We start from the raw sequence: 214682 nt of genomic DNA, 5'->3' as shown, positions 1-214682 counted from the left end.
CCAAGGTCGCCTTGGTCGCTTGCATGCGCAAGCTGCTGACCACGCTCAATGCCATGGTCCGAACTGGCAAACCTTGGGACAAATCGCTTCACAGCGCTTGACTTCCAAGACGGTTACTCAGACCTCCCCGGCGGCGCCGACCCCCTCAGGACCGGACAGCCAGCGGGCCCAGTGGTCGATACAGGCGCGCAACTTGGGCAGGCGGTGCCGCTCGGGCAGCATGACCGCGTAGATCGGCACCCGGTCGCGTTCGAACCAGTCGTCCAGCACCGGCACCAGCGCACCGCTGGCCAGATGCGGCCGGCTGAGCAGGTCGTTGAGCCTTGCGATGCCCACGCCCTGCACCGCCAGCGCCAGCGTGACCGCGGTGTTGTCACTGCGCGTGTGGCCCTGGGCCACGTAGACGCTTCCCGCTGGGCGCCCTGCCTGCGGCGTCCACGGCCAGCGGTTGAGCACCGGGCTGGAGGTGCTGGTGATCAGCCGGTGGCGGGCCAAGTCGTCGGGATGCTGCGGCACCCCGAAGCGCTGCAGGTACGCGGGCGCGGCGCACAGGCGCCGGCCATGCTCGGCGATGCGGCGTGCCACCAGGTGGTCGCCGGCCGGCGTGCCGGTGCGGATGGCGATGTCCACCCCCTCGCGCGCCATGTCGCTCATGCGGTCGTCGGCGAGCACCTCCACCTGCAACTGCGGGTGGGTGTCGTACAGCGCGGGCAGGCTGGGCGCGATCACGGTTTCGGCCAGCACCGGGCTGACCGCGACCCGGACCCAGCCGCTGGGCCCGGCGCGCTTGAGGCGCAAGGCCGCGGCAAGCTCGTCGCGGGTATCCACCAGGCGCCGCGCGTGCGCTGCGAAGGTGTCGCCTTCGTCCGTCAGGCTCAGGCCGTGGGTGGTGCGGTGCATCAGGCGCACGCCGCACTGGGCCTCCATGCGCACCAGCGCCCGAGACACCTGGCTCACGGGCACGTGGCGCTCGCGCGCCGCTGCCGAGAGCGAGCCCAGTTCGGCCACCCGCAGAAACAGGGCCGCATCGTCCAGATCGAGGTGCATGGGGTTTTCCGGCTTGGTTTTGCTTATTTTGCAATACCTATTCATCCAAATCACCGTTTCCGGCTTCTGGCATTGCACATAGAGTCAATCCATCCTTTTTCTGGAGACGGACATGCCCCTCTTCCACACCGACCCCCATGACCTGGCGGCCCAGCGCCACCAGGCCGAGCACGAGCGGCGAGAACACCTCGACGGCCTCTGGCGCCAGGCCGACAGCATGTGGACCCGCGTGCAACTGGACGCCAACGCCCGCCTGATGCGCAGCACCCGGCGCCTGCAGGCCCGGTTGGAGCGCCGGCAGCAGCACCTGCTGGCCTCCTGAAAGCCGCCGCCATGCCCCTGGTCACCCTCACCCTGCGACAACGCCGGCCGGCGGTGTTCAAACAGGCGGTGCTCGACGCCATCCACGCGGCACTGGTCCAGGCGGGCATCCCGGAGGCGGACCGCTTTCAGCGCGTATTCACCCTGGAGGCCGCCGACGCGCACATGGACCCCTGGTACCCCGACCTGCCACGCCCGCGCACCGACGACGCCCTGCTGATCGAGATCCTCTGGTCGGTCGGCCGCAGCGTGCGGATCAAACGCGCCCTGCTCGCCGACCTCATGCAGCGCCTGGACGCCCTGGGCATCGACACGGAACAGGTCATGGTCGTCCTGCAGGAAACCGCCTGGGAGAACTGGTCGTTCGGCGGTGGCCGGCAACTGCACGCATGAACGCGCCCGGCACCGAGCGCAGAGGCTGAGAGTGAGAGGGATTGGGGCGTGCCCGAAAGGGCGGCCGATTTCCTCTATGCCTCTCCGTGCGGCCCAAAGGGATGCAGGTGCTTGGCCGCGGCGGCCTTCACCGCCGCCGTCAGGCGCTGCGCCGACGCCGGCTCGCGCGCCCAGTGCTGCCAGAACAGCGCCACATCCACCGTCGCACCAGGCAGCACTTCCTGCAGCGCCGGTCTCTGCGCCAGGTGCTGCTCGGGCACCATGCCCCAGCCCAGACCGAGTTCGATGGCGGTCTCGAACGCTTCGACCGCGGGCGCGTAATGGCGCGGATAGTGCGGCTGCTTGAGCCCGAAGTGCTGCAGCAGGAAGGCGTCCTGCAACGCGTCCTTGCGGTTGAAGATGATCGCCGGATGCGCCAGCAGCCGGTGCGGCGACACCGCCCCACGCGGCGTGCGGCTGCGCTCCACCACCGCCGGCGCCGCAACGCAGCGGTAGCGCATCACGCCCAGCGGTTCGGCCACGCAGCCGCGCATGGGATCGGCGAGTGTGGTCACACAGCCGATCACGTCGCCGCTCTTGAGCGCGTCGTGCGTATGGTCCTGGTCGTCGATCAGGATTTCCAGCAACAGCCGGTGGCGCTGCAGCAACGGCGCCACGCCGGGCAGGAACCAGCTCGCCACCGAGTCGGCGTTGATCGCCACGCTCAGGCTCTGCCAGGCCGCGCCAGCGCGCACCGGCGCCCCTCCTTGCAGGCCTGCCAGCAGGTCGGCTTCCATCAGCCGCACCTGCTTGGTGTGCGCCAGCAGCGCCTGCCCCGCGGCCGTGGCGCGCACGCTCTTGCCGCGCACCAGCAGGCGCTGACCGAGCGCCGCTTCCAGCGATTTGATGCGCAGCGACACCGCCGCCAGCGTGAGCGACAGGGCCTGGGCTGCCGCCCCGAAGCTGCCGTGTTCGGCCACGGCAGCCAGGGCTTCGAGTTGGCGGGCGTCGAGCATTCTGTTTAATTTTTATTGACTGATCAGAGTTTAAGTTAACTCTGTTTAAAAGAAAGCTGTCGCCCTGCACACTCCCGGCCACATCAAACCGCGATCCACCGCCGAGAAGACCCCATGACCCTCGCCTTCCCCACCTTCACCGCCGGCATGGTGCTGAGCCTGTCGCTCATCATGGCCATCGGCCCGCAGAACGCGCACGTGTTGCGCATGGGCCTGCAGCGCCAGCACCTGTGGCTGACCGTGGCGGTGTGCGCACTGGCCGACATGGCCCTCATTGCGCTGGGCGTGCTCGGGCTCGCCCAGCTGGGCGGCCTGTCGGACAAGCTGCAAGGCGCCCTGATCGGTGCCGGCGTGCTGTTCCTGGGCGTCTACGGCTGGCAGGCCTTCCAGCGCTTCCGCCAGCCAGCCCGCCCGGCCACCGCCATCGGCGACGGTGCCGCGCAGGGGGCGAACGTCTCGCGCCGCCAAGCAGTGCTCTCGGCCTTGGCTTTTTCGTGGCTGAACCCGCACGCCTGGCTGGACACCGCCGTGCTGATCGGCACCGCATCGCTGGCCTACGGCCAGGGCAGCACCGTTTTCGGCCTGGGCGCGGTCACGGGCTCCATCGTCTGGTTCCTGCTGCTGGGCACCGCCGCGTTCTGGCTGGGCCGGCGCCTGAACGCGCTGCGCATCTGGCGCGCGCTCGACGGTGCCGTGGCCCTGATGATGTGGGGCACGGCCGCCGTGCTGGTCGGCAGCCTGTTCTGAGAAAGCCGCTCCATGCGCCCCACCCGCCCCGCCAACGCCCCCGTCACCCTGTTCGGGCCGGACTTTCCCTTTGCCTACGACGACTGGCTCCGGCACCCCCGGGGCCTGGCCACGCTGCCCGAGGCAGCACATGGCACAGAAGTGGCGGTCGTGGGCGCCGGCGTCGCCGGGCTGGTGGCGGCCTACGAACTCATGAAGCTCGGGCTCAGGCCCGTGCTGCACGAAGCCTCGCGCATGGGCGGGCGCCTGCGATCACAGGCTTTTGAAGGGGGCCAGGGCGTGATCGCCGAACTCGGCGGCATGCGCTTCCCGGCATCGTCCACCGCCTTCTTTCATTACGTGAACCTGCTGGGCCTGCAGACCCGCCCCTTTCCCAACCCGCTCACGCCCGCCGCCGGCAGCACGGTGATCGACCTCGAAGGCCAGACGCACTACGCGCGGTCGCTGGAGGAACTGCCGCCCGTGTTCCGCGAGGTGGCCGCGGCCTGGAACGACGCGCTGGAAGAACTGGGTTTTTCCGGCCTGCAGCAGGCGCTGCGCGAGCGCGATGTGCCCCGCCTGAAAGCGCTGTGGAACGCCCTCGTTCCGCTGTGGGACGACCGCACCTTCTACGACTTCGTGGCGCAGTCGGCGGCGTTTTCGAAGCTGTCGTTCCGCCACCGTGAAATCTTCGGCCAGGTCGGCTTCGGCACCGGCGGCTGGGACTCGGACTTCCCCAACACCCTGCTGGAAATCCTGCGCGTGGTGCTGACCGGCTGCGACGAAAACCAGCACCTGATCGTGGGTGGCGCGCAGCAGGTACCGCTGGGCCTGTGGCAACACGCACCGGCCTCCATCGCGCACTGGCCCCTCGGCACGACGCTCGCCAGCCTGCACGGTGGCGCCACGCGGCCGGGCGTGACCGCCATCCGCCGCGCCAGCGATGGCCGGATCGCCGTGACCGACACCTGGGGCAGCGAGCGCACCTACCCCGCCGTGCTCGTGACCTGCCAGAGCTGGCTGCTGACCACCCAGATCGCGGTGCAGGAAAGCCTGTTCTCGCAAAAGCTGTGGATGGCGCTGGACCGCACCCGCTACATGCAGTCGAGCAAGACCTTCGTCATGGTCGACCGCCCCTTCTGGAAAGACGTGGACCCCGCCACCGGTCGCGACACGCTGAGCATGACGCTGACCGACCGGCTCACGCGCGGCACCTACCTGTTCGACAACGGGCCGGACCAGCCCGCCGTGATGTGTCTCTCCTACGCCTGGATGAGCGACGCGCTCAAGATGCTGCCGCACCCGCCTGAAAAGCGTGTGCAGCTCGCGCTCGACGCGCTGCGCAAGATCTACCCCGGCGTGGACATTGCGAGCCACATCGTCGGCGACCCGATCACCATCTCGTGGGAAGCCGACCCCTACTTCCTGGGCGCTTTCAAGGGCGCCCTGCCCGGCCACTACCGCTACAACCAGCGCATGTATGGCCACTTCATGCAGGACGGCCTGCCGGCCGCCGAACGCGGCATCTTTCTGGCCGGCGACGACATCTCCTTCACGCCGGCCTGGGTGGAGGGCGCGGTGCAGACGGCGCTGAACGCGGTCTGGGGCATCGCACACCAGTTCGGTGGCCAATGCCCGGCCGACAATCCGGGGCCGGGCGAGCACTATCCCGCCATCGGGCCCGTCGCGCTGCCGGACTGACGCGCGGCCCCACCGCCTTGCCGCCCCCGCCACCTTCGCGTACCGTGCCGCCATGAACGCGCCCGACCACGACCTGCGCCTCGCGCTCTGGCAAACGCCCTATGCGCCACCGTCAGGCGGCACCGCCGAAGCGCTGCGCCGGCTCGACGCCGCAGCGGCACAGGCCCGAGCACAAGGCACCGACTGGCTGCTGTGCCCGGAAATGTCGCTCACGGGTTATGCCATCGGCGCCGAGCGGGTGGCCGCGCTCGCCGAAGCCTCCGACGGCCCACTGGCCCAGGCTGTGGCCGTGATCGCGCGCCGCCACGGCCTGGCCATCGTCTACGGGTATCCCGAGCGCCATCCGCAGGGCCGGCCGTTCAACGCGGTGCAAGCCATCGGCGCCGACGGTCAGCGGCTGGCGAACGGCCGCAAGAGCCACCTGTTCGGCGCGCTCGACGCCGAACAGTTCAGCCCGGGCGAAACCGCCCCCACGACCTTCGCCTGGCGCGGCTGGACGCTGGGCCTGCTGATCTGCTACGACGTGGAGTTTCCGGAAACGGTGCGTGCGCTCGCGCTGCAGGACGCCGATGCGGTGCTGGTCCCCACCGCCAACATGACCGGCTTCGACGAGGTCCCGGAAATCCTGGTGCCGGCGCGCGCCTGCGAGAACCGGCTGTTCGTGGCCTACGCCAACGCCTGCGGCGCCGAGGGCGCCACGGTGTATGGCGGTGAAAGCCGGGTGTGCGGCCCGGATGGCCGCGCCCTGCTGGCCGCCGGGCGGGGGGAGGCCCTGCAGACCGTCACCCTGGCCGCCGAACAACGCCGCACGGCGCTGACGCACGACCAGCGTCCCCACCGGCGACCGTCGCTGTACGCCGCGCTCAGCCAGCCCCGCTCCGGCTGAGGCGGGACGGCCTCACATTTCCGGCAGGCCCGGAATCTGCCCGCGCAGGAAGTCGATCATCGAGCCGGCCTGCAGGTTGGTGAACACCGACCATTCGCCCACGGCGCAGTTGGCCGACGTGCCCCCCGAAGTCACCCCCACCACACCGGCGCGCCCATTGATCACGCGGTACATCGGGCCACCGGAATCGCCCATGCAGGTGTTGCTGAGCTTTTCATCGAACACGAACCCGGCCCGGGAATCCTCGACGTAATCGACCCGGACCAGCCCCACCGACAGCTCGTACGACGGGCGGCCCCAGCCCGAGATGTAGGCCGACTGGCCCGTCGACAGACGCTGGCTGGTCAGCACCGGCATGGTCGGGTTCGACAGCGGGCTGCGCAGATGCACCACGCCCAGGTCGTTGAGCAGACGCCCGTCGGTGTACGAATACCCCGGGTGCGGCACCCAACTGCTGGCGTCGATCGGGTCGGCCGTGCCGTCACCCTTCCACTGCGCCGCAACGATGCGCGAGATCTTGCCTTCGACACAGTGGGCAGCGGTCACCACCGCCGTGGGCGTCACCAGCACCCCGGAACAGGCCGACGTCGCCCCGGAAGGCTCCTGGATCACCAACAGCACGACCGGCGATGCCTCGGGTGCCACACACGCCGTGCCGTTCACGATCTTGGGCGTCATGCCCTGGCTTTCGCACAACACGGTGGCGGCCGGGAGGGTGAGCTGGGGCTGGTTGTCGTAGCGCTTGGAGTCGGTCACCCCACCGCCATCCCCGCCGCCACCGCCGCAGGCGGCCAGCACCACACCACACAGGCCAGCGAGCGCTTTGCGCATATCCATCCACTGCATTCGGTCCTCCCCAAAAAAAGTTCGTAATGTAATGTAAAGCACCGGATTGGCGCACACCGGCCACGCCCTGGCGCCCCCGCTCACGCAGGGCCAGACGCGGGGGCGTCCGGCATCAGGCTGTCCATGAAGGCGCGGGCTGCCGGCGGCAGCGAGCGCCCCACGCGCGTGACCAGTCCGATGGGCCGCGTCACCCCCGGCCGCGCCAGGGGCACCGCAGCCAGTTCGGCCATGTTCACCAGCTCCAGCGCCAGCACCGGCAGGGCGGCGACACCCAGGCCCGCCCCCACCATGGCGCCGCAGGCGGCCACGCTGGGAAAGTCCATCAGCGGCCGCACCGGACTGCGCAGGCGCAGAAAGGCCGCGTCGGTGATTTGCCGGATGCTGCTGTGCGGCGCACTCACGAGGCACGGGCGCGTGGCGAACACCGACCAAGGCACCGACGTGCGTGCAGCAAGCGGATCGTCGCGGCGGCACAGCAGCACGAACGGGTCGTCGAGCAGGTGGCGGTATTGCAGACGCTGGCGCGGCTGCGGCCGCACGCTCAGCCCGAAGTCGGCGCGCCCCTCCTCCACCAGCGCCAGCAGCGCGTCGGCCGGCGCCTCGACCAGCGACAGCGACACCTGCGGGTGTGCGCGCAGGAAAGCGGCCATGGCGCGCGGCACCAGCGACACGCTGGTGGACGGCAGCGCGGCGACCGTGACGCGGCCGCTGCGCCCGGCCATGAACTCGCCCAGGTCCCCCAGCGCGTGATCGAAGTCGCGCAACACGCGGCGCGCGATGGGCAGCAGTTCCTGCCCCGTCGCGGTGATGCGCACATGGCGCGTGTCGCGGTCGAACAGACGCGCGCCCAGCGACTGTTCGGCGCGCCGGATGGCGCTGCTGAGCGCCGGCTGTGACTGCCCGAGCTGCAGCGCGGCCTGGCGGAAGCTGCCGGTCGTGGCCACCTGCACAAAGGCTTCCAGTTGCCGCACGCTGAGATCGATGCGCATCCGATTGATCCGGTTTGGTTATCACAGAAATAGGAATGTATCGCTTCCCAGATCAATACCGCCTGCCTAGACTCGCCCGAAAGACACAGGAGACAAGACCCATGGGTGATCGGTATGGCCGGCGTGCTTGACGGCGTGCGTGTGCTGGAGTTGGGGCAGGTGCTGGCGGGGCCGTTTGCGGGCGCCATCCTGGCCGACCTCGGGGCCGAGGTAATCAAGATCGAGCGCACCGAAGGCGGCGACGACGCGCGCCGCATGGGCCCGGCCTTCCGGCACGGCGACGCGCTCAATTTCCACATCTTCAACCGCGGCAAACAGTCGGTCGCTCTGGACCTCAAGACCGAAGCCGGCCGCGCGCACCTGGAGCGCCTGACGGCGCAGGCCGACGTCTTCATCCACAACCTGCGACCCGGTGTGCCCGAGGCCCTGGGCATCGACGGCGCCACCCTGTGCGCGCGCCACCCCCGCCTGATTTACGGCGAGATTTCGGCTTTCGGCCCCATCGGCCCGATGGCCATGCGGCCTGGCTACGAACCGCTGCTGCAGGCATTCAGCGGCCTGTCGAGCACCAACGGCGGCGAGGGCGATCCGCCGATGCGTTCGGGCGCGTCGGTGTGCGACCAGGGCTCGGGCATGTGGCTGGTGATCGGCGTGCTGGCCCTGCTGCACCGGCGGGCACAGACCGGCCGCGGCGGCCTGCTGACCACATCGCTGCTGGAGACCGCGCTGGCCTGGAACGCACAGAAGAGCGATGCCTGGACCAACGAAGGCCAACTGCCGTTGCGGCACCGTTCGGGCCACCCGGGTTTCGTGCCCTACGAGGCGTTCGACACCGCCGACGGACCGCTGCTGATCTGCTGCGGCAACGACCGCCTGTTTGCCAAGCTGGCCCACGCGCTCGCGCGGCCGGACTGGATCGACGACCCGCGCTTCGCCACCAACCGCGCCCGCCTGCAACACAAGGCGGCGCTGTTCGAGCAGCTCGCCCCGCTCCTGCGCGCCCACACCCGCGCCGACTGGACCGACCGCTTCGAAGCCGCCGGCGTGCCCTGCGCGCCCGTGCATTCGGTGCCCGAAGCGCTGGCGCACCCGCAGGTGCAGGCCCTGGGCATGCAGGCCTCGGTGGCGGGCGCCGACGTCACCCTCACCGCGCTGCCCCTGCGCATCGACGGCGAGCGGCCGCTGGCGCGCGGCCTCGCGCCGCAGCTCGGTGCCGACAACGCCCGCCACGAGGCGTCCCTTTTCCCCGTTCCACCCCGACAGGAGACCACACCATGACAAAAACCCGCCTGCACCGCCGGCTTGCCATCACCCTGGGCCTGAGCGCCGCTGCGCTGCTCGCAGTGCCCCAGGCCTGGGCCCAGGCCTATCCCAGCAAGTCCATCACCATCGTGGTGCCATTCGGGGCCGGCAGCGGCACCGACCAGTCGGCGCGCATCTACGGCCAGGCCATCGCCGAACACCTGAAGGTGCCGGTGGTGGTCGACAACAAGGGCGGCGCCAGCGGCTTCATCGCCGCGCAGCAGGTGGCCAAGGCCGCGCCCGACGGCTACACCCTGTTCATGACGACCAACACCACGCAGGTCGCCAATCCGCACCTGTTCAAGAAGCTGCCGTACGACCCGGTCAAGGATTTCACCCCGATCGCGCTGCTGGCCAAAGGCCAGATGCTGCTGCTGGTGCAGCCCAACGCGCCCTACCAGTCGCTGGCCGATCTGCTGGCTGCGGCCCGCAAGACCCCGGGCAAGCTCAACTTCGGCAGCGGCTCCTCGTCCAGCCAGGTGGCGGGCGAACTGCTCAAGCAGATGGCCGGCGTCAACATCACCAACGTGCCCTACAAGAGCAACCCGCAGGCGATCACCGACCTGATCGGCGGGCAGATCGACTTCATGTTTGCCGACGCGCCCACCGCCGTGCCGCAGGTGCAGGGCGGCAAGCTGCGCGCGCTGGCCGCCAGCGGTGCCACGCGCCTGGGCGCGGCGCCGGACGTGCCGACGGTGGCCGAGGCGGGCGTCAAGGGCTACGACATGACCTTCTGGTTCGCCATCTACGGACCGGCCGGCCTGCCCCCGGCGATCGTGCAGCGCCTGAACGAAGCCTTCGCCAAGGCCTCGGAGGCGCCCGAGGTCAAGGGCTTCCAGGCCAAGACCAGCGGCGAGGTGACCTTCAGCAGCCCCGAAGCGCTGGCGCAGTTCCAGACCGCCGAGTCGAAAAAGTGGGGCGAGGTGATCCGCGCCGCCGGCATCCAGCCCGAATGACGCTCAGACCGCGCCGGCCACCGGCGCGGCGCTGCCCCAGAAATCGGGCTGTGCGTAGTGGTGTTTGAGAAAGTCGATCCACAGCCGCACGCGCAGCGCCAGGTGCTTGCGCTGCGGGAACAGCGCGTAGATGCCGTTGGGCGGTGCGGCGTAGTCGTCGAGCACGGTCACCAGACGCCCGGCCGCGATGTCGGACTCCACCTCCCAGGTGCTGCGCCAGGCGATGCCGTAACCGGCCAGGCACCATTCGCGCAGCACCTGCCCGTCGGAGCAGTCCAGCGGACCGCCCGGGCGCAGGTAGACCAGCTCGCGCGCGCCGGCACCACCCCCGTCCGCGTCGCGCGGCATGGCGAAGGCCCAGCCCCGCGTCTGCGAGGCGTCGGACGAAAGCGTCAGGCAGTCGAAGCGCACCAGATCGGCTGGCGTCTGCGGCCGGCCATGCTGCTGGAGGTAACGCGGCGTGGCCACACACAGGCGCCGGTTGTCGGCCAGGCGCACGCTGACCAGTGAAGAGTCGGGCAGATCGCCCACGCGCACGGCGCAGTCGTAGCCCTCGCCGGCCACGTCGACCACCCGGTCGCTCAGGTTCAGCGAGATCGTCACCTCCGGGTGCAGTTCGCGAAAACGGGGCACCAGCGGCGCCACGTGGCGGCGGCCGAATCCGGCCGGGGCCGTCAGCCGCAGGTGGCCGCTGGCCTTGACGCCGCCCGCGCTCACGCTGGCTTCGGCATTGGCCAGATCGGTCAGCACGCGCTGGCAGTCCTCCAGAAAGGCGCTGCCTTCGTGGGTGAGCGTGATGCGGCGCGTGGTGCGCACCATGAGCTTGACGCCCAGGCGCGCCTCCAGCGCGTCCAGGCGGCGCCCGATGATGGCCGGCGCCACGCCTTCGGCCTTGGCGGCGGCGGTCAGGCTGCCGCGCAGGGCCACGGCCGCGAAAGTCTCCAGTTGCTTGAATTTGTCCACGCCGGCAGATTAGAGCCTATCGAGACACAAATCAATCAGAAAACCTCCCTATTCCCACCCAATCGGTCACAGACCGAGGGCGACAGCGCCATCAGCCCACCGCGCGGGTACTGCGCAGCGCGGCCTGCGCCGCGGCGTCGTAGCCCAGGGCCGACAACAGCTCGGTGGTGGCGTCGCCCAGGGGCGGCGGGCTGCGGTAGACCCCCAGGCGCTGCCCATCCAGCGTGAATGGCAGCAAGGTGGCCTTGGCGGTCTGGCCCGCGCGCTCACCGTCGGGCAGCGTCATGTCGGCCAGCCCGCCGGTGGCCAGCAGGTGCTCGTCGTCCAGCAGCTCTTCCGGCCGGCGGATGGGCGCGTAAGGCAGCCCCACGCGCTCGAACAGGGCCGCCAGGTCGGCCGCCCGCCAGCCCGCCAGGCGCTCGCGCAGCAGCGGCAGCAGCGTGGGCCGTTCCTGCACGCGCCGGTTGTTGTCGGCGTAGCGCGGCTCGCTCTGGAGATCGGCAAACCCCAGCGCCTGGCAGAAGGTGGCCCACTGCGCGTCGCTGACCGCGCTCAGAAAGATCTGCTCGCCGTCTTTCACGGTGAACACGTCGTAGAGCCCCCAGGGGCTGATGCGGGCCGGCATGGGCGCGGCGGGCTGGCCGGTCATGGCGTACTGCAGCATGTGCTGGCCGACCAGGAACACGTTGTTCTCGAACAGCGCGCTCTGCACCTCCTGGCCCCGGCCGGTGATGCCGCGCTGGATGAGCGCGGCCAGCACACCGATGGCGCCGAACATGCCGCCCATGATGTCGTTGACGCTGGTGCCGGCGCGCAGCGGGTCGCCCGGGCGCCCGGTCATGTAGGCCAGCCCGCCCATCATCTGCACCACCTCGTCGAGCGCGGTGCGGTGCTCGTAGGGGCCGGGCAGGAAGCCCTTGTGCGTCACGTAGATGAGCCGCGGGTTCACCGCCGACAGCGCCGCGTAGTCCAGCCCGTACTTGGCCATGGTGCCGGGCTTGAAGTTCTCGGCCACCACGTCGGCGCTGGCGGCCAGGCGCCGCGCCACCTCGGCGCCTTCGGGCGTGTGCAGGTCGATGGCGATGCTCTTCTTGTTGCGGTTGAACATCGGGAAAAAACCCGCCCCGGCACCCAGCAGGAAGCGCGTGCGATCGCCGTCCAGCGGCTCGACCTTGATGACCTCGGCCCCCAGATCGGCCAGCACCAGACCGCAGGTGGGGCCCATGACCATGTGCGTGAACTCGACCACACGCAGCCCGGCCAGGGGCAGTGCGTGCTTGGAGGATGGGGGGGTATGTGTCTCTGTGTCTGTCGTCATGGCGTTGCTGCGCGAACCCGGCAGCCCGCACTGTACTGCGCCATGCGGGTACGAAGGCGGGCACCGCCCTTCATTACATCCATTTCAGTCACAGCCCCAGAGAAATGCAGTTACTTAATACCGATCGAGGTATCGAATAACATCAGGGTGCCCGAAGCTCCCGTGCGCGCGCCGCCTTGTGGCCCCGCACCGCCCTTCCCGCACGGCGGCCACCAGCCGGCCGCCCCACACCACCTTTTTCATCCGTCGAGGTTTCCCATGACCGCCACCACCGCGCGCACCCCCTTTCACGGCCTGCAGGTCGCCACCGAGCTCTACGATTTCATCGAGCAGCGTGTGCTGCCCGGCACCGGCGTGAGCAGCGCCACGTTCTGGAAGGGCTTCGACGCCATCGTGGCCGACCTGGCACCGAAGAACGCCGCCCTGCTGGCCGAGCGCGACCGCCTGCAGACCGCGCTGGACCAGTGGCACAGCGCCCACCCGGGCCCGGTGGCCGACCAGGCCGCCTACCGCGCCTTCCTGGAAGAGATCGGCTACCTCGTGCCCGTACCCAAGAAGGTCAAGGCCACGACCAAAAATGTGGACGACGAACTCGCCACGCAGGCCGGCCCGCAACTGGTGGTGCCCATCCTCAATGCCCGCTACGCGCTCAACGCCGCCAACGCGCGCTGGGGCAGCCTGTACGACGCGCTGTACGGCACCGATGTGATCTCGGAAGACAAAGGTTGCGAGAAGGTCGGCAAGAAGGGTGGCTACAACCCCAAGCGCGGCGCCAAGGTCATCGACTACGCGCGCCACGTGCTCGACCGCTGCGCCCCGCTGAAGAAGGGTTCGCACGTCGGCTCCACCGGCTACAAGGTCAACAAGGACGGTGAGCTGGTGGTGAGCCTGGCCGAAGGCGGCACCAGCAAGCTGGCCGACAAGAGCCAGTTCATCGGCTTCCAGGGCGAAGCCAAGAAGCCCTCGGCGGTGCTGCTCAAGCACCACGGCCTGCACCTGGAGATCCAGATCCGCCCCGAGACCCCGATCGGCAAGACCGACGCCGCCGGCGTGAGCGACCTGGTGGTTGAGGCCGCGCTGTCGACCATTCTCGATCTGGAAGACTCCGTGGCCGCGGTCGACGCCGAAGACAAGGTGCTGGCCTACAGCAACTGGCTGGGCATCCTGCAGGGTACGCTGACCGAGTCCTTCGAGAAGGGTGGCCAGACCCTGACCCGCGGCCTCAACGCCGACCGCGAGTACACCGGCCCGAACGGCAAGACCGTGCGCCTGCACGGCCGCTCGCTCATGTTCGTGCGCAATGTCGGCCACCTGATGACCAACCCCGCCATCCTGTGGGGCGCCGAGGGCAAAGAGATTCCCGAAGGCATCCTGGATGCGATGGTGACCACCACCATCGCCATCCACGACCTGAAGAAGGGCAAGAAGGACGCCATCCGCAACTCGCGCAAGGGCTCGGTCTACATCGTCAAGCCCAAGATGCACGGCCCGGCCGAAGTGGCCTTCGCCGCCGAGCTGTTCAGCCGCGTCGAACAGGTGCTGGGCCTGCCGGCCGACACCGTCAAGCTGGGCATCATGGACGAGGAACGCCGCACCAGCGTCAACCTCAAGGCCTGCATCGCCGCCGCCGCCAGCCGCGTGGCCTTCATCAACACCGGCTTCCTCGACCGCACCGGCGACGAGATGCACACCGCCATGCGGGCCGGCCCGATGATCCGCAAGGGCGACATGAAGACCAGCGCCTGGATCCAGGCCTACGAGCGCAACAACGTGCTGGTGGGCCTGTCCTGCGGCCTGCGCGGCAAGGCGCAGATCGGCAAGGGCATGTGGGCCATGCCTGACCTCATGGCCGAGATGATGAAGCAGAAGATCGGCCACCCCAAGGCCGGCGCCAACACCGCCTGGGTGCCCTCGCCCACCGGCGCCACGCTGCACGCCCTGCACTACCACCAGGTGCTGGTGTCCGACGTGCAGAAGGAACTGGAAACGATCAAGGCCGACAAGGAACGCGAAACCCTGCTGACCGGCCTGCTGACCGTGCCCGTGGCCGCCGAGGCCAACTGGAACGCCGCCGAGAAGCAGGCCGAGATGGACAACAACATCCAGGGCATCCTGGGTTACGTGGTGCGCTGGGTCGACCAGGGCGTGGGCTGCTCCAAGGTGCCCGACATCAACGACATCGGTCTGATGGAAGACCGCGCCACGCTGCGCATCTCCAGCCAGCACGTGGCCAACTGGCTGCTGCACGGCGTCGTCACTGAAAAGCAGGTGCGCGAAACCTTCGAGCGCATGGCCGCCAAGGTGGACAAGCAGAACGCCGGCGACAAGCTCTACCAGCCGATGGCGGGCAACGCCAAGACCAGCAAGGCCTACCAGGCCGCCCTGGACCTGGTGTTCAAGGGCAAGGAACAACCCAGCGGCTACACCGAGCCGTTGCTGCACGCCTGGCGCCTGAAGGTGAAGGCTGCGGCCTGACGATCACACGGAGCCGAGGAGATAAAAAAACGGCGCCCTGCGGGGCGCCGTTTTCTTTTACAGCCAGGGCTTGAGCCAGCCCAGGCCGTCGCTGGTGGCGTGGGGCGCGGCGCCGCGCGCCGGGCGGTATTCGCAGCCGATCCAGCCGTCGTAGCCCAGGCTGTCGAGCAGCCGGAACAGGTAGGGGTGGTTCAGCTCGCCCACGTCGGGCTCGTGCCGCTCGGGCACGCCGGCGATCTGCAGGTGGCCGACGCGGCCGGTGGGCAGGTACTGGCGGATCTTCATGGCCAGGTCGCCTTCGACGATCTGGCAGTGGTAGAGGTCCATCTGCACCTGCACGTTGGTGGCGCCGATCTCGGCAACCAGCGCGTGGGCCTGGTCCTGGCGGCTCAGGAAGAAGCCCGGCATGTCGCGCCCGTTGATGGGCTCCAGCAGGATGCGGATGCCGTGCGGCGCAGCCTGCTCGGCCGCGTGGCGCACGTTGGCGATGTAGGTGGCGCGCACGGCCGCGGCATCGGCGCCCTGGGGCACCAGGCCGGCCATGACGTGGATGCGCGGGCACTGCAGGGCCTGCGCATATTCGATCGCCTGGGCGATGCCGGCGCGGAACTCGGCCTCGCGGCCAGGCAGACAGGCCAGGCCGCGCTCGCCCGCGTCCCAGTCGCCGGGCGGGGCGTTGAACAGCACCTGTTGCAGGCCGTGGGCGCGCAGGCGCTCGGCCAGCTCTGGCGCCGGATAGGCGTACGGAAACAGGTATTCGACCGCCTGGAAGCCGTCGCGGGCGGCGGCGGCGAAACGGTCAAGGAAATCCACGTCGTTGTAGAGCATGGACAGGTTGGCGGCAAAACGGGGCATGGGGTTTCCTCTTCTGAAACAGGGTTCAGCGCCGGGGCGCGGTGGCCAGCACCTGGGCCAAGGCCTGCGCGTAAAAGCGCGCCTGGCCCAGCGTGGCGTGGCCGGTGGTGTCGGGCCCGGTGGGGATCACCAGGGCTTCGGCGTGCGGGATGCGGGCGGTGGCCCGTTCCAGCACACCCAGTTCGGGCGGGTTGCGTTCGTCGTCGGCCGACAGGACGGCCAGGACGCGGGCCGTGATCCGGTCCAGGCCGGGTTCCGGGTCGTAGTCGCGCGAGGCCTCCCACTGGTAGAGGTGGTCGTTCGCGTCGCCCTTGAACGGCGACTGCAGGCGCTGGTCGAGCAGCGCATCGGCCGCAGCCCGCGTGGGCGCGAGCTGCTGCAGGCCGAGATGACCGCCGTTGGTGGCCAGGCCGTAGAACACCGAGGCGACCTGCAGGCTGCGCGGCTGCTGCGTGTAGTGGCCGCCCTGCCAGGCGGGGTCGTGGCGGATGGCGTCGATCACCAGACGCCGCAGCAGCCAGTTGCGGCCCGACATGGGGGCCGGCAGCGCGGCCAAGGGCACGGCGACGTCCATGAAATCCGGGTGGTGCTGCGCCCACAACCAGGTGTGCATGCCACCCATGGAGTAGCCCACGATGGCACGCAGGTGGCGGATGCCCAGGTGCTCGGTCAGCAGGCGGTGCTGCGCCCGCACCATGTCGTCGTAGTTGTAGGCGGGGAACGCGGTGCGCAGCCCGTCGGACGGCTTGCTGGAGCGGCCGGTGCCGATCGCATCGGGCAGCACGATGAAGTGCCGGCGCGCGTCCAGCGGCTGGCCGGGCCCGAACAGCGTGCCGGCGAAGGCCGGGGTCAGCAGGGCTTCGGCCGAGCCGTTGGTGCCATGCAGCACCAGCACCGGCTCGCCGGCCGGATCGCCCACCGTGGTGTAGGCCAGCCGCAGCGCCGGCAGGACTTCGCCGGTGTGGAAGCGGAAGTCGCTCACCCCCCATTCGGCCTGCCGGGGCGTCGGGTACGGGTCGGCGGCGCGGTCGGTCACAAAGGCTCCTGGCGCGGTGCGGTTCGGGCGGTGCGGTCGGGGATCAGCGAAGCGGTCCGCCGGCCGTCACCAGCTGGCGCCGAAGACCTGGCGCAGCTCGTCGATCCGGGCTTCGGACAGCGGCGCCACATGGGGGTTCAGGCGGTGCAGGTGGGCGGTTTCTTCCAGCTCCTCCAGCACGGCCATGGCTTCGGCCGGCGTGTCGTGCCAGACATTGGGGCCCAGCCGCGCCAGCATCACGGCGCGCAGGCGCCGGCCCTGCGCCGCATGGCGCGCGATGGTGCGCGCCACGGCCTCGGCCGCGGCGGGATCGCCCGGCCGGTGGTAGGCGATGTGCGGCACCCGACCGACCTTCATGACGAAGTACGGCGTGATGGGCAGCAGCAGCTCGGCGTCGTCCGCCAGTTGGCCGCCCGCGGCGCCGTCGGCCGCCAGCGAGCAGGCGACGAGCTGGGTGCTGTGCGTGTGGATCACGCAGCGCGCCGGCTGGCCGGCCGCCGCCGTGGCGTCGTAGATCTGCCGGTGCAGCGCGATGGTCTTGCTGGCGCGGTCGCCCGCCGTTTGCTGGCCCTGCGCATCCAGCCGCGCCAGGCGCTCGGGCGCCAGCGTGCCCAGGCAGGCGTCGGTGGGCGTGATGAGGTAGCCGTCGGCCAGCCGCACGCTGATGTTGCCGGCCGTGGCGTGCACGTAGCCGCGCTCGAACAGGCTGCGGCCCACGCGGCAGATCTCGGCGCGGGCCGGGGCTTCGTCCATGAAGGCGGTGGCGGTGCTCATGCCTGCGATTGTGCAAAAGCCTTGGTGAAAAAGTCGGTGCTGCCGAAGTTGCCCGACTTCAGGGTGATGTGCAGGCCGTCCGTGGCATCGGGCGCCACGGCGTGGCACCACGGCACGCCCGGGTCGATCTGCGCGCCGATGCGCATTTGCGTGATGCCCAGGGCCTGCACGCAGGCGCCCGAGGTCTCACCCCCGGCCACGATGAGCTGGCGCACGCCGCGCTGCACCAGGCCGCGGGCGATGGCGGCGATGGTGTCCTCCACCAGGGCACCGGCCTTTTCAGAGCCCAGCTTGCCTTGAATGGCGCGCACGGCCGAGGGCTCGGCGGTGGAATACACCAGCACCGGGCCTTGACCAATGTGGCCTTCGGCCCAGGCCAGGGCTTCGCCGGCCACGTCCACGCCGGCGGCGATGCGCAGCGGGTCGATGGCCAGCGCCGGCCCACCGGACTGGATGAAGTGCAGCACCTGCTGGTTGGTCGCCACCGAACAGCTGCCCGACACGATGGCCTGCAGCCCGTGCGGCGCGGGCAGGCGGGCGGCCTCGTGGCTGGGCGCCACGCCGAAGTTGCCCGGCAGGCCGATGGCCACGCCCGAACCGGCGGTCACCAGGGGCAGGCCCTTGAGCGCCGGGCCCAGGCGCAGCAGGTCGGCGTTGGACACCGCGTCGACCACGGCCATGCGCACGCCCTCGGCCTTGAACTGGTCGATGCGCGCGCGGATGGCCGCCTCGCCCTGCGCCACCACGGCGTGGTCGATCAGGCCGACGCGGCTGGGTGTCTGCGCCTGCAGCACGCGCACGAGGTTGGGGTCCGTCATGGGCGTGAGCGGGTGGTTCTGCATGCCGCTCTCGTTCAGCAGCACGTCGCCCACGAACAGGTAGCCCTTGAACACCGTGCGCTTGTTGTCGGGGAAGGCGGGCGTGGCGATGGTGAAGTCGGTGCCCAGGGCCTGCATCAGCGCATCGGTCACGGGGCCGATGTTGCCTGCGGCCGTGCTGTCGAAGGTGGAGCAGTACTTGAAGTAGATCTGCTCGGCGCCCTGCGCCTGCAGCCACCGCAGCGCGTCCAGCGACTGGGCGATGGCTTCGTCCTTCGGAATGGTGCGCGATTTGAGGGCCACCACCACGGCATCGGCCTCGGTATCGAGCGGGGCCGTGGGCACGCCCATGGCCTGCACCACGCGCATGCCGGCGCGCACCAGGTTGTTGGCCAGATCGGTGGCGCCGGTGAAGTCGTCGGCTATGCAGCCCAGCAGTGCGCGCGTCATGCCTTGTCCTTTCCTTCGGGCAGCGTGATGCCGGGGAAGATCTTGATCACCGCGCTGTCGTCTTCCTTGGCGAAGCCGGCGGTCGAGGCCTGCATGAACATCTGGTGCGCCGTGGCCGCCAGTGGCAGCGGGAATTTGCTGGCGCGCGCGGTGTCCAGCACCAGGCCCAGGTCCTTGACGAAGATGTCCACCGCCGACAGCGGCGTGTAGTCGCCCGCCAGCACGTGGGCCATGCGGTTCTCGAACATCCAGCTGTTGCCGGCGCTGTGGGTGATGACCTCGTACAGCGCCGCCGCGTCCACGCCTTCGCGCAGGCCCAGGGCCATGGCTTCGGCGGCCACGGCGATGTGCACACCGGCCAGCAGTTGGTTGATGATCTTGACCTTGCTGCCCGCGCCCGCGCCATCACCCAGGCGGTACACCTTGCCGGCCATGCCGTCGAGCACGGCGTTGGCAGCGGCATAGGCCTCGGGTTTGGCCGAGGTCATCATCGTCATCTGGCCCGAGGCGGCCTTGGCCGCGCCGCCCGAAATGGGCGCGTCCACGTAATGCAGGCCCAGCGCGTTCAACCGCGCTTCGAGCGCCACGGACCAGTTCGGGTCCACGGTGGAACACATCACGAAGGTGCTGCCTGGGCGCATGGCGGCCGCAGCGCCGTGCTCGCCGAACAGCACGCTTTCGGTCTGCGCGGCGTTCACCACCACCGACACCACCACATCGCTCACCGCCGCCAGCGCGGCCGGGGTGGCGTGGGCGGTGCCGCCCCCGGCCGCGAAGGCCTCGGCGACACCGGGTCGCACGTCGCACACATGGAGAGGGAAGCCGTTCTGGCGCAGGGTCTTGGCAATACCGGCGCCCATGGCGCCCAGGCCGATGATGCCGACGGAAGGTTGGGTCATGACAAGGTCTTTCGTACGCAGGGAAAACAGGTCAGGCGACGGCCACCCAGAGCAGGGCCGTGAAGGCAAAGCCTGCCAGGCCGAGCACCGTGGTCAGCACGGTCCAGCTGCGCAGGCCATCGCCCACGCTCAGACCGAGGTAGCGCGTCACGATCCAGAAGCCCGAATCGTTGACGTGCGACAGGCCCAGGGCCCCAAAGCCGGTGGCCACCGTGAGCAGCGCCACCTGCACGGGCGAATAGCCACCGCCGGTGATCGCGTCACTGAGCAGGCCGCAGGTGGTGATGATGGCCACGGTCGCCGACCCTTGCGCGGCGCGCAGGGCCAGCGCCATGCAGAAGGCCAGCAGGATGAGCGGCAGTTGCGTCGCCGCGAGGCTCTGCGACAGCGCCACGCCGATGCCGCTGGCGGTGAGCACCTTGGCGAACACCCCGCCGGCACCGGTCACCAGGATCACGGTCGCCGCCGGCGGCAGCGCGGACTCCATGACGGCGTTGGTGCGGTCCCGGCTCCAGCCTTGCTGGCGCCCGAGCAGGAACATGGCCAGGCCCACGGCGACCATCAGCGCGAAGATGGGCGAGCCGATGAAGCCGAGCAGATTGCGCAGCGCGTCACCCTTGGGCAGCACGGTGGCGCCGGTGGTGCCTCCCATGATCAGCAGCAGCGGGATGAGGATCAGCGCCAGCACGGTGCCCACGCCGGGCGTCTGGCGCTTCGCCGAGGCGGCGCTTTCTTCGCTGCTGCCAAAGGCAGCGAACTGCTCCGCCGTCGCCGGCAGCATGGCGTAACCCTTGCGGTTGAGCCAGCCCGACACATACTGGGCCAGCACCGCCAGCGGGATGCAGATGCCCAGGCCGATCAGCGTGATCCAGCCGATGTCGCCCTGCACGATGGCCGCACCGCCCACGATGCCCGGGTGCGGCGGCACCACGACGTGCGTGGCCAGCATGATGCCCGCCACCGGCAGCCCGAACTTCACCGGGTTGACGCCCGCCGCCTTGCAGAAGCCGTAGACGATGGGCACCAGGATGATGAAGCCGACGTCGAAAAACACCGGAATCGCCAGCACCAGCGCCGACGCCGTGAGCGCCATGGGCACGCGCGTCGGCCCCAGCAGTTGCGTGAAGCGGTTGGCCAGGCTGGCGGCACCGCCCGAGACTTCGATCATGCGGCCAAGCATGGCGCCCAGCGCCACCAGAATCGCCACCGACCCCAGCGTGCCGCCCATGCCGGCCACCAGCGTGCCGATGATGTCGCCCGTGGGCATGCCGGTGGCCAGCGCCACCAGAAGGCTCACCAGCATCATGGCGACGAAGGCGTGGACCTTCCAGCGAACAATGAGCAGAAGCAGCAGGGCAATGCTGCCGGCACCAATACCGAGAAGCGCGAGGGTGGACATGCGAGAGGTTTCCGATGGATTGGCCGCGATCGGGAAAGCGGTCTTATTTGTACGCTAGACTGGTTATCATACAAATTTAGCCACCCTGATCGCCAAGGGTTAACCCTAAACCCCAGCGGTCTGTGACTACCGCGGCGTTGCGGGGGTCGCCGCCAGCAAGGGCTCGGCAAGGCGGGCCCCGTCCTGGGTCCAGAACCCGGGGTCCGCTTGCGCGATGCGCGCCAGCGCGTTGCGCATGTGCTCGGCCGCCGCACTGCGCGCGGCCACCGCGTCACCGGCTTCGATCGCCAGCACGATGCACTCGTGCTCCTGCGTGACCGCGCGCGAAAAGTCGCTGCGCCGGGCCTCGTTCGCCCGTGTGACCCGCGTCGCCCCCTTGAGGAACTGCGCCAGGTAATCGAGCGTGTTGATCATGAACGGATTGCCCGCCGCGCGCGCGATGGCGCGGTGAAACTGCACGTCTTCCTCGACCCCGTCGCGGCCGGCCTGCACCGCCGCCTGGATCGCCGCCATGGCCTGGCGGATGGCCAGCAGATCGGCTTCGCTGCGGCGCAGGGCCGCCATTTCCGCCACCTCCGCCTCCAGCGCCCGGCGCACCTCCACGATCTGCATGACCGCTTCGCGCGACGCGGCGTGCGGCAGGTCGAACTGCAGCGGCTCGATGCCCGGCGCCTGCACATAGACCCCGCTGCCCTGGCGCGAATCGACCAGCCCGCGCGACTTCAGGCGCGAAAGCGCCTCGCGGACCACCGTCCGGCTGACCTGGAACTGCTGGGCCAGCGCCGTCTCCGTGGGCAGCTTGTCCGCCACCTGAAGGCGCCCGCCGCGGATCTCCGCCTCCAGCGCGCTGGCCACCTGGTCGGCGAGTTTGAGGCCGGGTTTGACGGCGGAAAAAGAAGACGACATGGGCGTGGGACGAGAGAAAGCAGTTCGGCGGCCGCGGCGCGGACCGCCGGATGAATGTACCTGAAGCCTCCGCCGCCCGCGCCCGCCTGCGCCGGGGCCCGCTTCAGTCGAGCTGGATCTTGGCGAACGCCGCCACCTGTTTCCACTGGGCGGCGTCGCTGGCCATCGCTGCGGCCGCAGCCGTCGCGTCCAGGTACATCGGCTCGGCGCCCTGGCGCTCCATACCGGCGACCACTTCAGGCTGCTTGGCCACGCGTTCCAGGGCCGGCGCCAGGCGCGCCAGCACCTCGGGCGGCAGGCCCGCCGACGCGGCCACGCCGAACCAGGCGCTGACATTGAAGCCGGCCAGACCGGCTTCGGCCAGGGTCGGCACGTCCGGCAGGGCCACGCTGCGCTGCGGCGTCGTCACCGCCAGCGCCCGCAGGCGGCCGGCCCGGATCTGCCCGATGGCCGAAGGCAGGTTGTCGAACATCACATCCACCTCGCCCGACAGCACCGCCGTGATGGCGGCTGCCGAGCCGCGGTACGGCACGTGCGTGATGAAGGCGCCGGTCTGGCGCTTGAACAGTTCCGCGCTCAGGTGCAGCGAGGTGCCGTTGCCGTTGGACGCGTAGTTCATCTTGCCCGGCGCCGCCTTGGCCCGCGCCACCACGTCCTGCACCGAGGTCATGCCCGAGTTCGGGTTGACCAGCAGCACATTGGGCACACGCCCCAGCAGCGCCACCGGCGCGAGCTGCGCCGACGCGTAAGGCAGCTTCTTGTAGACCGCCGGGCTGATGGTCAGCGCGGGCGAGGCCATCAGCAGCGTGTAACCGTCGGCTGGTGCCCGCGCCACATCGGCCGCGCCCAGGTTGCCACCGACCCCGGGCTTGTTGTCGACCACCACGGGCTGCCCCAGTTCCTGGGCCAGGCGGGCGGCCACCAGCCGGCCCATGTTGTCGATCAGGCCGCCCGGCGGGAACGGCACCACGAGCCGGATCGGCCGGTTCGGCCACGTCTGCGCCTGGGACAAGGGCGCCGCCAGGGCCAGCAGGACACAGGCGGCAGCGCGCAGCAGCGGGCGTTTGGTCAACAACGGGGTCACAAAAAGTCTCCTGAGGTGGTGGTGAAAGCCGGTCGGCCGGTCCCTGTCGGCACGGAACGTGCCGGACCGCCGCCGCGGCGGAACGGTTGCCGGATGCGCCAAGGCAGGCATCCGATTATTAGTCTGGTCATCATACAAATTGAAGGCGCAGCTCCCATCCGGGTTTACCCGGCTCGATCCGGCGCGCAACACCCCGCCCGTCCCCGACCCGGGCAAACCCTGATAGCCTCTCCAGTTCAGATTGTTAACAATCTGAATATCAACCAAGGAGTCTTCATGCAAGTGTTTTCCGAAGTCACCGGCACCGTCTGGGCCATCGAAGTGCAGCCGGGCCAGAGCGTCCAGGAAGGCGACACGCTGCTCGTGGTCGAGTCGATGAAGATGGAAATCCCCGTCTCGGCACCGGCCGCCGGCACGGTCAAGGCCGTGCTCGTCGCCAAGGACGACACGGTCGAAGACGGCCAGCCCCTGGTCGAGCTGGGCTGAGCCATGCACCCGGCCGACATGCCCGCCGACGTGTTTGCTTCGCTGGAAGGCGCGGTCGCCTTCCGGCTGTTTGCCGACCAGAAGGACCCCACGCTCAGCGTGCCCGAGCAGATCGCGGGCCGCATCGGCGACCGCATCCTCGACAGCGAGATGGCCCCCGGTGCGCGCATCGGCGAGCAGGAACTGGCCGACGAATTCAGCGTCAGCCGGGGCCCGATCCGCGAGGCGCTGCGCATCCTGGAGCGCGAAGGCCTGGTCACCATCCTGCCGCGCCGCGGCGCCATCGTCACCGAGCTGAGCGCCGCCGAACTGACCGAGCTGATGGAAATCCGCGCCGGGCTGTTCGAACTGGTGGTGCGCAAGCTCACCCAGAACCGGCACCCCGAACTGCTGCCCATGCTGCGCGCCGGCAACCAGCGCCTGCAGGCGCTGGCACCGATCCCGGAGATGGGCGACGCCTACGCCGAAACCACCTACCGCCTGCTCATCCTGTGCGCGCGCCTGAGCGGCAACCAGCGCCTGCAACGCATGCTGACCGGCCTGTCGCTGCAGACCCTGCGCTACAGCAAGCTGGGCCTGCGCACGCCCGAACGCCGTCTGCGCTCGGCGCGCCTGTGGCAGGAAGCCACCGACGCGCTGGAACAGGGCGACACCGAACGCATGGTGCTCCTGGCCCGCCAGCGCATCGAAGAGTCGGCCGAAGAAGCCGTGCGCCAGCTCGCGAACACCCCAAACCCAGGAGACCGGGCATGACCCGCCCCACCCCGCACCCCGAACTGCCCCACGGCCCCCTGAGCGGGCTGAAGGTGGTGGAAATCTGCTCCACCATCGCGGGCCCGGCCTGCGCCCGCCTGCTGGGCGACTTCGGCGCCGAAGTCATCAAGATCGAGCCGCCCGAAGGCGACCCCGTGCGCCAGATGGGCCAGCACGTGGACAACGTGTCGCTCTACGCGGCCTCGATCCTGCGCAACAAGCGCTCGGTGGCGCTGGACCTCAAGACCCCGCAGGGCCGCGCCGTGGCGGCCGAACTCATCGCACGCGCCGACATCCTGGTCGAAAACAACCGCCCCGGCGTGATGGAGCGCCTGGGCCTGGGCTACGACGCGCTGAGCGAGCGCAACCCCGGCCTGGTGATGGTGCGCATCAGCGGCTACGGCCAGGACGGCCCCTACAGCGAACGCCCGGGCTACGGCGCCATCTGTGAGGCCGTGGGCGGCGTGCGCCACATGACGGGCGACCCCGACCGGCCGCCGGCCCGCGTGGCGCTGGCCACCACCGACTACCTGTCGTCGGTGTACGCCGCGTTCGGCGCGATGGCCGCCATCCGCGCCCGCGCGATCACCGGCCGCGGCCAGGTGGTGGATGTGGCGCTCTACGAAGCGGCGTTCTCGCAGATGGAGCCGATCGTGCCCGCGCACGACAAGCTGGGCGTGGTGCCGATGCGCGAAGGCTCGAACCTGCCGTCGATGGCGCCCAACAGCTCCTACCCCACGGCCGATGGCGGCTGGGTACTGATCGCGGCCAACAGCCAGCCCACCTGGCGCCGGCTGGTGGGCCTGATGCAGCAGCCCGAGCTGCTGACCGACCCGCGCTTCGAGACCATCCAGGCGCGCGGCCGGCCCGAGAACATGAAGGCCATCGACGCGATCATCGGCGCGTGGTCGCGCACGCTCGACGGCGGCGTGCTCGAACAGATGCTGCGCGACGCCGAGGTGCCCACCTCCCGCGTCTACACCATCGCCGACATCTACGCCGACCCGCATTTCGCGGCGCGCCAGATGCTGCAGGCCGTGCCGCACCCCACGCTCGGCCACACCACCCAGATGGGGGTGGTGCCGCGGCTGTCGGCGACGCCCGGCGGCATCCGCCACACCGGCCCCGACCTCGGCGCCGACGGCGTGGCCGTGCTCAAAGAATCCCTCGCCCTAGAAACAGAGGCCATCGAAGCCCTGATCGCTGCGCAAGCCCTGCGCACACCATCCCACTGAGCGCCGCCCCCACGGCGCTCCCCCAAGGAGCTCTCATGAATCCGCAACTCTCCAACCGCCGCCAGGCGCTGGGCTGGCTGGCTGCCGGCGCCGCCTTTCTCGGCCGCCCGCAACTGGCCCACGCCGCCCCCTGGGCCCCCACCGGCAACATCACCTACAACATCGGCGTGGCCCCCGGCGGCTCGGTCGATCTGTACGCCCGGGGCATCAAGAACGCGCTGGAAACGCTCAAGCTCGTGGGCGGCCACACCGTGCTGCCGCTGAACAAGCCCGGCGCCGCCGGCCTGCTGGTGCTGCAGGCGATGCAGAAGGCGCGCGGCGACGCGCACAACCTCTCCACCTTCCACACCGGCAGCATCGCCGGCCAGGTGACGGGTGTGCTCAAGGCCGATCTGCGCGAATTCGTGCCCGTGGCCATGATGGTGGAAGAAACCACGCTGGTCGCCGTCGCGGCCGACTCGCCGCTGCGCAGCGCCACCGAGATCGTGGACAAACTGCGCCAGTCGCCCGAGTCGCTGAAGATCGCCGTCGCCCCGCTGCGCGGCCTGAACCTGCACCTGGCCATCGCCAAGCCGCTCAAGCTGGCCGGCGTGGACGTGTCGCGGCTGACGGTGGTGCCGTTCCGCTCCTCGGGCGAGTCGGTCACCGCGGTGATGGGCGGCCACGTCGACGTGGTGATCGCCACCGGCCCGACCGTGACCCCGCTGGCGCAAAGCGGCAAGCTGCGCATGCTGGCCAGTTGCGACCCGGTGCGCGGCAAGGGCCCGCTGGCCGAGGTGCCGACCTGGCGCGAACTCGGCATCGCCGCCGACTACGTGAGCTACAACGGCGTGCTGCTGCCCCCGGGTGTCGACGCCGAGCAGATCCGCTTCTGGGAGAACGCGCTGCGCCAGGTCGCGCAGTCCGCCGACTGGCGGCAACTGGTCGAGAAGTCGGGCAACAAACCCATCTTCAAGGGCTATGTCGATTCGCACCGCTACCTGCAGAGCGAACTGAAAGACACCCAGGAGCTGGTGGCGTCGCTGGGAGCCGGCGCCCGATGAGCCGTCTGCACGAACCGGGCGGCGAATGGGCCGCCGAACTGACCGAGCTGCAGACCCGCCGCGAGCAGGTGCGCGCCATGGGCGGGCCCGAGGCGCTGGCCAAATTCAAGGCCAGCGGCCGCCTGAACGCGCGTGAACGTATTGCGCAGTTGCTGGACGGCGGCACGTTCCGCGAATTCGGCCAGATCGCCGGCAAGGGCCACTACACGCGGGAAGGCGCTTTCGAGCGGCTGGACCCGACCAACGCCATCACCGGCACGGGCCGCATCGAAGGCCGCAAGGTCGCGCTGCACGTGGACGACTTCACCATCCGCGCGGGCTCGTCCGAAGCCACGATTGCGGACAAGTGGATCTACATCGAGCGCATGGCGCACCAGCTGCGCCTGCCGCTGATCCGGCTGGTCGATTCGGCCGGCGGCAGCGTCAAGCTGCTGATGCAACTGGGCGGCACCAAGATCCCCGAATACCCCACCTGGCCGGCCAACGCCCTGCTCGACACCGTGCCGGTGGCGGCGGTGGCGCTGGGCGCCTGCGTGGGCCAGGGCGCGGTGAAGGTGCTGTCCTCGCACTTCAGCGTGATGGTGCGCGAACAGGCCCAGGTGATGGCCGCCGGCCCGCACGTGGTGCAGCAGGCCTACGGCCAGAGCATCGACAAGAACGACCTGGGCGGCTACAAGGTTCACCGCAAAAGCGCGCTGGTGCACAACGAGGCGGTGGACGAAGCCGACGCGCTGGCCCAGGTGCGGCACTTCCTGAGCTACCTGCCACGCAGCGTGTTCCACCTGCCGCCGGCCGTGGCGCCGACCGACGACCCGGAGCGCGCCGACGACTGGCTGAAAGACGCGATCCCGCGCGACCGCCGCAAAATCTACGACCCGCGCAAGATCCTCGACGCGGTGCTCGACCGCGGCTCGATCTTCGAGATCGGGCGCTGGCAGGGCGGCTCGGTCATCACCGCGCTGGCGCGGCTGAACGGCATCCCGGTCGGCGTGATCGCCAACGACCCCAAGGTGCAGGGCGGCGCGATGACCATCCAGGCCGCCTACAAGATGGAGCGCCACATCAGGCTGTGCAGCCAGTTCGGCCTGCCCGTGGTCAACTTCGTCGACCAGCCGGGCAACCAGACCGGGCTGGACGCGGAGCTGGGCGGCACCCTGCTGGGCGCCACCCGCGTGGGCGAGGCGCTGCACGCCTGCCGCTCGCCCTGGGCCTCGGTCATCGTGCGGCGCTGCTTCGGCATGGCCGGCGCGCTGCACGCGCCCAAGTACGGCGAGTCGCTCAATTTCCGCGTGGCCTGGCCCTCGGCACGCTGGGGCTCGATCCCCATCGAAGGCGGCGTGATGGCCGCGCACAAGGCCGAGATCGAAGCCGCGGCCGACCCGGCCGCCAAGCGGGCCGAGCTGGAGGCGTTCTACCTGAACATGACCTCGCCGTTCCGCACGGCCGAGAAGTTCGGCATCCTCGACATCATCGACCCGCGCGAAACGCGCAGCCTGCTGTGCGACTGGGTCGAAGACGCCTGGGAGCGCGTGAAGACCGACCGTGTCCGTGCCGGCTGATCCGGCCGCGCTGCACACGGCCGTGCGCGCCGCCGCCGGCCGTGTGCGCCGGCTGGCCGGCGGGGCGCTGCTCAGCACCGTGGTCGGCCTTTCGGCCCTGTTCGTCAGCGAACACCACGGCGGCCCCGCCCTGCTCTACGCGCTGCTGATCGGCCTGGCCTTTCACTTCCTCTCGCCCGATCCGCGCCTGCGCCCGGGCATCGACTTCTGCAGCCGCACGGTGCTGCGCATCGGTGTGGCCCTGCTGGGCGCGCGCATCGGCTTCAGCCAGGTCCTGGCCCTGGGCTGGCGCACCGCGCTGCTGGTGGCCGCCGGCGTGACGCTGACCATCACCTGCGGTCTGCTGCTGGCCCGCTGGCTGGGCTGCCGCCGCGACGAGGGCCTGGTCTCGGGCTGCGCGGTGGGCATCTGCGGCGCTTCGGCCGCGCTGGCCGTGGCCTCGGTGCTGCCGCCCACGCGCGAGAACGAGCGTTTCACGCTGCTGGCGGTGGTGGGGGTGACGGTGCTTTCCACCCTGGCCATGCTGCTGTACCCGCTGCTGGTGCAGGTGCTGGGGTTCAGCACGCACCAGGCGGGCATCTTCTTTGGCGCCACGATCCACGATGTGGCGCAGGTGGTGGCCGCGGGCATGCTGCTGACGCAGGCGGGCGACACGGCGGCGGCCGACAACGCCACCATCGTCAAGCTGATGCGGGTGATGCTACTGCTGCCGGTGGTGCTGGCGGTGGCGACCTGGGTGCGCCGCGGTCAGGCGCCGGCGGCCGTGGCGGTGGACGAGGACGGTCCGCCGCGCGCCGAGGTGCCGCTGGTGCCGACCTTCCTGCTGGGTTTTGTGGTGCTGATGCTGCTGAACACCGCCGGGGTGCTGCCCACCTGGGGCGTGGCGGCGGCCAGCGGTCTCTCGCGCACGCTGCTGGTGATCGCCATCGCGGCGGTGGCGGTCAAGACCAGCCTGGCCGAGCTCGGTCAGCTGGGCTGGCGCCCGGTGCTCATGCTGCTGGGCGAGACCGCTTTCCTGGCGCTCATGGTCGGCTTGGCCGTGCCCTGGCTCTGAGCCCCGCGCTCAGGCCTGCAGGGGGCTGGGGGCCTTCACCCCCTGGGCCTGCGCGGCCGCGGCCTGGGACTGTTTGGCGCGCAAGAAGCCTGGGCGCGTCTGCAGGCCCGCCCAGTAGCGCTGCACGCGCTCGGGGAACTCGCTGTCGAGACCGATCTGGCAGGCCAGCTGCAGCGCGTAGCTGACGGCGATGTCGGCGGCGGTGAAGCGGCCCGCGCACAGGTGCTGCGGGTCGTTTGCCAGCGCCGCGTCGACCGCACGCAGGCGCGCCAGGAACCACTTGGCGTAGTCCTCGGCCACCTGGGGCTGGCGCCGTTCGGGGGTTTCGAAATAGCGGTAGCGCAGCACCAGCGTCTGCGGGAAGGTGAGCGTGGCATCGCTCATGTGCAGCCAGTTCAGGTAGGCGCCGTACGCGGCTTCGGTGGGTTGCACGTCGAGTCCGCCGGGATCGTTCAGCGCGGCCAGGTACTGGCAGATGCCGGCCGACTCGGTCATGCGCACGGCGCCGTGCACGAACAGCGGAATGGTGCCCAGCGGGTTTTCTTCCAGGTAGTGCCGCGCCGCGTAGCGCGGCGGGAACGGCAGCACGCGCAGTTCGTAAGGCAAGCCCAGTTCTTCCAGCGCCCAGAGCGGGCGGAAAGAACGGGCGTCCAGGCAGTGGTAGAGCACCAGGGGTGCCGATGCGGTGTTCACGGGGTTTGTTCTCCAAGGGAATGGATGCGCCGGGCTGTTTCGGGGTCGGCGAAGCAGGCCAGCGCCGCCCGCCTTTCCCCTTCCAGCGCGGCGGGCAGGGCGCTCAGATCGCGCACCAGCGCTTTCTTGAGCAGGCGGGTGGCCAGCGGCGAGCGTTCGGCCACCTGGTGGGCCAGGGCCAGCGCGGTGGGCAGCATGTGATCGCGCGGCACGACCCGGTTGATCAGGCCCAGGGCGTGCAGGCGCTGCGCGTCCAGGCGCTCACCGAGCACAAGCAGTTCCATCGCACGCTGGTGCCCCAGGGCTTGCGGCAGCAGGTGGGTGACGCCCCCGGTGACGAAGTGGCCCAGCTGCATTTCGGGGAAGAAGCCCACGAGGTCGTCGGCCGCCACCACCAGGTCGCAGTTGAGCACCCATTCCAGCCCACCACCGACCGCGTAGCCATGCACGGCACCGACCACCAGCTTGGGTCCGAACAGCAGGTCGCGCGTGATGACCTGGATGTCGTCGCACATGCGCGCCATGCGCTCGGGCGACTGCGCCTGCTGATCGAACTCCTTGAGGTCGTCGCCCGCACAGAACGCGCGGCCGGCGCCGGTGAACACGATGACGCGGGTATCGGGATCGCGCTGGGCGCGCTGCAGGGTGTCGTGCAGGTCGGCCAGCAGGCTGCCGCCGATGGCGTTGAGCCGGTGCGGGCGGTTCAGCGTGACGAGGCTGACCGGCCCCTGGGTCTGCAAGAGGACGTCGGGCATGCGGAAATCTCCTGGAGCGTGAGGGGACCGGGATTATCCCGGCCCGGGGCCGCCGGTTCGGCACCCGCCTCACTTGCCCCAGTTCGGCAGGAACAGCACCAGATCGGGGAAGCACATCATGAGCAGCAGCACGACGAAGTCCGCGACCAGGAACCAGAAGATGCCCTTGAAGATGCCGGTGGTCGATATGAGGTTGCCGACCACGCCCTTGATGACGAAGACGTTCATGCCCACCGGCGGCGTGATCATCCCGATCTCCAGCAGCTTGGTCAGCACCACGCCGAACCACACCAGGCTGAGTTCGGCCGAGTTGATGATGGGCAGCACGATGGGCAGCGTCAGCAGCATGGCGCCGATGGGTTCGAGGAACATGCCCAGCAGCAGGTAGATCATCACGATGCCCAGCAACACCCAGACGATGTCGGCGTTCTGGCCGATGATCAGTTCGGAGATGTAGGTGCCCGCCCCCGACAGCGCCAGGAAGCGCTGCAGCAGGCTGGCGCCGATGCCGATGATGAGCAGCGCGGTGGTGGTCAGCAGGGTTTCGAGAATCGCGTTCTTGAAACGCTCCCAGCTCAGCGAGCGGGCGATCAGCGCGACCACGCAGGACAGCAGCGCGCCGATGGCACCGGCTTCGGTGGGCGTGAAGATGCCGCTGAACAGGCCGCCGAAGATCCCCAGCATCACGAGCACGATGGGCCACACGTCCTTGAGCGCACGCATCTTCTCGGCCATGGGAATGGCTTCCTTGACCGAGGGGGCGAGTGCCGGGTTCAGCTTGACGCGGATCAGGATCACCAGGATGTAGCTGAACATGGTCAGCAGACCGATGGTCACGCCGCCCAGGAACAGCTCGGTGATGGACGTCTGCGCGATGATCCCGTAGAGGATCATGATGATCGACGGCGGGATCAGCGCGCCGATGGTGCCGCCGGCGGCCACCGTGCCGGTGGCCAGCTCGGCGCTGTAGCGCTGCTTCATCATTTCGGGCACGGCGATGCGGCCCATGGCGGCCGAACAGGCGACCGACGATCCGCACACCGAGGCGAAGCCCGCGCAGCCCAGGATGCCCGAGATCGCCAGGCCACCCGGCACGCCCGACAGCCACATGCGCGCCGCGCGGAACAGCCCCTCGGTCAGGCGCGCGTGGTAACACACGAAGCCCAGCAGCAGGAACATGGGCACCGAACTGAGCACCCAGTTGGTGGAGAACTGGTAGGGGATCACGCCGAGCGAGCCCCAGGCCACGTTCCAGCCCATGAGGTACCAGATGCCGGAGAACGACACGGTGATCATGCAGATGCCGATGGGCACCCGCAGCGCGATGAGGGTGAGCAGCAGGCCGATGCCGACCAGGCCGACTTGTACGTCTGTCATTGGGGAAACGTCCTTGGGAAAGGGTCAGTCGTCGCTGTCGGCCCGGGCACGCTCGACATCGAGCCCGGAGGGCCGGTTGGTGAGGTAAACGATGAACTTGTAGACCACCACCAGGAACATCAGCAGGCAGCCCAGCGGCAGAAAGAAATAGGTGGGCCAGACGGGCAGGCTGTCTTCGCCCTGCACGATGGACGCCTTGATGCCGTACTTGCTCAGGGCCTCCTCCCAGGAGCGCAGCGTCATCAGCGCGAACACCACGGCGGAAAACAGCAGCATCCAGCCCGCCAGGTGTTTCTGCACGCCCTTGGGCAGGCGCTCGGTGATCACCTCCACCGAGATGTGGGCCGACTTCTGCTCGGCAAAGGCCAGCGGCATGAAGGCCGCGATCGCCATGTAGTAATACGAGACGATGGTGATGGTGCCCGGCAGGGGGTAGTTGAAGACATTGCGCGAGACCACGTCCAGCGTGATGTGGACCATCATCAGCGCGATGGCCAGGCCTGAGATGACCGTCACCGAGTCGATCAGTCTGGAGAGGAATTTGCCGATGGCGTGCATGGCGACACCTTAGAGGGAATGGAAAAGGCCAGGGGACCGCCAGCGACGGCGGCCCTCCGGCAGGCATCAGAGGCCGTAGGCGCCGGCATCCACCTTCGAGAACACCTCGGTCCAGTACAGGTCGGCCAGCTTTTCACGGCTGTCGACGCCCTGCACCAGGCCCACCCACTTTTCCAGCACCGGGCGGAACTGCGCCAGCATTTCCTCGCCCCGCTTGACGCCGTGTGTCTTGGCGAAGAACTCGACGATGGTCTTCATGTCCTGCGCGGCGAAATCGCGGGTCTTCTGCAGCAGCGCCGGGTCGGGCTGGTGCACGCGCCCACCGCGCTGGGTCACCAGGTTCAGCACGTCCTTTTCACGCTGGTGGTAGACGTAGGGAATGTAGGCCGGCATCACCGTGCCCGCGCGCAGCAGGGCCTGGCGCTGTTCCTTGGTCAGGCTCTTCCAGACGCGGCTGTTGACCTGGGTCACGCCGGTGCCGGCAAAGATGCCACCAGGCACCTGCACGGTGACGTCGCTCACGGCTTCCAGCAGGCCCAGGTTGGTGAGTTCGGGGATCGACACCACCACGCAGTCCACCACGCCCTGTTTGAGCGCTTCGAGCGCTTCGTTGGACGACATGGTCACCGGCTGCGCGCCCATGGCACGCGCCCAGCGCGACCAGTGCGAGCCCGCCACGCGCAGGCGCTTGCCCTTGAGTTCGGCTTCGTTGCGCACCGGCTTGTTGCAGTTGAGGTAGTAGGGCGAGCTGGCGGCCGGCCCGGTGAACACCTGGTTCTGCTTGGCGAACTCGGCCTGGCATTCCGGGCACTTGGTGAACACGAATTCGGACAGCGCGCCCACGTAAGCCATGCCTTCGCGCCCACGCACCCGGTCGTCCATGGTGAGCAGCTGCATCGACGATTCGGCCAGCAGGTTGAAGTGCGGGTACTCGGCCGGGAAGTACGGGGCCAGCAGGTAGCCGATGTCGGCGAGACCATCGCGCAGCCCGGCCGAGGTTTCGGCAAAGTTCAGCAGCGACAGCGGGAACACCCGCACGTTGAGCTGGCCGTTGGTGAGCTTCTTCACCTCGGCCGCGTAGGCCTGGCCGGCCTTGTCGGAGTCCGAGCCCGGGGGAAAACCCATCGCGTAGCGCAGGTCGCGCGCCTGCGCGCTGGCGGCCCCGAGGGCCAACGCTGCGGCCATGCCGGCGCCAGCCAGCGTTCCCAACCATTTTTTCATCAGTCGCATAGGAGTCCTTGAAGCGGTGTGGCGGTGCCCAGACCACCCGAAAATTCGAAGCGCCGGCCCCCGGCAGAGGCCTGCGCCAGACACCCCGCAATGGTGGGGACACCCCCCGTGTCCGTCTTGCGTCCATTGGCTGGACCGGGGCCGGGTTTTACCGGGGGCGGCTGCACGCGGCACCAACCAGTCGGCGCAAGACAGGCGCGGGCGGCCCTCCTACAGTCCCCCAGTCCCTTCGCTGATCGGAATTGCCCATGTCGACCACCCCCGTGACCCTGAAGACCGAAGGCGCCATTGGCGTACTGGTCATCCAGAACCCGCCCGTCAACGCCCTCTCCCCCGCCACCGTGCAGGGCCTGATCGAGGGCCTCGCCGCCTTCGAAGCCCGCCCCGAACTGCAGGCCCTGGTGCTGCATTGCGAAGGCCGCACCTTCGTCGCCGGCGGCGACATCGCGGCATTCGAAGACCCGGCCTTCAGCGCCGCGCCGTACAACCAGTTCCTGGGCCGGCTCGAAGCCAGCCACCGCCCCGTGGTGGCGGCCCTGCACGGCACGGCCCTGGGTGGCGGCCTGGAACTGGCCATGGCATGCCACTGGCGCGTGGCCGCGCCCACCACCCGCGTCGGCCTGCCCGAGGTCAAGCTCGGCCTGATCCCCGGCTCGCTGGGCACGCAGCGCCTGCCGCGCCTGGCGGGCGCGCAGCGCGCGCTGGACATGATGCTCAGCGGCCGCATGGTCGGTGCCGCCGAAGCGCAGGCCGCCGGCATCATCGACGAGATCAGCGATGCCCCGCCGCTGCAGGCCGCGCTGGCCCGGGCCCAGGCCCTCGCCCTGGCGGGCGGCACGCCGCGCCGCACCAGCGCGCTCACGGTGGACCCGGCCTCGCTGCCCGACGGGCTGCTCGACCAGGCGCTGGCCAAGGCGCGTTCGCAACCCCAGTACCCGGCCCACGAAGCCATCGTCGAGAGCGTGCGCGCCGCCGCCACCCTGCCCTTCCCGCAAGGCGAACAGGTGGAAGCCGAGTGGTTCGCCCGCGTGCTGCGATCGGGCACCTCGCAGGCCATGCGCCACCTGTTCTTCGCCGAGCGTGCGGCCGAAAAAATCCCCGGCCTGCCCAAAGACGTTGCGCTGCGCCCCATCCGCAAGGTGGGCGTGCTCGGCGCGGGCACCATGGGGGGCGGCATCGCCATGTGCTTCATCAACGCCGGCTACGACACCGTGCTGGTCGAGGCCAGTTCCGAAGCGCTGGAGCGCGGCCTGGCCACGATCCGCAAGAACTACGACGCCACCGTCAGCAAGGGCCGGCTGGCCGCCGAGGAGCGCGACCGCCGCCTGGCCCGGTTGACGCCCTCGCTCAACGACACCGACTTTGCCGACTGCGACATCGTCATCGAAGCCGTGTTCGAGAACATGGCGCTCAAGCAGCAGATCGCCCAGCGCCTGGGCGCCATTTGCAAGCCCGGCGCCATCATCGCCACCAACACCTCGACGCTGGACGTGGACCAGATCGCTGCCGCCTCCGGGCGCGCGGCCGACGTGCTGGGCACGCACTTCTTCAGCCCGGCCAACGTGATGCGCCTGCTGGAAGTGGTGCGCGGCGCGCAGACCGCGCCCGACGCCCTGGCCACCGTGATGCAGCTGGCCAAGCGCATCGGCAAGGTCGCGGCCGTCTCGGGCGTGTGCTACGGCTTCATCGGCAACCGCATGGCCGAGGTCTACATGCGCGAAGCCGAATTCCTGCTGCTCGAAGGCGCGACACCGACACAGATCGACGGCGCCATCGAAAGCCTGGGCCTGGCCATGGGGCCGTGCCGCATGCTCGACATGGCCGGCATCGACGTCGGCGCCAAGACCGTGATCGAGTACGAGAAGGCCGGTGGCCTGCCGCCCGACCCGACCTACCGCGTGGTCGTGCGCAAGCTGTTCGAACTGGGCCACTTCGGCCAGAAGACCGGCGCCGGCTACTACCGCTACGAAGGCCGCACGCCGCTGGCCAACCCCGAGACGCAGGCCGTGTGCGAGGCGCTGGCGCAGCAGCACGGCATCGCCCGCCGCAGCGACATCACCGACACCGAGATCATCGAACGCCTGATCTACAGCATGGTCAACGAAGGCGCGCGCATCCTGGAAGAAGGCATCGCCTACCGCGGCAGCGACATCGACGTGGTCTGGACCGCCGGCTACGGCTTCCCGGTCCACCAGGGCGGCCCGATGTTCCTGGCCGACCAAACCGGCCTGCCGCTGCTGGTGCAGCGTCTGGACCACTACGCCGCCGTGCGCGGCAACCCCTTCGGCTACTGGAGCGTGAGCCCGCTGCTGCGGCGCCTGGCCGCCGAAGGCGGCCGCCTGTCCCGGTCCTGACCCCCTGCGCCGCCAGCGGCGCCCGATCCCTCACCTGTCTACGGAGCCATTCCATGAGAGAAGCTGTCATCGTGTCCACCGCCCGCACCCCCATCGGGCGGGCCTTCAAAGGGGCGTTCAACCACACCAAGTCGCCCACGCTGATGGCGCACGCCATCCGCCACGCGGTCGAACGCGCCGGCATCGAGGGCGGCGAGATCGAGGACGTGGTGATCGGCACCGTGCTCAGCGCCGGCACCGCCGGCATGAACCTCGCCCGCAACGCGCTGCTGGCCGCCGGCCTGCCGCTGAGCGTGGCCGGCCAGACCATGGACCGCCAGTGCGCGTCGGGCCTGATGGCCATTGCCACCGCCGCCAAGCAGGTCACCGCCGACGGCATGGACGTGGTCGTGGCCGGTGGGCAGGAGAACATCTCGGCGGTGCAGAACGCCTACATGAAGTGGGTCGCGGCCGAGGCCGACCCGGCCGTCATCGCACGCGCCGCGCATGCCTACATGCCGATGCTGCAGACGGCCGAGTTCGTGGCGAAGAAGTACGGCATCGGCCGCGACGCGCAGGACGCCTATGCGCTGCAGTCGCAGCAGCGCACCGCCGCCGCCCAGCAGGCCGGCCGGCTCGACGCCGAGATCGTGCCCATCGCCACACAGATGGCGGTGGTCGACAAGGCCACCGAACAGGTCAGCTACCGCGACATCACGCTCGCACGCGACGAGGGCAACCGCCCCGAGACCACGCTCGAAAGCCTGCAGTCGCTCAAGCCCGTGCTCGAAGGCGGCGTGATCACCGCGGGCAATGCCAGCCAGCTCTCCGACGGTGCGTCGGCCTGCGTGGTGATGGACCGCGCCCTGGCCGAAAAGCGCGGCCTGGCCCCGCTGGGCCTCTACCGCGGCATGGCCGTGGCCGGCTGCGCCCCCGAAGAAATGGGCATCGGCCCGATCTACGCCATCCCCAAGCTGCTGCAGCGCCACGGCCTGAAGGTCGACGACATCGGCCTGTGGGAACTGAACGAAGCCTTCGCGTGCCAGGCGCTGTACTGCCGCGACCACCTGGGCATCGACCCGGAGCGCTACAACGTCGACGGCGGCGGCATCTCCATCGGCCACCCCTATGGCATGACCGGCGCCCGCCTGGTCGGCCACGCGCTGATCGAAGGCAAACGCCGCGGCGTGAAGTACGTGGTGGTCACCATGTGCGTGGGCGGCGGCATGGGCGCGGCCGGCCTGTTCGAGGTGGCATGAGCGACGAGCTGCAGATCGAGCCGCACGGGCCGGTGCGCGTGCTGCGCATCAGCCGCCCGCAGGCGCGCAACGCCATGACCGGCACGCTGGCGCGGCGCATCGCCGCCGCCATCGACGCGCTGGAGGCCGACGACACCTGCCGCGTGGCGGTGATCACCGGCGACGGCGGGCACTTCTGCGCCGGCATGGACCTCAAGGCCTTCACCCAGGGCGAACTGCCCTGGGACCCGGTGCGCGGCTTCGGCGGCCTGACCGAGCGCCCGCCGGCCAAGCCCATCATCGCCGCCGTGGAAGGGTATGCGGTGGCCGGTGGCTTCGAGCTGGCGCTGGCCTGTGACCTGATCGTCGCCGCCGACAACGCCCAGTTCGGCCTGCCCGAGGTACGCCGAGGCCTGGTGGCGTCGGCCGGCGGGCTGATGCGGCTGCCGCGCCGCCTGCCCTACTTCCTGGCCATGGAAATGGCGCTCACGGGCGACCTGCTGTCCGCCGAGCGCGCCTGGTCGCAGGGCCTGGTGAACCGGCTCGCGGCGCCCGGGGAGGCCCTGGCGCAGGCGCTGCAACTCGCCGCACGCATTGCCGAACAGGCCCCGCTGGCGGTGCGCGCCAGCAAACGCATCGTGATCGAGTCGGCCACCTGGCCGGCCGACGAGATGTTCGCCCGCCAGGCCCCGCTGGCCGACCCGATCGGCCACTCGGCAGACGCGCTCGAAGGTGCGCGCGCCTTTGCCGAGAAGCGCGCGCCGGTCTGGCGCGGTCGTTAGAGGCAGCCCCCCGCGAAGCGCCACCGGCGCTCCACGCAGGGGGAAGCCGCGTCAGCGGCGCAGGGGGTGCTTCAGGTCTCCCGCAGCTTGTACTTGAGCACCTTGCCGGTCGGGTTGCGCGGCAGGGCATCGACGAGGCGCATCTGCTTGGGCACCTTGTAGCGCGCCAGGCGCTCGGTGGCGAAATCGCGCAGCTCGTCCAGCGTGAGCTGGCTGCCCGGCTTGAGTGCCACCACCGCCACCACCGCTTCGCCCCACTGCGCATCGGGCACACCGATCACGGCGACCTCGGCCACGGCGGGGTGCCCGAACAGCACGCTCTCGACCTCTGCCGGGTAGACGTTTTCGCCGCCGGTGATGATCATGTCTTTGACCCGGTCGCAGATGTAATAGAAGCCCTGCTCGTCGAAGTAGCCCACGTCGCCGGTGCGGAACCAGTGCTCGGTGTCGATCGCGTTGCGCGTGGCTTCGGGCTGGTTCCAGTAGCCGCGGGTGACGTTCATGCCCCGCACGCAGACCTCACCGCGCGCGTGCGGCTCGGTCACTTTCTGGCCATCGGCGGTCATGATGCACACGTCGGTCAACAGGGGCGACACCCCCACCGAACCGATCTTGGCCGTGGCCCATTCGCTCGACAGCGCGGTCGCCATGGCAGCCGTCTCGGTCAGGCCGTAGCCCTGTTGGACGAGGATGCCGCGCTGGTCCAGCAGGTGCAGCAGCGGCTCGGGACACGGCGCGCCACCGCACATCACGGTGCGCACGGTGGACGTGTCGGCGCTGGCGAAGTCCGGATGCTGGCTGATGAACAGCAGCATCGCCGGCACCGCGAAGATGGTGGTCACCCGGTAGGCCGCGATGTCGCGCAGCGCCAGGCCGGGGTCGAAGCCCCGGTGCAGCACCATGTGCGCGCCCTTGAGGAAGTTGGTGAGCGTGAGCACGTTGAGCGCGCCGATGTGGAACACGGGCGCGAAGGTCAGCAGCACGTCGTCGGGACGCATGTCGAGCATCACCAGCTCGTTGACGTGGTTCCACCAGAAGTTGCCCACGGTCAGCATCGCGCCCTTGGGCCGGCCGGTGGTGCCGGAGGTGTACATGATCACCGCCACGTCGTCCTGGTGCGGCTGGTGCGCCTCGCTCACGGGCGTGGCCGCCGCCATCGCCTCGGCCGCACCGGGCCAGCGCGCTGGGTCGGCCGGCTGGCCGTGGGCGCACAGGTAGCGCTGGCAGTGCAGCCGCTCGCGCACCGATTCGATGACCGCGATGTGGTCGGTGTCGACCAGCAGCGTGTGCACGCCCGCGTCGTTGATGATGTATTCGAACTCGGGCCCGGCCAGGCGGAAGTTCAGCGGCACGAAGATGGCGCCGATCTTGGAACACGCGAACAACGCGACGAAGAACATCGGGTGGTTGAACCCGAGGTAGCCGACGCGGGTGCCCGGCTCGATGCCGCCGGCGCGCAGGGCGCCGGCCAGGCGGTCGATGTCGGCCAGCATCTCGGCATAGGTCCAGGTGCGGCCCTCGAAGGTCAGGGCCTGGCGGCCACCGTCGCGCCGCGCGCGTTCGGTGAACCACTGGCCCATGGCGATCTTGGGCCAGGGCGCGGGCACGCCGCCGAAGCCGTCGGCGGGCAGGGATGGAATCGGGCTCATGCGCTTGTCTCCGTTTTTTCTGGGGGATGAAACTCAGGGGGCAGGTTGCCGCAGGCGCGCCTTGAGCACCTTGCCGGTGGGGTTGCGCGGCAGCGCATCGACGATACGCAGCTCGCGCGGCAGCTTGTAGCCGGCCAATTCCTGCCGCGCAAAGGCCTGCAAGGCTTCCAGCGTGAGCTGCTCGCCCGGCTTCAGCGCGGCCACGGCCACCACGCGTTCGCCCCAGCGCTCGTCGGGCGCGCCGATCACGGCCACCTCGGCCACGGCGGGATGGCGGTAGAGCACGCTCTCGACCTCGGCCGGGTAGACGTTTTCGCCACCGCTGATGACCATGTCCTTGAGGCGGTCGCAGATGAAATAGAAGCCGTCTTCGTCGACGTAGGCCACGTCGCCGCTGTGGAACCAGCCCTCGTCGTCGAAGGCCGCTGCCGTGGCGTCGGGGCGATTCCAGTAGCCCCGCATCACGTTGCCCCCGCGGATGCACAGCTCGCCGCGCTGGTGGGGTTCGGTGATCAGGCGGCCCTCATAGTCCTTGAGGCAGACCTCGGTCAGCAGCGCCGGCGTGCCGCAGGAACCGAGCTTGTCGATGCTTCGCTCGGGGATGAGCAGGCTGACGGTGGCGGTGGTTTCGGTCATGCCGAAACCCTGGTTGACCGGAATGCCACGCTCGGCGTAGCGCTGCAGCAGCGGCAGCGGCATGGGCGCACCGCCCACGGCGATGGTGCGCAGGCTGGACAGGTCGGCGGCTCCGAAACCGGGGTGCTGGCTCATGAACAGCAGCATCGACGGCACCGCAAAGGTGACGCTCACCCGGTGGCGGGCGATGTCGTGCATCACGGCCTCGGCGTCCCAGGCCCGGTGCAGCACCAGGTGGGCGCCGGCCTGCATGGCCGGCATCGAGACCGAACACAGGCCACCGACGTGGAACAGCGGCGCGAAGTTGAGCACCACGTCCTCGCAGCGCAGGCCGTTGCTCAGGATGCCGTTGAGGTTGTTGGTCCAGAAGTTGCCGTGCGTGAGCATGGCGCCCTTGGGGTGACCGGTGGTGCCCGAGGTGTACATGATCAGCGCCACGTCGTCGGGCGCGGTGGGTTGCTCGGCCGGCACCGCGGCGGCCGGGCGGTCCAGCGCCGGCAGCGTTGCCCAGCCAGGGGCTTCGCCATCGAGCGCGAGGTAACACGGGCAGCGCAGCCCGTCGCGGATGCCATCGACCACCGGCCGGTGCGCCGCATCGGCCAGCAGCACGCGCAGGCCCGCGTCTTCGGCGATGAAGGCGATCTCCGGCCCGGAGAGGCGGAAGTTCAGCGGCACGAAGATGGCGTTGAGGCGCGCGCACGCGTGCAGCGCGACCAGGAACAGCGGGTGATTGAACCCCAGGTAACCGACGCGGTCACCCGCTTGCAGGCCCTGCGCCGCGAGCACGGCGGCCATGGCCTCCACGCGCTGCTGCAGCTCGGCATAGGTCCAGGTGCGCTCGTCGCAGGTGATCGCCGGCCGGTGCGGGTGGCGTTCGGCCACGCGGCGCAGCCAGGTCGCCAGGCCGAGCACGGGCGTGGTCAAACCGGCGCGGGAACCGGGCCAGTCCGGCAGGGACACCGCAGGCGCGCCAGCGTTCATCGGCCGGTCCACACGGGTTTGCGCCGCTCGTTGAAGGCAGCCAGGCCTTCCCGGGCGTCTTCGGTCATGGCCAGCAGCGCGATCTGGCTCTCGGTGTAGGCGATGGCCTGGTCGAACGACATCGCCTCGATGGCGCGCATGGCGTACTTGCCGCGCCGGATGGCGGTGGGCGACTTGTCCACCAGCCGGCCCAGCAGCCAGTCGACCTTGGCGTCCAGGTCGGCGGCCGGCACCACGTGGTTGAGCAGGCCGGCGTCGAGCGCATCGGCCGCGCTCAGGGGCTCGCCGGTCAGCGCCCATTCGCGCACGGTGCGGCGCGGCACCAGGTCCTGCAGCAGGCTGAGCACCTGCATCGGGAACACACCGACCTTGACCTCGGGCAGGCCGAACAGCGCGTGGTCGGCCGCCACGGCCAGGTCCACCATGCACAGCAGGCCCATGCCGCCGGCCATGCAGGTGCCGTTGACGCGGGCGATGAGGGGCAGCGTGGCGTTCTGTGCCTCGCGCAGCAGGTCGGCGTAGTCGACGCTGGGCTTGGAGAAGTCGAACGCGAAGCCCTTGCCCGGCTGCAGGTCGCCACCGGCGCAGAAGGCCTTGTCGCCACTGCCTGTGAGCACGATGGCGCGCACCTCGGGATCGGCGTGCGCCTGGCGCAGGCCTTCGCGCATGAGCGCGATCACGCCCGCGTGCAGGGCATTGCGCTTCTCGGGCCGGTTGATGGTGATCCAGAAAGCCTGGCCGCGTTTTTCCAGCAGGACTTCGGGCGCTTCACTCATGGTCTTGTCTCCTTGGGTCCGGGTCTTCAGGCCGCCACCGGCGCCTCGATCTCAGCGAGCACGCGGCGTGCCGTGACCTGTTCACCCACGCCCACGCTCAGGCCGAGCACGCGGCCGGCCACCGGGGCCAGGTGCACGTGCTCCATCTTCATGGCTTCGAGCGTGACCACGGGTTGACCGGCCTCGACCTGGTCGCCTTCGGCCACCAGCACCGCGACCACGCGGCCGTTCATGGAGGCCCGCACCTTGCCGTCGCCACCGCTGTCGCTGGCGCGCTGTGCGGCGCTGCGGGTCAGGTCGGTCACGGTCACGGGCTGGCCAGCGTAATGCAGCCAGAGCTGGGCACCGTCGCGCACGAAATCGGCGCTTTCCATGACCCCGTCGAGCACCACGCGCACCCGACCGGCGTCGCCCTGGGTGTCGGTGGCCACCAGCGCCACGCCGTGCTCGGTTTCCCCGATCGTGACCAGGAAGTGCTCGGGACCGGTCTGCGCCACGTGCACGCTGTGGCGCGCGCCGTTGACTTCCAGCAGCAGGCCCACGGGCAGGCGGTGGGCGAGGCGGCGCAGCAGGGGCCGCGCCGGCGCGCCGCCCGCGGTTTCGAACAGCAGTGCGGCCGCCAGCACCAGCGCCCGCTCGCGCACGGCGGCGTCGGGCTGCAGCAGGGCATCCTGGTGGCGGGCGATGAAGGCCGTGGTGGCGCCGCCTTCGGCGAACACCGGGTGGCGCAGGCAGGCGCCCAGGAACACCTGGTTGGTGGTCACGCCCAGCGCCACGGTCTGGTGCAGGCCCTGCAGCAGGCGGCGGCGCGCTTCGTCGCGCGTGGCGCCGTGGGCGATCACCTTGGCGATCATGGAGTCGTAGAACGGCGGAATCTCGGCGCCGCTGCGCAGCGCCTGCTCCACGCGCAGGGTCTGCGCGGGCTGCCACAGGCGCAGCGTGCCGCTCTGGGGCATGAAGCCGCGGTCCACGTCTTCGGCGCACAGGCGCACCTCGATGGCGTGGCCCTGGAAGCGCACGTCTTCCTGGCGCAGCGGCAAGGCCTCGCCCGCGGCGACCCGCAGTTGCAGTTCCACCAGGTCGAGGCCGGTGATGGCTTCGGTGACCGGGTGCTCCACCTGCAGCCGGGTGTTCATCTCCATGAAATAGAACTGGCCCTGCTGGTCGAGCAGGAACTCCAGCGTGCCCGCGCCTTCGTAGCGGATGGCCTTGACCGCGGCCACCGCGGTGGCGCCCATGCGTTCGCGCAGGGCCGCATCCACAGCGGGCGACGGCGCCTCTTCCACCACCTTCTGGTGGCGACGCTGCACCGAACAGTCGCGCTCGCCCAGGTGGATGGCGTTGCCGTGGCGGTCGGCGAAGATCTGGATCTCGATGTGGCGCGGCTCGATGATGGCGCGCTCCAGGATCACCTCGGCGTCGCCGAAGGCGTTCAGCGCTTCGGACTGCGCGCTGCGCAGCAGCTCGGGAAACGCCTTGGCGCTTTCGACCAGGCGCATGCCGCGCCCGCCACCGCCGGCGGTGGCCTTGATCATCACCGGAAAGCCGATGCGTTCGGCCTCGGCCGCCAGGCGCGCCTCGCTCTGGTCCTCGCCCTGGTAACCGGGGATGCAGGGCACGCCCGCGTCCATCATGATCTGCTTGGCACCGGCCTTGTGGCCCATGGCGATGATGGCTTCGGGCGACGGACCGATGAAGACCAGGCCGGCGTCGCGGCAGGCGCGCGCGAAGTCTTCGTTCTCGGCCAGGAAGCCGTAGCCGGGGTGCACCGCGTCGGCGCCGGTGCGGCGCGCGGCCTCGACGATGGCGTCGATGCGCAGGTAGCTCTGCGCCGGCAGCGGCTCGCCGATGCACACCGCCTGGTCGGCCTCGAGCACGTGGCGCGAACCGGCGTCGGCGGTGGAGTAGACGGCCACGGTCTGGTAGCCCATGGCACGGGCGGAGCGGATCACGCGCAGCGCGATCTCGCCCCGGTTGGCGATCAGGATCTTGTGGAAAGGGGTCGCAGTGGTCATGGTGGGCAGGGCGCTCAGGCGGCTTTCTTGGGGAAGATGCCCATGTTCTTGGACAGAATCTGCAGCATCACCTCGTCGGCGCCACCGCCGATGGAGCTGAGGCGGAAGTCGCGGTAGAAGCGCGAGATGAGGCTCTCTTTGACGAAGCCCATGCCGCCCCAGTACTGCAGGCAGCTGTCGGTCACCTGGCGCACCAGGCGGCCCACCTTGAACTTGGCCATGGTGGCCACGTGGGTGGCGTCTTCGCCGCGCACGATCATTTCCACGCCACGCCAGTTCAGCGCGCGCACGGCCTCCACCTCGGCCTGCAGTTCGGCCAGCTTGAAGTACACGACCTGGTTGTCCAGCAGCGGCTTGCCGAACACCTGGCGATCGCGTGTGTATTCGATGGTGATGTCGATGGCGCGCTGTGCGAAGGCGCAGGTGTTGAGCGCGCCCCACAGGCGCTCGACCTGGAACTGCTCCATCTGGTAGATGAAGCCCTGCCCCTCCTCGCCCACGCGGTAGCGCTGCGGCACGCGCACGTCGTCGAAGAACAGTTGCGCGGTGTCGGAGGCGTCCATGCCGATCTTGCGGATCTTCTTGGCAACCTCGACGCCCTTGGTCTTCATCGGCACGATGATGAGCGACTTGTTCTTGTGCACCGGGCCGTCGGAGGTGTTGGCCAGCACGCAGCAGAAGTCGGCCTGCGTGCCGTTGGTGGTCCACATCTTGCCGCCGTTGATGATGTAGTCGTCCCCGTCCTTGCGCGCGGTGGTCTTGATGGACGCCACGTCGGAGCCGCTGCCCACTTCGGACACGCCCAGGCAGCCGACGTATTCGCCCGAGATGGCGGGCGCCAGGAACTCGGCCCGCAGCTCCGCACTGCCGCGGTGGGCCAGCGCCGGCGTGCACATGTCGGTCTGCACGCCGATGGCCATGGGAATGCCGCCGCAGTTGATCTGCGCCAGCTCTTCGGCCAGCACGGCGGCGTAGGAATAGTCCAGCCCCATGCCACCGTTTTCGACCGGCTTGTTCAGGCCCAGCAGGCCCAGTTCGCCCATCTGGCGGAACACCTGGTGGGCGGGGAAGATTTCGGCCTCCTCCCAGGCGTCCACATGGGGATTGACCTTCTCGGCAATCCAGCGGCGGATGGTGTCACGGATCTGTTCGTGTTCGGGGGTGAGTTGCATGGCGGGGTTGGGCGAAAGATTCAGGGGCGGGCCACGGAGAACTGCATGGCCTGGGGTTCGCGGGCGGCGGCTTCGCGGCACAGGGCCAGCACGTTGGCCAGCACGGCGCGGGTGTCGCGCGGGTCGATGACGCCGTCATCGAGCAGGCGCGCGCTGGTGGTGAACACGCTCATCTGGCGGTCGAACCGTTCGACGATGCCCTGCTTGAGCGCTTCGATCTTGGCGTGGTCCACCTCACCTTTGCGGCGCATCGCCGCCTCGGTGACGATGGCCATGGTCTGCGCCGCCTGCTCGCCGCCCATGACCGCCGTCTTGGCGTTGGGCCACGAGAAGCAGAAGCGCGGATGGAAGCCGCGGCCGCACATGCCGTAGTTGCCAGCGCCGAACGAGGCGCCGCAGTAGATGGTGATCTGCGGCACGGTGGCGTTGGTCACGGCCTGGATCATCTTGGAGCCGTGCTTGATGATGCCGCCCTCCTCGTAGGCGCGGCCGACCATGAAGCCGGTCGTGTTGTTGAGGTAGAGGATGGGCGTCTTCGACTGGCAGCAGGCCTGGATGAAGTGCGTGGCCTTGGTGGCGCCGGCCGGGTCGATGGGGCCGTTGTTGGTGATCACGCCCAGCGGCCAGCCTTCGATCTTGAGGTGGCCGCAGACGGTGGCGCTGCCGTAGTTCTCGCCGAACTCCAGGAACTCGGAGTCGTCGGCGATGCGCGCGATCACCTCCTTCATGTCCACCGGCCGCTTGTGGTCCATCGGCATGATGCCCAGCAGCTCCTCGGTGTCGTAGCGGGGCGGCTTGAAGGCGCGCGGCGCATCGGCGGGCGTGTCGCGGTTCCAGTCGATCTGGCCCAGCACCTCGCGGGCGATGCGCAGCGCGTCGCGGTCGTCCTCGGCGAGGTAGTCGCCCAGGCCCGAGATGCTGGTGTGCATCACCGCGCCGCCGAGTTCTTCCTCGGTGGCGATTTCGCCCGTGGCGGCCTTGAGCAGCGGCGGGCCGGCCAGAAAGGCCCTGGAGCGCCCCCGCACCAGGATGATGTAGTCGGACAGGCCGGTCTGGTAGGCGCCGCCGGCGGTGGACGAGCCGTGCGTCACCGTCACCACCGGCAAGCCCGCGGCCGACAGGCGCGCCAGGTTGCGGAAGGAACTGCCACCGTGGATGAAGTCTTCGACCCGGTAGGCCATGAGGTTGGCGCCCGCGCTTTCGACGAGTTGCACATAGGGCAGCTTGTTTTCCAGCGCCAGCTCCTGCACGCGCAGGATCTTGTCCAGCCCCATGGGCTGGAGCGCGCCGGCGTCGATGCCGGAGTCGGACGCCATCACCATGCAGCGGATGCCCGAAACGAAGCCGATGCCGGCGATCACGCCACCGCCGGGCACGCTGCGGTCGAGGTCGGCCTGGTCCATGCCCAGGCCCGCGAGCGAGGCGATTTCGAGAAAGGGCGCACCCGGGTCGAGCAACAGCGCAAGGCGGTCGCGCGGCAGCATCTGCCCGCGCTTTTCAAACCGCTCGCGCGAGGCGGCCGATTTCTGGCGCGCGCGGGCTTCGTACAGACGCACACGCTCAAGCAGCGCCTGCATGCCTTCGCGGTTGGCCTGGTAGGTGTCACTGGTGACGGACAGTTGGGACTCGATGTGTGCCATAGGAATCGGAAGATTGCGCTCGGTGCCGCGGGGCCGAAGGCCTGGCGACGGTGTGGAAGTCATCGTAGGAGTGCCGCGACACAGTGTCTTGCGAGAATTGGCTGCCTGCGGCCCGGGTTGTCCCGGGGTGGCCCGGCGCCGGATCGTGACCCCCACGCTCCGCCGCTGACGCGGGTCGCTGCCCCCCGAGGGGGCTGGGCCAACCTTGGGGCGGCCCGACGGCTGGCCCGGTGCCCCCACGCTCCGCCACTGCACGAGTCGATGTCCCCAGGGAAACCGTCATTCCCGCGCACGCGGGAATCCAGCCACCTCACAGCGGCCCGGCGGCGAATCACCTGCCCCCCAACGCTTCGCCCTTGGCGCGGGTCCCGGGCACCCAGCACCCGTCATTCCCGCGCACGCGGGAATCCACAGGCAGCCCAGGCACAGGGCCGCCTCCAGCAGGGCGCCCCCGAACGCCCGCTCAGAAACCGAGCTGGCGCGCCGACAGGTCTTTCATGATTTCTTCGGAACCGCCGCCGATCATCATCACCTTGACCTCGCGGTAGATGCGTTCGCTGCGCGTACCGCGCATGAACCCCATGCCGCCCAGGATCTGCACCGCCTGGTCGGCGCAGAACTGCATGGCCTGCGTCGACAGGATCTTGGCCATGCAGGTGCGGGCGACCAGCTCGTTGGCGTCGCCCACCCCTTCGCGCAGGCGCCAGGCCAGGTCGTAGATCAGGCTGCGCGCGGCGTCGATGCGGGCGTACATGTCGACCAGCTTGTGGCGGATCACCTGCCGCTCGGACAGGCTCATGCCGAAGGTCTTGCGTTCGCGCGCCCAGTCCAGCGCCTCTTCCAGACAGACCTGCGCGTAGGCGCAGGCCTGCGCCGACATGCCCAGGCGCTCGCTGTTGAAGTTGTTCATGAACACCTTGAAGCCCTGGTGCTCCACGCCCAGCAACTGACTCGCCGGCACGCGCACGTTGTCGAAGCGCAGGTGCGCCGTGTCCGACGCCCACCAGCCCATCTTCTTGAGCGCGGTGCGCGAGAGGCCCGCCGCGTCGCCTTCGATCAGCAACGCCGAAATGCCCGAGGCGCCCTTGCTGGCCGGATCGGTGCGCACCGCGACCGTGAAGTAGTCGGCCCGCATGCCCGAGGTGATGAAGACCTTTTCGCCGTTGACGACGTAGTGGTCGCCATCGCGCACGGCGGTGGTCTTGAGCGCCGCCACGTCGGAGCCGCCCGAGGGCTCGGTCACGGCCAGCGCGGCGATCTTTTCGCCGCGCAGCACCTCGGGAATGATGCGCTGCTTCAGCGCCTCGCTGCCGAAACGGGCCACGGGCGGCAGCCCGATGGTGTGCGAGAGCAGCGACGCCCCCACCCCACCGGCGCCGCAGCGCGCAATCTCTTCCGAAACGATGAGGTGGTAGAACACGTCGGCCGGTGTGCCGCCATAGGCTTCGTCGTAGCCCACGCCCAGCACGCCCAGATCGGCGGCTTTGCGGTAGAGCTCGCGCGGAAAGCCTTCGGCCTCGTCCCAGTCGGCCGCGAACGGGGTGATCTCGCGCGCCACGAAGTCGCGCAGCGCTTCGCGGAAGGCGTCGTGTTCGGCGGTGAAGTAATGGGGCGCGGAAGGAAAGTCGAACATGGGGCTGAGAGGGGGAAAGCCCCGCAGCCGGGGTGGCTGCGGGCCGCGTTTTTCATTCTAGGAACCGGCCCCCGCCGCGACTTGCGCGCAGTGGCTGACCTCAGAGCACGTCCGTGTCGAGCGTGGCCAGCTGGTCGTCGCCGTCGATCACCGGCGCCAGCCAGGCCCCCACCTGGGGCAGCTCGCGCACGAAGAAGTAGCGCGCCGCCGCCAGTTGGCCCTGCAGCAGCTGGGCATCGCCCGCGCCAGCCTCCAGGCGCTGTGACGCCAGCGTCGCCAGGTCGAGCCAGAGCCAGGCCACCACGGTGTGGCCGAAGCCGCGCAGATAGCCCATGGCGTTGTGGGTGGCCACGTCGGGCCGGTCGCCGCGCCAGGCGGCCTGGGTGGCGGCGGTGACGAGCGCGGCCGCGTCCTCCAGCGCATCGGCCATCGGCTGCAGGGCCACCACCGCGCGCGCGCGGCGCGCCGTGTCCTGCAGCCGGGCCTGCCACAGGGCCAGCGCCCGGCCGCCCTCGGCGCGCACCTTGCGACCCAGAAGGTCTTGCGCCTGGATGCCGTGCGTGCCTTCGTGGATCATGTTGAGCCGGTTGTCGCGCCAGTGCTGTTCCACCGCGAAATCGCGCGTGTAGCCGTAGCCGCCGTGCACCTGGATCGCCAGGCTGTTGGCTTCCTGGCACCACTCGCTGGGCCAGCTTTTGGCCACGGGGGTCAGCAGCTCCAGCAAGGCACCGGCTTCGCTGGCCAGCGCGGCGTCGCCCGTGGCCTTGTCGTCCACCAGCCGCGCGCAGTACAGCCCCAGGGCCAGGCCGCCTTCGGCATAGGCCTTCTGCGCCAGCAGCATGCGGCGCACATCGGGATGTTCGATGATGGGCCGCGGCGGTGTGGCGGGGTCCCGCCCGGCCGGGCCGGCGGGCCGGCCCTGGGGGCGCTGGCGTGCGTAGTCGAGCGCGGCCTCGTAGCCCGCCCACCCGAGCATGGTGGCCCCCAGCCCCACCTGGATGCGCGCCTCGTTCATCATGTGGAACATGCAGCGCAGGCCGTCGCCTTCGGCCCCGACGCGGTAGCCGACGGCACCCGCGCGCCCGGCCACCGGGTACCGGCCTTCCCCGAAATTGAGCAGGGTGTTGACCGTGCCGCGGTAGCCCAGCTTGTGGTTGAGCCCGGCGAGCGCCACGTCGTTGCGCGTGCCGGTGAGGCGGCCGTCGGCATTCACCAGCCAGCGCGGCACGATGAACAGCGAAATCCCCTTGACGCCCGGCGGCAGGCGGCCGTCGGCACCGGGCACCTTGGCCAGCACCAGGTGCACGATGTTGTCGGCCAGCTCGTGTTCGCCCCCGGAGATCCACATCTTGTGGCCTTGCAGGCGGTAGCGCGGGCCGAGCGGATCGGCGTCGCTGCCGGCGCCGTCCGGCACCGCGCGCGTGAGGATGTCCCCCAGGCTGGAGCCGGCCTGCGGCTCGCTCAGGCACATGGTGCCGGTGTAGCGGCCATCGAGTTCGGGCACGGCAAACGCGGCGCGCTGCGCCGGCGTGCCATGCGCCATGAGCAGGTTGGCGTTGGCCGTGGTGAGCATGGCGTAGGCGTCGATGCCGATGCTGGCTTTCATGAAGAAGCTGCGCGAGGCCGCTTCCACCACGTAGGGCAGTTGCATGCCGCCGCATTCGGCGTCCTGCCCCGCCGCGCGCAGGCCGGCTTCGGCATGGGCCTGCACCGCCTCGCGCGTGGCTTCGGGCAGGTGCACGCGCTCGCCGTCGAAGTGCGGCTCTTCGGTGTCGGCGCGCCGGTTGTGGGGCGCGAACTTGTCCTGTGCCAGGCGTTCGCTGAGGTCGAGCACCGCGGCGAAGGTGTCCGCAGAGTGGTCGGCGAAGCGGGGGCGCGCCGTCAGCGCGGCGGCCTGCAGCCAGTCGAGCAGCAGCAGGTCCAGGGTGGCACGAAAGGTCATGGCAGTCAGCAACAGGGACAGACCCGAAAGGGGTCCGTTGCCGGCATTGTTCGGCGATGGCTGCGGGCTGTCTTGCGCGGACTGGCTGCCGCGGCAGGCTCAGGGGGTGGCGGGCCCCAGCGCCTCGATCAGCCGGGCCGCATCGACGTGGCAGGCGGCGACCCCGGGCTGCTGCAGGTCATCGCGCGGCAGCACCCCGAGCCGGGGGATGCCGGCCGCGCAGGCCTGCGGGTGCTGCCCCACCTGCACCCAGCCCGCCACGCGCAGGCCGCGGGCGCGGCAGCGTTTGACCAGCGCGCACGACGCCTGCAGCGCCGCGGCGTCGTCCTCGCACACCACGATCACCGGCAGCCCCAGCGACTGCGCCAGATCTGCCAGCGTGAAGCCCGGCGCCAGCGCCGCGTCGGGGTCGCCCACGCCGTCAACCACCACCACGTCGGTCCAGGTGGCCAGTGCGGCGTAGCTCTCGGCCACCGCCTCCGGGTCGAACCGGGGTGGCGCGGCCGTGACCGCCGGATCGGGCACGGGCGCGGTGCACAGCGCACTGGCCGGGAAGTCGAACGAGCTGGCCGCCTGCAGGCGCGCCACGCGCGCGCTGTGCCAGCGGCCATGGCGCCACTGCGCGTCGCGCGCCACCGGCATCAGGCCGGTGGTGCGAAACCCCTGGGCCCGCACCGCCCGCATGAGCGCGAGCGACACCCAGTGCACGCTCTCGGCCATGCCCAGCACACAGAACGAGGCGGGAGCCGGTTCAGCAACCGTCTGGCGGGCAGGATGGAAGGCCAAGTGGTTTTCCTGGGCAAGGGTGTCGGGCAGGCCACATGGCCGGAAACCAGTGTGGGCGACACACCCGCCCCCGTCTTGCGTCAATTGGTCACATTACCCCTTTCGTCGGCACCGGCACCACAGTGCCGGCCAGCCACTGGCCGCAAGCCAGCCGGCGCCGGCCCTGCTACGCTGACGGCGCAACCAAGGAGAGCGACCGACATGGCGACACAAGAGACAACCGCAAACAAGACCGTCCGCATCGGCGGCGCTTCGGGCTTCTGGGGCGACAGCATGGTGGGGGCCCCGCAACTGGTGAACAGCGGGCAGATCGACTACCTGGTGTTCGACTACCTGGCCGAGACCACCATGGCGATCCTCGCCGCCGCCCGTGCCAAGAAGCCCGAGATGGGCTACGCCACCGACTTCGTCGACATCGCCATGAAGGCGGTGCTGCCCGAGGTGATGCGCCGCGGCATCAAGGTGGTGGCCAACGCCGGCGGCATCCACCCGCAGGGCTGCGCCGACGCGCTGCGGGCGCTGGCCGACACGCTGGGGCTGAAGCCGCGCATCGCGGTGGTCACGGGCGACGACATCAGCGCCCAGATGCCGCGCCTGCGCGAAGCCGGCGTGCGCGACATGTTCAGCGGCGAGGCGCTGCCCGAAAAGATCCTGAGCGCCAACGCCTACCTGGGCGCCTTCCCGGTGGCGCAGGCGCTGGCGGCCGGGGCCGACATCGTCATCACCGGCCGCGGCGTGGACAGCGCCGCCACGCTGGGCCCGCTGATCCACGAATTCGGCTGGACGCCGGACGACTGGCACCCACTCGCCGGGGGCAGCCTGGCGGGCCACATCGTCGAATGCGGCTGCCAGGCCACCGGCGGCCTGCACACCGACTGGGAACGCGTGGAAGACTGGCCGAACATCGGCTACCCCATCATCGAATGCCACGCCGACGGCAGCTTCGAGGTGACCAAACCTGCCGGCACCGGCGGCCTCATCGCCCGCGCCGCGGTGGCCGAACAGCTGCTCTACGAAATCGGCGACCCGGGCGCCTACCTGCTGCCCGACGTGACCTGCGACTTCCGCCAGGTGGTGATCGAGCAGCTGTCGCCCGAGCGCGTGCGTGTCAGCGGCGCCCTGGGGCGCGCACCGACCGACAGCTACAAAGTCTCGGCCACCCAGCTCGACGGCTGGCGCTGCGCGGGCACCATGGTCATCATCGGCATCGACGCCGCCGCCAAGGCCCAGCGCACGGGCGAGGCGGTGATCGCCCGCACCAGCGCCCTGCTGAAAAGCCTGGGCCTGCCCGGCTACACCAGCGCGAACGTGGCCCTGCTCGGCGCCGAGACGCTGTACGGGCCGCACGCGCGCACCGGCGCTTCGCGCGAGGTGATGGTGCGCATCGCGGTCACGCACCCGATGAAGCAGGCGCTGGAGATCTTCGCGCGCGAGATCGCGCCCTCGGGCACCTCGTGGTCGCCCGGCACCACCGGCCCCAGCACCGGCCGGCCCAGCGCTTCGCCCAACATCAAGCCGCTGTCGCTGCTGGTGAAAAAGACCGAGGTGCCGGTGACCGTGGTGGTCGACGGCCAGGCCCAGCCTGCCGCCATCGCGCCCGGTACGGGCGACGCCACCGCCCCCGCAGCACTGGCACCCGCCGAATGGGGCTCCGCCGACACCGAGACGGTGGACGTGCCCCTGGTGCGTCTGGCCTGGGCCCGCAGCGGTGACAAGGGCGACATCTCCAACATCGGCCTGATCGCCCGCGACCCGGCCTGGATGCCGCTGATCTGGGCCCGGCTCACGCCCGAGGTGGTCAAGGCCTACTTCGCCCACCTGGTCAAGGGCGAGGTCCGGCGCTTCTACCTGCCCGGCATCCACGCCATGAACATCACCATGGAACAGGCGCTGGACGGCGGCGGCCCCGCCTCCGCCCGCATGGACCCGCTGGGCAAGGGCATGGGCCAGATGCTGCTGGACCTGCCCATCGCGGTGCCGAAGGCACTGGCCCGACAACTGGGCTGAACACACCCCCCGAAAAGAAGAAGCCCGCCATTGGCGGGCTTCTTCTTTGCGTCCGGCGCCGGCCTCCGCGCCCTTGGGCCCTCCTTCACGGAAAAGCCCCACGCCACCCCCTCCCAGCGCAGCGTCGCAGCCGTGCCATGGAGGGAGAAGCCGCGTCAGCGGCGCAGAGGTGAACGATCCTTCACTTCATGCCGTAGGTGGCGGTGTCCACCTTGGAAAACACCTCGCGCCAGTACAGGTCGGCGTACTGTTCTTCGGTACTCACGGTCTGGACCAGGTCGACCCACTTGCTCAGGATGGGCCGGAACTCGGCCAGCATCTGGGCGCTGCGCTTGACCCCGTGTTTGGACGCGAAGTAGTCCGCGATGGTCTTCATGTCCTGCTCGATGAAGACCTGCGACTTCTGCACCAGGGCCGGGTCGGTCTCGTGGATGCGCGCGCCGCGTTTCTTCATCTGGTCCAGCACCTCGTTTTCCACCCGGTGGTAGGCGAACGGCACGTTGGCCGCGGCCACGGACGCGCCGCGCAGCAAGGCTGCGCGCTGCTCGTTCGTGAGGCTGCGCCAGACGCGCATGTTCACGTTGGAACCGGCGGTGGAGAAGATGCCCCCGGGTGCGGCCATGGCGATGTCGGTCACCACCTCGGTCAGGCCGAAGTTGCGGATCTCCGGTGACGACAGCACGATGCAGTCCACCACGCCCTGCTTGAGCGCTTCGAGCATTTCGTTGGCCGACATGGTCACGGGCGAACCGCCCATGGCCGTGACCCAGCGCGCCCAGTTGGCCGCGCCCACGCGGAAGCGCTTGCCCTTCATGTCGGCTTCGGACTTCACGGGCTTGTTGCAGATCAGGCCGTAGCTGGAGCCGCCCACGTGGCCGGTGTAGACCTGGTTCTGCTTGGCGAACTCTTCATGGCACTCGGGGCACTTGGTGAAGATGAATTCGGTCATGGCCGGGATGTAGGCCAGGCCCTCCTTGCCGCGCACCTTGTCGCCCATGAGGCGCAGCATCATCGAGGCCTCGGAGATCACGTTGGTGTGCGGGTACTCGGCCGGGAAGTACGGCGTCAGCACGAAGCCGATGTCGGCCAGGCCGTCGCGCAGGCCCGCCGAGGTCTCGGCCATGTTCAGCAGCGACATCGCGTACACCTTGACGGTGAGCTTGCCCTCGGTGGCCTGGGCCACCGCCTTGGCGAACGCCTGCCCGCCGATGACGGGCAGGGCACTCGGCGGCTGGCCGATGGCGTAACGCAGTTCGCGGTTCTGCGCCTGTGCGGGCAGCACCAGGGATGTGGCGGCGGCCACAACGGCGGTCAGGCCGATTGCTCGGCGAATCCAGGGGGTCATGCCTTGTCTCCTTGGGCCATCGGTGGGCCCGGTTGGTCATTGAATGCAACGCACCGAAGCCACGGACACCACAGGGCTCACGCCAGGACCTCGGCCGCCTTCATGCTAGGAACGCCCGCCCCTGCCCGCTTGTGCCCACTGGCTGCGGCCGAAGGGGTTTTCCCTAGACCGGACCGGTGGCGCGTGGTACCCGCGCCACATGCGTGCCCAGGTGGGTACCGATGAACACCAGCCCCAGGCCCAGCGCGTGCCAGACGGTCAGCGGCTCGCCCAGCAGGACCACCGCCGACGCCACCCCGAACAGCGGCACCCAGTACAGCCAGACCGCTGCACGGGCCATGCCCACCAGACCGATGGCGCGGTTCCACATCAGGTTGCCCAGGCCCGTCGACAGCGCCCCCGACAGCACCGCGATGGCCCACCAGCCACTGCCTGGCGCCGGCATGGCGGGCCACCCGTTCCAGGCCCCCTGCACCACCGCGTGCACCAGCAGGCAGGCAGCCCCGACCGCGTGCACGCCAACCCCGATCACCACCGCGTTGAGGTCGGCGGCCAGGCGCTGGATCAGCACCGCGCCCAGCGTGAACACCAGCACCGCCAGCACCACCAGCCCGTCGCCCAGCCCCCCCTGCGCCAGCTCGGCGCCGGGCCGGTTGAGGATGACCAGCGCCACCCCCGCCAACCCCAATCCCACGCCGCACAGGCGCCGGCCGCTGAGCGCCTCGCGCAGCAGCCACAGCGCGAGCATGGCCGACAGCAGCGGGTTGAGCGCCGTGATCAGCGCGCCGTGGGTGGCGCTGCTGCGCGCCAGCCCTTCGGCCAGCCACCACTGGTTGAGGTAGACCATGAGCACGCCGCAGGCAGCCAGTTGCCGCCACTGCGCGCGCGAAGGCGTCTGCCAGCAGCGCCGCAGGCGCAGCAGCACCAGCATGGGCAGCAGCGCGGCCAGCATGCGCACGCCCGACAGCAGCACCGGATCGAACAGACCGGTCAGCCACTTGATGGCGGTCAGGTTCACCCCCCACAGCAAGGTGGTGATCAGCAGCATGGCGCGCACCCGCGCGGCGGCTTCAGCCACCGCGGGCCTGCGCGTGAAACTGCCGCATGGCCTGCAACCAGCGGGCGTGGTCGTCGCCCCGGCGCCGCATGTACTCGCGCACCTGCGGGTGCGGCAGGATCAGGAACTCGTCCGCCGCCAGGCCGTCGAGCGTGGCCTGCGCCACCGCCTCGGCGCTGAGCAGGCCGGCCGACATCAGTTCGCGCCGCGCCCCGGCTTCGGCCTGCAGCATCGGCGTGTCCACACCCAGCGGACACAGGCAACTCACGCCCAGGCCCTCGCCACCGTGCGTGATGGCCAGCCACTCGGCGTGCGCCACCGCCGCGTGTTTGGTGACCGCGTACGGCGCGTCGAACTGCGACAGCAGGCCGGCGGCCGACGCCGTGAACAGCAGGTGCCCGCCGCCGCGCGCCAGCATGCGCGGCACCAGCGCCCGCGCCGCGTGCACGTGCGCCATCACGTTGATCTGCCACAGCCGCTGCCAGTCGGCATCGGGTCGCTCCACCCCGCCCTGCACCGATACGCCGGCGTTGGCGCAGAACAGGCCGATGGGGCCGAAGCGGCGCTCGGTCTCGTCGATCAGCGCCACCGTCTGCGCTTCGTCGGCCACGTCGGCGGCCATCGCATGACCGCCGATGGCGCGCGCCACCGTCTCGGCCGCGGCCGCATCGCGATCGCTCACCACCACCTGCGCCGCACCGGCCTGGGCGCAGGCGCGCGCCAGCGCGGCGCCGATGCCGCTGCCGCCCCCGGTGACCACCACCACCGTGTCTTGCACCTTCATGGCAGCCCCGCCGAACGGCCCAGCGCCGTGGTCAGCACGATCTTGCCGCGCGCGCGCCGCTGGCCCACGGTGTCGAGCGCCTGTGCGGCCTGCTCGATCGGCAGGTATTCGCTGATCACCGGGCGCACCCGGCCTTCGCGCAGCCAGCCCAGCAACTGCTGCATCAGCGCATCGGCACGGTCGGGCTCGCGTTCGGTGAAGCCGCCGTAGAACACGCCGACCAGCGAACAGCCCTTGAGCAGCGGCAGGTTCAGCGGCGGGCGCGGGATGGTGCCGGCGGTGAAGCCGATGACCAGCAGCCGCCCTCCCCAGGCCATGGACCGCAGCGCGGCTTCGGTGTAGTCGCCCCCCACCGGGTCGTAGACCACGTCCACGCCGCGCCCGCCCGTCAGCCGCTTGAGCGCCTCGCGCAGGTCTTCGGTGGCGTAGTTGATCACCTCGTCGGCGCCGGCCGCGCGGCACAGCGCGAGCTTCTCGTCGCTGGAGGCCGCCGCGATCACGCGCGCGCCCATGAGCTTGCCCAACTCCACCGCCGACAGGCCGGTGCCGCCCGCAGCGCCGAGCACCAGCAGGGTCTCGCCCGGTTGCAGTTGTCCGCGCACCTGCAGCGCGTAATGCGTGGTGCCGTGGGTGATGACCAGCGCCGACGCCGCGTCCATGCCAATGCCCTCGGGCAGGCGGATGAGCTTGCCCGCCGCCACCTTCACCTCGTCGGCGAAGCCGCCCCAGCCGCAGACCGCGATCACCCGGTCGCCCACGGCCCAGCCGCTGACCCCGGGCCCGATGGCGCTGAGGGTGCCCGCCACCTCGCCGCCGGGCGAAAACGGCAGCTCGGGCTTGAACTGGTACTTGTTCTCGATGATCAGCCCGTCGGGAAAATTCACCGACGCGGCATGCACCGCCACCACCACCTCCCCCGGCCCGGGCTGCGGCGATGGCACCGCCTCCACCACCAGCGACGCGGGCGGTCCGTATTGTTTGCAGAGCACAGCTTTCATGTGGGTTCTCCAAGGTGAATGTGCGTGTTGCCTTCTCGGCCCCCGTTCCCGCGAGGGGCGGCAAAGGCAAGGCGAAAGACAGGCGACGAATGCGGGGAAGTTCAGGCCCCAGGCACCCACGGAACCGGCTTTGCCGGGCCGTAGGGTGCGTCCCCCCTCCCAGCACCGCGCAGCGGTGCGCCAGAGAGGGGGGAAGCCGCGTCAGCGGCGCAGGGGGGAGCTCACAGCGACGCTATCGTCAGCCCCCCGTCCACCACCAGGCTCGCCCCCGTCACGAAGGCCGCGCCCGGGCTGCTCAGGTAGAGCACGGCGTGGCCGATGTCTTCGCCCTCGCCCAGGCGGCCCACCGGCGTGCGCGCGATGGTGCGGGCCTGCTGCTCGGGGTCGTAGGCGTTGGCCAGCTTGGTCTTGATCAGGCCCGGCATCACGGTGTTGACGCGGATGCCGTGTTCGCCGTATTCCAGCGCGAAGCTGCGGCTCATGCCGATCAGCGCGGTCTTGAGCGTGGAGTACAGGCCCAGGCCGCGGTCGGGGTGCAGCGCCGCGATGGAGGCGATGTTGACGATGCTGCCGCCGCCGCGCGGCTTCATGCGCCGGGTGGCTTCGAGCGAGAGATACCAGTAGCCGCGCAGGTTGACCTCCACCGTCTTGGCGAACAGGCCGGGTTCGGTGTCGTCGATGCTACGCAGCGGGCTGAGCACCGCGTTGTTGACCAGGATGTCCAGCCCGCCGTGCGTGGCCTGCAGGTGCTCGCCCATGGCGGCGATGTCTTCCATGCGGCCGATGTGGCAGGCGCGGCCTTCGGCGCTCAGACCGTCGGCGCGCAGCTCACCGGCCACACGCTCGCAATCTTCGGGCTTGCGGCTGCTGATGATCACGTGCGCGCCGGCCTGCGCCAGCACACGCGCCGTGGCCTCGCCGATGCCCATGGTGGAGCCGGTGACCAGGGCGATCCGCCCGGACAGGTCGAAGGGGTGGCGCGGGGCGCCGGCGGGGGAACTCATGGTGGGACTCCTCAAGGATGGGAAGCGGCGGGCGCAGGCAAGCCCACCTGGTGGAACAGCGCGGGGTCGACCCGCGAACGGTCGGCCTGGCGCTTGTAGACAAAGGTGCGGCACGGCATGCCGGGCGCGCGCTGCGCATGGCCGTCGATGACGAAGAACAGCGGCACGGCGGGGTCGCTGGCCCGGCCCAGTTGCGCACGGTTGGAGGCCGCGCAATGCGTGCAGTAGGTGGGCGCGTCGCGCCGCAGGAAATTGATCGGGTGCGCCTCGGGCATGCGCGGCGAGAGCGGCGCGCCGTAGCGGAACAGGCCACGCCACATCTGCGCGCGCAGCAGGCGCCCACCGCTGCCGCAGGGGTCGAGCGTGAAGACGAAGCGGTCGTCTTCCTCGTGCAGGTGGAAATCGGCGCAGTGGTAGTTCCAGGTGCGCGCGATCTCGCGCACCAGCGCCTCGTCGTCGAGCGCGGCGTAGCGCGGAAAGCCCGCCACAAAGGCCGGCTCGTAGGTCTGGGCCAGCAGCTCGTCCAGATAGTCGGGGCCGCCCAGCTCCAGCGCGATCGCGTAGAAGTGCGCCAGCCAGACCACACCGAAGTCGTGCCAGGGCATCCACTCCTTGCGCTGGCCGTCGAGCAGGGATTCGATGGCGGTGTCGCCCTGCGCCAGCCGGTCGCGCGCCTGGTCGACCCGGGTGCGTGTCAGGGCCAGGCGCTCGGCGTCGCTGAACAGCACACGGCCCGCCTGCGCGCCTTTGTGAAAGCGCAGCACGCAGGCACCCCCGGGCTGCTTGTCGGCCGTCCAGGCGTCGAAGCCCAGCGCCCCGTTGAGCGCACGCTGCTGCGCCTGGCAACCCTGGCAGAAACTGTTGACGCCATCGCGCCAGGGGCCGTAGGCCTGCGGGTGCCGCTCGGCCAGGCGCTGGCGGTCGATGCGGCCACCGCTGCCGCAGGCCCGCAGGTGCAGCGTGACGTGCGTGCCGTCTTCTTCCAGCGGGGCCAGATCGGCCCCCACCTGGTGGCGGAAGATGGCGACCAGGTCGGCGATGGCGCCGCGCACGTCGTCCACCCCGCCGGCCTGCCACTGCGCGACCCAGGTGGCCATGAGCTGGCGGCCGATGCGCTCCAGCGCTTCGCGCGCGCGGTCTTCGCCAAAGTCCTGGTGCAGCTTGCCGGCCTTGCGTGCCAGCGCGTGCAGGGACAGCGCGTCGAGCCCGGCATGCCCCGCCGCCATCTCGTCCAGCGCGCGGTGCAGGGTGTCGGTGTCGCCTTGTTGCAGTGCGGTCAGCGCCAGCGCTTCGGGCGGGCGCGCGATCTGCTGCAACTGGGGATCCGTGAAATCGCGGGCCATGGTCGGTTGCCGGGTCAGGCCACGTCGGGGCGGTCCAGAACGGCCAGCCCGGTTTCGGCGAAGACCTCGGTGCTCTCACCAAAGGCCAGCGCGCTTTCGGCCACCGCCGTGCCCTCGCGCGCGCGCCGCAGCAGGCCGGCCGACATGGCCGCCTGGCGGAACAGCGCAAAGGCCTTGTAGAAGCGCAGGTCGGTGTCGGGCGCCAGCCCCATGCGGCCCAGGTAGTAGCGCGCCATCTCGCGCTGCGACGGGATGCCCAGCGCCGCGCGGTCCATGCCGGCCAGGCCGGGCAGCAGGTAATCGGGCGCCAGCTCCTGCACGCCCAGGAACTGCCCCAGGTCGGCCAGCGGATGGCCCAGCGTGGACAGCTCCCAGTCGAGCACGGCGAGCACGCGGTGTGTGCCCCGCTGAAACATCAGGTTGTCGAGCCGGCAGTCGCCGTGCAGCAGCACCGTGGGCGCCTCCGCCTGCGGCACCTGGGGCACCAGCGCATCGATCAGCGCGTCCACCGCGGGCAGGCCTTCCGGCAGGGCCGTGCGGTATTGCTGCGTCCAGCGGTGCAGCTGGCGCTGAAAGTAATTGCCCGGGCGACCGAAGTCGGCCAGCCCGGTGGCCTGCAGGTCGGTGCGGTGGATGGCCACCAGCGTGTCCAGGGCGGCCCGGTAGAGGTGGGTGCGGCGCTCGCGCGACAGGCCGGGCATGGCCACTTCGCGGTGCACCTCGCCGTCGATGCAGTCCATCAGGTAGAACTGCACGCCGATCACGTCGGGGTCGTTGCACAGGTGGTGGATGCGCGCCACCGGCACCGGGGTGCCGTCCAGCGCCTGAATGACACGCACCTCGCGGTCCAGCGCGTGCGCCGACTTGAGCAGCGCGCCCGCCGGCTGGGTGCGCAGGATGTACGCACCGCCGTCGGCGCGCAGGCGCCAGATCGGGTTGGAGTTGCCACCGACGATGCGCCGCGCCTCGTACAGGCACCCCACGCCGGGCACGTGCCGGGCGAAGTGGCGCTCCAGCCGTGGCAGGTCCAGCGGCGGGGCGCTGACCACCGTGGGCGCGGGCGTTCCTTCGCCCGGGCGGGTTGCGGTGGCGCCGCTCATGCCACCGCCGCTGCGCCGTGCTGTTTGAGCAACTGCCGCCCCAGCGCCGCGAGGTGAACCTGGTCCGGCCCGTCACCGATGCGGATGAAACGCGCATAGACGTAGGCCTCGGCCAGGAAGGTGTCCTGCGAGACGCCGGCCGCGCCGTGCACCTGGATGGCCCGGTCGATCACGCGCGCAGCCATCGCCGGCACCACGATCTTGGCGGCCGCGATCAGGTCGCGCGCGGCCTTGTTGCCTTCGCGGTCCATCTTCTCGGCGGCCATCATCGTCAGCAGCCGGGCCTGTTCGATCTCGCAGTACGAATGCGCAATGTCTTCACGCACCGAGCCGTGTTCGCCCAGGGGCTTGCCAAACGCCACGCGGGCGGTGGCGCGCTGGCACATGAGTTCGAGCGCGCGCTGCGCGCAGCCGATCAGGCGCATGCAGTGGTGGATGCGGCCCGGCCCCAGGCGGCCCTGGGCGATCTCGAAACCGCGCCCTTCGCCCAGCAGCAGGTTCTCGGCTGGCACACGCACGTTGTCGTAGACCACTTCGGGATGGCCGCCCGGGTGGTCTTCGTAGCCGAAGGCCGCCATGTTGCGCACGATCTTCACGCCCGGGGTGTCGATGGGCACCAGGATCATCGACTGCTGGCGGTGCTTGTCGGGGTGGTCGGGCTCGGTCTTGCCCATCACGATGAGCAGCTTGCAGGCGGCATTCATCGCGCCCGAGGTGTACCACTTGCGGCCGTTGATCACGTAGTGGTCGCCGTCGCGCCGGATCTCGCACTGGATGTTGGTCGCGTCGCTGGACGCGACGGCCGGCTCGGTCATGGAAAAGGCCGAGCGGATCTCGCCGGCCATCAGCGGCTGCAGCCAGCGCGCCTTCTGCGCCTCGGTCCCGTACAGCGAGAGGATTTCCATGTTGCCGGTGTCGGGGGCCGAGCAGTTGAACACTTCGGACGCCCAGGCCACCCGGCCCATGATCTCGGCCAGCGGCGCGTAGTCGGCGTTGCTCAGGCCCGCGCCGTGGTGGCCCGGCAGGAACAGGTTCCACAGCCCCTGCGCGCGGGCCAGGGCCTTGAGCTGCTGCAGCAGCGCTGGCGCATGGCCGTCACCCGCGGACTTCAGGGCCTCGGCGTAGCGGGCCTCGTTGGGCAGGATGTGTTCGGCCATGAAGGCCTGGACACGCTGGCGGAGATCAGCGGACGAAGACGGTGTGGACATGGCGGCCCTCAACAGGGATGGAAAAACATCCGGCCGGGGACGCCGCTCGGGCACGCACCCGCCCGGCCCGCTGCCGGTGGGGGCGCGGGTCCGTGGTCAGACTGAACGGGGCCGGCTGCGCCGGACCATGGGCGGGGCGTCCCCCGCACCGCCTGGGCGGATCAGGCGTACTGGCCCTGGGGCTGGCCCGGGCCGATCACGCGCAGCTTGCGCGAACCGGCAAAGATGTCCTTGGGCTTGAGCCCGTAGACCTGCCGGATGGAGTGGCTGAAGTGGGTGGAATCGGGATAGCCCGCGCCCAGCGCCACGTCGGTGAGGGTGGAGCGCTGGTCCACCACGTAGTGCAGCAGGCTGCGCGCGCGCTTCCAGGTGCGGAAGCTCCGGAACGATGCCCCCACCTCGCTTTTGAAGAGGTGCAGGAATCGGGAGAACGACAGGTGCACCTGTTCGGCACAGTCCTGGGCCAGCGCCTGGCTCGACGGGTCGGTGCGGATACGCTCCAGCACCTGGGCAATGCGCGGGTCCACCGAGCGCGCCGGCAGGCGGGTGCCGAACACCAGTTCGTCGAAATCGAACATCGGGGCGTCGGCCTGGTGGCCGTTGCGCAAGATTTCCTGGTGCGCCCGCAGCACGCGGCGGCGGAATTCTTCGGCCTCGATCACGCCCTGGTTGTCGCGCAGCCACCCGGGCAGGCGCGCCATGTCGACCGATTCGGGCTCCATCATGACCGTGACCACGTGGCGCGCGTCGCAGGCAACGCGGTGGCTGGTGTAAGGCTGCAGCACCGCGACATTGCCGCTCTGCCACGCCTGCCCGTCGATGCTCAGCTTCACCTCGCTGTCGAGCGCCACGTAAACGAACAGCGCCCCGTAGTTGCGGGTGGTGGGCGTGCCGAGCAGCCCGGCATAAAACACGCGATCAGGGGTGATCCACATCACACGTTCGGCGCTGGTGATGCCCCGCGCACTGATCGCGTACGGACGATCCTGGTCAATACGCATCGTTGTCTCCTGGTGGCCGTCGGCACGCTCGGGGCCTGCCTGACGGCTCGTTGTCTGCCACCAGCCGGGTTATCCCGGTCTGGCTTCCAGTGTAGGCACCCCCCTGGTCATTGTCTTGTGTCAAATGGCTATCGGATACGCACCTGGGTGACAGCGTTCCGGCAGGCGGGCAGATCGAGGGTTAACCCCAGGTCCGAACACTGCGCTGCGGCCCGCCCGGCCAGGCGCCGGGACCTCAGGCCGGCCGGCGGGGCTGGTACTTGCGCAGCTCCAGCTTGCCGATCTGGTTGCGGTGCACCTCGTCCGGGCCGTCGGCCAGGCGCAGCAGGCGCGCCATGGCGTAGGCGTGGGTCAGGCCGAAATCGTTGCTGGTGCCGCCGCCGCCGTGCACCTGGATCGCCCAGTCGACCACCTGGCAGGCCATGTTGGGCGCCGCCACCTTGATCATGGCGATCTCGGTCCTGGCCGCCTTGTTGCCCACGGTGTCCATGCGCTCGGCCGCGTTGAGCGTGAGCAGGCGCGTCTGTTCGATGAGGATGCGCGCCTGCGCGATGCGCTCCAGCGTCACCCCCTGGGTGGCGACCGGCTGGCCGAACGCCACCCGGTCCAGCGAACGCCGGCACATCTTTTCCAGCGTGCGCTCGGCCAGCCCGATCAGGCGCATGCAGTGGTGGATGCGGCCCGGCCCCAGGCGACCCTGGGCGATTTCGAAGCCCCGTCCTTCGCCCAGCAGCATGTTCGACGCCGGCACACGCACGTTCTCGAAGATCACCTCGGCCGCGCGGTCGGGCATGCCGTAGAAGCCGAACACGGGCAGCGAACGCTTGACCTGGATGCCCGGGCTGTCCATGGGCACCAGGATCATCGACTGCTGCTGGTGGCGGTCGGCGTTGTCGGGGTCGGACTTGCCCATGAAGATGCCGATCTTGCAGCGCGGATCGGTGGCGCCCGTGGTGTACCACTTGTGGCCGTTGATCACGTACTGATCGCCCTCGCGCCGGATCGAGCTTTCGATGTTGGTGGCGTCGCTGGAGGCCACCCTGGGCTCGGTCATGGCAAAACACGACCGGATCTCGCCCGCCAGCAGCGGCTGCAGCCAGCGCGCCTGCTGTTCGGGCGTGCCGTAGCGGGCCAGCACCTCCATGTTGCCGGTGTCGGGCGCCGAGCAGTTGAACACCTCGGGCGCCAGCAGCGACCGCCCCATGATCTCGCACAGCGGCGCGTATTCCAGGTTGCTCAGGCCCGGGCCGTGTTCGCTCTCGGGCAGGAACAGGTTCCACAGGCCGGCGGCACGCGCCTTGGGCTTGAGTTCCTCGATCACGGGCAGCACCTTCCAGGGCCCCAGGGTTTCGGCCTCTTCCAGGTGGCGGGCCTCGTTCGGGTAGATGTGGGCGTCCATGAAGGCCGACAGGCGCTGCTGCAGGTCGACGACGCGGGGGGTGGGTTCAAAAGCCATGGGAGGATCCGGGGTTCGGTGGGGAAAAGAAGGCCGGTGCGGTGCGGCGGGCTCAGCCCACGCCCGCCAGCGGGTTGTCGGGAGCGCCCCCCGCCAGGAAGGCGCGCAGGCGGCTTTCCACCCCGGCGGCCGCGCTGCGGTGTGAAAGGATGTAGAAGCGCCCCTCGCGCACCCCGTCCAGCGTGCGCTGGGCGACGTCGCGGGCGCTCAGGCGACCCGCCTGCATGGCCACCTTGGTGCGCGCCAGGAAGGCCGCGTCGTCGGGGTTGCGCTCGGCCAGCTCGGCCGGCCGGTGGCGAAAGGCGTCGGCGATGCCGGTGTCGACGTAGGCGGGGCAGAGCACCGACACGCCCACCGGCTGGCCGCTGCCGGCCAGCTCGTGGTGCAGGCATTCGGACAGCGCCACCACCGCGTGCTTGCTGGCCGCGTAGACGCCGAGCTCGGGCGGGCACACCAGGCCCGCCACCGAGGCGGTGTTGACCACCCAGGCCGGCTCGCCCTGCGCCAGCATGCCCGGCACGAAGCTGCGGATGCCGTGGGCCACGCCCATGACGTTGACGCCGAACACCCACTGCCAGTCCTGCGGCGTGGCCTTCCACGACGGGCCGGCGGCGATCACGCCGGCGTTGTTGAACAGCAGGTGCACCGCGCCGAAGCGTTCGTGCGCCCGCGCTGCCAGGCGGTCCACCTCGCCGGCGTCGGCCACGTTGCAGGGCTGCGCCAGCACCGCCGCAGGCGGCAGGCCGGTCAGGGCCACGGTCTGCGCCAGCCCGGCTTCGTCGACATCGGCCAGCACCAGTTGCAGGCCGGCGGCTGCGCACAGCAGCGCCAGTTCGCGGCCGAAGCCACTGGCCGCGCCGGTGATGACTGCGATGCCGCCGGGTTTCAGGGCCAGGGAAGGATCGAAAGCGGTCGGCATGGGGTCACATCCAGCTCAGCAGTTGCCCGCCGTCGACGGGAAGGGCCACACCGGTCATGTAGCGCCCGGCGTCGGACGCCAGCAGCAGCGCCGCGCCGTCCAGGTCGGGCAACTGGCCGAAGCGGCGCAGCGGCGTGCGCGCGATCAGGTTCTGGTCGAAGCCCTTGTCGCGGAAAGTCTCGGCCATGTCGGTGTCGAAGTTGCCCGGGCACAGGGCGTTGACCCGGATGCCGCGCGAAGCCAGTTCCAGCGCCAGGATGCGGGTGAGGTGCGCCAGCCCCGCCTTGGACGCGCAGTAGCTCGACAGCTGGGCGCCGGTGCCGAAGGCGGCGGTGGACGCGACGTTGACGATGACGCCGTCACGCCGCGCGCCCATGCGCCGCGCCGCTTCCTGCGCCACGCGGAAATTGCCCCGCAGGTTGGTGTCCAGCACCCTGTCCACCTCGGCCATGTCCTGGTCGACGAAGCGGGCGGCATACAACACGCCGGCGTTGTTGAACAACAGGTTCAGCGGCGCGCCCAGTTGCGCCTCGGCGCTGTCGAAGGCGGCCACGATGCTGGCGTCGTCGAGCAGGTCCATCGGCACGGCGCAGGCGCGGTGGCCCGCCGCGCGCAGCGCCTGCGCGGCGGCCTCGATGCGGTCGACCCGGCGGGCGGCCAGGGCCACCGCCGCGCCGGCACGGGCATACAGCTGCGCCACGTGCAAGCCGATGCCGCTGGAAGCGCCGGTGATCAGCGCGGTCTTGCCGCGCAGGTGAAACAGGGCGCCAAAGTCCAGCGGCCCCAGATCGGGGGGCGACTCAGGCGGCATCGAACAGGCCCTTCAGTTCGGCACGGATCAGGTGCTTCTGGATCTTGCCGGTGCCGGTGCGCGGAAACTCGCTGACGATCACCACCGCCTTGGGCACCTTGAAGCCGCCCAGGTGTTCGCGGCAATGCGCGATCAGCGCGGCCTCGTCGGCCTGCTGCCCGGGCGCCAGCACCACGCTGGCCACCACCGCCTCGCCCCAGCGTTCGTGCGGCGCGCCGATCACCGCCACGTCGGCCACGGCCGGGTGCTGCAGCAGGCAGCGCTCGACCTCGATGCTGGCCACGTTCTCACCTCCGGACTTGATCACGTCCTTGTAGCGGTCCTTGAACCAGATGGCGCCGTCCTCGTCGATGTGGGCCACGTCGCCGCTGTGGAACCAGCCGTGGCGGAAGCTCTTGTGGTTTTCCGCCGGCAGGTTCAGGTAGCCCTGCATGCCCTGCGGGCCGCGGTAGACGATCTCGCCGGTCTCGCCGCGCGGCAGCAGCCGGCCGTCCTCGTCCATGATGGCCACGCGCGTCATCACCGTGGCCGTGCCCCAGGTCGCCGCCTTGGACCACTGGTGTTCGGGCCGCTGCACGCAGGTGGCCGGCGTGAACTCGGTCTGGCCCGACCCCAGCACCACGTCGGCGTTGGGGAACATGCCGTGGATCGCCTCCAGCCGCTCCGGCGGCATGGGCGCCATGGCGTACATGGCGCGCTTCATCGACGGGAAGGTGCGGCCCCGGTAGGCCGGGTCGCTGAGCCAGACGCCGTACATCATGGGCAGCAGCACCATCACGTTGATCTGGTGTTCGTCGATCAGGCGTGCGCTGTCGGCCGGATCGAAGCCCTGAGTCAGCACCAGCTTGCCACCCACCGTCAGGAACGGCATCGCCACGGAATTGAGCATCGCGCAGTGGAACAGCGGCAGACCGACCAGCGCCGACATGTCGGGCGTGCACTGGTGCACGATGGCGTTGGACAGGCCGGCGATGGTCACCGCCACGTGGCTGGTGAGCACGCCCTTGGGGTTGGCCGTGGTGCCGCTGGTGTAGAGCAGTTGCACCACGTCGCGGTCGCGCACCAGCACTTCCAGCGGTCCGGTCTGGCCCGAGGCCAGCAGCGCATCGAAGTCTTCGGCCGGCGCGGGCGACCCGCCGCCGAACCAGAACACGTGCGCCAGCTCCGGCGGCGCTTCCTGCCGGGCCGCCTCGACCACGTCGCGCAGCGCGTGTTCGGCGATCAGCACGCGCGCCCGCGCATCGCGCAGGCAGAACGCGATCTCGCTTGCGCGCAGGCCGAGGTTGATCGGCATGCAGATCAGGCCGGCGCGGGCGCAGGCGAAATAGGTGATCAGCATTTCCAGCCGGTTGCGCGCGGCCAGGGCCACGATGTCCTGGTGCTGCAGGCCCAGGCCCAGCAGGGCGTGGCCGAGCTGGTCGACCCGGGCATTGAATTCGGCATAGCTGAGCCGGCGCTCGCCGTCCACGAGCGCGATCCGGTCGGGGTAGACGTCGGCGGAACGCTGGATGATGTCGCCCACGCAGACCCGTTCGATCAGGTTCATGTCGAGGGCCGACGGGGCGTGGAGGTCGGAAGGGGTGGCGGTGGCGCTCATGAGGCGGCTGTCTCCGTGTTGGTCACCGGCGTGAACGACCACCGTCCAGCCAGCGTGCGGGCCATCCTAGGCAAGGGGATCAGCGCGGTCTTGTGCCAACTGGCTACCGGACCGCGGGGCTTGGTCGCCCCCGTCACCTGCGCATCACCACCGCTCCGGGGTGAACGCGGTCAGCGCCCCCGCGCAGCCACTGGGCACAAGACCTGGCCCGCCCCGCGCCAGACACTGCGCCCATGACCGACCCCACGCCCCACCCCGCCCCGCCCGAGACCACCCCACCCGACGGCGCCGTACTGACCGAAGCGCTGTTTCGCCTGCTGCGCCTCAAGACCACGCCCGTGGCGATGAAGCTGTTTCCACACGAGGCCGATCTGCAGAGCGTGCCCCGCCTGCGCCGCCCGACCGGCATCCACACCGCCGACCAGATCGTCGGCCAGGCGGCCCGGCTCGGCCAGACCGTCGGCATCACCGCCGCCGATCTGGTCGGGCCGCAGTGCAGCGCCGTGCTGGGCCTGTCACCACGCGACGAGGCTTTCGAACAAGGCACGCCCTTCGTGGGCGTGTGGTTCGCCACGCCCGCCGACGCCGCCGCCCACCAGCGCGCCATGCACTGCGCGCCGCACGGTCGCTACGCCGCCATGGCCGTGTCGCCGCTGAACGCGGGCCGCCTGCCCGATCCCGACATCGCACTGGTCTACGCCAACCCGGCGCAGATGATCCTGCTGATCAACGGTCTGCAATGGGCCGGCTACCGCCGCCTCGAATGGGGCGCGGTGGGGGAATCGGCCTGCGCCGATTCGTGGGGGCGGGCCCTGGCCACGGGCGAACCCAGCCTCGCGCTGCCGTGTTTTCCCGAACGGCGCTACGGCGGCGTGCCCGACGACGAACTGCTGCTGGCGCTGCGGCCGGCCCAGTTGGCCCAGGCGATCGCGGGGGTCGAGCGGCTGGCGGCCAACGGCCTGCGCTACCCCATCCCGCCCTACGGCGTACAGATGGACGTGCGCGCCGGCATGGCCCGCAGCTACGGCGTGGCGCCCCCGCCGGCAGGGAGCGCCTGAAGCCGCCGCTTCCGCTCAGGCCGCAGGCGGCAGCGCGTCCACCCCGCGGTACCAGCGGGGATGGAACTGCCGCACCACGGGCCCGTCGGTCATCAGCGCGTGGCAGCCATCCAGGCTGAACGGTTTGACCGCCGGGTCGCGGTGCAGCGCGGTGGCCAGCGTCTGCAGCACGCCCGTGCCCAGCGCCAGCACCAGCTCGCTCAGGTGCGTGCAGCCCGCAGAAGGCGGGAACAGCGCGCGCACCTGGCGCCGAAACCCCGGCCCCACGCGCAAACCCACCAGTTGTTCGTAGGCCGGCGTGATGCGCCCGCACACCCCGGCAAAGGGGTGCGCATCGGACACCGCCACCGCCGCCCGGATGCTGGCCTGCAGGTCCACCGTCAGGCGCAGTGCCATGGCATGCATCGGCTCGCCCGCGCGCCGCAGACCACCCCCGACCTGCACGTCGTGCGGCAGCGTGTCCAACAGATGCCCTTCCACGTCCCAGAGACCGTCCGCGCGCCGGAAACCCTCGATGCGGATCTGGCGCTGCTGGCTGGGTTCTCGCGGGCAGTCGGGCGGCGGCAGGGGCATGCGAAAAACTCCTCGGCAGGAAACGGCGCGCAGCACGCGCCCGGTGGCTCACCAGTGTGCCCACCACGCGCCCGACCGTCTTGCGCCCAATGGCTGCGCCGCCCCTATCCGCACAAACCCTGCCCGGCTTCCAGCCAGTCGACGCAAGACGCCCACCCCGCGCGCTTCCACACTGTCCCGCCATCGGCGTGACGTTCCTCCTTGCGCGCGCCCCGGCCCGAAATGACCATGACGCCCCCCATCCTGCTGGACATCCGCGACCACGTCGCCACCCTCACCCTCAACCGGCCCGAACAGGCCAACGTGCTCGACGACGCCACCGGCGCTGCCTTCGTCGAGGCGGTCGGCGAAGTCGCCGCCGCACAGCAGCGTGGCACCGTGCGCGCCGTGCTCCTGACCGCGCAAGGGCCGCACTTCTGTGCCGGCGGCGACATCCGCGGCTTCGCCGCCGCCGCCGACATGGCCGCCCTGCTCGACCAGGGCATTCCCCCGCTGCACGCAGCCATCCACACCCTGAGCCACCTGCCCGCCCCCGTGGTCAGCGCCGTGCAGGGTTCGCTCGGCGGCGGGGGCATCGGTGTGGCGCTGTGCGCCGACATCGTGCTCGCGGCGCGCTCCATGAAGCTGCGCGGCGGCTACTCGGCCATCGGCCTCAGTCCCGACGTGGGCGTGTCCTGGGCGCTCACCCGCCTGGTCGGCCCGATGCGTGCCAAACACATCCTGTTCACCAACCAGCCGCTGGACGCCGCCCAGTGCCTGGCCGCTGGCCTGGTGGCCGAGGTGCACGCTGACGACGCGCTGCTGCCCGCCGCGCAGGCGCTGGTGCGCGCGCTGGCCCAGGGCGCGGGCGGATCGCTCGCCCGCATCAAGACCCTGGTGGACCAGGCCGCACACCACACGCTGCACCAGCAACTGGCGATGGAGCACCTGGGCATGGTGGCCAGCGGGGCCAGCGCCGACGCGCGCGAAGGCGTGCGCGCCTTCCTGGAAAAACGCGCCCCGCGCTTCGTGCCGGAGACCTGAGCCATGTCCCCCCCCGACTTCGAGACCCTGGCCGTCAGCCTGGACGCCGGCATCGCGCGCATCGCGCTCAACCGCCCCGCCAAGGCCAACGCCATCAACCTGCGCATGTGGGACGAACTGCGCGAGGCCATGCGCTGGCTCGGCCGCACCGACGCGGCGCGGGTGGGCATTCTGGAAGCGCGCGGGCGCCACTTCTGTGCCGGCCTCGACCTCGCGACCTTTGCCGAGCTGCAGAAGCTCACGCAGGACCGCTGCGAAGGCCGCGCCCGCGAACGCCTGCGTGAACACATCCTCGACATCCAGGACACCGTCACCGCCATCGAGCGCTGTGCCAAGCCGGTGATCGCTTCGGTGCACGCGGCCTGCGTGGGGGGCGGCATCGACATCATCGCCGCCTGCGATCTGCGCTACGCCAGCGTCAACGCCTGGTTCTGCGTGAAGGAAATCGATGTCGGCCTGGTGGCCGACGTGGGCACCCTGCAGCGCCTGCCGCGCCTGGTGGGCGAAGGCACGGCGCGCGAGATGACCTACACCGGCCGGCGCGTCGAGGCGGACGAAGCGGCTTCGCTGCGCCTGGTCAATCGGTGCTTCGCCAGCGACGAGGCCTTGCAGGCCGGCGTGCACGACGTGGCCCGCACGCTCGCGGCCAAGTCGCCGCTGGCACTGCGCGGCACCAAGCACATGCTCAACCACGCTCGCGATCACCGCATCGCCGACGGGCTCGACCACGTGGCCACCTGGAACGCCGCCATGCTGTATTCGCAAGACCTGGCCGAAGCCGGTGCCGCAGCCCGCGAACGGCGGCCCCCCGTTTTCCGCGACTGAACAGCTTCCCGCTTCCCACCCGCCCCGATCCGGGGAATTCCCACAGGAGACACCACCATGCCCTCAACCCGCAACCTGATCACCGCCGTGGCCCTGGCCGCCGGCGCCCTCGTCAGCACCCTGGCCAGCGCCCAGACCACGCTGCGCTACGCCGTGGGCTTCCCGACCGGAGCCGCGCCCGAATCGGCCAAGATTTATGCCGACGCGGTCAAGCAGTACACCAACAACACCGTCAACCTGCGCGTGTACGACCTGTCGCTGCTCAACCTGGCCGAGATGTCCTCCGGCCTCAAGCAGGGCCTGGCCGACATCGGCTACGTGCTCACGCCCTACACGCCGGCCGAATACCCGCACCTGAACATGGCGTCCGAGCTGTCCATGCTGCTGGCGCTGGAGAACGACACGAGCGGCAAGGCCGGCATGGCCTTCGGCGGGGCCCTGGCCGAATTCATCTTCACCAAGTGCCCCGAGTGCAACGCCGATTTCGCGCGCCAGAACCAGGTCTTCACCAGCACCGGTGGCAGCTCGCCCTACATGCTGCTGTGCACCAAGCCCATCAGCACCGCGGCCGACCTCAAGGGCGCGCGGCTGCGCGCCGGCGGTGCCGCCTGGGCGCGCTGGGCACGCCAGGTGGGTGCGACCCCGGTGTCGATGCCCGGCAACGAGATCTTCGAGGCCATGAAGCAGAAGGTCGTCGAATGCAGCATCCAGTCGGCGCCCGAACTCAGTGGCCTGAACCTCAAGGAAGTCACCACCGACATCACCCCTGGCGTACCGGGCGGCACCTTCTCGGGCGCCACCACCAACATCAACCGCGACGTCTGGCGCAAGCTCACCGAAGACCAGCGCCGCGGCATGCTGCGTGCCGGCACCGTCATGGGCGCCCAGGTCACCTACCGCTACTACGTCTACGCCAAGCGCGACGTCGAGCAGGCCGTGGCCAAGGGGGCCAAGCTGCACCAGCCCGATGCCGAAATGCTGAAGGTCTCGCGCGCCGCCATCGAGGCCGACGCGCCGAACCTGGCCGCCACCTACGCCAAGCAGCACAACGTCAAGCGCGGCGATGAGCTGATCGCCGCCATGCGCCCGCTGCTGACCAAGTGGACCCAGCTCGTGGCCCCGATCAACAGCGCCGAAGCCCTGGCCGACCTCTACTGGAACGAGGTCTATTCCAAGGTCGACGTCAAGGTCCACGGCCTGCAATAAGCGCCCTCGGGTGGCAGGCGCGGCGCCTGCCACCCGCCAGCGGCAGTGCCCGCACCCCCCAGGAGCCCCCATGCTGTCCTCCCGCCTGCTTTCGCAAGACTGGTACCACCGCACCATTTCGCAGTTTTTCGCCCAGACCTGCGCCCGGCGCGCCGACCATGTGGCGCTGGTGTTCGAAGGCCGCGAGATCCGCTACCACGAACTGCACACAGAGGTGCAGCGCCTGGCCCAGAGCCTGCTGGACCTGGGCATCGGCCGTGGCGATGTGGTGTCCACGCTGCCCAGCCCGACGCCCGAGTTCGCGGCCCTGTACTTCGCGACCCTGCAGGTGGGCGCGATCGTCAACCCGCTCAACCTGCTCTGGGGCACCCAGGAGCTCCAAGGGGTGCTCCAGCGCAACGCGCCCAAACTGATCGTGACCGTCGACGCGCAAGGCCCGCGCGATGTGCTGGCGCTGCTGCAAGGCGCCTTGCCCGATCTCGTGCGCGAGGACGGCCGCGCGCGCTCGGCGCTGCTGCCTTCGTTGCAGCACGTCGTCTGCGTCGGCCGGACCGCTCCGGTCCCCGCCGGCTACATCGACTTTCAGCGCTTGCGCGACCCGGCCATTGCCGTGAAGCCCGAACAGCTGCAGGCGCTGGTCGACGCCGGGCAGGCCACCGACATCCAGTTCATGTGCCAGACCTCGGGCACCACGTCGCTGTCCAAGAGCGCGCTGTGGGACCACCGCCCCCCCCTGGCCACCGCCCATTTCGGCGCGCGCAATCTGCGCATCACCGAAGACGACCGCTACATCAATCTCGCGCCCTTCTATCACAACAGCGGCATCTTCGCGCTCACCATGAACCTGGCCTACTGCGGCACGACCGTGGTCCTCATGGACGGGTTCCACCCGGTCGAAGCCCTGCGCCTCATCGACCGCTATGGCTGCACCAGCACCTTCGGTTTTGATGCGCACTGGCAAGGCATGCGCCGCGTGCCGGATTTCGAACGGTACCGATTCAGCATCGCCAAGGCGATCCTCGCCGGTGAGCCGCGCACCTACGACCTGGTCCGCAGCATGTGCCCGCCCGGCGCCACCATCAACAACCTCTATGCGCAGACCGAAAACGGCCCCCTGGTCTCGCTCGCCGATCACGACTGCGTCAACGACAGCATCAACAAGCACACGCACGGGCGCCCACTGCCCGGTGTGGAGGTGGTCATCAAGGACCTGGAGACCGGTGAACGGGCGCGCCAGGGTGAGGCCGGGGAAATCTGCTACCGCAGCCCCTACCTCTTCCGCGGCTACCACCAGCAACCCGAAGAAACCCGCAAGGCCTTCGACAGCGAGGGCTACTTTCACAGCGGCGACTACGGGCACTTCGACAACGGCTACGTCACCTACCTCGGACGGCTCGGCGGCGTCATCAAGTCGGGGGGCGAGAACGTGTCCACCACCCGCGTCACGACCCAGCTGCTCGACATCTTCGGCGACCGCTTCGACGACGTGAAGACACTCGGTGTCGACGACCCCTACTGGGGCACCAAGGTCGTGAGCTTCGTGCGCATGCGCAACGCCCAGCCCCTGCCGGGCAATGCGGAACTGCGCGAAGCCTGCAAGGGACGGATGGCCATCTACGAAGTGCCGCGCGACTTCCTGCCCTGGGAGGGCGAGTGGCCGGTCTCGCCCGAAGGCAAGATCGATTTCAAGCGCCTGCTGGCCCGCGCGCAGGAACTGCTTGCGGCGGCCTGAAGGCGGATGACGGCCCGAAGGCATCGGGCGAGAAGGCATGCGGCAGAAACAAAAAAGCCCACCGGGTGGTGGGCTTTTGAAACAAGCCTGTCGACTTGATTTGTTTGGTTGCGGAGGCAAGATTTGAACTTGCGACCTTTGGGTTATGAGCCCAACGAGCTACCAGGCTGCTCCACTCCGCGTCAAGACTTCAATTATAGCACTGTTTTTTATTCACCGGCTTTATCTTCGCTGGCCGGAGCGTCTTCAGCGCGATCCACCAGTTCCACCAGGGCCATGGGGGCGTTGTCGCCAACGCGGAAACCCATCTTCAGGATGCGGGTGTAGCCGCCCGGACGCGCCTTGAAGCGCGGGCCGAGTTCGTCGAACAGTTTCACCACAACGTCGCGGTCGCGCAGGCGGTTGAAGGCCAGACGGCGGTTGGCCACGGTGGCTTCCTTGGCCAGCGTGATCATGGGTTCCACCACACGGCGCAGTTCCTTGGCCTTGGGCAGGGTGGTCTTGATGACTTCGTGCGTGAGCAGCGAGTTCATCATGTTGCGCAGCATCGCCTGGCGGTGCTCGCTGGTGCGGTTCAGTTTGCGGAGGCCGTGTCCGTGACGCATTTCAGTTTCCTTTCAGTGTTTTGCTCCCAGCCGGATCAGGTACTGGGAGGGGGTCGTCAGACGTCGTTGACGGGTTCTTGCAGATCAGTGCTTGTCGAGACCGGCGGGCGGCCAGTTTTCCAGCTTCATGCCCAGGGTCAAGCCGCGCGAGGCGAGCACTTCCTTGATTTCATTGAGCGACTTGCGACCCAGGTTGGGGGTCTTGAGCAACTCATTCTCGGTGCGCTGGATCAGGTCACCGATGTAGTAGATGTTCTCGGCCTTCAGGCAGTTGGCCGAACGCACGGTGAGTTCGAGTTCGTCGACCGGGCGCAGCAGGATCGGGTCGAACTGCTGCGAGCTGCGCGTTTGCGGCGCATCGGCGAAGATTTCAGCCCCTTCAAGCTGAGCAAAGACCGCCAGTTGTTCAACCAGGATCTTGGCCGAAGCGCGCACCGCTTCTTCCGGTCCGATGGAGCCGTTGGTCTCGATCTCGAGGACCAGCTTGTCCAGATCGGTACGCTGCTCGACGCGAGCGCTTTCGACGGTGTAGCTCACGCGCTTGATCGGGGAAAACGAAGCGTCCAGCACGATGCGGCCCAGCGAACGCGACGCGTCGTCGTTGCGGCGCAGGCTGCCCGGCACATAACCACGGCCCTTTTCGACCTTGATCTGCATGTCCAGCTTCGCACCCTGCGACAGCGTGGCGATCACGTGCGAGGGGTTGACGATCTCGACATCGTGCGGGGTCTGGATGTCGGCAGCAGTGACGACGCCTTCACCTTCCTTGCGCAGGCTCAGGGTGACCTCGTCGCGGTTGTGGAGCTTGAACACCACGCCCTTGAGGTTGAGCAGCAGGTTGACGACATCCTCCTGGACGCCATCGATGGAGGAATACTCATGGACCACGCCGGCGATGGTCACTTCGGTGGGAGCATGCCCCACCATGGACGACAGCAGCACGCGGCGCAGGGCATTGCCCAGGGTGTGCCCGTAGCCGCGCTCGAAAGGCTCGAGAGTGACCTTGGCGCGATTGGCCGAGACTTGCTCGACGTTGATGGACTTGGGCTTGAGCAGGTTGTTCAGCATTCAGACTTCCTTCAGTTCCCTCGGCTCGTTACACCGATAAGGCAGACGGAGCATGGAATGACCCAGCCAGTGCCGCGAGGGAGCGCCACAACGGCCGGGGACGGGATTAACGGGAATACAGTTCGACGATCAGCGACTCGTTGATGTCCGAGGCGAATTCGTCACGGTCCGGGGTCTTCTTGAAGACTCCTTCGGCCTTGTCGGCAGACACTTCCACCCAGGCCGGGAAACCGATTTGCTTGGCCAGCTCCAGAGCTTCGATCACGCGAGCCTGCTTCTTGGACTTCTCGCGCACAGCCACCACATCACCCGCCTTGACCATGAAGGAAGGGATGTTGACCTGTTGGCCGTTGACGGTCACAGCCTTGTGCGAAACCAGCTGGCGGGCTTCGGCGCGGGTCGAGGCAAACCCCATGCGGAACACGACGTTGTCCAGGCGCGATTCCAGCAGGAACAGCAGGTTGGCGCCGGTATTGCCGCGACGGCGGTCGGCTTCGGCGAAGTAACGGCGGAACTGACGCTCCAGCACGCCGTAGGTGCGCTTGACCTTCTGCTTTTCACGCAGCTGCAGACCGAAGTCGGAGGTGCGCTGACCCGAAGTGCGGCCATGCTGGCCTGGCTTGGAGTCGAACTTGGCCTTGTCGCTGATCGAGCGGCGGGCGCTCTTGAGCAGCAGGTCGGAGCCTTCACGGCGGGAGAGTTTGGCCTTGGGGCCGAGGTAACGTGCCACAGTGGTTTCCTTGAAATATCTGCCGCAATCGCTCGCTGCGGGGCGAGATTGCGGGAGCCTTCCAGCGTGCCGGAGGCGGTGGGCTTAGCGAAAAACGCCACCGCAGCGGGACTGCGGTGGCAAGCGAAAAAGCTTTTGATTGTAGCGTGCCGAGGAATACCCCTGCAAGCAGGGCGATCCGGGCAACGGGACGATCAGATGCGACGGCGCTTTTGCGGGCGGCAGCCGTTGTGCGGCACCGGGGTCACGTCGGAGATCGAGGTGATGCGGATACCCAGGGCGCCGAGGGCACGCACGGACGATTCGCGACCAGGACCGGGGCCCTTGATCTCGACATCCAGGTTCTTGATGCCTTGTTCGATCGCAGCGCGACCAGCCACTTCGGAAGCCACCTGGGCAGCAAAGGGGGTCGACTTGCGCGAACCCTTGAAGCCCTGGCCACCCGACGAAGCCCACGACAGGGCATTGCCCTGGCGGTCGGTGATGGTGATGATCGTGTTGTTGAACGACGCGTGCACGTGGGCAATCCCGTCCGCAATGTTCTTGCGAACCTTCTTGCGGACACGGGCGGCGGCGTTGCTGGAAGGAGCTTTAGCCATGTTTCTCTTTCAACCGATTATTTCTTGAGCGACTGGGCGGCCTTGCGCGGACCCTTGCGCGTACGCGCATTGGTCTTGGTGCGCTGGCCACGCACCGGCAGACCACGGCGGTGACGGAAACCGCGGTAGCAGCCGATGTCCATCAGGCGCTTGATGTTCATCGTGACTTCACGGCGCAGGTCACCTTCGATGGTGAACTGACCGACCTGGTCACGCACCTTCTCGAGCTCGGCGTCCGAGAGGTCTTTGATCTTCTTGTCGTATTCGATGCCACAGGCTTCGCAAATCTTGCGAGCGCGGGTGCGACCGATACCGAAGATGGCCGTCAAGCCGATTTCGGCGTGCTTGTGCGGCGGAATGTTGATACCTGCAATACGAGCCATTTCAGTCCTCTAAACGCTCAGCCTTGACGTTGCTTGTGGCGCGGGTCGGTGCAGATGACACGCACCACACCGTTGCGGCGGATGATCTTACAGTTGCGGCACATTTTCTTGACCGAAGCCGAAACTCTCATAGTCTTCTCCTAAATTTCCCAATTACGTTCGGACTGCCGTCCTGTCACTTGGCCCGGAAGACGATCCGGGCACGGGTCAGGTCATACGGCGTGAGCTCCACTTTGACCTTGTCGCCTGGCAGGATGCGGATGTAGTGCATACGCATCTTGCCGGAAATGTGCCCCAGGACCACATGCCCGTTTTCGAGCTTGACCCTGAAGGTCGCATTGGGGAGGTTTTCAACCACCTCCCCTTGCATCTCAATGACATCGTCCTTTGCCATCGCTGCTCAACTTGCTTTGAAATTCGCTTTCTTCAGTAGCGACTCATACTGCTGAGACATCATGTAATTTTGAACCTGGGCCATGAAATCCATGGTCACCACCACGATGATCAGCAATGAGGTCCCGCCGAAATAGAACGGCACGTTGTACTCAAGGATCAGGAACTCCGGCAGCAAGCATACCGCCGTGATGTAGATAGCGCCCGCCAGGGTCAGCCGCAACAGGATCTTGTCGATGTAGCGCGCCGTCTGGTCACCCGGGCGGATACCCGGAATGAAAGCCCCACTCTTCTTCAGGTTGTCGGCAGTCTCGCGGCTGTTGAACACGAGAGCCGTATAGAAGAAGCAGAAGAACACGATGGCCGCAGCGTACAGCGCCACGTAGATCGGCTGCCCCGGCGACAGCGCCGAAGCGATGTCGCGCAGCCAGCGCGTGGAATCCCCGGTACTGACCCAGCTGACGATGGTGGTCGGCAACAGGATGATCGACGACGCGAAAATCGGTGGAATCACACCAGCCATGTTCAGCTTGAGCGGGAGGTGCGAAGACTGGCCTCCGTACACCTTGTTGCCCACCTGACGGCGTGCGTAGTTCACCAGAATCCGTCGCTGACCCCGTTCCACGAACACCACGAAGTAGGTCACCAGGATGACCAGCGCGATGATGAACAAGGCCACCAGGATGCTCATGGCACCGGTGCGCACCAGCTCCAGCAAACCACCGATGGCGTTGGGCAAGCCCGCTGCAATCCCGGCGAAGATCAGGATCGAGATGCCGTTGCCCAGACCACGCTCGGTGATCTGTTCACCCAGCCACATCAGGAACATCGTCCCTGCGACCAGGCTGACAACCGCAGTGATGCGGAAGCCCATGCCGGGGCTGATGACCAGACCAGCCTGCCCTTCCAGCGCCAAGGCAATGCCCATGGCCTGGAAGATCGCCAGTCCAAGCGTGCCGTAGCGCGTGTAGGCGGTGATCTTGCGGCGACCAGCCTCCCCTTCCTTCTTCAACTGCTCGAACGTTGGAACGACGTAAGTCATCAGCTGCATGATGATCGATGCCGAGATGTACGGCATGATCCCCAGCGCAAAGACCGTGAAGCGCGAGAGCGCGCCACCCGAGAACATGTTGAACAGGCTCAGGATGCCGCCCTGCTGGCTCTTGAACAGCTGCTCCAGCTGGGCAGGGTCGATCCCCGGAACGGGAATGTGTGCCCCGACGCGGTAAACCACCAGCGCCAGCAGCAGGAACACCAGCCGGCGACGCAGGTCGCCGAACTTGCCCGTCTTGGCGAGAGTCGTGGATCCGGTTGCCACAGAGTGCCTTTTTTACGAGGTACCTGATCAGGCCAGCGAACCGCCGGCCGCTTCGATCGCTGCCTTGGCTCCCGCCGTGGCACCGATACCCTTCAGCGTGACCGCGCGTTGCAGTTCACCGGTCTTGATGACCTTGACACGCTTGGCCAGCTGCGGCACCAGGCCAGCTTGCTTGAGCACCAGCACGTCGACTTCGGCGGCGTCCACGGTGTTCAGGTCTGCCAGGGTGACTTCCGCGTTGAACTGCAAGGCAGCCGACTTGAAGCCGCGCTTGGGCAGACGGCGCTGCAGGGGCATCTGGCCGCCTTCGAAGCCGACCTTGTGGTAGCCACCCGAGCGGGACTTCTGGCCTTTGTGACCACGACCGGCGGTCTTACCCAGGCCCGAGCCGATACCACGACCAACGCGACGCTTGGCGTGCTTGGCACCCTCAGCGGGCTTGATGGTGTTGAGTTCCATGACGTATGTGTCCTTCTCGATGCTGCGCTTACAGCACCTTGACCAGGTAGGCGATCTTGTTGATCATGCCGCGCACGGCCGGGGTGTCCTGCAGTTCGCTGACACTGCCGAGCTTGCGCAGACCCAGGCCACGCACGGTGGCGCGGTGCGACTCTTTGCAGCCGATGGGGCTGCGGACGAGTTGGACCTTGACGTTGTTTTCAGTGCTCATGGTCGCTCCAATCAGCCCAGAATTTCTTCCACCGACTTGCCGCGCTTGGCAGCCACTTCGGCGGGCGTGGTGGAATTCTTCAGTGCGTCCAGCGTGGCACGCACCAGGTTATAGGGGTTGCTCGAGCCATGGCTCTTGGCCACCACGTCGGTGATACCGATCACTTCGCACACGGCGCGCATCGGACCACCGGCAATGATGCCCGTACCCTTGACGGCGGGCAGCATCATCACGTTGGCGGCGCCGTGCTCGCCGTGCACAGCATGGTGCAGCGAACCGCTCTTGAGCGACACCTTCACCATGTTGCGGCGAGCCTGTTCCATGGCCTTCTGCACGGCCACCGGCACTTCACGGGCCTTGCCCTTGCCCATGCCGACGCGACCATCGCCATCGCCGACCACGGTCAGGGCGGCGAAACCGAGGATACGACCACCCTTGACCACCTTGGTCACGCGGTTGATCGCGATCATCTTCTCGCGCAGGCCGTCGTCGTTGCCTTCGTTCTTCACGTTTGCCTGAAATTTAGCCATTTTGTGTATCCCTCTGATCAGAACTGCAGGCCAGCTTCACGAGCCGCATCTGCAAGGGCCTTCACACGGCCGTGGTAGGCAAAACCCGAACGATCGAAAGCCACTTTCTCGATACCAGCAGCCTTGGCCTTTTCGGCAATGCGCTTGCCGATCAGGGCCGCTGCAGCGGCATTGCCACCCTTGCCGGCGGCGCCGAGCTGGGTACGCACTTCCGCTTCCAGGGTCGAGGCCGAGGCCAGCACCTTGGCACCGTCGCCGGAAATGACGCTGGCGTAGATGTGCAGGTTGGTGCGATTCACGGTCAGACGGACAGCGCCCTGCTGCGCAATACGGATGCGCGTTTGGCGGGCACGGCGCAGGCGTTGCTCTTTTTTGGTCAACATGATCCTGGTCCTTACTTCTTCTTGGTTTCCTTGATCACGACCTTCTCATCCGCGTAGCGGATGCCCTTGCCCTTGTAGGGCTCGGGCGGGCGCACGGCGCGCACTTCGGAAGCGATCTGGCCCACGCGCTGACGGTCAGCGCCCTTGATGACGACTTCGGTCGGCGTCGGGGTTTCCACCTTGATGCCAGCAGGCATCTCGATCTCCACCGGGTGCGAGTAACCGACGTTCAGGTTGAGCTTGCTGCCTTGAGCCTGGGCTTTGTAGCCCACGCCAATCAGGGTCAGCTTCTTTTCGAAGCCTTTGCTCACGCCCGTGACCATGTTGTTCACCAGCTGACGCAGGGTGCCCGACATGGCGTTGGCTTCACGCGATTCGTCCACCGGCGTGAAGGCCAGCGTACCCGACTTGTTTTCCACCTTGACCAGGGCGTTTTGCGCCTGCGACAGGGCACCCAGGGCACCCTTGACACTGATCAGGCTGTCATTGACGGCCACTTCCACCCCAGCAGGGATGGTGACCGGCAGCTTACCAATACGCGACATTTCAGTTTCTCCTCAATGCCCGCATCAGGCGACGTAACACAGCACTTCGCCGCCGACACCGGTGGCGCGCGCCTTGCGGTCGGTCATCACTCCCTTCGGCGTGGTGACGATGGCCACACCCAGCCCGTTCTGGACCTGGGGCAGGGCGTTGCGGCCGCGATAGATACGCAGACCCGGCTTGCTCACGCGCTCGATGCTTTCGATCACCGGACGGCCGGCGTAGTACTTCAGCGCGATTTCGAGCTGGCTCTTGCCGCCTTCGGTCTTGATCTGGAAACCATCGATATAGCCTTCGTCCTTGAGGACCTGGGCAATCGCGGCTTTGAGTTTCGACGCCGGCATCGACACGGTGGTCTTCTCGACCATCTGCGCGTTGCGGATGCGGGTCAACATGTCAGCGATAGGATCACTCATGCTCATTTGGGGTTCTCCTAGGGCTTACCAGCTGGCCTTGGTCACGCCGGGGATTTCGCCGGCGAAAGCCATTTCACGCACCTTGGCGCGAGCCAGGCCGAAGTAGGCAAAGGTGCCGCGCGGACGACCGGTGATCTCGCAGCGGTTGCGCTGGCGGGTCGGGTTCGCGTTGCGGGGCAGCTTTTGCAGCGCCAGACGGGCAGCGTCGCGCTCTTCGTCGGAACGCTTGGCGTCGTTGGCAGTCGCCTTCAGATCGGCGTATTTCTGGGCGAACTTGGCGGCGAGCTTTTCGCGCTTGAGTTCACGTTGGAGCAATGCTTGTTTAGCCACGCGCCACCTCAGTTCTTGAACGGAAAACGGAAGCCCGCCAGGAGCGCCTTGCACTCTTCGTCGGTCTTGGCGGTCGTCGTGATGCTGATGTTCAGACCACGCAGAGCATCCACCTTGTCGTATTCGATTTCGGGGAAGATGATCTGCTCTTTGACGCCCACGTTGTAGTTGCCACGACCGTCAAACGACTTGCCGGAGATACCCCGGAAGTCCCGCACGCGCGGCAGGGCCACCGTGACGAAGCGATCCAGGAATTCGTACATGCGGGCGCCACGCAGGGTCACCATGCAGCCGATGGCCTGTTGCTCACGGATCTTGAAACCAGCGATGGCCTTGCGGGCCTTGGTCACCACGGGCTTTTGGCCGGAGATCTTGGTCAGATCACCCACAGCGTGGTCCATCACCTTCTTGTCGGCCACGGCCTCGCTCACGCCCATGTTCAGCGTGATCTTGGTGATGCGCGGCACTTCCATGGCCGACTTGTAGCCGAACTTTTCGATCAGGCTGGGCGCGACCTTGTCGCGATAGATGTCTTGAAAGCGTGCCATGGTCATGCCACCTTGATTTCTTCGCCGCTGGACTTGAAGACGCGCACTTTCTTGCCGTCAACCAGGACCTTGACGCCCACGCGGTCAGCCTTGCCGGAGGCCGCATTGAAGATGGCCACGTTGGATTGGTGGATCGACATCGTCTTCTCCACGATCCCGCCGGTCACACCCTTCATGGGGTTCGGCTTGGCGTGCTTCTTGACGATGTTGACACCTTCCACCACGACGCGGTCGTCGCTGGCGCGCTCAAGCACCTTGCCACGCTTGCCCTTGTCGCGACCGGCGATGACGATGACCTCGTCGCCTTTACGAATCTTGTTCATGGATGAATCCTCAGAGAACCTCAGGGGCCAGGGACACGATCTTCATGAACTTCTCGGTACGCAGCTCGCGCGTGACCGGGCCGAAGATGCGGGTGCCGATGGGCTCCAGCTTGGCGTTGAGCAACACGGCGGCATTGCCGTCGAACTTGATCAGGGCGCCGTCCGGACGACGGAGACCCTTGGCGGTGCGCACCACCACGGCGTTGTAGACCTCGCCTTTTTTGACGCGGCCGCGCGGCGCTGCTTCTTTGATGCTGACCTTGATGACATCGCCCACGCTGGCATAACGGCGCTTGGAACCACCCAGCACCTTGATGCACATCACGGACTTGGCACCCGTGTTGTCAGCAACATCGAGTCGAGATTGCGTTTGGATCATTTGATTTAAGTCCCAACTTGAATCCTCGCAGCCACCACGGCCGTGAGCGATCAGTCTTGGGCCCGTCGTCGGAAGACCATCTCAAAGCCGCCTGCTGGCTGCCGAAATGACCACCCTTCGGTGGGCAGAAACCTCGCCTTTTGAGGGCGAAGCTCATGATTGTGGCACACCACCCTTTGGCTGTCAACACTCTTTTTGTGCCATGGATTGAAACACCCCGAAACCCACCCAGCACAGATCAGGCCAGGCGCTTGGCGCCCCTCTATATAGGGGTAATCCCACGCACCAGAGCCCCGCCGCCGATCTGCGAAGATGCAGGCTTTCCGTTCGGCCCTCGAAACATGACCTCCCCTACCTCCCGTTTCCCCCTGATCACGTTTGTCGGCGGCGGCAATATGGCCAGTGCCATCCTGGGCGGCCTGGTCCGCCAGGGGCATCCCGTCGACCGGATACAGGTCATCGAACCCTGGGACGAGCAGCGCGCACGCTTGGCCCAACAGTTCCCCGGCCTCACCCTCCTCGCCGCAGCAGGTCCCGAGTTGGCCACGCCCGACCTGGTGATCTGGGCCATCAAACCGCAAACCTTCCGCGAAGCCGCTGCGGCAGCCGCCGACTTCCTCGGCCATCCCCTGCACCTGAGCGTGGCCGCCGGCATCACCAGCGACTCCATCGCCCGCTGGCTGGGCAGCGAACGCATCGTGCGCGCCATGCCCAACACCCCCGCCCTGGTCGGTCTGGGCATGACGGGACTGGTGGCACGCACCGCCGTCACGCCCGAGGACCGCACGCTCGCCGAAAGCGTCATCCGCACCATCGGCGAACTGGTCTGGGTGTCCACCGAAGCCGATCTCGACGCCGTCACCGCCCTGTCGGGATCGGGGCCAGCCTATGTCTTCTATTTCCTCGAAGCCATGCGGGATGCCGGCGCGCGCATGGGACTGCCTCCTGAAGTGGCCTACCAATTGGCCGTGGGCACCTTTGTTGGCGCCGCCACGCTGGCCCAACGCTCCGGCGAGCCGCCACAGGTGCTGCGGGAACGGGTGACCTCCAAGGGCGGTACCACGCACGCGGCCATCACCAGCATGGACGCCGCGGACATCAAAGGGCTGTTCGAGACCGCCTTGAAAGCCGCACAGACCCGCGCCGCCGAGTTGGGACAGGCCTTCGGCGCCTGAACCTCAGCGCCACGCCAACCCGGCCACCACGCCGGCAAACACGGTGAAACCCAGCCAGTGGTTGATCCGGAAAGCCTGGAAGCAGCCTTCACGGGTCCGGTCGCGGATCAGGCGGTGGTGCCAGACCACCTGGGCCAGCGCCAAGGCCATGGTGGACAGCCACACGCCCGGGTGCACCCGGCTCCACACAGCCAGCGTCCAGATGGCCAGAAACACCAGGTAGCAGCCGGTCACGGCCGCCACGTCGAAGCGCCCCAGAGTGATGGCCGAGGTCTTCATGCCGATCTTGAGGTCATCGTCCCGATCGACCATCGCATATTCGGTGTCGTAGGCCACCACCCAGAAAAGATTGCCCAGCAGCAGCACCCAGGCCCACACCGGCACGCTGGCTTGCACGCCCCGCCAGATTCCGGCAGGCGTCAGTTCCAGGCTGCCGCCCGGCGAGACCAGCAGCTCCAGCGCGGGGCCGGCCTGCACCGCAGCAAACGCCATGGGGATCCCGAAACTGAACGCCACCCCCAGCACCGCCTGCGGCATGGAGACCGCCCGCTTGGCAAAGGGGTAGAGCAACGTCAGCAAAAGGCCAATGAACGACCAGGCGATGGTTGCGAAGTTGGTGGTCAGCACCAGCACGAAGGCCACGACGGCCAACCCCGCCCCCAGCCCCAGCGCTTCGGCCGTACCGATGCGCCCGCTCGTGACGGGGCGCTGCGCGGTGCGCTTGACATGGCGGTCGAAGTCGCGGTCGGCCACGTCGTTGATGCAGCAGCCGGCGCTGCGCATGAGGATGGTGCCCAGCGTGAACACCGCCACCAGGTGCCAGCCGGGAAACCCGTCCGCCGCCAGCCACAGCGCCGCCAGCGTGGGCCAGAGCAACAACAGCCAGCCGGCGGGCCGGTTCCAGCGGATCAGATCGAGGTAGAGAGAGAGGCGCGAAGGCGCAGGCGTGACAACGGACATAGAGACATAGAACCTGGGACATGCCCTCCACCCTGGCAAGGAAACTGGCGGGCCGGCTTCGCCCCCCTTGAGGGGGTGACGCGCCGCAGCCGCGGCGCGGGGGTGGGGCTCATTCCGCGCGGGGGTGGGGCTTCACTCTTCCAGCAGCGAGCGCAGCATCCAGGCGGTCTGCTCGTGCACCGTCAGCCGCTGGGTCAGCAGATCGGCTGTGGGCTCGTCGCTGGCCTTGTCAACCACCGGGAACAGCTCGCGCGCGGTGCGCGCGACCGCCTCGTGTCCCTGCACGAGGATGCGCACCATCTCCAGCGCCTTGGGCGGCGTGGCCGGCGCATCGGGGACCGAGCTCAGCTTGCCGAACTGGGCGTAGCTGCCCGGGGCCGCGTGGCCCAGCGAGCGGATGCGCTCGGCGATCGGGTCGACGGCATTCCAGAGTTCGGTGTACTGGTCCATGAACATCGTGTGCAACGAATTGAACATGGGACCGGTCACGTTCCAGTGGAAGTTGTGCGTGGTCAGGTACAGCGTGTAGGTATCGGCCAGCAGCTTGGACAAGCCTTTGGCGATGGCGGCACGGTCTTTGTCACCAATGCCGATCTGGATGGACGGTGCCGATGGTTTGCTTTTGGCCATGGAAGACATCTCCTGAAGGTTGAGGACACACGAAAAGAATAAGCCGCCCTCACGACAGGCGTTTGACCCCGGGCAACTGGCAGGCATAAATGGCGTTGCGCAGTTCGGCAATCGCCTCGTAGCGGGTGAAGCTGCGCCGCCAGGCGAGCACCACGCGCCGCGTGGGCGGGTCGCCTTCGAAGGGCAGGTAGTGCACAAACGCCGCGTCGCCCATGTCCTGGGTGGCGTCGGCGTTGCCTTCCAGCGCGGAGCGCGGCACCGACAGCCGGGGCACCAGCGTCACACCCATGCCGGCGGCCACCATGTGCTTGATGGTTTCCAGCGACGAGCCCTCGAAGCTCTTGCGGATGCCCTCGGTGTCGTTGGAAAAGCGGGCGAACTCCGGGCAGACTTCCAGCACGTGATCACGGAAGCAGTGCCCGGTACCGAGCAGCAGCATGGTCTCGTTCTTGATCACTTCGGTGGTGATGGTCTTGCGCTGGGCCAGCGGGTGGTTGGCCGGCACCGCCGCCATGAACGGTTCGTCGTACAGCGGCGCGATGGCGAGATTGGTGTCCGGGAACGGCTCGGCCAGGATGGCGCAATCGATCTCGCCCAGGCGCAACTGCTCCAGCAGCTTGCTGGTGAAGTTTTCCTGCAGCATCAGCGGCATCTGCGGGGTGCGCTCGATGACCTGGCGCACCAGGTTGGGCAGGAGGTAGGGGCCGATGGTGTAGATGACCCCGAGCTTGAGCGGGCCGGCCAGCGGGTCCTTGCCGCGCTTGGCAATCTCCTTGATGGCCGCCGCCTGCTCCAGCACCGTCTGCGCCTGGCGCACGATCTCTTCGCCCAGCGGCGTGACGGCGATTTCGCTGGCGTTGCGCTCGAAGATCTTGAGCTCCAGCTCCTCTTCCAGCTTCTTGATCGCCACGGAAAGCGTGGGCTGCGACACGAAACAGGCCTCGGCCGCCTTGCCAAAGTGCCTCTCGCGCGCCACGGCCACGATGTACTTGAGTTCGGTGAGCGTCATGGGCGTATTTTGCGCGCTCTCGCCAGCGCACTGTTGCGGGCGCGCTTTACATTAAGTCACATTAAGATTCCGCCCGTCGCCCACCGGGTGGCACATCCATCAACGATCAGGAGGAATCGACAACATGAACAAGAAAACGCTGGCCGTCTGGCTGGCCACAGCCATGCTCGCCGCTTGCGGTGGTAGCGGAGACAACAACGACAACGGCACCTCGGCCGCCGGAGAACCGGCCGACAAGTACGTCGGCACCTGGGACGCCCCGTGCTACAGCGAAGACGGCCTGTCCGCCAACGCCACCATCGTGCTGACCAAGGGCGGTGCCCACAGCGTCTCGGGCACCTCGACGCTGCGGGTGTTCAACAACACCAGTTGCTCGGGCAATCCCGTCGCCAGCCAGGACTTCCCGGCCAACATCACCATCGACGGCACCACCCAGGCTTCGGGCAAGACGGCCGACAAGGTCACCGAGACCTCGCTCGGCGAAAGTGGCAAGGAGCTGCTCTACGTCGACGGCAACCGCCTGTTTGCCTCGCAGGAAGGCAGTGCGCTGGACGGCCAGGGCTACCCGACCCAACTGGACCTGGCCACGGTGCAGGGCATTCGCCGCTGAACGGACCGTTCAGGCCTTGAGGTACTCGGCCCGCGTGCCCAGCCAGCGGGCGACGTGCTTCTCGGCCTGAGCGGGATGCTGGTCCAGCATCGACTGGGCCGCCTCCCGGGCCCAGGCCAGCAAATGGCCGTCGGTGGCCAGATCGGCAAAGCGCAGCAGCGGCGCGCCTGACTGCCGGGCCCCCAGAAATTCCCCCGGCCCCCGGATCTCCAGATCGCGCCGGGCAATCTCGAAGCCATCGCTGGTTTCGGCCATCGCCCGCAGGCGTTCGCGTGCCGTCTCCCCCAGCCGCCCCCCTTCGTTGGGCGTGTACATCAGCACGCAGGCCGACGCGGCAGCCCCCCGGCCCACCCGCCCCCGCAACTGGTGCAATTGCGACAGCCCGAAGCGTTCGGCGTGTTCGATCACCATCAGCGACGCATTGGGCACGTCGACCCCCACCTCGATCACCGTGGTCGAGACGAGCACACCCATGTGCCCGTCGCTGAACAGGCTCATCACCGCCTTTTTTTCGGCCACCGGCATGCGCGAATGCAGCAGGCCGACGAGCACAGGAGCACCCCCCTGCGCCGCTGAAGCGACGTCCCCCTGCTCTGTCTCGCCTTCGACACTGGGAGAAGGAACAAGCCCTTGGGTCGGCAGCGCCGGGCCCTCGGAAGCCTTGGACAGCGACACGTCTGGCCGGAAAGGCCCGTGGGCACGGTTGAGCGCGGCGCTGAGTTCCGCGTGCGTGGCCGTCGCATTGGACAGGTCGATGACCTCGCTCTCTTCGATCAGCGGACAGACCCAGTAGACCTGCCGCCCCTCGGCCACCTGCACGCGGATGCGCTCGATCACCTCCTGCCGGCGGCTGTCGGACAGCACGCGGGTCACGATGGGCGTGCGCCCGGGCGGCAGTTCGTCGATGGTCGACACGTCGAGGTCGGCGTAATAGCTCATGGCCAGCGTGCGGGGAATGGGGGTCGCACTCATCATCAACAGATGCGGCTCCGAAGCCGTCGCCCCATGCGCCCCGGGGGCGATGCCCTCGCCCATCTTGCTCCGCAGCGCCAGCCGCTGCGCCACACCGAAGCGGTGTTGCTCGTCGATGATGGCCAGCGCGAGCTGCTTGAACTGCACCTGGTCCTGGATCACCGCGTGCGTGCCCACCACCAAGGCGGCCTCGCCGCTGGCGATGAGGGCCAGCATCTCGATGCGCTGCTTCTTCTTCTGGCTGCCGGTGAGCCAGGCCACGCGCTTGCCCAGCGGTGCCAGCAGCGGTTCCAGCCAGCCGATGAGCTTGGCGAAATGCTGTTCGGCCAGGATCTCGGTGGGCGCCATCAGCGCGCACTGCCAGCCGGCGCCGATGGCCAGGGTGGCGGCCATGGCCGCCACCACGGTCTTGCCCGAGCCCACGTCGCCCTGCAGCAGGCGGTGCATGGGCACCGGGCGGGCCAGGTCGGCGGCGATCTCGGTGCAGACGCGGCGCTGCGCCGCCGTCAGCGCAAACGGCAGCGCCGCCAGCAACTGCTCCGGCAGGCCCCCCGGCGACACCGCCAGGGCCGGCGCGCGCAAGGCATCGCGCTCGCGTTTGGCCATCAGCTGCGACAGCTGCTGGGCCAGCAGTTCTTCGGCCTTGAGTCGCTGCCAGGCCGGGTGGCTGCGGTCTTCCAGCGCGGCCAGCGACACGTCCGGGCCAGGGTGGTGCAGGAATTGCAGGGCCTCGCGCAGCGTCATCAGCGGGCCGCGCAGCCCCGGCAAGGCCTGGCGCAGGTGCTGCAGCAGTGCGGCCGGCACGGTTTCGTCCAGCGCCGCCCGCTGGAGCCCGCTGACCACCGCCTTGCGCAGGTAGGCCTGGGGCAATTGGGCACTGGTGGGGTAGACCGGGGTGAGCGCCGTCGCCAGCTCGCTTCCCGCGGCCTTGACCGTGGGGTGCATGATGCTGCGCCCCAGAAAACCCCCGCGCAGTTCGCCCCGCACGCGCACCCGCGCGCCCACCGCCAGGACCTTCTGGTGCGAAGGGTAGAAGGTGAAAAAGCGCAGGGTGCAGGTGTCGGTGCCGTCGTCGAGCGTGACCAGCAACTGGCGGCGCGGCCGGTAGCTGATTTCCTGCTGGGTCACGGTGCCTTCGATCTGCACCACCTCGCCGTCGCGCGCTGCCGCCAGCGTGGTCAGCCGGGTCTCGTCCTCGTAGCGCAGGGGCAGGTGCAGGGCCAGGTCGATGTCGCGCACCAGACCGAGTTTGCGCAGGGCTTTCTGCGGCGCAGAGAGCGTCGGCGCGCCCGCTGCAGCGGGCTTTGGGGAGGTTTCGGCGGGGGCAGGCGTCTCCGGCATGGCGGCATTGTGAACCATCGATTTAACCCCGCTCACCGGGGCACGGCGCTTGCTAAAGCCCTGGCATGAGCCCGTCCCTGCACACCGACACGTTTCTGCCGTACATGCGCGACGTCGTGCGCTGCGAACAGTCGCTGCACGAGCTGGGCGTGATGTGGCGCATGATCGAAGCGTCGGCCAAGATGAACTGCCCGCAGGAGGCGCGCAACATCCTGCCGATCATGAGCGCCACCCAGGCCGGCTTCAACCGGCTCGAACGCGAACTGGTGGGCAGCCTGGTCGGCGAAAAGGTCGGCAACGTGCTGGCCGCGATCGGGACCAAGGCCCGCTACGTGATCGACATCGTGGTGCGCAACCTGTACGAACGCACCGCCGACGTGGGCTTTCTGGCCACCGACCGCGAGCTGTGCGCCTTCGTCGCGGGCGAGCGCGAAGACATCGATGCCATCCGCTCGCGCCTGCTGGCCTACCGCAGCAAGTACACGGTCTACAACGAAATCCTGCTGGTCGACACCGAGGGCAACGTGCTGGTGCAGATCGACCCCGATTCGCCGGTCGAGGGCAGCACCGACCCGCTGATCGCCGAGACGCTCAAGACCGACGGCTTCGTCGAAACCTTCCGCGCCACCGACCTGCGGCCGGGCAAGTCGCAGGCGCTGATCTATTCGCGCCGCATGCACCACCCCGAGACGGGCGCCGTGGTGGGCCTGCTGTGCCTGTGTTTCGACTTCGAGCGCGAGATGGCCGGCATCTTCCGCTCGCACCGCGACCGCGAAGGCCGCATGAACATGCTGCTGCTGGACGCCCGGCAGCGCGTGATCGCCAGCGCCGACGACCGCTGGGTCGCGGTGGGCACGACCGTGCCGGTCAACCCCGAAGGCCGGCCCCAGGTGTTCATCCACGAGGGCCGCGAATACCTGGTCCACACCTGCTCGGCGGAAAACTACCAGGGCTACCCGGGACCCGCCGGCTGGCAGGGCCAGGTGATGATTCCGCTGCAGCTGGCGTTTTCGGCCGCATCGCGCCAGACGCTGGCCGCGCTGGAGCCGGCCACCGCCGCCGGCCTGCTGTCGCACGCGCGGCGCTTCAGCCCGCCGCTGTACGAGGTGATGAGCGCCACCGAAACCATCCAGCGCGTGGTCTGGAACGGGCAGGTCATCACCTCCGAAGGCCGTGGCGGTCAGCAGCAGCTCAAGGCCATCCTCGAACAGATCAGCGAAACCGGCGCGCGCAGCAACGAGGTTTTCTCGCGCTCGATCAGCGATCTGTACGAGACCGTGCTCGAATCGCGCCTGGACAACGCCGAGTCGGTCGCGCAGCTGCTGGTGGATCTGCTCGACCGCAACCTCTATGAACGCGCCAACGACTGCCGCTGGTGGGCGTTGACGCCGGAGATCCGCGCCGCGCTGGCCAGCCCCCAGCCCGACGCCAGCGCGATCACCCGCATCCTCGACTACATCAACGAGCTTTACACCGTCTACAGCACGCTCTATGTGTACGACGCGCAGGGCCAGGTGCTGGCCGCCTCGCGCGGCGCGCTCATGGGCAGCGACGCCCAGAGCCAGCCGCTGGTCGTGGACCCGGCCACGATGCAGCGCGTCAAGGCCCTGCGCGACGACCAGTCCTACGCCGTCACCGCCTTCGGGCCCTGCCTGCTTGGCGGCGAAGCCCCCACTTACACCTACCACGCCGCCATCCACCACCCGAGCGACGAAGGTCGCGTGGTGGGCGGCATCGGCATCGTGTTCGAGGCCGAGCGCGAGTTCGAGGCCATGCTCAAGGGCTGCCTGTCGCAGGCGCTGCACACCTCGGCCTATTTCGTCAACCGGCAGGGCCGCGTCATGTCGACCACCGATCCGGGCAAGCCTGTCGGCACCCCACTGCCCTTGCCGCCGGGCGTGACCGACCTGCCACGTGGCCGCAGCGCGGCGCGCGTGCTCGAACACGAGGGCCACTACGTGGTGATGGGCGCCGCCGTCTGCCAGGGCTACCGCGAATTCAAGACCACCGACGGCTACGTCGACGACGTGCTGGCCATCGTCTGCATTCCGCTGGGCGAGGTGCAGGAGCGGGCACTGATCGCGCGCGGCAGCTACAAGGCGGGCACCGACGTGGCCTCCGGTGCGGGCACGCTGCGCATGTACGCCACCGTCTGGTGCGGCCAGCACATCCTGGCCATGCCGGCCACCCAGGTCGCCGAATCGGTGCCGGCCACGCTGCTGACCGGCCGCACCATGGCCGACCCGTCCGGGCGCATCGGCATGCTGGTGCCGCAGGCGGGCATCGCCATCGAGCGCGTGGCCTGGGTCTACGACCTCGGTCAACTCGTCAACGGCCGCCCCACGCGCCTCGAAGACGCCAGCGAGATCGTGGTCGTGCGCCAGGGTCCGCGCACCGTCGGCCTGCTGGTTGACGCGCTGCACGCGGTGCCTGAGTACGCCGACGAGCAAATCGTGCCCTCGCCTTTTGCCCCACAAGGGGCCGGCAAGCTGGTCACGCACTTCGTCAAACCGGAGGGCGACCAGCCCCTGATCCAGTTGCTGGACATCGAAAAGCTGTTCGAGAAACTCATCGCCCCGGCCCTGCCACAATAGCGGCCCCTGCGTTTTGGAACGGGCCCCGTCCGGCCCTCAAACCCCATGAGCCTGCCCAGCCCCGGCGACGATCGCTACACCGTCGCCGATTTCGACTTCGATCTCCCCCCCGAACTCATCGCCCAGCACCCGGCGACCGAACGCAGCGCCTCGCGCCTGCTCGACGGTACCGGCGCGGCGGCGGTCGACCGCATCTTCCGCGACCTGCCCGGCCTGCTGCAGCCGGGCGATCTGCTGGTCTTCAACGACACCCAGGTTGTCAAGGCGCGCATCTTTGGCGAGAAGGCCAGCGGCGGCAAGCTGGAGCTGCTGATCGAGCGCGTGCTGCTGCCGCACGAGGCCAGCGATGGCTCGCCGAACGAAGTGGTGGGGCATCTGCGGGTGAGCAAGAAACCCCTGCCCGGCGGCCGCCTGCACCTGGCCGGTGGCCTGCGCCAGGGCGGGTTCGACGCCGTTTTCCTGGGCCGCTGGCCCGACGCCCAGGGCCAGCTCTTCCGCCTGCGGCTGGAAGGCCCGGCCGGCGAAGACCCGTACACGCTGATGGAGCGCCACGGCCACGTGCCCCTGCCGCCCTACATCACCCACGCCGACAGCGCCGACGACGCGCGGCGCTACCAGACGGTGTTCGCGCGCGTGCCCGGTGCGGTGGCCGCGCCCACCGCGGCGCTGCATTTCGACGACGGCGTGCTGGCCGCGCTGGATGCGCGCGGCGTGCGGCGTGCCAACGTGACCCTGCATGTGGGCGCGGGCACCTTCGCACCCATGAAGACGGAACGCATCAGCGATCACGTCATGCACCATGAGCGGTACGTCATACCCCCCGAAACGGTGCAAGCCATCGCCGACTGCCGGGCCCGGGGCGGCCAGGTGGTGGCCATTGGCACCACCACGGTGCGCACCCTGGAAAGCTGGGCGCGCAACGGCGAGACCCAGGGCGACACCAACATCTTCATCACGCCGGGCTTCGACTTCCGGGTGGTGGACCAGCTGGTCACCAATTTCCACCTGCCCAAAAGCACGCTGATGATGCTGGTCAGCGCCTTCGCCGGATACGAACCCGTGATGGCGCTCTACCGCCACGCGGTGGCGCAGCGCTACCGCTTCTTCAGCTACGGCGACGCGATGCTGCTGGCGCGCCGCCAGGGCTGACGCCACGCGTCAGCGCCGGCGTTTCGAGCGCTCGGCCAGAATGAACGGATTCCTGGCCGCCGCGCGCTGTGCAAAGCTGGCCTTGCGGCGCATCAGCCAGCGCACGTGCTGCACCAGCCGCCGGCGCAGCGCGCGCTGTTCCGCCAGGACCGCATCCACCTCCGCGATGCGCTCTTCCATGAAGGCCTTCATGTCGTCGAACGACAGCGTGCCCGCGCGGTAGCGGGGCAGCATCTGGGCCACGCGCTCCAGCGAGAAGCCCAGGTCGCGGCTCATGGCGATGAAGATGGCCTCGCGCACCGCACCGCTCGCAAACTCGCGGTGCCCCGAAGGCGAGCGCGCGGCGGGCAACATACCCAGCGCTTCATAACGCCGCAGCCGGTGCACCGAAACACCGGACAGGCGGGCCAGTTCGGAAATCTTCATGGCCCAGAGCCTAACGCCCTTCGCACTGTGCGAGCTTTCGTAGCCTCGGTGTTCCCTTGGATTACCGGAGACACCGATGACCCCGATCGAGACCATTCGCAATGCCATTCTGGCCATGCCGATCGCGCACACCCTGCAACTGCGCTTCGTCGCGTTCGAGCCAGGCCATGTGGAGATCGAGATGCCGATCACCCCCGCGCTCTGCTTTCGCGAAGGCCAGTTGCAGGCCACCGCCCTGTTCGCCATTGCCGACTTCGCGGCCGTCGGCGCCGCGGCCTCGCTCCTGCCCGAGGGCGCGAGCAACGCCACCATCGACGGCACGCTCAAGCTGTTTGCGCCGGCCCGCGGCAGCCACCTGCGGGCGATCGGGCGCGTGGTGAATGCGGGTCGGCAGCTCAGCGTGTGCGCGGCCGAAGTGCACGCCGTCCACGACGGCCACCCGACCCACTGTGCCACCCTGCTGGCCACGGCCCGCAACCTGCTGGGCGCGGCACCGTCGGCACTGCCCAAGGAGCACTAAGCCAGGTCCAGCCAGACCCGGCCACCCTCGACCTTCACCGGCCAGCTCCTGATCGGTTCCGTGCAGGGTGCCAACGTCGCTGCGCCGGAGCGAATGTCGAAGCGGCCTTGATGAAAGGGGCATTCGATCTCGAACCCCTCCAGAAAACCATCGCACAGCTTGGCGTGGCCGTGCGTGCAGAGGTTGTCGGTGGCAAACACCTGCCCGTCCTGCAGGTACAGCGCGATATCGTGCCCAGCAGGTGCGACCGGGATGCCCGCGCCTTCGAACAGATCGGCCTCGGCGGCCACGTCGGTCCAGTTGCTCATGAGTGCTGTCCTGATCAAATCGGGTAAATGATGGAATTGGGGATCATCTCGCTGTCGTAGATGCACAGACGCTGGGCGAACTTCAGGCCGTCCGGCGTCTTCGTCACGATGTCGAGGTAGCGGCCGACGTTGAACACCGTGCTCGGGCCGTCGAGCTTGGTGCGGAACACCGCGTAGTTGGCCTCGCAATGCAGCCGGCCCTGCCCGTCGACCTGCCGGACGACGGGGGCTCCCACCACATGCCGCTGGTAATACGGGTCGTGGAACAGGGTCTCCTGGATGCCGTAGACGCGGTCGCGCAGCATGGCCTGGCTGTCGAAGGCGAGCGTCGAGAGCGGGAACCCGCGCTCGTGGTTTTCGCGCGGCTGCAGCTTGTAGACGCAGTCGGCGGTGAAAAACTCCGGCCACAGTTCCCACTGCCCGCTGTCCACCGCAGACGCGTAGTCGCTGTAGAGCTGCTGCAGCGCCTGCCAGGTGTCGAAGTCAACTTTGACGAGCGCGCTCATGCGGCACCTCCATCGCTCTTTTCCGGAGCTTCCATGACTTTCCGCCAGTACTCATACATGCCGCGGATCAGTGTCTCGGTCACCATGTGATCCGTTTCGCCCACCTCGCGCCCGCCCAGTTCGGCCAGCGCGCGGTGCTGCGGCTTGCTGTCGAAGGCTTGTTGCGAGAACTCGATCACCTCGCCGTCGTCGGCGCTGACAAAGCCGGCCGGGCCGAACAGGTTGGCCTGGCGCAGACGGCGCTGCGTCATCTCTTCCGTGTCGTCCTCGAAGCCGAAGTGGGTCCAGACGAAATCGAACGCGCCATGCCCATCGGGCTGGATGTGGCGCGTGCTCACGCTGTTGACCTGCTGCTGGAAGATGACGCTGGGGAACAGGGTCGTCATGACCGCCGTGGGAACTTGAACCCCCACACTCGGCACTTCGTGTCCTTCGCTGCCCCCCGAGGGGGCGACCGGCGCCTTGGGGCGGCCCGGCGGCGCTGGTTCTTGCCCCCCCAACTGCCACCAGGGCTCGGGCACGATGTCCAGGAAGCGCGGGTCTTCCAGTTGCATCGTCTCCTTGAAACTGGACACCTGCGTCACCTGCGCCGCCTGGCCGCTGGCCTGGCCCATGCTGCCGCGGGTGGAGACCATGGCCGCGTGGCGGTGGTGCGCGTCCATGCGCAGCTCGCTCTTGTTGTCGGCGCGCCAGAGCCCGAAGGTGACGAACCAGGTGTGCAGCAGGCCGGGGTGGTACGGGTCCTTGATGTTCTCCTGCATCAGCTTCCAGTTGCCGGGGATGCGCTGGCGGTTGTAGCCCAGGATGGTGAGCTTGCGGCCGTTGAACAGGCGGTCGAAGTAGGTGAGGATGGTCGGCCCCATGTAGTCTTCCAGCGATTCGACGTTGTGGTCGAAGCTGGCGAACACCACCCCACCGCGCACGGCGACCTTGAGCCGCGTCAGGCCGTGGTCCTTGGGATTGAAATCGGCCGGCATGCCGCCGTTGACCTTGCCGTCCTGGCGCACGCCGCGCCGGAACGGCACGCCCTGCAGCGTGCCGTCGGGCGTGTAGCTCCACTGGTGGTAGGGACAGACGAATTCGGTCTTGTTGCCGTGGCGTTCGCGGCAGAAACGCATGCCACGGTGGGCGCAGACGTTCTCCACCACGTGGACGTGCCCGTCGGCGGCGCGGGTCATGATGACCGATCGCTCGCCGACTGCGGTGCGCTTGAAGTCACCGGCGTTCGGGATCTCGGCTTCCAGGCCAACGTAGCACCAGTGGCCCTGGTAGAAGAAGCGATCGAGTTCGCGCCGGTGGCGCTGCTCGTCGGTATAGACGGCAAACGGGATGCGGCTGGTGCCGCCGGCTTCCCAGTGCAGGGCGTCGGGCCCGCTGGCAGGGTGCATGCTTGTCTCCGTGGGTGTTCTTGTGGCCCGCATGATCGGGGCAACCCGGCCATCCGGCAAGGGAATTGGCGTGATACCCTTTATTCACCCCGTGAATACGCAAGAGCCATGAAGCTGACCGAGCTGGATCTCAACCTGCTGCTGGTGTTCGACCGCCTGGTGCAGGACGGCCGGGTCTCGCGCGTGGCCGAGTCGCTGGGGCTGAGCCAGCCGGCGGTCAGCAACGCCCTGCGCCGCTTGCGCGACCTGCTGGGCGACGAGCTGTTCCTGCGCACCCCGGCCGGCATGGTGCCCACGCCTTATGCCCAGCAACTGGCGTCCCCGGTGGCGCAGGCGCTGCACACGCTGCAAAGCGCGCTGAACGTGCGCGCCAGCTTCGACCCGGCAAACAGCGACCGCTGCTTCACCCTGGCCATGACCGACGTCGGCGAGATCTACTTCCTGCCGGTGCTGATGGACACCCTGGCGCACGAGGCCCCCGGCGTGACCCTGCGCGCCGTCACCGTGGCCGACTCCACCTTGCGCGAGGACATGGCGACCGGCCGCGTAGACCTCGCCCTGGGCTCGCTGCCGCCATTGCAGGCAGGCTACTTCCAGCAGGCGCTGTTCCGCCAGCGCTACGTGGCGCTGATGCGCCAGGCGCACCCGCTGGCCGTGCGCCCGCAGGTGACCGCCACGCTGTACCGCCAAGCGGCGCACGTGCGCGTGGTGTCGGCGGGCACGGCGCACGGTCTGGTCGAAGAAGCCCTGCAACGCCTCGGCGTGCACCGCACGGTGCAACTGACCGTGCCGCACTACGTGGCCCTGGGCCACGTGCTGGGCAGCACCGACCTGATCGCCACCGTGCCCGAGCGCCTGGCCGAGCGGCTGACGGCGCCCCACGCGCTGGTGGCACGCCCGCTGTCGCTGAAGCTGCCGGTCAGCACGATCGCCCAGTATTGGCACGCCCACCTGCACCGCGACCCCGGCCATCAGTGGCTGCGCGCGGTCATGGCCCGCTGCTTCGGCACCACCCCCGTCGCGAAATCCGACACGATCACCTGAAAAAATGCGACCGGCTGCGGCGGGCCGTGCCCGCCTGCACGGACAATGCCCATGCCCGCACCGAACCACCCCCGCCCGCCCCATGGAAATCCTCGTTCGCCTCAGCCTCGCCGTGCTGCTCTCCCTTCTGCTGGCCCTGTTTCTGGCCTGGAGCTGGGACCATTCCGAACCGCTGGCGGCGCAGAACGAACGCAGCGACGACAGCCTGAGCACCACCATCCCCGGGCGCTGAGCCGCCCGCTGGCCGCGATGACCGGCTTCCGGGCACGGCTTCGCCGCCTTGGCCTGGCCTGCGCCGTCCTCCTGCCTGCGGGCGCCCTGGCCCAGGCGCCTTATCTGACCCAGGGCCAATGCGCCGGTTTCCCCCGCGTCGCGCTGGCCACACCCGCCGGCTGGTGCGCGGGCCTGGTCGCCACGGGCACGCAAGGGCTTTCCATGCCCCGCCGCATTCTGGAAGTGGCCCCCGGCCGCTTCTGGATCGCCGACATGGGCAACTGGGAGCCCCACCGTGGGCGCCTGCTGGAACTGGTCCTGCCCGACACCCCGGGCGACGAGGCGCGCACCCGCATCCTGGCCGCCCGGCTCGACCGCCCGCACGGTCTGGCGCTCGGGCCCGACGGCAAGGTCTACGTGGGCGAGGCCGGCACCATCTGGCGCACCCCGGTCGGGCTGAACGTGCAGCGCGAAGACGTCATCACGGACCTGCCCGCCGATGGCGCGCACCCGCTCAAGGAAATCGTCTTCGGCCCTGACGGCCACCTGTTCATCAACCTCGGCTCCGCCACCGACGCCTGCCGCGACGACCGCCAGCAGCAGCCCCTGCCCTGCCCGGAAAAACAGGGCCCGCAACCGCGCGCGGCGGTGTACGAGGCCGTGCTCGGCGGACCGGAACACACCCTGCAGTCGCTGCGCCCCCACGCCACCGGCCTGCGCAACTCGCTCGGCCTGGCCTTCACCGCCGGCCCGAAAGGGCCGCGCCTGTGGCAGGCCGAGAACTCGGTCGACTACACCGATGCCACGCTGCCCGCCGAAGAGCTCAACGAACTGAAACCAGGCTCTGACCACGGCTGGCCCCAATGCCTGAGCGACGCCCGCGGCCGCCCGGTCGTGGCGCGCGGCTACGAAGGCCGCACCCGCTGCCGCGCCAGTGACCACACGCCGCCGGTCATGGCCTGGCCCGCGCACGTGGCACCGCTGCAACTGCTCACGGTGCCGCCCGCCGACCACCCGGACCGCGCCACACCCTGGAGCGGCCGGCTGCTCGCCGTCTGGCACGGCTACCGCAGCCAGGGGCACCGGATCGTCAGCTTCACGCTCAACCGCGACGGCCAGCCCACCGGCGCCGCCCGCAACGAGGTGGCCGGCTGGACAGTGCAGCGGGGCGTGCGCCCACTGGGCAACCCGGCCGGCATCACCGTCGACCGGCAGGGGCGGCTGTGGATCGTGGAGGACCGCAACCGCACGGTGCTGGTGGTGGCGCCGGAAGGAAAGCGCCGGTAGCGGAGCTCGTTCCCTGAAAAGGACGAAGCCCGGCCCGGGCACACCCCGGGCCGCTTTGAGACAATCGCCCCATGCTTCAGTTCGACCTGCTCAAAACCGAAGGCCATGCGCGCCGCGGCCGGCTCACGCTCAACCACGGTGTGGTTGAGACGCCTATCTTCATGCCCGTGGGCACTTACGGCACCGTCAAGGGCGTCATGCCCGCGAGCCTGGAAGACATGGGCGCCCAGATCATCCTGGGCAACACCTTCCACCTGTGGATGCGTCCGGGCCTGGACGTGATGCAGAGCTTCGGTGGCCTGCACGGCTTCGAGAAGTGGGACAAGCCCATCCTCACCGACTCGGGCGGCTTCCAGGTCTGGAGCCTGGGCGACATGCGCAAGATCACCGAAGAAGGCGTGCACTTCGCTTCGCCCGTCAACGGCGACAAACTGTTCATGTCGCCCGAAGTGAGCATGCAGATCCAGACGGTGCTCAATTCCGACATCGTGATGCAGCTCGACGAGTGCACGCCCTACTGGCAGGGCGAGAAGAACGTGGGCCACATCACCACCGAAGCCGAAGCCCGCAAGAGCATGGAAATGAGCCGGCGCTGGGCGGTTCGGTCAAAAACCGAATTCGAGCGCCTGGGCAACCCCAACGCGCTGTTCGGCATCGTGCAGGGCGGCATGTTCGAACACCTGCGCCAGGAATCGCTGGAGGCGCTGGTCGAGATGGACTTCCCCGGTTACGCCATCGGCGGCGTGAGCGTGGGTGAGCCCAAGGACGAGATGCTGCGCATCATGGCGCACACCCCGCACCGCCTGCCGGCGCACAAGCCACGCTACCTGATGGGCGTGGGCACACCCGAAGACCTGGTCGACGGCGTGGCCTGCGGCGTCGACATGTTCGACTGCGTCATGCCCACGCGCAACGCGCGCAACGGCCACCTGTTCACGCGCTACGGCGACCTGAAGATCCGCAACGCGCGGCACAAGAGCGACCACCGCCCGCTCGACGAAACCTGCACCTGCTACGCCTGCGCCGGCCGCTCCGGCGTGGCCCATGCCGATGGCGGGCGCGACGGCTTCAGCCGCGCCTACCTGCACCACCTGGACCGCTGCGGCGAAATGCTCGGCCCCATGCTGGCAACCATCCACAACCTGCACTACTACCTGAACCTGATGAAAGAAGTGCGGGCTGCGCTCGACGCCGGCGCCTTCGCCGCCTTCCAGCAGCAGTTCCGCAGCGACCGCGCGCGCGGCGTATGACCTCAGGCCCCGAACACCCCGACATGACCACGCCACCGAACCCGACCCCTGCCGAAGCCACCCCGGCCCCCGCCACCCCCGCAGCAGACACCGCCGCCCCGGCCCGCAATCGCTCATCGCGCAACCGCCCGCCACGCCGGGCCCCGGCCGGCAACCCGGCGCGCCGTGCCGGCACGGCCGAAAGCAGCAAACGCCCCGCCAGGCCGCAGCACCCGGTGCTGGAGCAACTGGCCACGCTCTACCCGGCGCTGTTCGGCGAGACGCCCAAACCGCTCAAGCGTGGCATCTTCCAGGACCTGCTGGCCGCCCACCCCGACGCCCTGGACAAGGACGCGCTCAAGACCGCCCTCGCCCTGCACACCCGCTCCAGCCGCTACCTCACCATGGTCGCCAGCGGCCAGCAGCGCCACGACCTGGCCGGCCAGGCGGTGGAAGACCTGGCGCCCGAACACGTGCACCACGCACTGGTGGAAGTGTTCCGCCGCCGCCAGCAGCGCACGCCCGAAGACCTGCGGCCCAAATTCCGCCAGCGCGTGGCCCAGGCATTTGAAGCCAGCGGCCTGAGCCGCGAGGCTTATACCGAAAAAGTGCTGGGCCGTGACGAGGAAGTCAACGCGCTGACCCTGGAAGCCCTGGCCGACGTGGCCAGCCAGGCCGCGCGCGACGAGGCCCTGCTGCGCGCCTTCCATGGCAGCGGCCTGTCGCCCGCCGACTTCGCCAGCAGCTACGGCCTGCCGCTGGGCGACGTCCAGCGCGCCATCCGGCGCAGCGGCGCCAGCGACCACTGACCGCCGCGCTGCGGCCGCGGCCGTGGGTCAGGCCCGCACCAGCCCGGCGTCGGTGGACACCGCGTACGCGCTGTGCTGCGGTATCGGGCTGCCGGCAGACGGCACGGCGCTGATGATGGGCGCCTGGGTCCTCACGCCACCGAAGATCGTGGCGAACGCCACATCGGCGGCGTCGCGGCCGGTGCCGATGCGCATGAACCCCATGGGAATGCCCGTCCCCGACGGATCAAAGATGCACCAGCGCCCGCCCAGATAGACCTCGACGTAGGCGTGGAAGTCGGGCGGGCCCAGGGCCGGATCGGCCCCGTAATCGGTGCCGGTGGCGATGCGCGCCGGAATGTTGAGCGCGCGCAGCAGCGCAATCATCAGGTGCGCAAAGTCCCGGCACACACCCACCTGCTCGATGAGCGTGTCCACCGCCGACGTATTGCCATTCGTGGTGTTCGGCGTGAAGGTCACCTGGCGCTGCACCCAGTGCTGCACGGCCATCACCCGGTCATGGCCCTGCCACAACGAGCCGAAAGCCTGATGGGCCAGACGGCCCAGCCGGTCCGACTGGCAATAGCGGCTGGGATACAGGTAGCGCAGTACGTCAGCCGGCAACTGCGCCACCGGGATTTCGTTCAACTGCGTCGGCGGCACGCTGTGGTGTTCGATTTCCACCAGCGCGGTGTAGACCAGCCGGAGCGGCCCCGGACCGGCCCGCAGGCGCAGCAGCCGGTTGCCGCTGTGCGACTCGGTCTGCAACAGGGGCGTCAGCGCCTGGCTGAGCCACAGGTTCTCGTTCAGCACCCGCTGCTGCGGCGTGAACGCGGGATGGATGTTGAAGATGAAGTCCGCACCGAAGGCATCGATGTCGTAGTTCAACTCGATGCGCAAATCAAGGCGGATCATGGCGGTGGGCAGGTACCACGGGCACCCGGCTTTCCGGAAAAGTCAAACAAGGCTGCAGTATGCGCCCATACGGCGGCTCAACCGGCCACTCAGGTCGCTGTTTGTGCAGGCGCGTCCTCCGCCCGCCCCGCGGGCACAGCCGCTGTGCCGCACGCAAAACAGTAGCGCGCAAACGCACTCTTGCGGGTGCTGCAATGGCCGCAGCGGTCGAACAGGCACAGGCCGCAATGCGGGCAGAAATCGGTCTTGCCGTCCTTCAGATCGACCGCACGTTCGCAACCCGGGCACACGTTCTTGGCCAGCCGGGCCTGCGCCAGGTCGTAGTCCAGCTCCTTGCGGCGCTGGTTGTCGGGTTGGGCTTCGGCCTGCTTCTGCCGCTCCAGATAACGTTGCAGCGCCTGGATGGCGTAGCGACCACCGATCACCGTGAGCACGATGCCGACGATGTAGCGCACGTAGCCACCGTAGCTCGGCAGATAGGGCACCAGTTCGACGAAGAAGGCGAACAGCGCGAAGAAGATGAAACCCCACACGAACGGCCACGATGCGCCCTGCCGGTGCTTCTTGAACAACCAGCCCGCCACCACCAGCAGCGGCAGCGTGAGCGCCAGGCGGTAGCCGAACACGCGCAGTTCCTGGGCGCGCTGGGCCGACCGGTAGGCCTCGCGGGCCGCGCCCTGCAGACGGCCCAGCTCGGCCTGCGCCCGCTGGCTGGCCTGGCTGGCGTCCAGCGCGGCCTGCTGCTGTCGCTGCACCGCCGCGAGCGCGTCGCGCTCGGCCTGGCGCAGACCGTCCAGTTCGCGCGTGCGCTGCAGCAGTTCGTCATCCTGCTCGGGCCGCTGCGTGGCACGGCGCGTGGCCAGCCAGTTGTCGAAGGTCTCGCGCGCCGCGCGGTTGTCGGCCCTGGCGGTCTGCAACTTCAGTTGCGCCTGCTCCAGCGCGGCCTGCGCGTCCTCCGCCGCCTGCTCCGTGGACTTCAGCGTCTGGCGCAGGGCCGCTGTGCGCGACGCGTCCATGAAGTCTTCCAGCGAGCGTTGCTGCTCCACCTGCGGCAGATCGCCCACGATGGTGCTGCCCAAGCCGGTGAGAAACCACGCGAACAGAAACGCCACCAGCCACAGGCCACGGCGGAACCACTTTTCCGACAAACGCAAAGCGTTGCTCATGTCAACTTCCCTCTTTCTTCATGGAATGCCCACGACGATACGTCGCCGCGCGCCCATTCTCCCGCACGCCCTGCGACGGCTTCACAGAACCAGTTGCTGCGGCGCTGAACCCAACCCGGTGCGGACCATCCAGTCGAGCACGGAATCGACCGTCACCGTTTCAATGCGGTCGGAGAACCGCTTGGCGTTCGGGTGATCGTCGAAGCGGATGTGCGCCGACGTGCTGCTGGCGCCCAGGCGCGTCATCGGGCCCAGCCGCAGCGTGCTCGGCTGGTAGCCCTTGAACCCCAGCCAGGCCTGTGCCTGCGGCCGTGTGGTCACGCCCGGGTCGGCCGCCAACGCCAAGGTCTCCAGCGCCCACTGGTTGGACTGCTGGTAGCGCGTGCCCCAGGGGTAGGCCACCATGTTGTAGGCCCGCTCGTTCAGCCGCACGCTGCGCGCGGGGTCGGTCAGCACGGTGTACAGCGGTGCCTGCAGCGACGGCGCCGGCACCGACCACACCGCCTCGTGACGCCACAAGTCGTCCAGGAAAAACTCCCCCAGGCCCTGGCGGTACAGCGCCCCGTGGCCCGTGCCGCACTGGTTGAGCTTGTGCAGCACGCGCCACGGCCCTTCGGTCGTCTTGTAGGCCCAGCCCAGGGCGACCAGCGCAGCTGGTACTTTGACAGGTCCTGCCCCGCCCGGCCCAGCACCACCACCCGCGCGCCGCTGCGCGCGAACTCGGCGTCCAAGGCCTCGGCGGTGCGATGCGCCAGTTCCAGGCCTTGCGCCAGTGCCTGTGACGTCAACGGACGCGCCTCGCAGGAACGGCCGGCATGCGCTGCGGTGGCGGCGCATGCGCAAAGTAGCGCCAACCCCCAATGCCATTGGGTTTTCATGATGCCTCTCGTGTGAAATGGCCCGTCCAGCAGACACCACAGAACGGGAGAGCCAGGCCGCTGGTGTCGCCCCAGGAAAAGCGGAAAGCGTGTTGCGGGTTCAATTGGTGATCTTCTCGTTGTGCAGCAACGCACGGCCCAGCGCGTTCGGGATGAAGCACAGCACCTCCCCCGCCGCCGAAAGCACCACCCCCGCACCGATCACGCTCACCGCGACCGCCGTGCCCACACTGGCCCCCACGCCCGAAGCCGCATGCCCGGTCACTTCCACACTGGTGCGCGCACCATCGGACACGCGCTCCAGCACGATAACCGTGCCGCGCGCCGACACGTCCACCGCCTTCACCACCAGCACCGCGCCGCTGAGCGTCAGCGCTGCCGGCACCGTGCTCAGCGCAGCAGCACCGCCTGCGGCCGAAGCCCCCGCCCCCACCACCGACGCCACCGGCAGGGCCGACAGCGCCAGTGAAGCCTCGCTCTGCGCCCGCACCGGCGCCGCCACCAAGACAGCGGCCAGACAGCCCGCCACACACAGCTTCTTCAGAAAAACAGCGTTCATGTCATTGCTCCTGCGTGGGGAAGCGATCGCGAGCACGGCCCATCAGGTCCGCCTCATGCCGGTCGCGCAATGTTTTGGCCAGCGTGAACGCCGACGTCACCAGGTACAGCCAGCTCACGCCCAGATAGGCCTTGTAGGTCTCGTTGATCTGCATGCGGAGCAAACCCCAGGCCGTCAGCCCCATCGCGACACCGAAGCCACCCCAGACCACGAAGCGCCACATCGGCGTCTCGGCCTCTCCCGCCCGCTGCGCGGTCTGCTGGTCGCGCACCGCCTTGGACAGCACGAACGCGGTCGAAAGGCAGAACACATACCCCATCACCATGAACGCCCGGTCCAGCGCCTGACCGGGCAGCCACGCCAGGCCGATGGCACAGAGAAAGACCGCGAGCCCGAACGAGGCCCAGACCTGAAACTGCCAGGCGCGGGTGTCGCGCATCACGATGAGGGGGGAACGGGAGCCGCTGACCATGTGAAACCTCGGTGGGTTGTTGAACATGGGGCGGATGGTGGCAACCCTCACGGCGAACCGGCGCACTTTCATCCACCAGAACAGGTTTCGATAACCACCAGCATCGAATTTCGATACCCTCGCACACTGGCTGTTTTCGGATCTCGGTCGTTTTCCGGTTGGCACGCCCCACGCAGCAGACCGGAAGACCACCTGCCGTGCGATCCAGCAAGCCAAACAGGGGGGCACGAGGCAACAACTCAGGGCACTGGCATGGAACCCTTCACTGCCCAGCAATGCACCGAGATCCAGAACCTCTGCGCCACTTGGTAGGGCATGAATTCCAGCCCCATTCAATTCTGCGAAGGAGTGGCAACAATCGATAGCTGGCCCTGGATAATGCGCCGGTCATTCAAAAAATTACCCGAGGAGTTCCATGAAATTTTTCCGCTACTTTTTCGTTGCATTGACAGCCACGGGCTTGTGGGGCTGCGCATCTGTCGACAAAGCTGCCGTACAGGCGGCGACAGACGGAAAGTCGTTGGCCATTGCTGCCACGCTGGATTCGACCATTCGGCTTTCCTGGATAGGGACAACGGCCTTCAACAACGACTCATCCACGCTGAAGCGCCCTGATTGGCAACTGGCGTCCCTGGCATTGAAAAATGCTGAAACGACTTTGAGCAAGGGAGGCCGTTTCACAACCGTCAAGGCATTGGAGCTCGACGGGCTCACCAAGGAAGATGTGTTGAAGCATCCTGCCGCGCAGGTGGCTGACCTGGTTGTGGTGATTTCACCTTCAGTCGGTGGTGACTTCGTTCCTTTGAATGAAGTCCCTCTCAAGGGAATCGGCGTGCGCCAGCGTTCCGCGTTTGGGTTGCCGCCTTACTCAGCAGCCTACGCCTCGCTGGAAGCCGGTTTGTTCGAAACCAAAACGGGCCGCCAGATCGCATTGGTCACCGAAACCTCGCTGAAGATGATCGTTGACAAAACACACGGCAAAGCCGCCTTGGACAAAGGAGCGACGTTGAAACCGGAGCTGGAGCCTGTGGTGGAAAACGATATCAAGACGGTTGTGAGCGCCGCGATCCAGGAATTGATTCAGCGTTTGGGACTGGGGCAGGAGTAAAGGCCTGCGTCCAGGCCGCGGTGTTTGTATTCACTCGAGGCCTTCCCGTTTTGCACCGCTTTCATGGAAGAAGGCACCGGTCCGCCCGCGGCGTGGGCGCCGGCTCCGGAGCGCACGCCGCCCCTCAATCCAACAACCCCGCCACCCGCTCCCGCAACCCCTCCGGTGTCACGTCTTCCGCCTTCACCGCGTCGCCCACATTCAGCCCCACGCGGCTGAACATGCCCCGCCGGAAGGGGCGCACCATGGCCTGGTGTTTGCCGTTGACCACTTCGATGCGGCTGAAGAACGACCCCCACAGGTGGGTCAGCGCCATGGGGATGACCGGCACTTCGGGCAGGCCGTCGGCTTTGGCCGTTTCGAGGATCTTCATGATGCCGCCCTTGAAGGGCTGCAACTGGCCATCGCGCGTGATGGCGCCTTCGGGGAAGATGCCCACCAGATCACCGGCCCGCAGGGTGTGCGCCACCTCGCGGAAGGCGGCTTCGTAGACCGCCGGGTCTTCCTTCTGCGGCGCGATGGGGATGGCCTTGGCCAGCCTGAACAGCCAGCCGAGCACCGGCACCTGGAAGATGCGGTGGTCCATCACGAAGCGGATCGGGCGCGGGCTGGCGGCCATGAGCAGCACCGCGTCGACAAAGCTGACGTGGTTGCAGACCAGCACGGCCGCACCGCCGGTGGGAATCCGCTCGTCGCCACGCACCTGGAAGCGGTAGACGAAGCGCGAAGCCGCCCAGGCCACGAAGCGCAGCAGGTATTCGGGCACCAGCAGGAAGATGTAGCCGGCCACCACGGCGTTGGCCAGGCCGACGATGAGGAACAGCTCGGCGATGCTGAAGCCCGCAGCCAGCAGCGCACCGGCCAGCAACGAGCTGGCGATCATGAACAGCGCGTTGAGGATGTTGTTGGCCGCGATGATGCGGGCGCGGTGCGTGGGCTGGCTGCGCATCTGGATCAGCGCGTACATCGGCACGCTGTAGATGCCGGCGAACAGCGAGAGCAGGCCCAGGTCGGCCAGCACGCGCCAGTGTGCGGGCTCAGCCAGGAACTGGCCGAGCGTGAGCACGGCGGTGGATGGCGGCACGCCGTTGGCCGCGAAGTACAGGTCCACCGAAAACACCGTCATGCCGATGGCGCCCAGCGGCACCAGGCCGATTTCCACATGCCGGCGGCTGAGCACTTCGCACAGCAGCGCGCCCGCGCCGATGCCGACCGAAAACACCACCAGCAGCAGCGAAGCCACCTGTTCGTTCCCGCGCAGCACGTCGTGCGCGAAGGCCGGAAACTGGCTCAGGAACACGGCGCCGAAGAACCACATCCAGCTGATGCCCAGCAGCGAGCGGAACACCACCACGTTGCCGTGCGCCAGCTTGAGGTTGCGCCAGGTTTCGGTGAAGGGGTTCCAGTTGATCTTCAGCGCCGGGTCGGTGGCCGGCGAGACCGGCACCGCCTGGGCCAGCGCGCGGCCCATCAGGGCCAGCAACAGGCAGGCGGCCGCGACATAACTGGGCCCGACGAGGGGCAGCGCGATCAGCAGGCCGCCGGCCACGTTGCCCAGCAGGATGGCGACGAAGGTGCCCATCTCGACCATGCCGTTGCCGCCGGTAAGTTCGCGCTCGCTCAGGTGCTGCGGCAGGTAGGCGAACTTGACCGGGCCGAACAGCGTGGAATGCAGGCCCATGAGGAACACGCAGAACAGCAGCATCGGCACGTGCTGCTGCATGAAGCCCCAGCCGGCCAGCAGCATGATGGCGATCTCCAGGTTCTTCACGAACCGGATCAGCACCTCCTTGGGGTACTTGTCGGCCAGCTGGCCGCTGGTGGCGCTGAACAGCAGGAAGGGCAGGATGAACAGCGCGCCGATCACCAACCCGGCCATCGACGCCGGCAGCCATTGCACCTGCAACTGGTAGGTGACCAGCACGGTGAAGGCGAACTTGAAAACGTTGTCGTTGCCGGCACCGAGAAACTGCACCCAGAAGAAGGGGCCGAAGCGGCGCTGCGTGAGCAGGGCAAACTGGTTGCTGTGGCCAGCGTGGGCGATGGCGTCGGTGCTCAACGCGGCTTGCGGGGTGGACATTCGGGTCTCCTCCAGAGGTGTTCTTGGCGCGGGGTTCACGCGGCGCGGCCCGGTGCATTCTGCCGCAGGCTCGAGGGTGCTTTGGCTGGACGCTGCGGCCTCAACGCCACGATCACAGGCCAGGCCGCGAGCGCCGCGGTGAGGTGCTTGAGGCTGTGACCAGAGAGCGTGTCGGCGGTGGCGTGGAACACGGCGGCATCGCCCAGCTCCAGCGCTTTGGCGAGCGCGTACAGACCGATCAGCGCCCCCAGGCGGATGCCAATGGCGCCAGCCACTGGTGTGCGCAGCGCCAGCCAGACGATGAGTGCCATGCCACCGAACTGCATCACGGCCCAGGGCAGCACGTTGCCGGTGAACGCTGGCAGGATGGCAGAGAACGTGGCCAGCGGCAGCGACAGGTGCAGCGACCGACGGGCTGGCACCTGCCCCACGCGCTCGGCCACAGCCAACGAGATCGCCCCCGCGAAGGTCACGGCCATACCCAGGCGGTCCCAGACCAGACCTGTGGCATCGGGCGCCCAGTGGTACCCCGCCGAGCCGAAGCCGGTGGCCACCAGCCCGGCGAAGAACACCAGGGCGGCCTTCTGCGTCGCACCGGGCAGCGTGCGGCCTCGCAAGGCCAGCAGACCCCAGAGACCCGCGAGAGTGAGCGGCGCGTTGGTGAGCACGTCCATCGCGTTCGGAATACCGAACAGGGTGCGCGCGTCGACGAAGGGGTGGCCGTGCGCGTGCAGGTGGGCGTGGCCGTGGGCGTTGAGCGTGAACCCAAGCGCTTCGGACAGCGCAGGCCCGGCGGTCAGCGCGAGCAACCAGAGCAGCAGCAGGGCGGTGGCCCAGCGCGCGAAGGCGGGAGAGGGGGAGACGGCGGGCAATCGCATGGGAACTCCAGGGGGTGGAACAGCGGGCGCAGTGTCCGGGCGGCCCACCGGATCGGGTGGCTCCATGCGATACAGTGGCCATTTTTTTCACCACTGGTATCGCTAATCGGTACCCGATCCGCATGAGCACCACCCTCGACCTCGTCGGCACGATCAAGAAGGAACTCAAGGCCGCGCAGATGACCTACGCCGACCTGGCACTGGCGCTGGGCATGGCCGAGTCGAGCGTCAAGCGCATGCTGGCCAAGGGCGACATGTCGCTCTCGCGGGTGGACGAGATCTGCCGCGCGCTCAAGATCGACTTCGCCGAACTCGCGCGCCGCGTGGCCGACGCGCAGCCGCTGCTCAAGGAAATGACGGCTGAACAGGAACGCGCGGTGGTGGCCGACAAGAAGCTGCTGCTGGTGGCGATCTGCGTGCTCAGCCAGTGGACGCTGGAGCAGATCACCGCCGCCTACCGGCTCACCGAGGCCGAATGCGTGAAGTACCTGGCCCAGCTCGACCGCATCGGCATCATCGAGCTGCGCCCGCTCAACCGCTACCGCCTCAAGCTCGCCAAGACCTTCCGCTGGCGCCCGCACGGGCCGGTGATGAACTACTTTCGCGACCACGCCCTGCTCGACTACTTCGCGGGCGGGTTCGACGGCTCGGGCGAAGGCTTGATGCTCGTGCACGGCTCGGTCAGCCGCGCGCTGGCACCGGTGTTCCTGGAACGGCTGCAGCGTGTGGCGCAGGACTTTGCGCAGCAGCACCAGACCGACCAGAAGCTGGCCCAGAAAGACCGAGAGGGCTACACGCTGGTGCTGGCGATGCGCAGCTGGGAGTTCGAAGCCTTCACCGCGCTGCGGCGCTGAACGGCCCGCGCGCCGCGCCAGCGGCTCAGGTGGCGAAGCCCTGCAGCGGGGGCGGGGCCTGCCGGTCGAAGCGCTGGTGGATGGCGTTGACCTCGGCTTCCAGCGCACCCAACAGCAGTCCCATCGCCACCGAGGTGGTGTAGCCCGAGCGCTGGTAGATGCCGCTGAACAGGCGCGCGGCGGCATCTTCCAGCGCCACCCACACCAGGCGGCCCGCGTCCACGTCTTCGACCACGTTGTCGGGCAGCAGGAAGCTCACCGCCTGGCTGCCCGCCACCAGGCGCCGCACCATGGGCACCGAGCTGGTTTCCACCAGCGGACGGCCGGCGCGCGCCAGGCGCGGGTCGATGCGTTCGAGCAGGCTGCGCAATTCCATGTCGGGCGACATCATCACCAGCGGGTGGTCCAGGCAGTCGCGCAGCCGCAGCAGGCGCGCGGGGGTGTGCAGCGGGTGCCCGGGCGCCATCACCACGCCCAGTTGCTGCGGGTGTGCCCGCACTTCTTCCACACCGGGCGGCGGGGTGCGCCGCAGGCAGTAGGCAACGTCGATCTCGCCGTTGGCCACGCCCCGCAGCAGCGATTCGCCATTGCCCGAGCGCACGCTGAAGGTGATGCCCGGGTGGCTGCGCTGCACCGACTGCACCACCTGCGGCAGCAGCGATTCGGCGGTGGAGTGCGAGACGCCGATGTTGACGTGGCCGCGGCGCAGGGCGCGCATGTCTTCCACCTGCGTGAGCGCGTTGTCATAGTCGCGCTGGCTGCGGCGCACGGCGGCGATCATGATTTCGCCCGCAGCGGTGAGCTGCATGCCCCGGGGCAGCCGGTCGAACAGCGGCGTGCCGACCTGCGCTTCGAGGTTGAGCACCTGCTGGTTGACCGCCGCCGCCGTCAGGTGCAGGGTCTCGGCGGCCTTGCGCACCGAGCCGCGACGGGCCACTTCGTCAAAACAGCGGAAAGCCTGGGAGATCGCGGGCATGGCCGGCGAGTGTAAAGATTTTTCTGACAGGGATGCAAAAACATTGCGCTGTTCCTGACGCTGAACGCCCTCTACAGTGCACACCCAGACGCCCCGAGATCCCCTGTTCGGCGGCGATGCACCCCCTCAGCAAGGAGCCTCCCATGGCCACCACCGTCGACCAGATCACCCAGCGCCGCCGCGGCGTGGGCCTGATCGCCCACGACCCCGCCGCCAGCGCCGGCGGCTACACCCTGATCGCGCCGCAGACCGCCGACGGCCACGTCTACCTGATCGACATCGAAGGCCGTGTCGCACACCAGTGGAAGCTGCCGGTGCGCGCCGGTCGGCACGCGGTGATCCTGCCCAACGGCAACCTCGGCTACAACGGCAACCACGCCGAATCGCCGGACCGCTACGCGCCCTGGTCGATGTGGCACGGCGGCGATTTCTACGAGGTCACGCCCGCAGGCGACGTGGTCTGGCGCTACCAGGACCCGGCCCACCACCACGACGCGCAATGGCTGCCCAACGGCCACCTGCTCTACGCCGCCTGCGACGTGGTGCCCGAAGGTTTCGCCGCGCGCGTGCCCGGCGGCACCGCGCACGGCCCCGACGAAGTGATGTACGCCGACGTGATCCGCGAGGTCAACCGCGCGGGCGAACTGGTGTGGGAATGGAAGGCCTGGGAACACCTGAAGCCCGAGGACTTCCCCATCCACCCGGGCTTTGGCCGCTACCACTGGCCGCTGGTCAACGGCCTGGGCGTGATGGCCGACGGCACGGTGCTCATGAGCCTGCGCACCACCGCCGGCATCATCGGCGTGGACAAGGCCAGCGGCGCGGTGACGCTGCACGTGCCGCCCAGCGTGGTTTCGCACCAGCACGCGCCGGTGCCGCTGGCCAACGGGCACATCCTGGCCTTCGACAACGGCAACTTCCGCGAAGGCGCCCACGTGGCCTTCTCGCGCGTGGTCGAGATCGACCCGGCCGACAACCGCGTGGTCTGGAGCTACCAGGACGAGATGGTCAACGCCTTCTACACCGCCTTCATGGGCAACGCCCAGCGGCTGTGGAACGGCAACACGCACATCACCGAATCGGCCACAGGCCGCCTGTTCGAGGTCAACCCCGACGGCGAGGTGGTGTGGGAATACGTGATCCCCTGGTTCGCCGAATACCCCGACGCCGCCGCGCGCAAAACCGGGCCGGGCCGCCTGAACAGCGTGTTCCAGACCTTCCGCTACCCGGCCTCGGCGCTGCCGTGGCTGCGGGCCTGACGCTTCGACGGAGCGCATGATGAACCACAGCATCGCCCGCGTGGCGCAACTGGGGGTGTCGCTGGGCCTGGTGCTGGTGCTCTGGAGCGCCGCGTCGCTGGCCGGCTGGCTCAACCCCGACTTCGTGCCCGCCCCCGGCACCATCCTGCACGCCGCGCTGGAGCAGTACCAGGAAGGCGTGCTGATGGCCGACCTGGCGATCTCGCTCAAGCGCTCGGCCGTCGGCTTCGCGCTGGGCGCCGTGCTCGGCGTGGTGCTGGGCCTGCTGACCGCGCGGCTGCGGCCCGTGAGCTACACGCTGCACCCGCTGCTCAACATCCTGCGGCCGATCCCGGCGATCGCGTTGGCGCCGCTGGCCATCGTGTGGTTCGGCATCGGCGAGCCCTCCAAGTACTTCCTGATCACGTACACGGTGTTCCTGGCGGTCTGGCTCAACACCGACCACGGCGCCTCGCAGATCGCACCAACCTACATCCGCGCCTCGCGCTCGCTGGGTGCCGGCACCTGGCGCGAATTCTTCGAGGTGGTGGTGCCGGCGGCCGCGCCGCACATCGTCTCGGGCCTGCGCCTGGGCGCGGCGCTGGCCTTCCTCAGCCTGGTGGCGGCAGAGCTGACGGGGGCCTCGTCGGGCATCGGCTACCGCATTCAGGAGTCGCGCCAGTTTTTCCGCACCGACCGCATGTTCGTCGGTCTGATCGAACTCGGCCTGCTCGGCGGCCTGCTGGACTTCGTGTTCGTGCAGATCAGCCGCCGCCTGGTGCACTGGGAGCAGTCATGAACACCGCCACCGTTTCGCCCCCGGCCCCCGCACGCGGCGACGTGCAGGTGCACGACGCCGAGGTGCGCTTCCGCCAGCGCGGCCGCGACATCCAGGCGCTGGCGCCGGTCTCGCTCGCCCTGGCCCCGGGGTCGTTCACCTCGGTCATCGGCCCCTCGGGCTGCGGCAAGTCGACGCTGCTCAACGCCATCGCCGGCTTCACGCCGCTGAGCAGCGGCAGCCTGCAGGTCGACGGCGCCATCGTCAGCGGCTCCTCGCCGCGCGTGGGCGTCATGTTCCAGCAGTACGCGCTGTTCCCGTGGTTCACCGCCGCCGGCAACGTCGAATTTGCGCTCAAGCGCTTCGGCCTGCCGCGCGCCGAGCGCCGCACCGCCGCGCTGCAGGCGCTGGACGAAGTGGGCCTGTCGGGCAAAGCCGACCACCACCCTGGTCAGCTCTCGGGCGGTATGCGCCAGCGCGTGGCGCTGGCCCGCACGCTGGCCGCACGGCCCGACGTGCTGCTGATGGACGAACCCTTCGGTGCGCTGGACGCGCAGACCCGGCTGGCCATGCAGGAGCTGCTGCTGCGCATCTGGGAAGCCCGCCGCACCACGGTGCTGTTCATCACGCACGACATCGACGAAGCCCTGCTGCTGTCCGACCGCGTGCTGGTCATGTCGGCCGCGCCGGGCCGCTTCATCGACGACCTGGCCATCGACAGCCCCCGGCCGCGTTCGGTCGAGCAGATCGACGCCACCTACATCGCCCGCCGCAACCACCTGCTGCGCCTGCTGCGCGACGCGCACTGATACCGCCCTTCAACCCCGCCACCTTTCTTTGCCCTCCAGGAGAACCGCCATGAAATCCCTGCTGCGCGCCGCCGCGCTGATGCTCTTTGCCACCCGGGCCCTGGCCCAGGACCCGACCCCGGTGTCGATCGGCTGGGGCGCCTACCCCGACGTGCCGCAGATCGCGCAAGCGGCCGACAAGCAGCTCTGGGCGGCCGAGAAGCTGGACGTGAAGATCGTGCCCTTCGCCAGCGGCCGCGCCGGCTTCGAGGCGCTGATCGGGGGCCAGCTCGATTACGCGGTGATGGCCGAATTCCCGGCCGTGGCCGGTGTCATGCGCAACCTCAAGTTCTCGGTGGTGGCCGTGCTCTCGCAGTACCGGAGCTTCCGCGTCATCGCCAAGGGCGATCAGCCGCTGACCGACCTGAAGGCCCTGGCCGGCAAAAAGATCGCCATGCCGCTGGGCACCAACGTGCACTACATCATCGCCAGCGCACTCGCCGCTGCGGGCGTGCAGGCCGAGCTGGTGAACGTGCCGCCGCCCGAGATGATTCCCGCCCTGGCCCGCGGCGATGTCGACGCCATCGTGCCCTTCCCCAACGCCTACCCCACGGCCCAGCGCGTGCTCGGCGCGCAGTACCGCGAACTGCGCCTGCCCGGCCACGCCAGCAGCTTCATCCTGGCCGCCTCGGAGAAGGCCAGCGCCAACCCGGCACAGACGCGCCGCGTGCTGGCGGCCCTGCTCAAGGGCGAAGAACTGGTGCACCGCGACACCGCCGAAGCCCAGGCCACCACCGCCCGCTTCGTCGGCCCGGCCTTGCCGGCCGACGCCATCAAGGCCGCCTGGGGCGACTACGAGTTCCGCATCAAGCTCGACCCGGCCACGCTGGACGTGATGGTCAAGGAAGGCCAGTGGCTCAAGGCGCGCGGCCTGGTCAAGGAAGGCGAGCCCAGCACCGCGCTGTACCGGCGCTGGATCGACGCCGCCCCGCTGCAGGCGCTCGACCCCAGCCGCGTGACCCTCGCGCCCTGAGCCGCCCAGACGCAGCCCGCCAGGCCCGTTGCATGAAGCTGCTCTTCAACCTGCGCTGCCGCGACATCGAGGCGCAACTGGCCTTCTACCGCGCGCTGCTGGACCTGCCCGAAGCCGCCTATACACGTTCGCCCTCGTTCCGCTCGGTGCACACGCCGGACTTCCTGTTCGGCTTCGAAGCCGCTGCGCGCCGGGCCTCGCCCGACCGGCCCGCCGCAGCGCGACGCACTGCGGCAACCCGGGCCGGGGGCTACCCCATTTTTTTGCTGGACACCCCGGCCGAGGTGGACGCCGTGGCGGCCCGGGTCGAAGTGCTGGGTGGGCAGTTGCTGCGCGCGCCCTTCGCCACCGCCTACGGCCAATGGCAGGCGCTGCTGGCCGACCCCGAGCACAACCGGCTGCGCCTGGCCTGCGAAGACCTGCCGCCGGGGATCAGCGCGCCATCTTCGGCCTGAGCGCGAACCGCCAGGATCAGGCGGCTGGCACGCCGTCGTGCACGAACACCGTGAGCACCCCGGTGTACCCGTAGAGCTGCTGGTGCGCGATCTCGCCATTGGCAAAAAAGCCCACCAGCGGCACATCACCCAGCGCGCGGCGCACGATCTGCAATTCGGCGCTGGGAGCACCGAAATGCGGTCCGCCACGGCCGGAGCAGCTCACGTAGATGGCACCGGCGATCTGGCGCGGGGCGGCAAGTGTGGCATCGTCCGGCGCGGTGAACACATCACCGATGCCCGACATTTCGGGCGCCAGTTCTTCGCGGATTTCGCTGCAGATGCGCACCAGATCGGCCCGCGCCGCCTGCGCATGGCGCTCGCAGAATGCCAGCCGCGCGCCCAGGGACGGCCGCTCGGCGATGGCAATGCCGCGCCGCCCCGGGTCGAGCCCGATGATGTGGCGCACCAGCACCTCCGGGCCAAACTGGCCGCGGGCATGCGACGGGTGGTTGAGGTCGAGATCCAGGCCGCTGCGCGACGGCGGCGTGATGCCGACCAGGGTGCGCCGCAACCGCGCCATGGCGGCCTCGGGCTGGTCGAGGTCGATCTCCAGCTCGCGCAGCAGCACGTCGAGCGCCGGCTCGCCGTCCAGCGCGAGCACCACGTTGTCTTCCACGGCGGTGACCTCGCGCTCGCGGTCCACCGGCTGCGCGCCCTGCGTGACGCGGGAGATCAGCTCCACCTCGGGCCCGAAGGCCACGCCACTGATGCCCCCGCTGAGCACGCCGCTGGCCGCACCCTGCCCCCGCAGGTTGCCCGCACTGCCCAGCGCGAATTGCACGTTGGCCGAGCGGCTGGCGGTCAGGCCGCCGAACACGTAACCGGTCTGGGTGCGCTCGGCCAGTTCGGCCACCAGTTCGCCCAGGTCGTGCAGCTGCGGGTCGGCATGCAGCAGCGCGGTGTGCGCCACGAAACCGCCATCACCCGTGCCGCTGGCCGGCAGCGGCGCCACGCCGCTGAACACGCGGTACTGGTCGGGACTGAGGTCGCACAGCATGACCGCCAGCGCCGGCTCGTCGAAGTATTCGGCGTTGTTGGTCGCGATGCCGATACCGACGGTGCCGGCCCAGTCGGTCACCTCGCGCAGTTCGGCACTGATGTGGTCCAGGATGGCCTGCGCTTCGCTGGCGTAGTGGTCGGTGACGTAGAGCAGCCCGAGCGAGGGCGCGGCTGCCTGCTCAGGCAGGGCCATCTGCGCGCGCAGTTGCGCCAGCACCAGCGCGGCGGCCATGCGCCATTGCGGGTGGGTGGCGTGGGCGTAGGGAAAACGTTTCATTGCAACAGGCCAAGTCAGCGGCGACGCCCCGGGGTTCGCCGGGCCGGCGCCGGGGCGGGAGCGGAAGCGGGGGCGGCCGGCGCTGGCGCCGACTGGAAGCCCGGAAAAAACGCCGTGGGCAGCGGCCAGTCACCCGCGCCCAGGCCGCTCTGGGTGGCCGCCCGGCGGGCCGCAGGCGCGGCCGAAGCGCGGCCACGGGCCGGCGCTGGCGCGGGGGCAGCAGCCGGTGATGCCTTCGCCGCGCGCGGCGCCGCTGCCGGTGCGCGGGCAGGCGCCTTCTTGGCGGCGGTCTTGCGCGGCCGGGAGCGGGATGCCGGCGCTTTCTCGGCCGCTGGCGCCGCATTGCCGGCGGCGGCTGCGGCGCCGGGCATCTGGCCGGCCGCGTCGCGCAGCGCCTGGCTGGCGATCGACTGGAACTGCTGCGACAGCGCACCCCACCACTGCATCGGGTCCACCACCCCGGACGCCGGGGCCGCCGCAGGCTGGGCGGCCGCAGCAGCGCGCCGGTGCCGGGGCTCTGCAGGCGCTTCGGGTGCGGGTGCCGGCGGCATGGCCGGAGGTTCGACCGGCGCGGCGCCGTAGGTGCGTGGCGGCACTTCGAGGCCGGCAAACGGGGTGTACCCGGCGCTGCCGGAAGCCCCCGCCGAGGGCGATGCCGACGCGGCGGCCGGCATCTTGAGCGCATCCGCCACGTCGCCCAGGCTGAAATTCATGCTCTTGAGCGTGGCCAGCGTCATCTTCTGCACCTCCAGCGCCTGGATGGTGGCCGACAGCGCCTTGGTGTTCTGGTCGAGCCAGAAGTGCACCGCCTTGAGCTCCTCGATGCGCTTTTCCAGCTCTTCCACATTGAAGGTGGGCGCCACCCAGCTGGAGAGCTTGGGCATGCCGCCGCCCCCCAGCCCTTGTGCCACACCGCTGGCGGCCTGGCCAGCCAGGTTCTGGAGGAATTCGAAGCCCGGCACGAAGGCGCCAAAACCGCGGGTATCGCTCATGGTCGGCCGCCGTCACACCGCATCAGGAAGACCGGCATCCCCACAGGGTGCCGCGAACAGGAAGGAGCGTGGGGGGCCATGTCGTCTCCTGGAAGGGTGTCAGGTATCGGCACCATAACGCGGCGCACGACGCTCGCGCAAGGATGCCACACCTTCGCGCACATCCGGCCCGGCAAACCCCATGAATTCGAGCGCCAGCGAGGTGTCGAACGCCGGACCCGCCTGGCGCAGCCAGTTGTTGAGCGAGTACTTGGTCCAGCGGATGGCGGTCTGGCTGCCTGCGGCCAGCCGGTCGGCCACGTCGTAGGCCTTGTCCAGCAGGGTGTCGTCATCGACAGCCAACGACACCAGGCCAATGCGCTCGGCCTCCTCGCCGCTGATCGGGTCGCACAGCATCAGGTAGTACTTGGCCTTGGCCATGCCGCACAGCAACGGCCAGACGATGGCGGCGTGGTCGCCCGCCGCCACGCCCAGGCGGGTGTGGCCGTCGACGATCTTCGCGCTTTTCGCCGCAATGGAAATGTCGGCCAGCAGGCCCGCCACCAGGCCCGCACCGACCGCGGGGCCGTGCATGGCGCTGACAATGGGCTTGTCGCAGTTGATGACGTTGTAGACCAGATCCCGCGCCTCCTTCCAGACGCGGGTGCGGACCTCGAAATCGGTCGCCATGTCCTGCACCAGCGCCAGATCGCCGCCGCCGGAAAAGCCCATCCCGCTGCCGCGCAGCACGGCGCAGCGCACGCTGTCGTCGCGCCCCACGTCGCGCCAGATCTCGCTCAGCTCCCAGTGGCCGTCATGGCCGGCGGTAGGCAGCTTGCCGTTGCCACCGGGGCCGTCGGCTTTCATGCGGATGTCGAGCACCGAGGGCACACCATCCACGGTCGGGCCGCGGCGGGTGATGTCGAGGGTCTGGTAGCGGCTGTAATCGATGGCGGGCACCGTTGTCTCTCCTTGTTTTTGCGGGACGAAAGCAACGATTCTGCGCCGAAACGCCCGCTTTTTCGCCGAGGGTTTTCTTCTCGCCAGGCGCATGGGCGTCACCCGCTTGACGCCGATCAATGCCCGGCCCAGGGTGCGGGCGCAAGATAAAACCCGTGCCCGCCTGCCGGCGGCACCCGATGCGAACCCGAGGAGAAACCATGAGCACCCCGATTTCCGACACCTACCGCCATCAACTGCAGGCCATGCGCACCGAAGTGCTGGCGCAGTTGCGTGCACAGCGCGGCGGCAAGATCGGCCGCGCCGAAGCGGCCGCGAATGCCCGCGAGACGGAAAGCGACGACTGGGCCCAGGCCGACGCCGAACGCGACCTGGCCTTCGCTCTGGAGGAGCGCGAATCGGCCGAACTGATCGCCATCGACGCGGCCCTCCAACGCGTGGCCGATGGCAGCTACGGACTGTGCGTGGACTGCGGCACCTCGATCGCCACCGCGCGCCTGCACGCCAACCCGGTCGCCTTGCGTTGCGTGGCCTGCCAGGACAAGATCGAGCAGGCCAGCCGCAGCGCGCCCACGCCCGGCTACTGAGGCCCAGTGGCCGGGCCGGGCTTTTCCGCCAGGGACGGAAAACGCCCGCCCCGCGCTGATATCCTGCGCGCATGCCCGACACCCTGCTGACCACCCGAAGCCTGTTTCATTTCGCCTTCCACGTCACCGACCTGGACGAGGCCCGCCACTTTTACGGTGGCGTACTGGGCTGCACCGAAGGCCGCAGCACCGATACCTGGGTCGATTTCGACTTCTTCAGTCACCAGATCTCGCTGCACCTGGGCGAGCCTTTCAAGACCACCCGCACCGGCAAGGTCGGTGACCACATGGTGCCGATGCCGCACTTTGGCCTGGTGCTGCTGCTGACCGAGTGGCGCGCGCTGGCCGACCGCCTGACCGCCGCCGGTGTCGACTTCGTGCTGCCGCCGCAGGTGCGCTTCGAGGGCCAGCCGGGCGAGCAGTGGACCATGTTCTTCTGCGACCCTTTCGGCAACCCGATCGAGGTCAAGGGCTTCGCTTCGCTGGCGGACCTCTACGCCAGTTGAGGAGGACGGGGCGCTCGCGCCGGCAAAGAGCCGCCCCGCCGGATCGCCCCTCCTGGGAGGCAACGGCGGAGCGTGGCGGCTTATGCCGCCAGCGGGGCGATCTTCTGGTCGATGGCGCCGAAGATGCTCTGCCCGTCCGGGCCCTTCATCTCGATGCGGATGGTGTCGCCGAACTTCATGAAGCCGGTGGATGGCTTGCCGTCGAGAATGGTTTCGATGGCGCGCTTCTCGGCGATGCACGAATAGCCCTTCGGCCAGTCCTTCTTGCCGTTGACCTCGACGCCCCGGTTGCTCACCGTGCCCGAACCCACGATGGAGCCCGCGCGCACGTTGCGCGTCTTGCCAATGTGGGCGATCAACTGGCCAAAGTGGAAGGTCATGTCGGGGCCGGCATCGCACATGCCGACCTTGCGGCCGTTCCAGGTGCTCTGCAGCGTCAGGTTGACGCGGCCGCCCTGCCAGGCATCGCCCAGCTCATCGGGCGTGACCGCCACCGGGCTGAAGGCCGTGGCCGGTTTGCTCTGGAAGAAGCCGAAACCCTTGGCCAGCTCGGCCGGGATCAGGTTGCGCAGCGACACATCGTTGGCCAGCATCAGCAGACGCACACCGTCGATCGCCTGCTCAGGCGTGGCGCACATCGGCACGTCGCCGGTGATGACCGCAATCTCGGCCTCGAAATCGATGCCGTAGTCCTCGCTGGGCACCACCACGTCATCGTTCGGGCCGATGAAGTCGTCGCTGCCGCCCTGGTACATGAGCGGGTCTTCGTAGAAGCTGTGCGGCACTTCGCTGTTGCGCGCGGCGCGCACCAGCTCGACGTGGTTGATGTAGGCCGAGCCGTCGGCCCACTGGTAGGCACGGGGCAGCGGCGCCATGCATTGCTTCGGATCGAACGGAAACGCGTGGCGCGCCTTGCCGTTGTTCAGGGTGACGTACAGGTCTTGCAACTGGGGGGCGATGAAGTTCCAGTCGTCCAGGGCCTGCTGCAGCTTCTGGGCAATGCCCGTCGCATAATGGGCCGTGCTCAGATCGCGCGAGACCACCACCAGTTGTCCGTCGCGAGAGCCATCCTTGTAGGTGGCGAGTTTCATGCCTGTCTCCTGTTGCCGCTGAGGAAGAAACGAAAACGACGCCCGCGCATGTGACCGAGGCGCCCGTAGACCGAATCACGCATAAATGAAATTACGAATAGTGAAATCGGTTAACCTATCCGTAAGAATTGCATTCTAGTTCAAAGCCCTGATGCCTGCCAGCCCGTCTTCAACAACCCGCGCCCGCGCCAGGGCATCCGCGTCCGGTGAACAGGCTGACGACACCGAACACCTGCGGGCAGGCATCCAGTCGGTGGAGGTGGGCTTCGAGTTGCTGCGCGCCCTTTCGGACGCGCCGGGCGCCCTCATGCTGCGCGACCTGGCCGCCAGCGCCGGCATGAGTTCGGCCAAGGCCCACCGCTATCTGGTGAGTTTCCAGCGCATGGGCCTGGTGATGCAGGATCCGGTGAGCACGCGCTACGACCTCGGCCCGGCCGCGCTGCGCCTGGGCCTGGCCAGCCTGTCGCGCATCGATGCCGTCAAGCTGGCGCGCGAGCGCGTGCCGGCGTTGCTGGCCGAAACCGGCCACACGCTGGCCATCGCCGTCTGGGGCAACCAGGGGCCGACCATGGTGCATTGGGCCGAAGCCCCCCAAACCGTGCCCGTGACCCTGCGCCTGGGCGATGTGATGCCGCTGCTGACTTCGGCCACGGGGCGCTGTTTTGCCGCCTTCATGAAGCATGAGGGGCGCGATGGCGAGCGCATTCCGCCCATGATTCGCGACGAACTGGCGCGCCTCAAGAAGCTCCCGGTCAACGACTACCTGACCGATGTGCCCCGCTCCCAGGCCGATGTCCAGGCCCTGATGGACGAAACCCGCCAGCACGGCCTGTCGCGCGTGGTCAACAGCCTGCTCCAAGGCGTGGGCGGCTTCTGTGCCCCGGTGTTCGACGCACAGGGCCGTCTGGCGATGGGCATCGTGGTGCTTGGATCGGTGACCACGCTCGACACCCGCTGGGACGGTGGGCCGGCGCAGGCCTTGCTGCGCGCCACGGCCCAGTTGAGCGCCGACCTGGGGTACCGCGGCCCGGGGGCATGACCAGAGTCGGGCCATCCGCCGTGCCAGCGAGCCGCTCCCCGCTCCCGTCTCTGGCGCCCGGCCCGGGCGCTCGCACGCTGGCGCTGCTGGGCGGCGGTGTCCTGCTGGCCCATTTGTGGGGACTGGCCGGGGCACCGCTGTGGAGCTTTTCCAGCCGGAACAGCCCCAACGCCCAGGACGCCCTGCCTGCGCGCAGCGATCAGGCGAACACCCCCACCCCCGCCGCCGGCACGCCCACCACGGTGCCCACGCTCGCCCCCCTGCCTGTCGAGCGAAGCACGGTGCGCTGGATCGTGCTGCCAGAACCGCGGCCCGAACCACCGCCTCCCCCAGCGCCAGCGCCAGCGCCGCGCAAGGCCCCACCGCCACCACCGCCCGCGCCCGCCGTGGTCGAAGCCCCTGCAACCGTCCCTGAACCGGAGCCGCTTCCAGAGCCCGCCGTGGCCGACGCGCCAGCGCCTCCCCCGCCCCCCGCTGTGGCCGAAGCACCGGCACCCACCCCTTCCCCGGAACCACAGACCGCCCCGCCGGCCCCCGTGGCAACGCCTTCACCCACGGCCAGCCTGCGCGCAGACAGCGCTCCCGACGCCCACAACCTGCTGCCCTCGGCGGGCAATCTGGCGAACCAGTTGGCCGGCAGCACCGAGCTGCGCTACACCGTCAGCGGCCAGAGCAAGGGCTTCCAGTACCACGCTGGCAGCGTGCTGGCCTGGCAGCACGACGGCGGCAGCTACACCGCGCGCACGGAAATCAGCGCCTTTCTGGTGGGCAGCCGCCAGCAGGAAAGCACGGGCCGTATCGGCCCTGCGGGTCTGGAACCCGAACGCTTCGCCGACCGCCGCCGCAGCGAGACTGCGGCCCATTTCGACCGCACCGCAGGCCGCATCCGCTACAGCCGCAACACCCCGGACGCCCCCCTGCTGCCCGGCGCGCAGGACCGCGTGTCGGTCATTCTGCAGTTGGGCCTGCTGCTCAACGCGCGGCCCGACGCGCTGGGAACCGGGCAGATCGTGCGCCTGCCGGTGACCGACACCACATCGTCCGAAGTCTGGCAATTCGAAGTCGGGCCCGAAGAAGACCTGGCGCTGCCGGCCGGCACCGTTCGGGCCCGCAAGCTGTTGCGCAGCCCCCGCAAGGAATTCGATCAGCGCGTGGAAATCTGGCTGGCCCCGAGCCTGCGCCACCTGCCGGTGCGCATCCGGCTCACCAGCCGCAACGGCGATGTGGCGGACCAGCAGCTCACCGAACTGCCCCCGATCGCGGTCCAGCCCGAACCGCCGGCACAGCGTTGAGGCGCGGGCCACTGGTGATGGCGCAGCCCCTGTTGGCACCGCCAAGCCCGGAAATGTGCCGAAAAACACACGCATCTTGAATCTTTGGGCGGTGGAACCATCTAAAACCCATCGGGCCTGCAGAAGGTGGGCCGTTTGCCGATATAAAAAGTACAGAGCCGCTCAGGCTCTCTTTGAAGGATTTTTCAGCCATGCACATGCTCTACGACTCAGAAGCCTTTGCCGTGGTCCATATCCTGGCCAATGCCCCGGCCGAAGGCGAGACCGCGCCTGCAGGCCCGCAGATGCCACGCCACGGTTTTGAAATCGTGGACAAGCGCTCGGGCAAAGAGGTCTACCTTGATGGCTCGTGGGCCGAGCTGTTCCAGCAGCAGATCAATGCCTGGCAAAACGACATGCCGTCGCAGGAAGAGGTGGAAGACACGCTCGAAGGTTATGCCACCCTGGCCCAGATGCCGGTGGTCATGCACTGAAGACGCTCCCGCATTGCGAGCCCCTGTGCCGCCCGCGGGTGATCAGCCACCGCCCTTTCGGCAACGGCCTCCATCGCCTTTCTTGAATGCCCGGCCCTGCCGGGCTTCGTTTTTTGGGCCCCTCAGCCGGCCGATCTCGCGCACCACCACCGGTACACCGGCTCGACCAGCACCAGCACCGCCACCAGCCGGCACACCTGGAACGCCGTCACCACCGGCACGCCCAGTTGCAATACCTTGGCGGTGATCGCCATTTCGGCAATACCACCGGGCGAGGTGCCCAGCACCAGCGTGGCCGGATGCAGGCCGGTCAGCCGCGCCAGCAGCAGCCCGAACCCCGCACACAGCAGCATCATGGCGACGGTGGCCAGCGCCACCGAGCCCAACCAGCGCGGCGCCGTGTGCACGAACGCCGGCGTGAACCGCACCCCCAGGCTCACACCGATGACCAGTTGCGCCCCCGCCGTGAGCCAGCCGGGCAGCGCCGAAAGCGTGACGCCCGCCAGCGTCACGCCCATGGTGACCACCAGCGCCCCCATGAACCAGGGGTTGGCCCGCCCGGCCCGCTGCATGGCCCAGCCCCCGACAAGCGCCAGGCCGCCCAGCCCCAGCAGGCCGGGCCAGAGCACGTCGCGCGCGGACGGCAGAGACAAGTCCAGACCGTGCACCCCCCAAGCCTGCATGGCGAAAGGCACGGCCAGCGTCACCAGCAGCACCCGCAGGCTGTGGGCCGAGGCCACCAGGTCGGTGCGGGCGCCATGCCGCTCCGCCAGCAAGGTCATTTCGGAAGCCCCGCCGATCGCGCCCGCGAAATAGGTGGTGGAAAAACGCTGCGACGGACTGAGCGCGGCCATGCGCGGACCGTTCACACGCCGCAACCATGCGCCAAAACCCAGCCCCAGGGTCAGGGCCCAGACGATGCCCAGACCGATGGCCCACCACAGGCCGACCACCAGCGCCCCCACCGCCGGGGTGAAATACAGGCCCAGTGCCGCGCCGATGACCCCTTGGCCGGCATTGCGCAGCGGCACCCAGCTCGTGGTCGGCAGGCCGAGCACGGAGAGCACCGAGGTCGCGACCAGCGGCCCGATCATCCAGGGAATGGGGGTCTGCCACCAGACGCACAGGCGCGCCGCCGCGTACGCCAGAACCAGCGTCAGCAGCACGCGAACCAGAAAGGGCATGCCCCAGGGGCGGTGGGGCACAGGGGCGGAAGCGGTCAAGATCGGAAGGCGGCCCACGGCCTGTTCGGGCGCGGCGTGGTTGGCCGTAGTATTCCGCGCATGAATACGCGAAAAGTGCTGATGTTACTGGCCTGCGTGGCCGCGCTGGGCAGCGGCTGTGCCTCGGCACCCGATCCGTTGGCCGACGCCGGCCGCCTGGACGGCCTGATGCCCACGCCGGTGCTGCTGCTGGGCGAACAGCACGACGCGCCCGAGCATCAGGCTCTGCAGCGCCAGACCGTCGAACGGCTGGCCCAACAGGGCGTGCTCGCGGCGGTGGTGCTGGAAATGCTGGAGCAGGGCCGGCAGACCACCGGCCTGCCCCGGGACGCCGACGAAGCCCGGGTACGCCAGGCGCTGGGCTGGGCCGACGAGGCCAACAGCGGCCACTGGCGTTGGGCGGTCTATGGCCCGGTGGTGATGGCGGCGGTGCGCGCCGACGTGCCGGTGCTGGGCGGCAACCTGCCCCGCGAACGCATGCGCCCGGCGATGAGCGACACCACGCTCGACAGCACCCTCGACCCTGCGGCCCTGCAGCAGCAGCGCGACGCCCTCCGCGAAGGCCATTGCGGCCTGTTGCCCGAGGCGCAGGTCGCGCCCATGGCCCGCATCCAGATCGCCCGCGACCGCACCATGGCCGACACGGCCCGGGGCGCCCAGCGCGCGGGAGCCACCGTGCTGCTGGTGGCGGGCAACGGCCATGTCCGGCGCGACCTGGGCGTGCCCCGGCACCTGCCGCCGGACAGCCCGTACCGGGTGATTGTTTCGCTGGCTCAGACCGACCAACCGCTCACCACTCCGGAAGCGCAGGCCGCAGACCGCGTCTGGCGCACACCGCCGCAACCGCCCCGCGACCACTGCGCCGAGCTGCGCCAGCAAATGCGCCGCTGAGGCCTCAGCGCCCTTCGAGCGCGAAGACGATCCCCAGCACGATCAGGCCGGCCAGCACCGCGAGTGCGATCTTGACCCAGCTCTTGGGGTATTCACCGGCCACCTGGCCGGTGGCGCCGTTGACCACCACCTGGTAGTCCTTGCTGCCGTAGCGGTAGCCCACCAGCCACACCGGCAGCAACACGTGCTTGAAGGTTTGCCGGTCGAAGTGGGCGTTCACGCGCAGATTGCGGTGCGTATCAGCCCGGATGTCCTGCCCGCACAGGCGGCGGACTGCCTCCATCATGCGCTCGCGCCCCCGTTGCGCCGCAGCCACCAGGTCGAGTTGGTAGCGCTCCACCGTCCAGCCGCTGAGGTAGCCGGGGTCGTAGGCCTTGAGCCGCTCGGAAGCCGTGGGAAACGGCTCCACCGCCTGGATCAGCCGCGGATGCACCCCGCGCGAGGCGCAGACCAGTGTGTCGTCGAAAAAATGCTGCACCCGGCCCGCCACGGGAAACCAGCGCACCTGGCGCTTGCCTTCGCGGTCCTGGTAATAGGTGCCGCCTTCGGCGGTGTAGTCGGCGCTGACGTCGGCGTCGAAGGTCCAGTAAGGCAGGTAGACCCCGTGCAAGGTGTCGGTCAGCGCCTTGCTGCCCAGGTTGTTGGGGGCCCAGAACCGCGAACCGTACCACTGGCGCAGCCGGTCGCGTGCGCGCGGCTGGTCGATGTCGAACGGCAGCAGGCTCTCGGGCCGGATGACATCGTCCCCCTCCTCGAACGGCACCAGCGCCGTGGAGCCGCAGAAGTCGCACGCCTTGCCCTGCTGCGCCGACGAAAACACGCTGATGGCCTGGCAGTGCTGGCAGCGCACCGAGCGCCGCTCGTCCTGCCAACCCCGGGCGCTGGCCGGGATCGCCTGCAGCGCCGCCACCAGGTCGTGCTCGACGATCTCGCCGTCGGCGCGGATTTCGTAAGGCGACTCGGTGCCGCAATAGGCGCACACCAGAGCCTTCTTGGCCGGGCTCCACTGGGCTTCACCGCCACAGGCGGGACAGGCCAGCTTTTCCCGCGCCGAGATCTCACTCAACTGCATGCATCACCCATCACGGTCTGACGCGCCACCGCTGTGCCGAAACAGCGCCTGAGACTCACTGCAGAAACTGGTCCAGCGCGGCCTGGGTCACGCGCCACTGGGTGCCGATCTTGCGCCCCTTGAGGTTGCCGGCCTCCAGCTCCTGCAACACGTCGCTGGGCGCCACGCCCAGCACCTCGGCCACCTGCTCCGGCGTCAGCAGGGCCGGCGTGGCAGCGGCCACGGGCGCCGCCGCTGCCGCCCCCGGCACAAACCCGGGTTGGGACGGTGCCTGGGCCGCGCCCATGCCGCCCTGCAGCATGGCCTGCCCCATGGCCAGGCCGGCCGCCAGTTCGGCCCCCACACCCGCCGCCCCGGCCTTGCCTTCGGCCAGCGCGTTGCCCATGTTGTATTTGACGTAGTCGTTGAGGTCGCCGATGGCGGTCATGGCGCCCCGCTTGTCGATGGCCTGTTCCAGCTCCGGCGGCACCGAAACGTTCTCGACCACGAAAGCCGTCAGTTCCAGCCCGTACAGGTCGCGCATGGCCACGTTCAGCGGTTCCAGCAGCGCCGCGCCCAGTTCACCATAGCGGGTGGCCACGTCCAGCGCCGGCACCTTGGCCTTGGCCAGGGTTTCGCTGAAGATGCTGACGATGCGCGAACGCATCACGTCGTTGAATTCGTCCAGCCGGAAATGGTGGTCGGTGCCCGCCACTTCCTTGAGGAACTTGACCGGGTCGACGATCTTGAAGTCGTAGGTGCCGAAAGCCCGCACCCGCACCACGCCGAAATCGGCGTCGCGCATCATCACCGGGTTGGACGTGCCCCACTTGTTGCCCGTGAACACCCGGGTGATGACGTAGTAGACGTCGGCCTTGAACGGTGTCTGGAACTTGTACTTCCAGCCCAGCAGGTCGCTCAGGATCGGGATGTTCTCGGTCTTGAGCGTGTGGCGCCCGGGCCCCAGCGTGTCGGCGAACTGGCCCACATAGACAAACTGCGCCACCTGGCTCTCGCGCACGATGAGCTGGGCTTCGTTCTTGATCTGTTTGTCGTCATCCGGGAAGCGGTATGACAGGGTGTCGCGCGAGTCGTCGACCCACTCGATGACGTCGATGAACTGGCGGTTCAGAAAATCCATGAGGGCCATGTCAGGTCTCCAGAGCTGAGCACACACACACAAGACGGCGGGCGCGACCGTTCCGGTCCGTCGCCGGTAAGCAGGCCATGGTACCAACTTGCCGCCGCCCCCCGGGGGCCACAGCAGCCGTTGACGCCCTCCCGAAAAAATAGTCTCGCACGACTGCATCCAAAACGCCCAGGCCGATGACAAAGCGGGCGACGGCAGCGGCGGCGTCTGGCACATCATCCGCCCGGTCGCCCCCACAGCCTCGACCGCCCAGACCACCCACGCGTACTGAAGAAGCGCCGGTCTGGCTGCCCAAGCCGGCTTTTGCGGGCCACGAGCAATCTACGCCAAATTGCGCCCAGCGGTCTGCTGGCCCGCCCAGCCTCTGACAGGCCCGCCTGTCTCTCATCCATCCGGCATTTCATGGAAACACATCAAGAGGTCGAGGCCCTGGTCGCGCCCGCTTGGATCTGGGCAATCGCGCCGCCTTCAAAACGCTCCAAGGGCTCACGGCGGGCGTTCTGCTGGCCACCGTTGCGCAGGTACTGCAGGACCGCTCTGCCGCAGAAGATGTGGTGCAGGGCGTGTTTGCCCAGCTGTGGCAGACGGCCTCCGGAACCACCGCACCGCCGGCCAGAACGCTGACGTGGCTGTGCGTGGTGACGCGCAACCGCGCGCTGGACCACCTGCATCGGGCGCCAGCTGCCGGGCGGTGCTGCGACAATTGCCCCACCATGAACCCATCCTACGTTCTCACCCTGTCCTGCCAGGACCGCACCGGCATCGTGCATGCGGTCTCGGGCTTCCTGCTGGAACGCGGCGGCAATATCGAGGAAGCTGCCCAGTACAACGACCACGCCACCGGGCTGTTCTTCATGCGCGTGCAGTTCACCTGCGCCCAGCTCACGCCCGACGATCTGCGCCTGCAGCTCCAGCTGTTCGCCGAGCCTTTCGGCATGCAGTGGGGCCTGCACCCGCTGGCCGCGCCGATGAAGACCGTGATCTTCGTCAGCAAGGAAGGCCACTGCCTCAACGACCTGCTGTTCCGCTGGAAGAGTGGTCTGCTGCGCCTGGACATCCGTGCCATCGTCAGCAACCACCGCGACTTCTACCAGCTCGCGGCCAGCTACAACGTGCCCTTCCACCACATCGCCGTGGGCAAGGACAGCAAGGCCCAGGCCGAAGAGCGGCAACTGGAGATCATCCGCAGCGAAGGTGCCGATCTGGTGGTGCTGGCGCGCTACATGCAGATCCTGAGCGACCGGCTGTGCCGCGAACTCTCGGGCAAGGCGATCAATATCCACCACAGCTTCCTGCCGAGCTTCAAGGGCGCCAAACCCTACTACCAGGCGCACGACCGCGGCGTGAAGCTGATCGGTGCCACCGCCCACTACGTGACGGCCGACCTGGACGAGGGCCCGATCATCGAGCAGGACGTGGCCCGCGTGGACCACACCGACACGGTGGAAGACCTGACCTCTGTGGGCCGCGACACCGAAAGCCAGGTGCTGGCCCGCGCCGTGAAGTGGCACAGCGAGCACCGCGTGCTGCTCAACGGCCACAAAACCGTGGTGTTCAAGTGAACCACATGCCCCCCGATGCGGCCCTGACAACGGCTTCCCGCCGAGCGGGAGGGCTGGCCGATTTCGGGGCGGGCCGGCACGCCGCACCTGAGCCGCTGCCGTGACGATCCGGATTCCGCCGATCCAGTGCCTGCTGACCTTCGAGGCGCTGGCACGCCTGCGCAGCGTGACCCAGACCGCCGAAGAGCTGTGTGTCACCCCCAGCGCCGTCAGCCACCGCATCCGCCAGCTGGAACAGATCCTGGGCACCAAGCTCTTCGGCCGTGCGGACTTTTCCCTCACCACCGAGGGCATCGAGTACCTGGCCCATGTGCGCGAAGGCCTGGCCATCCTGCAGAAATTTCCCAGCGGAGCGGCCTCGCCGGGCCGGCGCAAGCTGCGCCTGGCGGTCACGCCGACCTTTGCCCGCTCGGTGCTGCTGCCGCGCCTGCGCCAATTCACCGATGCCTACCCGGAAATCGACCTCACGCTGCAGGTGAGCATCCCGCTGCTGGACGTGGTGGCCGAAGACGCCGACCTCACCGTGCGCTTTGGCACCGGGCGCTACGCCGACGTGGAACACCTGTGCCTGATGAAGGACGAGGTCACGCCCCTGGCATCACCGGTGTTCGCGCGCGAGCAGGGCCCGTTTGACGACGCCACCGACCTCGAAGGCCTGCCGCTGCTGCGCAGCCCGCTGGAGCCCTGGCGCACCTGGTTCGCCGCGCACGACCTGGACTGGCCAGAACCCGTCGACGGTTCGCAGTTCAACGACATCGGCCTGATGTGCGACGCCGCCGCCGCCGGGATGGGCGTGGCGCTGGTGCGCCTCAAGCTGGCCCAGCCCTGGCTGGAGAACGGCACGCTGGTGCCGCTCTATCCCCGGCACGTCCCCAGCCCGCATGCCCATTACCTGTGCTGGCGCGCCGGCACGATGGACCGCTGGGAGTGCGCCGCCTTTGCCGAGTGGCTCAAAAACTCTCTGAGCTGAAGCCTCGCGGCGCGGGGGTTATTCGATGCTGAGGCGCTGGCCGGCCAGTGCCACCTTCTTCGGCAGCGTCAGCGCCAGCACACCGTTCTCGTACTTCGCCTTTGCCCGCTCATTGTCGATGTCGGTCGCCAGCTGGAAGCTGCGGGCGACGGCGCCGTAATAGCGTTCGGTGCGCAGCACCTTCTCGTCCTGGGCCTGGCTGTCCTGCTGCTTGACTTCGGCACGCAGTGTCACCACGCTGCCTTCGACCGTGACATGGATGTCCTCCTTGGCCACGCCCGGCACCTCCGCCACCACGGTGTAGGCCGACGGAGTTTCCTTCACGTCGATCTTGATCTGCGACGGCGAGGGCAGCGAATCGCCATGCAGCGGGCGGACATAAAAGCCGGGGGCGACGTCCTTGAAGAAGTCGTCGAAGAGGCCGGAACGGGCAATCAGAGGGTTCATGTTGGACTCCTGAAAACGGTGGGTGGGTTTGGGGGCTGGTTCGGTCCCGCCCCGTGCTCTCCAGATAGCAACCGACAGCGGCTTTTCAAGACCCGGCAGGCGCCCCCGCGCACAACCGCGTTCAAACGACGCTGCAAGTTTCTTCAATGCGCCCACCGGCTTCCGCCCGTACACTGCCGCGCATGAACGCTGTCGCCGCCCCTGCCGAAGTCACCCGCGCCGAGCGCGCCGCCCGCCAGGCCGAGGTGGTGCGCGCGCTCCAGGCCGTTCTGCCCGCCCACGCGCTGCTCTGGCAACCCGAGGACACCGTGCCCTACGAGTGCGACGGCCTGACCGCCTACCGCGAACGGCCGCTGGTGGTGGCCCTGCCGGAAACCGAAACCCAGGTCGCGGCCGTGCTCCGGACCTGCCACGCGCTGGCCGTGCCGGTGGTGGCCCGAGGCGCCGGCACCGGCCTGTCGGGCGGCGCCATGCCGCACGCGCTGGGCGTGACGATGTCGCTGGCCAAATTCAACCGGATCCTGTCGATCGATCCCCGTTCGCGCACCGCTGTCGTGCAAGCCGGCGTGCGCAATCTGGCCATCAGCGAGGCGGCCGCGCCGCATGGCCTGTACTACGCACCCGACCCCAGCAGCCAGATCGCCTGCACCATCGGCGGCAACGTGGCCGAGAACTCCGGTGGCGTGCACTGCCTGAAGTACGGCCTGACCGTGCACAACGTGCTGCAGGTGCGCGGCTTCACCGTGGAGGGCGAGCCCGTGACCTTCGGCGGCACCGCGCTCGACACGCCAGGTCTGGACCTGCTGTCGCTGGTGATCGGCAGCGAAGGCATGCTGGCCGTGACCACCGAAGTCACCGTCAAGCTGGTGCCCAAGCCCCTGCTGGCGCGCTGCATCATGGCCAGCTTCGACGACATCCAGAAGGCGGGCGACGCGGTGGCTTCGGTCATCGCGGCCGGCATCATCCCGGCAGGTCTGGAGATGATGGACAAGCCCATGACCGCCGCGGTCGAAGACTTCGTCAAGGCCGGCTACGACCTGAACGCGGAGGCCATCCTGCTGTGCGAAAGCGACGGCACGCCCGAAGAGGTGGAAGAGGAAATCGGCCGCATGAGCGCGGTGCTGCGCGGCTGCGGCGCCACCGCCATCGCGGTGAGCAAGGACGAGGCCGAGCGCCTGCGCTTCTGGAGCGGCCGCAAGAACGCCTTCCCGGCGTCGGGCCGCATCAGCCCCGACTACATGTGCATGGACTCGACCATTCCGCGCAAACGCCTGGCCGACATCCTGATCGCCATCGGCCAGATGGAACAGAAGTACGGCCTGCGCTGCGCCAACGTCTTCCACGCCGGCGACGGCAACCTGCACCCGCTGATCCTGTTCGATGCCAACGATCCCGACCAGCTCCACCGCTGCGAACTGTTCGGCGCCGACATCCTGGAAACCAGCGTCGCCATGGGCGGTACCGTCACGGGTGAACACGGCGTCGGCGTGGAAAAGCTCAACAGCATGTGCGTGCAGTTCAGCGCCGAAGAAAACCGGCTGATGTTCGCCGTCAAGCACGCCTTTGATACCAAAGAACTACTCAACCCTGGCAAGGTGATTCCGACCACGCACCGCTGCGCCGAATACGGCAAGATGCTCGTGCGCGGCGGGCAGTTGGCGTTTCCAGAACTGCCCCGTTTCTGACGGCTAAATCCGAGAGACCCCGTTTCGACGCTGGGGTACAGTTGGCGCGATGAGCGCGCTGTACCCTCTCTACGGTGGCCCTGCCGCCAAGGCCGGAGACGTTCCTGCGTCCGCTCGGGAGGCTGCGCTCCTGCAGGAAATCGAAGCCCTGCGGCACGAAAACCAGTTGCTGCGCCAGCAGTACGCCCGCCAGCTCGCCCCCGAAACACCCGATGCCGACCTGCCGGTCGTGGGCCTGGGCGTCAAGCCGGCCTCGCAGGCACAGCTGGAGTACGAAGCCCTGTTTTCGGCCCTGGCCAGCGTCTTTCCCATCGGGGTTTTCCGCACCGACGCGGTCGGCATGCTCACGCACGTGGACGAATCCCTGTGCCGCATCTTCGCGCTGGAGGCCACCGATTTCCCCAATTTCGGCTGGTTCGCCCGCCTGCACCCCGACGACGTGGACCAGGTGCGGGCGCACTGGGCCAAGGGCATTGGCCAGGGCGAAAGCCTGAATGTGGAGTTCCGGATCCAGCGGCCGGACAACGACATCGGCCACGTGCTGGTGCGCAACGTACCGCAGCGCGACGCCCGGGGACAGCTGTTTGGCCACCTGGGCTTCGTGCAGGACGTTTCGCGGCTGCGCACGCTGGAGGCCGACGCCCAGATCAAGGACCAGCTCAACCGGCAGATCATCGCCAGCAGCCCCGACTGCACCAAGGTGCTGGATCTGGATGCGCGCTTGCTCCAGATGACCCAGCAGGGCTGCAAGCTGGTCGAGGTCGACGATTTTGAACAGGTCCGCGGATCCGACTGGACCACCTGGTGGCCCGACGATGGCCACGACGTCGCCCTGGATGCGGTGAAACGCGCCCGCCGCGGCGAACATGCGCGGTTCTTCGGCTTCGCGCCCACGTTCAAGGGGCGCGGCAAATGGTGGGACACGCTGATTTCCCCCATCCTCGATGCCAACGGTTCGCCGGTCATGCTGCTGGCCGTCTCGCGCGACGTGACCGAGCAGCACGAACGCCAGGACGAGGTGCGCCGCCTCAATGCCGAACTGGAACAACGCGTCAAGGAGCGGACCGAAGAGTTGGCCCTCGCCAACGAACGCCTGCAGACCACCCTGTCGGAAGCCCGCGCACTCTACGACCACGCACCCTGCGGCTACTACTCGCTGGACGTGCACGGCGTGGTTCAGATGATGAACCAGACCGCACTGAACTGGCTCGGGCGCACCCGGGAAGAGGTGGAGGGCAAACTCTGTGCGCACGATCTGGTGCAGCCGGAATACCTGGCACAGCAAGAGGCGCGGCGCGAACAGCTGATGCGCACGGGCCGGCTCGACCCCGAAGAAGTCAGCCTCAAACTGCCGGATGGACGCCCGTTCGTGGCCCTGGCTTCCAGCACCGCCGTTTACGATGAGAACGGCCAGTTCCTGCGCACCAACAGCACCTTGCTGGACATCACCGCCCGCAAGGCAGCCGAAGCGGCCCTGCACGCCCAGCGCAGCTTTCTGCAAGCGGTGACCAACACGGTGCCGGTCCAGCTCGCCTTTTTCGATCGCGAACTGAGCTGCCGCTTTGCCAACGCGGCGTACGCGCGCTGGACCGGCGGTTCACCCGACGATCTGGTGGGCATGCACCTGAGCCAGATCGCTCCGGCGCGCGACTACGAGCCCGCACGGGAACGCCTGGCAGCCGCCCTGCGGGGCGAATCGCAGCGTTTCGAAGGCGAACGCACTTTCCCCGACGGCCACCGCTTCTACGCCAGCGTCGAATACACCCCGTACCGCCAGGACGGCGAGGTCCAGGGGCTGATCATCCAGATGCTGGACATCACCGAGCGCAAAGCCTCGGAAGACAGCGTGCAGCGCATCAACCGGCAGTTGCACGAGGCGCTGTCCCTGTCGCAGGCGCTCTATGACCACGCCCCCTGCGGCTACCACTCGCTGGACCGGAACGGGGTCTTCGTCTCGATCAACGACACCGAACTGGGCTGGCTGGGCTACACCCGCGAAGAAGTCATCGGCCGGCTGTCCTTCCGTGACATCGTGCTTCCGGAGCGTGCGACCCTGCTGGCAGACCGCCTGCAGCGGCTGATTGCCGGTGTCCCGGTGGAAAACGTCGAATACGCGGTCCGCCGCAAAGACGGCAGCATCTTTCACGCGCTGCTGTCCTCGTCGGCCGTTCGCGACCTGCAAGGCGAATTCCTGCGCAGCAACACCACGGTGGTCGACATCTCCGCACGCAAGGCCGCCGAGGCGGCGCTGCGTGACCAGCAGCGCTTCATGCAGACGATCACCGACCACGTCCCGGGGTTGATCGCCTACCTGGACGCATCCCTGCGCTTCCGTTTTGCCAACCTTGAGCACCACCGATTGCTGGGCCTGGATCCCGAAAAGATCACCGGCCTGCACATCAGCCAGTGCGTGTCGCCCACCGTCTGGCAGGAGGTCGAACCCCGGCTGAAAGCGGCGCTGCGGGGCGAGCCCCAGCATTTCGAGACCTGGCGCACCACGGTCGACGGCGCGCCGATGTTCATCCGTGCGTCCTACCTGCCCGACCTGCACAAGGACGCCGTGCAAGGGGTGTTCATCCAGCTGATCGACATCACCGCCCGCAAACAGGTCGAAGAGCGCGTCAAACACCTGAACATCGAACTCGAGACCCGCATCCGCGAGCGCTCGGCCGAGTTGCTGGAGAGCGAACAACGCTTCCGGCTGATGGTGGACAACCTGCGCGAGTACTGCATCTTTTTCCTCGATGCCCAGGGCCGCATCACCGACTGGACCGACAGCGCCCAGCGCATGGAAGGCTATTCCCCGACCGAAGTCGTCGGCCGCCACTATTCGGTGCTGTTTCGCGGCACCATCCCCGAGGCGTCCCACGCCAAGGCCGAACAGATGCTGCGCCTGGCGGCTTCGCGCGGACAGCACGAGCTCCAGAGCTGGCACGAGCGCAAGGACGGCACCCGCTACTTTTCGCACTCCCTGCTGATCGCCTTGCGGGACGACAGTGGCGAGTTGCAGGGCTTCGCCCGGATCAACCGCGACATGACGGACGCCAAGCGCCTGGACGACCTCATGCGCAACATCAACGACGAGCTGGAAAACCGCGTGGCCGAACGCACCGAGCAACTGCTGGCGGCCAACAAGGAGCTCGAATCGTTCTCCTACTCGGTCTCCCACGACCTGCGCTCGCCCCTGCGCCACATCTCCAGCTTCGTCAGCCTGCTGGAAGAGCATCTGCACGGGCGCACCGACGAGGCCACCCGCAAGTACCTGAACACCATCGCCAACTCGGCGCGCCACATGAGCCAGCTGATCGATGGTCTGCTGGCGTTCTCCCGGCTCGGCCGTGCGGCGGTGAACATGACCTCGGTCGACTTTGCCTTGCTGGTGGACGCCGTGGTGGCGCAGCTCGCCCACGACACGGAGGGTCGCACCATCGAATGGGTGATCGCCCCCGACCTGCCGGTCGTGCAGGGCGACGGCCTGCTGCTGCGCGAAGTCTGGGCCAATCTGTTGGGCAATGCCTACAAATACACCCGTCCCCGCGCCTGCGCCCGCATCGAAATCGGCTGGAGCGTTGATCCAGCCGTCGGCTACACCTTTTATGTCCGTGACAACGGCGTGGGCTTTGATACAAAATACTCACAGAAACTGTTTGGCGTGTTCCAGCGTCTGCATCGCGCGTCGGAATTCGAGGGAACGGGCATCGGATTGGCCCTGACCCGTCGCATCATCGAGCGTCACGGTGGCAGCATCTGGGCGGAGAGTCGTCTCGGGGAAGGCAGCGTGTTCCACTTTTCGTTGCCCTTCGAGAGCGCCCCTTCTTCGGACAGCGCACCAGACTCATTCCTTGCCTCCCTGTGACCATGAACCATCACGCAGAAGCCATCCTGCTCGTCGAAGACAACCCCGACGACGCCGAACTGACCAAGCTGGCCTTGGCGCGCTATGGTCTGGACCACCGGGTCACGCACGTGTCCGATGGCATGCAGGCGCTGGACTACCTGCACCGGCGCGACCACTTCAGCGGACGGCCCGTGGGCGACCCGATCCTGGTGCTGCTGGACCTGAAGATGCCGCTGCTTGATGGCATCGGCGTGCTCAAGGAAATCAAGGGTTCGGACACGCTGCACAACATTCCGGTGGTCGTGCTCACATCCTCCACCGAGCCCAGCGACCTGCAGCGCGCCTATGACGCCGGCACCAACGCCTACATCGCCAAGCCGACCGAATTCGCGCAGTTTCTCAACGCAATGAAACACGTCTGCGAGTTCTGGGTGAACGTCAACCAGACCGCCCCGCCCTCAGGGGGCACCGGGGTGCGCAACACCGGCTACGGCGATCTGGTCTGATAGCGCGCCCCGCGCGCAACCGGCTCAGCCTGCGGCCAGCAGCGTCACATTGCCCCCCGCCGCGGTGGTGTTGATGGTCAGCGTCTGTTCGGCGCAAAAGCGCAACAGATAATTGGGCCCGCCGGCCTTGGGTCCGGTGCCGCTGAGGCCTTCGCCGCCGAAGGGCTGAACGCCCACCACGGCGCCGATCATGTTGCGGTTGACATAAACGTTGCCCACCCGCGCCGCCGCGGCCAGCGCCTGCGCGCGGCTGTCGATGCGGGTCTGGATGCCCAGCGTCAGGCCATAGCCCAGCGCGTTGATCTGGCGGATCACGTCCATCGGCTCACCGCGCCAGCGCACCACCTGCAGCACCGGGCCGAAGATTTCAGCGGTCACGTCGGCAATGGCGTTCACTTCAAACATCTGGGGCGCAACCAAATTGGGCAGCACAGGCACCGCATCGGTACTGGGCAGCAGCGCCTGGGCGCTTCCGTGGAGACGGAGCAGGTGGCGCTGGATGTTGTCGAAGGCCTCGGCATCGATCACCGGCCCAAGGTCGGTCGCCAACTGCGACGGATCGCCGGCCACGAGTTCCTTCGCCGCGCCCTGGATCATCTCGATCACGCCGTCGGCGATCGCCTCGTGCACGCACAGCAGGCGCAGCGCCGAGCAGCGTTGCCCGGCACTGCGGAAGGCGCTCTGCACCACCGCGTCGGCCACCTGCTCGGGCAGGGCCGTGCTGTCGACCAGCATGGCGTTGATGCCGCCGGTTTCGGCGATCAGCGGCACGATAGGGCCGTCTTTCGCGGCAAGCGCGCGCTGGATGAGCTTGGCCACCTGGGTGGAGCCGGTGAACACCACGCCGGCCACGCCGGGCGCGGCCACCAGCGCGGCGCCCACCGTCTCGCCCGGGCCATGCAACAGCTGCAGCGCGTCTGGCGGGATGCCGGCGGCGTGCAGCAGTTTGACGGCTTCGAGCGCCACCGCCGGCGTCTGCTCGGCCGGCTTGGCCAGCACGGTGTTGCCCGTGGCCAGCGCGGCCGCGACCTGCCCCATGAAGATGGCCAGCGGGAAGTTCCAGGGGCTGATGCAGACCCAGGCGCCGCGGCCTTCGAGGCGCAGCGTATTGCTCTCGCCCGTGGGGCCTGGCAAGGTCTGTGGCGCCATCACACGCTCGGCCTCGTTGGCGTAGTAGCGCAGAAAGTCCACCGCCTCGCGCACCTCGGACACGGCGTCGCCCCAGGTCTTGTGCGCCTCCTTCACCAGCAGGGCGCCAAAGCGCGGCAGCGCGGCGTCCAGCGTGTCGGCGGCGAAGCGCAGCATGGCCGCACGCTGCGCCACCGGCGTGTGGTTCCAGGCCGCGAAGGCGCTGATGGCACGCGCCACCGCGTCGGCTGCCTGATCGGCCTGGGCCTCAGGCACCACAGGCACGGTGCAGGCCGCGTGCGCCGCCAGCAGTTCGTCGCGCTGGACGACCACGGCCAGGTCGCGGCCACTGCTGTTGGCCCGCGCCGCACCGTACAGCTCCGGCGGCAGCGGCAGTGAACCGTCCGGCTCCAGCCGCAGCGGCGAGATCAGCAGTTCGTCCATGCCCACCGACTCGTCGGCCAACTGGTGCACGAAAGACGAGTTGGCGCCGTTCTCCAGCAGGCGCCGCACCAGGTAGGCCAGCAGGTCGCGGTGCGCACCCACCGGGGCGTAGACGCGACAGCTCACCAGCGGGTTCTTGAGGACCTCGCGGTAGATGCCTTCGCCCATGCCGTGCAGGCGCTGCAGTTCGAACGGCACCCCTTTGCGCGAGGCCATTTGCAGGATGGCCGCGATGGTGCCGGCGTTGTGGGTGGCGAACTGCGGAAAAATCGCGTCGGGAGCCCCCAGCAGTGCCTGGGCGCACGCCAGGTAGCTCACATCGGTGTGGTGCTTGTGGGTGAACACCGGATAGGCCGGCAAACCCTGTTCCTGCGCGCGCTTGATCTCGGCGTCCCAATAGGCTCCCTTGACCAGCCGGCACATGAAGCGGATCCGGTATTGCCGGGCCAGCGAAGCCACGTGATCAATCAGCTCCACCGCACGCGTCTGGTAAGCCTGCATCGCCAGGCCCAGGCCAGGCCACTGCGGGCAGTATTGGGCCACACGCGCCGCCAGCGCCTCGAACACCTCCAGCGACAGTTCGAGCCGGTCGACCTCTTCGGCGTCGATGGTCAGGTTGAGGTTGGCCGCAGCCGCAGCCTGGCACAAGGACCACACGCGCGGCACCAATTCGGCCATCACGCGACCGTGTTGCGCGTCTTCATAGCGGGGGTGCAAGGCGCTGAGCTTGATCGAGATGCCGTCGTTCTGCGACGGATGGCGTGCGGGATCGGCCCCCTTCGCGATCGCCGCGATGGCGTCCGCGTAACTGGCCTGGTAGCGCAGCGCGTCGGCCGCGGTGCGCGCGCCTTCTCCCAGCATGTCGTAGCTGAACCAGAGCCCCCCTGCGCCACCGGTGCGTGGGTCGCTGCTCCCCGCAAACGACTGTTCCGCCTTGGCACGGCCCGGCAGCACCCGCAGGTTTGCCTGATTCTTGCGCGCAGCCGCGGCCTCCTTCATGCCCTCGGCGATGGTCTGGCCCAGCACGAACTGCCGGCCCAGCAACTGCACGGCCCGCAGCGTGGCCGCCACCACGGTACGCGCGCCCAGCTTGGCCATCAGGCCGGGTTCGTGGCCGGACTCGGGCAGGAAGTGTTTGGACAAGGCGATGGCGCTGGACGAGAGCCGCGCCAGCGCCGAGACCTGCCCCCCTCCCCTGGTTTCGCCAGGCTGCCCAAGAAGGCCCGCGCCAACAGGGGCCGGCCCGGCGGTGGCGTGCGCCGCACCGTCGAAATCCGCCCGGCCCAGTTGATCTGCGGTCAGCGCGATGGCGGTTTCGACATCGGGTACCCGCAGCAGCGCCTCGGCCAGGCGCATCAGCGCCAGCCCTTCGGCGCTGGAGATCGGGTACTCCTTGAGCAGGCTTTCCATGGCCCAGAAAGGCGGCGGGTTCTCGCGCACCGCCCGCACCCAGGGCGCGGCCGCCTGGGCCGCCGCCGCCCAGTCCAGCGCCCCCTGCAAGGCAGCCAGGCGCTGGGCCACGGTCTCGGCTTCGGGCCGGTAGGGAAAAGGCAGTCGGTCGATGCGGCGAGGCATGGGGGTTCTCCGGAGCGGGATGGAACAGCGAATACCGACAGTCTGATGACCCCATCAATGAATTTTTCGCTGTTTTTTTAGTTGGGACAGGATAATTCACCACCCATGATTGACCACACCCCAGAAATTGACCGCATCGACCTGCGCATCCTGAAAGTTCTCCAGGCTGACGGGCGGATCTCGAACCTCAAGCTGGCCGAGGCCGTGGCGCTGTCGCCCACCGCCGTGCTGGCACGCACCCAACGCCTGCAGCGCGACGGCTACATCCTGGGTTACGAGGCGCGGCTGAACCCGCTCCAGCTCGGACGCGGCATGCTGGTCTTCGTCGAGGTGTTGCTCGACCGCACCACCCCCAACGTGTTCAACGAATTCAAAGCGGCGGTTCAGGTCCGCGACGAAATCATGGAGTGCCACATGGTGGCCGGCGGCTTCGACTACCTGCTCAAGACCCGCATGGCCGACATGGCCGCCTACCGCGACTTCGCCGGCCGGGTGCTGTGGGAACTGCCGGGTGTGCGCGAGACGCGCACCTATGCGGTGATGGAAGAGGTGAAGAACAGCAGCCGGCTGCCGCTCTGAGCCCCCCAACCGGGGGGTAGGCACGCACCGGAGGGCAAGACACAATGCGGTCTTTCCTTTCGCCGATTCATGGAGAACCCGATGCGCCTTTCCCTGCTCCGCCGGAGCCTGCCCGTGCTGGCCTTGCTGTCCGCCACCGCCATGGCCCAGACCACCAAACCCGGTCTGTGGGAAATCCAGTCCAAGGTCGGCGGCAACCCCGAAGTGGACCAGGCCATGGCCCAGATGCGCCAGCAACTGGCCAGCCTGCCCCCGGCGCAACGCAAGCAGATGGAAGACATGATGGCCTCGCAGGGGCTGAAGATCGGGCAAGGGGCCGGCGGCGCCATGGCCATGCAGATCTGCATCACACCCGAAATGGCCGCACGCAACGATCTGCCCACGCAGGCCGAAGGCGACTGCACCACCAAGATCCACTCCCGCACCGGCAACACGGTCAAGCTCAGCTTCGCCTGCAAGGACCCGCAGTCATCGGGCGAAGGCACCTACACCTTCCGTGGCGATACCGGCTACGACATGAAGATGCAGGTCAAGACCGCGCAAGCCGGCAAGACCATGAACACCACCGTGGAAGGCACGGGCCGCTGGCTCAACGCCCAGTGCGGCAACATCAAGCCGGTGGTGCGCTGAGCTGAAGGCCGATGCCCGCCGGCTCAGCCGGTGGTCTTGCGCGCGCGGAAGCCGAACACTCCGCGCCCCACTCGCACCAGGGTGGACCCGGCCGCAATCGCTGCGGGCAGGTCCTCGCTCATGCCCATGGACAGCGTGTCCAGCCCGTAGCCCCGCTCGTTGAGCCGATCGAACAGCGCCCGTGCGCGCTGGAACACGGCCATCTGCGCGTCCCGGGTCTCGGCCGGTTCGGGAATGCACATCAGCCCGCGCAGGCGCAACCGGGGCAGCGGTGCCACGACCTCGGCCAGCGCCTCCAGCGCGTCAGGCGCCACGCCGGCCTTGTTCGCCCCCCCGTCGACATTGACCTGCAGGCAGACCTGCAAGGGCGGTGCCTCCGGTGGGCGCTGCTCACTCAGGCGCTGGGCGATCTTGAGCCGGTCCACCGACTGAACCCAGTCGAAATGCGTGGCCACGAGGCGGGTCTTGTTGCTCTGGATGGGGCCGATGCAGTGCCACTGCAGCAGCGCCTGCGGGCACTGCTCGCGCACGGCCAGCATTTTTTCCACCCCTTCTTGGATGTAGTTCTCGCCAAAGGCGTCCTGCCCGGCACGCCAGGCCTGCACCACGGCATCGGGTCCGAAGGTTTTGGAGACCGCCAGGAGTCGGACGCTGTCCACAGTCCGGCCAACCTGTTCACAGGCTGTGGCGATCGCACCGCGAACTTGCTGGAGATTGCCCTCAATCGTCGTCATAATCGGTTGTCGCACCAACACGCCATACGGGAATCGGGATGGATATCACCCAACTGCTTGCCTTTGCTGCCAAGAACAAGGCTTCCGATCTGCACCTTTCCGCTGGCTTGCCGCCCATGATACGGGTGCACGGCGACGTGCGACGCATCAACGTCGAGCCGCTGGACCACAAGCAGGTCCACGCCATGGTGTACGACATCATGAACGACAGCCAGCGCAAGCACTACGAAGAATTCCTGGAGGTGGATTTCTCGTTCGAAATCGAAGGGCTTTCGCGCTTTCGCGTCAATGCGTTCAACCAGAACCGGGGCGCTGGCGCTGTGTTCCGGACCATTCCCAGCAAGGTGCTGACGCTGGAGCAGCTCAACACACCCAAGATCTTTGCCGATCTGGCCTTGCGCCCGCGCGGCCTGGTGCTGGTGACCGGGCCCACCGGCTCGGGCAAGTCCACCACCCTGGCGGCCATGGTCAACCACCTCAACGAGTCCGAATACGGCCACATCCTGACCATCGAGGATCCGGTCGAATTCGTGCACGAATCCAAGAAGTGCCTGGTCAACCAGCGCGAGGTCGGTCCGCACACCCTGAGTTTTGCCAACGCCCTGCGCTCGGCCCTGCGGGAAGACCCGGATGCGGTCCTCGTCGGCGAATTGCGCGACCTGGAAACCATCCGCCTGGCCATGACGGCGGCCGAAACGGGCCACCTGGTGTTCGCCACGCTGCACACCAGCAGCGCGGCCAAGACCATCGACCGGATCATCGACGTGTTCCCCGCCGAAGAAAAGGACATGGTCCGCGCCATGTTGTCGGAATCGCTGGTGGCGGTGGTCGCGCAGACGCTGTGCAAGCTCAAGGATGGCAGCGGGCGCGTGGCCGCGCACGAAATCATGATCGGCACCAGCGCCATCCGCAACCTGATCCGCGAGAACAAGGTGGCCCAGATGTACTCGGCCATCCAGACCGGCAACTCGATGGGCATGCAGACGCTCGACCAGAACCTGGCCGATCTGGTGCGCCGCAACGTCATCAGCCCGGCCGAAGCCCGCGGCAAGGCCAAGATTCCCGAAAATTTCCCGGGTTGATCGTGCCCAGCCCCTGCCACTCGCCCGCCACCTGAGTCCCCGCAGCAGTCCTCCGTTTCCGCTTCAGTCCGCGCAAAGGCCCTCTCATGGAACGCGATCAGGCATCCAAGTTCATCAACGACCTGCTCAAGCTGATGCTCAGCCGCAGCGGCAGCGATCTGTTCATCACGGCCGAGTTTCCGCCCGCCATCAAAGTGGATGGCAAGGTCATCAAGGTCTCGCCGCAGCCCCTGAATGCCACCCACACCCTGGCGCTGGCGCGTTCGATCATGAACGACAAACAGGCGGCCGAGTTCGAACGCACCAACGAGTGCAACTTCGCGATTTCGCCGCCCGGCATCGGGCGCTTCCGGGTCAGCGCCTTCGTGCAGCAGGGCAAGATCGGCATGGTGCTGCGGACCATTCCGGCGGTGCTGCCGACCATCGACGTGCTGGGCCTGCCCCAGGTGCTCAAGGAAGTGGCCACTGGCAAGCGCGGGCTGTGCATCCTCGTGGGCGCCACCGGCTCGGGCAAGTCCACCTCGCTGGCCGCCATGGTCGACTGGCGCAACGAAAACACCCAGGACCACATCATCACGATCGAAGACCCGATCGAGTTCGTGCACCCGCACAAGAACTGCGTGGTCACGCAGCGCGAGGTGGGACTGGACACGGACAACTGGCAGATCGCGCTCAAGAACACGCTGCGGCAGGCACCCGACGTGATTCTGATGGGCGAAATCCGTGATCGCGACACCATGGAGTACGCGATCCAGTTCTCCGAAACCGGGCACCTGTGCCTGGCCACGCTGCACGCCAACAGCGCCAACCAGGCCCTGGACCGGATCATCAACTTCTTCCCTGAAGAGCGCCGCCCCCAGCTGCTGATGGACCTGTCGCTGAACCTGCGCGCCCTGATCTCGCAGCGGCTGGTGCCGCGCCAGGACGGCAAGGGCCGCTACGCAGCGGTCGAGATCATGCTCAACTCCCCATTGATCACGGATCTGATCTTCAAGGGCGATGTCGCCGAGATCAAGGAGATCATGAAGAAGAGCACCAACATCGGCATGCAGACCTTCGATCAGGCGCTGTACGAAGCCTTCGAGGCCAACATCATCACGCTCGAAGACGCTCTGCGCAACGCCGACTCGCTCAACGACCTGCGGCTGCAAATCAAGCTCTACAGCCAGCGCGCCCGCACGCTGGACCTGGCCGCCGGCACCGAGCACCTCACGATTGTCTGAGCCCTCTCGCGCCGCGCTTGCGGCGCGTCACCCCCTCAAGGGGCCCATGCCTGCGGCCCGGCAAAGCCGGCTCCGCAGCGTTTCTTGGTGAACTTCCCTTCTTGTTCGCAGACCCATCCATGAGCAGCATCGCCGCCAAAACCTACGAATCCACAGCGCCGAAGAAAGTCGCTTTTCTCGGGCTGGGTGTCATGGGCTTCCCCATGGCCGGGCACCTGGCACGGGCCGGGCATGCGGTGACGGTCTACAACCGCTCGCCGGCCAAGGCCCAAGCCTGGGTGGCCGAGTTCGGCGGTTCTGCCAAAGGCACCCCGCGCGAGGCGTCCATGGGCGCCGACATCGTGTTCTGCTGCGTCGGCAACGACGACGACCTGCGCGCGGTCACGCTGGGCGCGGACGGCGCCTTCGCTGGCTTGCAACCCGGCGGCATCTTCGTGGACCACACGACCGCCTCGGCAGACGTGGCGCGCGAACTGCACGGTGCGGCCAAACACCTGGGGCTGGCCTTCGTGGACGCCCCGGTTTCGGGCGGCCAAGCCGGCGCGCAGAACGGCGCGCTGACCGTGATGTGTGGCGGCGATACCGCCGCCTTCGACGCGGCCCGCCCGGTGGCGATGGCTTTCTCCCGCGCCTTCACCCTCATGGGCGGCAGCGGTGCCGGGCAACTGACCAAGATGGTCAACCAGATCTGCATCGCCGGCCTGGTCCAGGGCCTCTCGGAGGCCATTGCATTCGGCCAGAAGGCAGGCCTGGACGTGAACCTCGTGCTGGACGTGATCGGCAAGGGGGCGGCCCAGAGCTGGCAGCTAGACAACCGCGGCAAGACCATGGTCGCCGACCAGTTCGACTTCGGCTTCGCCGTGGATTGGATGCGCAAGGACCTCGGTCTGGTGCTCGACGAGGCCAAACGCAACGGCGCCCGTCTGCCCGTGACCGCACTGGTCGACCAGTTCTATGCCGACGTGCAGGCCATGGGCGGTCACCGGCTGGACACGTCCAGCCTGATCAAGCGCCTGCGCTGATGCGTTGCGGGCCGGTGGACCCGGCCCACGCACGCATCAGTTGCTGGTACTGGGGGACGACGACTGGATGCGCGCCAGCTCTTCGTCGCTGATGATTTCCAGCACCCGCACCACGCGCTGCGCCCCCTGGGTGGTGCGCGCGACCTCGGTGGCCTGATCGGCTTCGCGGGCCGTCACACGGCCCATCAGGTACACCGTGCCCCGCTCGCTGACCACCTTGAAGGCCGAGGCCGACAGGCCCTTGGTGTCGACCAGCCCGGCCTTGACCCGGCCCGTGAGCACGGTATCGGCCACCTGCTCCTTGAGCGAAGGGCTGTTGGTGATGCCCAGTTCGTTGAAGACACCGGCCACGTTGTCCACCCCTTTGACGACCTGCTCGGCCAGCGCCTTGTCGCGCTCGTTGGCCACCTCTCCCGTGAGCAGGGCGCGCCGGTTGTAGCTGGTCACATTGATGCGGGCCCGCGACCCCATCTGGTCGCGGATGCGGCTGGCAGCACGCAGTTCGATGGCCTGGTCGTCCAGTTGCGCCCCGGAAGAACGCCGGTCCACGGCCACCATCGCGCCCGTCGCCACGGCGCCGCCCACCACCAGCGGGGCACACGCCGAGAGCGCGGCCGACAGCGCCGCGACGCCCAGCAGGCCCAGGGTCCATCGGCTCGGGGAGAAAGAGGTTTTCATGAGGCAAGCTCCTGTTCGGTGGTCAAGGAATCGGGCACCCCCAGCAATTGCGCGTCCACGCCATCGCACAGGCAGTGCAGCACCAGGTGGTGCACTTCGAGAATCCGGGACGGCTGCTCGTGGGGCACGCACACGTGCACGTCGGTGTCGCGCAGCGTCTGCACGAGGCCGCCGCCGCGGGCCCCGGTCAGCGCCACCACGGTCATGTCGCGCTCGTGCGCGGCTTCCACGGCCGCCAGCACATTGGCCGAATTGCCGCTGGTGGACAGCACCAGCAACACGTCGCCGGACTGGCCCAGCGCGCGCACCTGGCGCGCGAACACTGAGCGGCCATCGAAATCGGTGCTGATGCCGGTGATCAGGGCCGCGTCCGAAGCCAGCGACAAGGCGGCCAGCTCGGGGCGCTCGCGCTCATGGCGCCCGACAAAACTGACCGCAAAATGCTGCGCGGCGGCGGCCGAGGCCCCGTTGCCGCAGGCGAGCACCTTGCCGCCGCCGGTCACGCAGGCCAGCAGGGCGCCGGTGGCCGCTTCCACGGCCGGTGAAAGGGTTTGCGCACACTGGTACTTCAGGTCCGCGCTGTCGATGAACTGTTGCTGGATGCGTTGCAAAAGCATGGCATGGATGATAGCGAGCGTCGGTGTATCAAAAGCTTGCAGAAGCATCAAAGGCTGCGCGCAGCCATTCGATCGAAGGCGCCTGACCTTCGGCCGCAGGCCCGTCGAGCAGGATCACATCGAAACGGCATGGCGGTTCAGACCCCTGGCGGTGCAAAAAGTGCCGCGCCGCAAACACGATGCGCCGTTGCTTGAGCGCCGTGATGCTGCCGCCCGCACCGCCCCGGCTGGCACCTGAGCGCTGGCGCACCTCCACAAACACCAGCGTGCCGTCGGGCTCGCGCATAATCAGATCGACCTCACCCCCGCCCCGGCCGGGCGAGCGGAAGTTGCGCTGCACCAGCCGCAGACCCTGCCGCTGCAGGTGCGCCAGAGCGACCTCTTCGGCCGCGTCGCCCCGTTGCTTGGTCGTGGTGGCCGCCGTTTTCCGGAAATTCCACATTGCCCCCTACCTCCCCTTCCCTGCTGGCCGCTGCCCGTGAGCTGGCCGGATCGCAGCATTATCCGCAGGGCGCGCTGTACATGGTGGCGACCCCCATCGGCAACCTCGCCGATATCGGCCTGCGGGCCTTGCACGTGCTGGACCTGGCCGACACGGTCGCCTGCGAGGACACCCGGCACACCGCCGCGCTGCTGCAGGCCTACGGCCTGCACAAACCGCTGCTGGCCCTGCACGAACACAACGAAGCCCAGGCGGCACAGACCGTGGTGCAGCGCCTGCAAGCGGGGGAAAGGGTGGCCTATGTGAGCGACGCCGGCACGCCAGGCGTGAGTGATCCGGGGGCACGCCTGTGTGCCGTCGTGGCGGCTACCGGCCTGCGCTGCGTGCCGCTGCCCGGGGCCAGCAGCGTCACCGCCTTGCTGAGCGTGGCCGGGCTGGGAGGCGGTGACAGCCGGTTCGTCTTCGCTGGCTTCCTGCCCCCGAAATCGACCGAGCGGCGCCAGGCCGTTCAGGCGCTGGCCGCCGACCCCCGCACCACGGTGCTGCTGGAAGCGCCGCACCGCATCGTGGCCCTGGCGGCCGATCTGGCGGTGCTGGGAGAACGCACCGTCACCGTGGGTCGGGAACTGACCAAACAGTTCGAGCAGGTCGCGCAGATGCCGGCTTCGGCGCTGCCGGCGTGGTTCGACGCTGACCCGAACCGGCAGCGCGGCGAGTTCGCCCTGATCCTCCACCCGGCGCCGCCCCGCGCGGACGAAGACGCCCTGGATGCGGCCACGCTGAAGACGCTGGACCGGCTGCTGGCCGAACTGCCGGTCAAGACGGCCGTGAAGGTGTGCGCCGACATCACCGGCGCGCCGCGCAACCGGCTCTACGACCTGGCGTTGCAGCGCCGGGCGGCGCCGACGGCGGACTGAGGAACGGCTGGCTCAGGGCAGGCGCTGCAGCGGCCGATCGGGGCGCGCGCCACCGTCCTGCACTTCGGTGGCCTCCACGTCGAGCACGTCGCCCGACGCGGCCGCCCCCTGCCAGACGCCCTGCGCATAGCGCCGCGACTGCTCGCGCATGCGGGTGAACATCACCACCGGCGCCGGCTTGCGCCCCGTGATCAGCGACCACAGCGACATCCCCAGCACCACCACGACGGCGGCCAGCAGAAAGCTCAGCACAAAAACGCCCGCAGCCAGCACCAGAGCCAGGCGGACCAGACCGCGCAACACGCGGCCGAGGAAGTCGGAAACTGTGTTCATGCCATGTGGGAGCCTGGGCGCGGGCCCGGCGTTCCCGAAGAATGCAGGAAAGCACAACTGGGGGTGGCTGGGCGGAATGCAAGACCGGGTCTCGGCTTGCCTCGATTTCGCCGCCAGCGGCTGCTATGCTGATTGCACCATGACACCCCCGCCTTCGTCCACCCCGGCCGATCCCCCGGCACACCGCCTGTCGCAGTATTTCCTGCGCGGCCTCATCACCCTGCTGCCGCTGGCGATCACGGTGTACGTGCTCTACCTGCTCGTTTCGTGGGCCGAGCACACCGCCATGCAGTTGCTGCGCCCGTTCACGGGCGAGTTCTACCTGCCGGGCCTGGGCATTGCCCTGGGCGCGCTGCTGATCCTGGCGCTGGGATTCCTGGTCTCGCAGCCCATCACCGGGCGCCTGCTGTCCCTGATCGAGCTGCCCTTCACCAACCTGCCGCTGGTCAAGAGCATCTATTCCTCGCTCAAGAACTTCGCCGACTATTTCGCGCCGCACGAACAGGACGCCCAGCAGGTGGTGGTGCTCAACGTGCCCGGCGGCGAGATGGGCATCATCGGGTTGGTGACCCGGCAAAGCATGAAGGGCCTGCCCGGGCAGCTGGGCGAGCGCGACCAGGTTGCCGTCTACCTGCCGATGGGCTACATGATCGGCGGCTACACGGTGTTCGTGCCGCGCAGCTGGACCACGCCCGTGGACATGTCGGTGGAAGAAGCCATGCGGCTGGCCCTGATCGCCTTCATGTCGTCCAAAAAGGGGGAACCCGGAAAGACCGACTCATGAGCATCCGCCACCTTGACGCCCTGTTTTCCCCGGCCTCGGTGGCCGTGTTCGGCGCCTCCGAGCGCGCCGCCAGCGTGGGCGCCACGGTCTGGCGCAACCTTGCCCAGGGCGGTTTTGCCGGCCGGCTCTACCCGGTCAACCCCAAATACAGCCACCTGGGCCAGCACAAGGCCTACAAAAATACCGATGCGCTGCCCGAAGCGCCGGATCTGGCCGTCATCTGCACGCCGCCGGACACGGTGGCGCCGCTGATCCGCCAGCTTGGCGCACGCGGCACGCGGGCTGCCATCGTCGTCACCGCCGGCCTCGACAAGGCCGCCAAGCAGGCCATGCTCGACGCCGCGCGCCGGCACACGCTGCGCATCCTCGGGCCCAACTGCATCGGCATGCTGGTGCCACACCTGGGGCTGAACGCCAGCTTCGCCCACATCGGCGCCCAGCCGGGCGAGCTGGCCTTTGTCTCGCAGTCAGGCGCCCTGGTCACGGCCATGCTGGACTGGGCGGCCGCGCGCGGCATCGGGTTTTCGCACTTCGTCTCGCTCGGCGAGCGGGCCGACGTCGACTTCGGCGACCTGCTCGACTTCCTCGGCAGCGACCCGAAGACCCGCGCCATCCTGCTCTACATCGAGAGCATCGACGAAAGCCCCAAATTCATGTCGGCCGCGCGCGCGGCGGCGCGCAACAAGCCGGTGATCGTGGTCAAGGCCGGGCGCTCGGCCGCCGGGCAGGCCGCTGCGGCCTCGCACACCGGCGCCCTCGCCGGCTCCGACGCGGTGTTCGACGCCGCCATCGCGCGCGCCGGCATGCTGCGCGTGCTCACGCTGCACGACCTGTTCCTGGCCGCCGAAACGCTGGCGCGCTTCCGCGACGGCCCGTCGGAGCGACTGATCGTGCTGACCAACGGGGGCGGCGCGGGCGTGATGGCCGCCGACGAAGCGGCCGCGCTGAACGTGCCGCTGGCCCCGCTGGACGACGCCATGCTGCGGCGCCTGGACGCGGTGCTGCCCGGCAACTGGTCGCGCGCCAACCCGGTGGACATCATCGGCGACGCGCCCGCCCCGCGCTACGTGGCGGCGATGGAAGCGCTCGCGCAAGACACCGCCAGCGCCGTGCTGTTCATCCACGCCCCCACCGCCATCGTGCCCAGCACACAGATCGCCGAGGCCCTGCTGCCCCAGGTGGCCAAGGCGCCGCACCGCATGCTGGGCTGCTGGCTGGGCGACCGCGCCGTGGCCGAGGCGCGGCGCCGGTTCCGCGACGCCGGCGTGCCCGACTTCAACACGCCCGAAGAGGCCGTGCGCGCCTTCTCCTTTTTGCGCACCTTCCGGCTGCACCAGGCCGAACTGCTGGAAACCCCGCCCGCCCGCGACGCGGCGCTGGCCCCCGACCTGCCGACCATCCGCGCCATCGTCGACGCCGTGCTGGCCGACGGCCGCGAGATCCTCACCGAGCCGGAGGCCAAATCCCTGCTGGCTGCGGCCGGCCTGCCCGTGGTGCCCACGCGCGTGGTCGGCCCCAGTGCCACCGAGGCGGTGGCGGTCGCCGATGCGCTGGGCTACCCGGTGGTGATCAAGATCCTCTCGCACGCCATCAGCCACAAGTCCGACGTGGGCGGCGTGCGGCTGAACATCGGCAACGCCGACGAGCTGCGCGAGGTCTGCACCAGCATGCTGGCGCGCGCGCGCCAGTTGCGCCCCGACGCCGACGTGCAGGGCTTCACCGTGCAGCCCATGGTGCGCAAGAAACACGCGCACGAACTCATCGTGGGCGCCAGTGTCGACCGCGTGTTCGGCCCGGTGATCCTGTTCGGCGCCGGCGGCACCGCCGTCGAGGTGCTGGCCGACCGCGCGCTCGCCCTACCGCCCCTGAACACGCCGCTGGCCCGGGCGCAAATCGCCCGCACGCGCATCCACAGACTGCTGCAGGGCTACCGCGACGAACCCGCTGCCGACCTAGACGGCATCGCGCGCGTGCTGGTCGCGGTGTCGCAGCTGCTGGCCGAGGTGCCCGAAATCGCCGAGCTCGACATCAACCCGCTGCTGGCCAACCACGAAGGCGCGGTGGCGCTGGACGCGCGGGTGCGGGTGTCGGCCCAGCGCCCCGCGGGCGCGGCGAACTTCGCCATCCGGCCCTACCCGGTGGAACTGGTCGAGACCCTTGACTGGCGCGGCGGGCCGCTCACGCTGCGGCCGATCCGCCCGGAGGACGAGGCCCAGCACCTGGCCTTCCTGGAGCGGCTCGACCCGGAAGACATCCGCCTGCGCGTCTTCCACAGCCGGCGCAGCATCGAACACAGCGAACTGGCGCGGCTGACGCAGATCGACTACGCGCGCGAGATGGCTTTCATCGCCACCCGGCCGCTGCCGGCAGGCGGCGAGGAAACCCTGGGTGCGGTGCGTGCCCACGTGGACCCGGACAACGACGTCGCCGAATTCGGGGTGATCGTGCGTTCGGACCTCAAGGGCAGCGGCCTGGGCCGCCGGCTCATGGGCAAGCTGCTCGACCACCTGCGCCAGCGCGGCACGCGGCGCGTCGAAGGCACCGTGCTGCAGGAAAACAGCGCCATGCTGGAACTCGCCCGCTCGCTCGGTTTCCAAACAGATGCCTGCGAGCGCGACGACCGCAGCGTCTGCCGCATCGCGCTGGACCTCTGAACGTCGGCCATCCGGCCGCCCGGAGCGCAGGCCCGACCTGAAAGGCCTGCCATGATGCCCCTGCGCCCCCCGCTCCCGGGTTCTGCCCCGGCCACACCCGCCCGGCGGCGCGTGCTGGCGGGCGCCGCCGGCCTGTGCGCCGGCCTCGCCGCCCCCGCTTGGCTGACACCGGCGCTGGCCCGCACCCCCAACGCACTGAACCCCACCCCGAGCCAGACCGAAGGCCCGTTCTACCCGGTGAGCCTGCCGGCAGACACCGACTTCGACCTGCTGCGCAACGGCACGGCCCCCGAAGCGCCCGGGCAGGTCACCTGGCTGACGGGCACGGTGACCGACACCCGGGGCCGGCCCCTGAGCGGTGGCGTGGTGGAAATCTGGCAGTGCGACCACCAGGGCCACTACCACCACCCTGGCGACGGCAACCGGGCCGATCCGGCCTTCCAGGGCTTCGGCCGCGTGACCCTGGGTCGCGACGGGCGCTACCGCTTCCGCACGCTGCGCCCCGTGCCCTACACCGGCCGCACGCCGCACATCCACGCCAAGGTGCGGCTGGACCGCCAGGAGTTGCTGACCACCCAGCTCTACGTGCAGGGCGACCCCGGCAATGCGCGTGACGTTCTCTGGCGCCGGCTGGGCCCGGAAGGCCAGGCGGCGCTGACCCGGCCGTTCACGCCGGGCCCCGACGGGCTGCAGGCCGACTTCCCGCTGGTGGTCCGCCCCTGAAGCCCCCACGCCAGCGCGGCCAGGGGGCCCGCCCTTAAGCTCGGGCCATGGATTCCCTGACCCAGATCGCGCTCGGCTCGGCCGTCACCGTGGCCGTCATGGGGCGGCGCACAGCCACCTGGAAGGCCGCGCTGTGGGGCGCCGTGGCCGGCACCCTGCCCGACCTGGACGCCCTGATCGACCACGGCGACGCCGTGCTCAACATGGTGCTGCACCGGGCCGAAAGCCACGCCCTGCTCTACCTGAGCGTGGGCGCGCCGCTGCTGGCCCTGCTGGTCAGCCGCATCCACCGCGAAACCGTGCTGTTCCCGCGCTGGTGGCTCGCGCTGTGGCTGGCCCTGATCACCCACCCGCTGCTGGACACGCTGACCATCTACGGCACCCAGTTGCTGCTGCCGTTCACCCACCACCCTTACGCGGTCGGCAGCCTGTTCATCATCGATCCGCTCTACACGGTGCCGCTGCTGGTTGGGGTGATCGTGGCCCTGGTGGCCCGCCACCCCGCCACCGGCCGGCGCTGGAACCTCGCCGGGCTGGCGCTGTCGACCCTCTACATCGGCTGGAGCCTGTGGGCGCAGCACGCGGTCACCCAGGCGGCGCAGACCTCGCTGCGGCAGCAGGGCGTGGCGGCCGAGCGCTTGCTGGTCACCCCCACGCCTTTCAACACCGTGCTCTGGCGGGTGGTGGCCGTCACGCCCACGCACTACCACGAGGGCTACCGTTCGCTGCTCGACGCAACCCCCACGATGCGCTGGACCGCGCACGAGCGCGGCGCCGACCTGATGGCCAAACACGCGGCGGTGGCGCCCGTGGCGCGCCTGGCCGCGTTCACCCAGGGCCTGTACCGGCTGCAGGTCACCCCGGCCGGGCAGTTGCGCATCACCGACCTGCGCATGGGCCAGGAGCCCGACTACGTGTTCAATTTCGACCTCGGACCGGCCCGGGCGCCGGGCAGCAGCCCCAGCGTGCAGGTGAGCCAGCGGCCCGACCTGGGCAGCGCCCTGCCCTGGTTGTGGCAGCGCCTGCGGGGCAACGACCTGCCGGCACCGCGGTAACGGGCCGGCGGCGCGACCCCAGGCCGCTCACACCATCAGCAACGCGATCGCGATGGTGACCACGCCCAGCACCAGGTTCACCGCCACCCAGGTGCGGATGGCCGCCAGCGCGGCACCGCCGGCCGACCAGTCCTGCGCGGTCACGGCGCGCGCCAGGCGCTTGAACAGCGCGAAGCGGATGTGGCCGAAGATGGCCATCATGATCAGGCCCAGCGTGGCCATGAGGGTCCAGTTCAGCGGCATGTTGAAGCCCAGGCCGGCCTGCACCGTTTCCTTGGCCACGCGGCCGATCATCCACAGCCCGGTGCCGAGCACGACCACCACGGCCACGCTCACCGCGGTGAAGAACCGGCGCAGCACATCGTGCATCAGCGGCAGGCGCTGCGGCGGCGCCAGTTGCAGCACGGCGGGCCGCAGAAAACCGTGCGCGAACACCATGCCACCGACCCAGACGACGATGGCGAACACGTGCAACAGTTTGAGGATGGCGTACAGCATGGGGCCCCTTATCGCGAAATGTCGACGAGCATACCGCCGGCCTCGCGGCGCTGCAGCCGGTACGGCGGCAAGCCCTTGAGCATGCGGCGGCCATAACCCTGGCGCAGCAGGCGGGCGTCGTAGCAGACCACCACCGCCTCGTCGGTCTCGCTGCGCAGGGCGCGGCCGGTCCATTGCAGCAGGCGCGCCCCGGTGGCCGGCACCACCAGCTCGCTGAACGGATCGCGCCCCTGGGCCTTGAGCCAGTCGGCGCGTGCCTGCCCCACCGGGTCGCTGGGCGAAGCAAACGGCAGCTTGGTGATGAACACCCATTCGCAGAGTTCACCCGGCAGATCGAGCCCTTCGCCGAAAGACTGCAGGCCGAACAGCACCGACGCTTCGCCGTCGGCCACGCGCGTGGCGTGGCGCTTGAGCAACTGCGTGCGCGAAGCCTCGCCCTGCACCAGCACCCGTTCGCGCAGCTCGCGGTGCTGGCCGCGTTCGAGCAGTTCCTGCGCACGCTTCATCTGCGCCTTGGAGGTGAACAGCACCAGCGCGCCGCGCCGCACTTCGCGCAGATCGGCCAGCAGCAGGTCGAGCATTTCGCGTGTGTAGCCGTCCACGTCGCGCGGGTCGGCGTCGGTGGGCACCACCACCAGGCGCCCCTGGCGCGCGTGGTCAAAGGGGCTCTGCACCTCGCGCACGGCCACCGCGTCGTCCCAGGCCAGGCCACTTTCGTGCAGGAAGTGATCGAAACCGCCGCAGGTCACCAGCGAGGCGGAGGTCGCCACCGCCGCGCGCACCTGGCCCCAGAGGTGGCTGCGCAGCAGGCTGCCCGGCTGCAGCGGGCAGGCGTGGGCGGTCAGCGTGACCAGTCCGTTCTGGATGCCCGCCTCCAGCCATTTGGCCAGCGGCGGCTGGCCGGCCTCGGGCGCCTGCAGCCAGAGCTCGGCCGTGGCCGCCAGGTGCTGCAGGCGCGGAGCGAAGGTGCCGATGCGGCTGTAGAGCTGGGCGCAGCGTGCGGCGTCGGAAGGGTCGTCGCGCGCCAGCGCCTTGAGTTCGGTGGCCAGCGCCTCGAAGGTCTTGAGCAGCGCCCCGGCGCGGCCGGCGATCAGGCCCACCGTGGCCAGCCAGGGTTCGGGAATGGCCCCGCCTTCAAAACGTTCGGTGGCCTTGGGCACGTTGAATTCGAAGCCGGCCTCAGCGTCGCGACCATTGCGCGGCCGCATGCCGGCCTGCCGCCCGGTGAGCGCGAGCCATTCGGGCGATTCGCTCAGGCGCGCCATGGCCAGCCGCGCCAGGTCGGCCTGCGCGGTCTTGAGTTCGCGCGCGGCCTCGGCCACATCGAGCGTGGGGTGGTGGCCGATGGCGCCGGCCACGTCGCTCACCGCGCGCGGCAGCTTGTCGAGCCAGCCGTTGCGCATGAGGTCCATGCTTTCGGTGAACTGGCCCTGCGCGACCGCGCCCAGGTGGTGGGCCTCGTCGAACACGAGGTAACAGTCCGACGGCGACGGCAGCGCGTGCAGGCCCAGGGTGGACAGCAGCAGATCGTGGTTGACCACGATCACCTGCGCCTGCGCCAGGCGCGCGCGCGCCTGGTAGTAGCTGCAGCCGTTGTAGCTGGGGCAGTGGCGCGCGGTGCAGGTGTGGCGTTCGGCCGCCACGGGCGACCAGAGGCTGGCGTCGGGCGGTTCGGCCAGGCGGTCGCGGTCGCCGTCCCAGTCGCCCGCGTCGAGTTGCTGCGCCCATTCGGTGTAGGTGCGCGACTGCTCGGCCCAGGCCTGCTCCAGCGCGTCGCTGGGCACGGCCGGTGCCGCGTCGTCGCCGAACAGGTCGGCGGTGCTGGCGTCGCCGCCGGCCATCTGGTCGAGCTTGAGGCGGCAGACGTAGCGCCCCCGGCCCTTGGCCAGGGCAAAGGCGAACGGTTGCGGCAGGGCCTGCGCCAGCGCGGGCAGGTCCTTGGCGATGAGCTGCTCCTGCAGGGCCACGGTGGCGGTGGAGATCATCACCCGCCGGCTCTGGGCCAGCGCCAGCGGGATCACGGTGGCCGCGTAGGCTGCCGACTTGCCCACCCCCGTGCCGGCCTGCACCACGGCCACGGCGCGGATACCCATGGGAGGCGGCTCTTCGCCTTTTTCGGGTTTGGGCGGCCAGTCGACCACGCTCAGGGTTTCGGCGATGTGGGCCGCCATCTCGCGCTGGCCCTCACGCACCCGGAAGCCCGGCATGCGCGCCACCACATGGTCGAACGCGCCCAGCGCCAGCGCTTCGCGCGCCAGCGGACCGCTGGGCGGCGTGGCGTTCACGGAAGGGCGGTCGGCGGCGGCGTCGGACATGCGGAAAAAAGGCCGCCAAGGCGGCAGGGGACGGCGAAAGGCCTGCATTGTCCCAGACACTCTGGCCAAGACCCGCGCGCCGCCCGGGATTCATGTTGCAGTGCACAATTTCGCCATGACTTCCACCGCCTCCTCTGCGTCACACACCGCCGGCCGGTCTGCCCGGCCGGCCCGCCAGCTCATCGATCTGGCCTTGCAGGGCGGCGGCTCGCACGGCGCCTTCACCTGGGGCGTGCTCGACCGGCTGTTGCAGGACGACACGCTGGAGATCGCCAGCATCAGCGGCACCAGCGCGGGCGCCATGAACGCGGTGGTCATGGCCGACGGCCTGATGAAAGGCGGCCGGGAAGCCGCGCGCGAAGCCCTGGGCCACTTCTGGCGCCGCATCGCCCAGACCTCGCCCTTCCACGCCATCGAAATGGGCCCGCTGGCGGCCCTGATGGGGCCCGACAACCCCTGGATCGCGGCCTGGTCCGAACCGGTCCGCCAGGCCGCCACCCTGGTCGGCAGCCAGTTTTCGCCCTACCAGCTCAACCCGCTGAACCTGAACCCGCTGCGCGATGTGCTGCAGGACACGGTGAATTTCGAGCAGGTGCGCGCCTGCGACAAGACCCGGCTGTTCATCGCCGCCACCCAGGTGCGCACCGGCGCGCTGCGCGTGTTCGACCAGCACGAGCTGAGCGTCGACGCGGTGCTGGCCTCGGCCTGCCTGCCGCTGCTGTTCCAGGCGGTGGAAATCGACGGCGAGGCCTACTGGGACGGGGGCTACGCGGGCAACCCCTCACTGCTGCCGCTGATCCGCGAAAGCCCGGCGGAAGACCTGCTGCTGGTGCAGATCAACCCCAGCCTGCGCCAGGAGCTGCCGGTGAAGGTCGACGACATCCTCGACCGCATCAACGAAGTGACCTTCAACGCCTCGCTGCTCAAGGAAATGCGCTTCATCGTGCTGCTCAAGCAGATGCTGGCCAGCGAGAACGGCCCCGGCCACACCTACCGCAACCCGCTGTTCCAGCGGCTGGACCGGCTGCGCATCCACCGCATCGAAGGCGGCGAGGCGCTGGCCGCCCTGGGCGCGAGCAGCAAGACCCAGACCCAGTGGCCGTTTCTCTCGGGCCTGTTCGACCGCGGCCTGGAAGCCGCCGACCGCTGGCTGCACGCGCACCGCCGCGACGTCGGCCAGCGCAGCAGCCTGTCGCTCGACGACGCCTTCGGCAGCGCCTGAGCGCCTCAGCCCGCCCGGGCCTGCGCCATCAGGCCCAGGGCCAGTTCGCTGACGCCGTCCCAGACGATCTGCACGCCCAGGCACAGCAGGATGAAGGCCGTCAGGCGCAGGAAGATCACGGTGCCGGCCTCGCCCAGCGGGCGCAGCAGGCGCTCCGCGTAGCGGAACGCCAGGTACACCAGCGCGCCGATGGCCACCAGGGCCAATGCGCCGCCGCCCATGCGGGCGAGCGACAGCGTGAGGCGGGGGTCGTGCAGCGACACGCCCACGGTGATGGCCGCCGCGATGGAACCCGGACCGCAGCTGACCGGGAAGGTCAGCGGGTAGAACGCCTGGCGGCGGGCCTGTTCGGGCGTGAACGCCTCGGCCAGTTCGGTGCGGCTGTCCTGCGTGGCGTGGGTGGTGTTGAGCAACCGCCACGCCATGGCCGCCACGATGAGCCCCCCGCCGACCCGCACGATGGGCAGGGCGATGCCGAAGAAGTCGAGCACGTAGCTGCCCACCAGCATGGAGCCGAGCAGCAGGCTCACCAGGTTGCGGGCAATGCGGCGGGCCAGCAGCGCGCGTGTGCGGCCCGAAGCCCCCTCAGTCAACCCGAGGAAGATCGGGGCCGTTGCGGCCGGGTTCAGGATCGGCAGCAAAGCGGCGAACACAAACAGGAAACTCTTGCCGAAGGCACCCAGCAATTCAAGGGTCATGGATCGGGGCTCCTCCGCGGGAGCGAAACGGCAGCGCCCTGCATGCAGGCCCGCACCGGCAGACAACACCACGCCCGGCAGGCGCTGGCCCCCGCACGCACGGCACACCAGATCGGTGTCACCGACCGATTGTCCCGAAAATCGCCCACCCCGATTGCCCCGGCCCTCAATACCCGAGCGGCTGTCCGGCGTTGGGCGCCACGGACACCGTCTGTGCGTGCGGCAGGCTGAAGCAGAACTGCGCGCCGACACCGACCTGCCCCTCGCCCCGGACTCGGCCCCCGTGACGCTGAATCACGCGCTGCACCGTGGCCAGCCCCACGCCTGTGCCTTCAAACTCGTGGTGCGCATGCAACCGCTTGAAGGGTTGAAAGAGCTGGTCCACATAGGCCATGTCAAAACCGGCGCCGTTGTCGCGCACGCAGAAGCACCGTTGCCCACCGACCTCAGCGCCGCGGAAGAATTCGATGCGGGCCTGCGGTCGCAGACCGGTGTATTTCCAGGCGTTGCCCAGCAGGTTCTGCAACACCGCACGCATGAGCACCGGATCGGCACTGACCACCATGCCCGCTTCGATCACCCAATGCACCTCGCGGCCGGGATCGGTGCGCGCCAGCTCGGCCGCGATCAAACGGGCCAGTTCGCTGAGGTCCACCCGGTCGTGGCACAGCACGGCCCGGCTGTGCTGGGCCATCGACAGCAGATCGGTGATGAGCAGGCCCATGCGGCGCGCACTCTCCTGGATGCGGCGCAGAAAGTCGCGCCCCTCGGGCGTGAGTCGATCGGCCTCGCCCTCCTGCAACAGGGACGCAAACCCGTGGATGCTGCGCAGCGGCGTGCGCAGGTCGTGCGAAACGCTGTAGGTGAAAGCTTCGAGTTCGCGGTTGAGATCCTGCAGATCCTGCGTGCGCGACTGCACACGGGCCTCCAGCTCGGTGTTCAGGCGTTGCAGGGCCAGTTGCGCTTCGCGCAACTCGCTGATGTCCTGCACGGTACCGCGGTACCGCAACGGCCCTGCCCCCAGGTCATCCGTGGCGCACTGGAACCGGATGTGCCGCACAGCGCCATCGGCGGACACGATGCGCAGCACCGCATCCAGCGGCAGACGCTCGCGCTGCGTACGTTGCCACGCCTGCGTCAGCCAGTCGCGGTCGTCCGGATGCAGGCAGGCCATGCAGGCATCCAGGCGGGGCTCGAAACTGGCTGCCGTCCGCCCGAAGATGCGATAGACCTCCTCCGACCAGGTCAGGCGTTGCGACGCCAGATCAAAGGTCCAGTAACCGATGCGGGCCATGCGCTGGGCCGCCTGCAGTTGCTGCTGGCTCTGGTGGATGGCGGCCTGGCCCCGCTCAAGGCGCCACAGCAGCCAGGCGATGGCCCCTCCGCCTGCCAGCAGCGCCAGCGACAGGGCCACAGTGAGCCAGAACGACTGCCGCCGCCCAGGCGCCAGCGGCGCCAGTACCGTCGCTTCCGAAAGACCCACAACCGCCACCACCCCGGTTCCGGAAAGGCGGTGCCAGCCAAACAGGCGCGGCGCCTGGTCCACGACGTCCAGCGCCCGGAACGTGCCCTGCGTGGCCTGTGGGTTCGCAAAGAACGGCCGATCGGGCGGCAAACGGCGCCCCTGGATCGCTTCGGGCGCCAGGGTGCGGGCAATCAGCGGCCCGTCCGCGTGCACCAGCCCGACCAGATCGCTGCCGGCCAGTGCCGCGCGGCCGAGTTTGTGCGACAGGTGATCGGTGAGCACCAGCAGGTGCAGCGAACCGTCGAAGCGGCCGTCGCGGTACAGCGGCCGCCCCACGGTGATCACCCACCGATGGCCCAGCCGCGCCAGCACCGGCTCACCGACCACCAGGTGGTCACCGCCATCGCGCAAGGCCTGGAAGTGCGGGCGATCACCGACGAACGTCCCCGACTCCTGGCCCAGGGTGTTGTAGCGGACCGAACCGTCGGCATCGACCCGGGTCAGGTGCGACACCAGGCCCGGGGGCAACACCGACAGCGCCTGGCGCGCCACCGCGTCGAAGTGGGCCGGGTCGCTCTGCCACTGGGTGCGCAGGGACAGCAGGGTGAGGTCGAGCATGGCCAGAATCGCCTCGGTCTGTCCGGCCACGGCGTCGGCCAGCTGGAGGCTGCGCTGACTGGCGCCGTCGAGCAGTTGCGCCCGCAGTTGCGCCTGCTGTCGCAGATTCAGCCCCCACAGCAGCAGCACCGCCGCCACGGTGAACCCCAACACCGCCCAGACCATGGACCGCCGCAGCGCCGCACGCTCCAGGCGCGCGCGCCACCCCACTTTCACCTCATTCACCCGTGCACCCACAAAAATCGTCCCGGGGTTGTAACCGAAATACAGGGATCGCCTGCCCCGGTGAACCGGGAAGACTTGATGTGCATCAGCCCGGCCCCAATCCGTGTCTTTGCCAACACGGCCTGAACAGGCCGGCCGCCCCGATACCATCGGGGGATGCAGTTTTTTGATGCCCCGGCCACCCGCGCCGCCCTGCCTTTCGACCGCCTCGTCAACGCCCTGCGCGAGCGTTTCGCCAATGGCGGCGAGGTGCCGCCACGCCATGTGCACGAGATCGTGAACCCGCTGGCCGAAGCCGGCACCGAAGCCGCGCACCGCCGGCTGACGTCGCTGATCATGCCGGCCTGGCTGCCGGGCCGTTACTACGGCGTGAAGATCGTCAACATCGCGCCCGGCAACGCGGCCCGGCAGTTGCCGGGCCTGCACGCGAGCTACCTGCTGTTCGACGCCCGCACGGGCGTGCCGCTGGCGCAGATCGACGGCGACGAGATCACCGCGCGGCGCACGGCGGCCGCCTCGGCGCTGGCCGGCTCCTACCTGGCCCGCGCCGACGCCCGGCACCTGCTGGTGGTGGGCGGCGGCCGGGTGGCCAGCCTGCTGCCCGACGCCTGGCGCGCGGTGCGCGGCATCGAACGGGTCTCGGTCTGGACCCGCCGCCCCGAGCAGGCACAGGCGCTGGCCGCGCAATGGCAGGCCGCAGGCCTGGCCGCCGAGGCCCGCCAGGACCTGGCCGAGGCCTGCCGCGAAGCCGACATCGTCAGTTGCGCCACGCTCTCGAACGAACCGGTGGTGCGCGGCGCCTGGCTCGCCCCCGGCAGCCACCTGGACCTGATCGGCAGCTTCACCCCGGCCATGCGCGAGGCCGACGACGCCTGCTTCGACGGCGCGCGCGTGTTCGTCGACACCGACGAGGCGCTGAAAAAGAGCGGTGACCTGATCGCGCCCCTGCAGCACGGCGTGCTGCGTGCCGACGAGGTGCGCGGCACGCTGACCACGCTGAGCAAGGGCGTGGCGACCGGGCGCCGCCAGGCGAGCGAGCGCACGGTGTTCAAGTCGGTCGGTTACGCGCTGGAAGACCTGGCCGCCGCCGTGCTGGTCTACGAAAGCGCGGCGGGCGGCTGATACCGCATCAGGTGGTCACGCTGGGCGCGTCCCGCCCGGTGTGGTGCCGGATGCGCGCCACCGCTTCGGCCAGTTGCACCAGCGGCGCCAGGGCCTGCTGCACCGGCAGATCGTGCCGCGTGGCGTCGGGTTCGTGGCGCTCCAGGTAGACGCGCAGCGTGGCGCCCTCGGTGCCGGTGCCCGAGAGCCGGAACACCACACGCGACGAATCCTCCAGCACCACGCGCACCCCCTGCTGGCGGCTGACCGAGCCGTCCACCGGGTCGGTGTAGGCGAAGTCGTCGGCCCAGGCGATGCGCTGACCGGCCACCGTCTGCCCCGCCAGTGACGGCAACTGCTCGCGCAGCGCCGCCATGAGCGCGTTCGCGCTTTCGGTGGCGATGCCTTCGTAATCGTGGCGCGAATACACACACCGCCCGTGCGCACGCCACAGGTCGCGCACCAGCGATTCGACCGAGCCGCCCGTGACCGCCAGCAGGTTGAGCCAGAACAGCACGGCCCACAGCCCGTCCTTCTCGCGCACGTGGTTCGAGCCCGTGCCGTAGCTTTCTTCGCCGCACAGCGTGGCCTGGCCCGCGTCGAGCAGGTTGCCGAAGAACTTCCAGCCGGTGGGCGTCTCGTGGCACGGGATGCCCAGCGCCTTCGCCACGCGGTCCACCGCGGTCGACGTGGGCATGGAGCGCGCCACGCCGGCCAGGCCGGCGCGGTAGCCGGGCACCCGGTCGGCATGGGCTGCCAGCACCGCCAGGCTGTCGGAGGGCGAGACGATGAAGCCGCGGCCCAGGATCATGTTGCGGTCGGCGTCACCGTCGGACGCGGCGCCCATGTCGGGCGCGTCGGCGGCCATCAGGTGCGCCACCAGATCGTCGGCGTAGACCGGGTTCGGGTCGGGGTGCAGACCGCCGAAGTCCTCGCGCGGCTCGGCGTTGACCACCGTGCCCGCCGGCGCGCCCAGCTCGCCTTCGATGATCGCCTTCGCGTACGGTCCACCGACCGCCCACATGGCGTCGTAACGCAGGCGGAAACCACGCGCGAACAGGGCACGGATGGCGTCGAAATCGAACAGCGCGCGCTGCACCGCGGCGTAGTCGGCCACCGGGTCGATCACCTCGATCTCGGTGGCCAGCAGCGCCTGCGTGCCCGGTGCGTCCAGTGGCAGATCGGGCGCGTCCACCGTCAGGTAGTGCTCCAGCACCTGGGTGCGCTCGTACACTGCCTGGGTGAATTTTTCCGGCGCCGGGCCGCCGTTGGCGACGTTGTACTTGATGCCGAAATCGCCATCGGGGCCGCCGGGGTTGTGGCTGGCCGAGAGGATGATGCCGCCGGCCGCGCCACGGCGTCGGATCACCACGCTGGTGGCCGGCGTGGACAGAATGCCGCCCTGCCCCACCAGCACGCGCGCGTAGCCACGGGCAGCGGCCATGCGCAGGATGGTCTGGATCGCCGTCCGGTTGTGAAAGCGCCCGTCGCCCCCGAGCACCAGCGTCTGGCCGCTGGCCGGCTGATCGACACCGTGCAGCACGTCGAACAGCGCCTGGACGAAGTTCTCCAGGTAACCTGGCTGCTGGAACACGGTGACCTTCTTGCGCAGGCCGGAGGTGCCCGGCTGCTGGCCGGCAAAAGGCTGGGTGGGCTGGGATTGCACGCGCATGGCGAAAAGCTTTCAGGAACGGCAAAGACGGAAGGGCTGGCAGGATTATGGCCACCGCCGGCCGCGCCGCACCCCGGCCGCCGCTACCATGCGGCCATCCCTTTTCACCCCGGGGCCTGCCGCGCAGCCCCCTCATCAGACCCCTCCCATGGCACTGGAACGACTGGAACTTCTGAGTGAACACGGCTGCTTCGGCGGCGTGCAGCGCTTCTACAAGCATTTCTCCGTCGACGAGATCGGCCTGCCGATGCGCTTCGCGCTGTACCTGCCGCCGCAGGCGCTGGCAGGCCAGCAGGTGCCGCTGCTGACCTACCTGGCCGGGCTGACCTGCACCGAAGAAACCGCCACCATGAAGGCCGGTGCCCAGCGCGTGGCGGCCGAGCTCGGCCTGGCGCTGCTGTTCCCCGACACCAGCCCGCGCAGCACCGGGCTCGACGGCGAAGACCACCACTGGGATTTCGGCGTCGGCGCCGGCTTCTACCTCGACGCCACCGAACACCCCTGGGCCGGCCACTGGCGCATGGAGAGCTACCTGATCCAGGAGCTGATCCCCGGCGTTGCCGCCGAATTCGGGCTGGACGCCCAACGCCTGGGCATCACCGGCCACTCCATGGGCGGGCACGGCGCGCTCACGCTGGCGCTGCGCCATCCGGGCCTGTTCCGCAGCGTCTCGGCCTTCGCCCCCATCTGCGCGCCCACCCGCTGCCCCTGGGGCCACAAGGCCTTTCTGGGCTACCTGGGCCAGGATCAAAGCACCTGGGCCGCCCACGACGCCAGCGCGCTCATGGCCGCGCAGACGGCCGCGCCCTTCCCTGCGGGCATCCTGATCGACCAGGGCCTGGCCGACAAATTCCTGGCCGAGCAGCTCTACCCCGAAGCCTTCGAAGCCGCCTGCGCCCAGGTGGGCCAGCCCCTGACGCTGCGCCGGCACGCCGGCTACGACCACGGCTACTACTTCATCAGCAGCTTCATCGAAGACCACCTGCGCCACCACGCACAGGCGCTCTGACGCGCACACCCGCGGGCCTTTCTGCCCCCGCCGGGGCCCTGGCGGGGGCGCCGGCCTGGGCGTTCCATTCCTGTCCGTTCCCCCGGTGCATTCGCCACCTGGCACGGTATCTGCTGTCATCCTGGGCCAAAATGGCCTTTTTGCACTGCAACATAAGGAAAGGAGCCCCCCAAGGATGATCCAGTTCAAAGGAAACGAGGTCGAAAGTGCGCTTTTTGATATGGATGGAACCATGTTCGACACCGAACGCCTGCGGTTCCAGACCCTCTCCCAGGCGGCCGAAGAACTGTTCGGCAAGCCCTTCACCCAAGAGGTGCTCATCGGTTCGCTGGGACTGAGCGCCGTCAAGGCTGAAGAACTTGCCCAACAGCACTACGGAGCGGATTTCCCCTACGCCGAGATCCGTCGCCGCGCCGACGAGCTGGAGCTGGCGCACGTGCGCACCCACGGCGTGCCCATCAAACCCGGCCTGCTGCCGGTGCTTGAACGCCTGCGCCGCTCGGGCCTGAAGATGGCGGTGGCCACTTCCAGCCGCCGCGCCATCGCCGAGGAATACCTGATCAACGCCAACGTGTTCAAGTATTTCGACCTGCTGGTCTGCGGCGACGAGGTCATGCGGGGCAAACCCCACCCGGAAATCTTCCTGAAAGCCGCCGCCGCGCTCAACAGCGAGCCGGCACGCTGCTTCATGTTCGAGGACTCGGAAAACGGCGTGCGCTCGGCCGCCGACGCCGGCGGCGTGGTGATCCTGGTCGAAGACATCAAACCGCCCCGTCCCGAGGTGGCCGAACGCGCCTTTGCGCGCTACCCGAACCTGCGCGGCTTCCTGCGGGATCTGGCCGCGATCACACCCAAGCTGCGCATGCCGGCGGTGACCGAACCGTTCCCGCAGGCGGTCAACCTGCTCAAGGCCGGCATCCACGGTTTCGGTGCCATGGGCGGCGGCTACCTGGCGCAGGTGTTTTCGCACTGGGACGGCTACACGCGCCCGGGCGAGATCATCGCGTCCACCGGCAATGCCCTGCTGCGCGAGGCGGTCAACGCCTTCGGCAAGTACAGCGTGCGCTACGGCAGCCTGGCCTTCGACCAGACCATCGAGCGCATGCGCATGATCGACGCGGCCGACACCGAGGCCATCGCCGAGATGTACCGCGACTGCGAGATCGTGGCCCTGTGCCTGCCCGAGCAGGCCATCGCCAGCCAGGCCGACGCGGTGGCGGCCGGTCTGGTGGAGCGCTACCGCACCCGCGGGCAAGCCCTGACGGTGCTGGTCGTGCTCAACAAGGTCGGCGGAGCGCAGTTCGTGCGCGACCAGGTGGCCCGCGCCCTGCAAGCCCTGGTCCCGCCGCGCGAGGCGCGCCAGATTCTCGATCGCACCGAGTTCACCGAAACCGTGGTCACGCGCATCGTGGCCAAGCTCACCGAAGAGGCCCTGCTGCGGCAGTTGCGCATCAAACACGACCTGTACGCGCAGAACGTGGCGCAGGTGCGCGAGAACCCGATGAACACCGAGGCCCTGTTCGGCGCATTCAGCGCCGAACACGCCGACACCATGGCACCCATCGTCAGCAACCTGCGCGAAGCGGGCGAGCCCGCCAGCGCGCTGGGTGCGCTGCACCTGATCCTGTTCAACAGCGAAACCGACATGGCGCTGTACGCCCAGCAGGGCAGCGACCTGCTGGAGCACCTGCGCCAGATCGACACGGTGGCCGACATCGCCGAACTCCAGACCCTCAAGAACCGCCTGTGGAACGGCACCCATGCGGTCATTGCCTGGTACGCGGCCCTGCTGGGCCACCCGACCATCGGGCACGCCATGGGCGATGCCCGCGTGCAGGCGCTGATGGACCGGTTGCTGACGCAGGAGCTGCAACCGGCGCTGGCTGCGGCCTACCCCGACCAGCAAGACCGGCTGCCGGACCTGGTGGCCACCTTCCGCCAGCGCTGCGCCCAGGCGTTCAAGGACCCCTGCGAACGAGTGGGCCGCGACCCGCTGCGCAAACTGCAGCGCGATGAACGCGTGCTCGGCAGCCTGGCGATGGCCCAGGCCCAGGGCATCGAGGCCCCGGGCCTGGCCCTGGGGGCTGCCCTGGCGGTCTGGTACGCGCTGCACCATCCCGGTGCCAGCGACGACGCCGAATGCGCCACGATCCGGGCGCTGTTTGCCCGCCGCCAGTCGCTGGCCGACGTGCTCACCTGGCAAGGCGACTACCACGGCCAAGCGTATGCCGGCCTGGACCCGACCAGCGACCAGCCGTTGCTGGCGGCCATCCAGCACCATTTCGATGCGCTGCAGACCGATGCGGCCCGCCACCTGGATACCCCCACGTGGCAGCCCGCCACGTCGGCCGTCGGACTGCTATGAAAAAAAGTGCTTGAGAGGGCCGGGGCCCCTCAAGTCCGGAAGGGGCGGCGTCGATACCGGAAGGTACCGGCGCATTGCCGGGGCCCCGCGGTCCTGCCTGGACCGCGCCCCACCTTCAGCCCCATGAACGTCACCCGCAATCTGTCCGTTGGCGCCAAGCTCTGGTTCGGCGTCGCCCTCATCGTGCTGGCCCTCATCGCCACCATCGCCTCCGCCGGATGGCGTTCGGCGCGGTTGACACAGACCGCCGAAGTCGCGATGTCCCGGCTGTCGCAGAAAACGGCGCTGGCCATCGAATGGACGGGCCAGACCGAGGTCACGGTGACCCGGGTGCAGGCCTCGATGCTCTCGGCCGATCCGGCCATCGCCGCGCTCTACAAGACCCTGATTCCGGCCGGCTCGGCACGCATCTCCGAGCTGCAGAAACAGTTGCAGGCCATGGACACGAGTCCGGCCGAGCAGGCCCAGCTGGACCAGATTGCCGAACGCCGCCAGCGCGTGCTCGACTCGCTGGCCCAGGCCAACCGGCTCAAGGACGCCGGTGACAGTGCCGGCGCGATCGCCGAGATCAACACCCGGTTCAACACGCTGATCCCGCCGTACCTGGCGGCGCTGCAGGCATTCGCCGACCTGCAAAAACAGATCCTGGCCGAGCTGCAGGTCAGCCAGGCCGCCGAGCGCACCCTGAGCCTGGAGCTGGCCGCGGCGCAGGTGCTGGGCCTGATCGGGGTGCTGGTGGGCGGTGCCTTCTTCCTGATCCGCAGCATCCGCGCGCCCCTGGACGACACCATCGGCTTTGCCGAGCGCATTGCGGGCGGGGATCTGGGGGCCCACATCGACGACACCCGCAAAGACGAGTTTGGCGCCATGATCAAGGCGCTCTCGCGCATGCGCGACCAGTTGGCCAGGGTGGTGACCGACGTCAAACAGGGCACCGACAGCATCACCGTCGCCGCGCGCGAAGTGGCCACCGGCAGCCAGGACCTGTCGGCCCGCACCGAGCAGACCGCGTCCAGCCTGGAAGAGACCGCGGCGTCGATGGAGCAGATGTCCGGCACCATCAAGCAGTCGGCCGATTCCGCCAACGTGGCCAACCAGCTCGCCGACGCCGCCGGCAAAAGTGCGGCCAAGGGCGGCGAGGTGGTGGCCCAGGTGGTCGCCACGATGGACGCGATCCAGCAGTCCTCGCGCAAGATCAACGACATCATCGGGGTGATCGACGGCATCGCCTTCCAGACCAACATCCTGGCGCTGAATGCGGCCGTGGAAGCGGCCCGCGCCGGCGAGCAGGGTCGCGGCTTCGCGGTCGTGGCGGGCGAGGTCCGCAATCTCGCCCAGCGCAGTGCCGAGGCGGCCAAGGAAATCAAGGGGCTGATCGGTGCCTCGGTCGACAAGGTCGCCGAAGGCAGCCAACTGGTGGGTCAGGCCGGGCAGACGATGTCGGAAATCGTCGAAAGCGTCGTGCGGGTGCGCGACATCATCGGCGACATCGCGGCCGCCACGGGCGAGCAGGCCGACGGCATCCACCAGATCAACGCGGCGATTGCCAACCTCGACCAGATGACGCAGCAGAACGCGGCGCTCGTGGAGCAGAGCGCCGCCGCAGCGGCCAGCATGACCGAGCAGGCCGACCGGCTGGCGCAGGTGGTGCGGGTGTTCCGAACGGCCTGAAAAAAAACCGGCCCTGGTGGCCGGTTTTCTCCGCGGGGTGAGGCGCCGCTCAGTAGCTCAGTAGTGCACCACCGAACGGATCGACTTGCCTTCGTGCATCAGGTCGAAGGCTTCGTTGATGCCGGTCAGGGGCATGGTGTGGGTCACGAAAGGCTTGAGCTGGATCCTGCCGGCCATGGCGTCTTCCACCATGCCGGGCAGTTCGCTGCGGCCCTTGACGCCGCCGAAGGCCGTGCCCAGCCACTTGCGGCCCGTCACCAGCTGGAAGGGGCGGGTGGAGATTTCCTGGCCCGCGCCGGCCACGCCGATGATGACCGACTGGCCCCAGCCGCGGTGCGCGCATTCGAGCGCCGCGCGCATCACGTTGACGTTGCCGATGCACTCGAAGCTGTGGTCCACGCCCCAGCCCGTCATCTCGACGATGACCTGCTGGATGGGCTTGTCGAAATCCTTGGGATTCACGCAGTCGGTGGCGCCAAAGGTGCGCGCCAGATCGAACTTGCCCGGGTTGGTGTCGACCGCGATGATGCGGCCGGCCTTGGCCAGCTTGGCGCCCTGGATCACGGCCAGGCCGATGCCTCCGAGGCCGAACACGGCGACCGAATCGCCTTCCTGCACCTTGGCGGTGTTCTTGACCGCGCCCAGGCCGGTGGTCACGCCACAGCCCAGCAGGCAGACCTGTTCGGGGTTGGCGTCGGGGTTGACCTTGGCCAGCGACACCTCGGCCACCACCGTGTATTCGCTGAACGTGGAGCAGCCCATGTAGTGGTAGATGGGCTGGCCGTTGAAGGAAAAGCGGGTGGTGCCATCGGGCATCACGCCCTTGCCCTGGGTGGCGCGCACGGCCACGCACAGGTTGGTCTTGCCGCTCTTGCAGAACAGGCATTCGCCGCATTCGGCGGTGTACAGCGGGATCACGTGGTCGCCCGGCTTGACGCTGGTCACGCCCTCGCCCACTTCCACCACGATGCCAGCGCCTTCGTGGCCCAGCACGGCGGGGAAGATGCCTTCGGGGTCGTCACCGCTGAGGGTGAAGGCGTCGGTGTGGCAGACGCCGGTGTGGGTGATCTTGACCAGCACTTCGCCCTTCTGGGGCGGGGCGACGTCGATCTCGACGATCTGCAGGGGTTCTCCGGCCTTGAAGGCCACGGCGGCGCGGGATTTCATGGGTAACAGCTCCTCGGGAATGGCGTCATCGAAATGACCAACCGGCTATTGTCACGCAGGCCCGGACCACCGGGCGCCCAGGCCTGGCAAAGCCCGACGCGACGGTGAGAGGCAGCGGTTTTCCGGATAATGGCGACCTTCATGAGACCGCCTCCGCGCCGCCCGCACGCCCGCACGCCCACGCCCCCGGCCAAACGACCGGAGCCCCTGAGCGACCACCGCTTCCTCGAACTGATGAAGAACGCCAGCTCGTTCTTCGCCGCGGCCGAGCGCGACGTCGTCGCCGAACGGCAGGCGGCCATCGCCGAGATCCTGGCCCTCATGACGCGCTACGACCTGACGCTGGACGACATCGCCGGCGACTGAGTGTTGGCGGCGCCCGGCTCAGAGCCCGGCCGGCGCCCGCCCGGACCCGGCCCAGGTGGCCGGCTGGGCACACAGCGCGATCACCTGTTCGCGAAACCACCGGTGCAACGGGTTGGTGTGTGTGCGGTCGTGCCAGAGCAGCACCACGTCCAGCGGCTGCAGGGCCAGCGGCGGCTCGAAGACCTCGATGTCGGTGAAGGTGGTGAAGCGGTGGGCCACGGTCGCCGGCAGCGTGGCCAGCAGGTCGGTCTGCTGGACGATGAAGGGCACGCCCAGAAAGGTCGGTTTCTGCAAGGCCACGTGCCGGCCCAGCCCCATCTGCTGCAACCGCAGGTCGACCAGGGCGTTGTACATGGTGGCTTCGCCCGGCTCGACGGTCACGTGCTGGTGGTTGCAGAACGCTTCGAGGTTGCCCGGGTCGGCCAGAAAGGGGTGGTGGCGCCGCGCGATGCCCACCAGGCGGTCGGTGAACAGCGGGCGCGTGCGCAGGCTGGCGGGCGGATTGGGAAAGTAGGTGACCGAGACATCGACCTCGCCGGCACTGAACACTTCGCCCAGGCGCTTGGGGTTGGGACCGACCACGCGCAGCGTGACACCGGGGGCCTGCTCCGCCATGACCTTGATCAGCGCGGGCACCAGAATGAAGTCGATGTAGTCGGTGACGATCAGGGTGATGGTGTCGCGCGCCTTGCCCGGGTCGAACGACTCCATCTCGTTGAGCAGGCTGTCGATCTGCTGCAGCGCCCCTTCCAGCCGCGGCCGCAGCTCCTGCGCCTTGGCCGTCAGCACCAGGCCGCTGCTGCCCTTGACCAGCAGCGGATCGTCGAACACGGCGCGCAGCTTGGACAGCGCCAGGCTCATCGACGACTGGCTGATTTCCAGCCGCGCCGCCGCCCGGGACACATGCGCCTCGCGCAGCAAGGCGTCCAGCGCCACGAGCAGATTGAGGTCCAGGTCGCGCAGTCTCACGGGTGTTTTGCTTTTTTCTCGATACCGGCTATCGACTGAGCGAATTGCCGGGCCCAACTGTCTCCACTGTAATTGATGCACATCAAAGACAAACGGAGACAAAACCCATGACCCCACAAATTCCGCCCCGCGCCTAGCGGTGGACCGCGGCCGCCGGCACCCACGCCGGCCCAGCCGCCCCTTGTTCCCGAACCGACGGCCTGGCGCCGTCCCGTCCTGGCCCTGAAGGGCCCGGGTGGCCTTTGCTTTTTTCATCCCCAGGAGAGCGATCCCATGACCCCCAAGATCCCCACCATCCGTGTCACCCGCGAACAGATGCGCCAGCGCGTGGCCCTGTTCAGCGAGGTCAAGGGCCACGACGGCGGCCTGCCCGACAGCCGCCACCCGAGCGCCCTGCGCAAGCTCTACAACATCATCGGTTTCCAGCCGCCCGCCAAGGCCGACGGCACGGTCGTCGTGTCGCCGGTGGGTGACGACGCAGCCAAGCACGCGCACATCAAGATCAGCGAAGGCTTCAACCTCGGCTTTTGCGAGGCCAGCCCCGGCAAGGGCCCGATGATGCACAACCACGACACCAACGAAACCTTCATGCCCATGACCGGCCAATGGCGCTGCTCCTGGGAAGTGGACGGTCAGGTCGAACACTTCGACCTCGGCCCCTTCGACGTGATCTCCTTCCCGGCCGGCGTGCAGCGCCGCTTCGAGAACATCACCTTCGACGAACCCGAGGGCACGCACTGGCTGATGTTCGTCATCGGCGGCGACTCGCCGGAAGCCGAGTTCTCGCCCGAGGCCCACGCCACCCTCATCGCCGAGGGCTACATGACCGCCGACGGGAAGTACTGAGCCATGCGCGAGCTGATCGACAGGCTCGAAGCGCGCCACACCTGGTGTTCGCTGGACAGCGGCGGCTTCGTCTGGCGCTGGATCGACACCAAGGCCGACGGCCCACCCGTGGTGCTGCTGCCCGGCTCGGTGGGCGACGGCGCCATGTACGTGCGCACCCTGCTGTCGCTGGGTGAACGGCTGCGGCTGATCGCGGTGACCTATCCCGAACAGAGCGATGCCGAAGGCCTGAGCCAGGGCCTGAAGGCGGTCTTCGACCACCTCGGCCTGCCGTGTTCGATCGTGGTCGGTTCGTCGTTCGCGGCGTACTGGGCGCAGCACTTCGCGCGCCTGTACCCCGACCACGTGCGCAAGCTCGTGATCGGCAACGGCTTCACCGACGCCAGCGACCTCGCGGCCAACCCGCTGTTCGACCCCGAGTGGGTGCGCCAGACCCCGCCCGCCGTGCTGCACGCCACCTGGCTGGAGCGCGTGCGCAACAGTCCGGTCAGCCCGCTGCAGCAACTGCAGAAGCAGATGCTGGAAGAGCGCCAGTCGCCCGACAACCTGCACGCGCGGTTTGCCGGTGTGACCCAGGCCACGGCCTGCCCGGCACTGCCCTTGCCGGACGCAGCGGTCGTGGTGCTCGACTGCGAGGACGACCCGCTGATCCCGCCCGCGGCGCGCGACCGCCTGCGCCAGCGCTACCCGGGCGCGCGCCACGTGCGCCTGCCCACCGGGGGCCACTATCCCCACCTGCTCAACCCCGAACGCTACGAGAGCCTGCTGCTCGACCTGGCCTTCGAATGATTCCCCCCACGAGACCCCAGGAGACAACATGAAACGCTTTTCCACCCTCTTCGCCGCCGCCGTCATGGCGGTGGCCGCCGGCAGCGCCCAGGCCGCCAGCTTCACCCTGCGCATGGGCGGCGGCCACACGCCCGGCCTGACCTACGTGCAGGTCTACGACACCTTCTTCGCGGACGAAGTCACCAAGCGCGTGAAGGCCCGCACCGGTCACGACATCCGCTTCATCAAGGCCTGGGGCGGCAGCGTGGCCAAGGTCGACGGCGCCATCGAAGCGGTGCAGAAGGGCTCGCTCGACATCGGCCTGTCGCCGATCGGCTTCGAACAGGCCCGCGCCGGCCTGCTGAATTACAGCGCCTACATGCCGTTCACCGCCGACGACCCGGTGCTGCAGCAGAAGGTGGCCACGCGCATGCTGCGCGAAGTGCCGGCGCTGCAGGCCAGCATGGAGCCGTACAACGCGCACATCCTGGCGCAGATGGTGACCGAAGCCTATGGCGTGGCCACCACCTTCGACTGGAGCAAGGTCGACGACCTCAAGGGCAAGCGCGTGGCCATGGCCGGCACCAACGCCCCGCTGTTCATTCCCACCGGCGCCGTGCCCGTGACGCTGGGCATCGGTGAGCACTACCAGGCAATCCAGAACGGCCTGGCCGAAGGCAGCCTGTTCTTCATCTCCGGCATGGAAGCGTTCAAGCTCAAGGAAGTGGCCAAGGTCTGGACCAAGACCGGCTTCGGCTCCTACAGCACCTTCGCGTCGTTCATGAGCCGCAGCACCCGCGCCCGCCTGCCCAAGGAGGTGGTGGCGATCATCGACGAGGTGGCCGACGAGGCCACGATCAAGGTGGCCGACATCAGCAAGCAGCGCGACGCCGCCATCGAGGCGCGCATGCGCGAGGCCGGCATCAAGGTCAACGCCCTCGCCCCGGCAGAAAAGCGCCACTGGGCCGAGATGGTCAAGGACCTGCCTGCCAAGGCCGCCAAGGAGCTCGATGGCAAGGGCCAGCCGGCCACGCAGGTCATGAAGACCTATGTGCGCTACCTGGAAGAAGCGGGCTTCAAGTTCCCGATCGACTACCCGCTCTGAGCGACCGGTCCGCCCCGCCATGACGTCCTCCGGCCACCTGGCCTCCACGCCCTCGGCCCCGCCGCACCTGTCACTGGCCTATGTGACGGGCGTGGCGAGCCTGGCCCCCCTGGGGCTGAACGTGGCGGTCGGCCTGCAGCCCGTGTTCGGCCAGACACCGCTGGACGGCAGCGGCCGCGCCGCGACCGTCGCGCTGTTGGCCCTGGGCCTCGGCCTGGGCCAGCCGGTGGCCGGCGATGCCGCGGACCGCTGGGGCCGTCGCGTCACCCTGCTGGCCGGCCTGGCGCTGGCCAGTCTGGGGGCCTGGCTGTGCGTGCTGGCCGACACGCCGGGCACGCTGATGGCCAGCCGGTTCCTGACCGGCCTGGGCCTGTCGACCTGCCTGGTGGTGCCGCGCACCTGCCTGCGCGACCTGCACGAGGGCGTGGCCTTGCAACGCAGCATGGCGGTGCTGGCCCTGGTCTTTGCCTTTCTGCCGGCGATCACCCCGCCCCTGTCCTGGGCCCTGGCCCAGGACAGCACCTGGCGCACCCCGCTGGGCCTGCTGGCGCTGCTGGTCGGCGCCGGGGCCCTGCTGGCCTGGCGCTGGCAGCACGAAACCCGGCCGGCGGGGACCCACACCCCACGCTGGTCGTCCTGGGGGCAACTGGCCCGCCAGCGGCCGTTGCAGCGCATCACCCTGGCCTTCGCCGGCATCGCGGCGCCGTTTTTCATCATCGCGGCGGCGGGTCCGGCGGCCTTGCAGGCGTCCACCGGCGTGGGCGGCGGCACCGCCGCCAGCGTGCTGGGCCTGAGCTACCTGGGCTTTGCCGTGGGCAACCACTGGGTCCGGCAGCGGGCCCACCGGCCCGGTGCCACGCTGTTCCGGCAGGGGCTGGTGCTGGCGGCGGCCGGTATGGCCTGCCTGGCCGGTTCGCTGCTCTGGCCCAGCCTCTGGCTCTGGACGCTGGCGCTGACGGTGTACGCCGTCGGCCACGGCATGGTGTTTCCAGCCGCCTTCGCCATGGCCCTGGGTGGCCACGCGCGGCAGGCCGGCCTGGTGACGGCCGGCATCGGCACGGTGCACATGTGCACCGGCGCGCTCTCGGCCTGGGCCACCCCCTGGCTGCCGCGCGCGCTGTCGGCGCACCAGGCCGTGGTCTTCAGCACAGCCACCATGACCTTGCTGGCCATCGCCGCCTGGTTTTTCATCCCCCATCACAAGGAAGCTTCATGAAACCGTGGATCGACCGCGCCCTGCTCGGGCTGCACACGATCGGCGCGGCCACCCTGTTCGCCCTCGTGGGCGTCATCGCCTACGACGTGGCGGGCCGCCTGCTGTTCAACCGCCCGTTCGCGGGCACCGCCGAGCTCACCAGCGCCGGCCTGGTGCTGCTGACCTTCCTGCAGGCCCCACACGCCATGCGCGAGGGCAAGCTGCTGCGGGTCACGTTCTTTCTCGACCGCATGCCGCCGCTGATGCGGCGCGCCCTGGACGTGGTGGCCTGGGGCATCGGCTGCGCGATCTTCCTGGTCTTCGTGGCCGCCGGCTGGGAACCGGCCATCGAGGGCTGGAAGAGCGCCGAGTTCTTCGGCAACGACGCCTTCCGCCTGCCCGCTTCGCCCCTGCGCTTCGGCACCCTGGTGCTCTGGCTGATCGGGGCCGCGGTCTGCATCGGTTTTGTGGTGGAGGCGCTGCGCGGCCGCGCCGCCACGCCGGCTTCCCCCACGCACTGACGAGGTATTCATGTTCATCGAAACCTGGGCCGCGCTGCTGGTGCTGGTCGTTCTCGTGATGGCCGGTGTGCCGGTCATCTTCGCTTTTGCCGGCAGTTCGCTGTTCGGCCTCTATGTCGCCCTGGGCGGCGCCTGGCCGGCCATGGACCTGGTGGGGCAGACCGCCCTGTCCGGCATCAAGGACTACAACTTCGTGGTCATTCCCTGCTTCACGGTGATGGGCATGCTGATCGCGCATTCGGGCGCGGCCGGCGACCTGTTCAACGTCGTCAACCGCCGCCTCAAGGGCGTGCCGGGCCGGCTGGCCGTGGCCACGGTGGGCGGCAACGCCGTGTTCGCGGCGGTGACCGGTGTCGGGGTGGCGGCTGCGGCAGCGTTCAGCCATGTGGCCTACCCCGTGATGCGCGACAACCGCTACAGCCGCAGCTTCGCCGCCGGCTGCATCGCCGGCAGTTCGGTGCTGGGGCTGCTGATCCCGCCGTCGGTGTTCATGATCGTCTGGGCCATCCTGACGGAACAGTCGGTGGGCAAGCTGTTCGCCGCGGGCGTGATGCCGGGCCTGCTGCTGGCCACGATGTACGCCGTGTACTGCGCGGGGTTCGCCAAGCTGCGGCCGCAGGCCGCCCCGGAAAGCCCCGAAGCCACGCAGCCCGCCGACCCGCGGCAGACCCTGGGCGCGCTTGGCGTGGGGGTGCTGATCGTGCTCACGCTGGGCGGCATCTGGTTCGGCTTTTTCACCCCCACCGAAGGCAGCGCGGTCGGTCTGCTCGGCGCGCTGGTCGTGGCCTGGCTCAAGGGCATGCGCTGGCGCGGCATGGGCCATGCCTTCCTGGAAGCGGGCCGCACGGTCACGCCGATCATGCTGCTGCTGCTCACGGCCACCATGTTCAGCAAGCTGGTGGCGCTCAACGGTCTGCCGCAGGAAGTGCAGGCGCTGCTGCAGGCCTGGGGCCTGGGGCCGGTGGGCACCATGCTGTTCATGGCCACGGTCTGGTTTTTCCTGGGCTGCATGATCGACAGCATCTCCATCATGCTGCTGACCGTGCCGATCTTCTGGCCGATCGCCGTCTCGCTCGGCATCGACCCGATCGTGTTCGCCCTGGTCGGCATCCTGGTGATCGAAGCCGGCGTGCTCACGCCGCCCTTCGGCATGAGCGTGTTCGTGGTCAAGGCCGCGGTGCCAGACCGCGAACTCACGGTGCGCGAGATCTTCGTCGGCGTCACGCCCTACTGGCTGATGATCCTGTTCCTGGCGTGGCTGATCTACGTCTGGCCCGCGCTGGCGACCTGGCTGCCATCGCGCATGTGACGACGGCCTGCGGGCGGTGGGCGGCTCAGGCGCTGCGGCCGCCCAGCCCGTCGAAGGTGGTCGACGTGACCCAGTCGACGATCTGCGCCGGCGTGTACTGCCCCGAGTCCTTGAGCAGCGCCACCACCGGATCGCAGGCACGGGCGAACAACGTGTAGAGCACCAGATCGGGCGGCAGGCCGGGGTTGAGCTGGCCGCGCGTCTGGGCCTCGGTGATCCAGGTACTCAACCGGTTGCTCAGCGCGATCAGCCGGTCCATGTAAGCCTCGTTGGCCTGCAGCGACGCGCTCAGGCTGGAGTTCTGCGCCGGCAGCGACGGCATTTCCCCTTCGAGCTGGGTCAACATGGCCCAACGCGTCACGGCCTGGAGCTGGTCGATGGCGCGCAGCGGCTGGCCACTGGCTGCCGCCTCGGCAGCCTGGGCGCGCAGGCCATCCACAAAGGCCAGGGCACGGTCGAGCACACCGACCATCGCGGCCCCGGCCAGCTCTTCCTTGGACGGAAACAGCTTGTACAGGCTCGCCTTGGCCAGGCCCGCTTCGGCCGCCACCTCGTCCACCGTCATGGCGTCGTAGCCCTTGGTCGCCAGCAGGCGGTTGACGGACGCGACGATGGCTTCCACACGCACGCGCTGGATCTGTTCTCGGATGGACGGTCGGGCTCCCATGCCCACATTCTAGACCATCGGGGTCACGACAAATACCCATAAGTGCAAAGCGGGAATTTGATGGACAAAACTTGAACTCATCAGTTCAAATAATGGTCATCAAGGTTTAGAGCGTTCAACATGCACCGCATCGCCGTCATCGGATCGGGAATCACCGGCCTCGCCGCCGCCTGGCGGCTGGCCACCAGCGCGCCCGGCGTGCGCCCCACGCTGTACGAGGCCGGCAGCCATTTCGGCGGCCACGCAAACACGGTGGACCTCGACCTCGACGGTGTCTGCCAGGGTGTGGACACCGGCTTTCTGGTCTACAACCAGCGCACCTACCCGCTGCTGACGCGGCTGTTTGCCGATCTGGACGTGGACGTCGCCGCGTCAGACATGTCGTTTTCGGTGCAAGCACCCGGCGCCGACGGCCGGCCCGGCCTGGAATGGAGCGGCAGCTCGCTCGGCGCGGTGTTCGCGCAGCGCCGCAACCTGCTGCGGCCGCGTTTCTGGCACATGCTGGCCGAGATTCTTCGCTTCAACCGCCTGACGACCGCGCTGGCCGAACGCGGCGCCGACGCCGGTTTGCAGCAGTCGATCGCCGAATTCCTGGACGCGCACCGCTTCGGTCCCACCTTCCGGCGCAACTACCTGCTGCCCATGATCGGCTGCATCTGGTCCTGCCCGACCGACCAGATGCTGCAATTCCCGGTGGCCACGCTGATCCGCTTCTGCCACAACCACGGCCTGATCCAAGTCACCGACCGGCCGCAGTGGTACACGGTGCGCGGCGGCTCGCGCCAGTACGTGCGGCGCCTGGTCGCCGCCCTGCCCGACGCCCGGCTGAACACCCCCGTACTGGGCCTGCGCCGGCTCGATCACGGCGTGCTGCTGCGCACCGCGCACGGCAGCGAGCAGTTCGACGCCGTGGTGCTGGCCTGCCACAGCGACCAGGCGCTGGCCTTGCTGGGCGATGACGCCACGGCCGCCGAGCGCACCGTGCTGGGCGCCATCCGCTACCAGCCCAACGAGGCCGTGCTGCACACCGACACCACGGTGCTGCCGCAGCGGCAGGCGGCCTGGGCAGCATGGAACTACGAGCGCGCGCCGCAGGCCCCGCAGGAGCAGGCGCGCGTGTGCCTGCACTACCTGATCAACCGGTTGCAGCCGCTGCCGTGGCAGCGGCCGGTGATCGTCTCGCTCAACCCCGCGCGCGCCATCGACGAAAACCAGGTGCACCGGCGCATCGCCTACAGCCACCCGGTGTTCGACCGCGCGGCCATCGAAGCCCAGCGCGAGCTGCCCTGGCTGCAAGGCCAGCGCCGCACCTGGTTCGGTGGCGCATGGTGCGGCTACGGCTTCCACGAAGACGGCCTGCGCGCCGGCCTGACCGCGGCCGACGGTGTGCTCGAAGCGCTGCGGAACTGGCCGACGGCGCCCCTCAGGGGGGCGGCATGAACCCCGGCGCACAGCCCATGATCGGGTTCGGCCAGGTCTGGCACCGGCGCCTGCGCCCGGCGGAACACACGTTCCGCTACCCCAGCTACTTCCTGCACCTGCCACTGCGCAGCCTGCGCGAGCAACCGGCCCCGGCGCTGCGGCGCAACCGGTTCGGCGCCCTCAGCTTCCACGACCGCGACCACGGCGAAGGCGGCGACGATGCGCTGGCCTGGTTCGAGGCCCTGCTGCAGCGCGAAGGCGTGCACGACGCCGACGGCGAGGTCTGGCTGCACACCTTCCCGCGCGTGCTGGGCTACGCCTTCAAGCCGGTCAGCTTCTGGTACGCGCACCGCGCCGACGGTTCGCTCGCGGCGGTGGTGGCCGAGGTCAACAACACCTTCGGCGAACGCCACGCCTACCTGCTGGCCGGGCCCGACCTGGCCTGGGGCCGCGAACAGACGGCGCACAAGGTGTTTCACGTCTCGCCGTTCTGCCGCGTGGCCGGGCAGTACCGCTTCCGCTTCGAGCGCCAGGGCACACACACCCTGGCGCGTGTCGACCTGCACGACGAGCAGGGCCCACTGCTGCAGACCAGCGTGGGCGGCGACCTCGAACCCCTGACCCCGGCCAGTGCGCGCCGGGCCTTCTTCGGCATGCCGCTGATGACGCTCGGCGTGATCGCCCGCATCCACTGGCAGGCGCTGCGCCTGTGGATCAAGCGCGTGCCCTTCTTCGCCAAACCCGCTGCGCCCGAGCACTTCGTCACCCGATGAACACCACCACCGCGCCCCTGACCGCCCCGGCCCTGCCGGCCCAGGCCCCCGTGGCCGCCCGCCGCGTGCTGCGCCTGCTCGAACGCCTGCCGCATGGGCAGCTCGACCTGCACCTGCCCGACGGCAGCCACCGGCGCCTGCCTGCCGGCGCGCCGGCCGACCCGTCGGCGCCGCACGCCACGCTGCGCGTGACGCACTGGCGGGTGTTCGAGCGCACACTCCAGTCGGGCGACATCGGGCTGGCCGAAAGCCACTTCGACGGCGACTGGGACAGCCCCGATCTGGCCGCCCTGCTGCGCCTGTGCCTGCGCAACCGCGAACACCTCGAAGGCGTGGTCTACGGCCACTGGTGGGGCCGCCTGGTCTACCGGCTGCGCCACCTGATGCGGCGCAATTCGCGCGCCGGCAGCGCGCGCAACATCCACGCCCACTACGACCTCGGCAACGACTTCTACCGCCTCTGGCTCGACCCCACCATGAGCTACAGCAGCGCCTGGTTCGAGGGCCGCGACGCGCGCGGCGCCGACCTGCAGGCCGCCCAGGAAGCCAAGGTGCGGCGCGCCCTGCGCGAGGCCCGGGTCGAGGCCGGTTCGCGGGTGCTGGAAATCGGCTGCGGCTGGGGCGGCCTGGCCGAAATCGCAGCACGCGAATTCAACGCCAGCATCACCGGCGTCACCCTCTCGCGCGAACAGCTCAGCTGGGGCGCGCAACGCCTGCAGGCCGCCGGCCTGACCGATCGCGCACAACTGCAGTACCTCGACTACCGCGACCTGCCGGCGCAGCACGCCGCCCAGCCCTTTGACGCCGTTGTCTCGATCGAAATGTTCGAGGCCGTGGGTCATGAATACTGGCGCGGCTACTTCGACACGCTGCGCGCCTGCCTCAAGCCCGGTGGCCGCGCCTGCATCCAGACCATCACCATCCGCGACGACCTGTTCGAGCGCTACCGCCGCTCGACCGATTTCATCCAGCAGTACATCTTCCCCGGTGGCCTGCTGCCCAGCGTGTCGGCCTTCGAGGCCGAAGCCCGGCGCGCGGGTTTCGTGGTCGAGAACCGGCTCGCCTTCGGGCCCGACTACGCCGAGACCCTGCGCCGCTGGCGCGAGGCCTTCACCCAGGCCGCCGACGAGGTGCGGCGCCAGGGCTTCGATGCGCGCTTCCAGCGCATCTGGCACTTTTATCTGGCCTACTGCGAAGCCGCCTTCGACGCCGGCAGCACCGACGTCGTCCAGTTCACCCTGCGCAAGCCCCAGCCATGAGCACCGCACGCCTGAGCCGCCGCCAGGCCCTGCGCTGCGGGGCCGCCGCCCTCGTTCTGACCGCCGCCACCATGTCCGACACCACCCTGGCTTCCCCCGCCCTGCCCACCGAGCTGCAAGACACCCTGGCCCAGGCCGGGCTGCGCGGCAGCGGCGTGCTGCGCTTCTTCGGCCTGCGCGTGTACGAAATCCGGCTCTGGACCCTGCCCGGTTTCGAGCCCGCGCAATACGCCCGCCATCCCTTCGCGCTCGAACTGGTCTACGACCGCAAGCTCGAAGGCGAGGCCATCGCCGAGCGCTCCATCGCCGAAATGCGGCGCGTGGCCCCGTTCAGCGACGAACAGGCGCGCACCTGGCTGGCGCTGATGACGCAGGCCTTCCCCGACGTGGCCGCGCAGGACCGCCTGCTCGGCCTGCACGACGGCCAGGGCGGCGTGCGCTTCTTCCACAACGGCCGGCCCACGGCGCAGATCGCCGACGCCGACTACGCGCACCGCTTCTTCGGCATCTGGCTCGCGCCACAGACCTCGGCCCCCGCGCTGCGCAACGCGCTGCTGGGCCCTTCGGCGTCCTGAACCGCCCCACCATGGCCGCCCTCGCCCTGCCCACCAAACGGCCCGCGCTGCCCTGGCGCACGGGCCTGGGCTATGGCGCGCTGGGCGCACCGCTGGCCTTCGTCTCGCTGCCGCTGTACGTGCACCTGCCGCACCACTACGCCAGTGTGGCCGGTGCGCCCCTGGCGGCGCTGGGCCTGGTGCTGCTGCTCACCCGCGCCCTGGACGCGCTGGTCGACCCCGCGCTGGGCCGCCTGGCCGACCGCCTGCTGCAACGTGGCCCGCGCCCGGCCTGGCGGGCCGCGGCCCTGGGCAGCGCGGTGCTGGCCATCGGCTTCGCCGCGCTCTGGCACCCGCCCGGCAGCACGCCCACGGCCTTGCTCCTCTGGCTCACCGCCACCCTGCTGGTCAGCACCCTGGCCTACAGCGGCGTGAGCATCCTGCACCAGGCCTGGGGCACGCGCTGGGGTGGCGACCCGCTGTGGCGCGCCCGCGTGGCAGCCTGGCGCGAAGGCGCCACCCTGGCCGGCGTGCTGCTGGCCAGCGCACTGCCCGCCTGGCTGGGCTTCAGCGCCACCAGCGCGGTGCTCGCGGTGGGGCTGGTGCTGGCCCTGGCCGCCCTCGGTCGCACCCGCTCCCCCACGCTGCACGCCGCCGCCACCAGTACGGCGCCGACCGGCAGCGCCCCGTCGCCCTGGTCCGACCCGGCTTTTCGCGCCTTGCTGGCGGTGTTCATGCTCAACGGGGTGGCCAGTGCGGTGCCGGCCACGCTGCTGCCCTTTTTTGTCGCCGACCGCCTGCAGGCCCCGGACCTGCAGCCGCTGCTGTTGCTGGCCTTCTTCGGCGCCGCCGCCCTGGGCCTGCCCTTGTGGGTGCGGGCCGTCGGCCGCTGGGGCCTGGCCCCCACCTGGCGCCTGGGCATGCTGGCCAGCGTGGCCGCTTTTGCGTTCACACCCTGGCTCGGCAGCGGCGACGGTCTCTGGTTCCTCGGCATCTGCCTGGCCAGCGGTCTGGCCCTGGGCGCCGACCTCGCCCTGCCTGGCGCCCTGCTGACCGGCGTGATCCACCAGGCCGGTGCCGGCCAGCGCCACGAAGGCCGCTACCTGGGCTGGTGGGCCTGCGCCACCAAGCTCAACCTGGCCCTGGCCGCTGGACTCGCCCTGCCGTTGCTGGCCGCCTGGGGCTACCGCGCCGGCGGCACCGACCCCGCTGGCCTGCAGGCGCTGGCCTGGGCCTACGGTGGCCTGCCCTGCCTGCTCAAGCTGAGCGCGGCCGGCTTGCTGTGGCGCTTTGAACACCGTCATCCCACATGGAGGCAAACCTCATGAAGACTCCTTGGATCCACCTCCGCCGCCGCGCCATAGCGGCGCTGGCCGCAGCGGGCCTCGCCGTCGCTTTGGCCGGTTGCGCCGGCCCCGACGTGCGCGAATACGCGAATGAAACCCCGCTGCTCGACCTGCGGGAATACCTCACCGGCCCGCTCACCGCCCAAGGCATCTTCACCGACCGGTCGGGCCGCGTGGTCCGGCGCTTCACCGTGCAGATGACCGGCCAGTGGAACGGCGACGAGGGCACGCTCGACGAACACTTCCGCTACAGCGACGGCAGCACGCAGCGCCGCGTCTGGCGCTTGCGGCACCACGGCGATGGCCGCTACACCGGCCAGGCCGATGACGTGGTCGGCGAAGCCAGCGGGCAGACGGCCGGCAACGCCTTTCACTGGACCTACACACTCGCGCTGCCGGTGGACGGCCGCGTGTGGAACGTGCACCTGGACGACTGGATGTACCGCATGGACGAGCGCACGGTGCTCAACCGCTCGGCCATGAGCAAGTTCGGCCTGCACCTGGGCGAGGTGACCCTGGTGTTCACCAAACCCGCGCCCGCGAACTGAGCCATGCCCTTGTTCGGCCCCCCGCTCAACCCGCCGCTGACCGACTGGCGCGGCCGCACGGTCTGGATCGTCGGCGCTTCGTCAGGCATCGGCCGCGCCACCGCCGCCTTGCTGCACCACCAGGGCGCGCGCGTCGTGGTCTCGGCGCGCCAGGCCGCGGCCCTGGACAGCTTCGTGCACGAACACCCCGGCAGCCTGGCCCTGCCGCTGGACGTGACCGATGCCGACGCGGTGCGCGCGGCTGCCCAGGCGGTTTCGACCCAGACCGGTGGCCCACCGCACCTCGTGCTGTACTGCGCCGGCCACTACCGGGCTCAGAAAGCCACCGCCTTCGACCTGAGCGACATGCAGCGCCACCTGGCGGTCAACTACGGCGGCGCCCTGCACCTGCTGGACGCCGTGCTGCCGCAGTTGCTGAGCGCGGGTCAGGGCCACATCAGCCTGGTCGGCAGCGTGGCCGGCTACCGGGGCTTGCCGCTCTCGCTCGCCTACGGTCCGACCAAGGCCGCCCTCAACAACCTCGCCGAAACCCTGTACCTCGACCTGCACCCGCACGGCCTGGGCGTTTCCATCGTCAACCCCGGCTTTGTCGACACGCCGCTGACGGCACAGAATGCATTCACCATGCCCGCGCTCATCACGCCCGAGCAGGCCGCTGCGGCCATGCTGCGTGGCTGGGCCCAGGGCCGCTTCGAGATGAACTTCCCGCGCCGCTTCACGCGTTGGGTGCGCCTGCTGCGCTGCCTGCCCGATGCGTGGTACTTCGCGGCGGTGCGCCGTATTACCCAGTCCTGAACCATGACCGCCGCCAGCCCCGACGCCCGCACCAACCGGCTGATCACCGCCTACGAGCAGCTCAGCCCCGCCAACCTTCCCACGCTGCTGGCGCTGTATGGCGAACGGGCCGCGTTCAAGGACCCGTTCAACGAAGTCCAGGGCCGCGACGCGATCGGCCGCATCTTCCACCACATGTTTGAGGCCCTGCACGATCCCCGTTTCCGGGTGGCGCACAGTGCCACCGAGGGCGACCACGCCTTCCTGACCTGGGCGTTTCGCTTCCAGCGCCGGGCGGGCAGTGCCGAGCTGTGCATCCACGGGGCCACCCACCTCGTGTTTTCACCGGACGGCCTGGTCGCGCTGCACCGCGACTACTGGGACGCGGCCGAAGAGCTTTACATGAAGCTGCCCGTGCTGGGGGCGCTCATGCGCGGGCTGCGGCGCCGGCTGGGCACACCACAGCCGGGTCTCGTATAGAAGAAGGGATCAGCGTCCCGCCGACAAACCTGCGCATGGAGGTCTGCATCACAAATGCTTGCGATTTCAGGACGGCAAAAAAGGTGGCGCGGCTGGCGGGGATCGAACCCACGACCCTTGGCTTCGGAGGCCAATACTCTATCCACTGAGCTACAGCCGCAACCTCGTGGATTCTAGCAGGCGGCCAAGAACGTCGCCGGCTGCCAAGGGGGGCTGGATATAATTGAGGGCTGTCCACTGCCCGCCAGCGGATTGCCCCACACCCAACCAGCGAGCCCATCGCCCCCGAGGACACCATGAGCGACCACGCGCACGATTCTCACACCGGCCCCATCAAGACGCCTGCCCAGTTGCTGTGGACGTCGTTTTTCGCGTTTGTGGTCCCCGTGTTCATCATCATCGGCCTCGTCTATTACGTCACCCGCGACGACAAGCCCGCCGCCGGTTCGGTGGATCCGGCCCTGGCCACGGCGCAGCGCATCCAGAAGATTGGTTCGGTCGAGCTGCGCGACGCCAACCGCCCGCTGCAGTCGGGCGAAGCGGTCTACACCGCCCAATGCGCGGCCTGCCACGCCACCGGTCTGGCTGGCGCGCCCAAGTTTGGTGACGCAGGCGCCTGGTCGGCCCGCATCGCCACCGGCTACGACGCCCTGCTGCACTCTGCCCTGAAGGGCAAGGGCGCCATGGGTGCCCAGGGTGGCGGCGCTTTCAGCGACGTCGAAATCGGTCGCGCCGTGGTGCACATGGCCAACGCCGGCGGCGCCAAGTTCGCCGAACCCCAAGCGCCGGCCGCCGCGGGCAGCGAAGCAGCTCCTGCTGCCGAAGCCCCCGCCGCTGCACCGGCTGCGGCGGCTCCTGCGGCCGAAGCAGCCGCTGCAGCAGCCCCCGCCGCCGCCAGCGCTTCGGTGGCCGGTGGTGGCGAGGCCCTCTACAAGCAGGCTTGCCAGGTGTGCCACGCTGCGGGCGTGGCAGGTGCCCCCAAGTTGGGTGACAAGGCGGCCTGGGCCCAGCGTGTGGGTGCCGGCCTCGACGGTCTGACCGCCAGCGCGCTCAAGGGCAAGGGCGCCATGCCCCCCAAGGGTGGCTCGTCCGCTTCCGACGCCGACATCAAGGCTGCGGTCGAATACATGCTGGCTGCGGTGAAGTAAGCCATTCGGCCCTTTTCACCCCCCAACCCAAAAAGCCGGTCTTCGACCGGCTTTTTTTGTGCCCCCTGCGATGCTCAGCCCGGAGCGCCACGGGCAGGGCTCGGATCGAAACCGCCGATCGCCGGCAGATCGATCTGCCGCACTGGCTCCGGCACCCACTGCCCCGCTTCCACCCGATCGGCCGCCACCGCCATGTCGGCGGTGTGCACACGTCCCAGGCCCAACGGTGTGCGCAGATACAGGTGCCCCGCCTCGTCGATCAGGCAGGCCTGCACCTCGCCCGCCGGCGTGCCCGTGTGCGCCACGACCTGGCCATCGGGTGGCAGGCGCCAGATGTAGGGCGTGGCTTCAAGCTCGACAAACACCCGCTGCGGGCCGTTCTGGAAAAACCAGCGACCTTGTGCATCGGCGGCGTAGTTGCGCTGGATGAATTCGATCAGCTTGTCGTGCCGCAGCATCGATCCCTTCGCAGCAGGTCCCTCATCGCCAAACAGCAGGGCAAAAGGGCCTTGCGCCTGTGTGCGGTCGTCGCGCATGTACCAGTGGCCCCGGGCATCCAGGCCCAGCCAGCCGTAGCAGTCGGGCACGTTCGGCCATTTGGCCATGGCCGCTTTCACGATTTCGTCCATGGATCTCCTCGATTGACAGGCCCGCAGACCGGGCGGGGTTTCACACATGGGCCAGCAGCCAGCGGCCCACGGCCTCCGGCATCGCACGCACATGCACGGACCAGCGCCACGGCGGGTCGGCCACGGGGAAACCCACGTGCCCGCCCTGCGCGGGTTGCCAGAGCGTAACGCCCGCAGCCACGTCTGCCGGACCCGGCAACGAAGCGGCCGGCACGAACGGGTCGTTGAGCGCGTTGAGGGCCAGCGCCGGCACCCGGATGGCGTGCAACAGCGGTTTGGCGGAAGCCCTTGTCCAATAGTCCTCCGTGTTCCGGAAGCCATGCAGGGGTGCGGTGAACACGTTGTCGAACGCGTACAGGTCGCGGGCGGCCAGCAGCGCATTCCGGTCGAACAGCCCGGGGTGTTGCGCGAGCTTGGCCAGGGCCTTGGGCACCATGGTGCGCAGGAACATGCGGGTGTACACCAGCCGGTTGAAGCCGCGCCCGATGGCCTGCCCCCCGGCCGCGAGATCCAGCGGCGAGCAGATGGCCGCCACGGCTTTCACCACGGCGGCGGCCTGTGTCCCCTGCTCTCCCGCCCAGCGCAACAAGGCATTGCCGCCCAGCGAGACCCCTGCCGCCAGCAGGGCACGATCCGGCTGGGCTGCGGCCAGGCGCCGCAGGATCCAGTCGATCTCGGCATGGTCTCCCGAGTGGTAGGCCCGGGGCGCGCGGTTCAGCTCACCGGAACAGCCACGGAAATGCGGCACCGCCAGCGGCACGCCCCACGCCTCGGCCACGTCCGCAAAGGCTTCGGCATAGGCACTCGCCGAAGAGCCTTCCAGCCCATGAAAGAGCACCAGCATCGGTGCACCGGGAGCGCTCGCGTGCGCGGTGGTGTCGACATCGATGAAATCGCCGTCGGGCGCTTCCCAGCGTTCGCGCGCCCATACCACCGCACCACGCGCCGGCACCAGCCGGCGGCGCGCCTGTGTCGCGGCCCAGATGGTCTGCGCGTTGCCCCCCGGCAACCACCAGGGAGCGCGGTACGACGCCGCAAAGCGCGCGGCGGCCAGATCCTCCGCCATCTCAGTGCAACAGCGCGGCCTGCCCTTCGGCCGCTTCCTGCGGCTCTTCACCGCGGCCGGGGCTCGCATGGTGCGCCACCAGACGCCACCCTTGCACCGTTTTGGCATAGACGTTGGTCGCGACCACCCAGGCCTGCTGCCCACCGTCGTTACCGGGCAGATCCACCCGCTCGGCCACGCTGTGCACACTGCACGAACCCGCGTCCAGACGCCGCACCCTTTCGGCATGCACCCGCAACGGCCCGTCTGCCAGCAGCTGACCATAGACCGCACGCACCGCTGCATGGCCGATCAGGCGCGCCCCCCCGGATGCACGCACACCACGTCGTCTTCATCGGCCCAGCAGGCCATCACCCGCTCAAGATCACCGTGTTGCAAGGCTTCGTAAAAGGCATGCTCGACCTCGTCGGGCGTGTTCGGGAGCATGCGGGGTTTGCGGGCAGCGGGCATATCGACACGGGAGCGTGAACTTTGAGGGGGCGAGGCCGTTCGCTGCGAGGGCGCGCGAAAGCCGCATGCCAAAATGGTAACGGCACATCCCCTCTTGAACGGAGTTTTCATCATGCAGCGACTCACCCTCGTGCTGATTCTGCTGTGGTCCAGCCTGCTGGCCGGCTGCGGCTACAACGATTTCCAGCGCCTCGACGAAGAAAGCAAGTCGGCCTGGGCCGAAGTGCTGAACCAGTACCAGCGACGGGCCGACCTGATCCCCAACATCGTGGCCACGGTCAAGGGGGAGGCCAACTTCGAGCAAGACACCCTCACCCGCGTCATCGAAGCCCGTGCCCGTGCCACCGGCATTCAGGTCACCCCCGAAACGCTCAACGACCCCGAAGCGATGGCGCGCTTCCAGGCCGCCCAGGGGCAACTCACGGGGGCGTTGAGCCGGCTCATGGTGGTCGCCGAGCAATACCCCAATCTCAAGGCCAACCAGGCGTTTGCCGACCTGCGCGTACAGCTTGAAGGCACCGAAAACCGCATCAGCGTGGCCCGCAACCGCTACATCCAGTCTGTCCAGGCCTACAACGTGCTGGTGCGCAGCTTTCCCTCCAACCTGACCGCCAAGGCCTTCAGCTACGCCCCCAAGGCGGGTTTCCAGGTGGCGAACGAGGCGGCCGTCTCTGCCCCGCCGCAGGTCGACTTCGAGAAGAAGTGATCCGCAAGATGCCCTGGCTCTGGTGGCTCGCTCTGGCGGGCTTCTGGGGCCTGTGCCTGCCGGCATTCGTTCAAGCCCAGGCATTGCGCCCGGTGCCTGCGCTCAGCGCGCGGGTCATCGACCAGACCGACACGCTGGCTGGCACCCAACGCACCGCCATCGAACAGCGCCTGGCCCGTTTCGAACAGGAACGCGGCACCCAGATCGTCGTGGTGATCGTGCCCACCACCGCCCCCGAGGACATCACCGACTTCACCCAGCGCCTCGGCGATGCCTGGAAGATTGGCCGCTCCGGCGTCGGCGACGGCCTGCTGTTCGTCATTGCCAAGGACGACCGCAGCATGCGCATCGCCCCGGCCAAGGCACTGGAAGGCGCCATCCCCGACGTCCTGGCTCGCCGGATTCTTGACCAGGCCGTCGCTCCCGCTTTCCGGCGCGGCGACTACGCTGGCGGCATCAACGCCGGCCTGGATCAGCTCCAGGCGCGTATCGTCGGCGAAGCGCTTCCCTTACCCGCCGCGCAGCCCGACAGCCGCCCCGCCGACAGGGTGAGCGGGTTCGACCTGTTGGTTTTCATGGCCTTCGCCGTGCCCATGTTCGCTTCCGTGCTGCGCAATTTTTTTGGCAACCGCTTCGGTGCGCTCCTCACCGGTCTCGGCGCGGGCGGGCTCGCCTGGATCTTGACTTCTGTAGCCTGGATTGCCGTAGGCGCCGGCATCGTCGCCCTCGTGGCCGCGCTGTTGCTGCCTTTGTTGCCCGTGTCTTCCGGCGGGGGCCGGGGGGGCGGTCGCGGCCCCTGGGGAGGTGGAGGCTCCTCCGGCGGCTGGGGTGGCGGCGGCTTTGGTGGCGGAGGTGGATTCGGTTCTGGCGGGGGCGGCAATTTCGGCGGCGGTGGCGCCTCTGGGCGGTGGTAGCCATGGCAGCCTGGTTCACCCTGATGCGGCACCGCTGGTGCGACAGCCGCGACACACGGCGGCGCATCCCCGACGACATGGCTGAGCGCCTGAGTGCACGCATTGGCGCCAGCGAAGCACGGCACACCGGCCAGGTCCGGATCTGCGTGGAAGCCGCCTTGCCCACCGACCTGCTGTGGCGCCAGGGGCCGCGCTGCACCCTGGCCCCACTGGTGCGCGAGCGGGCTCTGTTCTGGTTCGGGCAGTTGGGGGTCTGGGACACCGAACACAACAATGGGGTGCTGATCTACCTCTTGCTCGCCGAACAGGCCATCGAGTTCGTGGCCGATCGTGCCCTCGCCCGCCACGTGCCGCCCGAACAGTGGCAGGCGGCGGTCGATCACCTCCGCCTTCACCTGCAGGCCGGTGACTTTGAAACAGGCCTGACCCAGGCGCTCGGCGAGGTTTCTGCGCTGCTGGTTGCCCACTTTCCGGCACACGCCGGTCAGCCGTCCGCCAACGAACTGCCGAACACCATCGTCCGGGTCTGAACCGTACGCTGTCCGCTCAGTCTTGACGCGGAATGCCCGTGCGGTTGTTCATCACCACATGCAGCTCCTGCTGCAGCGCCTTGTTCATCTGGGCAAAGGTTTTGAGCTTGCGCGTCGTTTCGCGCAGGTGATCGGCCGTGCGCTTGGCGATCGCCAGTGCGAGCCGCGCGCCGACGCGGGGTTCTGCCTGCAGCAGCCGCATCATCGCGGCGCGCGACAGAATCGCCACCGACACATCGGTGATGGCGGTACAGGTGGCCGAGCGGGGTGCCCCGTCGATCAGCCCGAGCTCACCGATCAGGCTGCCTGGCCCCTGTACGCTGACGACAATGTTCTCGGCGCCCCCCTGCGCGCCTTCGACCGCCACATCCCCATCCAGCACCAGGAGCATGAAGTCGCTGCGCTCGGCCTCTCCCTCGCGGATGAAAACCGTGCCGGCCTTGACCCGTTTGGGGCGCATATAGCGCACAACCTTCACCGCATCGGCCAGCTTGAGCTCGTCCAGTGCCGAACGGGTCACCAGCAGGTGCGCCGCCAGTGCTTCCGGCCCAAGCTCCGGGTTTTCGAACATCGAAGGCAGCGTGCTGTCCATGGGTGGAGACCTCATGCTTGGCAAGCATGCACCCAAAAAGCGCGTGCCAAACAAAAGACCGGCTCAGGGCCGGTCTTTTCAGAGATGCTTCGCCAAGGACGAATCACTTCTTCTGGCGGTATTTGCGCAACGCCGCGATCTGGGCGGCCATGACAGCCAGCTCCGACGTGGCTTTGGCCAGGTCAAGATCGCTCTTGGCATTCTTGAGTGCCTCTTCGGCGGCCTTCTTGGCCTCGCTGGCCTTGGCTTCGTCCAGATCGTGACCGCGAATGGCCGTGTCGGACAGCACCGTGATGCAGTGCGGCTGCACTTCCAGAATGCCGCCAGCGACAAACACGAATTCTTCGCCGCCGTCGGCCTTCTCGATGCGCACGGCACCGGGCTTGATGCGGGTGATCAGCGGAATGTGGCCAGGCAGAATGCCCAGTTCACCCGCTTCGCCCGGCAGGGCCACGAACTTGGCCTCGCCCGCAAAGATGGACTCTTCGGCGCTGACCACATCGACGTGGATGGTGCTCATAGGGACTCCAGTGGAAAGGGAACAGGTGGCTCAGTGGACGGGCCTCGCTCAGCGAAGCCCTGTGCCATCAGGCGACCTTCTTCGCCTTTTCGAAGGCTTCGTCGATGGTACCGACCATGTAGAAAGCCTGCTCCGGCAGGTGATCGCACTCACCGTTGGCAATCATCTTGAAGCCGCGGATGGTTTCCGACAGCGGCACGTACTTGCCGGGCGAGCCCGTGAACACTTCGGCCACGTGGAACGGCTGCGACAGGAAACGCTGGATCTTCCGGGCGCGGGCCACGGCCAGCTTGTCTTCCGGCGCCAGTTCGTCCATGCCCAGAATCGCGATGATGTCGCGCAGTTCCTTGTAGCGCTGCAGCGTGCCTTGCACGGCGCGGGCGGTCTCGTAGTGCTCCTGGCCCACCACCAGCGGGTCCAGCTGGCGGCTGGTGGAGTCCAGCGGGTCCACGGCAGGGTAGATACCCAGGGCGGCGATGTCACGCGACAGCACCACGGTGGAGTCCAAGTGGGCGAAGGTGGTGGCGGGCGACGGGTCGGTCAAGTCATCGGCCGGCACATACACTGCCTGGATGGAGGTGATCGAGCCGACCTTGGTCGACGTGATCCGCTCTTGCAGCCGGCCCATTTCTTCGGCCAGCGTCGGCTGGTAGCCCACGGCCGAAGGCATGCGGCCCAGCAGGGCAGACACTTCGGTACCGGCCAGGGTGTAGCGGTAGATGTTGTCCACGAAGAACAGCACGTCACGGCCTTCGTCGCGGAAAGACTCGGCGATGGTCAGACCGGTCAGGGCCACACGCAGACGGTTGCCCGGGGGCTCGTTCATCTGACCGTAGACCATGGCCACCTTCGACTCGGCCAGGTTCTCCAGGTTCACGACGCCGGAATCGGCCATTTCGTGATAGAAGTCGTTCCCTTCACGGGTCCGCTCGCCCACACCCGCAAACACCGACAGACCCGAGTGAGCCTTGGCGATGTTGTTGATGAGTTCCATCATGTTCACGGTCTTGCCCACACCGGCACCACCGAACAGACCCACCTTGCCGCCCTTGGCGAACGGGCACACCAGGTCGATCACCTTGATGCCGGTTTCCAGCAGTTCTTGCGACGGCGACAGTTCGTCGTACTTCGGCGCCTTCTGGTGGATGGAGGAAGTCAGGCCCTGATCGATGTCGCCGCGCTCGTCGATCGGGTTGCCCAGCACGTCCATGATGCGCCCCAGCGTGGCCTTGCCCACGGGCACCGTGATCGGCGCATGGGTGTTGGTCACCTGCATGCCACGGCGCAGGCCGTCGGACGAACCCAGCGCAATGGTGCGCACGACGCCATCACCGAGCTGCTGCTGCACTTCCAGCGTCAGGGTGGAGCCTTCCATCTTCAGGGCGTCATAAACGCGCGGCATCTGGTCACGGGGGAATTCCACGTCCACCACGGCGCCGATGCACTGAACAATCTTGCCTTGTACTTGAGCCATTTGTCGCTCCAATAAAAATTAAACTGCGGCGGCGCCGGCCACGATCTCGGACAGCTCTTTGGTGATGCCGGCCTGACGGGTCTTGTTGTAGACCAGCTTGAGCTCGTTGATGACGTTGCCTGCGTTGTCGGTGGCTGCCTTCATGGCGACCATGCGGGCCGACTGCTCGGATGCCATGTTCTCAGCAACCGCCTGATAGACCAGCGCCTCGACGTAACGCACCAGCAACTCGTCGATCACGGCAGGCGCGTCGGGTTCGTAGATGTAGTCCCAGTCACCGCCTTTGGCGCCTTCCTGCAGGTCGGCGGCCGACAACGGCAGCAGCTGTTCCACCACAGCTTCCTGCTTCATCGTATTGATGAACTTGGTGTAGCTCAGGTAGACGGCGCTGATCCGGCCCTCGGTGTATGCATCGAGCAGCACCTTGACGGGGCCGATCAGTTTTTCCAGATGCGGCGTGTCGCCCAGGCTGGTCACGCTGGACACCACCTTGGCACCGACCCGGTTCATGAAGCCCAGACCCTTGTTGCCAATGGCCACCACTTCGGCGGACTGGCCCTTGGCCTGCACGTCCTTGAGCTGGTTCGTCACGGCGCGCAACACGTTGGTGTTGAGACCACCGCACAGACCCTTGTCCGTGGTGACGACGACAAAACCCACGGTCTTGGCGTCGTTCGACTGCATGAACGGGTGCGTGTACTCCGGATTGGCCTTGCTCAGGTTGCCCGTGATCTGACGCACCTTTTCGGCATAAGGCCGGGCCGCACGCATGCGGTCCTGCGCCTTGCGCATCTTGGAGGCGGCCACCATTTCCATGGCTTTGGTGATCTTCTTGGTGTTTTCCACCGATTTGATCTTGCCGCGGATTTCCTTGCCTGCTGCCATTGCTGCTCCTTAAGCTGGGATCAATGGGCGGTTCAGTACGTACCGGTCTTCTTGAAGTCGGCGATGGCTGCGGTGAGCTGGGCTTCGGCTTCCTTGTCCTTGTCCAGCGCCTTGCCGGCTTCCATCTTCTGCAGCAGGGCCGCGTGCTTGTCCTTCAGGAAAGCGTGCAGCCCGCCTTCGAACGACAACACCTTCTTGACCTCGATATCGTCCATGAAACCCTTGTTCACGGCGAACAGCGAAGCTGCCATCAGACTGATGGGCAGCGGTGCGTACTGAGCCTGCTTGAGCAGTTCGGTCACGCGGGCACCGCGATCGAGCTGCTTGCGGGTCGCTTCGTCCAGGTCGGAGGCGAACTGCGCGAAAGCGGCCAGTTCGCGGTATTGCGCCAGGTCGGTACGGATACCGCCGGACTGCTTCTTGATCAGATCGGTCTGCGCGGCACCACCGACGCGCGACACCGAAATACCGGCGTTGATGGCGGGACGGATACCAGCGTTGAACAGGTTGGTTTCCAGGAAGATCTGGCCGTCGGTGATGGAGATCACGTTCGTCGGCACGAAGGCGGACACGTCACCAGCTTGCGTTTCGATGATCGGCAGTGCGGTCAGCGAACCGGTCTGGCCCTTGACCTCACCCTTGGTGAAGGCCTCGACGTAGTCGGCGTTCACGCGGGCCGCGCGCTCCAGCAAGCGGCTGTGCAGATAGAACACGTCGCCAGGGTAGGCTTCGCGACCCGGCGGGCGGCGCAGCAGCAGCGACACCTGGCGGTAGGCCACGGCCTGCTTGGACAGGTCGTCGTACACGATCAGGGCGTCCTGGCCGCGATCGCGGAAGTACTCGCCCATGGTGCAGCCGGAGTAGGCCGACAGGTACTGCATGGCAGCCGACTCGGAAGCCGAGGCGGCCACGACGATGGTGTAGTCCATCGCGCCGGCCTGTTCCAGAGCACGCACCACGTTCTTGATGGACGACGCCTTCTGGCCGATGGCGACGTACACGCAGGTCATGTTCTGACCCTTCTGGTTGATGATCGCGTCGATGGCCACCGCCGTCTTGCCGGTCTGGCGGTCGCCAATGATCAGCTCGCGCTGGCCACGGCCAACGGGCACCATCGAGTCGATCGACTTCAGGCCGGTCTGCACGGGTTGGTCCACCGACTTCCGGGCGATCACGCCCGGGGCGACCTTTTCGATCACGTCGGTGAGCTTGGCGTTGATCGGACCCTTGCCGTCGATCGGCTGGCCCAGCGCGTTGACCACGCGGCCGATGAGCTCGGGGCCCACGGGCACTTCCAGAATGCGGCCCGTGCATTTCACGGTGTCGCCTTCGGAGATGTGCTCGTACTCGCCCAGAATCACGGCGCCCACGGAGTCACGCTCGAGGTTCAGCGCCAGGCCAAAGGTGGCAATGCCGTCCTTGGTGGCCGGGAATTCGAGCATTTCACCCTGCATCACGTCGGAAAGACCGTGGATGCGCACGATGCCGTCGGTCACGGACACCACGGTGCCCTGGTTGCGCACATCGGTCGAAGCGGCCAGGCCCTCGATGCGGGACTTGATCAGTTCAGAAATTTCTGCGGGATTGAGTTGCATGACTCTTTCCTTCTTTCGTTAAAAGGATGCGGACCAGGGGAGTGAGTCCCTTGGGCTCAAGCCGTCAAGGCCACTTTCATTTGTTCCAGCCGGGCCTTGACCGACGTGTCGAGCACCTCGTCCCCCACCACCACGCGCACACCCCCGATCAAATCGGGTTGCAGCTGGACTTGCAGGTGGAGCTTGCGACCAAAGCGCTTTTCCAGAACACTCGCCAGCTCCGCGAGGGCGGCGGCATCGATGTCGAAAGCGCTGTAGACCACGGCATCGGACGTGCCCTGCTGCGCATTGACCAGCGCGCGAAACTGCGAGGCCACCTCGGGCAAAGCCGTGAGGCGACCGTTTTCGAGGACCGTGCGCAGGAAGTTCTGGCCGATCGTTGGCAGCGCCGACTTGAGCACGCCGGTGATGACACCGAAAACCTGCTCGGCGGAAAACTTCGGGTTGTCGGCAAACTGGCGCAACTGGTCATTGACCGCAACAGCGGCCAGTTCATCGAGCCAGGCGCAAGCGCCTGCCGCGTCGGCGCCCGCAGCCTTGAACAGGGCTTCGGCGTAGGGGCGGGCAATGGTGGCGAGTTCAGCCATGTTCTACCTTTGGGAAGCAGCGTGTGTCTGGAGGAGCGACAAGAGCCAAACGGCTCAGAGCTCGGTCTTCAGGCGGCCCAGCAGCTCGGCGTGAACACCGGCGTTGACCTCGCGGCGAAGGATCTGCTCGGCGCCCTTGACGGCCAGTGCAGCCACTTCTTCGCGCAGGCTCTCGCGCGCCTTGATCACTTGCTGTTCCGCCTCCTGGCGGGCAGCAGCCACGATCTTGGCAGCCTCGTCCGATGCACGCGCCTTGGCTTCCTCGATCAGGGTCTGGGCGCGGCGCTCGGCATCGGCCAGACGGGTGGCCGATTCGTTGCGCGACTGGCTCAATTCGGCCTCAACCCGCTGATTGGCAACCGCCAGCTCGGACTTGGCCTTGTCGGCCGCAGCCAGGCCTTCGGAAATCTTCTGCGCACGCTCATCCAGCGCCTTGGCGATCGGGGGCCACACGAACTTCATCGTGAACCACACCAGGATCGCGAAAACAATGGCCTGCGCGAAGAGGGTTGCATTGATATTCATCGCAACGCCTTTCTGTGTGTTGTCAGGGGAAGAATCGATCTTGCAGGCGTGTCGACCAGGCTGGCAACGGATTGAGAAAACCCGATTTCCGCCGCACCTGCCGACACCGACGACAAGTCGATCAGGCCAGCACGAAGGGGTTGGCGAAAGCGAACAGCAGAGCGATGGCCACGCCGATCAGGAAGGCAGCGTCGATCAGGCCGGCCAGAATGAACATCTTGGTTTGCAGGTCGTTCATCAGTTCGGGCTGGCGAGCGGACGATTCGAGGAACTTGCCACCCATCAGGGCGATACCGATCGAAGCGCCGATGGCACCCAGACCGACGATGAGACCGCAAGCCAGAGCAACCAGACCCAGAATGTTTTCCATGATGACTCCTATTGAGATGGGGAAAAGTTAGAAAGGAAACGAGAGAGAAAAACCGATGCGTCGCGGGTTAGTGCGCGCCTTCAGTGCGCATCATGTGCTTGCCCCAGGTAAATGAGAGCCAGCATCATGAAGATGAACGCCTGCAAGGTGATGACCAGGATGTGGAAGATGGCCCACACCGTGCCGGCGACCAGGTGCCCGATGAAGAACAGGCCTCCGCCCAGCGACAGGGCGGCATAACCACCGAGCAGCGCAATCAGCATGAAGACCAGTTCGCCCGCGAACATGTTGCCAAACAGCCGCATGCCATGCGATACCGTCTTGGCGATGAATTCGATCATCTGCATCAGGAAGTTGACCACCCCCAGCAGCACAGCCCAGACCGGGTTCTTGCTGGTGCCGAAGGGGGCACTCACCAATTCATGGGCCCAGCCACCCAGCCCCTTGATCTTGATGTTGTAGAACAGGCAGAGCAGCAGCACCGACACCGAGAGACCCAGCGTGGTGGACAGATCGGCCGACGGCACGACGCGCAGGTACGCGTGATGCGGATCGTGCCCGGTGGCCGCGTAATACTCCGACCACAGGCGGGGCAGCAAGTCCACTGGCAGCAGATCCATGAAGTTCATCATGAAAATCCACAGGAACACGGTCAGCGCCAGCGGAGCGATCAGCTTGCGGCTCGTGGCGTTGTGGATGACGGCCTTGGCCTGGTTTTCCACCATTTCGACCAGCAGCTCGACGGCTGCCTGGAAGCGCCCCGGCACACCGGCATGGACCTTGCGAGCCGCCAGCCAGAGCACAAAGCAGACCAGCGCGCCAAGGATGATGTTGACCACCACCGAGTCGATGTTGATCACCGAAAAATCGATGATCGACCCCTGCTTCTTGTTGGACAGGTGAACGAGGTGGTGGCGAATGTATTCGCCGGGGGTGGGTCCAGTACCTTCAGCAGCCATGTTCGTTTGTGTCAATCAACCGATGTTTACTTGACGGCGGCGGGCCTGGAACCAAAATCCAAGCCAGTACACCTTCAAAGCCAAAATCAGGCCAGCCAGAAGGCCGAGCCAACTGAGATCCGGGATCACCTTGGGCGCTGACCAGAGCATGGCCACCGCCAGAAGGATCTTCACCCCTTCCCACAGCAAAAAGCCGACAAACGCCGCCTGAGCCACGCCTGCCAACCACCGGGACAAGGCACTGGAAGTCACCCCGTAGACCATCAAGGCCGACGGAATCACCACCGCTGCCGCACCATAGAGAACCGAAACCGCCACCGACATTCGCTGCGTCAGCAGCCACGCCAGAAAGCCCGCCACGATTCCCACCAGCCCTTGCACCCCGACCAGCCGCCAGAGCGATAACTCTGGCTGGCCCGCCCGCCACTGCTGCGCCTGTTCGCGCGTCAGGGGCTTGAATTCAGTTTCTTGCTCCCCATCTTCCCAGGAACCCCCTGCTGCCTCCGGATCACGGGCCGGCAACGACGGCCTGGAAGGAGGCCCGGACATTGTCGACATGAAGGATTACAGACGGGTTACAGGTTTAAGGCGGTTTGCAAAGCCTCCCATTATACGTAGAAACCCCATGGATTCATCAATCCCCGGGAGACGGCTGCTGTGTCCGGCCGCAGCAGCCGTCTCGCACGCGATCTAACATCGGCATTTTCACGCCCGCTCCCCCGGCCTCTCAGGTGCGATAGCCATGCAAATCCCCCCCGACATTCCTCCCGAGCAGTCCCTCATCGAGTACCCCTGCCGCTTCCCCATCAAAGTGATGGGCGCGAACGTGGAAGGGTATGCAGCAGCCATGATCCACATTGCCCGCTCGTTCGAGCCCGAGTTTGACCCCGACTCCGTGGAGCACCGCCCGAGCAGCAGCGGCAACTACCTCGGCCTCACGCTCTCCGTGTATGTCACCAGCCGCGAACAACTCGACGAGCTGTACCGCACGCTCACCACCCACCCGATGGTCAAGGTGGTGCTGTAACCGCACGCCCGATGATCGCGATACGAGCGCTGGGGCAGGTCGGGTACCTGCCCACCTACGAAGCCATGCAGGCTTTCACCGCCGAGCGGCTGGCGGACACACCCGACGAGCTTTGGGTGTGCGAGCACCCGCCTGTGTTCACCCAGGGGCTGGCCGGCCGCGAAGACCATCTGCTGGCGCCGGGCAACATCCCCGTCGTGAAGACCAACCGCGGCGGTCAGGTCACTTACCATGGCCCCGGCCAGGTGGTGGCGTACCCCCTGATGGATCTGCAACGCGCCGGTTATTTCGTCAAAGAGTACGTCTACCGCATCGAAGAAGCGGTGATCCGAACGCTGTGGCACTTTGGCGTGACCGGCCACCGCGTTGCTGGCGCGCCGGGCATCTACGTGCGACTGGACAATCCCGCGGACCACGCCCTGCTGCCCCAGCGCCCCACCCGCGAAACTGCCCAGGGCCAGCCGGCTGGCCCCGACTTCACGGGCCTGGGCAAGATCGCCGCGCTGGGTATCAAGGTCAGCCGGGGCTGTACCTATCATGGCGTCTCGCTCAACGTCGCCATGGATCTGCAACCCTTCTGGCGCATCAACCCCTGCGGCTACGCTGGCCTGCAGACGGTGGACCTTTCTACAATCGGGGTTGCCGTTTCATGGGATGAAGCGGCCCAGGTGCTGAGCCAGAAGCTCACCACCACCTTGGCGCCCTGACAACCTGCCGGCGCCCCTCCCCGGTTTTTCCGCGCTCAGGCGCCCCCGACATGACGCACCCCGACACGCCCACGGCCCCCCTCCCGGACACGACCGTTCGCGAGGCCCAGCCCGCCGCCAGCTACGACCCCACGGCCAAGCAGAAGAGCCAGGCCAAGACCGCGCGCATCCCGATCAAGATCGTGCCGGCCGAGGTGCTCAAGAAACCCGAGTGGATCCGCGTGAAGGCCGGCAGTCCGACCACCCGCTTCTACGAGATCAAGGACATCCTGCGCAGCAACAAGCTCGTGACGGTGTGCGAAGAAGCCAGTTGCCCCAACATCGGCGAATGTTTCGGCAAAGGCACGGCCACCTTCATGATCATGGGTGACAAGTGCACGCGCCGCTGCCCGTTCTGCGACGTGGGGCACGGCCGCCCCGATCCGCTGGACACGGACGAGCCGGAGAATTTGGCCAAGACCATCGCGGCGCTCAAACTCAAGTATGTGGTGATCACCAGCGTGGACCGCGACGATCTGCGCGACGGCGGCGCAGGCCATTTTGTCGCCTGTATCGAAAAAACGCGCGCGCTTTCCCCCGAAACGCAGATCGAAGTGCTGGTGCCCGACTTCCGGGGCCGCGATGATCGCGCGCTCGAAATTCTCAAGGCCGCGCCGCCGGACGTGATGAACCACAACCTGGAAACCGTGCCGCGCCTCTACAAGGAGGCCCGCCCGGGCTCGAACTACGAGTTCAGCCTGAATCTACTCAAGAAGTTCAAGGCCCTGTTTCCCGACGTGCCGACCAAGAGCGGCCTCATGGTGGGCCTGGGCGAAACCGACGACGAAATCCTCGAGGTGATGCGCGACATGCGCGCCCACGGCATCGACATGCTCACCATCGGCCAGTACCTCGCCCCCAGTGGCCACCATCTGCCGGTGCGCCGCTACGTGCACCCGGACACGTTCAAGATGTTCGAGGAAAAGGCCTACGAAATGGGTTTCACCCACGCAGCCGTGGGCGCCATGGTCCGCTCCAGCTACCACGCCGACCAGCAGGCACACGGCGTGCTGAACAAGGGCTGAACCCGGCCCCATCCGGGCAATCCATCCATCGAGAACCGCCTATGCACGCGACGCCCGACCGGCTTTCCGTGCGCCAGTACGGTGCCCCGGCTGGCAGCCATGACCACGAGCACAGCCAGATTCTGCTGGGCCTGGAAGGCTGGCTGGAACTCGACGTGCAGGGCCATGGCCACCGCATCGGCGCCGGGCAGGGCCTCGTGATCGCCCCGGGCGAACACCACGACTTTGAATCGCGTGCGGGCGCACGTTGTCTGGTGCTCGACTCGCACGACCCCGCGTGGCTGGGCCTTGCCTGCACCCGCCCGTCCGCGCACACCGTGTCGCTGGCCCGCTACCTGGCCCAGGCCTGCATCGCCAACCTGCCCCGCACACGCCTGCTGGGCCCGGCGCTGTTGTTGGAGGCGTGGGCTCCCCACCGATCAGCCCGACCGCCCGAGCTGCGCCGCGCCATCGACTGGGGAATTCTTCAGGCGTGGGCACAACAGCACCTGCACGCCGAACTGCGCGTGGCCGACCTGGCAGCGCAAGTCCACCTGAGCCCTGCGCAGTTCGGTGCCCGCTGCCTGCAGGAGCAGGGCCAAAGCCCCATGGCCTGGCTGCGCGGCCTGCGACACCAGCAAGCGCGGCGGCTGCGTGCCGAGGGATGGTCTGTGGCAGCCATCGCGCAGCAATGCGGCTATCGGTCACCCTCTGCCCTGACTGCCGCCCTCCGACGGGCAGACGCCTGACACCCGCGTTCCGCGACGAAGCGCAAGCGGTGCGCGACGCTGGTGTGCGCCAGACTGGCCCCTGTCGTGCGACCGTGATCAAACGGGCGCTGGCGCCAGCTTCTCCCAGGCCGCCAGGGCTTCGGCCGCATACATCAGGGCCGGGCCACCACCCATGTACACACAGACTGCCAGCATTTCTTCGAACTCCGCCCGCGTACAGCCCAGGCGGTGGAGCGCCTTGACGTGAAAGCCGATGCACCCGGAGCAACGCTGCGTGATACCGATGGCCAACGCCATCAGTTCTTTGTGGCGGGCGCTGATGGCGCCATCGGCCATCGCAGCCTTGGCCAGGGCACCAAAACCGGCCATCGCCTCCGGTTGCGCCTTGCGAAAGGACGCCAGGTTTTCGTTGAGATTCTGAATCAGACTCTTGTGATCAAACGTACTCATGCCATGGATCTCCTTATACCGGCACCAGTATCAGCCATTTTCCCGCCAAGCACCTTGTCATCGATCAACACCCGCCCTGCCCGGACACCGCCTCTGCCATGAATGCCAACCTGCTCGCGCTGGGCGCCATTGCCCTCTGGGCCTCATTGGCTGCACTCGGTGTCGCCCTCGCCCACGTACCGCCGTTCCTGCTGACCGGGTTGTCGCTGCTCATCGGCAGTCTCATCGCGCTGCCGTTGTCGCGCTTCGACTTCCGTTTGTGGCGCGTGCCCTTGTCGACGTTGGCGCTGGGCGTCTACGGCCTGTTCGGCTTCCACTTTCTGCTGTTCATCGCGCTGCGGCACGCCCCTCCCGTGCAGGCCAATCTGGTCAACTACCTCTGGCCCTTGGGCATCGTGGTGATGGCACCGCTGTTTCTGCCGGGACTGGCACTGACCCGGCGACATCTGGCCGCCGCCTTGACCGGTTTCGCCGGCGCCGTTCTGGCGATCCTGGGACGCGGTGGCGACGGCACCGAAGCGGTGTGGGCCTGGGGCTATGTGCCGGCCCTGGGGTCGGCCTTCATCTGGGCCAGCTATTCGCTCATGACCCGGCGCGTGCGGGCCTTTCCCACCGCCGCCATCGGCAGCTTCGCCCTGGTCTCGGGCCTGCTGTCCCTGGCCTGCCATGCCCTCCTGGAGCCACCCGTCATCCTGAGCCTCCAGGACCTTGCCCTCATCGCGCTGCTGGGGCTGGGGCCACTGGGTGGTGCCTTCTTTCTCTGGGACGCAGCGCTCAAACGCGGGGATGCTCGGCAGATCGGCGTGCTGAGCTTTCTCACGCCCCTGCTGTCGACCCTGACCCTGCTGGCGCTGCGCGGCGAGCGCCCCAGCCTGTCGGTGGCATTGGCCGCGGCCATGATCATCGGCGCCGCGATCGTCGCCACCCGCCGCTGACACCCTGCGCGGCGCGCGTTCAGTCGGCCATGAGGGCTGCGGGATCTTCCGCCGCCAGCACGCTCTGCGCCCAGGTGGCCAGCTTGCCGGTGTCGCTGCGCAGGATCTGCTGCTTGACCGCCAGGATCTGTGACGGGTGCATGGAAAAGCTGCGCAAGCCCAGACCGAGCAGCAGCCGGGTCATGCTGATGTCGCCGGCCATTTCCCCGCACACGCTGACGCCCTTGCCGGCATCGCGCGCCTGGGTGATGCACGAGGCCAGCAGGTGCAGCACCGCCGGGTGCACCGGGTCGTACAGGTGGGCCACGGCCTCGTCGGCGCGATCGATGGCCAGCGTGTACTGGATCAGGTCGTTGGTGCCGATGGAGAGGAAATCGAAGTGGCGCAGGAACAGCGGAATGGTCAGCGCCGCGGCCGGCACCTCGATCATGGCGCCCAGCCGAACGGGCCCATAGACCTGGGCGCGGGCATCGAGCTGCTCGCGCGCCTTGTCGATCAGCGACAGCGTCTGCCGGATCTCGCTGGCGTGGGCCAGCATCGGAATCAGCAGGTTGATCGGCCCATGGGCAGCGGCGCGCAGCACGGCACGCAACTGCACCAGGAACATGGCCGGGTCCGCCAGGCTCCAGCGGATGGCGCGCAGCCCCAGGGCGGGGTTGAGGTAATCGTCGGCGGAGCGGCCCGCCCCCCGGTCCAGCGGCTTGTCGGCCCCGACGTCGACGGAGCGAATGGTCACCGGCAAGCCCTGCATGCCATCCACCGCGCGCCGGTACGCCTGGTACTGCTCTTCCTCGTCGGGCAGCTTGCCGTCACGCCCCATGAACAGGAATTCGGTGCGAAACAGGCCCACGCCCACGGCCCCGGCCTTGAGTGCCGCGACCGCATCATCGGGCTGCTCGATGTTGGCCAGCAGCTCGATGCGGTGGCCGTCCAACGTGACGGCCGGTGTGTTTTTCAGGCGCGACAGCCGCTCGCGCTCGATCTCGCCCTGGCGCTGCTTGTAGCCGTATTCGGCCAGCACCACGGGCGAAGGGTCCACCACCACAAGGCCGGCGTCGCCATCGATGATGACCCAGTCATCCTGCTTGACGAGGTGGCTGGCCGAGCGCGCGCCCACCACGGCCGGGATGTCCATGCTGCGCGCGACGATGGCCGTGTGGCTGGTTTTGCCCCCGACATCGGTGACGAAGCCGGCAAACACGCTCTGCTTGAACTGCAGCATGTCGGCCGGGGACAGATCGTGCGCAATGAGCACCAGCGGAATGTCCAGATCCGGTTCGGGCGGCGCGACGATGCCGGGTGACGGGGCCGGCGCTGGTGGCAGCGGGGGCGCCACCGGCGAAGCGACGCCACGCATCACCCGGAGCATGCGCTCGACCACCTGCTCCAGATCCGACTTGCGCTCGCGCAGGTACGGATCCTCCATCTCCTCGAACTGGCGGCACACCACCTCCAGCTGCGACGTCAGCGCCCATTCGGCGTTGTAGTGGCGCTCCACGATCCACTGCTTGACGCCGGCCGTGAGCTGCTCGTCCTGCAGCAACATCAGGTGCACATCCAGCAAGGCCGCCAGCTCCGGATGCGCATCGTTGGGACCGAGTTCGGCCAGGCTCTGCTGCACGCGCACGATCTCTTCGGTCACCGCGTTGCGCGCCAACCGGAGGCGCTCGATCTCGGTGTCGAACTGGTCGGCCTTGACGAAATAGTGGGCGACGTCGATGCGACTGGACGCCACAATGACTGCCCGCCCGATGGCAATGCCCCGGGAGACAGCCAGGCCGTGTACGGTAAAGCTCATTGCCCGCCCGCCTTCCCCCGGCGGGCCCGCTCAGCGCAGCACGCAGCGCTCACGCTCATTCGCCTTCGCCGAATTTGTCGTTGACCAGGGCCACCAGGGCATCCATCGCCTGCTGTTCCTGGGCGCCGTTGGTTTCGATCTCGACCGAGGCGCCAATCCCCGCCGCCAACATCATCACCCCCATGATGCTCTTGGCATTGACGCGACGCTCGCCGCGTGACATCCAGACCTCGCAGGGGAAGCTGCCAGCCAGCTTGGTGAGCTTGGCCGAAGCCCGGGCATGCAGCCCGAGCTTATTGCTGATGGTCACGGTGGTCTTGATCATGATGTTGTCTTCTCGCCTGATTCTGGGGGGCGGTCACTGCCACCTGGATCACGCCCTGGGTGGCGCCGATCATGGCGCGCGAGATGAGCGCGTCCAGCGACTCGTGCCGGTACGACACGGTGCGCAGCAGCATGGGCAGGTTCACGCCGGTAATGAGCTTGGAACGGACACCATCCACCAGCCGCTGCGCGACGTTGCAGGGCGTGGCGCCGAACACGTCGGTCACCACCAGCGCCCCCGGGGTGCCGAGCATGCGCAGCATCATGCGCGCCTGGGCCAGCGACTCCTCGGGCGGCACATTGGGCTGCACGTCCAGCGCGGCGACGGTGTCGGCGCAATCAGGGAACACGTGCAGCACACACTGGCGCAAAGCCGACGCCAGGGGCGTGTGCGCAATGATGAAGATGCCGTTCATGGCTGTGCAGTTTAGCGGGCCGGCCGCCGGTTGGCGCGCCGCCAGGCCAGCCAGAACATGACGTAGCCAGCGACACAGGCCAGCCAGAACAGGCCCATGGCTCCGCGCAGACGCTGACCACCATCGCCCAGAAACACCAGAGCGTCCGCCGCCAGCCCGATCGCCCACTGCATCGCAAACACACCGGCAAAAATCACCAGGTTGTAGGCAGACAAGGCTTTGCCGGCCACATGGGCCGGCAGTGCCATGCCCACCGCCGGCTGTGCCAGCGCACCGAACGTGCTGGTCATGCAGAACGCGGCCCAGAACCCCCAGCCCGCATGACCTCCCAGTGCCACGATGGCACCCAGCACGCCCAGCGACAGCGGCATGCCCCAGGCGATCAAGCGCTCGGCGCTCCAGCCCGCTCGCACCAATCGCGGGTTGAACACCCCCCACAACCAGAAAGCCGTCAGCATGCTGAGGTTGATCCCGAACAGCCCCTGCGCGGCCCCAGCCGGCGTGTAACCGGTCACCTGCACCATCCAAGGGCCTGCCCACAGGGTCTGGATCGCGATCATGCCGCCGTAGTTGATGAACCCGATGGTCACCATCTGGCGGAAATAGGGGTGACGGGCGATTTCTCCGTACCCCATGGGCGCGTTCGGCGCTTCCTCGGCGTCTGCCGCTGGTGAGGCCGACGGCAACTGCCAGGCGGGCACACGCAGGCGCAGCACCAGCATGGACAGTGCGATCAGCACAGCCAATCCCCAGAACAGACCCCGCCAGCCGAGCTGCGGCAGCAGCCACTGCACAGGCAACGTGGCGGCAACCATGCCCAGCGAGCCGGTCATCAGCATCCAGGAGTTCGCCCGCAGTTGCAGTGACGGTGGCAGCCAGCGGCGAAAGCCGGTGAGCGGTGCCATCAGGCAGGCACTGACGCCCATGCCCGTGAGCACCCGAGCGGCCAGCAGCCCCCCGAAGCTCGTGGCCAGCGCAAAGGCCGCACAGCCGGCCACCGCCACGGTCAGGAACGCCAGAATCACCCGCCGGGGCCCGAAGCGGTCCAACCAGGTTCCCAGCGGCAGTTGGGTCAGCGCGAACCCCAGAAAGTATCCGCCGGCCAGCAGCCCCAAGTCCCCGGCGTGCAGCGCCAGTTCCTCGCTGAGGATGGGCGACAGGGTGGCCGTGACGGCACGCACCAGCGCCGACAGAAAGTAGGCCAGGGCAAACGCCAGAAACACCGCGACCGCCGTGCGTGCGGGCAGCCGCTCGGTATTCACTGGCGCGGGACCGAGCGGCTGGTCGCTGGCCCCCGCGGAGCGGGCCGTGGCAGGCGTGCGTTTCATGAGCCGGACAACCGCAGACCGGTGAAGAAAGGCTCGGTCACCGCGTCGGGCAGCTGCGCGCCATAGACCGCCGCCTGAAAGATCCAGTCTCCCTGCGCAAAATACACGGTCTGGTTGAGCACCGGTTGGTTGCGGTGGTCCTGCCCTTCGGCGCGCACGCCCAACACCGGCGCTGCGCCGGCCACGGCGACCTCCCACCGGGTCGCCGCCTCGTCGACGGATTCGGCGCGCAGGGATTTCAGCCCGGCCAGCCGCCAGCGTTGCAGGGCCTGTGGCGCCAGGCCAGGGTCACCCAGCCGGGCCCAGCCCAAGGCAAACGTCTGCCCACCGGCTTCGCAACTGGCCAGGTGCAACACCACCGGCGATGCCGTCAGCGGCACCGGCCGTTCGGCCAGATCGGGCTTGCAGGGCAGCAGCGCCCACAGCGGCGCGCCGTCGGCGCGCCATTCGCGCCAGTTGTGGGTCGGGCTACAGGCGGCCATCGACAGCACTGCGACGGCTGCCAGCCACCGGTATCGAAGCAAGGAACGTCTCCTGGAATTCAGCGCCCGGCCTGCCGCCGGGTCGCGCACAATGCGGCCATGAACGCTCTGGATGGTATCCGCATTCTCGATTGCTCACGGGTGCTGGCCGGCCCCTGGTGCACCCAGACCCTGGCCGATCTCGGCGCCGATGTCGTCAAGGTCGAGCGCCCGTCAGGCCCGCAGCATCCCGGTGGCGACGACACGCGGGGCTGGGGACCGCCGTTCCTGCGCGGACGCGATGGTGCCGACACCGGAGAAGCCGCCTACTACCTGGGCGCCAACCGGAACAAGCGCTCCATCAGCTGCGACCTCGCTGCTCCCGGCGGCCAGGCCCTGATCCGTGAACTGGCGGCGCAGGCCGATGTGTTCGTCGAAAACTACAAGGTGGGCGACATGGCCCGCTACGGCCTTGACTACGCCAGCCTGAGCGCCCTCAATCCGCGCTTGGTGTACACCTCCATCACCGGCTTCGGCCAGACCGGCCCTTACAAGGACCGCGCCGGCTACGACTACGCGATCCAGGGCATGGGCGGCCTGATGAGCGTCACCGGTGAGCGCGACGACCGGCCCGGCGGCGGGCCCCAGAAAGTGGGCGTGGCCGTGGCCGACCTTTTCACCGGCCTGTACGCCACCGTGGCCATCCAGGCCGCCCTGCGCCACGCCGAACGCACCGGTCAGGGCCAGCACATCGACATGGCCCTGCTCGACACCCAGGTCGCGATGCTCGCCAACCTGGGCGCCAACTACCTCGTCCGGGGGCAGGCCGACGGCCAGGTACCTCAGCGCCAAGGCAATGCCCACGCCAACATCGTGCCCTACCAAGTGTTCGAGGTCGCCCCCGATGCGCAAGGCCTGGCCCAGCACATCATCCTGGCCGTCGGCAACGACGGCCAGTTCGCCAAGTTCTGCGACGTGGCGGGCCGGCCCGAACTGGCGCAAGACCCGCGCTTTATGCGCAATCGCGACCGGGTGCAGCACCGGGCCGAGTTGGTACCCCTGCTGGAAGCCCTGATGAAAACCCGCGCCAAGGCCGACTGGCTTGCGGCCCTCGAAGCGGCCAAGGTGCCCTGCGGCCCCATCAACAACCTGGCCGAGGTGTTTGACGACCCACAGGTTCAGCACCGCGGCATGGTCCACACCTGGCACCATCCGCTGGCCGATGCGGTGTCGCTTGTGGCCAGTCCCCTCAAGCTCAGCACCACGCCCGTTCGCAACGACCTGCCCCCTCCCTTGCTTGGCGAGCACACCGATGCGGTCTTGACCGAATGGCTGGGCTATCCGGCCACGCGCATCGAGCAGCTGCGTCGTGACGGCGTTGTCTGATCCCTTTCCTCTGGAGCGTTTCATGGCCACCGCCTCCCCCCAACCTGCCGCCGAGTTGCCCAGCCCGGCCTCCCTGCGCGGCGTGGCACAGACCGCTGCAGCCCGCGGTGAGCCGCTGGTGGTGATGACCTCACTGGCAGGCTGCCCCTACTGCGACATCGTCCGCAAGCACTATCTGCTGCCCATGCGCCGCGAAGGGCTTGTGCAGGCCGTACAGATCGACATCCTCGACCGCACCAGCAACCTCCAGGGCTTCCGGGGAGAAAACACCACGCCGGCCGAACAGGTCAAGCGCTGGGATGCCCGCGTTGCCCCCACCGTGCTGTTCTTCGGCCCGGATGGGCAGGAACTGGCCGAACGCCTCGTTGGCGTCGCCGTACCGGATTTCTACGGCGAATACCTCGAAGCCCGCCTTGAAACGGCACGCCGGCAATTGACCCGCCGCTGATCTCCAGTTCGCAGCCTTGCGTACACTGTGCACTGGCCGACGAAGGGAATGAACTCTCGCGTCAGGCCACGATCTCACCCCCCATGAAGCCCTCGCAACCGTCTTTCTTTCTGCCCATGCGGCGTCGCCTGGGCCTGAACCTGCTGGCGCTGAGCGTCCTGGCCGCCCTGGGTCTTTCCGGCTGCAGCACCCGCGACGCGGCGCCTCCGTCCACGTTTGTGCTGCTTGACGGCAGCAGCACCACCACCGAGGCGCTCAAGGGCAAAGTCACGCTGGTGAATTTCTGGGCCACCACCTGCGTCACCTGCGTCAAAGAGATGCCAGCCCTCGTGGCCACGCACCAGAAATTCAAGGATCGCGGCTACGAAACCGTGGCCGTTGCGATGAGCTACGACCCGCCCGCCTGGGTGGTCAACTTTGCCCAGACCCGCCAGTTGCCCTTCAAAGTCGCCCTGGACAACACCGGTGAAATTGCCCAGGCCTGGGGTGACGTCAAGCTCACGCCCACCTCCTACTTGGTGAACAAACAGGGCCAAATCGTCAAGCGCTATGTCGGCGAGCCCGATATGGCCGCCCTGCACAAGCTGATCGAGGATCTGCTCGCCCAGAGTTGAGCCAGCCGCCCCGCTCGCCCATGAAAAAAGCCGGTATCAACCGGCTTTTTTCATTTCACCATGACTCCAGCACCGAACTTCGCTGGACTACGCCGAAGCCCGATACAGCAGGTTTATCAATAACTTAGGCGAGTTCAACATATGCCGGTGCTTTCCGAAACCTGACCCGGCTTCCCCTCTGCTGGCCCCTACATGGCTCTTGGGAATCGGGTCTTTCCGAGGAGTCATCGTGGCAAAACTCAAGCTCACCAAGTCCGCAGTCGATGCTGCGCAACCCCAGGCGCAGGCCGTCGAACTCCGGGACACGCTGGTGCCCGGCTTCCTGTGCAAGGTTACACCAGCGGGCCGCAAGGTCTTCATGCTCCAGTACCGCACGAACGCCGGCGAGCGGCGCAAGCCCGCTCTGGGCCTGTACGGGGAACTGACCGTCGAGCAGGCCCGCTCGCTGGCCCAGGAATGGCTGGCCGAGGTGCGCCGGGGCGGCGACCCCAGCGCGGCCAAGGCCGCTGCCCGCGCAGCCCCCACGGTCAAGGAGCTGTGCACCAAGTTCATGGAGGACTACTCCAAGCAGCGCAACAAGCCCAGCACCCAGCGGGGGTATCAGGCCGTCATAGACCGCTGCATCGTTCCGATGCTGGGCCGCATGAAGGTGCAGGATGTGAAGCGGCCGGACGTGGCCACGGCGATGAAGAAGATGGCCCACAAGCCGGCCGAGGCGAACCGCGCTTTCAGCGTGATGCGCAAGATGTTCAACCTGGCCGAGGTGTGGGGCCACCGGCCGGACGGCACCAACCCCTGCCGCCACGTCCCGATGTACCCCAACGGCAAGGCCACCCACCTCATCAGCGACGAGGACATGGGCAAGCTGTTTCGGCGACTGGAGCACATCGAGGCCGAGGGCCTGGAGAACTACGTCATCCCGCTGGCGATCCGCCTGCAGTTCGAGTTCGCCGGTCGCCGCTCCGAAGTCGTCACGCTCGAATGGGCTTGGGTGGATCTGGAAAACCGGCGTGTGGTCTGGCCCGACAGCAAGACCGGCGGCATGTCCAAGCCCATGAGCGAGGAAGCCTACCGGCTGCTCTCGACGGCCCCACGGCAGGAGGGCAGCCCTTACGTGCTGCCTTCTCCGCGCCACCCCGGCAAGCATCTGACCACGGGCGAGTACTACGGCGGCTGGAGCCGCGCCCTCAAGGCGGCGGGCGCGGCCCATGTGGGCACGCACGGCATCCGCCATCGCTCGGCCACGGACATTGCCAACTCGGGCATCCCTGTCAAGGTCGGCATGGCGCTGACGGCGCACAAGACCGTGGCGATGTTCATGCGCTACGTCCACACCGAGGACGACCCGGTGCGCAAGGCCGCCGAGTTGGTGGCGAACCGGCGCAAGACGATCACCGAGGCGCAGCGGCCTGCGGAGGTGGTCGCATGACCAGGAAGACGCCTGCGGCGGTGGGAGCCGCACCCGCCGCCGTACCTGCCGGCTACGCGGGCATCCACGGCGGCATCGTGGAACTGCTCGATGCCGCGCGCCAGGCAGCAGCGCGCAGCGTCAATGCGCTGATGACGGCCAGCTACTGGGAGATTGGCCGCCGCATCGTGGAGGCCGAACAACAGGGCAAGCGGCGCGCGGGGTACGGCGAACAGTTGATGGCCCGGTTGTCCGCTGACCTGACCGCGCGGTTCGGGCGGGGCTTTGGCGTCAACAACCTGGAGAACATGCGGCGGTTCTTCCTCGCATACCCTGTTTCCGAGATTTCCCAGACACTGTCTGGGAAATTGGGAAACGAGCCGCCCGGCCAGAAATCCCAGACGGTGCCTGGGAAATTGAGCCTCGCCGAGCTGGCGCAGGTGTTCACGCTGCCGTGGTCAGCTTATGTCCGGCTGCTGGTGGTCAAGCACGACCATGCCCGCCGGTTCTACGAAATCGAGGCGCTGCGTGGCGGCTGGAGCGTGCGCCAGCTTGACCGGCAGATCGGCAGCCAGTTCTATGAGCGCACGGCGCTGTCGAAAAACAAAGCGGCGATGCTGGCCAAGGGCGCGGTGCCGAAGCCCGAGGATGCCGTCGCTCCGGGCGATGCCATCAAAGACCCGTATGTGCTGGAGTTCCTCGACCTCAAGGACGAGTATTCGGAGTCCGATCTGGAAGCCGCCTTGATCCGGCGGCTGGAAGATTTTCTTCTGGAGCTGGGTGAAGGGTTCACCTTCATCGGGCGGCAGCGGCGCTTGCGCATCGACCAGACCTGGTATCGGGTGGACTTGCTGCTGTTCCATCGCAAGTTGCGCTGCCTGGTCATCATCGACTTGAAGCTAGGGAGCCTGACCCATGCGGACGTGGGCCAGATGCACATGTATTGCAACTATGCCAAGGAACATTGGGCCTACCCCGAGGAAAACCCGCCCGTGGGCTTGATTCTGTGCGCAGACAAGGGCCATGCGCTGGCGCGGTATGCGCTGGAAGGCTTGCCTTCGAAGGTGATGGCGGCGAACTACCGTACCGTGCTGCCGGATGCCGAACTGTTGCAGAAAGAGCTGGAAACCGCGCGGCACCTGTTGGAGCTGCGTACGTCGAAGTAGTCCCGGAAACTCCAGCAATAGCTGGGCGTCCTGGCGTGCCGCCGTCGGGTTCACGGGCTGCACCCCGCGCCTCTTATCGCTCTACGCTTCCGAGGCCGCGTCTGGCCCCGTCTTGTGGACGGCAAGTTCGTAGCCAACTTGAACCGGAACGACCTCTCCTTTGACTACCTCACGCCCGGTTAGATCCAGCACCCGAACCTTGGATGGCCCATACCGTGCCGGGTCTGGTGAACCCGGTGTCGGAAAGGGAAGAATTGAAACTGGCTGACCGTTCAGGGCGAGGTCGTGTTTTTCCGACGGTAACTGCACTTGGAATACCTCGTTCCCGTAGGCCAGTACCAAGAACATGTAGGGATAGTTCGCGACGTGAGCTTTTCGCCGCAGGACAAATGCGGCGATCAAATCGTTCGGCATTGGCCCTGGCTGAAATGTACGAATGATCGGGCACTGATCCGCAAATCGACGACTGTGGTCGGTTGACCTCACCCAACTCATCAAGTGTGGGAAGTTTCCGACTTCTTCGTCGGGGAGCAATGTCAGGCCAATCTTCATGAACGCCTTGAGCACTGCGACCGGCGTATAGGAATCGCGCTTGAGCTGAAAGGTGATCCGCTGGTTCGCTTCGTCTATCTGGTAAAGCGGGTCATCCTCATACGAGGTGATATTGAAGCCCGCAGCGCCGTACTCGATTCGCCAGCCTTTCCCGTCGCCGCCTTTCTTCAAGGTCGGCACGCCACTTTTTCCACGAATGCGTGCGAAGGTACGTGTTGGCTTCGACCAGTTGCCTAGATCGTTCTCGATGCCGCGTCCAAACCCTTCATTGCAGTCGTCGCACTCATACACGCTCTCTATGCTCTTGTTGCCGAGTGCTTCCGGTATCGCATGAGCGACCTTGCGGAAGGTCACCTCGGGCGGCTTCCTACCGCAAAACCTGCAAGTGCGATTCTGCCTGTCGCCGAGGACAACCTTATCTCCTGGGCGCAGGAACCATTGCCGCAGCATGTCGTAGTGCGTTTCGTAGAACTTGATATTGGCTTCGAGAGAGGTCATGAAGCTTTCGTTTTGAGATGATGGTTGAGCGCCTATGCGCGCGATACACGGCATGCAGGCCGGATTGTCGTTTGATCCGGCCCCTGGGCGTCGCAAAACGCCCAAGGGCACTGCGGCCGCCGTGTCGGCGACGCTGTGTGATGACTTGAGCACCGAATGGGAAAGGTTGATACTGCGAGTCTCCGAAACTCGATGAAAGTACCTTGAGCCGTCTACGGCGCTGCGGCAAGTGACGCGACGGCAGGTCCGGCCTTACGCTTCTTGGCCGTGTTCACGTTGCGCGTCTCGACCTGTCCGCGCCAGGTTTCCAGCGCCATGATGTCGGCGAGCAGTTCATCGGGTTCCGGGACGGCGACACCACCCATGAGTGCCTTATCGTGCGCGTAGTTCGAGCACTTTGTCATGCCCGCGTTCACTTGCGCGTAGTCATCATCCTCAACTACAACACCGGCCAGCCGCTGCGTCTCGACACCTTTGCGGAAGCGAAGGATGACCTCTCGCAGTAGTACTTCCTCGACGGCACGTTCCCATGCCATGCGCAAGCGGAAATAGGCATCAACGGTCTGCCGTCTGTGTTCTTGCTCTTCGCCGTCCTTGTGGAGTTTGGCGATGGCTTGATGCTGGGCTTTCAGGGCGCTGACGCGCTTGCTCGCGGTCTTTCCCTCGAATGGGAGATCGGGGTCCGCAACCCCGAAGCCCTCTGCGCGGCGGGTCAGGCTTTGGGTTGCAATCGGGACACCGGCCAACTTCGCTTCTTCGACCAGCAGGCACAGGAAATAGATGTCATGGGTAAACACCACGACCTGCCGCTGCGCTGCCTCTGCAGTCAGGCGCTTTGCCACACGTTCACGCCGACGGTGATCGAGCGATGACACCGGATCATCGAACACGATGCCGCCCTTACCGCCACTCAGGCCGACCTCAGCAAGGAAGGAGCCGATCGCGATCGCACGCTGCTCGCCCTCGCTCAAGATGTCACTCGGACTGCGGCTTTGTGGTAGTTCCAGCTTGAGCTTGTGCAGGGCTTTACCCCTATCCGACCGACTCTGCAGCGAAACGCGCAACGTGCCGACACCGAGCGCCTTGAATTCGCGGTTCAGGGCGTCGGCCAGTTCCTTCGACACAACCTTCTCCGCCAGTTCCGACGCCTTTAACGTGAGCGTCCAGTCAACCCATCTTGACCGGCCGCAAGCGGCTCATTTGGACTGCTACTTTGCACCGATGTAGGCCACGCACTCCACGAGGTTGAGGCAGGCCAGCAGCAGGTACTTCTCG

General features: G+C 68.4%; 214 protein-coding genes, 2 tRNA genes and 3 pseudogenes. 97 read left to right on the top strand and 122 right to left on the bottom strand.

The annotated features are described in order from the left end of the window. Window positions 1-101: pseudogene (locus tag L0977_RS09015) on the top strand (IS110 family transposase); the annotation flags it as partial. A gap of 16 nt (window positions 102-117) precedes the next feature. Here L0977_RS09015 and L0977_RS09010 read toward each other — a convergent pair. Then, on the bottom strand, window positions 118-1047 hold the full coding sequence (locus L0977_RS09010) for a LysR family transcriptional regulator (RefSeq protein ID WP_234264523.1): 930 nt from the start codon (window positions 1045-1047) through the stop codon (window positions 118-120). Window positions 1048-1159: 112 nt separating this feature from the next. Between L0977_RS09010 and L0977_RS09005 the strand changes: the two genes are divergently transcribed. Together L0977_RS09005 and L0977_RS09000 are read left to right on the top strand one after the other, a co-directional pair. Beyond that, window positions 1160-1369 (top strand): hypothetical protein, encoded by a 210-nt coding sequence (locus L0977_RS09005; RefSeq protein WP_234264522.1) that lies wholly within the window; start codon window positions 1160-1162, stop codon window positions 1367-1369. A gap of 11 nt (window positions 1370-1380) precedes the next feature. Then, window positions 1381-1761 (top strand): tautomerase family protein, encoded by a 381-nt coding sequence (locus L0977_RS09000; RefSeq protein WP_234264521.1) that lies wholly within the window; start codon window positions 1381-1383, stop codon window positions 1759-1761. 74 nt (window positions 1762-1835) lie between these two features. Here L0977_RS09000 and argP read toward each other — a convergent pair whose 3' ends face one another. Continuing rightward, the gene (gene argP / locus L0977_RS08995; protein WP_234264520.1) at window positions 1836-2756 is read right to left on the bottom strand and encodes an HTH-type transcriptional regulator ArgP; all 921 of its coding nucleotides are present in this window, start codon (window positions 2754-2756) and stop codon (window positions 1836-1838) included. Between the two features lie 114 nt (window positions 2757-2870). Here argP and L0977_RS08990 point away from each other — a divergent pair, with 114 nt between their 5' ends. From L0977_RS08990 to L0977_RS08980, 3 genes are read left to right on the top strand one after another with little or no spacing between them, the layout of a single operon-like run. Then, the gene (locus L0977_RS08990; protein ID WP_234264519.1) at window positions 2871-3503 is read left to right on the top strand and encodes a LysE/ArgO family amino acid transporter; all 633 of its coding nucleotides are present in this window, start codon (window positions 2871-2873) and stop codon (window positions 3501-3503) included. A 12-nt stretch (window positions 3504-3515) separates the two neighbouring features. Then, complete coding sequence (locus L0977_RS08985; protein WP_234264518.1) at window positions 3516-5183, top strand: flavin monoamine oxidase family protein; 1668 nt, start codon at window positions 3516-3518, stop codon at window positions 5181-5183. Window positions 5184-5235: 52 nt separating this feature from the next. After that, window positions 5236-6069 carry a carbon-nitrogen hydrolase family protein gene (locus L0977_RS08980; RefSeq protein ID WP_234264517.1) on the top strand — a complete coding sequence of 278 codons (834 nt, stop codon included), beginning with the start codon at window positions 5236-5238 and terminating at the stop codon, window positions 6067-6069. Window positions 6070-6081: 12 nt separating this feature from the next. Here L0977_RS08980 and L0977_RS08975 read toward each other — a convergent pair whose 3' ends face one another. Together L0977_RS08975 and L0977_RS08970 are read right to left on the bottom strand one after the other, a co-directional pair. After that, window positions 6082-6906 carry a S1 family peptidase gene (locus L0977_RS08975; protein WP_234264516.1) on the bottom strand — a complete coding sequence of 275 codons (825 nt, stop codon included), beginning with the start codon at window positions 6904-6906 and terminating at the stop codon, window positions 6082-6084. A gap of 89 nt (window positions 6907-6995) precedes the next feature. After that, on the bottom strand, window positions 6996-7904 hold the full coding sequence (locus L0977_RS08970) for a LysR family transcriptional regulator (protein ID WP_234264515.1): 909 nt from the start codon (window positions 7902-7904) through the stop codon (window positions 6996-6998). Between the two features lie 114 nt (window positions 7905-8018). Between L0977_RS08970 and L0977_RS08965 the strand changes: the two genes are divergently transcribed. Both L0977_RS08965 and L0977_RS08960 read left to right on the top strand, forming a co-directional pair. Continuing rightward, window positions 8019-9182 (top strand): CaiB/BaiF CoA transferase family protein, encoded by a 1164-nt coding sequence (locus tag L0977_RS08965; protein WP_234264530.1) that lies wholly within the window; start codon window positions 8019-8021, stop codon window positions 9180-9182. Next, the gene (locus L0977_RS08960) at window positions 9179-10162 is read left to right on the top strand and encodes a Bug family tripartite tricarboxylate transporter substrate binding protein (protein ID WP_234264514.1); all 984 of its coding nucleotides are present in this window, start codon (window positions 9179-9181) and stop codon (window positions 10160-10162) included. Before L0977_RS08965 ends, L0977_RS08960 begins: the two co-directional genes overlap by 4 nt. A gap of 3 nt (window positions 10163-10165) precedes the next feature. Here the strand turns inward: L0977_RS08960 and L0977_RS08955 are convergent, their stop codons facing one another. Beyond that, on the bottom strand, window positions 10166-11125 hold the full coding sequence (locus tag L0977_RS08955) for a LysR family transcriptional regulator (protein WP_234264513.1): 960 nt from the start codon (window positions 11123-11125) through the stop codon (window positions 10166-10168). 91 nt (window positions 11126-11216) lie between these two features. Continuing rightward, window positions 11217-12443: a CaiB/BaiF CoA transferase family protein gene (locus L0977_RS08950; RefSeq protein ID WP_234264512.1), complete on the bottom strand. Its 1227-nt coding sequence runs from the start codon at window positions 12441-12443 to the stop codon at window positions 11217-11219. 258 nt (window positions 12444-12701) lie between these two features. Between L0977_RS08950 and L0977_RS08945 the strand changes: the two genes are divergently transcribed. Further along, a complete protein-coding gene (locus tag L0977_RS08945) occupies window positions 12702-14918 on the top strand; it encodes a malate synthase G (protein ID WP_234264511.1) in 2217 nt (738 codons plus the stop codon). Window positions 14919-14975: 57 nt separating this feature from the next. On the opposite strand, the gene otnI is transcribed toward L0977_RS08945, so the two are convergent. From otnI to L0977_RS08905, 8 genes are all read right to left on the bottom strand, one after another. Beyond that, window positions 14976-15773, bottom strand: a complete 798-nt coding sequence (gene otnI / locus L0977_RS08940) for a 2-oxo-tetronate isomerase (RefSeq protein ID WP_234264510.1) — start codon at window positions 15771-15773, stop codon at window positions 14976-14978. A gap of 25 nt (window positions 15774-15798) precedes the next feature. Next, window positions 15799-16809 carry an alpha/beta fold hydrolase gene (locus L0977_RS08935; protein ID WP_234264509.1) on the bottom strand — a complete coding sequence of 337 codons (1011 nt, stop codon included), beginning with the start codon at window positions 16807-16809 and terminating at the stop codon, window positions 15799-15801. Between the two features lie 66 nt (window positions 16810-16875). Further along, window positions 16876-17562, bottom strand: a complete 687-nt coding sequence (locus L0977_RS08930) for a class II aldolase/adducin family protein (protein WP_234264529.1) — start codon at window positions 17560-17562, stop codon at window positions 16876-16878. Window positions 17563-17579: 17 nt separating this feature from the next. Then, window positions 17580-18851 (bottom strand): 3-oxo-tetronate kinase, encoded by a 1272-nt coding sequence (gene otnK, locus L0977_RS08925; protein ID WP_234264508.1) that lies wholly within the window; start codon window positions 18849-18851, stop codon window positions 17580-17582. Further along, window positions 18848-19750 (bottom strand): L-threonate dehydrogenase, encoded by a 903-nt coding sequence (ltnD, locus tag L0977_RS08920; RefSeq protein ID WP_234264507.1) that lies wholly within the window; start codon window positions 19748-19750, stop codon window positions 18848-18850. The genes otnK and ltnD overlap by 4 nt, the downstream gene beginning before the upstream one ends. Window positions 19751-19781: 31 nt before the next feature. Then, window positions 19782-21149, bottom strand: coding sequence for a GntP family transporter (locus L0977_RS08915; RefSeq protein WP_234264506.1), 1368 nt, complete (start codon window positions 21147-21149; stop codon window positions 19782-19784). Window positions 21150-21275: 126 nt separating this feature from the next. Further along, window positions 21276-22055: a FadR/GntR family transcriptional regulator gene (locus tag L0977_RS08910; RefSeq protein WP_234264505.1), complete on the bottom strand. Its 780-nt coding sequence runs from the start codon at window positions 22053-22055 to the stop codon at window positions 21276-21278. A 103-nt stretch (window positions 22056-22158) separates the two neighbouring features. After that, the gene (locus L0977_RS08905) at window positions 22159-23139 is read right to left on the bottom strand and encodes a tripartite tricarboxylate transporter substrate binding protein (protein WP_234264504.1); all 981 of its coding nucleotides are present in this window, start codon (window positions 23137-23139) and stop codon (window positions 22159-22161) included. Window positions 23140-23415: 276 nt separating this feature from the next. Between L0977_RS08905 and L0977_RS08900 the strand changes: the two genes are divergently transcribed. Genes L0977_RS08900 through L0977_RS08875 form a run of 6 tightly spaced genes read left to right on the top strand, consistent with a single transcriptional unit; the run spans window position 23416 to window position 29269 of the window. After that, entirely contained in the window at window positions 23416-23625 is a 210-nt protein-coding gene (locus tag L0977_RS08900) for an acetyl-CoA carboxylase biotin carboxyl carrier protein subunit (RefSeq protein WP_234264503.1), read from the top strand. Between the two features lie 3 nt (window positions 23626-23628). After that, the gene (locus L0977_RS08895; protein WP_234264502.1) at window positions 23629-24378 is read left to right on the top strand and encodes a GntR family transcriptional regulator; all 750 of its coding nucleotides are present in this window, start codon (window positions 23629-23631) and stop codon (window positions 24376-24378) included. Beyond that, a complete protein-coding gene (locus tag L0977_RS08890; RefSeq protein WP_234264501.1) occupies window positions 24375-25613 on the top strand; it encodes a CaiB/BaiF CoA transferase family protein in 1239 nt (412 codons plus the stop codon). Before L0977_RS08895 ends, L0977_RS08890 begins: the two co-directional genes overlap by 4 nt. 35 nt (window positions 25614-25648) lie before the next feature. Next, entirely contained in the window at window positions 25649-26656 is a 1008-nt protein-coding gene (locus L0977_RS08885) for a tripartite tricarboxylate transporter substrate binding protein (RefSeq protein WP_234264500.1), read from the top strand. Next, window positions 26653-28215, top strand: coding sequence for an acyl-CoA carboxylase subunit beta (locus L0977_RS08880; protein ID WP_234264499.1), 1563 nt, complete (start codon window positions 26653-26655; stop codon window positions 28213-28215). Before L0977_RS08885 ends, L0977_RS08880 begins: the two co-directional genes overlap by 4 nt. Beyond that, on the top strand, window positions 28199-29269 hold the full coding sequence (locus L0977_RS08875; protein WP_234264498.1) for a YeiH family protein: 1071 nt from the start codon (window positions 28199-28201) through the stop codon (window positions 29267-29269). The genes L0977_RS08880 and L0977_RS08875 overlap by 17 nt, the downstream gene beginning before the upstream one ends. Before the next feature lie 9 nt (window positions 29270-29278). Here L0977_RS08875 and L0977_RS08870 read toward each other — a convergent pair whose 3' ends face one another. The 5 genes from L0977_RS08870 to L0977_RS08850 all read right to left on the bottom strand — a co-directional run bounded on the left by L0977_RS08870 (window position 29279) and on the right by L0977_RS08850 (window position 33873). Next, window positions 29279-29962: a glutathione S-transferase family protein gene (locus tag L0977_RS08870; RefSeq protein ID WP_234264497.1), complete on the bottom strand. Its 684-nt coding sequence runs from the start codon at window positions 29960-29962 to the stop codon at window positions 29279-29281. After that, window positions 29959-30717, bottom strand: a complete 759-nt coding sequence (locus L0977_RS08865) for an enoyl-CoA hydratase/isomerase family protein (RefSeq protein WP_234264496.1) — start codon at window positions 30715-30717, stop codon at window positions 29959-29961. The genes L0977_RS08870 and L0977_RS08865 overlap by 4 nt, the downstream gene beginning before the upstream one ends. 69 nt (window positions 30718-30786) lie before the next feature. Then, entirely contained in the window at window positions 30787-32094 is a 1308-nt protein-coding gene (locus tag L0977_RS08860; protein ID WP_234264495.1) for a TRAP transporter large permease, read from the bottom strand. 24 nt (window positions 32095-32118) lie between these two features. Next, window positions 32119-32652: a TRAP transporter small permease gene (locus L0977_RS08855; RefSeq protein WP_234264494.1), complete on the bottom strand. Its 534-nt coding sequence runs from the start codon at window positions 32650-32652 to the stop codon at window positions 32119-32121. A 66-nt stretch (window positions 32653-32718) separates the two neighbouring features. Beyond that, complete coding sequence (locus tag L0977_RS08850; protein WP_234264493.1) at window positions 32719-33873, bottom strand: C4-dicarboxylate TRAP transporter substrate-binding protein; 1155 nt, start codon at window positions 33871-33873, stop codon at window positions 32719-32721. A 257-nt stretch (window positions 33874-34130) separates the two neighbouring features. Here L0977_RS08850 and L0977_RS08845 point away from each other — a divergent pair, with 257 nt between their 5' ends. From L0977_RS08845 to L0977_RS08835, 3 genes are read left to right on the top strand one after another with little or no spacing between them, the layout of a single operon-like run. Then, entirely contained in the window at window positions 34131-36236 is a 2106-nt protein-coding gene (locus L0977_RS08845; protein ID WP_234264492.1) for a 3-hydroxyacyl-CoA dehydrogenase NAD-binding domain-containing protein, read from the top strand. Between the two features lie 53 nt (window positions 36237-36289). Beyond that, window positions 36290-37474, top strand: coding sequence for an acetyl-CoA C-acyltransferase (locus L0977_RS08840; RefSeq protein ID WP_234264491.1), 1185 nt, complete (start codon window positions 36290-36292; stop codon window positions 37472-37474). Further along, window positions 37471-38235, top strand: a complete 765-nt coding sequence (locus L0977_RS08835; RefSeq protein ID WP_234264490.1) for a crotonase/enoyl-CoA hydratase family protein — start codon at window positions 37471-37473, stop codon at window positions 38233-38235. Before L0977_RS08840 ends, L0977_RS08835 begins: the two co-directional genes overlap by 4 nt. 71 nt (window positions 38236-38306) lie before the next feature. Here the strand turns inward: L0977_RS08835 and L0977_RS08830 are convergent, their stop codons facing one another. The 9 genes from L0977_RS08830 to L0977_RS08790 all read right to left on the bottom strand — a co-directional run bounded on the left by L0977_RS08830 (window position 38307) and on the right by L0977_RS08790 (window position 51465). Then, window positions 38307-39884 (bottom strand): acyl-CoA synthetase, encoded by a 1578-nt coding sequence (locus L0977_RS08830; protein WP_234264489.1) that lies wholly within the window; start codon window positions 39882-39884, stop codon window positions 38307-38309. Between the two features lie 33 nt (window positions 39885-39917). Then, entirely contained in the window at window positions 39918-41501 is a 1584-nt protein-coding gene (locus tag L0977_RS08825) for an acyl-CoA synthetase (protein WP_234264488.1), read from the bottom strand. Next, entirely contained in the window at window positions 41498-42277 is a 780-nt protein-coding gene (locus L0977_RS08820; protein ID WP_234264487.1) for an enoyl-CoA hydratase/isomerase family protein, read from the bottom strand. The genes L0977_RS08825 and L0977_RS08820 overlap by 4 nt, the downstream gene beginning before the upstream one ends. A gap of 26 nt (window positions 42278-42303) precedes the next feature. Next, the gene (locus L0977_RS08815; RefSeq protein ID WP_234264486.1) at window positions 42304-44292 is read right to left on the bottom strand and encodes an acetyl-CoA carboxylase biotin carboxylase subunit; all 1989 of its coding nucleotides are present in this window, start codon (window positions 44290-44292) and stop codon (window positions 42304-42306) included. 14 nt (window positions 44293-44306) lie between these two features. Beyond that, window positions 44307-45464 carry an acyl-CoA dehydrogenase family protein gene (locus tag L0977_RS08810; protein WP_234264485.1) on the bottom strand — a complete coding sequence of 386 codons (1158 nt, stop codon included), beginning with the start codon at window positions 45462-45464 and terminating at the stop codon, window positions 44307-44309. 20 nt (window positions 45465-45484) lie between these two features. Beyond that, window positions 45485-47104, bottom strand: coding sequence for an acyl-CoA carboxylase subunit beta (locus tag L0977_RS08805; RefSeq protein WP_234264484.1), 1620 nt, complete (start codon window positions 47102-47104; stop codon window positions 45485-45487). A gap of 463 nt (window positions 47105-47567) precedes the next feature. Continuing rightward, the gene (locus L0977_RS08800) at window positions 47568-48737 is read right to left on the bottom strand and encodes an acyl-CoA dehydrogenase family protein (protein WP_234264483.1); all 1170 of its coding nucleotides are present in this window, start codon (window positions 48735-48737) and stop codon (window positions 47568-47570) included. A gap of 100 nt (window positions 48738-48837) precedes the next feature. Beyond that, entirely contained in the window at window positions 48838-50679 is a 1842-nt protein-coding gene (locus L0977_RS08795; RefSeq protein WP_234264482.1) for an acyl-CoA dehydrogenase, read from the bottom strand. 99 nt (window positions 50680-50778) lie between these two features. Next, window positions 50779-51465 carry an AAA family ATPase gene (locus L0977_RS08790; protein WP_234264481.1) on the bottom strand — a complete coding sequence of 229 codons (687 nt, stop codon included), beginning with the start codon at window positions 51463-51465 and terminating at the stop codon, window positions 50779-50781. A gap of 201 nt (window positions 51466-51666) precedes the next feature. Between L0977_RS08790 and L0977_RS08785 the strand changes: the two genes are divergently transcribed. After that, window positions 51667-53472 (top strand): acyclic terpene utilization AtuA family protein, encoded by a 1806-nt coding sequence (locus L0977_RS08785; RefSeq protein WP_234264480.1) that lies wholly within the window; start codon window positions 51667-51669, stop codon window positions 53470-53472. A gap of 181 nt (window positions 53473-53653) precedes the next feature. On the opposite strand, the gene L0977_RS08780 is transcribed toward L0977_RS08785, so the two are convergent. From L0977_RS08780 to L0977_RS08720, 13 genes are all read right to left on the bottom strand, one after another. Next, a complete protein-coding gene (locus tag L0977_RS08780; protein WP_234264479.1) occupies window positions 53654-54817 on the bottom strand; it encodes a C4-dicarboxylate TRAP transporter substrate-binding protein in 1164 nt (387 codons plus the stop codon). Between the two features lie 163 nt (window positions 54818-54980). After that, window positions 54981-55895, bottom strand: a complete 915-nt coding sequence (locus L0977_RS08775; RefSeq protein WP_234264478.1) for a DMT family transporter — start codon at window positions 55893-55895, stop codon at window positions 54981-54983. Further along, complete coding sequence (locus L0977_RS08770) at window positions 55888-56658, bottom strand: SDR family oxidoreductase (RefSeq protein ID WP_234264477.1); 771 nt, start codon at window positions 56656-56658, stop codon at window positions 55888-55890. Before L0977_RS08770 ends, L0977_RS08775 begins: the two co-directional genes overlap by 8 nt. Then, window positions 56655-57656: an NADPH:quinone oxidoreductase family protein gene (locus L0977_RS08765; protein ID WP_234264476.1), complete on the bottom strand. Its 1002-nt coding sequence runs from the start codon at window positions 57654-57656 to the stop codon at window positions 56655-56657. The genes L0977_RS08770 and L0977_RS08765 overlap by 4 nt, the downstream gene beginning before the upstream one ends. 221 nt (window positions 57657-57877) lie before the next feature. Beyond that, a complete protein-coding gene (locus L0977_RS08760) occupies window positions 57878-58660 on the bottom strand; it encodes a glucose 1-dehydrogenase (RefSeq protein WP_234264475.1) in 783 nt (260 codons plus the stop codon). Between the two features lie 11 nt (window positions 58661-58671). Next, a complete protein-coding gene (locus L0977_RS08755; protein WP_234264474.1) occupies window positions 58672-60003 on the bottom strand; it encodes a hypothetical protein in 1332 nt (443 codons plus the stop codon). A 14-nt stretch (window positions 60004-60017) separates the two neighbouring features. Beyond that, on the bottom strand, window positions 60018-61103 hold the full coding sequence (locus tag L0977_RS08750; RefSeq protein ID WP_234264473.1) for a phosphotransferase family protein: 1086 nt from the start codon (window positions 61101-61103) through the stop codon (window positions 60018-60020). Beyond that, a complete protein-coding gene (locus L0977_RS08745) occupies window positions 61100-62311 on the bottom strand; it encodes an acyl-CoA dehydrogenase family protein (protein WP_234264472.1) in 1212 nt (403 codons plus the stop codon). The genes L0977_RS08750 and L0977_RS08745 overlap by 4 nt, the downstream gene beginning before the upstream one ends. Window positions 62312-62472: 161 nt before the next feature. Then, on the bottom strand, window positions 62473-63312 hold the full coding sequence (locus L0977_RS08740; RefSeq protein ID WP_234264471.1) for a helix-turn-helix transcriptional regulator: 840 nt from the start codon (window positions 63310-63312) through the stop codon (window positions 62473-62475). A gap of 235 nt (window positions 63313-63547) precedes the next feature. Beyond that, on the bottom strand, window positions 63548-64768 hold the full coding sequence (locus L0977_RS08735; RefSeq protein ID WP_234264470.1) for an acyl-CoA dehydrogenase family protein: 1221 nt from the start codon (window positions 64766-64768) through the stop codon (window positions 63548-63550). 52 nt (window positions 64769-64820) lie between these two features. Next, window positions 64821-65687 carry an SDR family NAD(P)-dependent oxidoreductase gene (locus L0977_RS08730; protein WP_234264469.1) on the bottom strand — a complete coding sequence of 289 codons (867 nt, stop codon included), beginning with the start codon at window positions 65685-65687 and terminating at the stop codon, window positions 64821-64823. Between the two features lie 4 nt (window positions 65688-65691). Then, window positions 65692-66498 (bottom strand): SDR family NAD(P)-dependent oxidoreductase, encoded by an 807-nt coding sequence (locus tag L0977_RS08725; protein WP_234264468.1) that lies wholly within the window; start codon window positions 66496-66498, stop codon window positions 65692-65694. Beyond that, complete coding sequence (locus L0977_RS08720; RefSeq protein WP_234264467.1) at window positions 66488-68095, bottom strand: AMP-binding protein; 1608 nt, start codon at window positions 68093-68095, stop codon at window positions 66488-66490. Before L0977_RS08720 ends, L0977_RS08725 begins: the two co-directional genes overlap by 11 nt. A 233-nt stretch (window positions 68096-68328) precedes the next feature. Between L0977_RS08720 and L0977_RS08715 the strand changes: the two genes are divergently transcribed. After that, window positions 68329-69153 (top strand): DUF169 domain-containing protein, encoded by an 825-nt coding sequence (locus tag L0977_RS08715; RefSeq protein WP_234264466.1) that lies wholly within the window; start codon window positions 68329-68331, stop codon window positions 69151-69153. Window positions 69154-69168: 15 nt separating this feature from the next. On the opposite strand, the gene L0977_RS08710 is transcribed toward L0977_RS08715, so the two are convergent. Beyond that, a complete protein-coding gene (locus L0977_RS08710; RefSeq protein ID WP_234264465.1) occupies window positions 69169-69726 on the bottom strand; it encodes a DUF2889 domain-containing protein in 558 nt (185 codons plus the stop codon). Between the two features lie 228 nt (window positions 69727-69954). Here L0977_RS08710 and L0977_RS08705 point away from each other — a divergent pair, with 228 nt between their 5' ends. The 4 genes from L0977_RS08705 (at window position 69955) to L0977_RS08690 (ending at window position 74512) form a co-directional block, all read left to right on the top strand. Continuing rightward, a complete protein-coding gene (locus L0977_RS08705) occupies window positions 69955-70749 on the top strand; it encodes an enoyl-CoA hydratase/isomerase family protein (protein ID WP_234264464.1) in 795 nt (264 codons plus the stop codon). Between the two features lie 3 nt (window positions 70750-70752). Next, window positions 70753-71574, top strand: coding sequence for a crotonase/enoyl-CoA hydratase family protein (locus tag L0977_RS08700; RefSeq protein ID WP_234264463.1), 822 nt, complete (start codon window positions 70753-70755; stop codon window positions 71572-71574). 57 nt (window positions 71575-71631) lie between these two features. Next, window positions 71632-72780 (top strand): C4-dicarboxylate TRAP transporter substrate-binding protein, encoded by a 1149-nt coding sequence (locus L0977_RS08695; RefSeq protein ID WP_234264462.1) that lies wholly within the window; start codon window positions 71632-71634, stop codon window positions 72778-72780. Between the two features lie 70 nt (window positions 72781-72850). After that, a complete protein-coding gene (locus L0977_RS08690; protein WP_234264461.1) occupies window positions 72851-74512 on the top strand; it encodes a class I adenylate-forming enzyme family protein in 1662 nt (553 codons plus the stop codon). Between the two features lie 105 nt (window positions 74513-74617). Here L0977_RS08690 and L0977_RS08685 read toward each other — a convergent pair. The 19 genes from L0977_RS08685 to rplN all read right to left on the bottom strand — a co-directional run bounded on the left by L0977_RS08685 (window position 74618) and on the right by rplN (window position 83730). Beyond that, window positions 74618-74694: transfer RNA gene (locus tag L0977_RS08685), tRNA-Met, on the bottom strand. A gap of 27 nt (window positions 74695-74721) precedes the next feature. Further along, the gene (gene rplQ, locus L0977_RS08680; protein WP_234264460.1) at window positions 74722-75117 is read right to left on the bottom strand and encodes a 50S ribosomal protein L17; all 396 of its coding nucleotides are present in this window, start codon (window positions 75115-75117) and stop codon (window positions 74722-74724) included. Between the two features lie 84 nt (window positions 75118-75201). Continuing rightward, a complete protein-coding gene (locus tag L0977_RS08675) occupies window positions 75202-76185 on the bottom strand; it encodes a DNA-directed RNA polymerase subunit alpha (RefSeq protein WP_234264459.1) in 984 nt (327 codons plus the stop codon). Between the two features lie 106 nt (window positions 76186-76291). Then, window positions 76292-76915 carry a 30S ribosomal protein S4 gene (rpsD, locus tag L0977_RS08670; RefSeq protein ID WP_234264458.1) on the bottom strand — a complete coding sequence of 208 codons (624 nt, stop codon included), beginning with the start codon at window positions 76913-76915 and terminating at the stop codon, window positions 76292-76294. A 194-nt stretch (window positions 76916-77109) separates the two neighbouring features. Continuing rightward, entirely contained in the window at window positions 77110-77514 is a 405-nt protein-coding gene (gene rpsK / locus L0977_RS08665) for a 30S ribosomal protein S11 (protein ID WP_234264457.1), read from the bottom strand. A 17-nt stretch (window positions 77515-77531) separates the two neighbouring features. Next, window positions 77532-77897 (bottom strand): 30S ribosomal protein S13, encoded by a 366-nt coding sequence (rpsM, locus tag L0977_RS08660; protein ID WP_234264456.1) that lies wholly within the window; start codon window positions 77895-77897, stop codon window positions 77532-77534. A 17-nt stretch (window positions 77898-77914) separates the two neighbouring features. Beyond that, window positions 77915-78028 carry a 50S ribosomal protein L36 gene (gene rpmJ / locus L0977_RS08655; RefSeq protein ID WP_234264455.1) on the bottom strand — a complete coding sequence of 38 codons (114 nt, stop codon included), beginning with the start codon at window positions 78026-78028 and terminating at the stop codon, window positions 77915-77917. Window positions 78029-78072: 44 nt separating this feature from the next. Then, window positions 78073-78291, bottom strand: coding sequence for a translation initiation factor IF-1 (gene infA, locus L0977_RS08650; protein WP_009514918.1), 219 nt, complete (start codon window positions 78289-78291; stop codon window positions 78073-78075). A gap of 6 nt (window positions 78292-78297) precedes the next feature. After that, window positions 78298-79608 carry a preprotein translocase subunit SecY gene (gene secY / locus L0977_RS08645; protein WP_234264454.1) on the bottom strand — a complete coding sequence of 437 codons (1311 nt, stop codon included), beginning with the start codon at window positions 79606-79608 and terminating at the stop codon, window positions 78298-78300. Window positions 79609-79635: 27 nt separating this feature from the next. After that, entirely contained in the window at window positions 79636-80067 is a 432-nt protein-coding gene (gene rplO, locus L0977_RS08640; RefSeq protein ID WP_234264453.1) for a 50S ribosomal protein L15, read from the bottom strand. Window positions 80068-80095: 28 nt separating this feature from the next. Next, the gene (rpmD, locus tag L0977_RS08635) at window positions 80096-80278 is read right to left on the bottom strand and encodes a 50S ribosomal protein L30 (protein WP_234264452.1); all 183 of its coding nucleotides are present in this window, start codon (window positions 80276-80278) and stop codon (window positions 80096-80098) included. Window positions 80279-80289: 11 nt separating this feature from the next. Beyond that, window positions 80290-80808, bottom strand: coding sequence for a 30S ribosomal protein S5 (rpsE, locus tag L0977_RS08630; RefSeq protein ID WP_234264451.1), 519 nt, complete (start codon window positions 80806-80808; stop codon window positions 80290-80292). Window positions 80809-80825: 17 nt separating this feature from the next. Beyond that, window positions 80826-81191 carry a 50S ribosomal protein L18 gene (gene rplR / locus L0977_RS08625; RefSeq protein WP_234264450.1) on the bottom strand — a complete coding sequence of 122 codons (366 nt, stop codon included), beginning with the start codon at window positions 81189-81191 and terminating at the stop codon, window positions 80826-80828. Between the two features lie 11 nt (window positions 81192-81202). After that, on the bottom strand, window positions 81203-81736 hold the full coding sequence (gene rplF / locus L0977_RS08620) for a 50S ribosomal protein L6 (RefSeq protein WP_234264449.1): 534 nt from the start codon (window positions 81734-81736) through the stop codon (window positions 81203-81205). Window positions 81737-81760: 24 nt separating this feature from the next. After that, complete coding sequence (rpsH, locus tag L0977_RS08615; protein WP_234264448.1) at window positions 81761-82156, bottom strand: 30S ribosomal protein S8; 396 nt, start codon at window positions 82154-82156, stop codon at window positions 81761-81763. Window positions 82157-82174: 18 nt separating this feature from the next. Then, the gene (gene rpsN / locus L0977_RS08610; protein WP_234264447.1) at window positions 82175-82480 is read right to left on the bottom strand and encodes a 30S ribosomal protein S14; all 306 of its coding nucleotides are present in this window, start codon (window positions 82478-82480) and stop codon (window positions 82175-82177) included. Between the two features lie 8 nt (window positions 82481-82488). Then, on the bottom strand, window positions 82489-83028 hold the full coding sequence (gene rplE / locus L0977_RS08605) for a 50S ribosomal protein L5 (protein WP_234264446.1): 540 nt from the start codon (window positions 83026-83028) through the stop codon (window positions 82489-82491). Between the two features lie 2 nt (window positions 83029-83030). After that, a complete protein-coding gene (rplX, locus tag L0977_RS08600; protein ID WP_234264445.1) occupies window positions 83031-83351 on the bottom strand; it encodes a 50S ribosomal protein L24 in 321 nt (106 codons plus the stop codon). 10 nt (window positions 83352-83361) lie between these two features. Next, on the bottom strand, window positions 83362-83730 hold the full coding sequence (gene rplN / locus L0977_RS08595; protein ID WP_234264444.1) for a 50S ribosomal protein L14: 369 nt from the start codon (window positions 83728-83730) through the stop codon (window positions 83362-83364). 341 nt (window positions 83731-84071) lie between these two features. On the opposite strand from rplN, the gene proC reads away from it, so the two are divergent. After that, entirely contained in the window at window positions 84072-84905 is an 834-nt protein-coding gene (proC, locus tag L0977_RS08590; protein WP_234264443.1) for a pyrroline-5-carboxylate reductase, read from the top strand. Window positions 84906-84908: 3 nt separating this feature from the next. On the opposite strand, the gene L0977_RS08585 is transcribed toward proC, so the two are convergent. The 3 genes from L0977_RS08585 to L0977_RS08575 all read right to left on the bottom strand — a co-directional run bounded on the left by L0977_RS08585 (window position 84909) and on the right by L0977_RS08575 (window position 87504). Beyond that, entirely contained in the window at window positions 84909-85865 is a 957-nt protein-coding gene (locus tag L0977_RS08585; protein WP_234264442.1) for a 4-hydroxybenzoate octaprenyltransferase, read from the bottom strand. 132 nt (window positions 85866-85997) lie between these two features. Further along, window positions 85998-86495, bottom strand: a complete 498-nt coding sequence (locus tag L0977_RS08580; RefSeq protein ID WP_234264441.1) for a Dps family protein — start codon at window positions 86493-86495, stop codon at window positions 85998-86000. A 49-nt stretch (window positions 86496-86544) separates the two neighbouring features. Beyond that, window positions 86545-87504: a hydrogen peroxide-inducible genes activator gene (locus L0977_RS08575; RefSeq protein WP_234264440.1), complete on the bottom strand. Its 960-nt coding sequence runs from the start codon at window positions 87502-87504 to the stop codon at window positions 86545-86547. A 124-nt stretch (window positions 87505-87628) separates the two neighbouring features. Between L0977_RS08575 and L0977_RS08570 the strand changes: the two genes are divergently transcribed. Beyond that, window positions 87629-88114, top strand: coding sequence for a hypothetical protein (locus L0977_RS08570; protein WP_234264439.1), 486 nt, complete (start codon window positions 87629-87631; stop codon window positions 88112-88114). Between the two features lie 9 nt (window positions 88115-88123). Here L0977_RS08570 and L0977_RS08565 read toward each other — a convergent pair whose 3' ends face one another. Next, window positions 88124-90427, bottom strand: a complete 2304-nt coding sequence (locus L0977_RS08565) for an ATP-dependent DNA helicase RecG (RefSeq protein WP_234264438.1) — start codon at window positions 90425-90427, stop codon at window positions 88124-88126. Between the two features lie 65 nt (window positions 90428-90492). Between L0977_RS08565 and L0977_RS08560 the strand changes: the two genes are divergently transcribed. Both L0977_RS08560 and queA read left to right on the top strand, forming a co-directional pair. Further along, window positions 90493-93021 carry a chemotaxis protein CheW gene (locus L0977_RS08560; protein ID WP_234264437.1) on the top strand — a complete coding sequence of 843 codons (2529 nt, stop codon included), beginning with the start codon at window positions 90493-90495 and terminating at the stop codon, window positions 93019-93021. Window positions 93022-93066: 45 nt separating this feature from the next. Beyond that, complete coding sequence (queA, locus tag L0977_RS08555; RefSeq protein WP_234264436.1) at window positions 93067-94170, top strand: tRNA preQ1(34) S-adenosylmethionine ribosyltransferase-isomerase QueA; 1104 nt, start codon at window positions 93067-93069, stop codon at window positions 94168-94170. A gap of 9 nt (window positions 94171-94179) precedes the next feature. Here the strand turns inward: queA and L0977_RS08550 are convergent, their stop codons facing one another. After that, complete coding sequence (locus tag L0977_RS08550) at window positions 94180-94596, bottom strand: MerR family DNA-binding transcriptional regulator (RefSeq protein ID WP_234264435.1); 417 nt, start codon at window positions 94594-94596, stop codon at window positions 94180-94182. A 76-nt stretch (window positions 94597-94672) separates the two neighbouring features. Here L0977_RS08550 and L0977_RS08545 point away from each other — a divergent pair, with 76 nt between their 5' ends. Continuing rightward, a complete protein-coding gene (locus tag L0977_RS08545; RefSeq protein WP_234264434.1) occupies window positions 94673-95116 on the top strand; it encodes a PaaI family thioesterase in 444 nt (147 codons plus the stop codon). On the opposite strand, the gene L0977_RS08540 is transcribed toward L0977_RS08545, so the two are convergent. Genes L0977_RS08540 through L0977_RS08530 form a run of 3 tightly spaced genes read right to left on the bottom strand, consistent with a single transcriptional unit; the run spans window position 95113 to window position 97318 of the window. Then, on the bottom strand, window positions 95113-95424 hold the full coding sequence (locus tag L0977_RS08540; RefSeq protein WP_234264433.1) for a non-heme iron oxygenase ferredoxin subunit: 312 nt from the start codon (window positions 95422-95424) through the stop codon (window positions 95113-95115). The genes L0977_RS08545 and L0977_RS08540 overlap by 4 nt on opposite strands. Before the next feature lie 14 nt (window positions 95425-95438). Continuing rightward, window positions 95439-95930, bottom strand: a complete 492-nt coding sequence (locus L0977_RS08535; RefSeq protein ID WP_234264432.1) for an aromatic-ring-hydroxylating dioxygenase subunit beta — start codon at window positions 95928-95930, stop codon at window positions 95439-95441. Next, window positions 95927-97318, bottom strand: coding sequence for an aromatic ring-hydroxylating dioxygenase subunit alpha (locus tag L0977_RS08530; protein ID WP_234264431.1), 1392 nt, complete (start codon window positions 97316-97318; stop codon window positions 95927-95929). The genes L0977_RS08535 and L0977_RS08530 overlap by 4 nt, the downstream gene beginning before the upstream one ends. A gap of 108 nt (window positions 97319-97426) precedes the next feature. Here L0977_RS08530 and L0977_RS08525 point away from each other — a divergent pair, with 108 nt between their 5' ends. From L0977_RS08525 to L0977_RS08505, 5 genes are all read left to right on the top strand, one after another. Next, window positions 97427-98362, top strand: coding sequence for a LysR family transcriptional regulator (locus L0977_RS08525; RefSeq protein ID WP_234264430.1), 936 nt, complete (start codon window positions 97427-97429; stop codon window positions 98360-98362). Between the two features lie 82 nt (window positions 98363-98444). Continuing rightward, window positions 98445-98594, top strand: coding sequence for a hypothetical protein (locus tag L0977_RS08520; RefSeq protein WP_234264429.1), 150 nt, complete (start codon window positions 98445-98447; stop codon window positions 98592-98594). A 17-nt stretch (window positions 98595-98611) separates the two neighbouring features. After that, on the top strand, window positions 98612-99862 hold the full coding sequence (locus tag L0977_RS08515) for a PQQ-dependent sugar dehydrogenase (protein ID WP_234264428.1): 1251 nt from the start codon (window positions 98612-98614) through the stop codon (window positions 99860-99862). Between the two features lie 71 nt (window positions 99863-99933). Next, complete coding sequence (tgt, locus tag L0977_RS08510) at window positions 99934-101112, top strand: tRNA guanosine(34) transglycosylase Tgt (protein WP_234264427.1); 1179 nt, start codon at window positions 99934-99936, stop codon at window positions 101110-101112. A 23-nt stretch (window positions 101113-101135) separates the two neighbouring features. Further along, on the top strand, window positions 101136-101900 hold the full coding sequence (locus L0977_RS08505) for a ProQ/FINO family protein (RefSeq protein WP_234264426.1): 765 nt from the start codon (window positions 101136-101138) through the stop codon (window positions 101898-101900). 27 nt (window positions 101901-101927) lie between these two features. Here L0977_RS08505 and L0977_RS08500 read toward each other — a convergent pair whose 3' ends face one another. From L0977_RS08500 to L0977_RS08480, 5 genes and pseudogenes are all read right to left on the bottom strand, one after another. Then, complete coding sequence (locus L0977_RS08500) at window positions 101928-102794, bottom strand: transglutaminase-like domain-containing protein (RefSeq protein ID WP_234264425.1); 867 nt, start codon at window positions 102792-102794, stop codon at window positions 101928-101930. An 89-nt stretch (window positions 102795-102883) separates the two neighbouring features. Then, the gene (locus L0977_RS08495; RefSeq protein ID WP_234264424.1) at window positions 102884-103960 is read right to left on the bottom strand and encodes a zinc ribbon domain-containing protein; all 1077 of its coding nucleotides are present in this window, start codon (window positions 103958-103960) and stop codon (window positions 102884-102886) included. A gap of 81 nt (window positions 103961-104041) precedes the next feature. Then, window positions 104042-104838, bottom strand: a pseudogene (locus L0977_RS08490) (DUF2145 domain-containing protein). A gap of 100 nt (window positions 104839-104938) precedes the next feature. After that, window positions 104939-105397: a hypothetical protein gene (locus L0977_RS08485; protein ID WP_234264423.1), complete on the bottom strand. Its 459-nt coding sequence runs from the start codon at window positions 105395-105397 to the stop codon at window positions 104939-104941. 1 nt (window position 105398) lies between these two features. Further along, window positions 105399-105896: a YiaA/YiaB family inner membrane protein gene (locus tag L0977_RS08480; RefSeq protein ID WP_442786623.1), complete on the bottom strand. Its 498-nt coding sequence runs from the start codon at window positions 105894-105896 to the stop codon at window positions 105399-105401. Between the two features lie 388 nt (window positions 105897-106284). Between L0977_RS08480 and L0977_RS08475 the strand changes: the two genes are divergently transcribed. Then, window positions 106285-106977 carry a hypothetical protein gene (locus tag L0977_RS08475; protein WP_234264422.1) on the top strand — a complete coding sequence of 231 codons (693 nt, stop codon included), beginning with the start codon at window positions 106285-106287 and terminating at the stop codon, window positions 106975-106977. 124 nt (window positions 106978-107101) lie between these two features. On the opposite strand, the gene L0977_RS08470 is transcribed toward L0977_RS08475, so the two are convergent. After that, a complete protein-coding gene (locus L0977_RS08470; protein ID WP_234264421.1) occupies window positions 107102-109057 on the bottom strand; it encodes an MFS transporter in 1956 nt (651 codons plus the stop codon). A gap of 35 nt (window positions 109058-109092) precedes the next feature. Continuing rightward, window positions 109093-109935, bottom strand: coding sequence for a hypothetical protein (locus L0977_RS08465; RefSeq protein WP_234264420.1), 843 nt, complete (start codon window positions 109933-109935; stop codon window positions 109093-109095). Between the two features lie 122 nt (window positions 109936-110057). On the opposite strand from L0977_RS08465, the gene L0977_RS08460 reads away from it, so the two are divergent. Then, the gene (locus L0977_RS08460; protein ID WP_234264419.1) at window positions 110058-110789 is read left to right on the top strand and encodes a helix-turn-helix domain-containing protein; all 732 of its coding nucleotides are present in this window, start codon (window positions 110058-110060) and stop codon (window positions 110787-110789) included. A gap of 25 nt (window positions 110790-110814) precedes the next feature. On the opposite strand, the gene L0977_RS08455 is transcribed toward L0977_RS08460, so the two are convergent. Further along, window positions 110815-111765 (bottom strand): LysR family transcriptional regulator, encoded by a 951-nt coding sequence (locus tag L0977_RS08455; protein WP_234264418.1) that lies wholly within the window; start codon window positions 111763-111765, stop codon window positions 110815-110817. A 143-nt stretch (window positions 111766-111908) separates the two neighbouring features. Between L0977_RS08455 and L0977_RS08450 the strand changes: the two genes are divergently transcribed. Genes L0977_RS08450 through L0977_RS08430 form a run of 5 tightly spaced genes read left to right on the top strand, consistent with a single transcriptional unit; the run spans window position 111909 to window position 116057 of the window. Next, window positions 111909-113024, top strand: coding sequence for an aryl-sulfate sulfotransferase (locus L0977_RS08450; protein WP_234264417.1), 1116 nt, complete (start codon window positions 111909-111911; stop codon window positions 113022-113024). Between the two features lie 19 nt (window positions 113025-113043). Continuing rightward, complete coding sequence (locus tag L0977_RS08445; protein WP_234264416.1) at window positions 113044-113802, top strand: ABC transporter permease; 759 nt, start codon at window positions 113044-113046, stop codon at window positions 113800-113802. Beyond that, on the top strand, window positions 113799-114590 hold the full coding sequence (locus L0977_RS08440; protein WP_234264415.1) for an ABC transporter ATP-binding protein: 792 nt from the start codon (window positions 113799-113801) through the stop codon (window positions 114588-114590). Before L0977_RS08445 ends, L0977_RS08440 begins: the two co-directional genes overlap by 4 nt. Before the next feature lie 49 nt (window positions 114591-114639). Further along, on the top strand, window positions 114640-115602 hold the full coding sequence (locus L0977_RS08435) for an ABC transporter substrate-binding protein (RefSeq protein WP_234264414.1): 963 nt from the start codon (window positions 114640-114642) through the stop codon (window positions 115600-115602). A 32-nt stretch (window positions 115603-115634) separates the two neighbouring features. Then, window positions 115635-116057, top strand: a complete 423-nt coding sequence (locus L0977_RS08430; RefSeq protein ID WP_234264413.1) for a VOC family protein — start codon at window positions 115635-115637, stop codon at window positions 116055-116057. Between the two features lie 16 nt (window positions 116058-116073). Here the strand turns inward: L0977_RS08430 and L0977_RS08425 are convergent, their stop codons facing one another. The 3 genes from L0977_RS08425 to L0977_RS08415 all read right to left on the bottom strand — a co-directional run bounded on the left by L0977_RS08425 (window position 116074) and on the right by L0977_RS08415 (window position 119297). Then, window positions 116074-117375 carry an FIST signal transduction protein gene (locus tag L0977_RS08425; RefSeq protein WP_234264412.1) on the bottom strand — a complete coding sequence of 434 codons (1302 nt, stop codon included), beginning with the start codon at window positions 117373-117375 and terminating at the stop codon, window positions 116074-116076. Between the two features lie 14 nt (window positions 117376-117389). Continuing rightward, entirely contained in the window at window positions 117390-118367 is a 978-nt protein-coding gene (locus tag L0977_RS08420; protein ID WP_234264531.1) for a PhaM family polyhydroxyalkanoate granule multifunctional regulatory protein, read from the bottom strand. Between the two features lie 99 nt (window positions 118368-118466). After that, on the bottom strand, window positions 118467-119297 hold the full coding sequence (locus tag L0977_RS08415) for an enoyl-CoA hydratase/isomerase family protein (protein WP_234264527.1): 831 nt from the start codon (window positions 119295-119297) through the stop codon (window positions 118467-118469). A 209-nt stretch (window positions 119298-119506) separates the two neighbouring features. Here L0977_RS08415 and L0977_RS08410 point away from each other — a divergent pair, with 209 nt between their 5' ends. Continuing rightward, window positions 119507-119893 (top strand): TraR/DksA family transcriptional regulator, encoded by a 387-nt coding sequence (locus L0977_RS08410; protein ID WP_234264411.1) that lies wholly within the window; start codon window positions 119507-119509, stop codon window positions 119891-119893. A 71-nt stretch (window positions 119894-119964) separates the two neighbouring features. Next, window positions 119965-120399, top strand: coding sequence for a VOC family protein (locus L0977_RS08405; protein WP_234264410.1), 435 nt, complete (start codon window positions 119965-119967; stop codon window positions 120397-120399). A gap of 80 nt (window positions 120400-120479) precedes the next feature. On the opposite strand, the gene L0977_RS08400 is transcribed toward L0977_RS08405, so the two are convergent. Continuing rightward, on the bottom strand, window positions 120480-121490 hold the full coding sequence (locus tag L0977_RS08400) for a fumarylacetoacetate hydrolase family protein (RefSeq protein ID WP_234264409.1): 1011 nt from the start codon (window positions 121488-121490) through the stop codon (window positions 120480-120482). A gap of 151 nt (window positions 121491-121641) precedes the next feature. Between L0977_RS08400 and L0977_RS08395 the strand changes: the two genes are divergently transcribed. The 3 genes from L0977_RS08395 to L0977_RS08385 all read left to right on the top strand — a co-directional run bounded on the left by L0977_RS08395 (window position 121642) and on the right by L0977_RS08385 (window position 124294). Continuing rightward, a complete protein-coding gene (locus L0977_RS08395; RefSeq protein ID WP_234264408.1) occupies window positions 121642-122529 on the top strand; it encodes an IclR family transcriptional regulator in 888 nt (295 codons plus the stop codon). A gap of 536 nt (window positions 122530-123065) precedes the next feature. After that, entirely contained in the window at window positions 123066-123821 is a 756-nt protein-coding gene (locus L0977_RS25565; RefSeq protein ID WP_234264407.1) for a DUF3108 domain-containing protein, read from the top strand. 191 nt (window positions 123822-124012) lie between these two features. After that, window positions 124013-124294 carry a BTH_I0359 family protein gene (locus tag L0977_RS08385; protein WP_234264406.1) on the top strand — a complete coding sequence of 94 codons (282 nt, stop codon included), beginning with the start codon at window positions 124013-124015 and terminating at the stop codon, window positions 124292-124294. Between the two features lie 122 nt (window positions 124295-124416). Here the strand turns inward: L0977_RS08385 and L0977_RS08380 are convergent, their stop codons facing one another. Continuing rightward, entirely contained in the window at window positions 124417-125478 is a 1062-nt protein-coding gene (locus L0977_RS08380; protein WP_234264526.1) for an AbrB family transcriptional regulator, read from the bottom strand. A gap of 99 nt (window positions 125479-125577) precedes the next feature. Here L0977_RS08380 and L0977_RS08375 point away from each other — a divergent pair, with 99 nt between their 5' ends. Continuing rightward, window positions 125578-126408, top strand: coding sequence for a ChaN family lipoprotein (locus L0977_RS08375; RefSeq protein WP_234264405.1), 831 nt, complete (start codon window positions 125578-125580; stop codon window positions 126406-126408). Window positions 126409-126412: 4 nt separating this feature from the next. On the opposite strand, the gene L0977_RS08370 is transcribed toward L0977_RS08375, so the two are convergent. Beyond that, window positions 126413-127480, bottom strand: a complete 1068-nt coding sequence (locus tag L0977_RS08370) for a zinc ribbon domain-containing protein (protein ID WP_234264404.1) — start codon at window positions 127478-127480, stop codon at window positions 126413-126415. A 55-nt stretch (window positions 127481-127535) separates the two neighbouring features. After that, entirely contained in the window at window positions 127536-128609 is a 1074-nt protein-coding gene (locus L0977_RS08365; protein ID WP_234264403.1) for an SPFH and helix-turn-helix domain-containing protein, read from the bottom strand. Window positions 128610-129052: 443 nt separating this feature from the next. Between L0977_RS08365 and L0977_RS25690 the strand changes: the two are divergent. The 3 genes and pseudogenes from L0977_RS25690 to L0977_RS08355 form a co-directional block, all read left to right on the top strand. Further along, window positions 129053-129271, top strand: a pseudogene (locus L0977_RS25690) (sigma factor); the annotation flags it as partial. A 51-nt stretch (window positions 129272-129322) separates the two neighbouring features. Next, window positions 129323-130171: a formyltetrahydrofolate deformylase gene (gene purU / locus L0977_RS08360; protein WP_234264402.1), complete on the top strand. Its 849-nt coding sequence runs from the start codon at window positions 129323-129325 to the stop codon at window positions 130169-130171. 100 nt (window positions 130172-130271) lie between these two features. Next, window positions 130272-131141: a LysR substrate-binding domain-containing protein gene (locus L0977_RS08355; RefSeq protein WP_234264401.1), complete on the top strand. Its 870-nt coding sequence runs from the start codon at window positions 130272-130274 to the stop codon at window positions 131139-131141. An 18-nt stretch (window positions 131142-131159) separates the two neighbouring features. Here L0977_RS08355 and L0977_RS08350 read toward each other — a convergent pair whose 3' ends face one another. Next, window positions 131160-131588 (bottom strand): Hsp20/alpha crystallin family protein, encoded by a 429-nt coding sequence (locus tag L0977_RS08350; protein WP_234264400.1) that lies wholly within the window; start codon window positions 131586-131588, stop codon window positions 131160-131162. Between the two features lie 182 nt (window positions 131589-131770). Between L0977_RS08350 and L0977_RS08345 the strand changes: the two genes are divergently transcribed. Genes L0977_RS08345 through L0977_RS08335 form a run of 3 tightly spaced genes read left to right on the top strand, consistent with a single transcriptional unit; the run spans window position 131771 to window position 137617 of the window. Next, complete coding sequence (locus L0977_RS08345; protein WP_234264399.1) at window positions 131771-133273, top strand: FAD-linked oxidase C-terminal domain-containing protein; 1503 nt, start codon at window positions 131771-131773, stop codon at window positions 133271-133273. 49 nt (window positions 133274-133322) lie between these two features. Next, window positions 133323-137129 (top strand): PAS domain-containing sensor histidine kinase, encoded by a 3807-nt coding sequence (locus tag L0977_RS08340; RefSeq protein ID WP_234264398.1) that lies wholly within the window; start codon window positions 133323-133325, stop codon window positions 137127-137129. Window positions 137130-137131: 2 nt separating this feature from the next. Beyond that, on the top strand, window positions 137132-137617 hold the full coding sequence (locus tag L0977_RS08335) for a response regulator (RefSeq protein WP_234264397.1): 486 nt from the start codon (window positions 137132-137134) through the stop codon (window positions 137615-137617). A gap of 24 nt (window positions 137618-137641) precedes the next feature. On the opposite strand, the gene L0977_RS08330 is transcribed toward L0977_RS08335, so the two are convergent. Further along, window positions 137642-140764, bottom strand: coding sequence for an L-glutamate gamma-semialdehyde dehydrogenase (locus tag L0977_RS08330; RefSeq protein WP_234264396.1), 3123 nt, complete (start codon window positions 140762-140764; stop codon window positions 137642-137644). A gap of 105 nt (window positions 140765-140869) precedes the next feature. Here L0977_RS08330 and L0977_RS08325 point away from each other — a divergent pair, with 105 nt between their 5' ends. Together L0977_RS08325 and L0977_RS08320 are read left to right on the top strand one after the other, a co-directional pair. Then, a complete protein-coding gene (locus L0977_RS08325) occupies window positions 140870-141343 on the top strand; it encodes an Lrp/AsnC ligand binding domain-containing protein (protein WP_234264395.1) in 474 nt (157 codons plus the stop codon). Between the two features lie 81 nt (window positions 141344-141424). After that, complete coding sequence (locus L0977_RS08320) at window positions 141425-141973, top strand: DUF3617 domain-containing protein (protein ID WP_234264394.1); 549 nt, start codon at window positions 141425-141427, stop codon at window positions 141971-141973. Between the two features lie 23 nt (window positions 141974-141996). Here the strand turns inward: L0977_RS08320 and L0977_RS08315 are convergent, their stop codons facing one another. Continuing rightward, window positions 141997-142707: a YggS family pyridoxal phosphate-dependent enzyme gene (locus L0977_RS08315; protein ID WP_234264393.1), complete on the bottom strand. Its 711-nt coding sequence runs from the start codon at window positions 142705-142707 to the stop codon at window positions 141997-141999. Window positions 142708-142745: 38 nt separating this feature from the next. Here L0977_RS08315 and L0977_RS08310 point away from each other — a divergent pair, with 38 nt between their 5' ends. From L0977_RS08310 to L0977_RS08300, 3 genes are all read left to right on the top strand, one after another. Then, on the top strand, window positions 142746-143789 hold the full coding sequence (locus tag L0977_RS08310) for a type IV pilus twitching motility protein PilT (protein WP_234264392.1): 1044 nt from the start codon (window positions 142746-142748) through the stop codon (window positions 143787-143789). Window positions 143790-143875: 86 nt separating this feature from the next. Further along, entirely contained in the window at window positions 143876-145012 is a 1137-nt protein-coding gene (locus L0977_RS08305; RefSeq protein ID WP_234264391.1) for a PilT/PilU family type 4a pilus ATPase, read from the top strand. Window positions 145013-145131: 119 nt separating this feature from the next. Next, complete coding sequence (locus L0977_RS08300) at window positions 145132-146034, top strand: NAD(P)-dependent oxidoreductase (RefSeq protein WP_234264390.1); 903 nt, start codon at window positions 145132-145134, stop codon at window positions 146032-146034. Between the two features lie 36 nt (window positions 146035-146070). Here the strand turns inward: L0977_RS08300 and L0977_RS08295 are convergent, their stop codons facing one another. Genes L0977_RS08295 through L0977_RS08285 form a run of 3 tightly spaced genes read right to left on the bottom strand, consistent with a single transcriptional unit; the run spans window position 146071 to window position 147771 of the window. After that, window positions 146071-146712 carry a BON domain-containing protein gene (locus tag L0977_RS08295; RefSeq protein WP_234264389.1) on the bottom strand — a complete coding sequence of 214 codons (642 nt, stop codon included), beginning with the start codon at window positions 146710-146712 and terminating at the stop codon, window positions 146071-146073. Beyond that, entirely contained in the window at window positions 146709-147329 is a 621-nt protein-coding gene (locus L0977_RS08290; protein ID WP_234264388.1) for an SIS domain-containing protein, read from the bottom strand. Before L0977_RS08290 ends, L0977_RS08295 begins: the two co-directional genes overlap by 4 nt. 28 nt (window positions 147330-147357) lie before the next feature. Continuing rightward, window positions 147358-147771 (bottom strand): YraN family protein, encoded by a 414-nt coding sequence (locus L0977_RS08285; RefSeq protein WP_234264387.1) that lies wholly within the window; start codon window positions 147769-147771, stop codon window positions 147358-147360. Here L0977_RS08285 and rsmI point away from each other — a divergent pair. Next, window positions 147771-148688 carry a 16S rRNA (cytidine(1402)-2'-O)-methyltransferase gene (rsmI, locus tag L0977_RS08280; RefSeq protein ID WP_234264386.1) on the top strand — a complete coding sequence of 306 codons (918 nt, stop codon included), beginning with the start codon at window positions 147771-147773 and terminating at the stop codon, window positions 148686-148688. The genes L0977_RS08285 and rsmI overlap by 1 nt on opposite strands. Window positions 148689-148700: 12 nt before the next feature. On the opposite strand, the gene L0977_RS08275 is transcribed toward rsmI, so the two are convergent. After that, window positions 148701-149021, bottom strand: coding sequence for a hypothetical protein (locus tag L0977_RS08275; protein WP_234264385.1), 321 nt, complete (start codon window positions 149019-149021; stop codon window positions 148701-148703). Between the two features lie 139 nt (window positions 149022-149160). Here L0977_RS08275 and L0977_RS08270 point away from each other — a divergent pair, with 139 nt between their 5' ends. From L0977_RS08270 to L0977_RS08255, 4 genes are read left to right on the top strand one after another with little or no spacing between them, the layout of a single operon-like run. Next, window positions 149161-149805, top strand: coding sequence for a DUF502 domain-containing protein (locus L0977_RS08270; protein WP_234264384.1), 645 nt, complete (start codon window positions 149161-149163; stop codon window positions 149803-149805). After that, a complete protein-coding gene (locus tag L0977_RS08265; protein ID WP_234264383.1) occupies window positions 149802-152459 on the top strand; it encodes a bifunctional acetate--CoA ligase family protein/GNAT family N-acetyltransferase in 2658 nt (885 codons plus the stop codon). Before L0977_RS08270 ends, L0977_RS08265 begins: the two co-directional genes overlap by 4 nt. Window positions 152460-152510: 51 nt before the next feature. Continuing rightward, the gene (locus L0977_RS08260; RefSeq protein ID WP_234264382.1) at window positions 152511-153182 is read left to right on the top strand and encodes a protocatechuate 3,4-dioxygenase; all 672 of its coding nucleotides are present in this window, start codon (window positions 152511-152513) and stop codon (window positions 153180-153182) included. Window positions 153183-153229: 47 nt separating this feature from the next. Beyond that, window positions 153230-154237: a metal-dependent hydrolase gene (locus tag L0977_RS08255; RefSeq protein WP_234264381.1), complete on the top strand. Its 1008-nt coding sequence runs from the start codon at window positions 153230-153232 to the stop codon at window positions 154235-154237. 27 nt (window positions 154238-154264) lie between these two features. On the opposite strand, the gene L0977_RS08250 is transcribed toward L0977_RS08255, so the two are convergent. Both L0977_RS08250 and dinG read right to left on the bottom strand, forming a co-directional pair. Continuing rightward, window positions 154265-154735 carry a CopD family protein gene (locus tag L0977_RS08250; RefSeq protein ID WP_234264380.1) on the bottom strand — a complete coding sequence of 157 codons (471 nt, stop codon included), beginning with the start codon at window positions 154733-154735 and terminating at the stop codon, window positions 154265-154267. An 8-nt stretch (window positions 154736-154743) separates the two neighbouring features. Continuing rightward, window positions 154744-157050, bottom strand: a complete 2307-nt coding sequence (dinG, locus tag L0977_RS08245; RefSeq protein ID WP_234264379.1) for an ATP-dependent DNA helicase DinG — start codon at window positions 157048-157050, stop codon at window positions 154744-154746. A gap of 115 nt (window positions 157051-157165) precedes the next feature. Between dinG and L0977_RS08240 the strand changes: the two genes are divergently transcribed. Beyond that, on the top strand, window positions 157166-158272 hold the full coding sequence (locus L0977_RS08240; RefSeq protein ID WP_234264378.1) for a patatin-like phospholipase family protein: 1107 nt from the start codon (window positions 157166-157168) through the stop codon (window positions 158270-158272). Window positions 158273-158277: 5 nt separating this feature from the next. On the opposite strand, the gene L0977_RS08235 is transcribed toward L0977_RS08240, so the two are convergent. Further along, the gene (locus tag L0977_RS08235; RefSeq protein ID WP_234264377.1) at window positions 158278-158970 is read right to left on the bottom strand and encodes a MarC family protein; all 693 of its coding nucleotides are present in this window, start codon (window positions 158968-158970) and stop codon (window positions 158278-158280) included. A 166-nt stretch (window positions 158971-159136) separates the two neighbouring features. After that, window positions 159137-161278: an ATP-binding protein gene (locus L0977_RS25560; protein ID WP_234264376.1), complete on the bottom strand. Its 2142-nt coding sequence runs from the start codon at window positions 161276-161278 to the stop codon at window positions 159137-159139. A 156-nt stretch (window positions 161279-161434) separates the two neighbouring features. Here L0977_RS25560 and L0977_RS08225 point away from each other — a divergent pair, with 156 nt between their 5' ends. Further along, a complete protein-coding gene (locus L0977_RS08225) occupies window positions 161435-162400 on the top strand; it encodes an ornithine cyclodeaminase family protein (protein WP_234264375.1) in 966 nt (321 codons plus the stop codon). A gap of 7 nt (window positions 162401-162407) precedes the next feature. On the opposite strand, the gene L0977_RS08220 is transcribed toward L0977_RS08225, so the two are convergent. Further along, on the bottom strand, window positions 162408-164051 hold the full coding sequence (locus L0977_RS08220; RefSeq protein WP_234264374.1) for an alpha-D-glucose phosphate-specific phosphoglucomutase: 1644 nt from the start codon (window positions 164049-164051) through the stop codon (window positions 162408-162410). A 148-nt stretch (window positions 164052-164199) separates the two neighbouring features. On the opposite strand from L0977_RS08220, the gene fghA reads away from it, so the two are divergent. The 3 genes from fghA to L0977_RS08205 all read left to right on the top strand — a co-directional run bounded on the left by fghA (window position 164200) and on the right by L0977_RS08205 (window position 169096). Further along, window positions 164200-165060, top strand: coding sequence for an S-formylglutathione hydrolase (fghA, locus tag L0977_RS08215; RefSeq protein ID WP_326491058.1), 861 nt, complete (start codon window positions 164200-164202; stop codon window positions 165058-165060). A 175-nt stretch (window positions 165061-165235) separates the two neighbouring features. Continuing rightward, entirely contained in the window at window positions 165236-167425 is a 2190-nt protein-coding gene (gene mtlD / locus L0977_RS08210) for a bifunctional mannitol-1-phosphate dehydrogenase/phosphatase (RefSeq protein ID WP_267966378.1), read from the top strand. A 123-nt stretch (window positions 167426-167548) separates the two neighbouring features. After that, window positions 167549-169096 (top strand): methyl-accepting chemotaxis protein, encoded by a 1548-nt coding sequence (locus tag L0977_RS08205; RefSeq protein WP_234264372.1) that lies wholly within the window; start codon window positions 167549-167551, stop codon window positions 169094-169096. 57 nt (window positions 169097-169153) lie between these two features. On the opposite strand, the gene L0977_RS08200 is transcribed toward L0977_RS08205, so the two are convergent. Continuing rightward, window positions 169154-170263, bottom strand: coding sequence for an S-(hydroxymethyl)glutathione dehydrogenase/class III alcohol dehydrogenase (locus L0977_RS08200; RefSeq protein WP_234264371.1), 1110 nt, complete (start codon window positions 170261-170263; stop codon window positions 169154-169156). Window positions 170264-170404: 141 nt separating this feature from the next. Between L0977_RS08200 and L0977_RS08195 the strand changes: the two genes are divergently transcribed. After that, the gene (locus L0977_RS08195; protein ID WP_234264370.1) at window positions 170405-170629 is read left to right on the top strand and encodes an H-NS histone family protein; all 225 of its coding nucleotides are present in this window, start codon (window positions 170405-170407) and stop codon (window positions 170627-170629) included. Between the two features lie 18 nt (window positions 170630-170647). On the opposite strand, the gene L0977_RS08190 is transcribed toward L0977_RS08195, so the two are convergent. After that, window positions 170648-171598, bottom strand: coding sequence for a LysR family transcriptional regulator (locus L0977_RS08190; RefSeq protein WP_234264369.1), 951 nt, complete (start codon window positions 171596-171598; stop codon window positions 170648-170650). A 273-nt stretch (window positions 171599-171871) separates the two neighbouring features. On the opposite strand from L0977_RS08190, the gene L0977_RS08185 reads away from it, so the two are divergent. From L0977_RS08185 to L0977_RS08160, 6 genes are read left to right on the top strand one after another with little or no spacing between them, the layout of a single operon-like run. Beyond that, window positions 171872-172444 carry a cupin domain-containing protein gene (locus L0977_RS08185; RefSeq protein ID WP_234264368.1) on the top strand — a complete coding sequence of 191 codons (573 nt, stop codon included), beginning with the start codon at window positions 171872-171874 and terminating at the stop codon, window positions 172442-172444. Between the two features lie 3 nt (window positions 172445-172447). After that, window positions 172448-173233: an alpha/beta fold hydrolase gene (locus L0977_RS08180; RefSeq protein WP_234264367.1), complete on the top strand. Its 786-nt coding sequence runs from the start codon at window positions 172448-172450 to the stop codon at window positions 173231-173233. 28 nt (window positions 173234-173261) lie between these two features. Further along, window positions 173262-174317 carry a TRAP transporter substrate-binding protein DctP gene (dctP, locus tag L0977_RS08175; protein ID WP_234264366.1) on the top strand — a complete coding sequence of 352 codons (1056 nt, stop codon included), beginning with the start codon at window positions 173262-173264 and terminating at the stop codon, window positions 174315-174317. A gap of 19 nt (window positions 174318-174336) precedes the next feature. Continuing rightward, complete coding sequence (locus tag L0977_RS08170; RefSeq protein WP_234264365.1) at window positions 174337-175533, top strand: MFS transporter; 1197 nt, start codon at window positions 174337-174339, stop codon at window positions 175531-175533. Continuing rightward, window positions 175530-176033 carry a TRAP transporter small permease gene (locus L0977_RS08165; protein ID WP_234264364.1) on the top strand — a complete coding sequence of 168 codons (504 nt, stop codon included), beginning with the start codon at window positions 175530-175532 and terminating at the stop codon, window positions 176031-176033. The genes L0977_RS08170 and L0977_RS08165 overlap by 4 nt, the downstream gene beginning before the upstream one ends. A gap of 10 nt (window positions 176034-176043) precedes the next feature. Next, the gene (locus tag L0977_RS08160; protein WP_234264363.1) at window positions 176044-177342 is read left to right on the top strand and encodes a TRAP transporter large permease; all 1299 of its coding nucleotides are present in this window, start codon (window positions 176044-176046) and stop codon (window positions 177340-177342) included. A 25-nt stretch (window positions 177343-177367) separates the two neighbouring features. Here L0977_RS08160 and L0977_RS08155 read toward each other — a convergent pair whose 3' ends face one another. Continuing rightward, window positions 177368-178009: a TetR/AcrR family transcriptional regulator gene (locus L0977_RS08155; RefSeq protein ID WP_234264362.1), complete on the bottom strand. Its 642-nt coding sequence runs from the start codon at window positions 178007-178009 to the stop codon at window positions 177368-177370. Between the two features lie 120 nt (window positions 178010-178129). Between L0977_RS08155 and L0977_RS08150 the strand changes: the two genes are divergently transcribed. From L0977_RS08150 to L0977_RS08115, 8 genes are read left to right on the top strand one after another with little or no spacing between them, the layout of a single operon-like run. Then, window positions 178130-179449 (top strand): NAD(P)/FAD-dependent oxidoreductase, encoded by a 1320-nt coding sequence (locus L0977_RS08150; RefSeq protein WP_234264361.1) that lies wholly within the window; start codon window positions 178130-178132, stop codon window positions 179447-179449. After that, window positions 179446-180204, top strand: a complete 759-nt coding sequence (locus tag L0977_RS08145; protein ID WP_234264360.1) for a DUF1365 domain-containing protein — start codon at window positions 179446-179448, stop codon at window positions 180202-180204. Before L0977_RS08150 ends, L0977_RS08145 begins: the two co-directional genes overlap by 4 nt. Then, complete coding sequence (locus L0977_RS08140) at window positions 180201-181463, top strand: SAM-dependent methyltransferase (protein WP_234264359.1); 1263 nt, start codon at window positions 180201-180203, stop codon at window positions 181461-181463. Before L0977_RS08145 ends, L0977_RS08140 begins: the two co-directional genes overlap by 4 nt. Next, complete coding sequence (locus L0977_RS08135; RefSeq protein WP_234264358.1) at window positions 181460-182038, top strand: chalcone isomerase family protein; 579 nt, start codon at window positions 181460-181462, stop codon at window positions 182036-182038. The genes L0977_RS08140 and L0977_RS08135 overlap by 4 nt, the downstream gene beginning before the upstream one ends. 11 nt (window positions 182039-182049) lie before the next feature. After that, window positions 182050-183345: an MFS transporter gene (locus L0977_RS08130; protein ID WP_234264357.1), complete on the top strand. Its 1296-nt coding sequence runs from the start codon at window positions 182050-182052 to the stop codon at window positions 183343-183345. Further along, window positions 183342-183911 carry a DUF3833 domain-containing protein gene (locus tag L0977_RS08125; protein ID WP_234264356.1) on the top strand — a complete coding sequence of 190 codons (570 nt, stop codon included), beginning with the start codon at window positions 183342-183344 and terminating at the stop codon, window positions 183909-183911. Before L0977_RS08130 ends, L0977_RS08125 begins: the two co-directional genes overlap by 4 nt. A 3-nt stretch (window positions 183912-183914) precedes the next feature. Further along, the gene (locus tag L0977_RS08120) at window positions 183915-184706 is read left to right on the top strand and encodes an SDR family NAD(P)-dependent oxidoreductase (RefSeq protein ID WP_234264355.1); all 792 of its coding nucleotides are present in this window, start codon (window positions 183915-183917) and stop codon (window positions 184704-184706) included. Between the two features lie 3 nt (window positions 184707-184709). Further along, window positions 184710-185165: a nuclear transport factor 2 family protein gene (locus tag L0977_RS08115; RefSeq protein WP_234264354.1), complete on the top strand. Its 456-nt coding sequence runs from the start codon at window positions 184710-184712 to the stop codon at window positions 185163-185165. Window positions 185166-185249: 84 nt separating this feature from the next. Here the strand turns inward: L0977_RS08115 and L0977_RS08110 are convergent. Then, window positions 185250-185325, bottom strand: a tRNA-Arg gene (locus tag L0977_RS08110). Window positions 185326-185461: 136 nt separating this feature from the next. On the opposite strand from L0977_RS08110, the gene L0977_RS08105 reads away from it, so the two are divergent. Further along, window positions 185462-186313, top strand: a complete 852-nt coding sequence (locus L0977_RS08105) for a c-type cytochrome (RefSeq protein WP_234264353.1) — start codon at window positions 185462-185464, stop codon at window positions 186311-186313. Between the two features lie 74 nt (window positions 186314-186387). Here L0977_RS08105 and L0977_RS08100 read toward each other — a convergent pair whose 3' ends face one another. The 4 genes from L0977_RS08100 to L0977_RS25685 are packed head-to-tail and all read right to left on the bottom strand — an operon-like array spanning window position 186388 to window position 188434. Continuing rightward, entirely contained in the window at window positions 186388-186942 is a 555-nt protein-coding gene (locus L0977_RS08100) for a DUF2946 family protein (protein WP_234264352.1), read from the bottom strand. 40 nt (window positions 186943-186982) lie between these two features. After that, window positions 186983-188008 carry a YheT family hydrolase gene (locus L0977_RS08095; RefSeq protein WP_234264351.1) on the bottom strand — a complete coding sequence of 342 codons (1026 nt, stop codon included), beginning with the start codon at window positions 188006-188008 and terminating at the stop codon, window positions 186983-186985. Between the two features lies 1 nt (window position 188009). Next, on the bottom strand, window positions 188010-188327 hold the full coding sequence (locus L0977_RS08090) for a YybH family protein (RefSeq protein WP_442786622.1): 318 nt from the start codon (window positions 188325-188327) through the stop codon (window positions 188010-188012). After that, window positions 188300-188434 carry a nuclear transport factor 2 family protein gene (locus L0977_RS25685; RefSeq protein ID WP_442786621.1) on the bottom strand — a complete coding sequence of 45 codons (135 nt, stop codon included), beginning with the start codon at window positions 188432-188434 and terminating at the stop codon, window positions 188300-188302. Before L0977_RS25685 ends, L0977_RS08090 begins: the two co-directional genes overlap by 28 nt. A gap of 136 nt (window positions 188435-188570) precedes the next feature. Between L0977_RS25685 and L0977_RS08085 the strand changes: the two genes are divergently transcribed. Genes L0977_RS08085 through L0977_RS08075 form a run of 3 tightly spaced genes read left to right on the top strand, consistent with a single transcriptional unit; the run spans window position 188571 to window position 190608 of the window. Beyond that, window positions 188571-189164 (top strand): LemA family protein, encoded by a 594-nt coding sequence (locus tag L0977_RS08085; RefSeq protein ID WP_234264350.1) that lies wholly within the window; start codon window positions 188571-188573, stop codon window positions 189162-189164. Then, complete coding sequence (locus tag L0977_RS08080) at window positions 189161-190078, top strand: TPM domain-containing protein (RefSeq protein WP_234264349.1); 918 nt, start codon at window positions 189161-189163, stop codon at window positions 190076-190078. The genes L0977_RS08085 and L0977_RS08080 overlap by 4 nt, the downstream gene beginning before the upstream one ends. Window positions 190079-190080: 2 nt before the next feature. Continuing rightward, window positions 190081-190608, top strand: a complete 528-nt coding sequence (locus L0977_RS08075) for a TPM domain-containing protein (protein WP_234264348.1) — start codon at window positions 190081-190083, stop codon at window positions 190606-190608. A gap of 16 nt (window positions 190609-190624) precedes the next feature. Here L0977_RS08075 and L0977_RS08070 read toward each other — a convergent pair whose 3' ends face one another. The 10 genes from L0977_RS08070 to L0977_RS08025 form a co-directional block, all read right to left on the bottom strand. Beyond that, window positions 190625-191200 (bottom strand): cyclic nucleotide-binding domain-containing protein, encoded by a 576-nt coding sequence (locus L0977_RS08070; protein WP_234264347.1) that lies wholly within the window; start codon window positions 191198-191200, stop codon window positions 190625-190627. Window positions 191201-191303: 103 nt separating this feature from the next. Next, window positions 191304-191720 carry a F0F1 ATP synthase subunit epsilon gene (locus tag L0977_RS08065; protein WP_234264346.1) on the bottom strand — a complete coding sequence of 139 codons (417 nt, stop codon included), beginning with the start codon at window positions 191718-191720 and terminating at the stop codon, window positions 191304-191306. A gap of 67 nt (window positions 191721-191787) precedes the next feature. Next, window positions 191788-193194 carry a F0F1 ATP synthase subunit beta gene (gene atpD / locus L0977_RS08060; protein WP_234264345.1) on the bottom strand — a complete coding sequence of 469 codons (1407 nt, stop codon included), beginning with the start codon at window positions 193192-193194 and terminating at the stop codon, window positions 191788-191790. An 18-nt stretch (window positions 193195-193212) separates the two neighbouring features. Further along, complete coding sequence (gene atpG, locus L0977_RS08055; protein WP_234264344.1) at window positions 193213-194079, bottom strand: F0F1 ATP synthase subunit gamma; 867 nt, start codon at window positions 194077-194079, stop codon at window positions 193213-193215. A 32-nt stretch (window positions 194080-194111) separates the two neighbouring features. Continuing rightward, the gene (gene atpA / locus L0977_RS08050; protein WP_234264343.1) at window positions 194112-195674 is read right to left on the bottom strand and encodes a F0F1 ATP synthase subunit alpha; all 1563 of its coding nucleotides are present in this window, start codon (window positions 195672-195674) and stop codon (window positions 194112-194114) included. Between the two features lie 56 nt (window positions 195675-195730). Further along, window positions 195731-196261, bottom strand: a complete 531-nt coding sequence (locus L0977_RS08045; RefSeq protein WP_234264342.1) for a F0F1 ATP synthase subunit delta — start codon at window positions 196259-196261, stop codon at window positions 195731-195733. Window positions 196262-196315: 54 nt separating this feature from the next. Continuing rightward, the gene (locus tag L0977_RS08040) at window positions 196316-196786 is read right to left on the bottom strand and encodes a F0F1 ATP synthase subunit B (protein WP_234264341.1); all 471 of its coding nucleotides are present in this window, start codon (window positions 196784-196786) and stop codon (window positions 196316-196318) included. A gap of 121 nt (window positions 196787-196907) precedes the next feature. Further along, the gene (gene atpE, locus L0977_RS08035; RefSeq protein ID WP_234264340.1) at window positions 196908-197156 is read right to left on the bottom strand and encodes a F0F1 ATP synthase subunit C; all 249 of its coding nucleotides are present in this window, start codon (window positions 197154-197156) and stop codon (window positions 196908-196910) included. Between the two features lie 80 nt (window positions 197157-197236). Then, the gene (atpB, locus tag L0977_RS08030) at window positions 197237-198115 is read right to left on the bottom strand and encodes a F0F1 ATP synthase subunit A (RefSeq protein WP_234264339.1); all 879 of its coding nucleotides are present in this window, start codon (window positions 198113-198115) and stop codon (window positions 197237-197239) included. 15 nt (window positions 198116-198130) lie between these two features. Further along, a complete protein-coding gene (locus tag L0977_RS08025; RefSeq protein WP_234264338.1) occupies window positions 198131-198673 on the bottom strand; it encodes an ATP synthase subunit I in 543 nt (180 codons plus the stop codon). A 184-nt stretch (window positions 198674-198857) separates the two neighbouring features. On the opposite strand from L0977_RS08025, the gene L0977_RS08020 reads away from it, so the two are divergent. The 4 genes from L0977_RS08020 to L0977_RS08005 are packed head-to-tail and all read left to right on the top strand — an operon-like array spanning window position 198858 to window position 201641. After that, window positions 198858-199142 carry an HP0495 family protein gene (locus L0977_RS08020; RefSeq protein WP_234264337.1) on the top strand — a complete coding sequence of 95 codons (285 nt, stop codon included), beginning with the start codon at window positions 198858-198860 and terminating at the stop codon, window positions 199140-199142. A gap of 11 nt (window positions 199143-199153) precedes the next feature. After that, on the top strand, window positions 199154-199849 hold the full coding sequence (gene lipB / locus L0977_RS08015; protein ID WP_234264336.1) for a lipoyl(octanoyl) transferase LipB: 696 nt from the start codon (window positions 199154-199156) through the stop codon (window positions 199847-199849). Window positions 199850-199899: 50 nt separating this feature from the next. After that, complete coding sequence (gene lipA / locus L0977_RS08010) at window positions 199900-200913, top strand: lipoyl synthase (protein WP_234264335.1); 1014 nt, start codon at window positions 199900-199902, stop codon at window positions 200911-200913. Between the two features lie 41 nt (window positions 200914-200954). After that, window positions 200955-201641, top strand: coding sequence for a helix-turn-helix domain-containing protein (locus tag L0977_RS08005; RefSeq protein ID WP_234264334.1), 687 nt, complete (start codon window positions 200955-200957; stop codon window positions 201639-201641). A gap of 78 nt (window positions 201642-201719) precedes the next feature. On the opposite strand, the gene L0977_RS08000 is transcribed toward L0977_RS08005, so the two are convergent. After that, window positions 201720-202073, bottom strand: a complete 354-nt coding sequence (locus L0977_RS08000; RefSeq protein ID WP_234264333.1) for a carboxymuconolactone decarboxylase family protein — start codon at window positions 202071-202073, stop codon at window positions 201720-201722. A 98-nt stretch (window positions 202074-202171) separates the two neighbouring features. On the opposite strand from L0977_RS08000, the gene L0977_RS07995 reads away from it, so the two are divergent. Then, a complete protein-coding gene (locus L0977_RS07995) occupies window positions 202172-203008 on the top strand; it encodes a DMT family transporter (RefSeq protein WP_234264332.1) in 837 nt (278 codons plus the stop codon). A gap of 19 nt (window positions 203009-203027) precedes the next feature. Here the strand turns inward: L0977_RS07995 and ptsP are convergent, their stop codons facing one another. From ptsP to L0977_RS07970, 5 genes are read right to left on the bottom strand one after another with little or no spacing between them, the layout of a single operon-like run. Beyond that, complete coding sequence (ptsP, locus tag L0977_RS07990) at window positions 203028-204806, bottom strand: phosphoenolpyruvate--protein phosphotransferase (RefSeq protein WP_234264331.1); 1779 nt, start codon at window positions 204804-204806, stop codon at window positions 203028-203030. A gap of 55 nt (window positions 204807-204861) precedes the next feature. Beyond that, window positions 204862-205131: an HPr family phosphocarrier protein gene (locus tag L0977_RS07985; RefSeq protein ID WP_234264330.1), complete on the bottom strand. Its 270-nt coding sequence runs from the start codon at window positions 205129-205131 to the stop codon at window positions 204862-204864. Then, entirely contained in the window at window positions 205100-205546 is a 447-nt protein-coding gene (locus L0977_RS07980; protein ID WP_234264329.1) for a PTS sugar transporter subunit IIA, read from the bottom strand. Before L0977_RS07980 ends, L0977_RS07985 begins: the two co-directional genes overlap by 32 nt. 11 nt (window positions 205547-205557) lie before the next feature. Beyond that, entirely contained in the window at window positions 205558-206874 is a 1317-nt protein-coding gene (locus L0977_RS07975) for an MFS transporter (protein ID WP_234264328.1), read from the bottom strand. Then, entirely contained in the window at window positions 206871-207398 is a 528-nt protein-coding gene (locus L0977_RS07970; protein WP_234264327.1) for a hypothetical protein, read from the bottom strand. Before L0977_RS07970 ends, L0977_RS07975 begins: the two co-directional genes overlap by 4 nt. A 57-nt stretch (window positions 207399-207455) precedes the next feature. Here L0977_RS07970 and L0977_RS07965 point away from each other — a divergent pair, with 57 nt between their 5' ends. The 5 genes from L0977_RS07965 (at window position 207456) to L0977_RS07945 (ending at window position 212357) form a co-directional block, all read left to right on the top strand. Then, window positions 207456-208721: a CaiB/BaiF CoA transferase family protein gene (locus L0977_RS07965; protein ID WP_234264326.1), complete on the top strand. Its 1266-nt coding sequence runs from the start codon at window positions 207456-207458 to the stop codon at window positions 208719-208721. A 22-nt stretch (window positions 208722-208743) separates the two neighbouring features. Then, a complete protein-coding gene (locus L0977_RS07960) occupies window positions 208744-209169 on the top strand; it encodes a hypothetical protein (protein WP_234264325.1) in 426 nt (141 codons plus the stop codon). An 83-nt stretch (window positions 209170-209252) separates the two neighbouring features. Continuing rightward, window positions 209253-209783, top strand: a complete 531-nt coding sequence (locus L0977_RS07955; RefSeq protein ID WP_442786620.1) for a TlpA disulfide reductase family protein — start codon at window positions 209253-209255, stop codon at window positions 209781-209783. Window positions 209784-210012: 229 nt separating this feature from the next. After that, entirely contained in the window at window positions 210013-211212 is a 1200-nt protein-coding gene (locus L0977_RS07950; RefSeq protein WP_061289664.1) for a tyrosine-type recombinase/integrase, read from the top strand. Next, a complete protein-coding gene (locus L0977_RS07945; RefSeq protein WP_061289668.1) occupies window positions 211209-212357 on the top strand; it encodes a PDDEXK nuclease domain-containing protein in 1149 nt (382 codons plus the stop codon). Before L0977_RS07950 ends, L0977_RS07945 begins: the two co-directional genes overlap by 4 nt. A gap of 81 nt (window positions 212358-212438) precedes the next feature. Here the strand turns inward: L0977_RS07945 and L0977_RS07940 are convergent, their stop codons facing one another. After that, complete coding sequence (locus tag L0977_RS07940) at window positions 212439-213407, bottom strand: HNH endonuclease (protein ID WP_061289670.1); 969 nt, start codon at window positions 213405-213407, stop codon at window positions 212439-212441. Between the two features lie 212 nt (window positions 213408-213619). Beyond that, a complete protein-coding gene (locus L0977_RS07935) occupies window positions 213620-214546 on the bottom strand; it encodes an AAA family ATPase (protein ID WP_267966380.1) in 927 nt (308 codons plus the stop codon). Window positions 214547-214682 lie beyond the last annotated feature (136 nt).

The sequence above is a fragment of the Hydrogenophaga sp. NFH-34 genome (genome assembly GCF_021401345.1).
GTDB lineage: Bacteria > Pseudomonadota > Gammaproteobacteria > Burkholderiales > Burkholderiaceae_C > Hydrogenophaga > Hydrogenophaga electricum.
The sequence above is the reverse complement of the archived record's forward strand: the minus strand, read 5'-3'. Positions and strand labels throughout refer to the sequence as shown.

Coding starts and splice junctions, on each gene's coding strand:
- L0977_RS08405 (WP_234264410.1), top strand. CDS start 119,965: ATGCCCGACACCCTGCTGACCACCCGAAGCCTGTTTCATTTCGCCTTC.
- fghA (WP_326491058.1), top strand. CDS start 164,200: ATGGCACTGGAACGACTGGAACTTCTGAGTGAACACGGCTGCTTCGGC.
- L0977_RS08465 (WP_234264420.1), bottom strand. CDS start 109,935: ATGCGATTGCCCGCCGTCTCCCCCTCTCCCGCCTTCGCGCGCTGGGCC.
- L0977_RS08915 (WP_234264506.1), bottom strand. CDS start 21,149: ATGTCCACCCTCGCGCTTCTCGGTATTGGTGCCGGCAGCATTGCCCTG.
- L0977_RS08295 (WP_234264389.1), bottom strand. CDS start 146,712: ATGAAAACCTCTTTCTCCCCGAGCCGATGGACCCTGGGCCTGCTGGGC.
- L0977_RS08095 (WP_234264351.1), bottom strand. CDS start 188,008: ATGGCGGAGGATCTGGCCGCCGCGCGCTTTGCGGCGTCGTACCGCGCT.
- L0977_RS07940 (WP_061289670.1), bottom strand. CDS start 213,407: ATGACCTCTCTCGAAGCCAATATCAAGTTCTACGAAACGCACTACGAC.
- L0977_RS08275 (WP_234264385.1), bottom strand. CDS start 149,021: ATGAACACAGTTTCCGACTTCCTCGGCCGCGTGTTGCGCGGTCTGGTC.
- L0977_RS08290 (WP_234264388.1), bottom strand. CDS start 147,329: ATGCTTTTGCAACGCATCCAGCAACAGTTCATCGACAGCGCGGACCTG.
- L0977_RS08135 (WP_234264358.1), top strand. CDS start 181,460: ATGAGCACCGCACGCCTGAGCCGCCGCCAGGCCCTGCGCTGCGGGGCC.
- L0977_RS08340 (WP_234264398.1), top strand. CDS start 133,323: ATGAGCGCGCTGTACCCTCTCTACGGTGGCCCTGCCGCCAAGGCCGGA.
- L0977_RS08535 (WP_234264432.1), bottom strand. CDS start 95,930: ATGAGCGCGCTCGTCAAAGTTGACTTCGACACCTGGCAGGCGCTGCAG.
- L0977_RS08400 (WP_234264409.1), bottom strand. CDS start 121,490: ATGAAACTCGCCACCTACAAGGATGGCTCTCGCGACGGACAACTGGTG.
- L0977_RS08575 (WP_234264440.1), bottom strand. CDS start 87,504: ATGACGCTCACCGAACTCAAGTACATCGTGGCCGTGGCGCGCGAGAGG.
- L0977_RS08580 (WP_234264441.1), bottom strand. CDS start 86,495: ATGGCCAAAAGCAAACCATCGGCACCGTCCATCCAGATCGGCATTGGT.
- L0977_RS08690 (WP_234264461.1), top strand. CDS start 72,851: ATGCTGTCCTCCCGCCTGCTTTCGCAAGACTGGTACCACCGCACCATT.
- L0977_RS08545 (WP_234264434.1), top strand. CDS start 94,673: ATGACCCCGATCGAGACCATTCGCAATGCCATTCTGGCCATGCCGATC.
- L0977_RS08370 (WP_234264404.1), bottom strand. CDS start 127,480: ATGCAGTTGAGTGAGATCTCGGCGCGGGAAAAGCTGGCCTGTCCCGCC.
- L0977_RS07955 (WP_442786620.1), top strand. CDS start 209,253: ATGAAGCCCTCGCAACCGTCTTTCTTTCTGCCCATGCGGCGTCGCCTG.
- L0977_RS08705 (WP_234264464.1), top strand. CDS start 69,955: ATGACGCCCCCCATCCTGCTGGACATCCGCGACCACGTCGCCACCCTC.
- L0977_RS08000 (WP_234264333.1), bottom strand. CDS start 202,073: ATGAGTACGTTTGATCACAAGAGTCTGATTCAGAATCTCAACGAAAAC.
- L0977_RS08005 (WP_234264334.1), top strand. CDS start 200,955: ATGCACGCGACGCCCGACCGGCTTTCCGTGCGCCAGTACGGTGCCCCG.
- L0977_RS08970 (WP_234264515.1), bottom strand. CDS start 7,904: ATGCGCATCGATCTCAGCGTGCGGCAACTGGAAGCCTTTGTGCAGGTG.
- L0977_RS08795 (WP_234264482.1), bottom strand. CDS start 50,679: ATGACCTTTCGTGCCACCCTGGACCTGCTGCTGCTCGACTGGCTGCAG.
- L0977_RS08365 (WP_234264403.1), bottom strand. CDS start 128,609: ATGGCCCTCATGGATTTTCTGAACCGCCAGTTCATCGACGTCATCGAG.
- L0977_RS08045 (WP_234264342.1), bottom strand. CDS start 196,261: ATGGCTGAACTCGCCACCATTGCCCGCCCCTACGCCGAAGCCCTGTTC.
- L0977_RS08520 (WP_234264429.1), top strand. CDS start 98,445: ATGGAAATCCTCGTTCGCCTCAGCCTCGCCGTGCTGCTCTCCCTTCTG.
- rpsE (WP_234264451.1), bottom strand. CDS start 80,808: ATGGCTAAATTTCAGGCAAACGTGAAGAACGAAGGCAACGACGACGGC.
- L0977_RS08820 (WP_234264487.1), bottom strand. CDS start 42,277: ATGAGTGAAGCGCCCGAAGTCCTGCTGGAAAAACGCGGCCAGGCTTTC.
- L0977_RS08815 (WP_234264486.1), bottom strand. CDS start 44,292: ATGACCACTGCGACCCCTTTCCACAAGATCCTGATCGCCAACCGGGGC.
- L0977_RS08515 (WP_234264428.1), top strand. CDS start 98,612: ATGACCGGCTTCCGGGCACGGCTTCGCCGCCTTGGCCTGGCCTGCGCC.
- L0977_RS08570 (WP_234264439.1), top strand. CDS start 87,629: ATGAACAAGAAAACGCTGGCCGTCTGGCTGGCCACAGCCATGCTCGCC.
- L0977_RS07980 (WP_234264329.1), bottom strand. CDS start 205,546: ATGAACGGCATCTTCATCATTGCGCACACGCCCCTGGCGTCGGCTTTG.
- L0977_RS08500 (WP_234264425.1), bottom strand. CDS start 102,794: ATGATCCGCCTTGATTTGCGCATCGAGTTGAACTACGACATCGATGCC.
- L0977_RS08735 (WP_234264470.1), bottom strand. CDS start 64,768: ATGGCTTTTGAACCCACCCCCCGCGTCGTCGACCTGCAGCAGCGCCTG.
- queA (WP_234264436.1), top strand. CDS start 93,067: ATGAGCCTGCCCAGCCCCGGCGACGATCGCTACACCGTCGCCGATTTC.
- rplX (WP_234264445.1), bottom strand. CDS start 83,351: ATGAACAAGATTCGTAAAGGCGACGAGGTCATCGTCATCGCCGGTCGC.
- L0977_RS08310 (WP_234264392.1), top strand. CDS start 142,746: ATGGATATCACCCAACTGCTTGCCTTTGCTGCCAAGAACAAGGCTTCC.
- L0977_RS08270 (WP_234264384.1), top strand. CDS start 149,161: ATGACACCCCCGCCTTCGTCCACCCCGGCCGATCCCCCGGCACACCGC.
- L0977_RS08040 (WP_234264341.1), bottom strand. CDS start 196,786: ATGAATATCAATGCAACCCTCTTCGCGCAGGCCATTGTTTTCGCGATC.
- L0977_RS08485 (WP_234264423.1), bottom strand. CDS start 105,397: ATGAACGCTGTTTTTCTGAAGAAGCTGTGTGTGGCGGGCTGTCTGGCC.
- L0977_RS08420 (WP_234264531.1), bottom strand. CDS start 118,367: ATGAGCGATACCCGCGGTTTTGGCGCCTTCGTGCCGGGCTTCGAATTC.
- L0977_RS08745 (WP_234264472.1), bottom strand. CDS start 62,311: ATGTCCACACCGTCTTCGTCCGCTGATCTCCGCCAGCGTGTCCAGGCC.
- L0977_RS07975 (WP_234264328.1), bottom strand. CDS start 206,874: ATGAAACGCACGCCTGCCACGGCCCGCTCCGCGGGGGCCAGCGACCAG.
- L0977_RS08880 (WP_234264499.1), top strand. CDS start 26,653: ATGAGCCGTCTGCACGAACCGGGCGGCGAATGGGCCGCCGAACTGACC.
- L0977_RS08085 (WP_234264350.1), top strand. CDS start 188,571: ATGCAGCGACTCACCCTCGTGCTGATTCTGCTGTGGTCCAGCCTGCTG.
- lipB (WP_234264336.1), top strand. CDS start 199,154: ATGATCGCGATACGAGCGCTGGGGCAGGTCGGGTACCTGCCCACCTAC.
- L0977_RS08780 (WP_234264479.1), bottom strand. CDS start 54,817: ATGACCCCCTGGATTCGCCGAGCAATCGGCCTGACCGCCGTTGTGGCC.
- L0977_RS08145 (WP_234264360.1), top strand. CDS start 179,446: ATGAACCCCGGCGCACAGCCCATGATCGGGTTCGGCCAGGTCTGGCAC.
- L0977_RS08125 (WP_234264356.1), top strand. CDS start 183,342: ATGAAGACTCCTTGGATCCACCTCCGCCGCCGCGCCATAGCGGCGCTG.
- rpmJ (WP_234264455.1), bottom strand. CDS start 78,028: ATGAGAGTTTCGGCTTCGGTCAAGAAAATGTGCCGCAACTGTAAGATC.
- rpsK (WP_234264457.1), bottom strand. CDS start 77,514: ATGGCTAAAGCTCCTTCCAGCAACGCCGCCGCCCGTGTCCGCAAGAAG.
- L0977_RS08255 (WP_234264381.1), top strand. CDS start 153,230: ATGGATTCCCTGACCCAGATCGCGCTCGGCTCGGCCGTCACCGTGGCC.
- L0977_RS09010 (WP_234264523.1), bottom strand. CDS start 1,047: ATGCACCTCGATCTGGACGATGCGGCCCTGTTTCTGCGGGTGGCCGAA.
- L0977_RS08130 (WP_234264357.1), top strand. CDS start 182,050: ATGGCCGCCCTCGCCCTGCCCACCAAACGGCCCGCGCTGCCCTGGCGC.
- L0977_RS08185 (WP_234264368.1), top strand. CDS start 171,872: ATGACCCCCAAGATCCCCACCATCCGTGTCACCCGCGAACAGATGCGC.
- L0977_RS08235 (WP_234264377.1), bottom strand. CDS start 158,970: ATGACCCTTGAATTGCTGGGTGCCTTCGGCAAGAGTTTCCTGTTTGTG.
- L0977_RS08710 (WP_234264465.1), bottom strand. CDS start 69,726: ATGCCCCTGCCGCCGCCCGACTGCCCGCGAGAACCCAGCCAGCAGCGC.
- L0977_RS08330 (WP_234264396.1), bottom strand. CDS start 140,764: ATGCCTCGCCGCATCGACCGACTGCCTTTTCCCTACCGGCCCGAAGCC.
- L0977_RS08120 (WP_234264355.1), top strand. CDS start 183,915: ATGCCCTTGTTCGGCCCCCCGCTCAACCCGCCGCTGACCGACTGGCGC.
- L0977_RS08765 (WP_234264476.1), bottom strand. CDS start 57,656: ATGAAAGCTGTGCTCTGCAAACAATACGGACCGCCCGCGTCGCTGGTG.
- L0977_RS08320 (WP_234264394.1), top strand. CDS start 141,425: ATGCGCCTTTCCCTGCTCCGCCGGAGCCTGCCCGTGCTGGCCTTGCTG.
- L0977_RS08440 (WP_234264415.1), top strand. CDS start 113,799: ATGAACACCGCCACCGTTTCGCCCCCGGCCCCCGCACGCGGCGACGTG.
- L0977_RS08890 (WP_234264501.1), top strand. CDS start 24,375: ATGACCCGCCCCACCCCGCACCCCGAACTGCCCCACGGCCCCCTGAGC.
- L0977_RS08180 (WP_234264367.1), top strand. CDS start 172,448: ATGCGCGAGCTGATCGACAGGCTCGAAGCGCGCCACACCTGGTGTTCG.
- L0977_RS08530 (WP_234264431.1), bottom strand. CDS start 97,318: ATGCACCCTGCCAGCGGGCCCGACGCCCTGCACTGGGAAGCCGGCGGC.
- L0977_RS08550 (WP_234264435.1), bottom strand. CDS start 94,596: ATGAAGATTTCCGAACTGGCCCGCCTGTCCGGTGTTTCGGTGCACCGG.
- L0977_RS08840 (WP_234264491.1), top strand. CDS start 36,290: ATGAGAGAAGCTGTCATCGTGTCCACCGCCCGCACCCCCATCGGGCGG.
- ptsP (WP_234264331.1), bottom strand. CDS start 204,806: ATGAGCTTTACCGTACACGGCCTGGCTGTCTCCCGGGGCATTGCCATC.
- L0977_RS08700 (WP_234264463.1), top strand. CDS start 70,753: ATGTCCCCCCCCGACTTCGAGACCCTGGCCGTCAGCCTGGACGCCGGC.
- otnI (WP_234264510.1), bottom strand. CDS start 15,773: ATGCCCCGTTTTGCCGCCAACCTGTCCATGCTCTACAACGACGTGGAT.
- L0977_RS08560 (WP_234264437.1), top strand. CDS start 90,493: ATGAGCCCGTCCCTGCACACCGACACGTTTCTGCCGTACATGCGCGAC.
- L0977_RS08830 (WP_234264489.1), bottom strand. CDS start 39,884: ATGAGCCCGATTCCATCCCTGCCCGCCGACGGCTTCGGCGGCGTGCCC.
- L0977_RS08895 (WP_234264502.1), top strand. CDS start 23,629: ATGCACCCGGCCGACATGCCCGCCGACGTGTTTGCTTCGCTGGAAGGC.
- L0977_RS08985 (WP_234264518.1), top strand. CDS start 3,516: ATGCGCCCCACCCGCCCCGCCAACGCCCCCGTCACCCTGTTCGGGCCG.
- L0977_RS08565 (WP_234264438.1), bottom strand. CDS start 90,427: ATGCCGGAGACGCCTGCCCCCGCCGAAACCTCCCCAAAGCCCGCTGCA.
- L0977_RS08885 (WP_234264500.1), top strand. CDS start 25,649: ATGAATCCGCAACTCTCCAACCGCCGCCAGGCGCTGGGCTGGCTGGCT.
- L0977_RS08730 (WP_234264469.1), bottom strand. CDS start 65,687: ATGCCGACCGCTTTCGATCCTTCCCTGGCCCTGAAACCCGGCGGCATC.
- rplN (WP_234264444.1), bottom strand. CDS start 83,730: ATGATCCAAACGCAATCTCGACTCGATGTTGCTGACAACACGGGTGCC.
- L0977_RS09000 (WP_234264521.1), top strand. CDS start 1,381: ATGCCCCTGGTCACCCTCACCCTGCGACAACGCCGGCCGGCGGTGTTC.
- L0977_RS08375 (WP_234264405.1), top strand. CDS start 125,578: ATGAATACGCGAAAAGTGCTGATGTTACTGGCCTGCGTGGCCGCGCTG.
- L0977_RS07945 (WP_061289668.1), top strand. CDS start 211,209: ATGACCAGGAAGACGCCTGCGGCGGTGGGAGCCGCACCCGCCGCCGTA.
- L0977_RS08115 (WP_234264354.1), top strand. CDS start 184,710: ATGACCGCCGCCAGCCCCGACGCCCGCACCAACCGGCTGATCACCGCC.
- L0977_RS07965 (WP_234264326.1), top strand. CDS start 207,456: ATGAACGCTCTGGATGGTATCCGCATTCTCGATTGCTCACGGGTGCTG.
- L0977_RS08445 (WP_234264416.1), top strand. CDS start 113,044: ATGAACCACAGCATCGCCCGCGTGGCGCAACTGGGGGTGTCGCTGGGC.
- L0977_RS08260 (WP_234264382.1), top strand. CDS start 152,511: ATGATGCCCCTGCGCCCCCCGCTCCCGGGTTCTGCCCCGGCCACACCC.
- L0977_RS08425 (WP_234264412.1), bottom strand. CDS start 117,375: ATGAAACGTTTTCCCTACGCCCACGCCACCCACCCGCAATGGCGCATG.
- L0977_RS08205 (WP_234264372.1), top strand. CDS start 167,549: ATGAACGTCACCCGCAATCTGTCCGTTGGCGCCAAGCTCTGGTTCGGC.
- rplO (WP_234264453.1), bottom strand. CDS start 80,067: ATGGAACTCAACACCATCAAGCCCGCTGAGGGTGCCAAGCACGCCAAG.
- L0977_RS08470 (WP_234264421.1), bottom strand. CDS start 109,057: ATGTCCACCCCGCAAGCCGCGTTGAGCACCGACGCCATCGCCCACGCT.
- L0977_RS08865 (WP_234264496.1), bottom strand. CDS start 30,717: ATGCCCGACGTCCTCTTGCAGACCCAGGGGCCGGTCAGCCTCGTCACG.
- L0977_RS08430 (WP_234264413.1), top strand. CDS start 115,635: ATGAAGCTGCTCTTCAACCTGCGCTGCCGCGACATCGAGGCGCAACTG.
- L0977_RS08965 (WP_234264530.1), top strand. CDS start 8,019: ATGGCCGGCGTGCTTGACGGCGTGCGTGTGCTGGAGTTGGGGCAGGTG.
- L0977_RS07985 (WP_234264330.1), bottom strand. CDS start 205,131: ATGATCAAGACCACCGTGACCATCAGCAATAAGCTCGGGCTGCATGCC.
- L0977_RS08475 (WP_234264422.1), top strand. CDS start 106,285: ATGAAATTTTTCCGCTACTTTTTCGTTGCATTGACAGCCACGGGCTTG.
- L0977_RS08435 (WP_234264414.1), top strand. CDS start 114,640: ATGAAATCCCTGCTGCGCGCCGCCGCGCTGATGCTCTTTGCCACCCGG.
- L0977_RS08800 (WP_234264483.1), bottom strand. CDS start 48,737: ATGTTCGACTTTCCTTCCGCGCCCCATTACTTCACCGCCGAACACGAC.
- L0977_RS08810 (WP_234264485.1), bottom strand. CDS start 45,464: ATGCAACTCACCCCCGAACACGAACAGATCCGTGACACCATCCGCCGC.
- L0977_RS25685 (WP_442786621.1), bottom strand. CDS start 188,434: ATGCTCCCGAACACGCCCGACGAGGTCGAGCATGCCTTTTACGAAGCC.
- L0977_RS08070 (WP_234264347.1), bottom strand. CDS start 191,200: ATGGACAGCACGCTGCCTTCGATGTTCGAAAACCCGGAGCTTGGGCCG.
- L0977_RS08250 (WP_234264380.1), bottom strand. CDS start 154,735: ATGCTGTACGCCATCCTCAAACTGTTGCACGTGTTCGCCATCGTCGTC.
- L0977_RS08850 (WP_234264493.1), bottom strand. CDS start 33,873: ATGAAAAAATGGTTGGGAACGCTGGCTGGCGCCGGCATGGCCGCAGCG.
- L0977_RS08300 (WP_234264390.1), top strand. CDS start 145,132: ATGAGCAGCATCGCCGCCAAAACCTACGAATCCACAGCGCCGAAGAAA.
- L0977_RS08100 (WP_234264352.1), bottom strand. CDS start 186,942: ATGGACGAAATCGTGAAAGCGGCCATGGCCAAATGGCCGAACGTGCCC.
- infA (WP_009514918.1), bottom strand. CDS start 78,291: ATGGCAAAGGACGATGTCATTGAGATGCAAGGGGAGGTGGTTGAAAAC.
- L0977_RS08760 (WP_234264475.1), bottom strand. CDS start 58,660: ATGAGTTCCCCCGCCGGCGCCCCGCGCCACCCCTTCGACCTGTCCGGG.
- L0977_RS08755 (WP_234264474.1), bottom strand. CDS start 60,003: ATGGCCCGCGATTTCACGGATCCCCAGTTGCAGCAGATCGCGCGCCCG.
- L0977_RS08960 (WP_234264514.1), top strand. CDS start 9,179: ATGACAAAAACCCGCCTGCACCGCCGGCTTGCCATCACCCTGGGCCTG.
- L0977_RS08950 (WP_234264512.1), bottom strand. CDS start 12,443: ATGACGACAGACACAGAGACACATACCCCCCCATCCTCCAAGCACGCA.
- L0977_RS08065 (WP_234264346.1), bottom strand. CDS start 191,720: ATGAGCACCATCCACGTCGATGTGGTCAGCGCCGAAGAGTCCATCTTT.
- lipA (WP_234264335.1), top strand. CDS start 199,900: ATGACGCACCCCGACACGCCCACGGCCCCCCTCCCGGACACGACCGTT.
- L0977_RS08265 (WP_234264383.1), top strand. CDS start 149,802: ATGAGCATCCGCCACCTTGACGCCCTGTTTTCCCCGGCCTCGGTGGCC.
- L0977_RS08460 (WP_234264419.1), top strand. CDS start 110,058: ATGAGCACCACCCTCGACCTCGTCGGCACGATCAAGAAGGAACTCAAG.
- atpE (WP_234264340.1), bottom strand. CDS start 197,156: ATGGAAAACATTCTGGGTCTGGTTGCTCTGGCTTGCGGTCTCATCGTC.
- L0977_RS08480 (WP_442786623.1), bottom strand. CDS start 105,896: ATGTTCAACAACCCACCGAGGTTTCACATGGTCAGCGGCTCCCGTTCC.
- L0977_RS08725 (WP_234264468.1), bottom strand. CDS start 66,498: ATGCCGCCTGAGTCGCCCCCCGATCTGGGGCCGCTGGACTTTGGCGCC.
- L0977_RS08350 (WP_234264400.1), bottom strand. CDS start 131,588: ATGAACCCTCTGATTGCCCGTTCCGGCCTCTTCGACGACTTCTTCAAG.
- L0977_RS08225 (WP_234264375.1), top strand. CDS start 161,435: ATGCAGTTTTTTGATGCCCCGGCCACCCGCGCCGCCCTGCCTTTCGAC.
- L0977_RS08695 (WP_234264462.1), top strand. CDS start 71,632: ATGCCCTCAACCCGCAACCTGATCACCGCCGTGGCCCTGGCCGCCGGC.
- L0977_RS08825 (WP_234264488.1), bottom strand. CDS start 41,501: ATGAACGCTGGCGCGCCTGCGGTGTCCCTGCCGGACTGGCCCGGTTCC.
- tgt (WP_234264427.1), top strand. CDS start 99,934: ATGCTTCAGTTCGACCTGCTCAAAACCGAAGGCCATGCGCGCCGCGGC.
- L0977_RS08315 (WP_234264393.1), bottom strand. CDS start 142,707: ATGACGACGATTGAGGGCAATCTCCAGCAAGTTCGCGGTGCGATCGCC.
- L0977_RS08855 (WP_234264494.1), bottom strand. CDS start 32,652: ATGCACGCCATCGGCAAATTCCTCTCCAGACTGATCGACTCGGTGACG.
- L0977_RS08240 (WP_234264378.1), top strand. CDS start 157,166: ATGACTTCCACCGCCTCCTCTGCGTCACACACCGCCGGCCGGTCTGCC.
- L0977_RS08900 (WP_234264503.1), top strand. CDS start 23,416: ATGCAAGTGTTTTCCGAAGTCACCGGCACCGTCTGGGCCATCGAAGTG.
- L0977_RS07995 (WP_234264332.1), top strand. CDS start 202,172: ATGAATGCCAACCTGCTCGCGCTGGGCGCCATTGCCCTCTGGGCCTCA.
- atpA (WP_234264343.1), bottom strand. CDS start 195,674: ATGCAACTCAATCCCGCAGAAATTTCTGAACTGATCAAGTCCCGCATC.
- L0977_RS07960 (WP_234264325.1), top strand. CDS start 208,744: ATGGCCACCGCCTCCCCCCAACCTGCCGCCGAGTTGCCCAGCCCGGCC.
- L0977_RS08720 (WP_234264467.1), bottom strand. CDS start 68,095: ATGAGCGCCACCGCCACCCCTTCCGACCTCCACGCCCCGTCGGCCCTC.
- atpD (WP_234264345.1), bottom strand. CDS start 193,194: ATGGCTCAAGTACAAGGCAAGATTGTTCAGTGCATCGGCGCCGTGGTG.
- L0977_RS08770 (WP_234264477.1), bottom strand. CDS start 56,658: ATGAAGGTGCAAGACACGGTGGTGGTGGTCACCGGGGGCGGCAGCGGC.
- proC (WP_234264443.1), top strand. CDS start 84,072: ATGACCTCCCCTACCTCCCGTTTCCCCCTGATCACGTTTGTCGGCGGC.
- purU (WP_234264402.1), top strand. CDS start 129,323: ATGAACCCATCCTACGTTCTCACCCTGTCCTGCCAGGACCGCACCGGC.
- L0977_RS08140 (WP_234264359.1), top strand. CDS start 180,201: ATGAACACCACCACCGCGCCCCTGACCGCCCCGGCCCTGCCGGCCCAG.
- L0977_RS08335 (WP_234264397.1), top strand. CDS start 137,132: ATGAACCATCACGCAGAAGCCATCCTGCTCGTCGAAGACAACCCCGAC.
- L0977_RS08195 (WP_234264370.1), top strand. CDS start 170,405: ATGAGACCGCCTCCGCGCCGCCCGCACGCCCGCACGCCCACGCCCCCG.
- rplQ (WP_234264460.1), bottom strand. CDS start 75,117: ATGCGTCACGGACACGGCCTCCGCAAACTGAACCGCACCAGCGAGCAC.
- atpG (WP_234264344.1), bottom strand. CDS start 194,079: ATGGCAGCAGGCAAGGAAATCCGCGGCAAGATCAAATCGGTGGAAAAC.
- L0977_RS08105 (WP_234264353.1), top strand. CDS start 185,462: ATGAGCGACCACGCGCACGATTCTCACACCGGCCCCATCAAGACGCCT.
- rpsM (WP_234264456.1), bottom strand. CDS start 77,897: ATGGCTCGTATTGCAGGTATCAACATTCCGCCGCACAAGCACGCCGAA.
- rplR (WP_234264450.1), bottom strand. CDS start 81,191: ATGTTGACCAAAAAAGAGCAACGCCTGCGCCGTGCCCGCCAAACGCGC.
- L0977_RS08455 (WP_234264418.1), bottom strand. CDS start 111,765: ATGCCCGCGATCTCCCAGGCTTTCCGCTGTTTTGACGAAGTGGCCCGT.
- L0977_RS08285 (WP_234264387.1), bottom strand. CDS start 147,771: ATGTGGAATTTCCGGAAAACGGCGGCCACCACGACCAAGCAACGGGGC.
- L0977_RS08325 (WP_234264395.1), top strand. CDS start 140,870: ATGATTGACCACACCCCAGAAATTGACCGCATCGACCTGCGCATCCTG.
- L0977_RS08075 (WP_234264348.1), top strand. CDS start 190,081: ATGGCAGCCTGGTTCACCCTGATGCGGCACCGCTGGTGCGACAGCCGC.
- L0977_RS08540 (WP_234264433.1), bottom strand. CDS start 95,424: ATGAGCAACTGGACCGACGTGGCCGCCGAGGCCGATCTGTTCGAAGGC.
- ltnD (WP_234264507.1), bottom strand. CDS start 19,750: ATGACCCAACCTTCCGTCGGCATCATCGGCCTGGGCGCCATGGGCGCC.
- L0977_RS08750 (WP_234264473.1), bottom strand. CDS start 61,103: ATGAGCGGCGCCACCGCAACCCGCCCGGGCGAAGGAACGCCCGCGCCC.
- L0977_RS08155 (WP_234264362.1), bottom strand. CDS start 178,009: ATGGGAGCCCGACCGTCCATCCGAGAACAGATCCAGCGCGTGCGTGTG.
- L0977_RS08675 (WP_234264459.1), bottom strand. CDS start 76,185: ATGCTGAACAACCTGCTCAAGCCCAAGTCCATCAACGTCGAGCAAGTC.
- L0977_RS08170 (WP_234264365.1), top strand. CDS start 174,337: ATGACGTCCTCCGGCCACCTGGCCTCCACGCCCTCGGCCCCGCCGCAC.
- rpmD (WP_234264452.1), bottom strand. CDS start 80,278: ATGAGCACTGAAAACAACGTCAAGGTCCAACTCGTCCGCAGCCCCATC.
- dinG (WP_234264379.1), bottom strand. CDS start 157,050: ATGTCCGACGCCGCCGCCGACCGCCCTTCCGTGAACGCCACGCCGCCC.
- L0977_RS08980 (WP_234264517.1), top strand. CDS start 5,236: ATGAACGCGCCCGACCACGACCTGCGCCTCGCGCTCTGGCAAACGCCC.
- L0977_RS08025 (WP_234264338.1), bottom strand. CDS start 198,673: ATGTCGACAATGTCCGGGCCTCCTTCCAGGCCGTCGTTGCCGGCCCGT.
- L0977_RS08150 (WP_234264361.1), top strand. CDS start 178,130: ATGCACCGCATCGCCGTCATCGGATCGGGAATCACCGGCCTCGCCGCC.
- otnK (WP_234264508.1), bottom strand. CDS start 18,851: ATGACGCGCGCACTGCTGGGCTGCATAGCCGACGACTTCACCGGCGCC.
- L0977_RS08305 (WP_234264391.1), top strand. CDS start 143,876: ATGGAACGCGATCAGGCATCCAAGTTCATCAACGACCTGCTCAAGCTG.
- L0977_RS08345 (WP_234264399.1), top strand. CDS start 131,771: ATGAACGCTGTCGCCGCCCCTGCCGAAGTCACCCGCGCCGAGCGCGCC.
- L0977_RS08220 (WP_234264374.1), bottom strand. CDS start 164,051: ATGCGCGTGCAATCCCAGCCCACCCAGCCTTTTGCCGGCCAGCAGCCG.
- L0977_RS08805 (WP_234264484.1), bottom strand. CDS start 47,104: ATGGCACACATCGAGTCCCAACTGTCCGTCACCAGTGACACCTACCAG.
- L0977_RS08395 (WP_234264408.1), top strand. CDS start 121,642: ATGCCTGCCAGCCCGTCTTCAACAACCCGCGCCCGCGCCAGGGCATCC.
- L0977_RS08990 (WP_234264519.1), top strand. CDS start 2,871: ATGACCCTCGCCTTCCCCACCTTCACCGCCGGCATGGTGCTGAGCCTG.
- L0977_RS08385 (WP_234264406.1), top strand. CDS start 124,013: ATGCACATGCTCTACGACTCAGAAGCCTTTGCCGTGGTCCATATCCTG.
- L0977_RS08495 (WP_234264424.1), bottom strand. CDS start 103,960: ATGAGCAACGCTTTGCGTTTGTCGGAAAAGTGGTTCCGCCGTGGCCTG.
- L0977_RS08165 (WP_234264364.1), top strand. CDS start 175,530: ATGAAACCGTGGATCGACCGCGCCCTGCTCGGGCTGCACACGATCGGC.
- L0977_RS08160 (WP_234264363.1), top strand. CDS start 176,044: ATGTTCATCGAAACCTGGGCCGCGCTGCTGGTGCTGGTCGTTCTCGTG.
- argP (WP_234264520.1), bottom strand. CDS start 2,756: ATGCTCGACGCCCGCCAACTCGAAGCCCTGGCTGCCGTGGCCGAACAC.
- L0977_RS08410 (WP_234264411.1), top strand. CDS start 119,507: ATGAGCACCCCGATTTCCGACACCTACCGCCATCAACTGCAGGCCATG.
- L0977_RS08835 (WP_234264490.1), top strand. CDS start 37,471: ATGAGCGACGAGCTGCAGATCGAGCCGCACGGGCCGGTGCGCGTGCTG.
- L0977_RS08380 (WP_234264526.1), bottom strand. CDS start 125,478: ATGCCCTTTCTGGTTCGCGTGCTGCTGACGCTGGTTCTGGCGTACGCG.
- L0977_RS08450 (WP_234264417.1), top strand. CDS start 111,909: ATGGCCACCACCGTCGACCAGATCACCCAGCGCCGCCGCGGCGTGGGC.
- L0977_RS08020 (WP_234264337.1), top strand. CDS start 198,858: ATGCAAATCCCCCCCGACATTCCTCCCGAGCAGTCCCTCATCGAGTAC.
- L0977_RS08715 (WP_234264466.1), top strand. CDS start 68,329: ATGACCGACCCCACGCCCCACCCCGCCCCGCCCGAGACCACCCCACCC.
- L0977_RS08975 (WP_234264516.1), bottom strand. CDS start 6,906: ATGGATATGCGCAAAGCGCTCGCTGGCCTGTGTGGTGTGGTGCTGGCC.
- rplE (WP_234264446.1), bottom strand. CDS start 83,028: ATGGCACGCTTTCAAGACATCTATCGCGACAAGGTCGCGCCCAGCCTG.
- L0977_RS08585 (WP_234264442.1), bottom strand. CDS start 85,865: ATGTCCGTTGTCACGCCTGCGCCTTCGCGCCTCTCTCTCTACCTCGAT.
- L0977_RS08945 (WP_234264511.1), top strand. CDS start 12,702: ATGACCGCCACCACCGCGCGCACCCCCTTTCACGGCCTGCAGGTCGCC.
- rpsH (WP_234264448.1), bottom strand. CDS start 82,156: ATGAGCATGAGTGATCCTATCGCTGACATGTTGACCCGCATCCGCAAC.
- L0977_RS08200 (WP_234264371.1), bottom strand. CDS start 170,263: ATGAAATCCCGCGCCGCCGTGGCCTTCAAGGCCGGAGAACCCCTGCAG.
- L0977_RS09005 (WP_234264522.1), top strand. CDS start 1,160: ATGCCCCTCTTCCACACCGACCCCCATGACCTGGCGGCCCAGCGCCAC.
- rplF (WP_234264449.1), bottom strand. CDS start 81,736: ATGTCGCGTATTGGTAAGCTGCCGGTCACCATCCCTGCTGGGGTGGAA.
- L0977_RS08930 (WP_234264529.1), bottom strand. CDS start 17,562: ATGGACGAAGCCCCGGCCCGCGCCGAGATCTGCCGCGTGGGCCGCAGC.
- L0977_RS08525 (WP_234264430.1), top strand. CDS start 97,427: ATGAAGCTGACCGAGCTGGATCTCAACCTGCTGCTGGTGTTCGACCGC.
- L0977_RS08910 (WP_234264505.1), bottom strand. CDS start 22,055: ATGTCGTCTTCTTTTTCCGCCGTCAAACCCGGCCTCAAACTCGCCGAC.
- L0977_RS08845 (WP_234264492.1), top strand. CDS start 34,131: ATGTCGACCACCCCCGTGACCCTGAAGACCGAAGGCGCCATTGGCGTA.
- L0977_RS08740 (WP_234264471.1), bottom strand. CDS start 63,312: ATGCGTATTGACCAGGATCGTCCGTACGCGATCAGTGCGCGGGGCATC.
- mtlD (WP_267966378.1), top strand. CDS start 165,236: ATGATCCAGTTCAAAGGAAACGAGGTCGAAAGTGCGCTTTTTGATATG.
- atpB (WP_234264339.1), bottom strand. CDS start 198,115: ATGGCTGCTGAAGGTACTGGACCCACCCCCGGCGAATACATTCGCCAC.
- L0977_RS08505 (WP_234264426.1), top strand. CDS start 101,136: ATGACCACGCCACCGAACCCGACCCCTGCCGAAGCCACCCCGGCCCCC.
- dctP (WP_234264366.1), top strand. CDS start 173,262: ATGAAACGCTTTTCCACCCTCTTCGCCGCCGCCGTCATGGCGGTGGCC.
- L0977_RS08785 (WP_234264480.1), top strand. CDS start 51,667: ATGGCGACACAAGAGACAACCGCAAACAAGACCGTCCGCATCGGCGGC.
- L0977_RS08860 (WP_234264495.1), bottom strand. CDS start 32,094: ATGACAGACGTACAAGTCGGCCTGGTCGGCATCGGCCTGCTGCTCACC.